The 230,686-nt window shown below is 63.5% G+C and carries 204 protein-coding genes, 1 tRNA gene and 4 riboswitches (1 of these 209 cut by a window edge); of the genes, 80 read left to right on the forward strand and 125 right to left on the reverse strand.

Translation table 11 applies throughout. From position 1 onward, the window contains the following. A partial coding sequence (locus AB6809_RS18620; protein WP_371026928.1) for a hypothetical protein occupies positions 1 to 361 on the forward strand: 361 nt, incomplete at its 5' end. 122 nt (positions 362 to 483) lie between these two features. Here AB6809_RS18620 and AB6809_RS18625 read toward each other — a convergent pair. After that, positions 484 to 1,761 (reverse strand): SGNH/GDSL hydrolase family protein, encoded by a 1,278-nt coding sequence (locus tag AB6809_RS18625; RefSeq protein ID WP_371026929.1) that lies wholly within the window; start codon positions 1,759 to 1,761, stop codon positions 484 to 486. 127 nt (positions 1,762 to 1,888) lie between these two features. After that, entirely contained in the window at positions 1,889 to 3,517 is a 1,629-nt protein-coding gene (locus AB6809_RS18630) for an NAD(P)/FAD-dependent oxidoreductase (RefSeq protein ID WP_006053058.1), read from the reverse strand. Positions 3,518 to 3,735: 218 nt separating this feature from the next. On the opposite strand from AB6809_RS18630, the gene paaA reads away from it, so the two are divergent. The 8 genes from paaA (at position 3,736) to AB6809_RS18670 (ending at position 10,076) form a co-directional block, all read left to right on the forward strand. Then, complete coding sequence (paaA, locus tag AB6809_RS18635; RefSeq protein WP_371026930.1) at positions 3,736 to 4,734, forward strand: 1,2-phenylacetyl-CoA epoxidase subunit PaaA; 999 nt, start codon at positions 3,736 to 3,738, stop codon at positions 4,732 to 4,734. 38 nt (positions 4,735 to 4,772) lie between these two features. Then, positions 4,773 to 5,057 carry a 1,2-phenylacetyl-CoA epoxidase subunit PaaB gene (paaB, locus tag AB6809_RS18640; protein WP_371026931.1) on the forward strand — a complete coding sequence of 95 codons (285 nt, stop codon included), beginning with the start codon at positions 4,773 to 4,775 and terminating at the stop codon, positions 5,055 to 5,057. An 8-nt stretch (positions 5,058 to 5,065) separates the two neighbouring features. Next, positions 5,066 to 5,869 (forward strand): 1,2-phenylacetyl-CoA epoxidase subunit PaaC, encoded by an 804-nt coding sequence (gene paaC / locus AB6809_RS18645; protein WP_371026932.1) that lies wholly within the window; start codon positions 5,066 to 5,068, stop codon positions 5,867 to 5,869. 35 nt (positions 5,870 to 5,904) lie between these two features. Then, a complete protein-coding gene (paaD, locus tag AB6809_RS18650) occupies positions 5,905 to 6,477 on the forward strand; it encodes a 1,2-phenylacetyl-CoA epoxidase subunit PaaD (protein ID WP_371026933.1) in 573 nt (190 codons plus the stop codon). Position 6,478: 1 nt separating this feature from the next. Further along, the gene (paaE, locus tag AB6809_RS18655) at positions 6,479 to 7,567 is read left to right on the forward strand and encodes a 1,2-phenylacetyl-CoA epoxidase subunit PaaE (RefSeq protein WP_006053053.1); all 1,089 of its coding nucleotides are present in this window, start codon (positions 6,479 to 6,481) and stop codon (positions 7,565 to 7,567) included. Between the two features lie 151 nt (positions 7,568 to 7,718). Continuing rightward, positions 7,719 to 8,534 (forward strand): DUF1835 domain-containing protein, encoded by an 816-nt coding sequence (locus AB6809_RS18660; protein ID WP_053858834.1) that lies wholly within the window; start codon positions 7,719 to 7,721, stop codon positions 8,532 to 8,534. 11 nt (positions 8,535 to 8,545) lie between these two features. After that, the gene (locus AB6809_RS18665) at positions 8,546 to 9,154 is read left to right on the forward strand and encodes a TetR/AcrR family transcriptional regulator (protein ID WP_114156531.1); all 609 of its coding nucleotides are present in this window, start codon (positions 8,546 to 8,548) and stop codon (positions 9,152 to 9,154) included. Positions 9,155 to 9,407: 253 nt separating this feature from the next. Further along, positions 9,408 to 10,076, forward strand: coding sequence for a GNAT family N-acetyltransferase (locus AB6809_RS18670; RefSeq protein ID WP_006053050.1), 669 nt, complete (start codon positions 9,408 to 9,410; stop codon positions 10,074 to 10,076). A gap of 97 nt (positions 10,077 to 10,173) precedes the next feature. Here the strand turns inward: AB6809_RS18670 and AB6809_RS18675 are convergent, their stop codons facing one another. Next, positions 10,174 to 10,671, reverse strand: coding sequence for an Lrp/AsnC family transcriptional regulator (locus tag AB6809_RS18675; RefSeq protein ID WP_029970894.1), 498 nt, complete (start codon positions 10,669 to 10,671; stop codon positions 10,174 to 10,176). Positions 10,672 to 10,844: 173 nt separating this feature from the next. Here AB6809_RS18675 and hppD point away from each other — a divergent pair, with 173 nt between their 5' ends. Further along, complete coding sequence (hppD, locus tag AB6809_RS18680) at positions 10,845 to 11,942, forward strand: 4-hydroxyphenylpyruvate dioxygenase (RefSeq protein WP_006053048.1); 1,098 nt, start codon at positions 10,845 to 10,847, stop codon at positions 11,940 to 11,942. A gap of 150 nt (positions 11,943 to 12,092) precedes the next feature. On the opposite strand, the gene AB6809_RS18685 is transcribed toward hppD, so the two are convergent. Next, positions 12,093 to 12,290 carry a hypothetical protein gene (locus tag AB6809_RS18685; RefSeq protein ID WP_371026934.1) on the reverse strand — a complete coding sequence of 66 codons (198 nt, stop codon included), beginning with the start codon at positions 12,288 to 12,290 and terminating at the stop codon, positions 12,093 to 12,095. Positions 12,291 to 12,656: 366 nt separating this feature from the next. On the opposite strand from AB6809_RS18685, the gene AB6809_RS18690 reads away from it, so the two are divergent. Further along, entirely contained in the window at positions 12,657 to 16,268 is a 3,612-nt protein-coding gene (locus AB6809_RS18690; RefSeq protein ID WP_006053046.1) for an indolepyruvate ferredoxin oxidoreductase family protein, read from the forward strand. Between the two features lie 127 nt (positions 16,269 to 16,395). Here the strand turns inward: AB6809_RS18690 and AB6809_RS18695 are convergent, their stop codons facing one another. Beyond that, entirely contained in the window at positions 16,396 to 18,678 is a 2,283-nt protein-coding gene (locus AB6809_RS18695) for an NADP-dependent malic enzyme (protein ID WP_006053045.1), read from the reverse strand. A gap of 278 nt (positions 18,679 to 18,956) precedes the next feature. Continuing rightward, entirely contained in the window at positions 18,957 to 20,189 is a 1,233-nt protein-coding gene (locus AB6809_RS18700; protein WP_371026935.1) for an MFS transporter, read from the reverse strand. A gap of 423 nt (positions 20,190 to 20,612) precedes the next feature. Between AB6809_RS18700 and AB6809_RS18705 the strand changes: the two genes are divergently transcribed. Then, positions 20,613 to 21,299, forward strand: coding sequence for an orotate phosphoribosyltransferase (locus AB6809_RS18705; protein WP_006053043.1), 687 nt, complete (start codon positions 20,613 to 20,615; stop codon positions 21,297 to 21,299). Positions 21,300 to 21,448: 149 nt separating this feature from the next. On the opposite strand, the gene AB6809_RS18710 is transcribed toward AB6809_RS18705, so the two are convergent. Beyond that, entirely contained in the window at positions 21,449 to 22,138 is a 690-nt protein-coding gene (locus AB6809_RS18710; RefSeq protein ID WP_006053042.1) for a response regulator, read from the reverse strand. Between the two features lie 323 nt (positions 22,139 to 22,461). Here AB6809_RS18710 and AB6809_RS18715 point away from each other — a divergent pair, with 323 nt between their 5' ends. The 5 genes from AB6809_RS18715 to AB6809_RS18735 all read left to right on the forward strand — a co-directional run bounded on the left by AB6809_RS18715 (position 22,462) and on the right by AB6809_RS18735 (position 28,576). Further along, the gene (locus tag AB6809_RS18715; protein WP_107710975.1) at positions 22,462 to 23,064 is read left to right on the forward strand and encodes a YbhB/YbcL family Raf kinase inhibitor-like protein; all 603 of its coding nucleotides are present in this window, start codon (positions 22,462 to 22,464) and stop codon (positions 23,062 to 23,064) included. A gap of 287 nt (positions 23,065 to 23,351) precedes the next feature. After that, the gene (gene argC, locus AB6809_RS18720; protein WP_371026936.1) at positions 23,352 to 24,299 is read left to right on the forward strand and encodes an N-acetyl-gamma-glutamyl-phosphate reductase; all 948 of its coding nucleotides are present in this window, start codon (positions 23,352 to 23,354) and stop codon (positions 24,297 to 24,299) included. Positions 24,300 to 24,786: 487 nt separating this feature from the next. Then, entirely contained in the window at positions 24,787 to 26,208 is a 1,422-nt protein-coding gene (locus tag AB6809_RS18725) for a DUF2957 domain-containing protein (RefSeq protein WP_114156535.1), read from the forward strand. A 99-nt stretch (positions 26,209 to 26,307) separates the two neighbouring features. Further along, positions 26,308 to 27,558 carry a DUF2957 domain-containing protein gene (locus tag AB6809_RS18730; RefSeq protein WP_371026937.1) on the forward strand — a complete coding sequence of 417 codons (1,251 nt, stop codon included), beginning with the start codon at positions 26,308 to 26,310 and terminating at the stop codon, positions 27,556 to 27,558. A gap of 193 nt (positions 27,559 to 27,751) precedes the next feature. Then, the gene (locus AB6809_RS18735) at positions 27,752 to 28,576 is read left to right on the forward strand and encodes an OmpW family protein (RefSeq protein ID WP_006053037.1); all 825 of its coding nucleotides are present in this window, start codon (positions 27,752 to 27,754) and stop codon (positions 28,574 to 28,576) included. 193 nt (positions 28,577 to 28,769) lie between these two features. On the opposite strand, the gene AB6809_RS18740 is transcribed toward AB6809_RS18735, so the two are convergent. Both AB6809_RS18740 and AB6809_RS18745 read right to left on the reverse strand, forming a co-directional pair. Continuing rightward, on the reverse strand, positions 28,770 to 29,405 hold the full coding sequence (locus AB6809_RS18740) for a LysE family translocator (protein ID WP_029970902.1): 636 nt from the start codon (positions 29,403 to 29,405) through the stop codon (positions 28,770 to 28,772). 188 nt (positions 29,406 to 29,593) lie between these two features. Further along, complete coding sequence (locus AB6809_RS18745; RefSeq protein WP_371026938.1) at positions 29,594 to 30,463, reverse strand: NAD(P)-dependent oxidoreductase; 870 nt, start codon at positions 30,461 to 30,463, stop codon at positions 29,594 to 29,596. Between the two features lie 95 nt (positions 30,464 to 30,558). Between AB6809_RS18745 and AB6809_RS18750 the strand changes: the two genes are divergently transcribed. Together AB6809_RS18750 and AB6809_RS18755 are read left to right on the forward strand one after the other, a co-directional pair. After that, complete coding sequence (locus AB6809_RS18750; RefSeq protein ID WP_171800261.1) at positions 30,559 to 31,374, forward strand: Mut7-C RNAse domain-containing protein; 816 nt, start codon at positions 30,559 to 30,561, stop codon at positions 31,372 to 31,374. A gap of 84 nt (positions 31,375 to 31,458) precedes the next feature. Next, entirely contained in the window at positions 31,459 to 31,734 is a 276-nt protein-coding gene (locus tag AB6809_RS18755; protein WP_053858843.1) for a hypothetical protein, read from the forward strand. 227 nt (positions 31,735 to 31,961) lie between these two features. Here AB6809_RS18755 and AB6809_RS18760 read toward each other — a convergent pair whose 3' ends face one another. From AB6809_RS18760 to AB6809_RS18780, 5 genes are all read right to left on the reverse strand, one after another. Then, positions 31,962 to 32,174, reverse strand: a complete 213-nt coding sequence (locus tag AB6809_RS18760; RefSeq protein WP_006052583.1) for a hypothetical protein — start codon at positions 32,172 to 32,174, stop codon at positions 31,962 to 31,964. A gap of 222 nt (positions 32,175 to 32,396) precedes the next feature. After that, positions 32,397 to 33,149, reverse strand: coding sequence for an IclR family transcriptional regulator C-terminal domain-containing protein (locus AB6809_RS18765; protein WP_371026939.1), 753 nt, complete (start codon positions 33,147 to 33,149; stop codon positions 32,397 to 32,399). 277 nt (positions 33,150 to 33,426) lie between these two features. Continuing rightward, positions 33,427 to 33,687, reverse strand: coding sequence for a hypothetical protein (locus AB6809_RS18770; protein ID WP_006052581.1), 261 nt, complete (start codon positions 33,685 to 33,687; stop codon positions 33,427 to 33,429). A gap of 788 nt (positions 33,688 to 34,475) precedes the next feature. After that, positions 34,476 to 35,204 (reverse strand): DUF2242 domain-containing protein, encoded by a 729-nt coding sequence (locus tag AB6809_RS18775; RefSeq protein WP_371026940.1) that lies wholly within the window; start codon positions 35,202 to 35,204, stop codon positions 34,476 to 34,478. A 273-nt stretch (positions 35,205 to 35,477) separates the two neighbouring features. Then, positions 35,478 to 36,155 carry a transglycosylase SLT domain-containing protein gene (locus tag AB6809_RS18780; RefSeq protein ID WP_371026941.1) on the reverse strand — a complete coding sequence of 226 codons (678 nt, stop codon included), beginning with the start codon at positions 36,153 to 36,155 and terminating at the stop codon, positions 35,478 to 35,480. A 332-nt stretch (positions 36,156 to 36,487) separates the two neighbouring features. Between AB6809_RS18780 and AB6809_RS18785 the strand changes: the two genes are divergently transcribed. Continuing rightward, a complete protein-coding gene (locus tag AB6809_RS18785) occupies positions 36,488 to 36,748 on the forward strand; it encodes a DUF6723 family protein (RefSeq protein ID WP_029970907.1) in 261 nt (86 codons plus the stop codon). 144 nt (positions 36,749 to 36,892) lie between these two features. On the opposite strand, the gene glmS is transcribed toward AB6809_RS18785, so the two are convergent. From glmS to AB6809_RS18810, 5 genes are all read right to left on the reverse strand, one after another. Next, entirely contained in the window at positions 36,893 to 38,710 is a 1,818-nt protein-coding gene (gene glmS, locus AB6809_RS18790; RefSeq protein WP_371026942.1) for a glutamine--fructose-6-phosphate transaminase (isomerizing), read from the reverse strand. A gap of 63 nt (positions 38,711 to 38,773) precedes the next feature. Beyond that, the gene (gene glmU / locus AB6809_RS18795) at positions 38,774 to 40,159 is read right to left on the reverse strand and encodes a bifunctional UDP-N-acetylglucosamine diphosphorylase/glucosamine-1-phosphate N-acetyltransferase GlmU (RefSeq protein ID WP_029970909.1); all 1,386 of its coding nucleotides are present in this window, start codon (positions 40,157 to 40,159) and stop codon (positions 38,774 to 38,776) included. A gap of 128 nt (positions 40,160 to 40,287) precedes the next feature. Beyond that, positions 40,288 to 41,262 (reverse strand): tRNA 2-thiocytidine(32) synthetase TtcA, encoded by a 975-nt coding sequence (gene ttcA, locus AB6809_RS18800; protein ID WP_107709929.1) that lies wholly within the window; start codon positions 41,260 to 41,262, stop codon positions 40,288 to 40,290. A 3-nt stretch (positions 41,263 to 41,265) separates the two neighbouring features. Further along, positions 41,266 to 41,661 (reverse strand): dihydroneopterin aldolase, encoded by a 396-nt coding sequence (locus tag AB6809_RS18805; RefSeq protein WP_006052574.1) that lies wholly within the window; start codon positions 41,659 to 41,661, stop codon positions 41,266 to 41,268. A 55-nt stretch (positions 41,662 to 41,716) separates the two neighbouring features. Beyond that, positions 41,717 to 42,535 (reverse strand): SDR family oxidoreductase, encoded by an 819-nt coding sequence (locus AB6809_RS18810; protein ID WP_371026943.1) that lies wholly within the window; start codon positions 42,533 to 42,535, stop codon positions 41,717 to 41,719. A gap of 13 nt (positions 42,536 to 42,548) precedes the next feature. Between AB6809_RS18810 and AB6809_RS18815 the strand changes: the two genes are divergently transcribed. Beyond that, a complete protein-coding gene (locus AB6809_RS18815; protein ID WP_371026944.1) occupies positions 42,549 to 43,739 on the forward strand; it encodes a class I SAM-dependent methyltransferase in 1,191 nt (396 codons plus the stop codon). A gap of 16 nt (positions 43,740 to 43,755) precedes the next feature. Then, positions 43,756 to 43,950, forward strand: a complete 195-nt coding sequence (locus AB6809_RS18820) for a DUF2905 domain-containing protein (protein WP_006052570.1) — start codon at positions 43,756 to 43,758, stop codon at positions 43,948 to 43,950. Between the two features lie 60 nt (positions 43,951 to 44,010). Here AB6809_RS18820 and AB6809_RS18825 read toward each other — a convergent pair whose 3' ends face one another. The 4 genes from AB6809_RS18825 to AB6809_RS18840 form a co-directional block, all read right to left on the reverse strand. Beyond that, complete coding sequence (locus AB6809_RS18825) at positions 44,011 to 45,243, reverse strand: multifunctional CCA addition/repair protein (RefSeq protein WP_006052569.1); 1,233 nt, start codon at positions 45,241 to 45,243, stop codon at positions 44,011 to 44,013. Beyond that, positions 45,240 to 45,893, reverse strand: coding sequence for a glutathione S-transferase family protein (locus AB6809_RS18830; RefSeq protein WP_107709936.1), 654 nt, complete (start codon positions 45,891 to 45,893; stop codon positions 45,240 to 45,242). Before AB6809_RS18830 ends, AB6809_RS18825 begins: the two co-directional genes overlap by 4 nt. Before the next feature lie 29 nt (positions 45,894 to 45,922). Further along, the gene (locus AB6809_RS18835) at positions 45,923 to 46,876 is read right to left on the reverse strand and encodes a complex I NDUFA9 subunit family protein (RefSeq protein WP_371026945.1); all 954 of its coding nucleotides are present in this window, start codon (positions 46,874 to 46,876) and stop codon (positions 45,923 to 45,925) included. An 87-nt stretch (positions 46,877 to 46,963) separates the two neighbouring features. Continuing rightward, positions 46,964 to 48,931, reverse strand: coding sequence for a transglycosylase SLT domain-containing protein (locus tag AB6809_RS18840; protein ID WP_371026946.1), 1,968 nt, complete (start codon positions 48,929 to 48,931; stop codon positions 46,964 to 46,966). A 20-nt stretch (positions 48,932 to 48,951) separates the two neighbouring features. Here AB6809_RS18840 and AB6809_RS18845 point away from each other — a divergent pair, with 20 nt between their 5' ends. Next, positions 48,952 to 49,551: a 5-formyltetrahydrofolate cyclo-ligase gene (locus AB6809_RS18845; RefSeq protein ID WP_006052564.1), complete on the forward strand. Its 600-nt coding sequence runs from the start codon at positions 48,952 to 48,954 to the stop codon at positions 49,549 to 49,551. Between the two features lie 95 nt (positions 49,552 to 49,646). Here the strand turns inward: AB6809_RS18845 and AB6809_RS18850 are convergent, their stop codons facing one another. Beyond that, positions 49,647 to 50,159 (reverse strand): winged helix DNA-binding protein, encoded by a 513-nt coding sequence (locus AB6809_RS18850; RefSeq protein WP_006052563.1) that lies wholly within the window; start codon positions 50,157 to 50,159, stop codon positions 49,647 to 49,649. Between the two features lie 214 nt (positions 50,160 to 50,373). Here AB6809_RS18850 and pxpB point away from each other — a divergent pair, with 214 nt between their 5' ends. From pxpB to AB6809_RS18880, 6 genes are all read left to right on the forward strand, one after another. Next, positions 50,374 to 51,027, forward strand: coding sequence for a 5-oxoprolinase subunit PxpB (gene pxpB / locus AB6809_RS18855; protein WP_371026947.1), 654 nt, complete (start codon positions 50,374 to 50,376; stop codon positions 51,025 to 51,027). After that, a complete protein-coding gene (locus AB6809_RS18860) occupies positions 51,024 to 52,076 on the forward strand; it encodes a biotin-dependent carboxyltransferase family protein (RefSeq protein WP_371026948.1) in 1,053 nt (350 codons plus the stop codon). Before pxpB ends, AB6809_RS18860 begins: the two co-directional genes overlap by 4 nt. A gap of 17 nt (positions 52,077 to 52,093) precedes the next feature. Continuing rightward, positions 52,094 to 52,846 (forward strand): 5-oxoprolinase subunit PxpA, encoded by a 753-nt coding sequence (pxpA, locus tag AB6809_RS18865; protein ID WP_006052560.1) that lies wholly within the window; start codon positions 52,094 to 52,096, stop codon positions 52,844 to 52,846. Between the two features lie 302 nt (positions 52,847 to 53,148). Further along, a complete protein-coding gene (locus AB6809_RS18870) occupies positions 53,149 to 53,904 on the forward strand; it encodes a DUF969 domain-containing protein (protein ID WP_053858852.1) in 756 nt (251 codons plus the stop codon). Then, the gene (locus AB6809_RS18875; protein ID WP_006052558.1) at positions 53,901 to 54,857 is read left to right on the forward strand and encodes a DUF979 domain-containing protein; all 957 of its coding nucleotides are present in this window, start codon (positions 53,901 to 53,903) and stop codon (positions 54,855 to 54,857) included. The genes AB6809_RS18870 and AB6809_RS18875 overlap by 4 nt, the downstream gene beginning before the upstream one ends. 215 nt (positions 54,858 to 55,072) lie before the next feature. After that, positions 55,073 to 56,884 (forward strand): tetratricopeptide repeat protein, encoded by a 1,812-nt coding sequence (locus AB6809_RS18880; RefSeq protein ID WP_371026949.1) that lies wholly within the window; start codon positions 55,073 to 55,075, stop codon positions 56,882 to 56,884. Between the two features lie 14 nt (positions 56,885 to 56,898). On the opposite strand, the gene AB6809_RS18885 is transcribed toward AB6809_RS18880, so the two are convergent. From AB6809_RS18885 to AB6809_RS18930, 10 genes are all read right to left on the reverse strand, one after another. Further along, on the reverse strand, positions 56,899 to 58,077 hold the full coding sequence (locus AB6809_RS18885; protein ID WP_371026950.1) for a TraB/GumN family protein: 1,179 nt from the start codon (positions 58,075 to 58,077) through the stop codon (positions 56,899 to 56,901). After that, positions 58,070 to 59,089 (reverse strand): peptide ABC transporter ATP-binding protein, encoded by a 1,020-nt coding sequence (locus tag AB6809_RS18890; RefSeq protein WP_053858856.1) that lies wholly within the window; start codon positions 59,087 to 59,089, stop codon positions 58,070 to 58,072. Before AB6809_RS18890 ends, AB6809_RS18885 begins: the two co-directional genes overlap by 8 nt. Continuing rightward, positions 59,086 to 60,093 carry an ABC transporter ATP-binding protein gene (locus tag AB6809_RS18895; RefSeq protein ID WP_006052554.1) on the reverse strand — a complete coding sequence of 336 codons (1,008 nt, stop codon included), beginning with the start codon at positions 60,091 to 60,093 and terminating at the stop codon, positions 59,086 to 59,088. The genes AB6809_RS18890 and AB6809_RS18895 overlap by 4 nt, the downstream gene beginning before the upstream one ends. Continuing rightward, positions 60,094 to 61,011, reverse strand: a complete 918-nt coding sequence (locus tag AB6809_RS18900) for an ABC transporter permease subunit (RefSeq protein WP_006052553.1) — start codon at positions 61,009 to 61,011, stop codon at positions 60,094 to 60,096. It abuts the gene before it with no gap. A gap of 86 nt (positions 61,012 to 61,097) precedes the next feature. Then, on the reverse strand, positions 61,098 to 62,108 hold the full coding sequence (locus tag AB6809_RS18905) for an ABC transporter permease subunit (RefSeq protein WP_006052552.1): 1,011 nt from the start codon (positions 62,106 to 62,108) through the stop codon (positions 61,098 to 61,100). A gap of 150 nt (positions 62,109 to 62,258) precedes the next feature. Continuing rightward, complete coding sequence (locus tag AB6809_RS18910; RefSeq protein WP_371026951.1) at positions 62,259 to 63,887, reverse strand: ABC transporter substrate-binding protein; 1,629 nt, start codon at positions 63,885 to 63,887, stop codon at positions 62,259 to 62,261. A 307-nt stretch (positions 63,888 to 64,194) separates the two neighbouring features. Continuing rightward, complete coding sequence (metF, locus tag AB6809_RS18915; RefSeq protein WP_053858857.1) at positions 64,195 to 65,025, reverse strand: methylenetetrahydrofolate reductase [NAD(P)H]; 831 nt, start codon at positions 65,023 to 65,025, stop codon at positions 64,195 to 64,197. A gap of 10 nt (positions 65,026 to 65,035) precedes the next feature. Continuing rightward, positions 65,036 to 65,389: a phage holin family protein gene (locus AB6809_RS18920; RefSeq protein ID WP_054040830.1), complete on the reverse strand. Its 354-nt coding sequence runs from the start codon at positions 65,387 to 65,389 to the stop codon at positions 65,036 to 65,038. Between the two features lie 133 nt (positions 65,390 to 65,522). Next, positions 65,523 to 66,944 carry an adenosylhomocysteinase gene (gene ahcY, locus AB6809_RS18925; protein WP_006052548.1) on the reverse strand — a complete coding sequence of 474 codons (1,422 nt, stop codon included), beginning with the start codon at positions 66,942 to 66,944 and terminating at the stop codon, positions 65,523 to 65,525. A gap of 32 nt (positions 66,945 to 66,976) precedes the next feature. Continuing rightward, a riboswitch (S-adenosyl-L-homocysteine riboswitch) is annotated at positions 66,977 to 67,116 on the reverse strand. Between the two features lie 202 nt (positions 67,117 to 67,318). Next, on the reverse strand, positions 67,319 to 68,146 hold the full coding sequence (locus AB6809_RS18930; protein WP_371026952.1) for a glycosyltransferase family 2 protein: 828 nt from the start codon (positions 68,144 to 68,146) through the stop codon (positions 67,319 to 67,321). A 181-nt stretch (positions 68,147 to 68,327) separates the two neighbouring features. Between AB6809_RS18930 and AB6809_RS18935 the strand changes: the two genes are divergently transcribed. Next, a complete protein-coding gene (locus AB6809_RS18935) occupies positions 68,328 to 69,278 on the forward strand; it encodes a LysR family transcriptional regulator (protein WP_006052546.1) in 951 nt (316 codons plus the stop codon). A 262-nt stretch (positions 69,279 to 69,540) separates the two neighbouring features. Here the strand turns inward: AB6809_RS18935 and AB6809_RS18940 are convergent, their stop codons facing one another. Next, positions 69,541 to 71,475 carry an OmpA family protein gene (locus AB6809_RS18940; protein WP_371026953.1) on the reverse strand — a complete coding sequence of 645 codons (1,935 nt, stop codon included), beginning with the start codon at positions 71,473 to 71,475 and terminating at the stop codon, positions 69,541 to 69,543. 184 nt (positions 71,476 to 71,659) lie between these two features. Continuing rightward, positions 71,660 to 73,318, reverse strand: a complete 1,659-nt coding sequence (locus AB6809_RS18945; RefSeq protein ID WP_371026954.1) for a GMC family oxidoreductase — start codon at positions 73,316 to 73,318, stop codon at positions 71,660 to 71,662. A gap of 429 nt (positions 73,319 to 73,747) precedes the next feature. Here AB6809_RS18945 and AB6809_RS18950 point away from each other — a divergent pair, with 429 nt between their 5' ends. Both AB6809_RS18950 and AB6809_RS18955 read left to right on the forward strand, forming a co-directional pair. After that, positions 73,748 to 75,457, forward strand: a complete 1,710-nt coding sequence (locus AB6809_RS18950; RefSeq protein WP_371026955.1) for an isovaleryl-CoA dehydrogenase — start codon at positions 73,748 to 73,750, stop codon at positions 75,455 to 75,457. A gap of 70 nt (positions 75,458 to 75,527) precedes the next feature. Then, the gene (locus AB6809_RS18955) at positions 75,528 to 76,946 is read left to right on the forward strand and encodes a coniferyl aldehyde dehydrogenase (protein ID WP_371026956.1); all 1,419 of its coding nucleotides are present in this window, start codon (positions 75,528 to 75,530) and stop codon (positions 76,944 to 76,946) included. 46 nt (positions 76,947 to 76,992) lie between these two features. On the opposite strand, the gene AB6809_RS18960 is transcribed toward AB6809_RS18955, so the two are convergent. From AB6809_RS18960 to fliE, 5 genes are all read right to left on the reverse strand, one after another. Further along, the gene (locus tag AB6809_RS18960) at positions 76,993 to 77,364 is read right to left on the reverse strand and encodes an EscU/YscU/HrcU family type III secretion system export apparatus switch protein (protein ID WP_006052541.1); all 372 of its coding nucleotides are present in this window, start codon (positions 77,362 to 77,364) and stop codon (positions 76,993 to 76,995) included. Beyond that, positions 77,364 to 78,830 carry a flagellar hook-length control protein FliK gene (locus tag AB6809_RS18965; protein ID WP_371026957.1) on the reverse strand — a complete coding sequence of 489 codons (1,467 nt, stop codon included), beginning with the start codon at positions 78,828 to 78,830 and terminating at the stop codon, positions 77,364 to 77,366. Before AB6809_RS18965 ends, AB6809_RS18960 begins: the two co-directional genes overlap by 1 nt. 90 nt (positions 78,831 to 78,920) lie before the next feature. Beyond that, the gene (locus AB6809_RS18970) at positions 78,921 to 79,247 is read right to left on the reverse strand and encodes a flagellar protein FliT (protein ID WP_006053248.1); all 327 of its coding nucleotides are present in this window, start codon (positions 79,245 to 79,247) and stop codon (positions 78,921 to 78,923) included. Beyond that, the gene (gene fliS, locus AB6809_RS18975) at positions 79,244 to 79,678 is read right to left on the reverse strand and encodes a flagellar export chaperone FliS (RefSeq protein ID WP_006053247.1); all 435 of its coding nucleotides are present in this window, start codon (positions 79,676 to 79,678) and stop codon (positions 79,244 to 79,246) included. The genes AB6809_RS18970 and fliS overlap by 4 nt, the downstream gene beginning before the upstream one ends. Positions 79,679 to 79,921: 243 nt before the next feature. Beyond that, positions 79,922 to 80,272, reverse strand: a complete 351-nt coding sequence (gene fliE / locus AB6809_RS18980; RefSeq protein WP_053858865.1) for a flagellar hook-basal body complex protein FliE — start codon at positions 80,270 to 80,272, stop codon at positions 79,922 to 79,924. Positions 80,273 to 80,507: 235 nt separating this feature from the next. On the opposite strand from fliE, the gene fliF reads away from it, so the two are divergent. The 13 genes from fliF to fliR all read left to right on the forward strand — a co-directional run bounded on the left by fliF (position 80,508) and on the right by fliR (position 93,399). Continuing rightward, complete coding sequence (gene fliF / locus AB6809_RS18985; protein ID WP_029970933.1) at positions 80,508 to 82,310, forward strand: flagellar basal-body MS-ring/collar protein FliF; 1,803 nt, start codon at positions 80,508 to 80,510, stop codon at positions 82,308 to 82,310. Beyond that, positions 82,300 to 83,295 carry a flagellar motor switch protein FliG gene (gene fliG, locus AB6809_RS18990; protein ID WP_006053244.1) on the forward strand — a complete coding sequence of 332 codons (996 nt, stop codon included), beginning with the start codon at positions 82,300 to 82,302 and terminating at the stop codon, positions 83,293 to 83,295. The genes fliF and fliG overlap by 11 nt, the downstream gene beginning before the upstream one ends. After that, a complete protein-coding gene (gene fliH, locus AB6809_RS18995; RefSeq protein WP_181324941.1) occupies positions 83,282 to 83,965 on the forward strand; it encodes a flagellar assembly protein FliH in 684 nt (227 codons plus the stop codon). Before fliG ends, fliH begins: the two co-directional genes overlap by 14 nt. Next, complete coding sequence (fliI, locus tag AB6809_RS19000; RefSeq protein ID WP_006053242.1) at positions 83,959 to 85,626, forward strand: flagellar protein export ATPase FliI; 1,668 nt, start codon at positions 83,959 to 83,961, stop codon at positions 85,624 to 85,626. The genes fliH and fliI overlap by 7 nt, the downstream gene beginning before the upstream one ends. Positions 85,627 to 85,628: 2 nt before the next feature. Continuing rightward, positions 85,629 to 86,078, forward strand: a complete 450-nt coding sequence (gene fliJ, locus AB6809_RS19005) for a flagellar export protein FliJ (RefSeq protein WP_006053241.1) — start codon at positions 85,629 to 85,631, stop codon at positions 86,076 to 86,078. 63 nt (positions 86,079 to 86,141) lie between these two features. Next, a complete protein-coding gene (locus tag AB6809_RS19010) occupies positions 86,142 to 87,668 on the forward strand; it encodes a flagellar hook-length control protein FliK (protein WP_371026958.1) in 1,527 nt (508 codons plus the stop codon). 1,088 nt (positions 87,669 to 88,756) lie between these two features. Further along, complete coding sequence (fliL, locus tag AB6809_RS19015) at positions 88,757 to 89,254, forward strand: flagellar basal body-associated protein FliL (protein ID WP_006050938.1); 498 nt, start codon at positions 88,757 to 88,759, stop codon at positions 89,252 to 89,254. 53 nt (positions 89,255 to 89,307) lie between these two features. Beyond that, on the forward strand, positions 89,308 to 90,306 hold the full coding sequence (gene fliM, locus AB6809_RS19020) for a flagellar motor switch protein FliM (protein ID WP_006050937.1): 999 nt from the start codon (positions 89,308 to 89,310) through the stop codon (positions 90,304 to 90,306). Next, positions 90,299 to 90,766 carry a flagellar motor switch protein FliN gene (fliN, locus tag AB6809_RS19025; RefSeq protein ID WP_006050936.1) on the forward strand — a complete coding sequence of 156 codons (468 nt, stop codon included), beginning with the start codon at positions 90,299 to 90,301 and terminating at the stop codon, positions 90,764 to 90,766. Before fliM ends, fliN begins: the two co-directional genes overlap by 8 nt. Then, positions 90,763 to 91,389, forward strand: coding sequence for a flagellar biosynthetic protein FliO (gene fliO / locus AB6809_RS19030; RefSeq protein WP_029970937.1), 627 nt, complete (start codon positions 90,763 to 90,765; stop codon positions 91,387 to 91,389). Before fliN ends, fliO begins: the two co-directional genes overlap by 4 nt. Before the next feature lie 59 nt (positions 91,390 to 91,448). Beyond that, the gene (gene fliP, locus AB6809_RS19035; protein WP_371026959.1) at positions 91,449 to 92,243 is read left to right on the forward strand and encodes a flagellar type III secretion system pore protein FliP; all 795 of its coding nucleotides are present in this window, start codon (positions 91,449 to 91,451) and stop codon (positions 92,241 to 92,243) included. Between the two features lie 63 nt (positions 92,244 to 92,306). After that, positions 92,307 to 92,576, forward strand: a complete 270-nt coding sequence (gene fliQ, locus AB6809_RS19040) for a flagellar biosynthesis protein FliQ (protein ID WP_013340831.1) — start codon at positions 92,307 to 92,309, stop codon at positions 92,574 to 92,576. A 40-nt stretch (positions 92,577 to 92,616) separates the two neighbouring features. Then, positions 92,617 to 93,399: a flagellar biosynthetic protein FliR gene (gene fliR, locus AB6809_RS19045; RefSeq protein ID WP_006050932.1), complete on the forward strand. Its 783-nt coding sequence runs from the start codon at positions 92,617 to 92,619 to the stop codon at positions 93,397 to 93,399. A gap of 127 nt (positions 93,400 to 93,526) precedes the next feature. On the opposite strand, the gene flgL is transcribed toward fliR, so the two are convergent. The 12 genes from flgL to flgB form a co-directional block, all read right to left on the reverse strand. Further along, positions 93,527 to 94,750 (reverse strand): flagellar hook-associated protein FlgL, encoded by a 1,224-nt coding sequence (gene flgL / locus AB6809_RS19050; protein WP_029970939.1) that lies wholly within the window; start codon positions 94,748 to 94,750, stop codon positions 93,527 to 93,529. Positions 94,751 to 94,760: 10 nt separating this feature from the next. After that, positions 94,761 to 96,734 (reverse strand): flagellar hook-associated protein FlgK, encoded by a 1,974-nt coding sequence (flgK, locus tag AB6809_RS19055; protein ID WP_006050930.1) that lies wholly within the window; start codon positions 96,732 to 96,734, stop codon positions 94,761 to 94,763. 209 nt (positions 96,735 to 96,943) lie between these two features. Continuing rightward, positions 96,944 to 97,717, reverse strand: a complete 774-nt coding sequence (locus AB6809_RS19060; protein ID WP_029970940.1) for a flagellar brake protein — start codon at positions 97,715 to 97,717, stop codon at positions 96,944 to 96,946. Positions 97,718 to 98,089: 372 nt separating this feature from the next. Beyond that, on the reverse strand, positions 98,090 to 99,085 hold the full coding sequence (flgJ, locus tag AB6809_RS19065; protein ID WP_371026960.1) for a flagellar assembly peptidoglycan hydrolase FlgJ: 996 nt from the start codon (positions 99,083 to 99,085) through the stop codon (positions 98,090 to 98,092). Between the two features lie 12 nt (positions 99,086 to 99,097). Next, positions 99,098 to 100,279 carry a flagellar basal body P-ring protein FlgI gene (locus AB6809_RS19070; RefSeq protein WP_029970942.1) on the reverse strand — a complete coding sequence of 394 codons (1,182 nt, stop codon included), beginning with the start codon at positions 100,277 to 100,279 and terminating at the stop codon, positions 99,098 to 99,100. A gap of 2 nt (positions 100,280 to 100,281) precedes the next feature. After that, on the reverse strand, positions 100,282 to 100,980 hold the full coding sequence (gene flgH, locus AB6809_RS19075; protein WP_006050925.1) for a flagellar basal body L-ring protein FlgH: 699 nt from the start codon (positions 100,978 to 100,980) through the stop codon (positions 100,282 to 100,284). Positions 100,981 to 101,017: 37 nt separating this feature from the next. Then, positions 101,018 to 101,806, reverse strand: a complete 789-nt coding sequence (gene flgG, locus AB6809_RS19080) for a flagellar basal-body rod protein FlgG (RefSeq protein WP_006050924.1) — start codon at positions 101,804 to 101,806, stop codon at positions 101,018 to 101,020. 35 nt (positions 101,807 to 101,841) lie between these two features. Then, positions 101,842 to 102,600 carry a flagellar basal-body rod protein FlgF gene (flgF, locus tag AB6809_RS19085; RefSeq protein WP_006050923.1) on the reverse strand — a complete coding sequence of 253 codons (759 nt, stop codon included), beginning with the start codon at positions 102,598 to 102,600 and terminating at the stop codon, positions 101,842 to 101,844. A 20-nt stretch (positions 102,601 to 102,620) separates the two neighbouring features. Continuing rightward, positions 102,621 to 104,129 carry a flagellar hook protein FlgE gene (locus AB6809_RS19090; RefSeq protein ID WP_006050922.1) on the reverse strand — a complete coding sequence of 503 codons (1,509 nt, stop codon included), beginning with the start codon at positions 104,127 to 104,129 and terminating at the stop codon, positions 102,621 to 102,623. A 49-nt stretch (positions 104,130 to 104,178) separates the two neighbouring features. Further along, positions 104,179 to 104,910 (reverse strand): flagellar hook assembly protein FlgD, encoded by a 732-nt coding sequence (gene flgD / locus AB6809_RS19095; RefSeq protein ID WP_371026961.1) that lies wholly within the window; start codon positions 104,908 to 104,910, stop codon positions 104,179 to 104,181. 10 nt (positions 104,911 to 104,920) lie between these two features. After that, a complete protein-coding gene (gene flgC / locus AB6809_RS19100) occupies positions 104,921 to 105,346 on the reverse strand; it encodes a flagellar basal body rod protein FlgC (protein ID WP_029970946.1) in 426 nt (141 codons plus the stop codon). 113 nt (positions 105,347 to 105,459) lie between these two features. Next, positions 105,460 to 105,951 (reverse strand): flagellar basal body rod protein FlgB, encoded by a 492-nt coding sequence (flgB, locus tag AB6809_RS19105; RefSeq protein WP_006050919.1) that lies wholly within the window; start codon positions 105,949 to 105,951, stop codon positions 105,460 to 105,462. Positions 105,952 to 106,168: 217 nt separating this feature from the next. Between flgB and flgA the strand changes: the two genes are divergently transcribed. The 5 genes from flgA (at position 106,169) to AB6809_RS19130 (ending at position 109,846) form a co-directional block, all read left to right on the forward strand. Further along, complete coding sequence (gene flgA / locus AB6809_RS19110; RefSeq protein WP_371026962.1) at positions 106,169 to 107,791, forward strand: flagellar basal body P-ring formation chaperone FlgA; 1,623 nt, start codon at positions 106,169 to 106,171, stop codon at positions 107,789 to 107,791. Between the two features lie 153 nt (positions 107,792 to 107,944). Beyond that, a complete protein-coding gene (gene flgM, locus AB6809_RS19115) occupies positions 107,945 to 108,298 on the forward strand; it encodes a flagellar biosynthesis anti-sigma factor FlgM (protein WP_029970949.1) in 354 nt (117 codons plus the stop codon). A 94-nt stretch (positions 108,299 to 108,392) separates the two neighbouring features. Then, on the forward strand, positions 108,393 to 108,842 hold the full coding sequence (locus tag AB6809_RS19120; RefSeq protein ID WP_006050916.1) for a flagella synthesis protein FlgN: 450 nt from the start codon (positions 108,393 to 108,395) through the stop codon (positions 108,840 to 108,842). A gap of 414 nt (positions 108,843 to 109,256) precedes the next feature. After that, positions 109,257 to 109,439: a type II toxin-antitoxin system HicA family toxin gene (locus AB6809_RS19125; RefSeq protein ID WP_006050915.1), complete on the forward strand. Its 183-nt coding sequence runs from the start codon at positions 109,257 to 109,259 to the stop codon at positions 109,437 to 109,439. After that, positions 109,436 to 109,846: a type II toxin-antitoxin system HicB family antitoxin gene (locus AB6809_RS19130; RefSeq protein ID WP_006050914.1), complete on the forward strand. Its 411-nt coding sequence runs from the start codon at positions 109,436 to 109,438 to the stop codon at positions 109,844 to 109,846. The genes AB6809_RS19125 and AB6809_RS19130 overlap by 4 nt, the downstream gene beginning before the upstream one ends. Before the next feature lie 149 nt (positions 109,847 to 109,995). On the opposite strand, the gene AB6809_RS19135 is transcribed toward AB6809_RS19130, so the two are convergent. The 21 genes from AB6809_RS19135 to flhD all read right to left on the reverse strand — a co-directional run bounded on the left by AB6809_RS19135 (position 109,996) and on the right by flhD (position 132,308). After that, on the reverse strand, positions 109,996 to 110,730 hold the full coding sequence (locus tag AB6809_RS19135) for an RNA polymerase sigma factor FliA (protein ID WP_006050913.1): 735 nt from the start codon (positions 110,728 to 110,730) through the stop codon (positions 109,996 to 109,998). 28 nt (positions 110,731 to 110,758) lie between these two features. Beyond that, on the reverse strand, positions 110,759 to 111,628 hold the full coding sequence (locus tag AB6809_RS19140) for an AAA family ATPase (protein ID WP_029970951.1): 870 nt from the start codon (positions 111,626 to 111,628) through the stop codon (positions 110,759 to 110,761). After that, the gene (gene flhF, locus AB6809_RS19145) at positions 111,621 to 113,615 is read right to left on the reverse strand and encodes a flagellar biosynthesis protein FlhF (RefSeq protein ID WP_371026963.1); all 1,995 of its coding nucleotides are present in this window, start codon (positions 113,613 to 113,615) and stop codon (positions 111,621 to 111,623) included. The genes AB6809_RS19140 and flhF overlap by 8 nt, the downstream gene beginning before the upstream one ends. A 316-nt stretch (positions 113,616 to 113,931) precedes the next feature. Next, on the reverse strand, positions 113,932 to 116,034 hold the full coding sequence (flhA, locus tag AB6809_RS19150; RefSeq protein WP_371026964.1) for a flagellar biosynthesis protein FlhA: 2,103 nt from the start codon (positions 116,032 to 116,034) through the stop codon (positions 113,932 to 113,934). After that, positions 116,031 to 117,236, reverse strand: coding sequence for a flagellar biosynthesis protein FlhB (gene flhB / locus AB6809_RS19155; RefSeq protein WP_006050909.1), 1,206 nt, complete (start codon positions 117,234 to 117,236; stop codon positions 116,031 to 116,033). The genes flhA and flhB overlap by 4 nt, the downstream gene beginning before the upstream one ends. 217 nt (positions 117,237 to 117,453) lie before the next feature. Then, positions 117,454 to 118,797: a DUF3443 domain-containing protein gene (locus tag AB6809_RS19160; RefSeq protein ID WP_371026965.1), complete on the reverse strand. Its 1,344-nt coding sequence runs from the start codon at positions 118,795 to 118,797 to the stop codon at positions 117,454 to 117,456. Between the two features lie 12 nt (positions 118,798 to 118,809). Beyond that, entirely contained in the window at positions 118,810 to 119,334 is a 525-nt protein-coding gene (locus tag AB6809_RS19165) for a DUF2844 domain-containing protein (RefSeq protein ID WP_006050907.1), read from the reverse strand. A gap of 262 nt (positions 119,335 to 119,596) precedes the next feature. Next, complete coding sequence (gene cheZ / locus AB6809_RS19170) at positions 119,597 to 120,307, reverse strand: protein phosphatase CheZ (protein ID WP_006050906.1); 711 nt, start codon at positions 120,305 to 120,307, stop codon at positions 119,597 to 119,599. 1 nt (position 120,308) lies between these two features. Continuing rightward, complete coding sequence (gene cheY / locus AB6809_RS19175) at positions 120,309 to 120,704, reverse strand: chemotaxis response regulator CheY (RefSeq protein ID WP_006050905.1); 396 nt, start codon at positions 120,702 to 120,704, stop codon at positions 120,309 to 120,311. Between the two features lie 59 nt (positions 120,705 to 120,763). Next, positions 120,764 to 121,852, reverse strand: a complete 1,089-nt coding sequence (locus tag AB6809_RS19180; protein ID WP_029970956.1) for a chemotaxis response regulator protein-glutamate methylesterase — start codon at positions 121,850 to 121,852, stop codon at positions 120,764 to 120,766. Between the two features lie 5 nt (positions 121,853 to 121,857). Continuing rightward, positions 121,858 to 122,679 (reverse strand): chemoreceptor glutamine deamidase CheD, encoded by an 822-nt coding sequence (gene cheD / locus AB6809_RS19185; RefSeq protein ID WP_371026966.1) that lies wholly within the window; start codon positions 122,677 to 122,679, stop codon positions 121,858 to 121,860. Beyond that, the gene (locus AB6809_RS19190; RefSeq protein WP_371026967.1) at positions 122,676 to 123,644 is read right to left on the reverse strand and encodes a CheR family methyltransferase; all 969 of its coding nucleotides are present in this window, start codon (positions 123,642 to 123,644) and stop codon (positions 122,676 to 122,678) included. The genes cheD and AB6809_RS19190 overlap by 4 nt, the downstream gene beginning before the upstream one ends. After that, positions 123,641 to 123,829: a hypothetical protein gene (locus tag AB6809_RS19195; protein ID WP_371026968.1), complete on the reverse strand. Its 189-nt coding sequence runs from the start codon at positions 123,827 to 123,829 to the stop codon at positions 123,641 to 123,643. Before AB6809_RS19195 ends, AB6809_RS19190 begins: the two co-directional genes overlap by 4 nt. Positions 123,830 to 123,844: 15 nt before the next feature. After that, positions 123,845 to 125,767 carry a methyl-accepting chemotaxis protein gene (locus tag AB6809_RS19200; protein WP_006050901.1) on the reverse strand — a complete coding sequence of 641 codons (1,923 nt, stop codon included), beginning with the start codon at positions 125,765 to 125,767 and terminating at the stop codon, positions 123,845 to 123,847. 42 nt (positions 125,768 to 125,809) lie between these two features. After that, complete coding sequence (locus AB6809_RS19205; RefSeq protein ID WP_006050900.1) at positions 125,810 to 126,340, reverse strand: chemotaxis protein CheW; 531 nt, start codon at positions 126,338 to 126,340, stop codon at positions 125,810 to 125,812. Positions 126,341 to 126,403: 63 nt separating this feature from the next. After that, positions 126,404 to 128,704, reverse strand: a complete 2,301-nt coding sequence (gene cheA / locus AB6809_RS19210) for a chemotaxis protein CheA (RefSeq protein WP_371026969.1) — start codon at positions 128,702 to 128,704, stop codon at positions 126,404 to 126,406. A gap of 80 nt (positions 128,705 to 128,784) precedes the next feature. Continuing rightward, positions 128,785 to 129,162, reverse strand: a complete 378-nt coding sequence (locus tag AB6809_RS19215) for a response regulator (protein WP_006050897.1) — start codon at positions 129,160 to 129,162, stop codon at positions 128,785 to 128,787. An 84-nt stretch (positions 129,163 to 129,246) separates the two neighbouring features. Next, entirely contained in the window at positions 129,247 to 130,254 is a 1,008-nt protein-coding gene (motB, locus tag AB6809_RS19220; RefSeq protein WP_006050896.1) for a flagellar motor protein MotB, read from the reverse strand. A 19-nt stretch (positions 130,255 to 130,273) separates the two neighbouring features. Continuing rightward, positions 130,274 to 131,134 carry a flagellar motor stator protein MotA gene (gene motA / locus AB6809_RS19225; protein WP_006050895.1) on the reverse strand — a complete coding sequence of 287 codons (861 nt, stop codon included), beginning with the start codon at positions 131,132 to 131,134 and terminating at the stop codon, positions 130,274 to 130,276. Between the two features lie 243 nt (positions 131,135 to 131,377). Continuing rightward, on the reverse strand, positions 131,378 to 131,938 hold the full coding sequence (flhC, locus tag AB6809_RS19230) for a flagellar transcriptional regulator FlhC (protein WP_006050894.1): 561 nt from the start codon (positions 131,936 to 131,938) through the stop codon (positions 131,378 to 131,380). 49 nt (positions 131,939 to 131,987) lie between these two features. Beyond that, the gene (gene flhD / locus AB6809_RS19235) at positions 131,988 to 132,308 is read right to left on the reverse strand and encodes a flagellar transcriptional regulator FlhD (RefSeq protein WP_006050893.1); all 321 of its coding nucleotides are present in this window, start codon (positions 132,306 to 132,308) and stop codon (positions 131,988 to 131,990) included. Between the two features lie 711 nt (positions 132,309 to 133,019). Between flhD and AB6809_RS19240 the strand changes: the two genes are divergently transcribed. Further along, entirely contained in the window at positions 133,020 to 134,084 is a 1,065-nt protein-coding gene (locus AB6809_RS19240) for a glycosyltransferase family 4 protein (protein WP_006050892.1), read from the forward strand. Between the two features lie 289 nt (positions 134,085 to 134,373). Here AB6809_RS19240 and AB6809_RS19245 read toward each other — a convergent pair whose 3' ends face one another. Next, positions 134,374 to 134,676 (reverse strand): H-NS family nucleoid-associated regulatory protein, encoded by a 303-nt coding sequence (locus AB6809_RS19245; RefSeq protein WP_006050891.1) that lies wholly within the window; start codon positions 134,674 to 134,676, stop codon positions 134,374 to 134,376. 294 nt (positions 134,677 to 134,970) lie between these two features. On the opposite strand from AB6809_RS19245, the gene aqpZ reads away from it, so the two are divergent. Further along, the gene (gene aqpZ / locus AB6809_RS19250) at positions 134,971 to 135,711 is read left to right on the forward strand and encodes an aquaporin Z (protein WP_006050890.1); all 741 of its coding nucleotides are present in this window, start codon (positions 134,971 to 134,973) and stop codon (positions 135,709 to 135,711) included. Between the two features lie 385 nt (positions 135,712 to 136,096). Next, positions 136,097 to 136,423 (forward strand): PXPV repeat protein, encoded by a 327-nt coding sequence (locus AB6809_RS19255; protein WP_006050889.1) that lies wholly within the window; start codon positions 136,097 to 136,099, stop codon positions 136,421 to 136,423. Positions 136,424 to 136,549: 126 nt separating this feature from the next. On the opposite strand, the gene AB6809_RS19260 is transcribed toward AB6809_RS19255, so the two are convergent. Beyond that, positions 136,550 to 137,371 carry a Cof-type HAD-IIB family hydrolase gene (locus AB6809_RS19260; protein ID WP_114156563.1) on the reverse strand — a complete coding sequence of 274 codons (822 nt, stop codon included), beginning with the start codon at positions 137,369 to 137,371 and terminating at the stop codon, positions 136,550 to 136,552. A gap of 203 nt (positions 137,372 to 137,574) precedes the next feature. Next, positions 137,575 to 138,465: a BadF/BadG/BcrA/BcrD ATPase family protein gene (locus AB6809_RS19265; RefSeq protein ID WP_371026970.1), complete on the reverse strand. Its 891-nt coding sequence runs from the start codon at positions 138,463 to 138,465 to the stop codon at positions 137,575 to 137,577. 101 nt (positions 138,466 to 138,566) lie between these two features. Here AB6809_RS19265 and AB6809_RS19270 point away from each other — a divergent pair, with 101 nt between their 5' ends. Both AB6809_RS19270 and AB6809_RS19275 read left to right on the forward strand, forming a co-directional pair. Next, the gene (locus tag AB6809_RS19270; protein WP_371026971.1) at positions 138,567 to 139,199 is read left to right on the forward strand and encodes a DNA-3-methyladenine glycosylase I; all 633 of its coding nucleotides are present in this window, start codon (positions 138,567 to 138,569) and stop codon (positions 139,197 to 139,199) included. A gap of 369 nt (positions 139,200 to 139,568) precedes the next feature. Then, entirely contained in the window at positions 139,569 to 139,994 is a 426-nt protein-coding gene (locus AB6809_RS19275; RefSeq protein ID WP_006050884.1) for a hypothetical protein, read from the forward strand. A gap of 125 nt (positions 139,995 to 140,119) precedes the next feature. Here the strand turns inward: AB6809_RS19275 and rpsU are convergent, their stop codons facing one another. Continuing rightward, positions 140,120 to 140,332 (reverse strand): 30S ribosomal protein S21, encoded by a 213-nt coding sequence (gene rpsU, locus AB6809_RS19280; protein WP_006050883.1) that lies wholly within the window; start codon positions 140,330 to 140,332, stop codon positions 140,120 to 140,122. Between the two features lie 364 nt (positions 140,333 to 140,696). Then, positions 140,697 to 141,638: an aldo/keto reductase gene (locus AB6809_RS19285; RefSeq protein ID WP_371026972.1), complete on the reverse strand. Its 942-nt coding sequence runs from the start codon at positions 141,636 to 141,638 to the stop codon at positions 140,697 to 140,699. A 262-nt stretch (positions 141,639 to 141,900) separates the two neighbouring features. On the opposite strand from AB6809_RS19285, the gene AB6809_RS19290 reads away from it, so the two are divergent. The 5 genes from AB6809_RS19290 to AB6809_RS19310 all read left to right on the forward strand — a co-directional run bounded on the left by AB6809_RS19290 (position 141,901) and on the right by AB6809_RS19310 (position 148,831). Continuing rightward, positions 141,901 to 143,073 carry a flagellin gene (locus AB6809_RS19290; protein WP_006050881.1) on the forward strand — a complete coding sequence of 391 codons (1,173 nt, stop codon included), beginning with the start codon at positions 141,901 to 141,903 and terminating at the stop codon, positions 143,071 to 143,073. A 137-nt stretch (positions 143,074 to 143,210) separates the two neighbouring features. Next, complete coding sequence (gene fliD, locus AB6809_RS19295; protein WP_006050880.1) at positions 143,211 to 144,737, forward strand: flagellar filament capping protein FliD; 1,527 nt, start codon at positions 143,211 to 143,213, stop codon at positions 144,735 to 144,737. Positions 144,738 to 144,754: 17 nt separating this feature from the next. Beyond that, complete coding sequence (locus AB6809_RS19300) at positions 144,755 to 145,054, forward strand: flagellar protein FliT (RefSeq protein ID WP_006050879.1); 300 nt, start codon at positions 144,755 to 144,757, stop codon at positions 145,052 to 145,054. A gap of 217 nt (positions 145,055 to 145,271) precedes the next feature. Then, entirely contained in the window at positions 145,272 to 147,647 is a 2,376-nt protein-coding gene (locus AB6809_RS19305) for a tetratricopeptide repeat protein (protein ID WP_371026973.1), read from the forward strand. 38 nt (positions 147,648 to 147,685) lie between these two features. Further along, positions 147,686 to 148,831: a DegT/DnrJ/EryC1/StrS family aminotransferase gene (locus AB6809_RS19310; protein ID WP_371026974.1), complete on the forward strand. Its 1,146-nt coding sequence runs from the start codon at positions 147,686 to 147,688 to the stop codon at positions 148,829 to 148,831. Between the two features lie 102 nt (positions 148,832 to 148,933). Here AB6809_RS19310 and AB6809_RS19315 read toward each other — a convergent pair whose 3' ends face one another. The 4 genes from AB6809_RS19315 to AB6809_RS19330 all read right to left on the reverse strand — a co-directional run bounded on the left by AB6809_RS19315 (position 148,934) and on the right by AB6809_RS19330 (position 152,670). Further along, on the reverse strand, positions 148,934 to 149,671 hold the full coding sequence (locus AB6809_RS19315; protein ID WP_371026975.1) for an acetyltransferase: 738 nt from the start codon (positions 149,669 to 149,671) through the stop codon (positions 148,934 to 148,936). Positions 149,672 to 149,768: 97 nt separating this feature from the next. Beyond that, positions 149,769 to 150,431 (reverse strand): acetyltransferase, encoded by a 663-nt coding sequence (locus AB6809_RS19320; protein ID WP_107710095.1) that lies wholly within the window; start codon positions 150,429 to 150,431, stop codon positions 149,769 to 149,771. A 253-nt stretch (positions 150,432 to 150,684) separates the two neighbouring features. Beyond that, complete coding sequence (locus AB6809_RS19325) at positions 150,685 to 151,695, reverse strand: sodium:calcium antiporter (RefSeq protein ID WP_371026976.1); 1,011 nt, start codon at positions 151,693 to 151,695, stop codon at positions 150,685 to 150,687. Positions 151,696 to 151,840: 145 nt separating this feature from the next. Next, positions 151,841 to 152,033: riboswitch (yybP-ykoY riboswitch) on the reverse strand. Between the two features lie 154 nt (positions 152,034 to 152,187). Then, the gene (locus tag AB6809_RS19330) at positions 152,188 to 152,670 is read right to left on the reverse strand and encodes an outer membrane protein (protein WP_258196185.1); all 483 of its coding nucleotides are present in this window, start codon (positions 152,668 to 152,670) and stop codon (positions 152,188 to 152,190) included. Positions 152,671 to 153,383: 713 nt separating this feature from the next. On the opposite strand from AB6809_RS19330, the gene waaC reads away from it, so the two are divergent. The 4 genes from waaC to AB6809_RS19350 all read left to right on the forward strand — a co-directional run bounded on the left by waaC (position 153,384) and on the right by AB6809_RS19350 (position 158,032). Continuing rightward, entirely contained in the window at positions 153,384 to 154,352 is a 969-nt protein-coding gene (gene waaC, locus AB6809_RS19335; RefSeq protein WP_371026977.1) for a lipopolysaccharide heptosyltransferase I, read from the forward strand. Continuing rightward, positions 154,349 to 155,473 carry a glycosyltransferase family 4 protein gene (locus AB6809_RS19340; protein WP_371026978.1) on the forward strand — a complete coding sequence of 375 codons (1,125 nt, stop codon included), beginning with the start codon at positions 154,349 to 154,351 and terminating at the stop codon, positions 155,471 to 155,473. The genes waaC and AB6809_RS19340 overlap by 4 nt, the downstream gene beginning before the upstream one ends. 77 nt (positions 155,474 to 155,550) lie before the next feature. Further along, positions 155,551 to 156,540 (forward strand): glycosyltransferase family 4 protein, encoded by a 990-nt coding sequence (locus AB6809_RS19345; RefSeq protein WP_371026979.1) that lies wholly within the window; start codon positions 155,551 to 155,553, stop codon positions 156,538 to 156,540. A gap of 181 nt (positions 156,541 to 156,721) precedes the next feature. After that, complete coding sequence (locus AB6809_RS19350; RefSeq protein WP_371026980.1) at positions 156,722 to 158,032, forward strand: O-antigen ligase family protein; 1,311 nt, start codon at positions 156,722 to 156,724, stop codon at positions 158,030 to 158,032. Between the two features lie 232 nt (positions 158,033 to 158,264). On the opposite strand, the gene AB6809_RS19355 is transcribed toward AB6809_RS19350, so the two are convergent. Continuing rightward, positions 158,265 to 158,340 (reverse strand) — tRNA-Arg (locus tag AB6809_RS19355). A gap of 310 nt (positions 158,341 to 158,650) precedes the next feature. On the opposite strand from AB6809_RS19355, the gene AB6809_RS19360 reads away from it, so the two are divergent. After that, the gene (locus tag AB6809_RS19360) at positions 158,651 to 159,568 is read left to right on the forward strand and encodes a cytochrome c5 family protein (RefSeq protein ID WP_371026981.1); all 918 of its coding nucleotides are present in this window, start codon (positions 158,651 to 158,653) and stop codon (positions 159,566 to 159,568) included. Positions 159,569 to 159,677: 109 nt separating this feature from the next. On the opposite strand, the gene AB6809_RS19365 is transcribed toward AB6809_RS19360, so the two are convergent. Together AB6809_RS19365 and AB6809_RS19370 are read right to left on the reverse strand one after the other, a co-directional pair. Further along, on the reverse strand, positions 159,678 to 160,253 hold the full coding sequence (locus AB6809_RS19365) for a hypothetical protein (RefSeq protein WP_053858890.1): 576 nt from the start codon (positions 160,251 to 160,253) through the stop codon (positions 159,678 to 159,680). A 158-nt stretch (positions 160,254 to 160,411) separates the two neighbouring features. After that, entirely contained in the window at positions 160,412 to 162,520 is a 2,109-nt protein-coding gene (locus AB6809_RS19370; protein ID WP_371026982.1) for a UvrD-helicase domain-containing protein, read from the reverse strand. A gap of 419 nt (positions 162,521 to 162,939) precedes the next feature. On the opposite strand from AB6809_RS19370, the gene AB6809_RS19375 reads away from it, so the two are divergent. The 8 genes from AB6809_RS19375 to AB6809_RS19410 all read left to right on the forward strand — a co-directional run bounded on the left by AB6809_RS19375 (position 162,940) and on the right by AB6809_RS19410 (position 174,206). Further along, positions 162,940 to 163,989 carry an oxidoreductase gene (locus tag AB6809_RS19375; protein WP_371026983.1) on the forward strand — a complete coding sequence of 350 codons (1,050 nt, stop codon included), beginning with the start codon at positions 162,940 to 162,942 and terminating at the stop codon, positions 163,987 to 163,989. A 207-nt stretch (positions 163,990 to 164,196) separates the two neighbouring features. Further along, positions 164,197 to 164,547 carry a hypothetical protein gene (locus AB6809_RS19380; RefSeq protein ID WP_114156619.1) on the forward strand — a complete coding sequence of 117 codons (351 nt, stop codon included), beginning with the start codon at positions 164,197 to 164,199 and terminating at the stop codon, positions 164,545 to 164,547. Between the two features lie 110 nt (positions 164,548 to 164,657). Continuing rightward, a riboswitch (glycine riboswitch) is annotated at positions 164,658 to 164,758 on the forward strand. 55 nt (positions 164,759 to 164,813) lie between these two features. Then, positions 164,814 to 164,967: riboswitch (glycine riboswitch) on the forward strand. 78 nt (positions 164,968 to 165,045) lie between these two features. Next, positions 165,046 to 166,164, forward strand: a complete 1,119-nt coding sequence (gene gcvT, locus AB6809_RS19385; protein WP_371026984.1) for a glycine cleavage system aminomethyltransferase GcvT — start codon at positions 165,046 to 165,048, stop codon at positions 166,162 to 166,164. Between the two features lie 71 nt (positions 166,165 to 166,235). Further along, positions 166,236 to 166,616 (forward strand): glycine cleavage system protein GcvH, encoded by a 381-nt coding sequence (gene gcvH, locus AB6809_RS19390; RefSeq protein ID WP_006050862.1) that lies wholly within the window; start codon positions 166,236 to 166,238, stop codon positions 166,614 to 166,616. 70 nt (positions 166,617 to 166,686) lie between these two features. After that, a complete protein-coding gene (gcvP, locus tag AB6809_RS19395) occupies positions 166,687 to 169,623 on the forward strand; it encodes an aminomethyl-transferring glycine dehydrogenase (protein ID WP_371026985.1) in 2,937 nt (978 codons plus the stop codon). A gap of 115 nt (positions 169,624 to 169,738) precedes the next feature. Beyond that, a complete protein-coding gene (locus AB6809_RS19400) occupies positions 169,739 to 170,869 on the forward strand; it encodes an alginate lyase family protein (RefSeq protein WP_053858897.1) in 1,131 nt (376 codons plus the stop codon). A gap of 29 nt (positions 170,870 to 170,898) precedes the next feature. After that, positions 170,899 to 172,287, forward strand: coding sequence for an L-serine ammonia-lyase (locus AB6809_RS19405; RefSeq protein ID WP_371026986.1), 1,389 nt, complete (start codon positions 170,899 to 170,901; stop codon positions 172,285 to 172,287). A gap of 200 nt (positions 172,288 to 172,487) precedes the next feature. Beyond that, on the forward strand, positions 172,488 to 174,206 hold the full coding sequence (locus AB6809_RS19410) for a thiamine pyrophosphate-binding protein (protein ID WP_371026987.1): 1,719 nt from the start codon (positions 172,488 to 172,490) through the stop codon (positions 174,204 to 174,206). An 82-nt stretch (positions 174,207 to 174,288) separates the two neighbouring features. Here AB6809_RS19410 and AB6809_RS19415 read toward each other — a convergent pair whose 3' ends face one another. Both AB6809_RS19415 and putA read right to left on the reverse strand, forming a co-directional pair. Next, a complete protein-coding gene (locus tag AB6809_RS19415; protein WP_006050857.1) occupies positions 174,289 to 175,437 on the reverse strand; it encodes a branched-chain amino acid ABC transporter substrate-binding protein in 1,149 nt (382 codons plus the stop codon). Between the two features lie 168 nt (positions 175,438 to 175,605). Next, the gene (gene putA, locus AB6809_RS19420; RefSeq protein ID WP_371026988.1) at positions 175,606 to 179,553 is read right to left on the reverse strand and encodes a trifunctional transcriptional regulator/proline dehydrogenase/L-glutamate gamma-semialdehyde dehydrogenase; all 3,948 of its coding nucleotides are present in this window, start codon (positions 179,551 to 179,553) and stop codon (positions 175,606 to 175,608) included. Positions 179,554 to 179,860: 307 nt separating this feature from the next. Here putA and AB6809_RS19425 point away from each other — a divergent pair, with 307 nt between their 5' ends. Next, a complete protein-coding gene (locus AB6809_RS19425) occupies positions 179,861 to 180,013 on the forward strand; it encodes a hypothetical protein (RefSeq protein ID WP_006050855.1) in 153 nt (50 codons plus the stop codon). A 322-nt stretch (positions 180,014 to 180,335) separates the two neighbouring features. On the opposite strand, the gene AB6809_RS19430 is transcribed toward AB6809_RS19425, so the two are convergent. Both AB6809_RS19430 and hemE read right to left on the reverse strand, forming a co-directional pair. Then, positions 180,336 to 182,582, reverse strand: a complete 2,247-nt coding sequence (locus AB6809_RS19430) for a primosomal protein N' (RefSeq protein ID WP_371026989.1) — start codon at positions 182,580 to 182,582, stop codon at positions 180,336 to 180,338. A gap of 475 nt (positions 182,583 to 183,057) precedes the next feature. Further along, a complete protein-coding gene (hemE, locus tag AB6809_RS19435; protein ID WP_371026990.1) occupies positions 183,058 to 184,158 on the reverse strand; it encodes a uroporphyrinogen decarboxylase in 1,101 nt (366 codons plus the stop codon). Positions 184,159 to 184,366: 208 nt separating this feature from the next. Here hemE and AB6809_RS19440 point away from each other — a divergent pair, with 208 nt between their 5' ends. Continuing rightward, positions 184,367 to 185,164, forward strand: a complete 798-nt coding sequence (locus tag AB6809_RS19440; protein WP_371026991.1) for a transporter substrate-binding domain-containing protein — start codon at positions 184,367 to 184,369, stop codon at positions 185,162 to 185,164. A 923-nt stretch (positions 185,165 to 186,087) separates the two neighbouring features. Here the strand turns inward: AB6809_RS19440 and AB6809_RS19445 are convergent. The 26 genes from AB6809_RS19445 to AB6809_RS19570 form a co-directional block, all read right to left on the reverse strand. Next, on the reverse strand, positions 186,088 to 187,818 hold the full coding sequence (locus AB6809_RS19445) for an AMP-binding protein (RefSeq protein ID WP_371026992.1): 1,731 nt from the start codon (positions 187,816 to 187,818) through the stop codon (positions 186,088 to 186,090). Positions 187,819 to 188,069: 251 nt separating this feature from the next. Further along, positions 188,070 to 188,495 (reverse strand): F0F1 ATP synthase subunit epsilon, encoded by a 426-nt coding sequence (locus tag AB6809_RS19450; RefSeq protein ID WP_006050850.1) that lies wholly within the window; start codon positions 188,493 to 188,495, stop codon positions 188,070 to 188,072. 110 nt (positions 188,496 to 188,605) lie between these two features. Next, positions 188,606 to 190,000: a F0F1 ATP synthase subunit beta gene (atpD, locus tag AB6809_RS19455; protein WP_006050849.1), complete on the reverse strand. Its 1,395-nt coding sequence runs from the start codon at positions 189,998 to 190,000 to the stop codon at positions 188,606 to 188,608. Between the two features lie 125 nt (positions 190,001 to 190,125). Beyond that, positions 190,126 to 191,010: a F0F1 ATP synthase subunit gamma gene (gene atpG, locus AB6809_RS19460; RefSeq protein WP_006050848.1), complete on the reverse strand. Its 885-nt coding sequence runs from the start codon at positions 191,008 to 191,010 to the stop codon at positions 190,126 to 190,128. 139 nt (positions 191,011 to 191,149) lie between these two features. Beyond that, the gene (gene atpA / locus AB6809_RS19465; protein WP_006050847.1) at positions 191,150 to 192,691 is read right to left on the reverse strand and encodes a F0F1 ATP synthase subunit alpha; all 1,542 of its coding nucleotides are present in this window, start codon (positions 192,689 to 192,691) and stop codon (positions 191,150 to 191,152) included. 58 nt (positions 192,692 to 192,749) lie between these two features. Next, positions 192,750 to 193,289 carry a F0F1 ATP synthase subunit delta gene (locus tag AB6809_RS19470; RefSeq protein ID WP_006050846.1) on the reverse strand — a complete coding sequence of 180 codons (540 nt, stop codon included), beginning with the start codon at positions 193,287 to 193,289 and terminating at the stop codon, positions 192,750 to 192,752. 2 nt (positions 193,290 to 193,291) lie between these two features. Further along, positions 193,292 to 193,762 carry a F0F1 ATP synthase subunit B gene (locus AB6809_RS19475; protein ID WP_006050845.1) on the reverse strand — a complete coding sequence of 157 codons (471 nt, stop codon included), beginning with the start codon at positions 193,760 to 193,762 and terminating at the stop codon, positions 193,292 to 193,294. Between the two features lie 135 nt (positions 193,763 to 193,897). Further along, complete coding sequence (gene atpE, locus AB6809_RS19480; RefSeq protein ID WP_006050844.1) at positions 193,898 to 194,167, reverse strand: F0F1 ATP synthase subunit C; 270 nt, start codon at positions 194,165 to 194,167, stop codon at positions 193,898 to 193,900. Positions 194,168 to 194,248: 81 nt separating this feature from the next. Beyond that, complete coding sequence (atpB, locus tag AB6809_RS19485; RefSeq protein ID WP_029971217.1) at positions 194,249 to 195,100, reverse strand: F0F1 ATP synthase subunit A; 852 nt, start codon at positions 195,098 to 195,100, stop codon at positions 194,249 to 194,251. 157 nt (positions 195,101 to 195,257) lie between these two features. Further along, positions 195,258 to 195,812: an ATP synthase subunit I gene (locus tag AB6809_RS19490; RefSeq protein ID WP_029971216.1), complete on the reverse strand. Its 555-nt coding sequence runs from the start codon at positions 195,810 to 195,812 to the stop codon at positions 195,258 to 195,260. Between the two features lie 489 nt (positions 195,813 to 196,301). Further along, positions 196,302 to 197,189, reverse strand: a complete 888-nt coding sequence (locus AB6809_RS19495) for a ParB/RepB/Spo0J family partition protein (protein ID WP_006050841.1) — start codon at positions 197,187 to 197,189, stop codon at positions 196,302 to 196,304. 18 nt (positions 197,190 to 197,207) lie between these two features. Beyond that, a complete protein-coding gene (locus tag AB6809_RS19500; protein ID WP_006050840.1) occupies positions 197,208 to 197,999 on the reverse strand; it encodes a ParA family protein in 792 nt (263 codons plus the stop codon). Positions 198,000 to 198,064: 65 nt separating this feature from the next. Continuing rightward, the gene (gene rsmG, locus AB6809_RS19505) at positions 198,065 to 198,760 is read right to left on the reverse strand and encodes a 16S rRNA (guanine(527)-N(7))-methyltransferase RsmG (protein WP_371026996.1); all 696 of its coding nucleotides are present in this window, start codon (positions 198,758 to 198,760) and stop codon (positions 198,065 to 198,067) included. Then, on the reverse strand, positions 198,757 to 200,715 hold the full coding sequence (gene mnmG / locus AB6809_RS19510) for a tRNA uridine-5-carboxymethylaminomethyl(34) synthesis enzyme MnmG (RefSeq protein ID WP_371026997.1): 1,959 nt from the start codon (positions 200,713 to 200,715) through the stop codon (positions 198,757 to 198,759). Before mnmG ends, rsmG begins: the two co-directional genes overlap by 4 nt. Positions 200,716 to 200,877: 162 nt before the next feature. Further along, complete coding sequence (locus tag AB6809_RS19515) at positions 200,878 to 201,630, reverse strand: ABC transporter ATP-binding protein (RefSeq protein ID WP_006050837.1); 753 nt, start codon at positions 201,628 to 201,630, stop codon at positions 200,878 to 200,880. An 11-nt stretch (positions 201,631 to 201,641) separates the two neighbouring features. Then, entirely contained in the window at positions 201,642 to 203,426 is a 1,785-nt protein-coding gene (locus tag AB6809_RS19520) for an ATP-binding cassette domain-containing protein (protein ID WP_371026998.1), read from the reverse strand. Positions 203,427 to 203,430: 4 nt separating this feature from the next. After that, positions 203,431 to 204,486 (reverse strand): branched-chain amino acid ABC transporter permease, encoded by a 1,056-nt coding sequence (locus tag AB6809_RS19525; RefSeq protein ID WP_006050835.1) that lies wholly within the window; start codon positions 204,484 to 204,486, stop codon positions 203,431 to 203,433. 164 nt (positions 204,487 to 204,650) lie between these two features. After that, positions 204,651 to 205,823 (reverse strand): ABC transporter substrate-binding protein, encoded by a 1,173-nt coding sequence (locus tag AB6809_RS19530; RefSeq protein ID WP_006050834.1) that lies wholly within the window; start codon positions 205,821 to 205,823, stop codon positions 204,651 to 204,653. A gap of 387 nt (positions 205,824 to 206,210) precedes the next feature. Continuing rightward, positions 206,211 to 207,377, reverse strand: coding sequence for an ABC transporter substrate-binding protein (locus AB6809_RS19535; protein ID WP_006050833.1), 1,167 nt, complete (start codon positions 207,375 to 207,377; stop codon positions 206,211 to 206,213). 524 nt (positions 207,378 to 207,901) lie between these two features. Next, entirely contained in the window at positions 207,902 to 208,873 is a 972-nt protein-coding gene (locus AB6809_RS19540) for a branched-chain amino acid ABC transporter permease (RefSeq protein WP_006050832.1), read from the reverse strand. Further along, on the reverse strand, positions 208,873 to 209,757 hold the full coding sequence (locus AB6809_RS19545) for a branched-chain amino acid ABC transporter permease (RefSeq protein ID WP_006050831.1): 885 nt from the start codon (positions 209,755 to 209,757) through the stop codon (positions 208,873 to 208,875). The genes AB6809_RS19540 and AB6809_RS19545 overlap by 1 nt, the downstream gene beginning before the upstream one ends. A gap of 163 nt (positions 209,758 to 209,920) precedes the next feature. Beyond that, positions 209,921 to 211,135: an ABC transporter substrate-binding protein gene (locus AB6809_RS19550; RefSeq protein WP_006050830.1), complete on the reverse strand. Its 1,215-nt coding sequence runs from the start codon at positions 211,133 to 211,135 to the stop codon at positions 209,921 to 209,923. A 53-nt stretch (positions 211,136 to 211,188) separates the two neighbouring features. Continuing rightward, the gene (locus AB6809_RS19555; protein WP_006050829.1) at positions 211,189 to 211,947 is read right to left on the reverse strand and encodes an ABC transporter ATP-binding protein; all 759 of its coding nucleotides are present in this window, start codon (positions 211,945 to 211,947) and stop codon (positions 211,189 to 211,191) included. Further along, positions 211,944 to 212,723 (reverse strand): ABC transporter ATP-binding protein, encoded by a 780-nt coding sequence (locus AB6809_RS19560; protein WP_006050828.1) that lies wholly within the window; start codon positions 212,721 to 212,723, stop codon positions 211,944 to 211,946. The genes AB6809_RS19555 and AB6809_RS19560 overlap by 4 nt, the downstream gene beginning before the upstream one ends. A gap of 322 nt (positions 212,724 to 213,045) precedes the next feature. Further along, positions 213,046 to 214,758 carry a GMC family oxidoreductase gene (locus tag AB6809_RS19565; RefSeq protein ID WP_371027000.1) on the reverse strand — a complete coding sequence of 571 codons (1,713 nt, stop codon included), beginning with the start codon at positions 214,756 to 214,758 and terminating at the stop codon, positions 213,046 to 213,048. A 133-nt stretch (positions 214,759 to 214,891) separates the two neighbouring features. Continuing rightward, positions 214,892 to 216,430 (reverse strand): CoA-acylating methylmalonate-semialdehyde dehydrogenase, encoded by a 1,539-nt coding sequence (locus AB6809_RS19570; RefSeq protein WP_371027001.1) that lies wholly within the window; start codon positions 216,428 to 216,430, stop codon positions 214,892 to 214,894. 156 nt (positions 216,431 to 216,586) lie between these two features. On the opposite strand from AB6809_RS19570, the gene AB6809_RS19575 reads away from it, so the two are divergent. Beyond that, positions 216,587 to 217,486 (forward strand): LysR family transcriptional regulator, encoded by a 900-nt coding sequence (locus AB6809_RS19575; RefSeq protein ID WP_006050825.1) that lies wholly within the window; start codon positions 216,587 to 216,589, stop codon positions 217,484 to 217,486. A 270-nt stretch (positions 217,487 to 217,756) separates the two neighbouring features. Next, positions 217,757 to 218,296: a class IV adenylate cyclase gene (locus tag AB6809_RS19580; protein WP_029971206.1), complete on the forward strand. Its 540-nt coding sequence runs from the start codon at positions 217,757 to 217,759 to the stop codon at positions 218,294 to 218,296. 28 nt (positions 218,297 to 218,324) lie between these two features. Here AB6809_RS19580 and AB6809_RS19585 read toward each other — a convergent pair whose 3' ends face one another. Beyond that, complete coding sequence (locus tag AB6809_RS19585) at positions 218,325 to 218,816, reverse strand: Lrp/AsnC family transcriptional regulator (protein ID WP_006050823.1); 492 nt, start codon at positions 218,814 to 218,816, stop codon at positions 218,325 to 218,327. 189 nt (positions 218,817 to 219,005) lie between these two features. On the opposite strand from AB6809_RS19585, the gene AB6809_RS19590 reads away from it, so the two are divergent. Beyond that, positions 219,006 to 219,335, forward strand: a complete 330-nt coding sequence (locus tag AB6809_RS19590; RefSeq protein ID WP_371027002.1) for a 4a-hydroxytetrahydrobiopterin dehydratase — start codon at positions 219,006 to 219,008, stop codon at positions 219,333 to 219,335. A 39-nt stretch (positions 219,336 to 219,374) separates the two neighbouring features. On the opposite strand, the gene AB6809_RS19595 is transcribed toward AB6809_RS19590, so the two are convergent. Further along, positions 219,375 to 219,599, reverse strand: a complete 225-nt coding sequence (locus tag AB6809_RS19595) for a DUF3717 domain-containing protein (protein ID WP_006050821.1) — start codon at positions 219,597 to 219,599, stop codon at positions 219,375 to 219,377. A 179-nt stretch (positions 219,600 to 219,778) separates the two neighbouring features. Between AB6809_RS19595 and AB6809_RS19600 the strand changes: the two genes are divergently transcribed. Next, positions 219,779 to 220,465 (forward strand): response regulator transcription factor, encoded by a 687-nt coding sequence (locus tag AB6809_RS19600; RefSeq protein WP_006050820.1) that lies wholly within the window; start codon positions 219,779 to 219,781, stop codon positions 220,463 to 220,465. Positions 220,466 to 220,597: 132 nt separating this feature from the next. Then, on the forward strand, positions 220,598 to 222,100 hold the full coding sequence (locus AB6809_RS19605) for a sensor histidine kinase (RefSeq protein WP_053858912.1): 1,503 nt from the start codon (positions 220,598 to 220,600) through the stop codon (positions 222,098 to 222,100). 75 nt (positions 222,101 to 222,175) lie between these two features. Here the strand turns inward: AB6809_RS19605 and AB6809_RS19610 are convergent, their stop codons facing one another. The 7 genes from AB6809_RS19610 to mnmC form a co-directional block, all read right to left on the reverse strand. After that, complete coding sequence (locus tag AB6809_RS19610; protein ID WP_006050818.1) at positions 222,176 to 222,733, reverse strand: SET domain-containing protein; 558 nt, start codon at positions 222,731 to 222,733, stop codon at positions 222,176 to 222,178. Between the two features lie 229 nt (positions 222,734 to 222,962). Continuing rightward, on the reverse strand, positions 222,963 to 224,075 hold the full coding sequence (locus AB6809_RS19615) for an NADH:flavin oxidoreductase/NADH oxidase (protein WP_006050817.1): 1,113 nt from the start codon (positions 224,073 to 224,075) through the stop codon (positions 222,963 to 222,965). Between the two features lie 97 nt (positions 224,076 to 224,172). Further along, positions 224,173 to 224,886: a glutamine amidotransferase gene (locus AB6809_RS19620; RefSeq protein WP_371027004.1), complete on the reverse strand. Its 714-nt coding sequence runs from the start codon at positions 224,884 to 224,886 to the stop codon at positions 224,173 to 224,175. A gap of 123 nt (positions 224,887 to 225,009) precedes the next feature. Next, positions 225,010 to 225,648, reverse strand: coding sequence for a MarR family winged helix-turn-helix transcriptional regulator (locus tag AB6809_RS19625; RefSeq protein ID WP_006050815.1), 639 nt, complete (start codon positions 225,646 to 225,648; stop codon positions 225,010 to 225,012). 539 nt (positions 225,649 to 226,187) lie between these two features. After that, entirely contained in the window at positions 226,188 to 227,303 is a 1,116-nt protein-coding gene (locus AB6809_RS19630) for a YbdK family carboxylate-amine ligase (protein WP_006050814.1), read from the reverse strand. A gap of 127 nt (positions 227,304 to 227,430) precedes the next feature. Then, on the reverse strand, positions 227,431 to 228,636 hold the full coding sequence (locus tag AB6809_RS19635; protein ID WP_029971201.1) for a cation:proton antiporter: 1,206 nt from the start codon (positions 228,634 to 228,636) through the stop codon (positions 227,431 to 227,433). An 861-nt stretch (positions 228,637 to 229,497) separates the two neighbouring features. Continuing rightward, positions 229,498 to 230,686 carry the 3' portion of a bifunctional tRNA (5-methylaminomethyl-2-thiouridine)(34)-methyltransferase MnmD/FAD-dependent 5-carboxymethylaminomethyl-2-thiouridine(34) oxidoreductase MnmC gene (gene mnmC / locus AB6809_RS19640; protein WP_371027005.1) on the reverse strand. It continues 821 nt past the right edge of the window, so only the last 1,189 of its 2,010 coding nucleotides appear in the window; the start codon falls outside the window, past its right edge; it ends in the stop codon at positions 229,498 to 229,500.

Consider the following 230,686-nt stretch of genomic DNA (forward strand, 5'->3'; position numbering starts at 1 on the left):
AACTCTTCAGTTCAAACCTGTTACTGTTTTCGGGCTCTTTCGAACCCGGTCGCTCACTCAACGTACTGACGAAGTGTTCAACCATCTCTCGATGGCCAAACCTTCCTTTCATTACTGTGTGAGACTTGATACTTTCGCTTCTCGCCCGGCTCCGGAGAAAACCCCGCAACCCGGCGCGCGTCGCGCATCAAGCGCCCACACTTATCGGCTGTTAGTTTTTAAAGATCGGTTCGCACACTTCACAGCGCCCACTCAACCACCCGGCACTGCTTCGTTCTGCGTCGCTGCATCAGCAGCAGAGAAGCGAGATTATGAAGACTCTCTTTCGGTTCGTCAACCCCATTTTTTCGCTTTCGCTTAAAACTTTGTTGACGTCACCGCCGCTCCTTCCCGTCGCGGCCCTCGTTCGCAAACGAGGAACGAAATCATAGGCGGCCCAGAGCCTTATTTCAAGGGTTTGGCGAGAACTTTATCGTCAGTCACTCATTTGCGCGCCGAATTCACGGCTCCGTCGACGGAAACCGCTTCCGCCATGGCCGCGTAGCCGGCATCGCTTGGGTGAATGTGGTCGCCGCTATCGTACTTGCGCTGCAGACGTCCCGGCTCGGCCGGATCGCGCAGCGCGGCGTCGAAATCGACTACGCCGTCGAAAGCATGGCTGGAACGGATCCACTCGTTGACGGCCAGCCGGATATTTTCGCGCGACGCCGGAAGCGCTGCGGGCGTCAGCGTCCCGCCGAACACCTTAACTCCCGCCCGTCGCGCGGCCGCGATCACCCGCTGATAGCCCGCGATCAGGTCGGCCGCCGTCACCGACGCGTGCGGGAAATCGCAGTCGAGCCCGCTGCGCGCCGGCATCGCCGCGAAATTAATGTCGTTGATGCCGATCAGCAGAATCACCGCCTTGACGCCGGGCCGCTCCAGCGCATCGCGCCCAAATCGCGTGAGGAGCGCGTCACCATAGCACGGAGAATCGTTAAGCAGCCGGTTGCCGCTGATACCGAGATTGATCACGGCCGTCGAGCGGTTCCCCGAGCCGGCCAATCGGCGGGCGAACGCGTCCGGCCATCGACGGTTCTGGTTCAGGCTGGAGCGCATGCCGTCCGTGATCGAATCGCCGATCGCCGCAATTGCCGTCGATCCCGGCGCGGCGTCGACGGACAGCCCCGTCACCCACAAGTATTGAGTGAAGCGCCCGCGAAACGCTTCTGCCGTCGCGTCCGCCGCGTGGTTGCCGGGGCTGGAAACATAATTAAGCTGGCTGGAAACCCGGTGCCACGCGACCACTCGCTGGTCCGGCGCCATAAACGCGCTAATGGCATACGGCGCGCCTTCCGCGACGTCCATCGCGATTGGGTCGCTGTCCAGTTCGCGGCCGGGCGCAACGCTCACACTCGGCTTCCCGCCGAAGGTCACACGCGCGCCGCCGCCAGCCGACGCGGCAGCGCCGCCCGCCGACCGCGCGATGCGCAGGTCCTCCATCACTAGCGGCGTCTTGCCGTATTCATTGCTGAGGTGAATCCGCACAGATTTTCCCGACAGCGTCGGGTAGACAATCTGACGGACGGTGCGCCCCGCCACTTCAGGCGCGCGATACAGCGGCGGCAAGTCAGCGCGTTGCGGGATGGGCTGCAGCGCGGTTGCCCACGCCGTGACCCAATGCGCCGAGGCGTCCGTGCCAGCGGCGGCGACAGAGGAGGAAACGGCAAGCTGGCAAAGCAGCGCGGCGCCGCATGCCGCGGCCAGAGAGCGAATGGTCATTCGTGTACTTGGTTTCAAGCGAAACGGCCATTGTGCACGATCCGCGTCGGCCGACGCGGGCCGGCCCGCGCGGCACGCGCACAGGCATACGCAAACGCACAAAGCCCGCAACGCACAGCCAGCACCCTCACCCGGCCACTTGCAGCTCACCCGTCATCTTCAAAGCCAGCGCTTCAGCCACTTCAATCCCGTCGATCGCCGCCGAATAGATCCCGCCGGCATAACCCGCGCCCTCTCCCGCCGGATACAAGCCTTCGACGTTCACGCTCTGATAGTCGTCGCGCCGGCGCACCCGGATCGGCGACGACGTCCGCGTCTCGACGCCCGTCAGCACCGCGTCATGCATCGCGAAGCCCGCGATCTTCTTGTCCATCTGCGGAAGCGCTTCGCGAATCGCCTCGATCACGTAGTCGGGCAGCGCCGTGCTGAGATCCGTGGGATGCACGCCCGGCTTATAAGACGGCACGACCGAACCAAGCGACGTCGACGGCCGTCCGGCAATGAAGTCGCCGACCAGTTGGCCCGGCGCCATATAGTTGCCGCCGCCCAGTTCGAACGCCCGCTCTTCCCATTTCCGTTGGAATGCGATGCCGGCAAGCGGCCCGCCCGGATAATCGTCGGGCGTGATGCCCACGACGATTCCCGCGTTCGCATTGCGCTCGGCCCGCGAATACTGGCTCATGCCGTTGGTCACCACGCGCCCCGGCTCGGACGTCGCGGCGACCACCGTCCCGCCCGGGCACATGCAGAAGCTGTACACCGCGCGCCCGTTGCTGCAGTGATGCACCACCTTATAGTCGGCAGCGCCCAGTTGCTTGTGGCCGGCAAACTTGCCGAACCGGCTACGGTCGATCAAGCCCTGCGGATGCTCGATCCGAAACCCCAGCGAGAACGGCTTGGCTTCGATATAAACGCCGCGGTCGTGCAACATCTGAAAGGTATCGCGCGCGCTGTGGCCGACGGCGAGCACCACATGGTCGCAGCGCAGCGTTTCGCCCGTCGACAGCGTCAGCCCGCGCACTTTTCCGTTATCGATGTCGATATCGTCCACGCGCGTTTCGAAACGCACTTCGCCGCCCAGTTCGTGGATGGTCGCGCGCATCTTCTCGACCATGCTCACGAGGCGAAACGTGCCGATATGCGGCCGGCTCAGATACAGAATGTCCTCCGGCGCGCCGGCCCGCACGAATTCGTCCAGCACCTTGCGGCCATAGTGCTTCGGGTCCTTGATCTGGCTATACAGCTTGCCGTCCGAAAACGTGCCCGCGCCGCCCTCGCCGAACTGCACGTTCGATTCCGGGTTCAGCACTGACTTGCGCCACAGGCCGAAGGTGTCCTTGGTGCGCTCGCGCACCGCCTTGCCGCGCTCGAGGATGATCGGACGGAAGCCCATTTGCGCGAGGATCAGCCCGGCGAACAGCCCGCATGGTCCCATGCCGATCACCACCGGACGCGGCCCGCTGAACTGCGCCGGCGCCCTGGCGACGAACCGGTACGTCATGTCGGGCGTCACGGCGCAATGCGGCACGTCGGCGATCCGCTTGAGCGCGGCTGCTTCGTCCGTGACCTCGACGTCGACGATGTAGGTCAGCTTGATGTCGGCGCGCTTGCGCGCATCGTGGGCGCGCCGGAACACGGTGTATCGGACGAGCCCGTCATGAGGCACGCCGAGTTCCGCGAGACGCGCGCGGACGGCGGCCTCGAGAGCGCTCTCGGGATGATCGAGCGGGAGTTTGATTTCGCTTAGACGTAGCATGAAGTACCGGGGATGCAGGAGGGCCGCAATCGCGGCCAATTCGCAATTTTATAGGCTAAGCGCCGGTGCGGGGTTTCCGCGCAAAGTAAAACAGGTCGCGAAGCCCGCGCCGGCTGCTGTCGGAGCGAGCGCCGTCTGTCTCAAAAAAATTTATTAACCGACCGGTCGGTTGGCTTATACTGTGCAAACTAGATAACTCCCCCAGAAAGAGCGTCCCCATGTACACGCAATCCCTGGATATTCCCGGCAACGTGGCCCCGCTGCAATCCGGCGCGACGTCGCCGGAGCAGGCGCAATTCGACGCCGTCATGGCCGCGGACGGCAAGATAGAACCGCAAGACTGGATGCCCGACGCGTATCGCAAGACGCTCGTGCGCCAGATTTCGCAGCACGCGCATTCGGAGATCGTCGGCATGCTGCCGGAAGGCAACTGGATCACGCGCGCGCCGAGCCTCAAGCGCAAGGCGATTCTGCTCGCCAAGGTGCAGGACGAAGCCGGCCACGGTCTCTATCTATATAGCGCGGCCGAAACGCTCGGCGTCTCGCGCGATCAGCTCGTCGCGGCGCTGCATTCCGGCAAGGCCAAATATTCGAGCATCTTCAATTACCCGACGCCCACCTGGGCGGATGTCGGCGTGATCGGCTGGCTGGTCGACGGCGCGGCGATCATGAACCAGATTCCGCTGTGCCGTTGCACTTACGGCCCGTACGCCCGCGCGATGATCCGCATCTGCAAGGAAGAGTCGTTCCACCAGCGCCAGGGCTTCGACGCGCTGATGTCGATGATGTCCGGCACCGACGCGCAGCGCGAACTCGTCCAGCAGGCGGTGAACCGCTGGTGGTGGCCGGTGCTGATGATGTTCGGTCCGAGCGACAAGGATTCCATCCACAGCAATCAGTCGTCGAAATGGGGCATCAAGCGTATTTCCAACGACGACCTGCGCCAGAAATTCGTCGACGCCACCGTCGAGCAGGCCAAAGTGCTCGGCGTGACGCTGCCCGACCCCGACCTCAAATGGAATGAAGCGCGCGGCCACTACGACTACGGCGACATCGACTGGGAAGAATTCTGGCGCGTCGTGAACGGCGACGGCCCATGCAATCGCGAGCGCCTTGGCACCCGCGTCAAGGCGCATAACGAGGGCGCCTGGGTTCGCGAAGCCGCCATCGCCCACGCCGAGAAACAACGCCAACGCGCCCAACAGCACGCCGCCTGAACAACGCGGCTCGCCAGGCAAGGAATCAGGAGATCAGCATGAACAAGGAATGGCCAATTTGGGAAGTCTTCGTGCGCAGCAAGCAGGGACTCGACCATAAACACTGCGGCAGCCTGCACGCCGCCGACGCGCAAATGGCGCTGCGCATGGCGCGGGACGTCTACACGCGCCGCCAGGAAGGCGTGAGTATCTGGGTGGTGCCGTCGTCGGCGATTACGGCGTCCGCGCCGCAAGACAGGGCGGAACTGTTCGAACCGGCGGCCGACAAGATCTACCGCCACCCGACGTTCTACACGCTTCCCGACGAAGTCAACCACATGTAAGCGCGGCCATGAACATCACGCTAGAACATCTGCAATACGTGCTGCGCCTCGCCGATACCGCGCTGATTCTCGGTCAGCGCAATGCCGAGTGGTGCGGCCACGGCCCGATTCTCGAAGAAGACATCGCGCTGTCGAACATGAGCCTCGATCTGATCGGCCAGGCGCGTCTGCTGTACACGCACGCGGCGTCGCTCGAACAGCAACTCACCGGCAAGACCCGCACCGAAGACGACTACGCGTACTTCCGCGCCGAGCGCGAGTTCGCCAACTACACGCTGGTGGAATTGCCGCACTACGGCCCGCTCTCCGCGACGGCGCAAGCCGAGAAGGACTACGCGGTCACCATTGTGCGCAACTTCCTTTATTCGACGCTGATGGCGCATGTCTGGACCGCGCTCACGCAATCGACGGACACGCAACTGGCCGCGATCGCGTCGAAGTCGATCAAGGAAACGAGCTACCACGTGCATCACGCGAGCGAATGGCTGATCCGTTTCGGCGACGGCACGGAGGATTCGCACCGCCGCTCGCAGGCCGCGCTCGATTACCTGATGCCGTACACGCGCGAGTTCTTCAGCACCGACGCCGTGGAAGAAGCGATCGCCGCAGCCGGCATCGGCCCGCTCAGCGCCGATCTGGAAGCCGCCTGGCTCGACGACGTGCGCGCCACGCTCGAGCAGGCCACGCTTACGCTTCCCGAACCGGTCAAGCACGTCACGACCGGCAAGCACGGCGAGCATTCCGAGCACATGGGCTTCATGCTGGCCGAAATGCAAAGCCTCGCGCGGCAGCATCCCGGCGCGACCTGGTGATCGCGGTAACACGGCAAATCACGGCAAATCAGACGATGACGACCTCGACCGCGCCCACCGCCGCCCTTCACGACGCCCATGACGACGCCACGCTCGAACGCGCGTGGGCGGTGCTCGAAGCCGTGCCCGATCCCGAGATTCCGGTGGTATCGATCCGCGAGCTCGGCATTCTGCGCGACGTGCGGCGCACGGACGACGGCACGCTCGAGGTGGTGATCACGCCGACCTATTCCGGTTGCCCGGCCATGTCGCAGATCGCCGAAGACGTCGCGCATGCACTCGACGTCGCGGGACTCACGCCTTATCGCATCGCCACCGTGCTCGCGCCCGCGTGGACCACCGACTGGATGACCGTCGAAGCCCGCGACAAGCTGCGCGCCTATGGCATCGCGCCGCCCACGGGCAATTGCGGATCGCCGGCCGATTCCGGCTTGGGGCCGCGCGAAAAAGTGATGCGCTTCGTGCCGCGCGCGCTGCCCGCGCCTTTGTGCCCGCGCTGCGGCTCGGTGCACACCGAGCGTCTCGCGCAATTCGGCTCGACCGCCTGCAAAGCCTTGTACCGCTGCCTCGACTGCCGCGAACCCTTCGACTATTTCAAACCATACTGATATGGCTACCCCGCAATTTCATCCGCTGCGTATCCGCGAAGTGCGGCCTGAAACCGCCGACGCGGTCTCGGTTGCCTTCGAAGTCCCCGCCGAACTGCGCGAGCTTTACCGCTTCACGCAAGGCCAGTTCGTCACGCTCAAAACGCACATCGACGGAGAGGAAACGCGCCGTTCGTACTCGATCTGCGTGGGCGTCACCGACTACGACCGCGACGGCGAACTGCGCATCGGCATCAAGCGCGTGCGCGGCGGGCGCTTCTCCAATTTCGCCTTCGACACGCTGCAGCCGGGCCACACGATCGACGTGATGACACCGGACGGCCGCTTCTTCACGCATCTGAACGTGGACCACGGCCAGCAGTACGTCGCGTTTGCAGGCGGCTCGGGCATCACGCCGGTGCTCGCCATCATCAAGACGACGCTCGAGGTCGAACCGCGCAGCACCTTTGTGCTGATTTACGGCAACCGCAGCGTCGATCAGATCATGTTCGCCGAAGAACTCGAGGATCTGAAGAACCGCTTCATGAACCGCTTCGTGCTGTACCACGTGCTGTCCGACGATTTGCAGGACGTCGAACTGTTCAACGGCGTGCTCGACCAGAAGAAATGCGCGGCGTTTCTGGAAAGCCTGGTGCCGGCCGATTCCATCGACGAAGCCTTTATCTGCGGCCCCGCGCCGATGATGGACGCCGCCGAAGCCGCGCTCAAAGCCGCCGGCGTGCCGTCGGAAAAGGTGCACGTAGAACGCTTTGGCTCGCCGCTGCCGCAAGCGGGCGTGCCGCCCGTCGAAATCACCGACGACACGCCCGCAGCCGAGCTCGAAATCGTGCTCGACGGAAAGCGCCGCAAGCTGCGCCTGCCGTATCAGGGCGTGAGCGTGCTCGACGTCGGTCTGCGCGCCGGGCTCGCGCTGCCGTATGCGTGCAAAGGCGGCGTGTGCTGCACCTGCCGCGCGAAAGTCGTGGAAGGCGAAGTGAAGATGGAAAAGAACTACACGCTCGAAGAGCATGAAATCCGCGACGGCTTCGTGCTGACCTGTCAATGCCATCCGATCAGCGATCGCGTGGTGGTGAGCTACGACGAACGTTGAGCGCGCTTACGCGTTCGGCGCGTTCGGCGCCCTCTGTGCTTTGAGCCATTCCGCGATCCGCTTACACTAGGGGCCGCTCGCAGCCGGACCGTTCCGGTCCGCGAGGCGAGCGGCCCTTTGTCTAATCGCGTACAAAAACCAGCCACGGCCGATGAGCACCATCCACCTCACTAACGGCGACGTCGCCGCGGAATCATTGCGCACGGCGTTGCGCGAAACGGGCCGCGACGACCGCGTGCAGGCACTGCGCGACGATCTGGCGGTCGGTCCGTTGCGAGGAATCGACGACGACCCGCAAGTGCGCGCCACCTTCTGGGACCGCGTGAGCGCTGACACGAAGCGCGATTTCGTCCGCGAGTTTCGCGAACAGGCCGCAGCGCTCGAAGCGATTGCACGCGGCGAAGCGAATCTCGTGGTCTGGCATGGCGAAAGCGCATCCGATCAATTGATGCTGCGCCGGGTCTGCTACTACCTGCGCAATAATCCGCAACGCCTGAACGAAGTGCGTCTGTCGATCCGCGATCTCACCGACACCGGCGCATGGGCGTACAGCCGCAAAGACCGCGCAACGTCCGTCGGCATGTTCGCGCCGTCCGTGCTGCACGCGCGTTTGCCCGACGCGGCGCCCATCTCGGTGCTGCGCATCAGCCGGCTCGCGCTCGAATGGCAGGAAGCGAAGCACGCAAACGGCGAGACGCGGCGCTGGCGCGACAACACCTTCACGAGCGGCAGCTTCGCCGATCTGGACACGCTGATACTCGAGCACGCGACGGCGGACTGGCAACCGGCGTCGCGAGTGGCCGCGGAAGTTATGACCGCGGAGCTCGGGTTTCTCGTCAGCGACAGCATCGTGCTGTGGCGCTTCCGCGAACTGGCCGCCACGCGCCGGATCAAGCTGCGCGGCGACACCGGCGCATGGCGCACGCTCGAGCTGTGCGCGGCGCTCGCCCCCTGTCCACAGGAATAAAACAGACGACCATGGCCCGCACCCGAGCCCCCGACCACGAAAGCCAGCGCGAACAGATTCTCGAACTGGCCGCGGCCAAATTCGCACAGACGAGCTATCCCAGCACGTCGATGTCAGACCTTGCCGCTGCGAGCGGCACGTCGAAAGCGCGCCTCTATCACTATTACGAGAGCAAGGAAGCGATCCTTTTCGATCTGCTGGACCGCTACACCAAACGGCTGATGCTGATCATCGCCGAGGTGGAGGGCGCAAGTCAGCGCCGCGGCCTCACCGAGCGCGAGACCTTCGCCGAGCTGATCCGCGCGTTCCTCTCGGAATACGAGACGTCGCACAGCCGCCACGTCGCACTGCTGAACGACGTGAAGTATCTCGTCGACGCGCAGCGCGAGGTGATTCTCAACCGTCAGCGCGACGTCGTCGCTGCGTTTGCGCGGCAACTGGCGCGCGCTTACCCCGAGCGCGCCACGCGTGAAAACCAGACCGCGCTCACGATGATGGTATTCGGCATGATCAACTGGACCTTCACCTGGCTCAAGCCCGGCGGACGCATGGGCTATCGCGAATTCGCGGAACAGGTGGTGAGCATGGTGGACCACGGGCTGGGCTGCGCGCCGGCTTGATGGCGGGATGGCGCAGCACAGCAATATGCGGCATCGGTAAACAAGCGCGTCGCATATGCGCGACATCGTGCCACGCACGCTCGTTCTTTTATTAATTATCTTTTGGAATCAACTGGTTAACCGTAAAACGCCCCCGCAGTTAGGCAGCACCCTCGAATAAAGATACGGGTTTTCCCTAGTGATCGGTTAGCGTTTCCGTTAGAATCGTTTTTGCGGTGCACCAACGCCGCACGATGACAAGGAGAACCTGACCATGAACATGATTACACCCCGCGCCGCCGAGCCGATCGTCGCGCACGATCGCGCGTCGCTGCCTGCCGGTCGTGCGCCTGCTCTGGTTCGTGAACTCACCGCGGTCGACCGTGAACGTCTGTTGACGCACTTCCTCGCGCTCGACGAAGACGACCGCCTGCTGCGCTTCGGTCAGGTGGTGCCCGACCATGTCATCGAGAACTACGTCCGCGCAATCGATTTCAAGCGCGACACCGTGTTCGGCGTGTTCGACGATCAATTGCAGCTTACGGGCGTCGGTCACCTCGCTTACTTGCCGGCTGAAGGCGACAAGCGCACGGCCGAGTTCGGCGTTTCCGTGCTCGAAAGCGTGCGCGGCCAGGGTATCGGTTCCAGGCTGTTTGAGCGCGCGGCCATCCGCAGCCGCAATACTCATGTCACCACGCTGTACATGCACTGTCTGTCGCGCAACTCGACCATGATGCACATCGCGAAAAAAGCGGGCATGAAGATCGAGTACGCGTACGGCGAAGCAGACGCTTATCTGACGCTGCCGCCGGCCGACCAAACGAGCATCATCACGGAAATGCTGCAGGAACAGGCTGCGGTGTTCGACTATGCGCTCAAGCGCCAGGCACGCCGCACGTCGCGATTGCTCGAGTCCTTCATGCCGACAGCCGCTGCGGCCTGAACATCGGGCAGACGCCGTCATCCAATACAAAGGGCAGCTTCATGGCTGCCCTTTGCGGTTTACCGGCCGTGTGCCGCGCGCCCCAACCCATGCACTTTCATAAGATCGGCAACGCCGTCGTCTCCTTGATCTTTTCCAGCGAGAAGCTCGTTTTGACGTCGATCACCGACGGGTGATGCAGCAGTTGGTCCTGCACGAAGCGCGAAAAGTGCGCCATGTCCTCCACCTGAACGCGTAGCAGATAGTCCATCTCGCCGGTCATTGCGTGACACGCCACCACTTCCGGCCACGTCTGCACGGCCGCGCGAAACAGGTCGGCGTGGGTCGCCTCGCCGCGCGGACTGAGCGCCGAACCGCCGCGCTTTTCCAGCCGCACATTGACGTACGCAAGCAGATCGAGCCCGAGGCGCTGCGCGTCCAGCAGCGCGACGTAGCCGCGAATCACCCCGCTCTCCTCGAGCCGCCGTATGCGCCGCAAACACGGACTCGGTGAAAGATTGATCCGCTCCGCGATCTCCTGATTCGACAACCGGCCATTCTCCTGAAGGATCGCCAGAATACGCCGGTCGATGGCGTCTATCTCTATATGAGTCACTTTCTGCCGCCGTTTTCGTGGATTGAGCTAGAAAATAGCGCTACGCTACGCCAGTGCGATTAAGTTCGCAAGTTTCGAGCGCGATCCCGCCTTTACACTTGCGTCATTCGGTCGCGCTCCGGCATTGCGCGCGCGACTCCGGCGCCACGCGCCCTCGACATGGAGAGAGACAAATGCAGGTTTCAACTTGGGACAATCCGGTCGGTACCGACGGCTTCGAATTCATCGAATACACCGCCCCCGATCCCAAAGCGCTCGGCAAACTGTTCGAGCAGATGGGTTTTACCGCCATCGCCCGTCATCGTCATAAGGACGTGACGCTTTACCGGCAAGGCGAGATCAACTTTATCGTCAATGGCGAGCCGGATTCGTTCGCGCAACGCTTCGCGCGTCTGCACGGTCCGTCGATCTGCGCGATCGCGTTCCGCGTCCAGGACGCGGGCAAGGCCTACAGGCAAGCCATCGAAAAAGGCGCGTGGGGCTTCGACAACAAAACCGGCCCGATGGAACTGAACATTCCCGCAATCAAGGGCATCGGCGATTCGCTGATCTATTTCGTCGACCGCTGGCGCGGCAAGAACGGCGCGGCGCCGGGCAGCGTCGGCGACATCGACATTTACGACGTGGACTTCGAGCCGATTGCCGGCGCGAATCCGAACCCAGTCGGTCACGGCCTCACCTACATCGACCACCTGACGCACAACGTCCACCGGGGCCGCATGCAGGAATGGGCGGAGTTTTACGAGCGCCTCTTCAATTTCCGCGAAGTGCGCTATTTCGACATCGAAGGCAAGGTGACGGGCGTGAAGTCGAAAGCGATGACGTCGCCGTGCGGCAAGATTCGCATTCCGATCAACGAGGAAGGCTCCGAAACGTCCGGGCAGATTCAGGAATATCTGGACGCGTACCACGGCGAAGGCATCCAGCACATCGCGCTCGGCAGCAACGACATTTACCGTACCGTCGACGGCCTGCGCGCATCGAATATCTCGCTCCTCGATACCATCGACACCTACTACGAACTCGTCGACCGCCGCGTGCCGAATCACGGCGAGCCGCTCGACGAACTGCGCAAGCGCAAGATTCTGATCGACGGCGCGCCGGACGACTTGCTGCTGCAAATCTTCACCGAGAACCAGATCGGCCCGATCTTCTTCGAGATCATTCAGCGCAAGGGCAATCAGGGCTTTGGCGAGGGCAACTTCAAGGCGCTGTTCGAATCGATCGAACTGGATCAGATTCGCCGCGGCGTCGTGCAGGACAAGGCTTGAACGCTAAGCGCCTATTTCCGGCGCAGTAGGTGACAGGCCAATAAAACGACAAGGGCGAGGATCTAACGATCCCCGCCCTTGTCGTTTGCGCCGCCGCTCAACGCTGAGCGACGGCCGGTTTAACCGTCGACACGCCGCATCAGCAGCGCGTCACGAATTCTGGTCTTCCTTCGCGGACGCGCTTTCCCGCGCGATGCGGTTGATGGCGACACGCGCCGGGGCGACCAGCGCCGTGCGGGTAATCACGCTCGACTGCGTGCCCGTACCCGCGTTCGAGCGCACCGGCGCGCTCATGGCGAAAAAGGCGGCCGAAACCATCAGGAAGGTCTGGATATTTCTAGTGTTCATGCGTACTCCTTTTCTAACTGCCCTGTTGTCCTGAAGCGCCGCAACATGCGACGCGTTACACAGACATTGCTCACAGGTGCGGTGTTAGACACGCATCTGCCTCGCGGTTCCATGAGATTGTAGGTTTTACAGCTTGTTACACCGGCAACTCACAGACGTTAGGCGAACTTTGCAACAAACAGCACCAGCATGAACGCCGCATGGCGGCGGCAGCACTGCGAACTTTCTGCCGCGATGCGGCGGGTTTTCACCAGTGCTACCATCACTTAAAACACGTCAATATGGCGACCCCGGCCATACGCATTCACAAGATGCCGCGGCCCAAAAAGTTTTGGCGATCCCAAACTGGGTGGAGGAGTACACATAATGAATGCCCCGCTAGACGCAGGTCAGCGAGCTTCGCTCGAAGCCGCTCTATCTTCCGTCACGCTCGACGACAAATACACTCTGGAACGCGGCCGCGCGTACATGAGCGGCATCCAGGCGCTGGTGCGTCTGCCGATGCTGCAGCAGGAACGCGACCGCGCCGCCGGCCTGAACACGGCCGGCTTCATCTCCGGTTACCGCGGATCGCCGCTCGGCGGACTCGATCAATCCTTGTGGAAGGCGAAACAGCATCTCGCCTCACATCAGGTCGTGTTCCAGCCGGGCGTCAATGAAGACCTCGCGGCGACCGCCGTTTGGGGTTCGCAACAGGTCAATCTGTACCCAAGCGCCAAATACGACGGCGTGTTTTCGATGTGGTACGGCAAGGGCCCCGGCGTCGACCGTTCCGGCGACGTCTTCAAGCACGGCAATTCGGCGGGATCGTCGCGGCATGGCGGTGTGCTCGTGCTCGCCGGCGACGATCACGCGGCCAAATCGTCGACACTCGCGCATCAGTCGGAACACATTTTCAAAGCATGCGGGCTGCCGGTGCTGTTCCCGTCGAACGTGCAGGAATATCTCGACTTCGGCCTGCACGGCTGGGCAATGAGCCGCTACTCCGGCCTGTGGGTGGCAATGAAGTGCGTGACCGACGTGGTCGAATCGTCGGCTTCCGTCGACATCGATCCGCATCGCACGAAGATCGTTCTGCCGGACGACTTCGCGATGCCCGAAGGCGGTCTGAATATTCGCTGGCCCGATCCGCCGCTCGTGCAGGAAGCGCGTCTGCTCGACTACAAGTGGTACGCGGCGCTCGCCTACGTGCGCGCGAACAAGCTGGATCGCGTCGAGATCGACTCGCCGCACGCGCGCTTCGGCATCATGACGGGCGGCAAGGCGTATCTGGATGTGCGTCAGGCGTTGACCGACCTCGGTCTCGACGACGAAACCTGCGCGCGCATCGGCATCCGCCTCTATAAGGTCGGCTGCGTGTGGCCGCTCGAGGCGCAAGGCGCGCAAGCCTTCGCTCGCGGTCTCGACGAGATTCTCGTGGTCGAAGAAAAGCGTCAGATTCTCGAATACGCGATCAAGGAAGAGTTGTACAACTGGCCCGACGCGCAGCGTCCGCGTGTGTTCGGCAAGTTCGACGAGAAAGACGGCGCGGGCGGCGAATGGTCGGTGCCGATGGGCAACTGGCTGCTGCCGGCGCACTACGAACTGTCGCCCGCGATCATCGCGAAGGCCATCGCCGCGCGGCTTGCCAAGTTCGATCTGCCGTCCGACGTGCGCGCCCGCATCGCCGCGCGCATCGCGGTAATCGAAGCAAAGGAAAAGGCGCTCGCGCGCCCGCGCGTCGAAGCGGAACGCAAGCCGTGGTTCTGTTCGGGCTGCCCGCACAACACGTCGACGAATGTGCCGGAAGGCTCGCGCGCGATGGCGGGCATCGGCTGCCATTACATGACCGTGTGGATGGACCGCAGCACGAGCACGTTCAGCCAGATGGGCGGCGAAGGCGTCGCGTGGATCGGCCAGGCGCCGTTCACGAACGACAAGCATGTGTTCGCCAATCTCGGCGACGGCACCTACTTCCACTCGGGGCTGCTCGCGATTCGCGCGGCCATCGCGTCGAAGGCGAACATCACCTACAAGCTGCTCTACAACGACGCAGTCGCGATGACCGGCGGCCAGCCGGTCGACGGCGTGCTGACCGTGCCGCAGATCACGCATCAACTCGCGGCCGAAGGCGCGTCCAAGATCGTGATCGTCACCGACGAGCCCGAAAAATATTCGGCGAACGTGGGTCTTGCGCCCGGCATCGACATTCACCATCGCGACAAGCTCGACGAAGTGCAACGCCAGTTGCGCGAGATTTCCGGCACGACGATTCTGATCTACGACCAGACCTGCGCGACCGAAAAGCGCCGCCGCAGGAAACGCGGCGCGTATCCGGACCCGGCACGCCGCGTCGTGATCAACGAGGCGGTGTGCGAAGGTTGCGGCGACTGCTCGGTCAAGTCGAACTGCCTGTCAGTCGAGCCGCTCGATACTGAATACGGCACCAAGCGCCAGATCAATCAGTCCACCTGCAACAAGGACTTCTCCTGCGTGAACGGCTTCTGCCCGAGCTTCGTGTCCGTCGAAGGCGGTCAGTTGCGCAAGCCGAAAGCGGCATCCGGCATTGTCGGCGACGCTATGCCGCCGGTGCCCGAACCCGCGCTGCCGTCCATCGACCGTCCTTACGGCGTGCTGGTGACAGGTGTCGGCGGCACGGGTGTCGTGACGATCGGCGCGCTGCTCGGCATGGCCGCGCATCTGGAGAACAAGGGCGTGACGGTGCTCGACGTCACCGGCCTCGCGCAGAAAGGCGGCGCCGTGATGAGCCATGTGCAGATCGCGAACAAGCCCGACGACATTCACGCCACGCGCATCGCAATGGGCGAAGCGAGTCTCGTGATCGGCTGCGATGCAATCGTGACGGCGAGCGACGAATGCGTGTCGCGGATGCACGCCGGCCAAACGCGCGTGGTGCTCAATAGCGCGCACACGCCGACCGCCGAACTCATCAAGAATCCGAACTGGCGCTTTCCTGGCAGCAGCACCGAAGCCGACGTACGCGCGGGCGCGGGCGATGAATGCGTCGATACCGTCGACGCCAATCACTTCGCGGTCGCGCTGCTCGGCGACGCAATCTACACGAACCCGTTCGTGCTCGGCTACGCGTGGCAACGTGGATGGGTGCCGCTCACGTATCAGTCGTTGATGCGCGCAATCGAGCTGAACAACGTGCAGGTCGAGAAGAACCGCGCGGCATTCGAATGGGGCCGCCGCGCGGCACACGATCCGGCGACCGTGCGCAAGTTCGCGCAATCGCAGCGCGCGGGTGCCGCAACCGATGCCGAGGCCAACGCCACTAGCAGCAAGATCATTTCGCTGCACACGCCGAAAGCCCTCGACACGTTGATCGACAAGCGCGCTGCCTACCTCACGGCATGGCAAAACAGCGCATACGCCGAGCGTTATCGCGCGCTGGTTTCACAAGTGCGCGCGGCCGAGTCGGCGCTCGATTCGGGCGACGGCCAGTTGCCGCTAACCGAAGCGGTCGCGAAGAATCTGCATAAGCTGATGGCGTACAAGGACGAGTATGAAGTCGCGCGCCTGTACAGCGATCCGGCGTTCATCGAGAAGCTGAAAGCGAGCTTCGAAGGCGACTGGAAGCTGCACATTCACCTCGCGCCGCCGATGTTCTCCAAGAAAGACGCCCAGGGCCATCTGATCAAGAAGAAGTACGGTCCGTGGGTCTTCAGCGCAATGCATGGACTGGCGAAGCTGAAGTTCCTGCGCGGCACGGCATTCGACATTTTCGGCAAGACGGAAGAGCGTCGCACCGAGCGCGCGTTGATCGGCGAGTACGAAACGCTGGTGCGCGAACTGATCGGCGGGCTTAACGCGCAGAACCGCGAGCTGGCAGTCGAACTTGCGAATCTGCCGGACGGCATCCGCGGCTATGGACACATCAAGGAAAACAACCTGAAAGGCGTGCGCGTGAAGTGGAACGATCTGCTCGCGCGCTGGCGCTCGCCGCAAGCGGGCACGACGCAGCACGCGGCTTGACGTTGCCAAAGCGCGCCGTGTTCCGGCCGCTAACGCCAGGATCACGGCGCACATAAAAAACGCCACGGAAGCTCATTCCGTGGCGTTTTTTTTCGCCCGACGCTCGTAGAAACGAGCGCCGCCTCGCTTACTTGCTGTTCACCGACTTGCGCGCGTTCGCCGAAGCCACCGCCGTCATGTTGATGATCCGGCGCACGGTTGCAGCCGGCGTCAGCACATGGACCGGCTTCTCCGCGCCGAGCAGGAACGGCCCGACCGTCACGCCTTCGCCGCCGACCATCTTCAGCAGGTTGTAGGCAATGTTCGCCGCTTCCACGTTCGGCATGATCAGCAGGTTGGCTTCGCCCGACAACGTCGTGCCGGGGAACGCCGCCTTGCGCACGACTTCCGACAGCGCCGCGTCGCCGTGCATTTCACCGTCGATCTCGAGCGTCGGCGCGCGTTCGGCAATCAGCTTGCGAGCCGCGGCCATGCGTTGCGACGACGAAGACGGCGCGCTGCCGAAGTTCGAATTCGACAGCAGCGCGACCTTCGGCGTGATGCCGAACTTTTCGATCTCGCGCGAGGCCAGCATGGTCATGTCGGCGAGCTGTTCTGCGGTCGGCGTTTCGTTCACGTACGTATCGCAGATGAACAGGTTGCGGCCCGGCAGCATCAGCAGATTCATTGCTGCAAAGTTAGCGACGTTGTCCGCCTTGCCCAACACTTGCTCGATGAATTTCAGATGCGTGTGGTACTGGCCGATCATGCCGCAGATCATGCCTTCCGCTTCGCCGAGTCGCACGAGGATCGCGCCGATCAGCGTATTGAACTTGCGCATCGCGGCCTTCGCGACGTCCGGCGTGACGCCTTCGCGCGCGCCGAGTTCGTGATACGCCTGCCAGCATTGCTGATAACGCGGATCGTCTTCCGGATCGACTATCTCAAAGTCTTCGCCGCATTTGAGCTTCGAGCCCATCTTCTTCAGGCGCATTTCGATCACCGACGGACGGCCGACCAGAATCGGCTTGGCGATCTTCTCGAGCAGCACGAACTGCGCGGCGCGCAGCACGCGCTCGTCCTCGCCTTCGGCGAACACGATGCGCGCCGGCTCCGACTTCGCCGCCGCGAACACCGGACGCATCACCATGCCCGTGCGATAAACGGTCGTGCCGAGTTCTTCGCGATACGCGTCCATGTCCTTGATCGGACGGGTCGCGACGCCCGAATCCATCGCCGCTTGCGCAACGGCCGGCGCAATCTTGATGATGAGACGCGGATCGAACGGCTTCGGAATCAGATACTCAGGACCGAATTCCAGGGAGTGCCCTTCATACGCCTTCGCGACTTCGTCGCCCTGATCGGTTTCTTCCGCGAGTTCGGCGATCGCGCGCACGCACGCGAGCTTCATTTCTTCCGTGATCGTGGTCGCGCCGACGTCGAGCGCGCCGCGGAAGATGAACGGGAAGCACAGCACGTTGTTGACCTGGTTCGGATAGTCCGAACGGCCAGTCGCGATGATGCAGTCCGGGCGCACTTTCTTCGCTTCTTCCGGACGGATTTCCGGTTCCGGATTCGCGAGCGCGAGAATCAGCGGCTGGGTGCCCATTTCGGTGACCATTTCCGGCTTCAGCACGCCTGCGCTCGAGCAGCCGAGGAACACGTCGGCACCGCGAATCGCGTCAGCCAGCGTGCGCGCCTCGGTATTCGCCGCGTAACGTTCCTTCGACGGATCGAGATTGCCGCGACCCTCGTAAATCACGCCCTTCGAGTCGACCACCAGAATGTTCTGCTTCGCGAGACCCAGGTTGACCAGCAGATCCAGACACGCGATGGCCGCCGCGCCTGCGCCCGAGCAGACGAGCTTCACTTCGTCGAGCTTCTTGCCGACCACTTTCAGGCCGTTCAGAATCGCCGCGGACGCGATGATCGCCGTGCCGTGCTGATCGTCGTGGAAGACCGGAATCTTCATGCGCTCGCGCAGCTTCTTCTCGATGTAGAAGCACTCCGGCGCCTTGATGTCTTCCAGGTTGATGCCGCCCAACGTCGGCTCGAGCATCGCAATCGCTTCGACGAGCTTGTCGGGATCGGACTCGGACAGCTCGATGTCGAACACGTCGATGCCCGCGAACTTCTTGAAGAGACAGCCCTTGCCTTCCATCACCGGCTTTGCGGCGAGCGGGCCGATGTTGCCGAGGCCGAGCACGGCCGTGCCGTTCGTAATCACGCCGACCAGGTTGCCTCGCGACGTGTATTTCTGCGCGTCGAGCGGCTCTTCGTAGATGGCCATGCAGGCCGCGGCCACGCCCGGCGAGTACGCGAGCGACAAGTCGAGCTGGTTCGACAGCGGCTTGGTCGGTGTGACCGAAATCTTGCCGGGTTTCGGATTCTGGTGATACGCGAGAGCGCTTTGCTTCAGTTGTTCGTCCATTTTTTGCCTGCGAGACGTAAGAAATTTGGGCCGGCACACTGCACCGCTGGCGGCGCTTCCTGCTATCGAATGGATGATCGACCGGGGCGCTGTTCGCTTGCGCCGGTTAGGCGCGGCGTCGGTCCCCGGCGGAGGCGGGACGGTGCGGAGTGCTACGCGGGGTCGGTTAGTGTACACCCCGCGCGAGTCGATACACGGACTGGTTAACTCGGCTCGCCATTGGCGAAACGCCCGCCAGTCATGCTGCAGCGCCGCATCGGCAGACTGCGCGGCGGCGCTCAGTGGAGTTCGGCGCCGCGGCGTTCGGGGATCAGAAAGAGTGTGGCGAGCACGTCGAGCAGATAGATCGACGCGAGAAAAACCAGCGCCGTGCCAAACGAATAATGCGCGGCCAGCGCGCCGACCGCGACGGGCCCAAAGCCGCCGACCGCCCGCCCCACGTTGAACAGCACGTTTTGCGCGGTGGCGCGTGCATCGGTGGGATAAAGCTCGGAAATCAGCGCGCCGTAACCGCCGATCATGCCGTTGACGAACACGCCCATCGCCGCGCCGCCGATCAGCAGCGCCGTGGGCGTGGTCAGATGCGCATACACGAAGACCATCGCGACGGCGCCGACCTGGTAGAACAGAAACGCCGGCTTGCGGCCGAAACGGTCCGCGGCGATGCCGAAGAGCCAGATGCCGCATGCCATGCCGACCACAGTGGCCGCAGTCCAGACGCCGGATTTCGTCAGCGAATAGCCGAAGGTTTTCGATAGATAGCTCGGCAGCCAGATCATCAGCCCGTAGTAGCCAAAGTTCTGCACGGAGCAGAGGACCGCCACGCCGAGGCTCGCACGCGCGGTGGGGGCATCGGCGATCAGCAGTTTGAGCGGCAGCTTGCGCATGCCGCGCGCGACGCGCTCGGTGAAGAGCGCCGGTTCCTCCACGCGTCGCCGCACGAAGAACGACACGACAGCGGGCAAGAGTCCAAGCGCGAACATGCCGCGCCAGCCGATGACCGGCAACAGCAGCGGCGTCAGCAACGCGGCCGCCAACACGCCGAGTTGCCACCCGAGGCCCACATACGACGACACCCGCGCCCGCTGCGCGGCCGGCCAGGCTTCGGCCACAAGCGTCATGCCGATGCCGAACTCGCCGCCCAGCCCAATGCCGGCGATCGTCCGGTACACGAGCAGATCGCCATACCCTTGCGCAAGCGCGCACAACCCGGTGAAAACCGCGAACACGAGGATGGTCCACGTGAGCATGCGCACGCGGCCGTAATAGTCGCTCAACACGCCGAAGATCAGGCCGCCCGCGACCGCGCCGATCAGCGTCCACGTGACGAGCGAACCGGCTTGCGTCGAACTCAAATGCAAGTCCGCAGCGATGACCGGCAGCATGAAGCCGAGAATCAGCAGGTCGAAGCCGTCCATGGCATAGCCGAGCGCGGACGCGATCAGCGCTCGCGCGGCGTAGCCGGGTCGGGCGGAGGCGGGCGTATCGGCGGCGGAGGAAGCGGGCGTCATTAAAAGCAATCCGGGATTCGTTGGACGGTGTGCGGCGAGCTGCGGCCGGCGTCGGAGAAATTCGCGTGAGTGTAAAGGCGCCCCAGGTTGCTCACAAGCTAGCCAAAAAGCCTATGCGAAGCGCGACGCGAACGGCGCAACGCTTGTCCGGCCAGGCTTCGGCGAACGGTGTTGGAGACCGGGTTGGCCTGCGCCCTCGGGACGCGCCCCGCTCGCCCCAGGCAACCGCGATTGACCGTCCACGCGCACGCCGGCCTCGTCCGAAGCACCCGTTTCGGGTAAAATGTCGGGCTACGCGCGCAGCAAAAACCGGCCAGCATCCACTGGCCGGCTGCATATTCCGCCCAGCACGGCGCGGCGTATCCCGCTTGCTGCGCCACCGGGCCCGGCGCCCGCTCCCCCGCTCAATCCAAGGACCCGCCCATGACAGGCTTCGATCGCCAGACGATCTCCGACACCACCGCCAAGATGCTGCTCGAAGTGCAGGCAGTGCACTTCAACGCGGAGAAACCGTACATTTTTACGTCCGGCTGGGCGAGCCCGGTTTATATCGATTGCCGCAAGCTGATTTCCTACCCGCGCGTGCGCCGCGGCCTGATGGAAATGGCTGAAACCACCATTCTCCGCGACGTCGGCTATGAGCAGATCGACGCCGTGGCCGGCGGCGAAACCGCAGGCATTCCGTTCGCGGCATGGCTGTCCGACCGCCTGATGGTGCCGATGCAATACGTGCGCAAGAAGCCGAAGGGCTTTGGCCGCAATGCGCAGATCGAGGGTCTGCTGACCGAAGGTCAGCGGGTGCTGCTGGTGGAAGACCTGACCACCGACAGCCGCAGCAAGATCAACTTCATCAATGCGCTGCGCACGGCCGGCGCGACGGTGAATCACTGCTTCGTGCTGTTCCACTACAACATCTTCAAGGAAAGCGTGTCGGTGCTGAAAGACATCGACGTCGATCTGCACGCGCTCGCGACATGGTGGGACGTGCTGCGCGTCGCCAAGGACAACAAGTACTTCGACACGAAGACGCTCGACGAAGTCGAAAAATTCCTGCACTCGCCGGCTGAATGGTCGGCCGCGCACGGCGGCGCAACGTCGACGCCGCAATAAGCGCGGCGGTAGCGCATAGCATCGCATTACATCGCATCGCGGCAACAGCCGCAGAAGCACAAAGGCCGCCTGTCGCAAGACAGGCGGCCTTTTTCTTTGACGACTTTAACGCGGCTTCTTCTATGCCGCACAAGAAGTGCGGCGCGCGGCTAAACCAGGTCGCCCGTGTCTTCCGCCGAATGCGACGACAGGTTCAGCAAACCATTGCTTTGCGCGTATTGAAACAGCTCCGAATCGCGGTCGATGCCGAGCTTGCGCATCGCCGTATTTTTCTGAGTGCTGATTGTCTTGATGCTGCGGTTCAGTTGCTCGGAAATTTCCTTGATGGTCATTCCCGATACGAACAGGCGCACGACTTCGAGTTCACGCCTCGACAGCATCACTTCGTCGCTCTTGCCGCCGGAATTCATCCGCAGCGCATCGAGCGACGCCTTCACCGACGGGCTCAGATATTCGAGGTGCCGGCTGACGTGCTGCACCGCGAGCCCGATGTGGCTCAGGTCGTCGGATTTATTCACGACCGAAGTCACGCCGAGTTCCCGCAGCCGTTGCAGCAACGCGGCGTTCTCGAGCATCGTTAGCACGACGATGGGAAGGTTCGGAAAATTGCGCCGCAGGTAGCCGACCAACGGCAGGCCGTCGCCGTACTGGCCGCCCGGCATGGCGAGGTCTGTGACGAGCACGTCGCACGCAGCGGTTTGCAGGACCTTGATGAGTTCCGTGGACTGCCTCGCTCGCGCGACCACCTGGATGCCGGGGAACTTGAGTAAAGCCTGTTCGGCGCCGAATAGAATAACTGGATGATCGTCAGCGATGACAACCTTGACTACGTCTTGCATTGCCCGTACCTCGACAGGAAAACCCCTCTCCAAAACCTCTGAGATGCCTTCTTATCCTTAATGTTCAATTTGACTAATAGGAACACGGGCCACATCGCGTAAACTCTTTCGACTATAGCCGATTTTAGGCTCGCAATCCGCTTACGCGGCATAACAATGATGCGTCATAAACCTAAGCTTAGACTCGATTCGACGTTCAGGTACAAAATAGGGACAATAAACACCGCGAGGCAATTGCCTCGCGTCCTCGCAGCGCCTTGATGCTGCATGGGATCTGAGCAGGCGCCCGGCGCCGACTCCGATCGACACAGGAGAACCGGCACATGCGCTTGCGTTGCCTGGTTGTTTCGCACGCTTCATCGTTTCGCCGCATGCCGCTTGTTGTCTGCGCCACGCTTGGTCTCGCGCTCGGGCTCGCGCATGGCTCGCGCGCCCAGGCCGAGAACGCGTTCTCGCTCACCAGCGCGAGCTTCCGCGCGGGCGGCACAGTGAATTCCCCGCAAGTCTTCGATCAGGACGACTGCAAGGGCGGCAACCGCTCGCCGCAACTGACCTGGCGCGACGCGCCGCCCGGAACGCGCAGTTTCGCGATCACTCTGTTCGATCCCGATGCGCCCGGCCGCGGCTGGTGGCATTGGGCCGTGGCGGGCATTCCGGCGAGCGTCGCAAGCCTGCCCGAGAACGCGAGCGCGTCGGGTTTCCTGAGACGGCTCGGCGCGGTGGAAGCCCGCAACGACTTCGACATCGACGGTTATGGCGGTCCTTGTCCGCCGCCCGGCAAACCGCATCGCTACGTGATCACCGTGTATGCGCTGAACACCGCCGACCTGCGCCTCGCGCAAGGCCGCCCGGCGCTGATGTTCGATCACGAGATCGGCACGGCGGCGCTCGGCAGCGCGAGGATGGTGGTGAATTACGGGCGCTAGCGCGGCGCGCTTGCCGGCGCGCGCGGTGTTGCGCCGAAAGCCGGCTTGATTGCCGTGATATCGCGCTTTGGCGGGCCGCCCCGCGCCCGGCGCCCGGCGCCCGCATCGCAGCGAAGCCCACAAGTCACGCGACTGTCACTTCCCGCGGGCATCGTCATTTTTCCGCTGTTTTTCGCGCCGTTTCCCCTCGCTTGCGCACGCGCATGGCGATGAGGTCTTAAAATGGTGTTTTCGCGCGGCGTCGCGCGCTGTTTCCAAGCTGTAACCAGATAGCCAGTGAGATCGAGATGAGCACGAAAGTTTTTGTCGACGGACAGGAAGGCACGACCGGCCTGAAGATTTTCGAATACCTGTCGCAGCGCGCCGACGTGGAAATCCTGCGTATCGACGAAGCGAAGCGCAAGGATATCGAGGAGCGCCGCCGTCTCATCAACGCGTCGGACGTCACGTTCCTGTGCCTGCCCGACGTGGCATCGCGCGAATCGGCAGCGCTCGTTGCGAACGAGCGCACGGTGCTGATCGACGCGAGCACCGCGTTTCGCACGTCGGCCGACTGGGCTTATGGCCTGCCCGAACTCGCTCGCTCGCAGCGCGAACGCCTGCGCACCGCCAAGCGCATCGCCGTGCCGGGCTGTCACGCGTCGGCTTTCGTGCTGGCCATGCGCCCGCTCGTGGAAAGCGGCGTGGTCGCGCCCGAGTTCGAAGCTCATGCTTATTCGATCACCGGCTACAGCGGCGGCGGCAAAAAAATGATCGCCGACTACGAAGCCGGCGGTAACGACAAGCTCAAGAGCCCGCGTCCGTACGCGCTGGCTCTCACGCACAAGCATCTGCCGGAAATGGCGGCGCATACGGGCCTGAAGTCGTCGCCGGTCTTCACGCCGATCGTCGGCGGCTTTTACAAGGGCCTCGCGGTCACCACGTACTTCTCGCCGCGCCAGTTGGCGAGGAAAACCACGCCGCAAGAAGTGCAGGCGCTGCTCGCGGAGTACTACGCAGGCGAAGCATTCGTGCGCGTCGCGCCGTTCGACTCTGAAGCGAATCTGGACAGCGGCTTCCTCGACGTGCAGGCGAACAACGACACGAATCGCGTCGATCTGTTCGTGTTCGGCACGCCGGAGCGCTTCGTCACCGTCGCGCGGCTCGACAACCTGGGCAAAGGCGCTTCGGGCGCGGCGATCCAGTGTATGAATCTGGCAATCGGCGCCCCCGAGGAAAGCGGTTTGAAACGATAACGAAAGTTAAAATATCGCGGCAATTGTCCGTTTGTCAGCATTGCGAAAGCCGGTCTACAAGACCGGCTTTTTGTTTTAAACCCGCCGCCGCGACTTTCTTTAAACATTAATCAGTAGTAGCCCGCATTACTTAAAAAATCAAAACGAGGCTGCCTGCAATTTTTTAGGTAACTCTTCCCGTCGACGATCCGATCAGCATAGTTTTCCGCCTGGGGAAACTCCGGATTTTTTATCGAACGGTCGTTCGAAGATGATGGAGCCTTTTTGCTCCAACGCTTACCTGGCAAGGGCGTGTGGCGAAACAACGGTACAGCCGCTTTGCCTCGAATTCGCATTTTTGTTTAAAAGGGCCGCTTGCGCCCACGCACTGTGCGCATGCCCGAAACGCCGCTGTTTGAATCGACCTTTTTAGACGGCTCATTCAATTGACAGGCATTAATCGCGCGGCGAAATTAGCTCGCACAAATACATGAAGGGAGACAGCAGCATGGCGGACGCCATTATTCGAGGCTTGGCAATGGCTATTGCCACGACTCCTTTTCTTATTGCTTGCGGCGGCGGCAAATCCGATAATCCCGGCCCGATCGACGCGCCGCAATGCTCGGGTTCGAGCTGCGGCGTTCAAGGTCCGCCCGCCTCGAGCGGCACGGCGGCCGCGCTGTGTCCGGCCACCGCCGATATCGTCAAAAGCACGTTCCTCGGCGGCGCCGGCAGCGGCGAAGTGGTCCAGTTGAACATCGACGCGACGGCGATGACCTACACGCTGAAGTGGCTCGAATCGCCGATCCCGCTGCGCACCGGCACCGTCACGCCGACACGCGCGGGCACGCAGATCGCGGGCGCGGTGATCCATCCGCCGGCGGGCACGCTGCCGACCGCCGAGCAAACGCGCTGCGCGTTCATACTCGGCGCCGGCACAGGCACGGCGGCCGGCGACGGCCAGCCCTACACCACATCGGACTTCGCCAACAACCCGAATCCGCCGATGATCCTCGTCGGCCAGGGCGTCGCGGGTGGCGGCATTCCTGGCGCGACGATCCAGTTCGACGGGCTGTCGATCCCGCTCATCGGTTCGGGCATCGGCGCGGTGCCGAATCGCCATTTCGACTTCTATCCGTTCCTCGGCTTCGCCAGCACCACCACGGACATCACAAAGCTGCCGGGCACCTACAACGGTCTGCTGTACCACCTCGCGCCGTCCGGCAATTACGCGACGGTCGCGACGAACACCGTCGAAACCTTCGACGCGAGCGGCACCTGCACGAGCAGCAACACCGCGAACCCGGACTACTCGCCGAACGCGGGCGGCTGCCTGTCCACCGGCAATCCGTGGACGCTCAACAGCAACGGCTACTTCGACAGCCAGCAGGCGGCGCAGATCGTCCCGCAGTTCCGGCTTCCGCTGATCGGCGCGACGGGCAAGTCCGGCACCGCGCACATGATCCTCGGCCAGATCAACGGCGCGACCGTGCCGCTCGTGGTGCGCACGGGCTACATCAACCTGGGCACCGCGCCGCTTCATCTCGACGCGAAAGTCGACGACGAGTCCGGCATCGCCATGCTCGCCGCGGCGACGCCGCTTGCGTCGGGCGGCTTCGACGGCGGCTACGTGGGCGCGGATTCCAACTTCAAGTACACCGCGACACTGATCCAGGGCGGCGTCGGCACGTTTATCAATCCGACGACGTCGGCGGCCGAAAGCGGCTTCGGCCTCGGCTACGGGCTCGCGAGCCCCGGCCTGGTCGGCGTGCAGGACACGAAGGGCAAGACCGGCTTTGCGATCGCGTCGGGCGGCCTGTACGCGATCGCGATCCAGGGCACGCAGAACGACGGCATCACGCCGACGTCGGCCAATTCGGACACACCGAGCACGCCGTACTTCGGCATCGGAGCACAAATCAGCAAGTAGCCGATGAAGCAAACGTAGTCCGCGGTGAGAGACATAAAAGAGCAAGCGGTGGCTGGACTGGGAGCCGGCCATCTACAACGAAAAAATTCTGGAGGCGGTATGAAATGGAGATTCCTGTCGGTGCTCGCACTCGCGGCACCGTTGCTGACGGCATGCGGCGGCGGAGGTGGCGGCAATGGCGACGGTCCGGTGACGCAGGTTCGGCTGTGTCCCGCGACGCTGGACTACAACACGGTCTACACGGGCGGCGGCGGTGACGGCGAACTCGTCAAGCTGCAACTCGATACGACGAAGATGACGTGGCAGGTCACCTATGTCGAATCTCCGATTCCGGCGACCACCGGCACGGTCGTGCCGACGCGCGCGGGTCAGACCGCGAGCGGCACGCTGACCCAGGAAACGCTGCTGCCGACCACCAAGCTCAACCAGTGCGCGTTCCGCCTGAACGGCGCGAGCCTCGACCCGAACCGCCCGGCGCGGATTTTTGTCGGCGAAGGCGTGGCGGGCGGCACGATTCCGGGCGCGGAAATCTCGTTCGGCGGGATTCTCGGCGTGGGCGCGGTGCCGGACACCAAGTTCCCGTATTACCCGTTCATCGGCTTCTCGTCGATTGAAACGGATCTGGCGAAGGTGGCCGGCACGTACAACCAGCTCGGCTATCACCAGGTGCCGTCGCAGAATTTCGCGCCGGTCGCGGTGGACACCAAGATAACGATCAATGCGGACGGCACGTGGACCGAGTGCGACAACTCGGGCGTGAACGCGGGCAAATGCCTGCAGCCAGGCAGCAACTTCACGCAGGCGGCGGACGGCAGCGGCGCGTTCCAGACCAATAACTTCCAGGGACAGGCAAAGCCCACGCTCGCCACGACGCCGGAAGGGCGCGGCTACATGATCGTCGGCAAGCTGCGCAACCAGTTGGTGCCGATTCTGGTGCGCGCCGGCGCGGCGAATTCGTCGGTGACCGTGCCGCAAAACGGCGCGCTCGGACCGTACGCGGACGACGAATCCGGCATCTCGATTCTGTCGCCGCAAACCTCCGTGGCGGTCAACTCGCAGAACGGCGAGTACATCGGCGTGGATAGCCAGTTCGACTATCGCACCACCGCGCTCGCAGGCACGCAGGCGACGCTGCTCGATCCGTTCAACCCGTCGCAGGCTTCGCTTGCGACCGCGCTGAACCTCGACTTCACGCAAGCCGTGCCGGGCGTGGTCACGACGACGCACGTCAATGCATCCACCGGCAATACGCCGACCGGAAAGATGATTTTCACGGGGGGTGTGTTCGGCTACCTGGATCTCTCGAACGCGGCCTCGCCGTACTTCACGATCGGCGCCTTCGTCCAGTAACGGGCGTGTGGCGCGCCGTCAGCGCGCCTCGACGCGTTCGCGCCCGGCTGCCGTCCGCGCCTTGCAGCGCGGCGGCCGGCACAACGGCTGTCTTGCGCGCCGGCCTCGCGGCTACGCGCAAACGCGCGCCAATGCTCGTCCCGCTCGTCCCGCTCGCCTTGCGCCCGACGAGCGTCCAAGGAGGAATAACAACATGAAAAGAATCTGTCTCGCGATTCTGGCCGCATGCCTGTCGGTCAGCGCTCATGCACAGCATGCCGGCGACAACGTCGCCGTACTCGGCTGGTTCCACGTCATGCCGAAGGATTCGAGCACGCCGCTGACGACCAACGTCGCGCCGACTCCGATCAACACGCCGCTGCGCCTGCCGAACTCGTTCACATCGGCGGGCACGAGTCTGTCGACGAACACGGCCAACACGGTCGGCCTCGTATTCAGCCATTACCTGACCGATCACATTGCCGTGACGACCGTAGCCGGCGTGCCGCCCGTGTTCAAGATCTACGGGCACGGCACGATCAAGCCGCCGGGGCCGGCGGGCGCGCTCGGCCAGCAGGACATTGGCGATCCGCAAGCGAATCCGATCGTGAAAAGCGTGCGCCAGTGGAGCCCGGCGCTGCTCTTTCAGTACTACTTCAATGCACCGACGGCGAAGTTCAGGCCGTTTGTAGGCGTCGGCGTGTCGTACAACTGGTTTTCCGACATTCAGCTCAGCCAGAACTTCGTTCAATCGACGCAGGAGAACCTCGGCGCCATCCTCGCCGCGGGCGCGGGCAAGCCGGGCAAGACGCAGGTATCGGCGAAGGCTTCGTCGTCGTGGGCGCCGGTGTTCAACGCCGGGCTCGCGTACAACATCACAGACCACTGGGGTCTCGTGGCCTCGGTGACCTACATTCCGCTGAAGACGACCTCGTCGGTCATCATCAAGGCGGCGGACGGCACGGAGCTCGGTGTGTCGAGGGCCGAATTGAAAGCGGACCCGCTCATTTCCTTCCTCGCGGTTTCGTACAAGTTCTGACGAGGCCGGAATTTTGGGCAAAAAAAAGCCCGCCTAAGTGGGCGGGCTGAATCCATATCAGAGGAGACATGGAGGAGACAAGACGAACTATAGCAAATGGTTTGGTGCGACGCAACATGAAAATCAGGGTTCTCCCCTCTTGTTGCGCTTTCGCCACATGTGCTTGCGACCGGCGCGGCGCAAACGCCGCGCTTCAGTGCCGGACCAGCGCCATCATCGCGCCAAAGCCGACAAACACGCCGCCCGTCAGCCGATTGAACACTCGCGCGACGCTGCGGCTCTTCAGCCGGTTGCCGATGCGCGTGCCGAATCCCGCGTACACGAAATACCAACTCACCTCGATCACGGCGAACGTGGCGACCAGAATGCCGAACTGCGGCAGCTTGGGCAGCGAGGCTTCGATGAATTGCGGCAGCAGCGCGGCGGCAAACAGAATCGCCTTCGGATTGCTGCCCGCCACCAGAAAGCCGTTGCGAAACAGCGCGAGGCGCGAGCGTGCGGGCTTCGCGGCCAGTTCGTCGGCAGCGGACGCGGCGGCTTCGTCAGCGGGCGCGCGCCATGCCTTGATGCCGAGATACACGAGATAGGCCGCGCCGATCAAACGCAGCGCATCGAAGAGGGTCGGCCACGCTTCGAGAAAAACGCCGAGCCCCGCCGCCGACACCGCCAGCATCAGCACCAGCGCCGACAGGCAGCCTGCCATCGTCGCGCCCGTGCGACGCAGGCCGTGCCGCGCGCCGTCGGTCATGACGAGCAGCATGTTCGGGCCGGGAATGGCGCACACGACAAAAACTGTGGCGACGAAAAGCCACCAGGTATGCAGACTCATGATGTTTCCGCTGGTTGGGGATTGGAGGGAGATTATCGCTTGAAGGGGGGTTTTCTGTTGGCGGGGGGTTTGGCGGATGGGGTGGTTGCCGCGGTCGCCCGCGACATAGGCGGCCGGTAAGCCGCCAGCCGCCCATCAGCCCATCAGCCCATCAGCCCATCAGCCCGTCAGCCCGTCAGCCCATCAAATCACCGCCCGGCCCGCCGCGCCGCCACTTGCCCCAGCACCGCGAAATCCTTCTCACCGTCGCCATGCGCGACCGCTTCGATCAGACTGTCGCGGACGACGCTCGCAATCGGCAGCGGCGTCGTGACGGCGTCGGCGGCGGCCAGTGCGAGACGCAAGTCCTTCAGTCCCAAACGCGCCTTGAAGAGCGCCGGCTCGTAGCTGTTTTCCGCGATCATCTTGCCGTAGCCGGCATAGACCGGTCCCGGAAAAATGCCGCTCGTAATCACGTCGAGGAAATCCTGAATCGCGAGGCCATGTCCGGACACGAGCGCAGCGGCTTCGCCGAGCGTCTCGACGGCTGCGCCGAGCATGAAGTTGGCAGCCAGCTTGATGACGTTCGCCTGTTGCGGCAGCGAGCCGATGCGCCAGGTTTTCTGACCGATCGCGTCGAACACCGGCTGCACGCGGTCGATTGCCTCAGCCGGCCCGCCCGCCACAATCGTCAGCTTGCCCGCGACGGCCACATCGGGCCGGCCGAGCACCGGAGCGGCGACGTAATCGACACCGCGCGATGCGTGCGCGGTCGCGAGTTCCTCGGCGAGCGCAACGGAAATCGTCGCCATGTTGACGTGAATCAGCCCGCGCGGCGCATGCTCGAGCAACGACGCCGTCACGACTTCGCGCAGCGCGGCATCGTCGGCGAGCATCGAGAACACGGCGTCGCCGGCAAACGCTTCGGCCGGCGTGGCGACGATCCGTGCGCCTGCATCGGCGAGCGCTTGCGCGCGTTCCGGCGAGCGGTTCCACACGCGCACCTGGTGCCCCGCTTTCAGAATGTTTGCAACCATCGCGACGCCCATCTCGCCGAGACCGATAAAACCGATGTCCATCTGTGGCTCCGTCTTCTAAAGATGTGGAAGTAAAGCACAGCCACGCGACAGATGCAGGAAAAGCACGCAACGGCGCGCGGTGCGATACTTCGACGATGGTCACCGCGACTTTCCGCTTCTACGAGGAGCTGAACGATTTTCTCGCCCGGCCGCTGCGCCGGCGCGCGTTCGCCTACGCATGCGCGCGCGACGCGACCACGAAGCACGCGATCGAATCGCTCGGCGTGCCGCATACCGAAGTCGAACTGATCCTGGTGAATGGCGAGTCCGTCGGTTTCAATCACCCGCTCGCGGACGGCGACCGCGTCGCCGTCTATCCGAAGTTCGAAGCGCTCGACATCCGTCCGCTGCTGCGCGTGCGCGAACGGCCGCTGCGCGTGGTTCGCTTCATCGCCGATGCGCATCTTGGCGGGCTCGCGCCGCTGCTGCGCCTGGCCGGCTTCGACACGCTCTACGACAACAACTTTCCCGACGCCCGCATCGAGGCGCTCGCAGCCGCTGAAGACCGCATCGTCCTCACCCGCGACCGCGAGCTGTTGAAACGCCGCACCATCACGCACGGCTGCTATATCCGCACGCTCAGGCCGCGCGAGCAATTGCGCGAAGTGTTCGAACGGCTGGATCTCGCAGGCAGCGCCCAGCCGTTCCGACTATGCCTGATGTGCAACGCGCCGCTTAGGCGCATCCCGCGCGATGAAGTTGGCGACCGCGCACCCGACGGCGTATTGGAGCGGCATAACCAGTTTGTCACCTGCGACGTGTGCCGTCGCGTGTTCTGGGAAGGCACGCACTGGCAACGAATGCGCGCGCTGATGGACAGCGTGGCGGCGACGCCGGCCCAATCCGAAGCTCCCAACGGTCGCGACGCGTCCGACGCTCGCGATGCAAGCGCGCCCGGCGTCGTGCCGTGAGCCTCATACATAGGCCGTTCGTTCGCGCGGCGCCACGCACGGTGCGTACAATGCGGGATTACTTATCTGGCAGAGGCCTGACGTATGGCGATGAAAAAGACCGACCTTGAAAAAAACAAGGCACTCAAGCTCAACAACGCAATGAAGCAGTCCACCGCCGAGCGCTTCGGCAAAGCCGCCGCGGCGCCGGCACTCGATCGCCGCGAGCAGCGCAAGCTGGATCAGGCGCAGGGCCTCGTTCCGTTCGCGTGCAAGCTGAATAGCGAACTGGTCGCCGAATTAAAGGAGCGCGCCGCCGAGCATCCGGAAGGCATGACGGGACTGCTGAGCGAAGTGATCAAGCGCGGACTCGCGGGCTAAGTGCCGCGAACGCCGGCGCGGCATGTGCGCCTGCTTTAAGACGCGGGTTGACGACGTTTTGCGTTGGAAACGGCGCCGCCCTCTCCCGAACGGAGCGCAAATACAAAAAGGCCAGAGCACGAGCTCTGGCCTTTTTGCTTGGCGACTGCATTCGATCGGCTGACGAGCGCCGCACTAGCGGCGCGTACAACGAGCGAAGCAGCGCTGCCTGGCGAACGGGCGCCTGCTTAGTTCTGCGTGCCCTTGTCGTTCGTGCCGGCTGCCGATGCCGCTGCAGCGACCGGAGCGCGCTTGCCGTGCGACTTCAGCTTCTTGACGTGGTGCTTCTTCGGTGCGCTAGCTGCAGCGGCCGGAGCGGCTGCGTCCGATGCCTGTGCGAAAGCTTGAACCGAGACCAGCGCGATCGATGCAGCTGCGAGCGAGACGATAACTTTTTTCATGTGTTGTTCCCCAAACCTAACGACTGAGTCAGTGTGAATGAAATAGCTGCACGGCGAAGCACGCAGGACTCAGGCGCCCTGCCGCTCCCCGCGGGAGAGTATTACCTGGCGTAGGGAGTTTGTCATGCGCAAAACCCGATATGTATTTTCCTGGAGACAGCTCGCTTTCGAGACGCTTTCACCCACAAGCGCACGATACCAGGGAGATTCCCTGGCCCGCCGTCAGACGAGATTGCGCAGCAGGCTCGCGGTCTCGAGCAGCGTCGGCAGAACGCGGTGCAGCGCGGCGTTCGCCGATTCTTCGCCGATCGGCATGCTCACGCTGATCGCCGCGACGACCGTGCCGTGCCGGTCGCGCAAGGGCACGGCGACGCCGCGCACGCCGAGCTCGAGTTGCTGATCGGTGACCACGTAGCCGTTGCGCCGGATTTCGCCGAGCACTTCGCGCAGCCGTTCGATGGTGGCATACGTGTGCGGCGTGAACACCTTGATCGGACACGACGCGAGCCATTGCTCGATGCTCTCGGGCGCCTGAAACGCCAGCAACACCAATCCCGCCGACGACAAAGGCGCCGGCGCGCGCGAGCCGAGCACGAAGCCGACCGCCATCGCCCGATTCACGCCGTTGCGGGCGACGTAAACCACATCGTGGTCGTCCAGAATCGCGACCAGCGCCGTTTCCTGGAGCGTCGCCGTGATCCGTTGCAGGAAGGGCTGGACCGTGCGCGGCAAGCGCGCGGAGTCGAGATACGACTGCCCGAGCCGCAGCACACGCGGCGCGAGCCAGAACAGCTTGCCGTCCGTGTCGACGTAGCCGAGTTCGCGCAGCGTCAGCAGATAGCGGCGCGCCGCCGTGCGCGACAAGCCGGCGCGGCCGGCTACTGCCGTGGGCGTCATGCGCGCGTGCTCTTCGTCGAATGCCTCGATGATCGCCAATGCCTTCGCGGCGCCGGCGATCCAGTCTTTGTCGTCCATCGGTTGCCTGAGATTTTCGCCCGCTAATGTGGCGATGCGACCGTCGCCATGCCGCCAGCGTCGGCCGCGCGAAATACGGGGCATGCGGCGGATCACCGAATGCAGTTGATTGCGCGCAATTGTGCCCGAAGCCGTGGCGTCTTCGCGCGGTTATCGCGCGCGAGGACGGTGGCCTGTCACGCCGTGCGTCGGGTTGTAGTGGGGCGAATCGGTGTGCGTTTTAACTTAAGCGCGCGCAAGCGGAAGTGGTACGACCGAGTGCCGCAGCGACGACCGCTCAAGCGGCTCGCGGATGCGTATAGAGGTGCGGGGAGTCGGCCGTCGGCGGAAAAACGCACCAGCAGCCGTCGTCGTGGCGAAAGAAGAAGAGTCCGCGCGAGCCGGTAGCGGCGTCAACCGCGGAAGTCTCGACGCGCACATAGCGTCGGCCGCCGACGCGCGTGCGGCTGAATTCGGTGACGTGGACAGCCGCCGAAGGCGCCGGCGCGAGCCATTTATCGACGAGGAAACGCAACGACTGTTCGCTCGCGGCTCTCATGATCCGCTCCTCGCCGGCTTGTTTTCCGGGGCTTCGCGGGTGGTGTCGGTATCGTCGCTGGATTGACTGTCGCGCGAGGCTTCGTCCCGCTCGGCCGATGCAAGCGCCATATCCCGGTTCGTCGCCGCCGCCCGCAGCGTGCTGCAATGGGTAGCATGTCTGATATCCGAGAGAAGACGGACCAACTGTCGTGCTGTTCTGCGCTTCATTCCACACCCCCGCACCGCACCAATAACTTCAGAAAACACTTTAACTCTATGCCTCGATCGGGCATTGCCAAAGCTTTTTGACGAAATAGCAACACTCACGCTTGCAAAAAGAGAGTCGCAAGCTTCGTACCGCCACGTTCAATGTGCGCTTCGCGCTGTAAGCGGTCTGTACGCTCGCGAGCAAACGGCAGACGAAAGACAACCGCGCGCAGAACGCGGCGCCGACTATGAGTTATCCACACGAGCCTTTGCATAACCTCGGGACAGTGCATGGAACAGGCTGTGCGCGAAATCTTGATAAGACGGACTTCGCTGCCGACCGCCCCAAACTTATCCCGGCTTCGTAGTTTTTCTACAGAGTCGTCCCGCAGGGTTATCGAATTCCCATTACCTTGATGTAACGGAAGAATCAGCGGTTATCCACAGAGCGGGCCAACCCTTGTTAACTACTACTACGTATGTATACGAAGGAAGTAAACGACATAGGAGAACTGCCGCTGCGCGCCGCTTTTGCAAGCGAAGCGCGCTGCGTTCAGCGGCGAGGCAGTGGTGAGGAGTCAGTGAAGAATCAATGAAGAGTCAGCGAAGCGTGCCGGCTTCGCTCGCCGGCTGGACCGAGGCTGCCTTGCCGATCAGCTCCGGCGTTTCGGACACCGGCGCGGACATCGGCGCGGACATCGGCGCAGACATCGACGCAGATGCGGGCGGCGCTGCCTCGACCGGCATCGGCAACAGATGCATCTCGATGCGGTCGTTGACCACCGGCTGGGTGCGCACGACCGTCTGCAGATAATGATCGACGAGACCAAAGAAACGGTCGTAGAACTTGCCTGACGGAATGGTCTCACTGGAGATCTTCACCATCGCGTCGCTGTTCGAGCGTATCGGCAGCGACAGCGACCCGAGCACGCTCAAGCCAACGCTCGCCGACGTATCGCTCTTCTTCAACGCGAAGCCGTTCTGCACCGCGTTCACGTAGACGATGCTCGTACTGCTCGCCTCCTCGCCCGGCGTGCACACAACGTGAAATTCGACGACAACATGCGTATCGCCGGACGGCTGAAAGTTCTTGGTGCCGTCGACGGTATCGTTGCGCGTCATCGTCGTCAGATAGCCCTGGCTCAGCAGCGCGCGGCGCGCGGCTTCGCAGGTGTCGGTCACGCTCGAATTGAAATTGCGCGCGTACGGACTCGCGCCGGTTTCGAACAACTCCTGCTGGAATTTCGGCGTGGGGGCGCTGCTGCAAGCGGCGAGCAGCATCAGGCCGCACAGCGAGGCCACGGTGGTTTTGAAAAGCGAGGTGGACATGGTCAATCTAAAAAGCGCTGCGTACATGCGGACGAGCCGCGAGGGAAATGCATTGTAGAGCGGTTGACGCTTGTGCGTAAAAAGCGTGCAGCGAAGCCGACGGTGCGCGAGTGGCGGCCGTCTGTCGGTGTCTGGTGGATGGGGGGATGGTGAAGATGGCAGCACTGAATGAGTGCCGCTGGGACTGCCGCTAGGGCCGCAGGTGCCGCCAGGGCTACCTTGACGACGCTCCGCCCTGCACATCAGCGAAGAAACGCAAACAAGCGCCGCCGATTAATTCGCCACCGCGGCAAGCCCCGCCGACGCTACCGCCCCACTTGCACCGACATTAGCCGCCGCCGTATTAGCACCCGCCGCGTTAGCCGGAGCGACAGCGCCTCCATTACTCGCGTTGCCGGGCGCAGGCGAGCAACGGCCCGTCGCGTGAGCGTCGCAGGCATCGGTTTTAGCGTTGAGATTTTTGATGGGGTCTTGCGGCGTGGCCACGCCCGCAAAGTCGCCGGCGCGCAAGCTGACTTTCTGCGCGTACGCTTGCGAGCCGCCGTAGCTCTTGAGCGCGGCGTTCATGTCGCCGTTCGCCGAGCGCATGTAGCCGTACAGAATCGCGGAGCCGACCTCGATGTTCGCCGTCGGTTCGGTGAGATCCTTCACGTTCCTCAGAAGCCCGCGATGCGCGCTCGGCACCACCTGCATCAGCCCGGTCGCGCCGTTGGCGCCCTTGGCCTTTTCCTTGAAGCGGGATTCGATCGAGATGATCGCGAGCAGCAGCGCCGGCGGCAACGAATATCTGGATGCCGCCGATTGAACCGCATCGGATATTTTCTCGGCCTTTTCCTTGGCGAGCCCGAATTTCTGCGTCAGATAGGCGGACACGCGGTCGCCATTTTCCTCGGCCATCGCGGATTGCACGAGGCCAAGCGACAGCAGAATCAGGCAGAGTAACCGGCTCATGGGAAAGGTCTGAGGAAAAGTCTGCGCATTATAACCTTGCCTAAAAAATTGGCATCTCTTGAATTGAATGCGGATGCAAAGCAAAGTGCCGGCGCGCGCGAGCCGTGCATGGCGAGGCTCGCAGCGCCCCGTCACTGCTTGTCCCCGCCGTTTGTGGACGCAGACATTTGGTCCGTTAGTTGCAAACCAGCGAATCAGTCGGGCCTATCGCAACGATCGGCGCATAAGCTAAACCGCCCCGTTCCCGCGGATTTGAGACAATGACGTTCGCGCCGTGGACGGCCGTCCGTCCGCGGCAATCGCAGGCTTATCAAACCCGAGACGTCTTCTGTATGAGCAAGACCGCATTTATCCCGAGCGTCCCCGCCGCGTCAGAGGACGATTTCGACATATCGACGACCTCCAGGCTCGTGGGCTATCGACGCTTCTTCGGCGTGTTGAAGGTCGTCCGAACCACGGACGGCCGCGTGCTGTTCCCGTTCGACGGCGCGCCCGAACTCGGGCCGTACCCGACGAAGCTCGAAGCGGTCGCCGCGGCACAGGTCTACGGCGAGCACATCGTCACGAGCGACCTCGCGCGGCCGGAGTTGTGAGACGCATAAGCGGCACGTGTGGCACAGGTGCCGCGCGGTGCATGGCCGCGGTTGCATAAACGAAAGTTGCAATAAAAAAGCGCCGGCTAGCCGGCGCTTTTTGCTGGATGCGCTACTCAGACAGACCCGCAACGCCCCCCACCCTCACTCCACCGTCACCGACTTCGCCAGATTCCGCGGCTTATCGACATCAGTGCCACGCGCGCAAGCCGTGTGATACGCGAGCAACTGCAGCGGCACCACATGCAGGATCGGCGAAAGCACGCCATAGTGTTCAGGCATGCGAATCACGTGCAGACCTTCGTCGTTGACGATCTTCGTGTCCGCGTCGGCGAACACGTAGAGCTGGCCGCCGCGCGCACGCACCTCCTGAATGTTCGACTTGAGCTTCTCCAGCAACGCGTCGTTCGGCGCGACGGTGACCACCGGCATCGCCTCGGTCACGAGCGCGAGCGGCCCGTGCTTCAACTCGCCAGCGGGATAAGCTTCCGCGTGAATGTAGGAGATCTCCTTCAGCTTAAGTGCGCCTTCAAGCGCGATCGGATAATGCATGCCGCGTCCGAGAAACAGTGCATGTTCCTTGCGCGAAAATTCCTCCGACCACGCGATGATTTGCGGCTCCAACGCCAGCACGCTATTGAGCGCAGCCGGCAGATGGCGCAGTTGCCTGAAGTATTCGGCCTCCTGCTCCGGGCTCACACGCCCGCGCAGCTTCGCAAGCGTGACGGCCAGCACGAATAGCGCGACGAGCTGAGTAGTGAATGCCTTCGTCGACGCGACGCCGATTTCGCGGCCCGCATGCGTGAGGAACGCGAGCTCGGTCTGACGCACCATCGCGCTCGTGCCGACGTTGCACACCGCCAGCGTATGCCGATGCCCAAGCGTCTGCGCATGCTTGAGCGCCGCGAGCGTATCCGCGGTTTCGCCCGACTGCGAGATCACCACGACGAGCGACTTCGGATTCGGCACCGACTCGCGATAGCGATACTCGCTGGCAATTTCGACTTGCGTCGGAATCTTCGCGATCGACTCGAGCCAGTACTTCGCCGTGAGCCCCGAGTAGTAGCTCGTGCCGCACGCGAGGATCAGCAGATTGTCGATGTCCGCGAACACCTTGCCGGCGCCCTCGCCGAACAGCGACGCGTCGAACGAATCGGACGGCGGAATCGTGTCCGAGATCGCGCGCGGCTGCTCGAAAATCTCTTTCTGCATGAAGTGGCGATACGGGCCGAGCTCGACCGCGCCGCCGTACGCCGCGACCTGACGCACTTCGCGCAGCGCTTCGTTGCCCTCGCGATCCGCGATCCGCACGCCTTCGAGCGTCAACTCGCAGACGTCGCCTTCTTCCAGGAAAATGAAGCGCTCGGTGCTGCCCGCGAGCGCGAGCGCGTCGGACGCGAGGAAGTTCTCGCCGTCGCCGAGCCCGACCACGAGCGGCGAACCCTGGCGCGCGCCGACCACCGTATGCGGCTGGTCTTTATGCAGCACCGCGATCGCATAAGCGCCGTGCAGTTGCCCGACGGCCTCGCGCACGGCCGCGAACAGATCGCCGCGATACAGGCTGTGAATCAGATGCGCGATAACCTCTGTGTCGGTCTGCGAGACAAACGTGTAGCCCTTGCCACGCAGCATCTCGCGCAACGACTCGTAATTCTCGATGATGCCGTTGTGTACCAACGCCAGCGCATCTTTCGAGAAGATCGGATGCGCGTTGTCGGTCACGGGCGCGCCGTGCGTCGCCCAGCGCGTATGCGCAATACCGGTAATGCCGCCGAGTTGGCTCTCGCGCACCTGCTCGTCCAGATCGGCGACGCGCGCCACGCTGCGCGCGCGCGCCGGGCCGCTTTCGCCGAGCACCGCGACGCCGCACGAATCGTAGCCGCGATATTCGAGCCGCCGCAGTCCTTCGACCAGGACGGGGACGATATTACGTTGCGCTGCCGCGCCGACAATGCCGCACATGGTCTTGTTCCTATTCAGTGCTGGAATGTGCGAAGGCGCGAATCGCGGCGCCCACGCTCTTCGTCAATTCTTCTTTTTGGTCGGGCGTACATAGCCCGTCTTGCTGGTTTGCGTCTTGTCGTTCAGCACGAGCGCGTCCGCTTCGACGTCCTTCCAGACCGTCGTGCCCGCCGCGATTGTCGCGCCGCGCTTCACGCGCACCGGCGCAACGAGTTGCGTGTCGGAGCCGACGAACACGTCGTCTTCGATGATCGTGCGGAACTTGTTCGCGCCGTCGTAATTGCAGGTGATGGTGCCCGCACCAATATTCACGCGTGCGCCAATATCCGAGTCGCCGATATAGGTGAGGTGATTCGCCTTCGAGCCGTGGCCGAGCACCGCGTTCTTCACCTCGACGAAGTTGCCGACGTGCGATTCGTCCTTCAGCGACGCGCCTGGGCGCAGCCGCGCATACGGTCCGAGCACGACGTGCGCGCCGACTTCCGCGCCTTCGATATGCGTGAACGCATCGACCCGCGTGCCCGCGCCAATGCTCGCGTTACGGATCACGCAGTTCGGTCCGATCGTCACGTTATCGGCGAGCGTGACGCGGCCTTCGAATACGCAATTCACGTCGATGGACACATCGCGGCCGCATTCGAGCGTACCGCGCACATCCACTCGCGCCGGGTCGGCCAGCGTCACGCCTGCCACGAGCAACGCGTCCGCTGTATTGCGCTGGTGAATCCGCTCGAGTTCGGCAAGCTGCTGCTTGCTGTTCACGCCGAGCGTTTCCCACTCGTCCTGCGGCTGCGTGGTGACGACGTCGAGACCCGCTTCGATCGCGAGTTCCACGGCGTCGGTCAGATAGAACTCGCCTTGCGCGTTATCGTTCTTCAGCGCGGCGAGCCAGCCCGACAGCGGGCCGGTCGGCGCAACGACGATGCCGGTGTTGATCTCGTCGATGAGAAGCTGATCGGCGCTCGCATCTTTCTGTTCGACGATGCGCGACACATTGCCTTGCGGATCGCGCACGATGCGGCCGTAGCCGCTCGGGTCCGCGAGCTTCACGGTGAGCACGCCATAAGCGCCGCCACCTGTGCCCTCGCCTGCACCCTCGCCCGCGCGCTCGACAAGCGCCTGCAAGGTGCTGGCGCGCGTGAGCGGCACATCGCCATACAGCACGAGCGTTGGCACCGAAGGATCGAGAAGCGGCAACGCCTGCTGCACCGCGTGGCCGGTGCCGAGCTGTTGCTCCTGCACGGCGAACTGGACGTCGGGCGCGGCGACCGCTTCGCGAACCGCCTCGGCGCCGTGGCCGATTACCACGACGAGGCGCGTGGGCTTCAGCGTGCGGGCAGTGTCGATGACATGAGCGAGGAGCGGCCGGCCGGCCAGGGGATGGAGCACCTTGGGCAGCGCGGAACGCATACGCTTACCGGTGCCTGCCGCCAAAATCACGATGTTCATGGCGTCGGCATATAGACTAGTTTGGAGCCGACGATTCTATCACGCACCCTCTCGCGAAAATGGCCGCGAAAGCGGCCACATTGCAAGCGAAAGTAAGTGAAGAAGCGCCTTTTATGCGGGACTTCCGGTCACAGATCGTCGAACTGCACAATCGAGATCGGCCGCGCCGCACCGAGCGGCGCACCGTCACTCGCATCGGTCGAACACGGTTCTTCGTCGAATGCGATGTCGCCTTGCGGGTCGGCCTCGCCGGTCGCGCGCAAATCCGCGAACGGAAACAGCTTGTGATCCATCAGATGCGACGGCACGACGTTCGTCAACGCATTGAACATGTTCTCGATGCGGCCCGGAAAGCGCTTCTCCCAATCGCGAATCAGCGCCTTCATTTCCGCGCGTTTCAGGTTCGGCTGACTGCCGCACAGATTGCACGGAATGATCGGGAATTCACGCAGCTCGGCGTACTTTTCCAGATCGGTTTCCTTCACGTAAGCGAGCGGACGGATCACGATGTTCTTGCCGTCGTCCGATTGCAGCTTGGGCGGCATGCCCTTCAGCTTGCCGCCGTAAAACATGTTGAGCAGCAGCGTTTGCAGAATGTCGTCGCGATGATGGCCGAGCGCGATCTTGGTCGCGCCGAGTTCGCCCGCCACGCGGTACAGAATGCCGCGCCGCAGCCGCGAGCACAGCGAGCACGTGGTCTTGCCCTCGGGCACCAGCCGCTTGACGATGCTGTAGGTGTCCTGATTCTCGATATGAAACGGAATGTCCAGTTGCTTCAGATACTCGGGCAGCACGTGTTCGGGAAAGCCGGGCTGCTTCTGATCGAGGTTGACCGCGACGATGTCGAAGTTGATCGGCGCGCGCTCGCGCAGGCGCATCAGCACGTCGAGCATCGCGTAGCTGTCCTTGCCGCCCGACAGGCACACCATCACCTTGTCGCCGTTCTCGATCATGTTGAAGTCGCCGATCGCCTGGCCGACCTGGCGCGCAAGCCGCTTGAAGAGCTTGTTGTTCTCGTACGCCTCTTTCTGCTCGCGGCGCGTGAGCGGCGACTTTTCGCGAGCGGCGGGCGCGGCGGCGTCCATGATTTCGGGAGCGTTCATGGCTCAGTCCTCTTTGATTCGGAATACTTCGACGCCCACCGCGTCGCAGTCGGGATACACATCGGGCTTTTCCGTCGACACGCGCGCGGCCCGCACTTGCGGATGCTCGAGCATGGTCTTCACCAGATCGTCGCACAGCGTTTCCTGCAGATGAATATGGCCTTGCTCGACGCGGCGCGAAATGGTGGATCGCATGAAGTCGTAGTCGACGACTTCGGCCAGCTTGTCTTCAACCGGCGTGGACAGCGCGAGCGGCACGAACAGTTCGACGTTGATCACCACGCGCTGTTCGCCGCGCTTTTCGAAGTCGTGCACGCCGATGTTGATGTGCACTTCGTAATTGCGCAGAAAGAGCCGGCGGCAATCGGCAAGCCGGGGATGCGAAAGAGCGGCAAACATGTTCGTTCCAGTCCAAAAAAGCGTGCGTGGCACGCAAGGGGGCGAAAGCGGTGCTTCAGGCGCCCGTCAAAAACATCACGTCGCGCGGCAGCGGCACGAGGTGCTGCCCGCCGTCGACAACCAGCGTCGTTCCAGTGACGCCGCTTGCATCCGCGAGATACAGCGCGGCGGCGACGACATCTTCGGGCCGCGACGCGCGACCCAACGGCGTAACCGTGTGAGCCGCCGCGAAACTTTCCGGCGTCTGATCGGCGGATTGCATCGTGAGGCCCGGCGCAAGCCCGACCACCCGCACCTTCGGCGCCAACGCCTGCGCGAGCGCAACCGTGGCGGTCTGCAACGCCGCCTTCGACAGCGTATAGGACAGGTAGTCCGGATTCATGTTGTACAGCTTCTGATCCAGCACGTTGATGACCACGCTGCGCTGCGTTTCGTCCGTCAGCGCGGCTTGCGGCGTCGCGTCGTGCAGCATGCGCGCGAGCACGAGCGGCGCGCCGAGGTTCATCGCGGTCAGCTTCAGCAGCAGCTCATAGCCGACGTCGAGCGCGGTGTCTTCCTCGAAGCGCGAGGCGTTGTTCACGATGCACGCCGGCCGGCCGAGCGCGGCGATACAGGCCGGCAACAGGCCCGCGACTTGCGCCTCATCGCCGAGTTCGGCGTGCAAGGCCACCGCCCGGCGGCCCATGCCGACGATTTCCTCCACCACCTCTTCGGCTTCGTGCCGCGAGGCGCCGTAGTGGACCGCCACGTCCCAGCCGCGCGCAGCAAAACCGAGCGCGAGCGCGCGTCCGATGCGGCGCGCGGCACCGGTAATCAGCACGACGCGCGGCGTTTCAGGCGCGCGGGCGCCGGCAGTGTCCGTGGAAGCGGTCATTTACAATGCGGGGATGAATCCGAAAGCTCACCAACCCGATAGTTTACCTGCTCCCGGCCCGAGCGCGCTCGCGCAGTCAGAAGCGCTCGTCGCCCGGATTCGCGCGGAACTCGACGATGCCGGCGGCTGGCTGCCGTTCGACCGCTACATGGAGAGCGCGCTGTACGCGCCCGGACTCGGCTATTACAGCGGCGGCGCCCGCAAATTCGGGCTGCGCGGCGACGACGGCAGCGACTTCGTCACCGCGCCCGAACTGTCGCCGCTCTTCGCGGCCACGCTTGCGCGGCCCATCGCCGAAGCGTTGCAGGCAAGCGGCACGCGCGACGTGATGGAGTTCGGCGCGGGCACCGGCAAACTCGCGGCCGGCCTGCTCAATGCGTTGGCTGCACTCGGCGCCGCGTTCGACAGCTATTCGATCGTCGACCTTTCCGGCGAATTGCGCGAGCGTCAGCGCGAAACCATCGAAGCCGCGGCGCCCGCGCTCGCTTCCAAAGTGCGCTGGCTCGACGCGTTGCCCGAGCGCTTCGAAGGCGTGGTGATCGGCAACGAGGTGCTGGACGCGATGCCGGTGCGGCTTTTCGCTTCCGTCGACGGCGCGTGGCGCGAACGCGGCGTCGTCTGGCGCGACGGCTGGTTCGCATTCGAAGACCGTGAAATGTCCGCGTCGGCCGATACGGCGCTGCTCTCGGAAATCGACACCGGCGGCGGCGATTACGTGGCGGAGACGCACGACGCCGCTCGTGCCTTCACGCGGACCATCTGCACGATGCTCGCGCGCGGCGCGGCGTTTTTCATCGACTATGGCTTCCCGCGTCACGAGTACTACCATGCGCAGCGCGCGCAAGGCACGCTGATGTGCCACTACCGGCATCGCGCGCACGGCGATCCGTTTGTTTATCCGGGCTTGCAGGACATTACCGCGCACGTGGAATTCACCGGCATCGCCGAAGCGGGCGTCGAGACCGGCGCGGACCTGCTGGGCTTCACATCGCAAGCACGCTTCCTGCTGAACGCGGGCATTACGGATGCGCTTTCCGAAATCGATCCCGCCGACACCGCACGCTTTCTGCCCGCGGCGAATGCGGTGCAGAAGCTGTTGTCGGAGGCCGAGATGGGTGAGCTTTTCAAGGTGATCGCGTTCTCGCGCGGACTCGAAGACACGCTGCAGGCGTTTGCAAGCGGCGACCGGTCGCATACGTTGTGACGCCGGGATACACGTCATGATCCGCTGGCTGCTGACTACGTTCGTTGCTCTTGCTGTGCTGTCGGCCTGCTGGCCGTGGCTTCGCAAGCTCGGCATCGGACGCATGCCCGGTGACGTGACCGTGCGTCTTTTCGGACGCGAATATCATTTCCCGTTCATGTCGACGCTGTTGCTGTCGATGCTACTGTCGTTTATCGCGCGGCTTTTGTAGCCGCGGTTTCTCGAACGCGGTTTGCGCTGACAGACAACGGCGGCCCGCGCATCGAGCATTTCACTCCAGCGCCGCCGCCACCGCCCGCACACGCTCCTGATGCACCGCGTCCTTGATGCCGGCCGGCGCATCGGCGAGTTGCTTCGCGACCGCACCCGCATCCACGCCGCGCGCCGCGACGAGCGCGACTCTCAAGCGCTCGGCCTGCGGATAGTCGCGCGCCTCGAAACCGAGCCGCCCGCGCGCGTCGGCTTCGCAAGCCTGCAAGGCTTCAGCGAAACGCGACGGCTTGCGAATCGCGTCGCTGCGCTCGAGCAGGCGCACGAGCGCAGCCGCGCCCATTTCCATCACGCGATGAATGTTGCCGTGCTCGCGCGCCACCAGCAATGCGAGATCGCGGCATTCGTTCGGCACGCGCAGGCGCTCGCACAGCGGCTTGAGCAGATCCACGCTGCGCCCTTCGTGGCCGAGATGCCGGGGCAGGATGTCTTCAGGCGTAGTGGCTTTGCCGAGGTCGTGCGTGAGCGCGGCGAACCGCACGGGCAGCGCGTAGCCTTGCTGCGCGGCGTGATCGAGCACCATCATGACGTGCACGCCCGTGTCGACCTCGGGGTGATAGTCGGCGCGCTGCGGCACGCCGAATAGCGCATCGATTTCCGGCAGAATGCGCGCCAGCGCGCCGCACTCGCGCAGCACGTCGAACATGCGCGACGGCTTCTTTTCCATCAGACCACGCGACACCTCCTGCCACACGCGTTCGGCGACGAGCGCATCCACTTCGCCGTCGGCGACCATCTTGCGCATCAGCGCGAGCGTCTCGGGCGCGACGCTGAAATCGGCGAAACGCGCGGCAAAGCGCGCGATTCGCAGGATGCGCACGGGGTCTTCGAGAAACGCGTCGCTGACGTGGCGAAAAAGTTTCGCCTCGAGATCGCGCTGACCGCCGAACGGATCGATGACCGGCCCTGTCAGCTCGCCATCGGGGCGCACTTCACGCGCCATCGCGTTGATGGTGAGATCGCGGCGCGCCAGGTCTTCCTCGAGCGTCACGTCGGGCGCATAGAAAAACTGGAAGCCGTGATAACCGGCCGCGGTCTTACGTTCGGTTCGCGCGAGCGCGTACTCCTCATGCGTCTGCGGATGCAGGAACACAGGAAAATCCTTGCCCACCGGCCGATAACCCTGCGCGATCATCTGCTCGGGTGTCGCGCCGACCACCACGTAATCGCGGTCCTGCACCGGCACGCCCAGCAATTCGTCGCGAATCGCGCCGCCTACTGCATAGATATTCATGGGCATTCGTCTAGATACGCGATGGTGTGCGTCTCGCTCAACGCGTCGTCGATCCAGGCTTTCACTGCGGGCTGCGCGCTCAGTCGGCGAACATACGCCAGCGACGTCTCGGACAACGGCGGCTGCCACGTCCTGAAGCGCATGGCCACCGGCGCATACATCGCGTCGGCAATGCTGAACTCGCCGAACAGGAACGGACCGCCATAGGTATCGAGGCAGTCACGCCAGATCGCCTCGATACGCGCGATGTCGGCCAGCACACCCGGCGTCGCGTTCTTGCCGGCAAACGACGCGCGAATGTTCATCCACATATTCGAGCGCAGTTCGCCGAAGCCCGAATGCATCTCCGCGCTAACGCTGCGAGCATGCGCGCGCGCCGCCGCATCGCGCGGCCACAGCGCGTGCTGAGGAAAGCGCTCGGCGAGCGTTTCGGCGATGGCAAGCGAGTCCCACACGGCAAGACCCGCGTCGTCGATCAGACAGGGGATCTTGCCCGGACCGTTAGGCGCCTGCGCGAGCACCGCAGCATTGGTGCCGGGCTGATTCAGATGGATCAGCACTTCGTCGAATGCGATGCCGAAATGCCTGAACAGCAGCCACGGCCGCATCGACCATGACGAATAGTTCTTGTCACCAATAAGCAGCTTCATGCGGGTTCGTATGAGAAGTAGAGAAAAAGTCAGCGGCCCGCGCTCGCGCGGAACGTGTCGAAACGCGAACGTGCCGACGCGCCGGTCAGATACACCGGCGCGATCGTTTCGATGCTGGCCGGCTCCAGGCCGAGCTCGGGCGCGAGTGGGCGGCTTAGCACGTTGTCCTGTTTCATCGAATCGAGATTGTCGCGCGTGATGACCGGTTCGCCCGGCGCCATTTCGAACGTCATGGCCTGCATGCGCGCGAGCGCTTCGGGCAGACGGATGATGCTGGCATGCCGGCCGATCACGTCGCCGCAATATCTGACGAGCTCTTCGAGCGTATAGACGCTCGGGCCGCCGAGTTCATAGGTCTTGCCGTTGGCCGCATCGAGGTCGAGCACGTTGACGATCGCCTTGGCGACGTCGCCGACATAGACCGGCTGGAACTTCGCGTCCGGCATGGCGAGCGGAATCACCGGAAAGATGCGCTGCAAGAACGCGAACTTGTTGAGGAACTGGTCTTCCGCGCCGAACACGACGGAAGGCCGGAACACCGTCCACGCGAGATTCGCCGCGTGCACCGCTTTCTCGCCGTCGCCCTTCGAGCGCGCGTACATGCTCGGACCGTTCGAATCGGCGCCGAGCGCGCTCAAATGAATCAGCCGATGCACGCCCTTGCCTTCGCAAGCCGCCGCGATTTTAGTGGGCAATTCGACGTGCGCGCGCGCGAACTCGGGACCATACGGCGTGCGGCGTTTGCCATGCAGCGTGCCGACGAGATTGATCACGCAGTCTGCGCCTTCGACAAAACGCGCGAGCTGGACCGGATCGAACACATCGGTTTCGATCACGTCGATGGGCAGCAGCGTGAGATGGCGCGCGTTGTAACGCCGCCGTGTGGCGATGCGCACGTCCTTGCCCATTTCAACGAGGGCGTTGACGAGATGGCTTCCGATAAACCCGGAACCGCCGATGATCGCAATGGCTTTATGTCGCATTTTCGACTCCCTGGTGGAAGCCGCGGCAACGGCTGGCGTGGCGCACCGCCGCCTCGCAATTGCAGCGAGGCAGCGGCGGCACGGCGCTTACGGTGCGATGTAACCCAGACGCGCCTTCAGCGATTGCGGACGGCCTTCGAACAATGCCGCGTAGTAGACCGTGTTGGACAACACATTCTTGACGTAGTCGCGCGTTTCCTGGAACGGAATCGCCTCGGCGAAGATCGCGCCTTCAACCGGGTGCTGCAACGTCTGCCGCCAGTTGCGCGGACGGCCCGGACCGGCGTTGTAACCCGCGGTGGCCAGCACGGCCGAACCGTCGAACTGATTGTAGATCATCGACAGGTAGTTGGTGCCGAGCAGAATGTTTGTATTGATGTCGTTCATCTGCTCGCGAGAAATCGGGCCGAGGCCGATCTTCTTCGCGACCAGTTGCGCGGTGGCGGGCATCAACTGCATCAGGCCGCTCGCGCCGACTTCGGAGCGCGCGTTCATGATGAAGCGCGATTCCTGGCGGATCAGCCCGTACGCCCACTCCACGTCCAGCCCGTTCGACTGCGCGTCGCGCTCGACAATGTCGCGGAACGGCGACAGATAGCGCAGCGAGAAGTCGTGTTCGGTTTTCGTGCGATCCGCCGTGTTCACCGCGCGGTCGTACAACTGGATACGGCGCGCGTATTCGGCGGCGGCCAGCAACTGACGGTCGCTCATGTTGCGCAGCGGCCAGTTCCATTCGCGATTGCCTTCGAGCCGCAGATTCAGCGCGTAGAAGCGCTGCGCGAGATCGAAGCCCGGCGTATTGCCGGCCTGCTGGATTTCGGAATCGGTGACCGTGGTTTTTGGCGGCACCGCGATCTTCTGGCCGAGTTCTTCCGCGGCGAGTTGGCCGTAGAAGTTAAAGCCCTGCGAGATCGACTCGAATTCCTGGTTGGCCGTGGTCGTGTCGCCCGCCTGCTTGAGCGCGCGGCCATGCCAGTAAGTCCACGAAGGCTGGTTGCGCAGCGCGGCCGGCATCTGTTCGATCGACCAGCGCACCATGTTCCAGTCTCCGGCGAGCAGCGCGGTGCGCGTGCGCCATTCGTAGGCGGGATTCGAGAGCGGCGCGTTGGCCGACAGCCGATACCAGTCCGCGGCGCTCGGCATCTGCTTGGCCGCCGCCTGATACGCAATCGTGCCCCAGCCGATGGCGCGCTCCGGCGAATTCAGCGAGGGCGCCACCGATGCAAACGTAGCCGCGGCCATGGCCGGATCGTTGCGCGCCATGCGCGTGATCGCGAGCAACGCGAGTTGATGCGATTGCGGATCGGCGCCGACGCCGCGCGCGAGCAGCAGCGGCGGCGTGCTGGTGGCCTGGCCGAACAGCACGGGATCGGGCGCCTGGCTGCCGAGCGCGTCGACGAGCTTGCTGCCGGTATTCGTGTAGTTCTGTTCGTAGGCGAGACGGATCTGCTGCCAGACGTCGTCGGTGCTGAACTGCTTGTTGACGCCGAGGATCGTGATCAGATCGACGCAGCCGTCGCCGTACCATTTCGGATCGACGAGCAGCGCGCGCGCCGCGTCCGCGACATTCTCGCCGCGCGACGCACGCGATTCGAGCGCGTAGCACTTCACCTGCGTGTCGTCGTTCAGCACGAAGCGTGCGTATTGCTGATCGAAGTTGCGCCAGTCGTGGCGCGAGCCGAGCACCGTGAGGTAGTCGTTGCGCATGCGGTCGGCAATGGCCTGGCCGTCGTACTTCTGCAGGAACGCGAGCACCGGCGCGTCGGGTGCGTCGACGCGCGCGTGGCCGCCCGAATCGAAGAGCTGCGGCTTGATCTGGAAGTACTCCAGATAAGAAGGCGCCGGATAGCCCGGAATCATGCTCGCGAACTGCGCCGCGCGCGCCGCGTCGTTATTGCGGGCAGCCTCGCGCAACTGGACGAAAATCTGGTCGTCGTTGGTGAGCTGCGAAATGGGAAGAGGCTTGACGGCTGACGCGGTGCTGCATGCGACGAGAGCGGCTGCGGCAAGCGCCATACCGGCCGCGCGATATACTCGATAAAGACTTTTTGACATCGTTGTTTCTGGAGCGCGAATTGAACCCAAGCATAGCATGCAACCCTTCGGCGGAATCGAAAAAGACACTGCGCCGGACGCTATTGGAAACAAGGCTGCAAGCGGCTTCCGAGCCGGCGAACAATGCCGCGCTCGCGCGCCGCGTGCTCGACGCGCTGAAGCATTTCGACGTGCGAAGCGTCGGCTTTTACTGGCCGCTCGCGGGCGAATTCGATGCGCGCGCAGCGATCTCGATCTGGCTCGCGGGCGGCTCGGCGCGCGAGGCCAGTCTGCCGATCATCAGGGAACGCGGCGTGCCGCTCGAGTTTCACGCATGGTCGCCGGATACGCCGATGAAGATCGGCCATCACAAGATCGCTGAACCCGCGACCGAACGACTGGTGATTCCCGAGCTATTGCTCGTGCCCTGCGTGGGTTTCGATGCCGACGGCTACCGGCTCGGTTACGGCGGCGGCTATTACGACCGCACGCTCGCTGGCTGGCCCGGCGCGACGAAGCCGATCACGGTGGGCGTCGGATACGAGGCGTGCCGCACGGCGGCGCTCGAGCGCGAAGCTCACGACATTCCGCTCGATATGATCGTCACCGAAAGCGGGCTGCACGCGCGGGCCGCGGGTTAGGCGTTAGACACAGCGAGAAATGGCTCGAGGCGCAGACAGCACGCACCCGTTCGAGCTTCGCTTACCTTCAACGACGAGGCGCCGCCGCCTCGTCTTTATAACGACGCCGCCGCGCGCGCGGCCGTGTCGTACATGCCGGACGCATTGCGCATCAACTGCGCCGCCTCGCCGATCTGTTCGTTGGTGAGGCCGCTTTCCTTCAGCGTCGAAATCAGGCAGCTCTCGCGCACTTCGCGGTACTTCAGGCAGAGCGCACGGCCCGCGTCGGTCGCGGAAAAAAACACTTCCTTGCCGGTCTTTTCGCTTTTTACATACCCTCTAGCTACGAGCTTCTTCAGCGCGTAGGTCGCAACGTGCGTGTCCTCGATGTTCAGCACGAAGCAGATGTCGGCCAGCTTCTTGCGTCGCTCGCGATGACTCACGTGATGCAGCAGCGAGACCTCGATGGCCGTCATGTCCTTTTCCCCGGCCGCCGACATGCAGCGCACCATCCATCGGTTGAATGCGTTGCCGGCCATGATGAGCGCGTACTCGAGCTCGGACAGCTCCGCGCTCGTGTCGGACACGAGATGTTCCGACGAGACGATCTTGGTGGGATGCCGCGACATGTGTGTTTCTCGGGAATCGGTGTGAAGAAGGGTCAAGAGTTGTCGGGAGTGTACGACGACGAGCGCGCGGCGGCGAGCCTGGCGAAAACTCTTATTGATAAATTGTTGATATTTTATTGACAATGTACGCTCCAGACATCGCGCAACGGTCCTGCCGCGTTTTTCCCGACGGTGCGCAATGCAGAACTCTTCGACTTCTCCGGGTCTTCAAGCCATGAGCCAACCCAAAATCTTTCCGCTCGGCGACGCCGCGCTGGTCTGCGAGGCGCCCCCGCCCGCGACGCTCGACTGCCAGCGTCGCGTGTGGGCGGCGGCCGAACTCGCGCGCGACTGGCCGCATGTGCTGGAAGTGGTGCCGGGCATGAACAACCTGACCCTGGTGTTCGATCCGCTGGAAGCTGATCGCGAGGCGCTCGCGGACCGCTTGCAACAGGCGTGGGACGCAGCCGGTCAGGCGCCGGCTGCGGGCCGCGACGTCGACATTCCGGTTCAGTACGGCGGCGAGTTCGGCCCCGACCTGGCCGCCGTGGCGAACCACACCGGCCTGAGCACGCGCGAAGTGATCGAGCGGCATTCGGGCGGTCAATACGTGGTGTTTTTCCTCGGCTTCCAGCCGGGCTTCGCCTACATGGGCGGCCTCGAAGCGGCGCTGCATACGCCGCGCCGCGCGTCGCCGCGGCTCGAGGTGCCAGCGGGTTCGGTCGGCATCGGCGGAGAGCAGACGGGCATTTATCCGGCGACGTCGCCTGGCGGCTGGCAGTTGATCGGCCGCACCGAACTGCCGCTTTTCGATCCCGCGCGCCGCCCGCCCACGCTGTTGCAGCCGGGCGACCGGGTGCGCTTCACCATCGCGGGGATACACGCATGATCGACGTGATCCGCGCAGGTCTTTTGACCACCATTCAAGACCTCGGCCGTCACGGCTACCGGCATCTCGGCGTCGCAATGGGCGGGGCGCTCGACCGCTTGTCGCTGGAAGTCGGCAACCGGCTGGTCGGCAACCGGCCCGACGCGGCCGGCCTCGAAATCACCTTCGGCCCGACCGTGCTGCGTTTTCTTCGCGCGACGCGCGTCGCCATCACCGGGACGGAATTCGGCGCGACGCTCGACGGCAAGCCGGTCTACTCGTGGTGGAGCCTGCCGGTCAAAGCCGGACAGGAACTCGTGCTGAACGCGGCGAAGCGCGGCATGCGCGGCTACGTGTGCATCGCGGGCGGCATCGACGTCTTGCCGATGCTCGGTTCGCGCAGCACGGACCTCACCGGCCGCTTCGGCGGCCTCGGCGGCCGGGCGCTGCGCGACGGCGACCGCGTGCCGCTCGGCGCCCCGCCGCAGCGCGGCCAGGTCGGCTTCTCGCCGGAAGCGCCGGAATTCGGCGTGAAGGCGCCCGCGTGGTGCAAGTTCGTGCTCGTCGACGAACCGCTGCGGCGCGGCCGTCATCCGACGGGCGTGCCCTGGGCCGTGCCGATTCGCGTGCTGCGCGGCCCGGAATACGACAGCTTCGCCGACGAAGCGCACGAGTCGTTCTGGTCCGACGAGTGGCTCGTCACGCCGAACAGCAACCGCATGGGCTACCGGCTCGCCGGCAGCGAGCTAAAGCGCAAAGAGAAGGCCGATCTGCTGTCGCACGCGGTGCTGCCCGGCACGATCCAGGTGCCGCCGAACGGCCAGCCGATCGTGCTGATGAGCGATGCGCAGACGACCGGCGGCTATCCGAAGATCGGCGCGGTGATCCAGGCCGACTTGTGGAAGCTCGCGCAGGTGCGCCTGAACGCGGCGGTGCGCTTCATTCCGACCACACCCGACGAGGCGCGCCAGGCTCTGCTCGACGAGCGCACGTATTTGCGGCAGATCGACGCCGCTATCGCAATGCATGAAGAACGCTGTGCGCGGCAGGTGGCCGTCGCGGCGCTGTAACCAGGCAGGGGAACACCATGGAAATCGATCTGAACGCCGATCTCGGCGAAGGCTGCGGCTCCGACGAAGCGCTGCTCGACCTCGTCAGCTCCGCGAATATCGCATGCGGCTGGCACGCGGGCGGCGCGAACGCGATGCGCGACTGCGTGCGCTGGGCGGTGCAAAAAGGCGTGTCGATCGGCGCGCATCCGAGCTTCAACGATCCGGAAAATTTCGGCCGCAAGGAGATGGACTTGCCGGCGAGCGAGATCTACGCGGGCGTGCTGTATCAGCTCGGCGCGCTGTCGGCAATCGCGCAGGCCGAGGGCGGGCGCATCGCGCACGTGAAGCCGCACGGCGCGCTCTATAACCAGGCCGCGCGCGATCCGAAGATCGCGGACGCGATCGTCTCGGCCGTGCATGACTTCGATCCGTCGGTCGCGGTGTTCGCGCTCGCCAACAGCGGGCTCGTGACGGCCGCGCGCAACGCGGGGCTGACCGCCATCGAAGAAGTCTTCGCCGATCGCGGCTATCGCGCCGACGGCTCGCTGGTGCCGCGCAAGGAGCCGGGCGCGCTGCTCGACGACGAAGACGAAGTGCTCGAACGCACGCTCGCGATGGTGCGTGAGCAGCGGGTGCGCGCCGTCGACGGCCAATGGGTGCCGCTCAACGCGCAAACCATTTGCCTGCACGGCGACGGTCCGCATGCGCTCGCGTTTGCGCGGCGCATTCGCACTGCGCTCGAGCAGGCCGGCATCGAAGTGCATGCGGCCGGCGCGGCAAGCGTCTGAAGCCGGCGCGAACGCTTTTTTATGACGCATTGAAGACTTTCTCCGACGCCCCGCTTTAAGCGGGGCGTTCGCCAGATACGGGACGATTCGATGAACGTTGCCCGTATCGGCGGCGGATTCTCGCAGCAGATGAAGTTGCAGTTGCAGTCGCAGTCGCAAGCGCAGTTGCAGTTGCAGTTGAAGTCGCAGTACGCAGCAACGCGGCCGCCAAGAGCCGCGCAAAACACGGCGCGGGGATCGCCCGCGCCGGCTCATGTTAGCCGCCACAAGCGGCAAGGTCGAAAACCTGTTTGGAGATCCAGATGCAGACAACAGTCAGTTTATGGCCGCTGATCGGCGTGGCCGTCATCATCGTTGGCTTTTTATTGCGGTTCAATCCGATGTTGATCGTGGCGGTCGCCGCGATCATCACCGGCCTCGCCGCGCACTTCCCGCCTGAGAAAATCCTCGCCGAAATCGGCACGGGATTCATCAAGACGCGCAACATTCCGTTGATCATTCTGCTGCCGCTCGCGGTGATCGGGCTGCTCGAACGGCACGGCCTGCGCGAGCGCGCGCAGACGTGGATCAGCGGCATCAAGGCCGCCACGGCCGGGCGTCTTCTGATCGTCTATCTGCTCGTGCGCGAGCTCACCGCGGCGGTCGGCCTGACGGGTCTCGGCGGACATCCGCAGATGGTGCGTCCGCTCATCGCGCCGATGGCCGAAGGCGCGACCGAAACGCGCTTCGGCAAGATCAGCGACGCGGTGCGCTTCAAGCTGCGCGCGTTTTCGGCGGCAACGGACAACGTGGGCCTGTTCTTCGGCGAGGACATTTTCGTCGCGTTCGGCGCGATCGTGCTGATGACCACGTTCCTCAAAGAAGCCGGCATCATCGTCGAGCCGATTCATGTTGCGGTGTGGGGCATTCCGACCGCGATCTGCGCGTTCCTCATTCACGGCTTCCGCCTGTATCTGCTCGACCGCAAACTCGACCGCGAATTGCGCGGCAATGCGAATGCGGGCAATGCCGCAGCGCCGGCTCAACGTGCTCAACCGGCTGCAGGAGATAAAGCATGACGCTCACGATTACCTATCTGTTCTGGCTGCTGGGCGTGGTGCTGCTGATCATCGGCGGCATGATCGTTACCGACAAGGAACACCCGCGCCGCCTCACGGCCGGCGGTTTCTGGATTCTCTACGCGCTGATCTTTCTGATCGGCGACAAGCTGCCGCCCGCCGTGGTCGGCGTCGCGGTGATCGCGATGGCGCTGATTGCCGGCTTTGGCGGCGTCACCGCCGGCAAAGCGCGCGTGCTGTCGCTCGAAGCGCGCAAGGCGAGCGCCGCGCGTCTTCGCAACAAGCTGTTCGTGCCCGCGCTGACGATTCCGGTGATCACCGTGATCGTCACGTTGTCGGCGAGCCACCTCGTGTTCGGCGGCCTGCCGCTGATCGAAAAGGCCAACGTCACGTTGATCGGCTTCGGCATCGGCTGCGTGATCGCGCTCGCCATTGCCTGCGTGCTGACGCGCGACACGGTCGGCCAGTCGATGAAGGAAGCGCGCCGCCTCGTCGACGCGCTCTCGTGGGCCGCGGTGCTGCCGCAAATGCTCGGCATGCTCGGCCTCGTGTTCTCCGATGCGGGTGTCGGCAAGGCCGTCGCGCACGTGACGACCGCGTACATCAGCCTCGATTACCGCTTCATCGCGGTGGCCGTGTACTGCATCGGCATGGCACTCTTCACGATGGTCATGGGCAACGGCTTCGCCGCGTTCCCGGTGATGACGGGCGGCGTAGGCGTGCCGATTCTGGTCGGCGTGTTCCACGGCAATCCGGCCGTGATGGTGGCGATCGGCATGTTCTCGGGCTACTGCGGCACGCTGATGACGCCGATGGCCGCGAACTTCAACATGGTGCCGGCCGCGCTGCTCGAACTGCCGGACAAGAACGCGGTGATCAAAGTGCAGATTCCGACCGCTCTGACGCTGCTGGTCGTGAACATCTTCCTGCTCAATTTCCTGATGTTCATGTAGAAGATTGCACCGGGAATGAAGCCGGTTCCGATGTGCCACGCGAGGTTTCGGTGGCACATCGGCGAAGCACCTAAAAAGAGGAAAAGCCTGCAACGGAAATGGGATGCGTCCGAACGTCGGCGCCATCAGCGCGCCCCTAAGATGCTGGACGATCTCCTATCCACACGCGCGGGCGCGTAGAGCGCGCGCCGCCGTGGCTTTTCCCGCAGGTGTTCATGGAACCTCAATCCAAGCGCCCCGGCGGGCGCACCGCGTCGCCATCGGCGTCATCGTCATCCGGCGTCGACTCGCTCGTGAATGCCGCGCTCGACGCGCATCAGGCCGGCCGGCTCGACACGGCCGATTCGATCTACCGCGAAGTCCTCGCAATCGATCCAGCGAATGCCCGCGCCTTGCATTACTTCGGCGTACTGCACTATCAGCGCGGACAGCACGCAGACGCCGCCACGCTGATGAGCCACGCGCTCAAGCACGATCGTCACGACGCCGCCTGCTGGAGCAACCGCGGTCTTGCCGCCGCCGCGCTCGGCTATCTTGACGAAGCCACCATCTGCTACGACCAGGCGCTGCAACTCCAGCCCGATTTCGCCGACGCGCGCAATAACTTCGGCGTCGCGTTGCAGGCGCAAGGCGCGTTGAACGAAGCGGTCGAACAATACCGGCTGGCAATCGCATCGAACCCGGCGTTTGTCGACGCGCATCTGAACCTTGGCACGGCGCTCGGCAAGCTCGGCAATTTCACGGAAGCACTCGCGTGTTATCGCGACGCCTTGCAGCTCGATCCGAACTCGGCGGAAGCGCACTTCAACGCGGGCAATGCGCATAACGCGCTCGGCGAGCACGAGGCGGCGGTTGCCAGTTTCGAACGCGCGCTCGCGCTGCGGCCGGATTACGCCGAAGCGCACATCAATCTGGGCAGCGCGATCGGCAAGCGCGGCGACTATGCGGGCGCGGAGTCGCACTATCGGCGCGCGGTTGCGCTGAACCCGAATCCGACCAACCTCGTGTGCCTGGGCGGCTCGCTCGGCGCACAAGGACGGCTCGACGAAGAAGAGACGTTCTATCGCGACGCGCTCGCGCGCGAACCGGACTACGCCGACGCGCATCAGAACCTGGCGTGGCTGCTGCTCAAGCGCGGCGACTACAAACAAGGCTGGGCTGAGTTCGCGCTGCGCTGGCGCAAGAGCGATTACGACGCGCTGGCATTGCCGGGCGTGGCGGAATGGCGCGGCGAACCACTGGAGGGACGGCGTTTGCTGATCGTCGGCGAACAGGGTTTTGGCGATCACTTCCAGTTCCTGCGCTACGCGCGCGTGCTGCACGAACGCGGCGCGACCGTGGACGTGTACGTGCGCGAGCCGTTGCTGCGGCTCGTTCAACGCGTGCCGGGCGTGCATCGCGCGTTCGCCGGCAAGCCGGATGCCGAATACGACTTCTGGGTGCCGATGATGAGCGTGCCGTCGTGCGTCGGCACCGAGCTTTCCAGCATCCCGGCGCAAATACCGTATCTATTCGCCGACAACGCAAAGGTGGACGCCTGGCGCAAGAAACTGCAGACAAGCGGCAAGACGAAGCGCAAGGTCGGCCTCGTGTGGGCGGGCAGTCCCGTGTTCGGCAACGACCGCTACCGCTCGATGGCGCTTGCCGACTTGCATGCGCTGGCCAACGTCGCGAAGGTGAGCTGGTATCCGCTGCAAAAAGGTCCCGCGCATGTTCAACTGGCCGACGCTCCAGACGCATTCCGCGCGCACGATTTCAGCGGCGAACTGAATGACTTCGAAGACACCGCCGCGCTCATCATGAACCTGGATCTGGTGATCGCCGTCGATACCGGCGTCGCGCATCTGGCCGGCGCGCTCGGCAAGCCGGTGTGGCTGCTGCTGCCGGCCAATTCGGATTGGCGCTGGCTCGAAGCGCGCAGCGACTCGCCGTGGTATCCGCGCATGCGGCTCTTCAGGCAGCAGGTGTTGGGCGATTGGGCGGGCGTGGTGAGAGAAGTGGCCAGCGCATTAAAGACGGGTAGATAACGGCTCGGCTGTTCTTATCCTGCCTCGACCGCGAAGCCATGCTGCCGCAGCAATTGCAGCACGCCTTTGCGTCCGCCAAGATGCAACGCGCCGATCGCCACGAATACCGGTTTGTTCGGCGCGGCGATCAGCAGCATCCGCGAGACGAAGCGCCGGTTGCGCGCGTAGACGATTCTTTCGTCGATCGAATTCGACACGCGTTTGTCGCGCGCGAGCTTTTCCGTTTTCGCGGCCTCCCACGCGGCGATTGCATCCGCATCGCCAACGCGCCACAGGCGGTGCAACGTGCGCACGTCCTCGACGTTTTGCGCGGGTGTTTGCACCAGATCCTGCGCGAGCATTTCGCGTTGTTGCGCGAGCGAGAGTCCGGTGAACGCGCGCATCTGCTGCGGCAAGGTTTCAAGCCCAACAATCTTGCCGCGTGTGCGCAGATAAACATTTTGCAGTTGCGCCTCGGTGCCGTATTCGGTCTGCAAACCGGCGCTGAGCGAGTCGTAGGTTTCCACCAGGAGCGACGCGAGCCACGGCCGCATCTTCTTGATCTCATCGAGCGCGGCGGGATTGCCGCGCAGACGAAACGCGAGCTTGCGCCACAGCGGCTCGGGCAAGAGGCCAGGCAAACAGTCGCGGCGGCATACGCCGTATTTCGACACGTCGTCTTGCGAGACCAGCAACTCGTCCGGCGAGAGCTCCAGCGCGAGCGTTGGCGAGGCCGCCAGTGCGCCCATGATCGGCGGACGAAACGGCTGAGCCGCGGGGTAATCGGCGGGATCGCCGACATGCAGCGTGCCGAGCACGTAGACCGTGGTCGTGCCGCGCGTCGCGACGTAGAACGGCATGCGCGCCGGTTGCAGACGTACCGGACCGCTCGTGCTCGTGCCGGGCGTCGCGGGCGGCGGATTGAAGCCCGGCAGCGCGGCGCGTGGCGGCGTCGGCGAATGCGGAGCCGGCGAATGCGGCAGCGGCACCGTGGGGCGCGCAGCCTTGGCGTTGGCGTCGGCGGAAACCGTTGGGGTATTGGCCGCGGCGCCCGCGGCATACGCCATGCGGGACAGGCCCACGCCGAGACAGAAAACGCCGACGAGCGCGGCACCGGTTAGTGCACACGCCCGCAAGCGTCGCGTGAAGGCAGCGCGGCGGCCGCCATCACGCGAGCGGCGCGCAAGACGACGCGCCGCCAGCGCATCAGGCATCCACGTCCCCCACCTCCTCGGCGCGGTGACACGACACCAGACGGCCATCCACTTCACGCAGCTTCGGCTCCTCGCTGCGGCAGCGGTCGATCACATACGGGCAGCGCAGATGGAACGTGCAACCCGACGGCGGATTCAGCGGCGAAGGCATTTCGCCTTGCAGCTTGATCTTGATCGTGCGATCCGCCTCGAAGATCGACGGCGTGGCCGACATCAACGCCCGCGTGTACGGATGCCGCGGCTTCGAGAAAATGCGCTTCTTGTCGCCGAGTTCCGCAATGCCGCCGAAATACATCACCATCACATCGTCGGCGATATGCTCGACCACTGACAGATTGTGCGAGATGAACACGTAGCTCGTCTTGAACTGCTGCTGCAGGTCCATGAACAGATTCAGAATCTGCGCCTGGATCGACACGTCAAGAGCCGACACCGGTTCATCGGCGACCACGATTTGCGGATCGAGAATCATCGCGCGCGCAATCGCCACACGCTGACGCTGACCGCCCGAGAACATATGCGGATAACGCTTCGCGTGTTCGGGGCGCAGGCCGACGGTGCGCATCATTTGCGCGATGCGTTCGGCGCGTTCCGTTGCGCTCAGTTGCGTGTTGATGGCGAGCGGTTCGCCGAGCGTCTGCTCGACGGTCTTGCGCGGATTCAGCGACGCAAACGGATTCTGGAACACCATCTGCACGCGCCGCCGCAGCGCGGCGATTTTCGCGTGGTCGGCGCCGGCCACATCTTCGCCGTCGATCAGCAAGCGGCCCGCGCTAGGCGATTCGATCATGGTGAGCTGGCGCGCAAGCGTCGACTTGCCGCAGCCGGATTCGCCGACCACGGCGAGCGTCTTGCCGCGCTCGAGCGCAAACGACACGCCGTTGAGCGCCTTCACCGTGCCCGTCGCGAACATGCCGCGCTTGACCGTGTAGTAACGCGCGAGCTTGTCGGCGACGAGCACGTGATCGCCCGCATGGTCCGACTGGCGCCGCGTTTCGGGTACTGCATTCATCGTGCGCCTCCATGTGTGTGAACGTTCGCGTCGCCGACCAGATTCAGCGGCTTGATGCAGCGCACGCGCGCCACTGCCGCGTGACCTTGCATGGCCTCCAGCGGTGGTCGCGCCTTGTTGCAGTCGTCCACCATGTACTTGCAGCGCGGCGCGAAGAGACATCCTTTCGGACGATCGTCGCGGCCCGGCACCATGCCCGGCAAAGCAGCGAGCCGCACTGCGCCCACGTTGTGCTCGGGAATCGCGGCCAGCAATGCTTCCGTATACGGATGATGAGGCGCGGCGAAAATGTCCGGCACCTTGTTGGTTTCGATCACTTCGCCAGCGTACATGACCGCGACGCGCTGCGCGACCTCGGACACCACCGCGAGATCGTGCGAGATCAGCACGAGCGCCATGCCGCGCTCCTTCTGCAGGCGCATCAGCAGTTCCATGATCTGCGCCTGGATCGTGACGTCGAGCGCGGTGGTCGGCTCGTCGGCGATCAGCAGCTTCGGGTTGCAGGCAATCGCCATCGCGATCATCACGCGCTGGTTCATGCCGCCCGACATCTGATGCGGAAACGACGTGATGCGATTCTTCGCGTCCGGAATGCCGACCTGATCGAGCAGTTCGAGCGCGCGTTTGTCGAGCGCGCTGCCGCGCAGGCCTTCGTGCAGCTTCAGCACTTCCTTGATCTGGTAGCCGACCGTGTAGCTCGGGTTCAGACTCGTGAGCGCGTCCTGGAACACCATCGCGATGTCCTTGCCGATGATCTTGCGGCGTTCCTTCGCCGATGCCTTCAGCAGATCGCGTCCGTTGAACGTGATCTCGTCCGCGGTGACTTTGCCCGGCGCGTCGATCAGGCCCATCAGCGCCATCATCGTGACGCTCTTGCCCGAACCCGATTCGCCGACGACGCCCAGCACTTCGCCCGGCGCGACGTCGAGATTGATACGATCGACAGCGGGCAAGCCGTTGAAGTTCACCGCCAGATTGCGGATGGTCAGTAGGTTATTGCTCATTTATGCCATCCGTTTTAGTTTCGGATCGAGTGCGTCGCGCAGCCCGTCGCCGAGCAGATTGATCGCGAGCACCGAGATCAGGATGGACAAACCAGGCATCGTGACGATCCACCATGCACTGTCGATGTAATCGCGCGCCGAGGCCAGCATCGCGCCCCACTCCGCCGATGGCGGTTGCACGCCGAGCCCGAGAAAACCGAGCGCGGCCGCATCGAGAATCGCCGACGAAAAACCGAGCGTGGCCTGCACGATCAGCGGCGCGGTGCAGTTCGGCAGCACTTGCGAAAACATCAGGCGCAAGGTGCCGGCGCCCGCCACACGCGAGGCCGTCACGTATTCCTTCTGCAACTCGCCTTGCGCCGACGCGCGCGTCAAACGCACATAGCCCGGCAACGCGACGATCGCAATTGCGAGCATCGTATTGACGAGACCCGGACCGATGATCGCGACGACCGCCACCGCGAGCAGCAGCGACGGCAGTGCGAGCAGCACGTCCATGATCCGCATGATCGGCGTGTCGGCCCACTTGTCGAAGAACGCCGCGATGAGGCCGAGCACGATGCCCGGAATCAACGCGAGCACGACCGACACGAAGCCGATCCAGAACGACAGCCGCGCGCCGTACATGAGACGCGAGAGGATGTCGCGGCCGGCTTCGTCGGTGCCGAGAACGAAGCGCCAGTTGCCGCCTTCGAGCCACGCGGGCGGAATCTTCACGAAGTCGCGATACTGTTCGATCGGGCTATGCGGCGCGAGAAGCGGCGCGAAAATCGCCACGACGATCAGCAGCAACACGATGATGCCGGCGCCAACCGCGCCGCGATTACGCGAGAAATTCGCCCAGAATTCGCGGGCGGCGATAGCGCGGCCGCTGGGCGGAGTTACTGCTGTGGGAACTGTGTTTTGGATGTCTGCCATCGTCATGCCTCCCGCGGAGCCGCCTCAAGGGAGGCATGCGCCCCCTCGGGGGGCAGCGAACGAATGTGAGCGTGGGGGTTCATGTCTTACCTCGTATGGCGAATGCGCGGATTCAACACGCCGTACAACAGATCGACGACGAGGTTCACAAAGATAACCAGTGTGGCGATCATCAGGATACCGCCCTGCACGACCGGATAATCGCGGCGGCCAATCGCGTCGATCAGCCACTTACCGATGCCCGGCCACGAAAACAGCGTCTCCGTCAGCACCGCGCCTGCAAGCAGCGTACCGACCTGCAGACCGATCACGGTCACCACCGGGATCAACGCATTGCGCAATGCATGAACGACGATCACGCGCCCCGGCGACAAACCCTTCGCGCGCGCCGTGCGGATATAGTCCTCGCGCAGCACTTCGAGCATCGACGAACGCGTCATGCGTGCGACGACCGCGAGCGGAATCGTGCCGAGCACGATGGCCGGCAAAATCAGATGGCTCAACGCGGATTTGAACGCGCCTTCGTCGGTGGACATCATCGCGTCGATCAGCATGAAGCCGGTCACGTGCGGAATGTCGTATTCGACCGCGATGCGGCCCGACACCGGCGTCCAGCCGAGCTTCACCGAGAACACCATGATGAGGATCAAGCCCCACCAGAAGATCGGCATCGAATAGCCGGTGAGCGCCGTGCCCATCACGCCATGATCGACCGCCGTGCCGCGCCGGAGCGCAGCAAACACGCCCGCGGGCAAGCCGACTATCAGCGCGAACAGCATCGCGCAAATCGACAGTTCGACGGTGGCGGGGAAACGGGCGAGGAATTCGCCCATGACGCTGGTGTTCGTGATGATGGAGGTGCCGAGGTCGCCGTGAAGCGCGCGGCCGATGTAGTGGACGTACTGCATCGGCAGAGGTTCGTCGAGTCCTAGCCGGTGCATCGCTGCGGCGTGCATGGCCGGATCGACGCCGCGCTCGCCCATCATCACTTCGATGGGATCGCCCGGTATCAGGTGAATCAGCGCGAATGCAAGGATCGTGATGCCGATGAACGTCGGTATCACCATGCCTATGCGGCGCAAAACAAAGCGGAACATGGTTCGTCCCTATGGTCTTGATGAAGAAAAAACGCAACCGGCGACGAGGGCTCGTGACCCCGGTCGCCGGACCATTTCGACCAGTTTTCTAACCGTGCGAAAAGCGTACTGCGCGAATTTTACGACTTGCCCGACAGGTTGGCGGGCGCCTTACTTGACGCTCACGCCGTCGAAGCGCGCATAGCCGAGCGGCTCGATGCGCATGTCGTTCACCTTCTTGCTGACAGGCTGATAGACCGTTGAGTGAGCGATCGGCGAGAACGGCAGTTGTTGCGCGAAGATTTCCTGCGCCTTCGTGTAGGCCGCCGTGCGCGCGCCCTGATCGGACGTTGCGCGGCCCTTCTGGATCAGCTCTTCGAAAGGCTTGTGGCACCACTTCGAGAAGTTGTTGCCGTTCACCGCGTCGCAGCCGAGCAGCGTGCCGAGCCAGTTGTCCGGATCGCCATTGTCGCCCGTCCAGCCGATCAGCATCGTGTCGTCTTCACCCGCGTGCGCGCGCTTGATGTACTCACCCCATTCGTAGGTGACGATCTTCGCCTTCACGCCGATCTTGGCCCAGTCGGCCTGGATCATTTCCGCCATCAGGCGGGCGTTCGGGTTGTACGCGCGTTGCACGGGCATGGCCCACAACGTGATGTCGAAGCCGTTCGGATAGCCGGCCTTCGCGAGCAGCGCCTTGGCCTTGTCCGCATCGTACGATGCGCCCTTCAGGTTCTTGTCATAGGACCATTGCGTCGGCGGCATCGGATTCGTGGCGGCCTGGCCTGCGCCTTGATACACCGAGTCGATGATCGCCTTCTTGTTGATCGCCATGTCGAGCGCCTGACGCACCTCGACCTTGTCGACCGGCTTGTGCGTCACGTTGTACGCGAGATAGCCGAGGTTGAAGCCCGGCTGCGACGGCATCGCAAGGCTCGATTCAGCCTTCAGCGGCGCGATGTCGGCGGGACGCGGATAGCTCATCACCTGGCATTCGTCGCGCTTGAGCTTCTGCACGCGCACACCGGCGTCCGGCGTGATCGAGAAGATCAGCTTCGAGATCTTGACTGCGTTCGGCTTCCAGTAATCCGGGTTGCCGTCGAAGCGGATCGTCGCGTCTTTCGTATAGCTGCGGAAGATGAACGGACCGGTGCCGACCGGGAACTGGTTGATGTCCGCGGCCTTGCCGGCCTTCAGCAACTGGTCGCCATATTCGGCCGAGAGAATCGACGCGTATTCCATCGCCATGTTCTGGATGAACGGCGCGTTGACTTCCTTCAGCGTGAACTTGACCGTGTACGGATCGATCTTCTCGACCTTCGTGATCAGCTTGTCGAGGCCCATGTCCGTGAAGTACGGAAACTGCACGGAGTAGGCCTTGCGGAACGGCTGATTGGTGTCGAGCATGCGCTCGAACGTGAACAGGACGTCGTCCGCGTTGAATTCGCGCGTCGGCTTGAAGAACGACGTGGTCTGGAACTTGACGCCGTGACGCAGATGGAACGTGTACGTCTTGCCGTCCGCGGAGACATCCCACTTTTCGGCGAGGCCCGGCTCGACCTTCGTGCCGCCGCGCTCGAATTCGACGAGGCGGTTATAGACGGTGAACGTATTGGCCGTGAAATCGGTGCCCGTGGTGTACTGGGCCGGATCGAAACCCGCGGGGCTGCCTTCTGAGCAGTAGACGAGTGTCTTGTTCGGAATCTCGGCGCGCGCGCTATTTGCGCCCACCAGCGATGCCGCTGCAGCTGCGACGAGCGTCGTAACACGCGCGGCGCGCAACAGATTGTTTTGCTTCATGTTTCCTCCAGGTTCGGGGCTGGCTGACGCCAGCGTAGCGCGATATTACTGAGCTTTCCCCGGTGTCACAAGCAGAGGAAATTATCGGCGATGCCGCCGCTGGCGCGCCCCGGCGGATATTTGCAGCGCTCTTTCGAATGACTTTCAGAGTAGGTGATTGGGGCGGTTTTGGGGGAATCGTTTGAGTGTTCTGCCGCAGGGCTCGGAAAAACACGGGAAGAAAAATGTCCGCGAGACGCGCCGCGCGTCATTCGCGCGGCGGTCTGCGGAGGACCAACGGAAGCGATAACCGTTGGTTGTTCGACGCTCAGCCCTTCAACCGCTCGCAAATCGCCTTGGTCGCCGCCGCCCCGTTCAGCGTATAAAAATGCAAACCGGGCACCTTGGCATCGACCAAACGCTTGCACAGGTCCGTCACCACGTCGAGGCCGAATGCGCGGATCGACTCGCGGTCGTCGCCGAAACTCTCCAGCCGGCGCGCGATCCAGCGCGGCACTTCCGCGCCGCACATCTCCGAAAAGCGCATCAGTTGCGAGAAGTTCGTGATCGGCATGATGCCCGGCACGATCGGCACATCGACGCCGAGCTTCCTCGCGTCGTCGACGAAACGGAAGTACGCGTCCGCGTTGAAGAAGTACTGCGTGATCGCGGAATTGGCGCCGGCCTTCACCTTGCGGGCGAAGTTTTCCAGATCGTGACGCGGCGAGCGCGACTGCGGATGATATTCCGGATAGCCGGCCACCTCGATCCAGAACCAGTCGCCGAACTCGGCGCGGATAAAGCTCACCAGTTCCGACGCATAACGCAACTCGCCCACTTCGCCCATGCCCGAGGGCAAGTCGCCGCGCAGCGCGACGATATGGCGAATCCCATGCGCGCGGTACTGGTTGAGAATCGCGCGCAGGCTCTCTTTAGACGAGCCGATGCACGACAGATGCGGCGCGGCCTCGAGCCCTTCCTTCGCCATATCGACGACGGTATCGAGCGTGCCCTGCTGCGTCGAGCCGCCAGCGCCGAACGTGACGGACACGAACTTGGGCTTGAGCGTCGCGAGCTGCGCACGCGTGGCGCGCAGTTTGTCGACGCCTTCCTGCGTCTTCGGCGGGAAGAATTCGAATGAAAGTTCGATCGGGTTCATGATCAGTATGTCAACCGAGACTGCGGTTGCCGAAAATAAGCGCGGACAGCAGCCATGAAACGATGCTGTACAGAATCGAGCCGAAGAACGCCGACCAGAATCCCGAGACCTCGAAACCCTTCAGCAGCGACGCGCACAGCCAGAAGCACAGCGCATTGACCACCAGAATGAAGAGCCCCAGCGTCACGATCGTGACGGGCAGCGTCAACAGGATCAGCACCGGGCGCAGGATCGTGTTGATCAGCCCAAGCACGACCGCGACGATCAGCGCGGTGCCGAAGCTGCGGATATGAATCGACGGAACGAGATAGGTGATGATCAGGAGCGCCAGCGCATTGATCAGCCAGGTCAGCAGCACGGTCATGTCAAGCTCCTTGCAGGCAGAATGTCCGTTAATCGATGGGAAGCGGGCATGGTGAAGAAAGCGGCGCATGCGCGCCGCTCCGTCGTCATACCGTCATGTTTTGCAGCGCGAAGGCGCACCGCAACGCACGTGCTTAGTAGCGGTAGTGATTCGGCTTGAACGGACCGTTCTTGTCGACGCCGATGTAGCCGGCCTGATCGTCCGACAGCACGGTCAGCGTTGCGCCGATGCGCGCCAGATGCAGGCGTGCGACCTTCTCGTCCAGATGCTTCGGCAGCACGTACACGCGGTTCTCGTACTTGTCGCCTTGCGTGAACAGTTCGATCTGCGCGAGCGTCTGGTTCGTGAACGAGTTGGACATCACGAACGACGGGTGGCCCGTCGCGCAGCCCAGGTTCACGAGACGCCCTTCGGCCAGCAGGATCACGCGCTTGCCGTCCGGGAAAATGATGTGGTCGACTTGCGGCTTGATGTTGTCCCACTGGTACTGACGCGTCGATGCCACATCGATTTCCGAATCGAAGTGACCGATGTTGCAGACAATCGCGTTGTGGCGCATCGCCTTCATGTGATCGTGGTTGATCACGTGATAGTTGCCGGTTGCCGTCACGAAGATGTCGGCCTTGTCGGCTGCGTATTCCATCGTCACGACGCGGTAGCCTTCCATCGCCGCTTGCAACGCGCAGATCGGATCGATTTCCGTGACCCACACGGTCGCGCCGAGACCGCGCAGCGATTGCGCGCAGCCCTTGCCCACGTCGCCGTAACCGGCCACGACCGCGATCTTGCCCGCGATCATCACGTCGGTCGCGCGCTTGATGCCGTCGACCAGCGACTCACGGCAGCCATACAGATTGTCGAACTTCGACTTGGTGACCGAGTCGTTGACGTTGATCGCCGGGAACGGCAGGCGGCCTTCCTTTTCCATCTGATACAGACGATGCACGCCCGTCGTGGTTTCTTCCGTCACGCCCTTGATGTGCGCGAGGCGCGTGGAGTACCACGTCGGATCGGCGTCCAGATGACGTTCGATCGACTTGTACAGCGCGACTTCTTCCTCGTTGGTCGGCTTGGCGATCACCGAGCGGTCTTTCTCTGCCTTCGAGCCGAGGATCAGCAGCAACGTCGCGTCGCCGCCGTCGTCGAGAATCATGTTGGCGAACTCGCCGTTCGGCCATTCGAAGATGCGGTGCGAGAACTCCCAGTATTCGTCGAGCGACTCGCCCTTGAACGCGAACACCGGCGTGCCGGCCTTGGCGATGGCGGCGGCGGCGTGATCCTGCGTCGAGAAGATATTGCACGAGGCCCAGCGCACGTCCGCGCCGAGCGCCGTCAGCGTTTCGATCAGCACGCCGGTCTGGATGGTCATGTGCAGCGAACCGGCGATACGCGCGCCCTTCAGCGGCTGCTGCGCCTTGTACTCGTCGCGCGTTTGCATGAGGCCGGGCATTTCCGTCTCTGCAATGGTGAGTTCCTTGCGGCCCCAGTCGGCGAGCGACAGGTCGGCAACGATGTAGTCCTGGGAAGCCTGGGAATCGATAACTGCGGCGTTCATCACGCCCTCCTTTCTAAATAGTGACTAGAAATTTGACGTGAGCGCGGTTCGATGCGGTGGATAGGACAGCGCAATTGCGCATCCGGGCCCTCCGATTGAAGCCTTCGAGCCTGGCGGGCGGCCGGCGAATATATGCTGATTCGCGGTACCCGTCGCAACGCTCCTCGAAGACGAACGGCGATTGTAGCAAATTGGGATGGGTGTGGGGCGCGGGGCGGAGGCGCTTGTGGGGCGGCGGATGAAGGGCGCGAAGCGGCGGCGGCTTGTGACTTCAGGCTCGTGTTTGTTTGACTGCGGCCGCTGCTAAGGCTCAGGCCACAGCTTGGTTGCCGGCGCAGTTACAGACAGACGCCGCCCCACCTAACCGCGCAACTTCAGGACGGCTTTCCTCCCGCCGTGGCAGCGGCCTCGCCCGCCGCCGGCGTCGTGGCCTCGGCGGCGAGATCCGCGCCCCGCAACTGCGCGATGCCCGCTTGCGCCCTCTCGAGAAACCGAAGCGAAAAAGAGAACGCGTCGGTCACGTCGGCGGGCGACGGCGTCAACCAGCCAAACGCAATGCGGAAGTACCGCTCGGCGTGAATGCCCGCGTGGTAATGCATGCGCACGCGCTTCACGTCCGGCAGCCGCGGATTGCCGAACATCTCCCGCAGCGCCCACGAGAACGCGCCATCCTCGCCGCCGATACGGCGAAACGCGTCATCCATCGGAAAGCCGCCGAGCGCCGCGTACACCGCACGGCGCACCACGAGACTGCTCGGCACCGTGTTGCTGAGCGTCGCCGCGTGCTGCGCAAAATCGGGGTGGCCGGTGATGTCGGCGGGGAAATCGACGTACTCGACGTCGAGCCGCACCGACACCTGCTTCGGATAGTGCGCGAGAAACCCGCTTGCCGCAGTCAGCGCGCCGGGCAAATATTCGTCGTCGGCATCGAGAAAGGCGAGCAGATCGTGCGACGCGTGCAGCGCGCCCCAGTTGCGCGCCCGCGCCGCGCCGCCGTTGCCCGGCATGCGCAGCAGTTGCACGCGCGGGTCGATGTTTGCGTATTGCTGGACCAACTCCGCGGACGCATCGGTCGAACCATCGTCCACCACAATGATCTGCGCGGTCTCCGGCTGAATGCGGCAGCTCTCGAGCGCGCGGGCGAGCGTGGACGCGCCGTTGTAGCAGGGAATAACGATGCAGATAGCAGAAGCGGGCGTCATGGGGAAGCGGCGGCAGCCGGTCGCGTGAAAGGTGGCAATCGTAGCTCGCGGTTCGCACCGCACGTCTCAATATTAGGCGCGCGTTGCAAGGCCGAGCGATTGTCGAAGCCGCCCTCGCCGTCATAAATGCCATGACTTACAATCGCCCGATTCATTCCAATATGGAATCGGGAGCCCGACCGTGGAACTGCGTGCGCTGCGCTATTTCGTCGAAGTCGTTCGTCAGCAGAGCTTCACCGTCGCCGCCGAGCAGATGTTCGTCACCCAGCCCACCATCAGCAAGATGGTGAAGTCGCTCGAGGACGAGATCGGCTCGCCGCTGCTGCTGCGCGACGGCCGGCAGATGGTGCTCACCGACGCCGGCCGCATCGTCTATCAGCGCGGTCAGGAGGTGCTCGCCGCGCACGCGCAGTTGCAGGCGGAACTGAACGATCTCGGCACGCTGGGCCGCGGCGAGCTCACCATCGGTATTCCGCCGATGGGCGGCTCGCTCTTCACGCCGGCCATTGCCACGTTCCGCCAGCGCTATCCGAAGATCGAGCTGAAGCTGTTCGAGCAGGGCTCGCGCGCCATTGAGACGGCGCTCATCAACGGCGAGCTCGAACTCGGCGGCGTGCTGCAGCCGGTGGACCCGGCCAATATCGACGTGCTGCCGATCACTCGTCAATTGCTTTGGCTCGTCGCGCGCACCGGCTCGCCCTGGGACGAATTGCGCGAAGTGCCGCTCGCACAGCTCGCGAACGAGCCGTTCGTGTTCTACGGCGAGAGCCTGGCGCTCAACGACGTCGTGCTAAACGCGTGCCGCGTCGCCGGATTCGCGCCGACTATCGTCGGACGCAGCGGACACTGGGATTTCATGGCGGCGCTGGTGCTTGCCGGCGTCGGCATCGCGTTGCTGCCCGCGCCTTATTGCCGGCGGCTCGATCCCGCGCAGTTCACCTGCCTGCCGGTGGTCGAGCCGGAGATTCCATGGGAAATGGCGATGGGCTGGCGCCGCGACGGCTATCTGTCACACGCGGCGCGCGCCTGGCTGGAGGTGGCCCGCGAAACGCTGCCCGGCCGCGCCGGCGACGACCTGATGCTCGGCCTGACGGGCATCGCCGCGCCGCTTCAGGCGCCGCGCGCGGAATGACAAATGCCGCCCGGCGGGTGCCGGGCGGCATGGTGGTTGGGATTGAGCGTCGCCCGCCTTGCTGCAGCCGGTGACGCGCCACCGACATTACTGCTCCGCGTGAAGCGCGACCGGCCTTCTTGCTGCGCATGAGGCGCCCTCCGGGCATGCTGCTGCGCGCCGAGCGCCAGCGGCCTTTACTGCTGCCCGTGATTCAGCGCCGCCATCGCTGCTGTGCGCCGGACGCCACCGCCTTACGGCTGCGGCTCAGGCGCCCTCGCCCTCACTGCTGCGCGCTGAACTCGATGCGGCGATTGGCGAAGCGTCCGCTAGCCGTGTCGTTGCCGGCGATCGGGTGCGCCTGGCCATAACCTTGGGCGCGAAGCGAGTCGCCCGGTACGCCGGCTTTGACCAGATACGAGCGAACCGCTTCCGCACGTTCCTTCGACAGTTGCAGATTGGCCTGCTCGCCGCCGACGTTGTCCGAATAGCCCGCCACTTCGAGCTTTGCGACGCGCCCGTTGCGCGCGCAGGCGTTCAGCACGCGCGCCGACTGGCCCAGGTCTTCGTTAGCTGTCGCCGGCACACGCGCGCTCGAGCTTCCGAAGTTGATCACCTGCAGGTTGAGCACTTTAGCGATATCGGCCGCGACGCACGTCGGGTTGCCCGTCAACAGAGCCTTGACCGCGCTGCGAAAATTCGCGGTTGCCTGTTCGACGGCGTGATCGGGGTCGAACGCGCCGACGTCGTACGAGGCGCCGAATAGCGACTTCAACGCGCTCTGCCAGCCCAGTTTGGCGTTCGCAGCCGCGCCGCTCAGTTCGATCCGCGTGCCGTCGAGTTTCAGTTCCGCGCCGGGCACGCTCATCAGCGGCACGAGGCCGTCGAGGCGCGCGAGCCAGTCGGCCGGCTTGGTGGCCGGGTCGACGGTGATGTTCGCGCTGTAGTTGTTTTGGCCGAGGCGCTTGGTCAACTCGTCGATGAGCTTCGTCTTTTCGGCCTCGCTGCCGACCGTCGCGGTGAACGTCGGCTTACCCGCTTCGTTCACGCTGAACGCGAACTGGCTGTTTTTGGACGGCGCCGCGGCGACGCCCGGCTGATGCGCGTCGCTCGTGGCAATTGCGCGGGCCGCGCCGTTGGCGGCATTTGCGGCGCTCGGGCCGCTTGCGCCGTTCCCGACGCTCGCGCCACTTGCCGCGCTCGCCCCTCCAGCAACACCCGCCCCGCTCGCCGCAACCACCGACGCAGCCGCAGACGCCGCATCCACAGCCACAGCCGCCGACGCCGCGGCGTCCTGCACGGTGCCCGTCACCATCGACGCGACGCCGTCGCTAGCCGCGACTGCCGCTGCAAGCTCACCGGACGCCCCGACCGCCGCCGAAGCCGGCTGCGCCGCTACAGGTTGCGCGCTCTCACCGACCGCATCGCCAGCACGGTGTTGCAGTTGCGCGAAGCTGTCCGGAAACAGATAAGCCAGCAACGCGGCGCCGAGCCCGAGCGCCAGCAGCAGCCACCACAGCCACGCGTGCGAGCGGCGCTTTTCGCCGACCACCGCGTCCGCCGGCACATGAACCGCCGCAGTCACTTCCGGGGTGGGTTTCGCCGCCGGCATCGGATGCTCGATATGCGCCGACACCGCCTTCAACTGCCCGAGCACGCCGCCGGTAAAAGCGCCAACCGTGCCGAGCCCGAGCGCGCCGAGCAGCCGGTCGTTCAGATACGGCGCGATGAGCGGCATCTGATGGCTCAACAGCGCCGGCAGTTGGCCGACGCTGCCCTGGCTTTTCAGCAGATGCTGTTTGAGCATGCCCAGCATGGTCGCGCCGACGATGCCCGTGATCGCATGCGTGGCGTGCGACGGCACGCCGGTTTGCACGGCGACTTCGTCGCTGAGCGACTCCGCGCGGCGGTCGAGCGAACGTTCGAGCAACGCGCGCCCCGCACCTTCGAGTTCGCTCACGCCGCGCGTACTGTCCGTCAGATGCGGCAACTGTTCGGCGATTCGCGCGTCGACATCGGGCGAGACGGCGGTGGCGAACAGCGAGCGCGCGCCCTCAAGCGTCGCGGCCTTGTGCATCAGCCCGGCCAGCAGCGCGGGCGCGGCGGTGGTCACCACGGCGCGCGTCGCTTGCGGCGGCAAGCCGATGCGCTCGCCCAGTTGCGCGACCACTTCGTCCGTCAACGCGGACTGGATCGCGTGAATCAAATTGATGCTCATGCCTTCGCTTCCTGGAGTTCCAGGACCCGCCACCTGACGCGCCCCTAGTTGCGCGGCGATTATAGGTATCCGGAAGTCTCATAAAAGGAACGGCACAATTTATGACGATTTAGACGACGTTCGCACTGGTTCTCTCATAATTGACGTCGGAAATGCGGCAGTTCGAGCGGGCGCACCGACACGTTCACGCCGCGCTGGCCGTCGGCGCGGCGCTTGCCACTGCGCCGGCCTGCTCCACCGTCTGCGGCCGGCGACGGCTCGCCGTCATCAGCTCGGCCGCGCGTTCGCCGATCATCACCGTGGGCGAGTTGGTGTTGCCGCCGATCAGCGTCGGCATCACCGATGCATCGACGATCCGCAGTCCCTCGACGCCTCGCACGCGCAATTGCGGATCGACCACCGAGCGCGCGTCGCCGCCCATCCGGCAGGTCGCGACCGGGTGATAGATCGTGTCCGCGTGCTCGGCGATGGTCTGGCGCAACTGTTCGTCGGATTGTCCGGGCCGCGTGTACAGTTCGCGGCCGCCGTGCAGCGCAAGCGACGGCGCGTCGAGAATGCGCCGCGCCATCTGCACGCCTTCGACCAGCAGATCGAGATCGCGCGAATCGCTGAAAAAACGCGGGTCGATCACGGGCGCCACGCGGGCATCGGCGCTCGCGAGCGTCACCGAGCCGCGGCTAAACGGCCGCAGCACGCACACATGCAGCGAATAGCCGTGGCCCCAATGCATGTGCCGGTTATGGTCGTCGACGAGCGCCGCGCAAAAATGCAGTTGCAGGTCGGGCCGCTCGAGCGTCGGCCTGCTCTTCAAAAAGCCGCCCGCCTCGGCGACGTTGCTCGACAACATGCCGCGGCCGTGGCGCATGAAGGTGACGAACTGCGGCACCATCCGCGCGATGCCGCGCACCGAGAAACCGGTCGGCTCGATCGACGACACGCGCTTGTTGATCGTGAAATCGACGTGGTCGATCAGGTTCTGGCCGACTTCCGGCGCATCGTGCAAGACCTCGATGCCATGCGCTCGCAGATGCCCGGCCGGCCCGATGCCGGAGCACATCAGCAATTGCGGCGAATTGAACGCGCCCGCCGCGAGCACGACTTCGGCGCGCGCGGTCAGTGTCTCGCGACGGCCGCCGCGCACCACATCGACGCCGCTCGCGCGCTTGCCGTCGAACACCACGCGCAGCACCGTGGCATCGGCGATCGTATGGAGATTGGCGCGCTCGCGATCGTAGATATAAGCGCGCGCGACGCTGCAACGCCGGCCATCGCGCTGCGTGACCTGATAGAAGCCGATGCCTTCCTGATCGGCGCCGTTGAAGTCGTCGTTCGGCTTGTAGCCGGCTTCCATCGCGGCCTGCACGAAGCGCTTGGAAAACGGATTCCGGTAGCGCAGATCCGACACGGAGAGCGGGCCGCTGTCGCCGTGCCACGCATCGGCGCCGCGCTCGTTGCCCTCGGCGCGGCGAAAGTACGGCAGCACGTCCTGCCACGACCAGCCGTCGCAGCCCAGTTGCGCCCATTCGTCGTAATCGAGCGGATGGCCGCGCGTGTAGATCATCGCGTTGATCGCGCTCGATCCGCCGAAGCCGCGCCCGCGCGGCTGATAGCCTCGCCGGCCGCCGAGTCCCGGTTGCGGCGTTGTCAGATAGCCGTAGTTCGTCCTGAGCTTGTTCGGCACGACCGCCGCGACGCCCACCGGCATATTGACGAACAGGTTGCGGTTCGTATGCGGGCCCGCTTCGATCAGGGCAATCGTCGCGTCGGGACAGTTGTCCGCGAGACGGCTCGCGAGCGCGCAGCCGCCCGAGCCGGCACCGACGATGATGTAGTCGTATTCCATCGCTCCTCCTGATGGGCGCGTTGTCTGCGCACCCTGTCTCGTGCACACTTGTCTACGTGTGTTTCCCGGCATTGTAGGGACGGTTCGGAGGCCGCGGCGGCTTCGCGTCAGAGCAATTACTCTAAACCTAAGGGCCCCTGCGCCCCTATGATGAAAGACCCGCAGACGCCCGCCGCGCGGCGGCTTGCGGGATTCAAACAGGGTCGGTGAGCGATGTGCTTTTGGCGCACGGTGAGTCGGTCGCAATCAAACGGCGCGGCGCGGACGCATGCTAACGACTGCGCACGGATTGCGCGCCGATGCCGCAGCGAAAACGCATAGAGCGCGCACAGACAGCGCACGCAAAGCGCCCACTTGGCGCAAACGCCGCGCGATAAAAAACCCGCGCCGGCGCCCTTGCCGCGAACACGCGGCGAACGGAGACAGCAGATGCAACGCCATAGCTTCGGCCAGACTCACGAGGTCACCAATCAGGTGCCGCCGCTCGCGGACTACAACCTCTTTTCCACCGACGCCGCGCTATCCGCCGCGCTCGAACGCGACGGCGCCGCATGGCATCGCGACGCGCTGCTGCGGCACGGCGCGGCGCTGACCACGCCGGAGACGCTCGCGCTCGCCGAACTCGCCAACCGTCACACGCCCGAGCTTTCGACGCACAGCCCGCGCGGCGAACGTATCGACGCGCTCGAGTTTCATCCCGCGTGGCATGAGCTACTCGCGCTGCTGCGTCGCGAGGGATTGCACGCGCTGCCGTTCTCCGACCCGCGGCCGGGCGCGATGGCCGCCCGCTGCGCTGGGTACTTCCTGCATGCGCAGATCGAGTCCGGCTCGCTGTGCCCGTTGACGATGACGTTCGCGAGCATTCCGGTATTGCAGCGCGAGCCTCAACTGTTCGAGACGTTGCGCGACAAGCTGTATGCGCGCGGGCACGATCCACGCGATGTGCCGCTCCCACAAAAAGCGTCCGCGATGATCGGCATGGGCATGACCGAAAAACAGGGCGGCTCGGACGTGCGTAGCAATCAGACCCAGGCGCGCGCGATCGCCGCCGGCGGCCGCGGCGGCGCCTATGAACTGGTCGGCCACAAATGGTTTTTCTCGGCGCCGCAATGCGACGCTCATCTGGTGCTTGCGCGCACGCACGATCACGTCGGCCTGTCGTGCTTTTTCGTGCCGCGCTTCACGCCCGACGGCAGCAAGAACGCCGTGCAGATCCAGCGTCTGAAAGACAAGCTCGGCAATCGCTCGAACGCGAGCAGCGAAGTCGAATTCCTCGACGCGTTCGGCATCATGATCGGCGACGAAGGACGCGGCGTGCCGACCATCATCGAAATGGCGAACTACACGCGGCTCGATTGCGTGATCGGCAGCGCGGCGCTGATGCGCGCGGCGCTCGTGCAGGCGATTCATCATGCACGCCATCGCAGCGCGTTCGGCCGCAATCTCGTCGATCAGCCGTTGATGCGCAATGTGCTCGCCGACCTCGCGCTCGAATCGGAAGCGGCCACCGTGCTGTTCATGCGGCTCGCGCAGGCGTTCGAGCAATCCGCCGATGCAGGCACAGCGACGTCCCCGGCCGATTCAGCGGCTGCATCCGCCGAGCGCGCATGGCGGCGCATCGTGACGCCGGCGGCGAAATACTGGGTTTGCAAACGCGCGCTCGAATTCACCGGCGAAGCGATGGAAGTGTGGGGCGGCAACGGCTACGTCGAGACCGGTCCGATGGCGCGCTTCTATCGCGAGGCGCCTGTCAATTCGATCTGGGAAGGCTCCGGCAACGTGATGTGCCTCGACGTGCTGCGCGCGATGGAGCGCGAACCCGACGCGGCGCAGGCGCTCTTCGCGCAATGGCAGGCCGATGCCGCCGCGCATCCTGCGTTGAGCGCGGCGCTCGGCAAACTCGCCGCGACGCTCAACGGATCCGCCGAACATCGCGAGGCTTCGGCGCGGCGCATCGCGCAGCAGATCGTGCTGATCGCGCAGGCCACGCTGCTCGTGAGGCATTCGCCCGCCGTTGTCGCGGAGGCCTTCATTGCCACCCGTCTCGCGGATGGCTGCGGCGAAAGCGGACGCGTCTACGGCACGCTGCCCGCCACGTTCGATCACGCGGCGATCGTCGAACGCGCTTTTCCGGTTTGAAACCGCAGCAGCCGCGCGCAACAAAGCAACAACACCAATAAGCGCATCTTTCATCAGGGAGTGGTGAACAATGAAGAACGATTTGCCCGAGGTCGCCGCGCTGCAAGCGCTGCTTGGCGATCAGCGTCATGCGTATTTGCGTGCGCCGTATCCGTCGTGGGAAACGCGCGCGGCGCATCTGCAAGCGCTGCGCAAAGTGCTGCTCGATAATCGCGACGCGCTCGCCGACGCGATGAGCGCCGACTTCGGCAATCGTGCGAAACAGGAAGTGCTGCTTGCGGAATTCCTGCTGGTGAAGGAGGAAATCGACGCGGCCCTGCGCCACGGCAAACGGTGGATGAAACCGCAGCGCCGCCGCACCAACAAATGGCTGCTGCCGGCCCGCGCGAAAGTGGTGCCGCAGCCGCTTGGCGTGATCGGCATCATCGTGCCGTGGAATTATCCGGTGCTGCTTGCCGCCGGGCCGCTCATCAGCGCGCTCACCGCCGGCAATCGCGCGATCGTCAAGATGTCCGAACTAACGCCGCGCACGTCCGCGTTGTTCGAGCAGTTGATCGGCCAGACCTTCGCGCGCGATCACGTCGCGGTCGTCAACGGCGATGCCGCGCTTGCCGCGGCGTTCAGCGCGCAGCCCTTCGATCATTTGCTGTTCACGGGATCGACGAAAATCGGCCACGAGGTGATGCGCGCCGCCGCCGAGCATCTGACGCCGGTCACGCTCGAACTCGGCGGCAAATCGCCGGCGATCATCGGCGCGCACGCGCGTTTCGAGAATGCCGTGGATAACCTCATCGCCGGTAAGACGCTCAATGCCGGGCAGACCTGCGTCGCGCCAGACTACGTGCTCGTGCCGCGCGGCAAGGAGCAGACTTTCATCGAGCGGGCGCGCGTGCGGATGGCGAAGATGTACCCCGGCTTCACGCACAACCCGGATTACACGTCGATTATTTCGCCGCGCCACTTCGAGCGGCTCGAGCGTCTCGCGGACGAAGCCGAGGCCGCCGGCGCGCAGTTGCATCCGCTCACCGACAGCACGCCGGATGCTGCGAGCCGCCGCTTTCCGCCTGTCGCCGTGACGAATGCGCCCGCCGATTGCGAGTTGATGCGAGAGGAAATTTTCGGGCCGCTGCTGCCGATCGTCGCGTATGACACGCTCGACGACGCAATCGCGTGGATAAACGCACGGCCGCGCCCGCTCGCGCTTTATCTGTACGCCGACGACGCCGCGACCATCGAGCGCGTCACGCACGAAACCATCGCGGGCGGCATGGCGATCAACGAAACGCTGATGCATCTGGCCTGCGAAAGCCTGCCGTTCGGCGGAGTGGGAGCCAGCGGAATGGGCGCTTATCACGGCTACGAAGGCTTCGTGACGTTTTCGAAGATGAAGCCGGTGTTGACGCAGGCGCGTCTGAACGCGCGCGGATGGATCGCGCCACCTTACGGCAAGCGCGTCAATGCGCTGTTGAGGTTGATGATGCGGTTTTGATTGCGGCTCGCTGCATGGTTGCGCAGTGGCGCGGTTACGCCGAAGCTCACCGCCCGTCACCCGCACCATCGATGTCGACCGCGACAACATCGGTGACATCCTCCACACCGCTCTTCGCGCTGCCCGACGCGGCCTGCGGCGGCTCGCGCTCCGCTCCGCTTTCCAGCCGATGCAGCCACGCCAGCAATTCGGCGACCGCCTGATAAAGCTGCGGCGGAATGCGCGCGTCGAGGTCCACCTGCATCAGCAGCGAGACCATTTCGGGCGCTTCATGCACGTACAGCCCGGCTTCCTTCGCGCGCTGCACGATCATGTCGGCGAGCATGCCGTAGCCCTTCGCGATCACGCGCGGCGCGGGATCGCCGCCATTGGCGTCGTAGACGAGCGCAGCCGCGCTGCGGCGATGTTTGCGGCTCATCACATGTCCCAGTCGAAATCGTCGGGCGGCGCGCGCCGGCCCTTTTCTGCCGCCGTGTTTGCCCCGCCATTCCCCGCCGCCGACGAAGCCGCAGCACCCGCGCCCGCCGAGGCCGATCGCGCATACGCCGACGCCGCTGCCTGAGCGGCCGCCGCAGCGCTCGCCGTCGCCGCGCCCGTCGCAGGCGCGCCGCCGCCGATCTCGCGAATCGTCAACACGTGCAACTGGATGCCCGCCGCCGCTAGCCGCTGACGAAAGCCCTCGCCCTGCATCGCAAGCCGCGCCGCGCCGCCCGGACTTGCCTGCACGCGCGCGACGAGGCGCATGCCGGTCAAGGTCAATTCGGCGTCGACGGTGCCGAGCGTCGGCAGCGACAGCGTCAGCCGCGTGCGCCACGGCTGGTCCTCTTCGCTGGCCGTGCCGCCGCCGCTGCGGTCCCACTCGTCGCCGTCCTGTTCGATGGTCCAGTCGAGTTTCGCGCCGGGCCACGCTTCGCCGGTCCAGCGGAACTGGCCGGTCGCAAGCAGATCGAGCTGCTGACGCACAAGCGGCACGGTCGCGGGATGAACCGCGGCGGCTTGCGCCGTCTGCTGCGAGCTGCCGTCCGCCGCTGCCGACGCGGCGTTGTGCAAACCGGCATGCGTCGATTGACCGTTCAGGTCGGACAGCGAACTCGCGAGCACTTCACCGGCGGCGAAACGCGCGGCGTGCGCCGTGTCGATCGACGGCATCGCGCGGCCGGCGCTCGTGCCGGCATTCGCATTGGCCGAGTTCGCGGAATTCGCGAAATTGCCGGCGTTCGGCGTCGCACCGTCAGCCGCCCCGTTCGGCGCCGCGCCCATGCCCGGCCTTGCGCCTGCGCCGGCATTGGAAGCAGCAGACGACGCATCGCCCGCCCCGCTTCCCCAGTTCAACGGCAATTGCGCCGATGCCGCCACGAGCTTGTTCTGCGCCTCGCCGGCGAGCGTCTCCGGCGAGCGCTGGCCGCTCAGCCATTGGGCGAGATGTGCTTCGTAGAAGAGACCGCTGTTGCCGACCGTCTGCGCAAGCGCGGCCGCGAGCGCCGCAACGGGCACTTGCGCCGCCGCGACATTGGCAGTGGCCGCCGATGCAGCGGCGTTCGAAGCGAGATTGGGAGCAGCAGGCGCGTCGAAGAGCGGCAAAGCGCCGACTTCGACGTCGAGTGCCGGAGCGGCGGGCCAGATCGGCGTCTGGCCGACAATCGCCGGAGTCGCCTCGCCGCCCGAACGCACGATCGCGTTGAGCGTCAGCGCGACGGCGGACAAGGCCGTTTGCGCCGAAGGCTGCGGCGGCGCGGGCGGGGCGAGCGGAGCCGAAGTGGTCGGCGCGGTCTCGACGTCCGGCGCGCCGGTTTGCGTGGTGGCGGCGCTGCCGGGACCAATGTTCAGCAGGCTGTCGACGCGGGTCGCGAGCAGCGATGCGAGGGCCGTGTCGATTCCGTTCATGCCGATTCCTTGGTCACATTGGCGGCAGCGCGCTCAAATTCGTTCAGTCAGGCGCCTCGCGGCTGCATCGCGGCTAGATCGCGGCCACCGTCAGCGCGCGCCGTAAAGCTCCTTCAGCACCCGCGACGGCCGTCCGCCGAACAGCGCCGACAGCTTCGCGAGGCTCGGATTGGCGAGGTCGCGGATCGCGGCGTCGTCGGCGAGAATCTGGCGGATCAGCGCGTACTTGCGCAGGCGCTCCGTCTCGTCGAGCTTGACGCCCGTCTCCGCCTCTTTCAGCGCGTCCACGAGTTGCCGGTATTCTTCCTGCAAGTGCACCAGGTCGTTCCACAGGGCGCGTCGGGCAGCCATCAGCATGCGGCAGGACAACGCTGCGATGGCCTCGTAGCGGGCAAAATATTCTGCGTTCGATGTCATCTCATGCTTTCCGCGGCCGGCTGGGCAGCCATCCGCGCTATCTCCGGGGCAATCCCGATCCATGCCTCTTCGAGCGTCGCCAGTAGACCGTCGACCTCGACCAGCATTGCCTCGCTCGCTTTTATATTGGCTTCCAGCAGCCGGCGCGACATATAGCCATATAACGCGTTCAACCGCTGCGCAATCTCGCCGCCCACCTCAAGGTTGAGCGACTGCTGCAGCCCGCTTTCGACGATCTGAATCGCCTTGCCGATCGCCTCTCCACGACCGGCGACATTGCCCTGCTGCACGTGCATCCGTGCTTGCGCGATAGCCTGCCTGGCTCCCTGATACAGCATCACGATCAGACGATGCGGACTCGCGCCCATCACCCCTGTCTCGACGCCCACGCGTGCGTACGCATTGGCTCCAGAGTGTCCTGGGGAAAACATCGGCGCTCCTCCTCAATTGCAACTACGGTTGGTCGTGGCAGCCCATCGGGATGCGTCGCCGCGTCCCGGATTCATGCCTGTATCTGGTTATCGGATACGCAGCGAGAAAGCTTTAGGCCGGTGTAAGGAGGATTAAGGGGTCAGGCCGCGCGTGCTCGCGCATGCTCAAGCGAGCGGCGCGGCGCATGCAGCAGGTTGCGGCCGTGGCGGGCGGAACATTCTTGCCGCCGCGGCCGCCAGCGTTCAGACCTGCATCTGCATGATGTCGTTGTAGGCGGACACCAGCTTGTTGCGCACCTGCAGGCCGAACTGGAAGCCGACGTTGGCCTTCTGCATGTCGACCATCACGTCGTTCAGCGACACGTTCGACGCGCCGAGCTCGAACGCCTGCGATTCGCCGATCGCCTTGGTCTGATCGCCGCTGATCTTGTCCAGCGAGGCCTTGAGCGCCGACGCAAAGCCGCCGGCCGTGGCCGCGCCGGACTCCCCTGCGGCCGAAGCGCCGGCCGCCGCGGTGCTGCCGCCGGTCGCCTGCGCAGCCATCGAATGCAACTGTTGCAGCGCCGACGAAATCGCGTTCACGGGCAAAGTCATGTTCTCTCCAGTAATGACGAGCGGCACGACCAAACCGTACCGATCTGGACGAAAGCATAGCAGCGGGCTTTACGGGAAAGCCCCGAAACTAGGGGGGAAACCCGGCTCTATTCAAGCAATCGGGCGCGTCTGCCGTGCGGATAATTTCAGTCGTGAAAGTCTCTGTCCATACTCCCGTCGGCTCTCGGCGCGACATAGCGGCAGAACGCAAAGGCATCCCGGAGAAACCCGACGCATGGATTCGTCAGCCAACTCTTTGATCAACCCCGACGCCCGCATGGGCCTCGCCGGCGCGCAGCCCGGCGCGGCGGCGGCGGGCGCCGGCCAGCCCGGCGGCAATGCAGACCTGGGCGGCCTCGGTGGCGGCCTCGGCGGCAATTTTGGTCAGCGCCTGTCCGGTCTCGCGCAGATGCGCGGCAACCCGCGCGCACCGCTCATCTTCGCGGTCGCGCTGCTCGTCGCCATCGTGGCGGGCCTGTTCCTCTGGTCGCGCGCGCCGGACTACAAGGTGCTCTACAGCAACCTGTCCGACCGCGACGGCGGCGCCATCATCACGGCGCTCCAGCAGGCGAACATTCCGTACAAGTTCTCGGAGGCCGGCGGCGCGATCCTCGTGCCGTCCGAGCAGGTGCATGAGATGCGCCTGCGCCTTGCATCGCAGGGATTGCCGAAGAGCGGCTCGGTCGGCTTCGAACTGATGGACAACCAGAAGTTCGGCATCAGCCAGTTCGCCGAGCAGATCAACTATCAGCGCGCGCTCGAAGGCGAGCTGGAACGCACGATCGAATCGGTTTCATCGGTGAAGTCGGCGCGCGTCCATCTGGCGATTCCGAAGCCCTCCGTGTTCGTGCGCGACAAGGAAGCGCCGTCGGCGTCGGTGCTCGTCAATCTGTATCCGGGCCGCGCGCTCGACGAAGGCCAGGTGCTTGCGATCACGCATATGGTGTCGTCGGCGGTGCCGGAAATGCCGGTCAAGGGCGTGACCATTCTCGACCAGGACGGCAATCTGCTGACGCAGCCGTCGGTGGGCGGCGGGCTCGACGCGTCGCAACTGAAGTATCGCCAGCAGATCGAGCGCAGCACGCAGCAGCGCATCGACGCGATCCTCGCGCCGCTGTTCGGCTCCGGCAATGCGCATTCGCAGGTGAGCGCCGACATCGACTTCTCGCGCAGCGAACAGACTTCGGAAAACTACGGCCCGAACGGCAATCCGCAACAGGCCGCGATTCGCAGCCAGCAATCGAGCACCGCAACCGAAATGTCGCAAGGCGGCGCCTCGGGCGTGCCGGGCGCGCTGTCGAACCAGCCGCCGCAGCCGGCATCCGCGCCGATCAATGCGCCCGCCGGCGCAAGCGGCGGTGTGACGACGACGCCGGTCAGCGACCGCAAGGACATGACGACCAACTACGAGCTCGACAAGACCGTGCGTCACCTCGAGCAGCCGATGGGCGGCATCAAGCGTCTGTCGGTGGCGGTGGTGGTCAACTATCTGCGCGTGGTCGACGCCAAGGGTCACGCGACGATGCAGCCGGTCACCGCCGACAAGCTCGCGCAAGTGAACCAGCTCGTGAAGGACGCGATGGGCTTCGACGCGCAGCGCGGCGACTCGGTCAACGTGGTCAACAGCCCGTTCACCACCGCGCTCGACCCGAACGCCGACCTGCCGTGGTGGCGCACGCCGGACATGCTGGCGCTCTACAAGCAGATCGCGACGTATCTCGGCATCGGCGCAGTGGCCCTGTTCCTGTACTTCGTGATGGTGAAGCCGGCGCTGCGCCGCGCGTTCCCGCCGCCGGAGCCGGTCGTCGCCGCAGCGCTGCCGTCGCCGGACGAGCCGATTCTGCTCGACGGCATTCCGGCCGCCGAGCGGGCCGGCAACGCCGCGCTCGAAATGGACAACGGCGACGCAGAGCTGCAGGCGCTGGAAAACGCGAAACACAAATATGAGCGGAACCTGGAGTTCGCGCGCAGCATCGCGCGCCAGGATCCGAAGATCGTTGCAACTGTCGTCAAGAATTGGGTGACCGATGAGCGCTGAAGGCGTAATGAAGAGCGCGCTTCTGCTGATGTCGATCGGCGAAGAAGAAGCCGCGCAGGTATTCAAGTTTCTCGGACCGCGCGAAGTCCAGAAGATCGGCGTCGCGATGGCCGCCATGAAAGCCGTGACCCGCGAGGAGATCGACGTCGTGCTGCACGAGTTCGTGCGCGAGGCGGAGAAGCACACCGGCATGTCGCTCGACTCGAACGAGTACATCCGTTCGGTGCTGACAAAGGCGCTCGGCGACGACAAGGCCGGCGCGATCATCGACCGCATTCTGCAAGGCAGCGATACCAGCGGTATCGAGGGCCTGAAGTGGATGGATTCGCCGGCGGTCGCGGAACTGATCAAGAACGAGCATCCGCAGATCATCGCGACAATCCTCGTTCACCTGGACCGCGATCAGGCTTCGGAAATCGTCGCGTGCTTCACGGAGCGTCTGCGTAACGACGTGCTGTTGCGAATCGCGACGCTCGACGGCATTCAGCCGGCCGCGCTGCGCGAACTCGACGACGTGCTCACGCACCTGCTGTCGGGCAGCGACAACCTCAAGCGCAGCCCGATGGGCGGCATTCGCACGGCGGCGGAAATCCTCAACTTCATGTCGAGCAATCACGAGGAAGGCGTCATCGAGAACGTCCGCCAGTACGACGCGGAACTCGCGCAGAAGATCGTCGATCAGATGTTCGTGTTCGAGAACCTGCTCGACCTGGAAGACCGCGCGATCCAGTTGCTGCTGAAGGAAGTCGAGTCCGAAGCGCTGATCATCTCGCTGAAGGGCGCGGCGCCCGCGCTGCGTCAGAAGTTCCTGTCGAACATGTCGCAGCGCGCAGCCGAACTGCTCGCCGAAGACCTCGACGCGCGCGGCCCGGTCCGTGTCTCCGAAGTCGAGACGCAACAGCGCCGCATCCTGCAAATCGTGCGCAATCTGGCGGAAAGCGGTCAGATTGTGATTGGCGGCAAGGCGGAAGATGCATATGTCTAATCGCAACTCCGCGGCGAAGGCGAGCCTCTCGGCCTACCAGCGCTGGGAGATGGCCTCGTTCGATCCGGTGCCGCCCGCGCCGCCGAATTCCGAGGCCGACGAAGCCGCGTTCGAAGCCGAACTCGAGCGCCTGCGGGAAGCCGCGCACGCGCAGGGCATCGCGTCCGGCCACGTCGCCGGTCAGGCGCTCGGCTACCAGGCGGGTTACGAGCAAGGCCACGCGCAGGGTTTCGAGCAAGGCCGAAGCGAAGCACGCGAGGAAGCGGCGCGGCTTGCCGCACTCGCCGAAACGTTCAAGGCCGCGCTCGACGGCGCACAAGGCGCGATCTCGGAGACGCTCGTCTCGCTCGCGCTCGACATCGCGCAACAGGTGGTGCGCCAGCATGTGCAGCACGACCCGACCGCGCTGATCGCCGCCGCGCGCGAAGTGCTCGCCGCCGAACCGGCGTTGACGGGCGCGCCCGCGCTGATCGTGAGTCCCGCCGATCTGCCCGTGGTCGAAGCGTATCTGATGGAAGAACTGCAAACGCGCGGCTGGACCGTGCGCACCGACCCGGCCGTGGAGCGCGGCGGCTGCCGCGCGCAGGCCGCGAGCGGCGAAGTCGATGCCGGCATCGATACACGCTGGGAACGCGTCGCCGCGGCGCTCGGCAAAGTGAGTACATGGTGAAGCCGACGCTCGAGGAAATCCGCGCAAGCGACCTGACGCCGCTCGAACGCGAACTGGCGCTGGCGTCGTTCGGTGCGGAGGCGCTTGCCGAAACGTCGTTTGCGGACGCCGCTCCGGACGCCGCGGTGTTCGCTCAAGCGACTGAAGACGTGGCTGCTGCCAATCACGCGCATCCGCTGACGGGCGCCGCCGCGAGCCGCGAGTCGGCACCGGACGCAGCAGGTCTCGCGCGCGCCGCCTCGAAAGCAACGGCTGCCGCGCCCTACGATCCCGCGCTCGACAGCAATCCGCACATGCAAGCGTGGCGCGGCCGGCTCGACGCGCTGCGCGCGCGCAACGCGATCGCCAAGCCGATGCGCGCATGCGGGCGCCTCACGCGCGCCGCGGGTCTCGTGCTTGAAGCAGTCGGCCTGCGCCTCTCGGTGGGCGCGGAAGTGATGATCGAACTGCCACTCGGCAGTTCGCTGCCGATGGCCGAAGCCGAAGTGGTCGGCTTCTCCGGCGACAAACTCTTTCTGATGCCGACCACCGAAGTGATCGGCCTGTTGCCCGGCGCGCGTGTCTATCCGCTGGAGAGCGCGCCGATTGCCGACCCGATGGCGGGCGCGAAGCGTCTGCCGGTCGGCTGGGAATTGCTCGGCCGCGTGCTGGATGCGTCCGGCCGGCCGCTCGACGGACTCGGCCCGCTCGGCGCGCACGCCGATGCGCCGCTGTCCGCGCCGGTGATCAATCCGTTGAATCGGGAGCCGATTCACAAGGTGCTCGACGTCGGCGTGCGCGCGATCAATGCGCTGCTGACCGTCGGACGGGGGCAGCGCATGGGCCTCTTCGCGGGTTCGGGCGTCGGTAAATCGGTGCTGCTCGGCACGATGGCGCGCTATACCAGCGCCGAAGTGATCGTGATCGGCCTGATCGGCGAACGCGGCCGCGAAGTGAAGGAATTCATCGAACAGATTCTTGGCGAGGAAGGTCTCGCGCGCTCCGTCGTGATCGCCGCCCCCGCGGACGTTTCGCCGCTCTTGCGGATGCAGGCCGCCGCGTATTCGACGTCGCTCGCCGAATATTTCCGCGATCAGGGCAAGCATGTGCTGCTGCTGATGGATTCGCTGACCCGTTACGCAATGGCGCAGCGCGAGATCGCGCTCGCCGTGGGCGAGCCGCCCGCCACCAAGGGCTATCCGCCTTCGGTGTTCGCGAAGCTGCCGGCGCTCGTCGAACGAACCGGCAACGGGCCGGCGGGCGGCGGCTCGATCACCGCGTTCTATACCGTGCTGACCGAAGGCGACGACCAGCAGGACCCGATCGCCGATTCCGCGCGCGCGATTCTCGACGGCCATATCGTGCTGTCGCGCTCGCTCGCGGAAGCCGGCCACTATCCGGCGATCGACATCGAAGCGTCGATTAGCCGGGCAATGACCGCGCTGATCGACGATAACCATCTGGACAAAACGCGTATGTTCAAGCAGATGCTGTCGCGCTATCAGCGCAACCGCGATCTGATCAACGTCGGCGCTTATTCGAGCGGGCGCGACGCGCTGCTCGACCGCGCGATCGCGCTGTATCCGCGGATGGAAGCCTTCCTGCAACAGGGCTTTCGCGAGTGCGCGAACTTTGAACCGAGTATCGAGATGCTGGACGCGCTGTTTGCCCAAGGAGCCTGACGATGGCGAAACACTTTCCGATCAAGACGCTGATTGGCCTCGCGCAGGACGATGTCGACGCCGCCGCTCAACGTCTTGGCCGCGCGCAGCGCGAGCGCAACGACGTCGAGGCGCAGCTGAACGCCCTCGTGCAGTACCGCGACGAATACCACGCGCGTTTCACGGCGACCGCGCAAGCGGGCATGCCCGCCGGCAACATGCGCAATTTCCAGGCGTTCATCGACACACTCGACGCGGCCATCGAGCAGCAGCGCAACCTGCTCGTGACCGCGAACGCGCGAGTCGAGGCAGCCAAGCCCGACTGGCAGCGTCAGAAGCAGAAGCTCGGCTCGTACGAAGTGCTGCAGGCGCGCGGCGAAGCCGCCGAGGCGAAGGTCGTGGCGCGGCGCGATCAGCGCGACGCCGACGAACATGCGGCACGAATCCTGAGGATGCGCGCGGAAGGCGCCTGACGCCCGCGCCGCCTCGACACACTGACTCGACACCGTACCCTTTGACGGATTGACAGGACACTTATGTCGTTTCTTTCACAGATCGGCTCGCTGCTCGGCTCGACCGGCAGCAGCTCCACCAGTAAGTCCAGCAATGCGGCGGCGCTTGCCGCTGCTAGCGCGAAGCCGTTTTCGCAAACGCTGCAGCAGAACATTGATTTGCAGAACAGTGCGGCTTCAAGTGCGGCTGCAAGTGCGGCCGCACATAGCGCTGCAAGCGTGAAGGCCACCGTGCCGCAGCCCTCTTCCGCGGACATCTCGCAGGGCTCGAGCGTGCACGACGCGCCGCCGCCGGACGATTCCACGACGAAGAGCGCCGACGACGCAAAGAGCGACAGCAAGGACAGCAGCGCGACCGACGCGGCATCGTCCGCGGCGTCGGCGGACAAGCCGCAGCAGGCATCGACGGACAAGAACGGCGACACGCCGCCGAAGCCGGCCAATGCCGCGAGCGCAAACGACGCCGGCGCCGCGGCGGCAGCCGCTGCCGCTCAGGCGCAGGCGCAAGCCCAGGCCGACGCGAGCGCCGCCGATGCGGCCGGCGTCAATCTGGCGGCATCGACGAACGCGGACCCGACCGCAACCGGCGTGGCCACCGACACCGCGCCTGCCGGCACGCCCGGCAAGAAGGCGCCGACCGATCCGAAATCGCTGCAGGACTCGTTGCAGGCCGCGCTCGCGGCGCTGGCGAACGGCCAGGCTGTGGCTCCGTCGCAGGCTCTCGCGAGCGGCGCGGCAGCCGCCGCGGCGGCGAACAGTCTGGCGAGCGCGAACGCTTCGCTGAACGACACGACGAGCAAGACGCTGGAGGCCGGGTCGTCCGGCGGCGGCAAGGGCTCGGCCGCGGCGCGCGGCGCATTGGGGACGGCGGCGAACGGTACGACCGTTGCCGATCCGACGGCGGCGGCATCGGCCGCTGTGGCGGGCGCGTTGACATCGACGGGAGCGGCGGGCGCGCAGACAGACGACCTGGCATCGTTCAAGAATGCCGCCGACGCGGCGACGGCCGCGCTGGCCGCGAGCCAGGCGGCCGCGAGCGCCGCAAGCACGACGGCGGCCGTGCAAACGACGGGCACCGCGAGCGCGGCGGCCGCGGCGAATGCCTTGGGACCGCAGGTCGGCACGACCGACTGGGAGGAGGCGTTGAGCCAGAAGGTGGTGTTCCTGTCGAATGCGCATTCGCAGAGCGCCGAGCTGACGTTGAATCCGAAGGATCTTGGGCCGTTGCAGGTTGTGCTGCAGGTCGCCGATAACCATGCGCATGCGTTGTTTGTTTCGCAGCACCAGCAGGTGCGGGAGGCGGTTGAGGCCGCTTTGCCGAAGCTGCGCGAGGCTATGGAGGCGAATGGGATTGGGCTCGGCAGCGCGAGTGTCAGTGATGGGTTTGGGCGGCAGGGTGGGCACCAGCAGCAGCAAAGTGCCAGTTCTGGCGGGGGGCGCTCCGCGCGGGGGTTTGGGGCAGAGGCTGGGGCCGCCGGGGCCGGGGTGGTTGTGGCTGCTGGTGATGCCGGTGGGCGGCGTAGTGTTGGGCTTGTGGATACGTTTGCTTGAGCTTTTGCTTTGCCGGGGGCGCTGTTTTTTTTACCCCTTTGGCCTTTCCTTGTTTTCATGGTGGTCTATTCGCGTTGCCCCTGTGCGGGGCGGCACTCACTTTCTTTGCCGCCGCAAAGAAAGTAAGCAAAGAAAGCGGGCTCACACCGGTGGCTTGTAGGTGGGTTCCCCGGTTCGGAGTGGGCAGTGGTGCGCCTTACATCCGTGTCCTCGCGCATTCGACGTTAGTGACAAGGCAGTCATTCTTCCGGCGACGCTTCGCGCGCCGCAGCGGTCGTTCCCAAAACCATCGCGCGTTCGGCCGTGTCGCGGGCCGCGAGTCGTCGCGAGGGTTCTGCGGTTTCCCGCGCCGCGAGCCGTCGCTGCGCTTCGCGCTCTTCTGGCTCCGCCGCCGCGTTCTTCAAAAGCGCGAGCGGAACGCACGCATTTAGCTTCCCGCCAAGCAAAGTGATCGCCCCGCCGGCGCCTCGCCGAGGCGAAGCCGATGGCCCTCACCGCGCAAAAACGCAAGCGGGCGGTATAAGCGAACCCTTCCGGCGAGCACGCAGTGCGAGGCGGGAAGCATGACTGCCTTGTCACGAGCGCGGAGTGTGCGAGGGCACGGATGTCAAACGCACCACCGCCCTCTCCCAACCAAGGGACCCACCTATAAGCTGGCGGTTTGAGCCCGCTTTCTTTGCTTACTTTCTTTGCGGCGGCAAAGAAAGTGAGTGCCGCCCCGCACAGGGGCAACGCGAAATAGACCACCGCGAAATCAAGGAAAGGCCAAAGCGAGCCAGTGGGACCCACTTATAAGCCACCGGTGTGAGCCCGCTTTCTTTGCTTACTTTCTTTGCGGCGGCAAAGAAAGTGAGTGCCGCCCCGCACAGGGGCAACGCGAATAGACCACAGCGAAATCAAGGAAAGGCCAAAGGGGTTAACAAAAAAACCCCCAACCCCCATCCAGACCAACAAAAAACCCAAAGCCGGCCCGCAGGGCCCAAAAACCAGAGATAGCCCGCATTAACCCTTCTGTTCGACCCATCGCGCCGCAGGCAAATCAACAACAATCACTATCACCAGCACTAACGGCAAGCACAGCAAACCTCATGGCTACCACTCCCGCAAATCAGCAAGTCGCGCCCGCTTCCCCGGGCCCCATGAAACGCATCATCCTGATCGCCCTCATCGCTGTCGTCGCCGCGGGCGCGACCGGCGCAGGCGTGTGGTTCTTCATGTCGAAGCGCGCTCCGGCCGCCGCCACGGCTGCCGCGCCGGCGCCCGCTCCGGCACCCACGTTTTTCCCGCTCGAATCGATGACGGTCAACCTCCAGTCGGACGACGGCCAGCAGCACTTCCTGCGCATCGGCCTCACGCTCAAGCTCACCGATCCGAAGACGACGCCGGAACTCACCGAGCATATGCCGGAAATCCGCAGCCGCATTCTGCTCGCACTGTCGAACCATCATCCCGATGAACTGGCGCCGCTCGAAGGCAAGCACGCGCTCGCCACCGAACTGCGCACGCTGATCGAGCAGCCGACCGACAAGGGCGCGGCGCCGATCCACGTCCAGGACGTGCTGTTCACCGAATTCGTCGTGCAGTGACGCGCTTGCGCACTGCCATCATCCAACGTCACGGTATGCACGAGGAATAAGGAATGGGCCACGAAGAGTTCATGTCCCAGGAGGAGGTCGATGCCCTCCTCAAAGGCGTAACCGGCGAGTCCGACTCTGAAGCCGAGCAAAGCGAGCGTGTAGGCGTACGTCCCTACAACATCGCGACGCAGGAACGGATCGTCCGCGGCCGGATGCCCGGCCTCGAAATCATTAACGACCGCTTCGCGCGACTCTTGCGCGTCGGCATCTTCAACTTCATGCGGCGTTCGGCGGAAATCTCCGTCGGTCCGGTGAAGGTGCAGAAATACAGCGAGTTCACCCGCAACCTGCCGATCCCGACCAACCTGAACCTGGTCCACATCAAGCCGTTGCGCGGCACGTCGCTGTTCGTGTTCGACCCGAACCTGGTGTTCTTCGTGGTCGACAATCTGTTCGGCGGCGACGGGCGTTTCCACACTCGAGTGGAAGGCCGCGATTTCACGCAGACCGAGCAGCGCATCATCATGAAGCTGCTGAACCTGACGTTCGAACACTACGCGGCGTCGTGGAAAAGCGTGCGTCCGCTGCAGTTCGAATACATGCGCTCGGAAATGCACACGCAGTTCGCCAACGTCGCGACGCCGAACGAAATCGTCATCGTCACGCAGTTCTCGATCGAGTTCGGCACGACGGGCGGCACGCTGCACATCTGCATGCCGTACTCGATGATCGAACCGATCCGCGACATCCTGTCGTCGCCGATCCAGGGCGAGGCGCTCGAAGTCGACCGCCGCTGGGTCCGCGTGCTGTCGCAGCAGGTGCAGGCGGCGGAAGTCGAACTGACCGCCGACCTCGCGCAGGTGCCGATCACGTTCGAACAGATCCTGAACATGCGCAAAGGCGATGTTCTGCCGATCAACATCCCCGAGCACATCACGGCGAAAGTCGACGGCGTGCCGGTGATGGAATGCGGCTACGGAATTTTCAATGGTCAATACGCGTTGCGCGTGCAGAAGATGATCAGCGCAGCCGACACGATGAAGGAAGGTGGATATGAGTGATCTGAACGCAAAGCCCGAGGAAGCGCTGAGCGCCGCCGCGGCGCAGGTTGCCGCCGACGCGGCGAGCGCCGAGGACGAAGCGGCGCTCGCCGACTGGGCAAGCGCGCTCGCCGAGCAGAACGACAACACTAGCGAAATCAGCGCGACCACGGCCGGCGTGTTCCAGCCGCTGTCGAAAGTGGCGCCGACCACGACGCGCAACGACATCGACATGATTCTGGATATTCCCGTCCAGATGACCGTCGAACTCGGCCGCACCAAGCTCGCGATCCGCAACCTGCTGCAACTCGCGCAAGGTTCGGTCGTGGAACTGGACGGCATGGCCGGCGAGCCGATGGACGTGCTCGTCAACGGCTGCCTGATCGCGCAAGGTGAAGTCGTGGTGGTGAACGACAAGTTCGGTATTCGCCTGACCGACATCATCACGCCGTCAGAACGTATCCGGAAGTTGAATCGATGAAACCGGCAGTCGTTTGCGCCGTGTTGCCTGCGTCGCGTCGCGTATCCAGCCTGGCAATGCGCGCGCTGCTGTCGGCAACGGCCTGCTTCGGCGCGCTGTGCGCTCCGCTCGCCGCGCACGCGGCCGACATGAACGCGGTCAACAACGCAGCGAAGATGGCGTCGACGGTCGGCGCGGGCACTGCGGTTCCGGCGCTCGGCGTCGGCGCGGTATTGCAAACGATCGTCGGCCTCGTGGTCGTGATCGGTCTGGTGTTCGGCTGCGCGTGGCTCGCACGCCGCTTCGGCTTGCAGCCGGGCAGCCGCAGCGGTCTCGTGAAAACGGTCGGCGGCGCATCGCTCGGCGGCAAGGAGCGCGTCGCGGTCGTCGAGATCGGCGATACGTGGCTCGTACTCGGCGCGGCGCCGGGCAACGTGCGTCTGCTTCATACGATGCCGGCCGGCTCGGTCGCGATCGATACGGTCGGCAACGCGCAAGCGGGCACGCCGGGCGGAACAGGCAGCACCGGCAGCACGGGCGCGAGCGGCACCACATTGTCTGGCAGCTTCGGCCAGCGCTTTCGCGACGCCTTGAAAGGCGAAGTGAGCAAACGTTTCAACGGGCAAGGCAACGGGGTTCGGTAATGCAGTTCAGTCTTCAATCGGCGCAGTGCGCGCCATCCTCGAGCAACTCGCACACGTCGATGACCTCTCGCGCCGCCCGCGCAGCAGTTCGGGGCTTGCGCCGCGCGGCACCCGTCGCGTTGCCCGTGGTATTGCCCACGATAATGCTCGCGCTGCCGACGCTTTCGTTCGCGCAAACCGCCGGCTTGCCGGCCTTCAACACAAGTCCTGGTCCGAACGGCGGCACCACGTATTCGCTGAGCGTGCAGACGATGCTGCTGCTCACGATGCTGTCGTTCCTGCCCGCGATGGTGCTGATGATGACGAGCTTCACGCGCATCATCATCGTGCTCTCGCTGCTGCGCCAGGCGCTCGGCACGACAACCACGCCGCCTAACCAGGTGCTGGTCGGCCTCGCGCTCTTTCTCACGCTGTTCGTGATGTCGCCGGTGCTCGACAAGGCTTATACCGACGGCTACAAGCCCTTCTCCGAAGGCACCGTGCCGATGGAAACGGCCGTGAGCCGCGGCCTCGCGCCGTTCAAGACGTTCATGCTGCGTCAGACGCGCGAAAGCGATCTCGCACTGTTCGCACGCATCTCGCACGCCGCGCCGATGCAAGGTCCGGAAGACGTGCCGTTGTCGCTGCTGGTGCCGTCGTTTGTCACGAGCGAACTGAAGACCGGCTTCCAGATCGGCTTCACGATCTTCATTCCGTTTCTCATCATCGACATGGTGGTGGCGAGCGTGCTGATGTCGATGGGCATGATGATGGTGTCGCCCGCGACGATTTCGCTGCCGTTCAAGCTGATGCTGTTCGTGCTGGTCGACGGCTGGCAATTGCTGCTCGGCTCGCTCGCGCAAAGTTTTGTTTAAACAACGCGCGCTCGCGTTGTTGTTCACGTCCCTTACGTTGTCGATGCTTCCGGTTGAATCGCCATGAATTCAGAATCCGTCATGACACTCGCGCACCAGGCCATGTATGTCGGCCTGCTGCTTGCCGCGCCGCTTCTGCTCGTCGCGCTGGTGGTCGGTCTCGTGGTGAGCCTGTTCCAGGCCGCCACGCAGATCAATGAATCGACGCTGTCGTTCATTCCGAAACTGCTCGCGATCGCGGTCACGATGGTGATCGCCGGTCCGTGGATGCTCACCACGATGCTCGACTATCTGCGCCAGACTCTCACCAACATTCCGACGCTCGTCAACTGAGCGCCGCGTTGTCCTTCCTGCATCGAGCTACGACGCCGCCATGTTTTCCGTCACCTACGCGCAACTGAACGCCTGGCTCACCGCGTTTCTGTGGCCGTTCGTGCGCATTCTCGCGCTGGTCGCGACCGCGCCGGTGCTCGGCAACCGCTCGCTGCCGCTGCGCGTGAAGATCGGCCTGGCGGCTTTCGTCACGATCATCGTCGCGCCGACGCTCGGCGCGTTGCCGCAAGTCACGGTGTTTTCCGCCGAGGGCGTGTGGATCATCGTCAACCAGTTCCTGATCGGCATCGCGCTCGGCATGACGATGCAGATCGTGTTTCAGGCGATCAGCGCAACGGGCGATTTCGTCGGACTGGGCATGGGGCTCGGCTTCGCCACTTTCTTCGATGCGCAAGCGAGCAGTTCGAGCCAGGTGCTGTCGACCTACATGTACACGATCGCGATGCTGGTGTTCCTCGTGATCGACGGTCATTTGCAGATGATCAGCGCGCTGCTGGCTACTTTCAATACGCTGCCCGTGTCGGCGAATATTCTTGGCTCGCCTGGCTGGCGCACGCTCGCCAACTTCGGCAGCACGATTTTCTCGGCGGGGCTTCTGCTGTCGTTGCCGGTGGTCGCGGCGCTCCTCATCACCAACCTCGCGCTCGGCATCCTGAACCGCGCGGCGCCGCAAATCGGTGTATTCCAGATCGGCTTTCCGCTCACCATGCTGATCGGTATGCTGCTTCTGCAACTGATGACCCCGAACATGATTCCGTTCTTTGCGCGCCTCTTCACGGTGGGCATCGATCAGATGGGACGCGTCGCGCTGGGTTTCCGATAAGCCGGCGTTTTTGCGGCAACGAACGTCAAAAGCAGCCCGTCAAAACAACGCGCCAAAAACAGAAAGGGCGGAACCGGCTCACACCGGTTCCGCCCTTCTTCATTTGAGCGGCTCGCCGCCCGCGCGATCAGTTCAGGTACTGGAACAACGACAAGTTCTGAATCTTCACGAACGCCTGCTGTGCCGCTTGCAACGCGTTCTGCGCCAGCGTGTATTTGCCGACGGTCTTGATCATGTCCGTCTGCGTCAGATCCGACAGGTTGCTCGCCGTTTGCAGCGTATTGTTTTGCGTCACCTTCTGCAGCGCCTGCACTTCCTGCGAGCGTCCGCCCACGGTCGCCGTCGCGGTCACGACGTTGTTGATCGTGTTCTCGAGCTGCGTCATGCTGGTGACGAGCGCGCTCTGGTAGCTCGCCGTCGACGCACCGCCCGAGATCGGCGATTGCAGCGTGCTGATCAACTGGCTCAGGTTCGCGAACACGTCCATGCTGCCTTGCGTGGCTGGCGTAACGGAGAAGCTGTCGCCCGCATTCGGCGCGCCGCTGATCGTCACCGACTGGCCGCCGAGCGTGATCGCCGAGCCTGCGGTGAAGGCTTGCGGGCCGCTCGTCGTGACCGCGCCGGTCGCCGGATCGGTCTGGCTGACGGTGTAAGTCGTCGACGACGAGAAGTTGATCGAGTACGTGTTGTTGTTCGTCGGATCGGTCGGGTTATTGAGGCTGACCGTGCCGATGACGCCCGTGCCCGTGTTAGCCGCGGCCCCCGCCGGAACCGAGCTCGTGCCGATGGGCGCGACGCTGCTGAAGATCGAAATGCCGTTGTCCGAGGTCTGCACGAGGTGCGAGTCGGTGATCTGCACGGCCGGGATGCCGGTGTCGCCCGAATAGGTGACCACGCCGGCCGAGTTCGTGTTGTACGGCTGCGCGCTGCTTTGATAACCGGCGAACAGGTAGTTGCCCTGCGGATCGGTTGCGTTGGCGAGCGTCATCAACTGGCTGCGCAAGCTTTGCAGTTCCGTTGCGATGGAGCCGCGGTCGCCGTTGTTCAGCGCACCGTCGCCGGCGTTCAGCACGAGCGTGTGGACTTTTTGCAGCACGTCGGTCACGCTGCCGAGCGTCGTCGATTCGAGCTGCAGCGACGCGAGCGCCGTGTTCTGGTTGCTCGTGTACTGCGCGAGAGTCGTCGCCGTCGAGCTCAATTGCACGGCCTGCGCCGCGCCGAGCGGATTGTCCGACGGCGTGGAAAGGCTCACGCCGCTCGAGATCTGCGCGTAAAGCTGCGACAACTGAGCTTGCTGATCGCTCATCGTCGCGACGTTCATGGTGAAGTACTGCGTGCTGGAGATGCGCATGTTCAACGCCTCACTGGAAGATGCCGAGCAGCGTCTGGAACAGGGTCTGCGCGGTCTGAATGACTTTGCTGTTCGCCTGATAGAGCTGCTGATACTGAAGCAGATTGGCTGCTTCCTCGTTGATATTGACGCCCGACACCGACTGCTGCGCGGTGGTGATTTGCGTCACGAGCGAAGCCTGCGCCGTGCTCGAAGTCTGGATCTGGTTCGTCTGGTTGCCGATGTCGTTGACGTAGTTTGCATACGCGCCCGTCAGCGTGACCGTGCCGCCGTTCATCGATTTCGCCGTGGACAGGTTCGACAGCGCAAGCGCGTTGCGGCCGTCGTTGTTCGCGCCGCTGTTCGGGCCGATGGTGAACTTGTCGCCGGCAGAAGGCACGCCGCTGATCGTCACCGACACCTTGTCCATCTGGCCGGCCGTCGTGTTGTTGATCGTGAGACTCGCGCCGGTCGCCGACGAATACGGCACGACGGTCGTCGCGCTCGTGATCGGATAGGTTGTTGCCGGTGAACCGGCAACCGTCACCGTCGAGCCGACCGGGAAGCCGGTGAGGCCCGTGCCGTTGTAGGTGAGCGTGGTGGTCGAACTCGGCATCGTGTAGCCGGCCGTGACCGTGCCTTGCGAGATCGCGCCGGTGCCGGTGTTGGTCGACGCGGCCGAGCCCAGAACCGGCGATGCGGCTGCGATTGCGGAGCCGTCCGTGGTCACGGTCGCGAAGCTGTTCAACGCGCCGCGGGTCGGTTCGACCGTGAACGAATCGCCGGGATTCATCGTGCCGGTGGTCGAAAAGTTCAGGCCGTTGATCGGCTGGCTCAGGTTCGCCGCGGAACCGACCACGGTGCCCGTCGAATTGTCGGTCAGCGTGTAGCCGGTGCCGTTGTACGCGAGCGTGTAGTCGCCGGTGGTCGGCTGCGCGGGGTTCGCGAACGACACGTTGAGCGACGCATTGCCGGTGTTCTGCGTGTTCGCGTAGACGGTCGGGCCGCCGACGGAGAACAGCGCGCCGCCTTGCACGCCCGCAAGCGTGATGCCGAGCGCGTTTTGCGCGTTGACCTGCGACGCGAAGCTGACGGCGATCGCGCCGAGCTGCGCTTCCGCCGGATCGAGCGTCTGGCTGCGGAACGCGAGGAGACCGCCGAGCGTGCCGCCGTCAATCTTGCTGTCCGGCAGAATTTGCGGCGCCGCGGCCGGATTCGCGCCCGCCTGGCCGAGGTACTGCACGGACAGTTCGCTCGAATCGCCCGTCGAAGGCGCTGTACCCAGGTTGAAGCTGTTGCCGCCCGACACGAGCGGCTGGCCGTTGCTCATGAACACGCCGTAGCTGCCGTTGCTGTTGACGACCTGCACGCCGATCAGTTGCGACAGATTCGACACGGCGAGGTCGCGCTGATCCAGCAACTGGTTCGGCGGCTGGCCTTGCGTGCTCGCAGCGGAAATCTGGCCGTTCAATTGCGCGATCTGCTGCGTGTAGCTATTGATCTGCGAAACCGTGTTGCTCAACTGCGTGTTGACGCTTTCGCGCAGCGCATCGTATTGCTGGCCGGCGGCGTTAATCTGGTTCGCGAGCGTTTGCGCGCCGCTCATCGCCGTCTGGCGCGTGGCGAGGCTCGAAGCATTGTTCGAGACGTTCTGCATGCCCGTGAAATAACCCGTGATCGCACTGGCAAGGCCGGCAGTCGGGCTGCCGACCAGATTGTTCAGTTGCGAGATCAACGAGTTGTAGGTGGCCAGCGAGCTGCTGGACGACTGCGCGTTGTTGAGCTGCGTCGTCAGATACTGGCTGTATTGACGCGTGACGGTGACGGTCGAGACGCCCTGCGGCAGGAAGCCCGAACCCGTGTACTGGCCGCCCGTTTCCGCGAAGACCGGCGTTTCAATGGTGTAGCCCGGCGTCGACGCATTGCTGATGTTCTGGCCGGTCGTCGTGAGTCCCCACTGGGCTGCGTTCAGTCCACTGAGGCCGAGATTGATGAGATTGGACATGCGTCATCCTGAAGGGCGACACCGTACACATGCCGCCGCGTTACTTGAACAGACTGTTTAACGGCTTTTGCGACGGAAAATTGAGGCCATTCACGACGCTTGTGAGACTTTGGTTCAACGTTGATGCAACGTTTGCGAGGCCGATGCGGCGCGAGCCTGCATGCGCCCGCGCGCTTCGCTTCTGCTGCGCCTCTGCTCCCGCCCGTTCGTTAGCGAACGAGCGAGCGGCGCTTCATTTCGAGTTGCGTGATGAGACGCTGCAGCGTGTTTTCCGCGCTGCCCGGCAGCGTCAAAAAACGGAAGCCGAGCTGGTAACGCTGCGTGCCGTTGGGCAGCGCGAGCGACCGATGCGACACGAGCTGCAGATCGAGCGACAGACGCCCCAATGAGCCGAGCACCAGTTCGCAGTCGTCCAGACGCGTGCCCATGGGCAATTCCGCCACACGTTCGTCGGCGGTGCGCATGCCGACGCCGCCGAGCGACAGGTCGTGCACTTCGAAGCGGAACGAATCGCCTTCCGGCAGACGGCCGGTGCATACGTACGGATCGAGAATCGGTGCGTCGACGCGGAAATACTCGCGGCGTTGCACATAGAACAGCACTTCCGGAAAGTCCGCTTCGAATGCGGGCAGTCCCTCGAAACGCGTCTCGCGCGGCGTGCCTGTGCCGAACTCCATGCGCACGCCCTCGGGCGCCGCGTGAAACTGGCAGCTCGCGGCGGCGAGCAGACCGCGGTTCTGATCCGACAACGCGCCCCAGTCGAACGTGAAGGTGCGCCCGCGCACGTCGACGTCGAGCAGGCGCGTGACCAGTTGGCCGCCCGCGTATTGCACGGTGAGGAAGTCGCCCCGATTGACGAGATTGCGCAATTGAACGCCGATTTCCAGCGGATTACGACGGCCGAAATCGTGGGCGCTGTCGTCTAACGGAACGTGCGGCTGCATCTGCGTGTCGGTTTGGCCGTTCGACTGATTGGTTTCCATGGGCTTGCCGGTATGCATGTTCTTGCGGGCACGTGCCAGAGCTCCTGCCGGGGCTTTCGGGCGGTCTTTTTTCTGCGGACCGCGGCACGCGCATTCAACCGGACATTGACGCTTCCGGTATGGGCTCTAACGGATTAGCGGCAGTATCCCGCTAAAATTTAGGGGCGCCCAATGAATTATTTAGAGTCGCTTCGCGCAAACGTTAAAGCTCGGGTAACTCGCCGATAACGCGTCGGTAAATCGTCGGCCGTTTTTTAACCACATTTATTGGCCGCGCCGGTTTTCACACTCCGTTTCGCGGGTAGACCGGCTGCCGTCCGGCAGCCGGCCTCTTCCGTCTTGTCACGCGCGTGGCCCCGCCGCATGCTCTCTTCAACCCATCTTGTCCATAATCGACATCAGCTTTTTCGCGTAATGCGGATCGGTTGCATAACCGGCGCGCTGCATGCCGTTGGCAAAACCCTTTACGTCATGCGCGGAATTGATGACCTGCGCGTAACGCGGATTACCCTTGAGCAGGCTCGCGTAATCGGTCATGGCTTCCTGATACGAGTCATACGCGCGGAATTTCTCGACCACGCGCTGCGGCTTGCCGTGCACATACTCGGTGGTGAGCGTGGAAACCGTCTTGCCGGTCCAGTCCTTCGTCGCCTTGATGCCGAACACGTTGTGGCTCGTCGTGCCGTCCGCCTTCTTGATCTCGCTCTTGCCCCAGCCGGATTCGAGCGCGGCCTGGCCGATGATGAAGCGCGCCGGAATGCCGGTCGCGGCGCTCGCGGCCTGCGCCGGACCCGCGAGCTTGTCGACGAAAGCGTCGACCTTCGGCGAGCTGCCGTCGCCCTTTAACGGCGGCGTGAGCGCGCTGTTGGCCGAGTAGCCCTTGCCCATCGCGAGCTGACCGTTCGCTTGCGCATTGCCGTATGCCTTGGCGAGCGCGTTGAGCGCCGCGGTCTGGCCTTCGTCGCCGCCGCTGCCGCCGCCGAGCGCATTGGCCATGCCGGCAAGGCCGCCTGCGCCATTGGCGCCGCTTACCTGCATGCCCTGGTTGCGCATCAACTGCTTGAGCATCGCGTCGGCCACGCCGATTCCCTTCTGCGACAGATGCTGCGACAACTGCTGGTCCATCATCGACGTGAAGGTGGCCGTGTCATGCGAGTCGAACGGGCCGTCCTGCGGCGTCGCATCGCGCATGCTCTTGAGCATCATCTGCGTGAAGACCGCGTCGAACTGCTGCGCGGCCACTTTCATGCCGGCTTGCGGCGATGCCTTCGCCTGCGCGCTCAGCTTCGCGAAACCCTGCACGTCGAGCGCGAAGCGCTGGCTGAGATCGTTCGCCGCCGCGGCGGAATTGGTCGTATCCGAATTCATCTGCTGTCTTCCTTAGATGATTTCCAGGTCGGCGCGCAGAGCGCCCGCCGCTTTCATCGCCTGCAGGATCGACATGAGATCCGCGGGCGTCGCACCCAATGCGTTGAGCCCCTTCACGACTTCGGCGAGGTTCGCGCCGGCCGTCACCATCTTGAGCGCGCCGTTGTCCTGCTTCATCTGAATCTGCGACTGCTTCGCGACGACCGTCTGGCCGTTCGAGAATGCGCCCGGCTGGCTCACCACCGGCTGCGTGTTGATCACGACCGACAGATTGCCGTGCGCGACCGCGCAGCTCTGCAGCGTGACCATCTGGTTCATCACGATGGAGCCGGTGCGCGCGTTGAGAATCACCTTCGCGGCTGCTTGCGCCGGTTTCACATCCAGGTTCTGCAACTGCGCCATGAAGGCGACCTGCTGCTCGGGATCGCTCGGCGCGCGCAGTTGGATCGTGCGGCCGTCGAGCGCCGTCGCCGTGCCGCCGCCGAATGCGTTGTTCACCGCGGCCACCACGCGCTGCGTCGTGTCGTAGTCCATTTCGTTCAGGTCGAGCTGCATCGTGCCCGCTTGCGACACCGAGGTCGGCACCGCGCGTTCGACGATCGCGCCGCCCGCAATGCGGCCCGCCGCCAGCGTATTGACCTGCACCTTGCTGCCGTTCGCGCTTGCGCCCGCGCCGCCGACCGCGAGGTTGCCCTGGCCGAGCGCGTACACCTGGCCGTCGGCACCCTTGAGCGGCGTGAGCAAAAGCGTGCCGCCGCGCAGGCTCTTTGCATTACCGAGCGACGACACGGTGATGTCGATCTGTTCGCCCGGACGCGCGAACGGCGGCAGCACCGCCGTCACCATCACCGCGGCGACGTTCTTCAACTGGATGTTCGACAGCGACGATTGCTGGTTGCTCGAACCGGCCGCCTGGTTGTTGATCGAGATGCCGAGGTTCGCCAGCATGTTGGCGAGCGTCTGCGTGGTGAACGGCGTTTGCGTGGTCTGGTCGCCCGTGCCGTCGAGACCGACGACGAGGCCGTAGCCGATCAGCGGATTGTCGCGCACGCCCTGGATCTGCACGAGGTCTTTCAGACGCTCCGCATGAGCGGGCGTCGCCGCCGGCAGCGCCGCACACGCGAGCGCGACGAAGGCGAGCGTCCGGCCGATCCTGCCGGCAAGCGCTGAGAAGCGGAATGAAACAGTACCCATGATCACCACGGCGACACGTTAAGGAAGAAGCGTTGCAGCCAGCCCATGTTCTCCGCTTCGTCGACATAGCCCTTCGCGGAGTATTCGATTTTGGCGTCGGCCACCTGCGTGGAGTACACGGCGTTCAGATTCGAGATCGTGTTCGGATTGACGACGCCCGAGAAGCGCACGAACTCGTTGCCCTGGTTGATCAGCATCTGCTTTTCGCCGCTGACCATCAGATTGCCGTTCGGCAGCACACCGGTCACCGTCACAGTGATCGTGCCGTTGAACGTGTTCGACGCGTTAGCGCCGCCTGTCGAGGTGAACTTGTTAGCGCCGCTCGCGCTCAGGTTCGCCTTGCCGAACAGGCCGCCGAGGAAGCCCGCCGTCGGCACGTCGAAGCTCGTCGTGCCGTTGCGGTTTACGCCCGCGCCGGAAGACTTCGTCGCGTTGACGTTTTCCTGAATCACGATCGTCAGGATGTCGCCGACATTGCGCGGCCGCTGGTCTTCGAACAACGGCCGGCCCGCGTAACCCGGGTTGTAGATCGAGCCGGGCGACTGCGCTTGCGGCGGCATCGGCGGCATGGCCGTCATCGGCTGCTGCGTGATCGGCTGCTTCGGCACGAGGCCGCAACCGCCGAGCGCGGCGAGCAGCGTGAGCTGCACGAGCGCCGCGGCCATGCGCGAACGAACCGGATTACGAGTGAAGTACGACATCTTGATTACCGCCTGTTAATTCCTGCTGGCTACCGCGTTAAATCTGCATCTGGCTAAGCGTCTGCAACATCTGGTCGGACGTCGTCACGGCCTTGCTGTTGATTTCGTAAGCGCGCTGCGTCTGGATCATGTTCACCAGTTCCTGCACCACGTTCACGTTCGATGCTTCCACGTAGCCCTGATTCAGCGTGCCCGCGCCGTTCAGGCCAGGCTGCGCGACGTTCGGCGCACCCGACGATGCCGTTTCCGCGAACAGGTTTTCACCCTTCGCGTCGAGACCGGCCGGGTTGATGAAGGTCGCGATCTGCATCGAGCCGAGCTGCTGGCTGTTGGTCGAGCCCGCAACCGTGATCGACACCACGCCGTCGCTGCCGATGGTCAGCGACGTTGCGTTGGTCGGCACCGTGATCGCCGGGATCACCTGGTAGCCGCTCGACGTGACGAGCTGGCCTTGCGCGTTGGTCTGGAACGAGCCGTCGCGCGTATAGGCCGTGGTGCCGTCGGGCATCTGCACCTGGAAAAAGCCCTGGCCGTTGATGGCGACGTCTTTCGAGTTGCCCGTTTGCTGCAGATTGCCCTGCGTGTACAGACGCTCGGTGGCGACCTGCTGGACACCCGTGCCGAGCTGGATGCCGGACGGCAATTCGGTGTTCTGCGTCGAGTTCGCGCCAGGCTGGCGGACGGTCTGATACAGCAGATCCTCGAATACCGCGCGCGAGCCCTTGAAGCCGTTGGTGCTGACGTTCGCGAGGTTGTTCGAGATCACGTCCATCTGCGACTGTTGCGCATTCATGCCGGTAGCGGCGATGTAAAGTGAGCGATTCATATTCTTTCTCTCTCCAGGGGCGCGTGAGCGGCCCGTTAGCTAAAGCTCAGCAACTGGTTAGCCGACTGATCGTTCTTGTCGGCGCTTTCCAGCAGCTTGGTCTGCATCTGGAACTGGCGCGCGTTGGTAATCATCGAGACCATCGCGCTAACCGGATTCACGTTGCTTCCTTCAAGCGATGCCGGGGCGACCGCCACGGCCGGATCGGCGTCGGCGGGATTGCCGTCGGCGGTGCGAAACAGGCCGTCGTCGCCGCGCGTCAGCGTTTGCGGATCGGGATTGACGAGCTTGAGCTGATCGATCGTCACCACAGCGGTCGGCGGGTCGCCGGGCGTGAGCGCGGTCACGGTGCCGTCGTGGCCGATGGTGATCTGCGCACCCGGCGGCACCGAGATCGGCCCGCCGTTGCCGAGCACCACCTGATTCGTGGCGTTCACGAGCTGGCCGTTCTGGTCGACGTGAAGATTGCCGGCGCGCGTGTAGGCCTCGTTGCCGTCGGCGGTTTGCACGGCGAGCCAACCCGGCCCTTCGATGGCGACGTCGAGTGGATTGCCCGTCTGCTGGATCGGGCCGGGCGTGTAGTCCGCGCCCGGCGTCGACGACAGCACGAAGGTACGCGTGGTGTTGTCGTTGATCGAACTGCCGTCGCCGAACGACATCGGCACGGCGCGAAAAGTCGCCAGCTGCGCGCGAAAACCGGTGGTCGACGCGTTCGCCAGATTGTTCGCAACGATGGCCTGCTGTTCGAGCGCTTGTGTGCTGCCCGACATCGCGGTGTAGATCAGCCGATCCATGATGGGTCCGTCCTGCTCGCTTACAGGTTGATGAGCGTCTGGTCGACGGTCTGCTGCGTCTTGATCGTCTGCGCGTTCGCCTGATAGTTGCGTTGCGCGGTGATCAGGTCCACCAGTTCGCTCGTCAGATCCACGTTCGAGTTCTCGACCGCGCCGCCTTGCAGCACGCCGTGATTGGTCGAACCCGGCGCCGAAATCTGCGCGACGCCCGATTGCGACGTCTGCTGGAATTCGTTGTTGCCGAGGTTCACGAGACCGTTCTGGTTCGAGAAGTTGGCGAGCACGATCTGGCCGAGCGCCGCCGTCTGCTGGTTCGAGTAGTTGCCGGTCAGCGTGCCGTCGGCGCCGATCGTAAAGCTCGTCAGCGTGCCGGCCGCGTAGCCGTCGGGCTGCAGCGAGTTCACGCCGTCCTTGCCGCCATACTGCGTCGTGCCGGCAATGTTGAGCGTCAGCGCCTGGGGCGTTGCCGAGCCGTCGGTGGTCGGCACCGAGAAGTTGAATACGTACGGCGTGGTGGTCGCCGTGCCGGACGCGTCGGTCGTGCCGAGCAGCGTGCCCGACGAGTTGAAGTTCGCGTGGCCCACGAGCGACGCGGTGCCCGTCGACACGCCGGCGTACACGTCCCACGTGCCGGCCGCGGTCTTGGCGAAATACATGTTGACCGTCTGCGATCCGCCGAGCGTGTCGTAGACCGTCGTGCTGGTCGAGTAGTTATACGTCGACGAGCTGTTCTGGTTGAAGGCCACCGGCGTCGGCGCGATCGCGTAGCTGTCGCCGGTCGCGGGTACGCCGTTGAACGTGACCGTCTGGCCGTTGCCGAGCGAGATCGGCGAGCCGGCCGTGTAGGTGCCGGTCGTCGAGGTGCCGAGCGTCGTGTCGGTCACCGTGTAGGCCGTCGCGCTGGTGAACGTGACGGTGTAGTTGTCCTTGTTCGTGCCCGACGCCGTGTTGGTGATCGTCGCGCCAGGCGTGGTCAGCGTGCCCGCGTTCGTCGTGGCCGCGGTGACGCTCGGCGTGCCGAGCATCAGCGGGTCTTGCGCGTTCAGGTTCAGGCCGGCGGCAATGTTGGTGGTCGCCTTCGGCGCGATGTTCGCGGTCGGCACGCTCAGCGGCACGGTCTGCGCGGTGTTGATGACGCCCGTGCTGTTCGCCGCATAGCCCATCAGTTGCAGGCCCTGCGCGTTCGTGATGAAGCCGTTCTTGTCGAGCTGGAACACGCCGTTGCGCGAATACACGAGCGAGCCGTTGTTCGACAACTGGAAGAAGCCGTTGCCGTTAATCGCGACGTCGAGCGCCTGGTTCGTGCTCGTGATCGTGCCTTGCGAAAACTGCTGCTGCACTTCCGAGAGCTTCGTGCCGATGCCGATCTGGTTGCCCACGGCCGTCGCCACCGAATTCGCGTACATGTCGGCGAATTGCGCCGCGCCGCTCTTGAAGCCAACGGTATTCGCGTTGGCGATGTTGTTGCCGATCACGTCGAGATCGCTCGACGATGCGGACAAACCACTCAAACCTTGTTGGTAACCCATGACGGTCTCCGTGTCTGGAAAGTCGTAACTGACTGAATCTGAATCTGGATCAAAGGATGGCGGCCACGTTGGTCAGCCCGACCGTCGTGCCGTTCGACAGCACGAGGCCCGGCGTACCGTTGCTCTGCATGACGACGCTTTGCACCGTCGAGCTTGCGAGCGTGGTTGCCGTGGCCTGCTGGCCGTTAATCGTGCCGACTGCGCTGATCGTGTAGTTGCCGTCGGGCAGCGCGTTGCCGGCCGAGTCGGTCGGCGTCCAGCCCACCGGAATCGTGCCCGCCGACTGCTTGCCGAGATCGATCGTCTTGACGATCTGGCCCGCCGAGTTCTTCACGACGACTTGCAGGTCGTTCACCGAATTGGCGAGCTGCACGCCGAACGCGCCGGCCTTGCCGCTCGCGACCGACACCGAGCTTCCCGGCGCGAGCACGGTCGAGCCGATCAGCAGCGCGGCTTGCGACTGCTGGCCTGCCGACATCTGCGTCGCGAGCGAGCTCAACGTCGTGTTCAACTGGCTGATGCCGGACACGGTGTTGATCTGGGCGAGCTGCGAGGTCATCTGCGAGCTGTCCATCGGATTGGTCGGATCCTGGTTCTTCAACTGCGCGACGAGCAGGCTCAGGAAGGTGTTCTGCAGATCGGTCGCCGAGGTGCCGGACGTGCCGCTCGTCGAGCTGCTCGAGCTGCTTGAACTGGACGCGCTGTTCGTGCCGTTCATCGTATCGAGCAGCGTTTGCGACACGGTCGTGCCGTTGTTGCCGATGGTGGTGCTGGTGGTCAAGGGGCTCTCCTCAGGTTCCGATCGTGAGCGTTTTCAGCATCAGGGTCTTGGCGGTGTTCAGCGTCTCGACGTTGGCCTGGTACGAGCGCGACGCCGAAATCATGTTCACCATTTCCTGCACCGGATCGACGTTCGGCAGCGTGACGTAGCCGTCTGCGTTGGCCGCCGGATTGCCGGGGTCGTAGGCGGTCTTCATCGGCGTCGGGTCGTCGACCACGCCGGTGACCTGCACGCCGCCGACCTGCTGGCCGGAGCCCGTGCGCGCGCCGCCAATCGGCGCAACCCCGAACACGACCTGCTTGGCCTTGTACGGCTGACCGTCCGGGCCGGTCGTGCTGTCGGCGTTGGCGAGGTTCGACGCCGTCACGTTGAGCCGTTGCGACTGCGCCGACATCGCGGAGCCTGCAACACCAAATATGTTCATCAAAGAAGGCATGTTTGCTGACCTTTCCTGCCGGTTAGAGCCGGCTTCAAATGAGTTCCCGTAGCGATTGTTCTTGCGTACTGCGTGTTGCTTTGCGTGCGGACCGTTATCCGGCCGTTAGCCGCTTACGAGCCCGACTGGATCGCCGACAGCATCGTCTTGATCTGGCTCGACAGCACCGTCATGCCCGATTCGAAGTGCAACGTGTTGTCCGCGAACTGCACGCGCTCGGTGTCCAGGTCGACGGTATTGCCGTCGAGCGCCGGTTGCGTCGGCACGCGGTATTGCAGATTGCGGTAGTCGTCGGGCGAGCCGCCCGCGGGGCTCAACGTCGACTTGCCGGACATGTGGCCCTGCGCGGTCGCCGCCATCGACATTCCGCTCGTCACGCCGGCCGGTTGCGCGAGCGGCAGCGTCGCGGTGTTCGACGCGGTGTGCCCGGCCGCGCCGGTCTTTTTCAGCGCGCCCGCAAGCGACGAAGCGAAGTCGACGTCGCGCGCCTTGTAGCCGGGCGTGTCGGCATTGGCGATGTTCGACGACAGGAGCTCCTGACGGTAAGCGCGCACATCGAGCGCTTCACGTCCAAAGGCGAATTCGGCATCGAGTTTGTCCAGCATAAGAATCTCCGGAGAACGGTCCCGAGGCTTCCCCGTGCACCTCGCGTGAGGGCTGCATCGAGCGGGAAAGCCTTTTTGCATGAGGTGCATCTTATGGGCGGCACGCAAGCAGCAATCGGACGAATAACCGGGAAAGGGGGCTTCTATTCAACGTTTGCGCAAAGGGCACGCTCAATAGAATGCAAGGCGTACCGAATGCATTCGATGGAGAACCGCGATGGACCAGCCCACTTTCGATCCGACGCCCCGCGCAAGAAGCGCGGCGGGGCATCGCATGAGTGCGGCCGTGTTGCGCGCGGTGGCAAGACTTGTGGTGGGGTCGTCGCTGGCGGTGTCTGTGGCTGGGTCTTTGTCTGTGGCTGGCGGCGTCGCGCTGTTCGCCGATGCTGCGCATGCTGGCGAGGCGGACGGCCCGATCGTGATTGCCGGTCCCAACGAACAGAACCCGGCGGCGCTCGCCGCGCTTGCCGAACATATGCAGGCGACGCCCGCGAAACGCACCGGCTCGGCGGCCACGCTCGCCGCGGCCACAGCGCAATCGCTGGGCCGTGGCCCGTCGACGCGCGACGCCGATCCATTCGCGCGCGCCGCTAATGCGAGCGGCTCTATTGTCATTGCGGGCGCCGGCGAAACGCCTGCCGCGCCGCAGATGATTCGCACGAATTTCAAGCCGGATGCAAACGGCGTCGTTACTATTCCCGCGCCGGGCCGTGGCGGTTCGGCGAACCTTGGCGATACGGCAAGTCCGACCGACGCGCCCGCGCGCGCCAACGTCAGTATTAATGCGATGCAGGCTTCGCGCCGCGTCGTGCCGGTTGTCGTCACGCCAGCGCCGCCAGCGAATAGCGCGAGAGACGCCGCGGGCGTTCAGCCGGTCGCGGTCAATGCGCCGTCGAGCGCGATGAGCCGCGCAGCGGTCGGTGTTTCGGGAACTGCGGCATCGGCGGACGCCTCGGTGAGCGACGGCTTCGAAACGCTCGCATCGCGCGGCGAGCCGCCGCAGTTCGGCGCGGACGGCAAACCGGTCGCGCAGCGCTCTAAAGCGTCGGCCAATTCCACGAATACTGCGGCTGCTCGCGTGTCGGCGACGCGGGCCGTTGCATCAGCGGTTGCGCCAGCGCCAGCGGCAACGGTCGCATCCGCGCCCGCGCAACAGAATCCGCGCACGGCTGCAACTACGACAGCGGCTACCGCTGCGCAGCCCGCGCCGCTCCCCGGCCAGCAAGACCCCGAAGCGATCCGGGCCGTCGCGCTTGCGTTCCTGCAACAGCAATCGGCGGGATTGCCGGGCAAGGTGGACATCACGGTCGCCCCCGCGTTTCCGCGCGGTCTCGCGGCTTGCATGATGCTCGAGCCGTTCATGCCGAGCGGCGCGCGCCTGTGGGGCCGCGTGACCGTCGGTGTGCGCTGCGCGGGCCAGCGTCCGTGGACGATTTATCTGCAGGCGCGCGTTTCGCTGCACGCCACGTATTACCTCGCGAGCCGCGCGATGTCGGCCGGCGAAGTGCTCACCGCCGCCGATCTCGTCGCGCGCGAGGGCGATCTGACGGGCTTGCCGCAGGCCATCGTCACCGACCCGTCGCAGGCGCTCGGCTCGGTCACGTTGACGCGCGTTTCCGCCGGCATGCCGCTGCGCCGCGACATGCTCAAAAGCGCGTCGGCGGTATCGATCGGACAAACCGTGCGCGTCGTCGCAGCCGGCGACGGTTTTGCGATTTCGGCGGAAGGCAGCGCGATGAACAACGCGTCGCCGGGTCAGCAGGTTCGCGTGAAGACCGCCAACGGCCAGGTCATCTCGGGCATCGTCAAGGACGGTTCGACGGTGGAGATTCAACTGTGAAACACAACGATCCGCGCGTGGCGAGGGTTTGCGCCGCGCCGTCCGTATCAGGGCCGGATCGTCTTGATAGACAAGGAAAAAGCTGGAGCGATTGCGCTAAAGTTTTGATCGACGCTTGCCGTTATCAGAATCAAATCGTAGAGGAAGCCAATCGTGAAAGTCGATTCCCAAACCAAGTCGAATCTGCCGACGTTGAAAGATGCCGTGTCCCGCCCGCAGCAAGGCGACGCGGCGCCCGCGAACAGCGGCGCGCAGACCGCGAGCACTGCCTCGCAACCCAGTTCCAGTGGCTCGGGCGACGCCAGCGTCAGCCTGTCGGGTCTGTCGCAGCATTTGCGCAGCCTCGCGGCGTCCGGCTCGGCCGACATCGACACGGCGCACGTCGAGTCGATCAAGCAGGCCATCAAGGACGGCACGCTGCAGATCGACTCCGGCAAGATCGCCGACGGCGTGCTGAGCACCGCGCGCGAACTGTTGCAGAACAAATCCTCGTCGACCGGCAATTAATCGACGCATCGAAGTACGGTGAATGGCCGGGCGGCGTTCGACAAACCCGGCTCGCAAATCCAGCGCGAGCCGCCGTTTTCAGCGAGTTGTTGAGATGAAAGACGCCCTGCTTGCCACCCTCATCGAAGAGTATTCCGCCGTCGAGGCGTTCGCCTCGGTTCTGACGCTGGAGACGAAGGCGCTTACCGCCTTGTCGCCGGTCGAACTGCTGCCCTCGGTCATCGAGAAAAAGACCGCGCTGATCGGCGAGCTCGCGCAGCTCGAGGCCCGCCGCGACGAACTGCTCGCCGGCATGGGTTTTCCGGGCGGCTGGGCCGGCATGGAACTCGCCGCCAGCACGGACGAGCGGCTCGCCGCGCAATGGTCTCTGCTGCAAAAAGCCGCCGAACGCGCGCGCCGCGCCAATACGAACAACGGTGAGCTGATTCGCGTGCGCATGGACTACAACCAGCGGGCGCTGGAAGCATTGCAGGTGGTGGTGCCGAAGAAGGCCGGCTTCTATGGCCCGGATGGGCGTATTCCGGCCCGGGCCGCGGCCGTTTAGATCCCGCCCGGCTTCAGGCCTCTGCGTTTTCCGGCGACGCTGTCAGCGCGCGGGAGCGCAGTGCAGCCTCAGCGTGACCAGCGCTAGCCACGGCTAGGGTGAGGCAGGCCACGTCACGCCAACGCCAACCGCGTCACGCCACATTAGCAAATCATCAAAAAGGGCTCGTCGCCACGACGAGCCCTTTCGTTTTTCAATCCCCTCGCGCACTCGCGCTCGCCTTCTCCTTGCACGTTGGCCATCCGGCCAGGTGGCATTAGTCCGCCGCAAGCGATCAAATCTTCCTTTTCCCAACGAGGTTTTTGCTCCACCAGCGGTGCCGTTTGCGCCCGGTTTCCAGGCGCCGTCACCCACGGCAGCAAATTCCACTCTAGCGAGGTTGTGTAATCGTGTGTATGATGCGAGGAGTGCAGTATGAACAGCGGCGAGGTAGTCAAACTGATTCACGCGGCCGGTTGGCGGCTAATCCGAATATCGGGCAGCCATCACCATTTCCGGCACGCATTCAAAGCCGGGCTCGTGACCATCCCTCATCCAAAAAGGGATCTTCCGCCCGGCACGCTGAACAGCATCTTGAAACAGGCAGGGCTGAAATGAAAAACTTGATCTTTCCGGTCGGCATCGAGGCGGGCGACGCACAGCACGCGTTCGGCGTCGTCGTGCCGGATATTCCGGGCTGCCATTCGGCGGGAGACACGCTGGAAGAGGCTTACGCGAACGCGAAAGAAGCGATCGAGGCGCATCTGGATACGCTGCTCGACGAAGGCTTGCCGATTCCCGAAAGACTGACGCTGGACGAGCATCGGCGTAATCCTGACTACGCGGGTTTCACGTGGGGCTTCGTGACCACCCGGAACATTCCCGCGCTCAAGAAGGCGGTGCGCATCAACATCTCGTTACCCGAGGCGTTGGTGCATGAGATCGACAAATACGCGCAGGCGCACGGCATGTCGCGTTCCGCTTTTCTCGCGCTCGCGGCCGAGCACGAAATGGCGGACGCTTGAGAAGGTGCATGCAATGGGCGCGTGCAACGGCGCGTGGAACGGGCGGTGCAATGCGCCTGCTTTGCAAACGCTCCGGCACACAACCGGTAACGCTATTGCCTCGCTATTGCGTTGTTACGCCTCGTTATACATCGGCGCGAGGCGGCCGCTCACGTCGCCTCGGCGTTGGCCCAGGCCATTTCACGCAGGCGCGTGCGCAAACGCGCCACTGCCTGGCTGTGTAGCTGACATACGCGCGACTCGCTGACTTCCATCACCGCGCCGATTTCGCGAAGGTTCATGCCGCGCTCGTAATAGAGCGACATCAGGAGCTTCTCGCGTTCCGGCAAGCGGTCAATCGCCTCGACGAGCGCCGAGCGCAAGCTGTCGTCGAGCAAGGCCGAAAGCGGGTCCGAGTGATCGACGCAATAACGGTCGAGAAACGGTTCGTCGTCGGCGGAACGGTCGAAGTCTTCGTAGTAAATCAGCTGGCTGCCGTGCAGGTCTTGCAGCATCGACTGATACTCGTCGAGCGGCATTTGCAGGTGTTCGGCAACCTCCGTTTCGCTCGCCGAGCGGCCCAGATTCTGCTCGACTTTATGCACGGCCGTTTCCACTTCACGCGAAGTGCGCCGCAAGCTGCGCGGCAACCAGTCGTTGCTGCGCAATTCGTCGAGCATCGCGCCGCGAATCCGCTGGCTCGCGTACGTCTCGAACTGCGCGCCCTGATCTTCTTTATAGCGGCTCGCGGCATCGAGCAAGCCGATCATGCCGGCCTGGATCAGATCGTCCAGATCGACACTGGCCGGCATCTTGGCCACGAGCTGCAAGCCGAGCCGACGCACGAGCGGTGCGTACTTCGTCAAAACATCGGCTTGGGAAATCTTTCCCTGAGCGTTATACATCGTGCTCCCCTTGTCCTTGTGCCGCCACTCAGGCGTGCTGCGCAGACGGTTGGTCGGCGTGTTGCGCCGCTGAAACTGTCGCAGGCGCCATCCACGGCGTTTGCGACGACATCGCTGGCCGCATCGGCCAGTACTGCAATTCGGCTGCGAGGTGCCGGAAGTCGCGCGCAGCCGGTGTCGACGGAAATGCGTCGACGACACAACGCGACAACTCTTCGGCTCGCGCCATCCGCGCATCGGCGGCAATGCAACCGGCGTCTTCGAGCGCCACGGCGAGGTAGCGGCTGGCCACGCCGGCCAGGTTTGCAAAAGCGGTGTGAGCGTCTTCCACGCTCTGCACGTGATTCACCAGCACGCGAAACTGCGCGATCGCGTGCGCGTAGTGCAGGCGCTTCATGCACGCGTACGCGTCGGTGATCGCCTGAGCGGCCATGCGCGTGACGATCATCACGTCGTGCGCCTGCATCGCGAGCGCCGACAGGTGCCCTTGCTGATCCAGTTGCGCATCGATCAGCACGACGTCGGCCGAGCCATGCAGCAGCACGCCGAACTGCGCCGCGCTATAACCCTCGCGATGCGCACGCGCGGCGGCCAGCACCGAGAAGCCGAGTGGATGCCGCGTGGCGGCGTCGTCTAGCGTCATCTCGCCGCGCATCACGGCGACAAAATTGCCCGCGCCGCGCACGCTGCCGGCGAGCGCGCTCACCGATTTTTCGCCCGTGCGCTCGTCGAGCACGAGCACGTCCTTGCCTTGCTGCGCGAGCGCCGCGGCGAGATTGATCACCGTGGTCGTGCAGCCCGCGCCCATCGACCCGCCGGTCACCGCAATCACGCGCGAGCCGCTGCGCGCGAGGAGGCGCCGCAGTCCTTCTGCCTGATCGGGGACGAGCTTATCCAAAGCGAACCTCATGCAGTTCGGCGGTCGAACGCGCGGAAAGCGCGGAGAGCAACGCGGGCACGTCGTCGTCATGCGGGACGAACGGCGAGTGATCGCGCGGAATGCAGAACGCGCTCTTGAGCAGGAAGCGTTTGGTCGCGACGTACAGGTTCTCCGGCACCTTCTGACCGGTCGACACGTAGTGCACCGGCAGCTTGTAGCGGATCACCGTATCGAGCACGCCGCCCAGGTTGGTGGCTTCGTCGAGCTTGGTCAGAATGCAGCCGGCGAGCGGCTGTTGATCCGGTCCGCGCTGATACGCCTGCACGACTTCGTTGAGCGTGTCGCCGTGGCTCGTTGCGTTGAGCAGCAACAGGCGCTGCACCGGCTGACCGGCGCGGCTCAGCATCGCGATCTGGTCGGAGACGAGGCGATCGCGCTGGCTCATGCCGATCGTGTCGATCAGCACGATGTGCTTGTTGCGCAGTTCGGAGAGCGCGAGTTGCAGGTCGGCGCTGTCTTTCACCGCATGAACCGACACGCCGAGAATCTTGCCGAAGATGCGCAGTTGCTCGTGGCCGCCGATCCGGTAGCTGTCGGTGGTGAGCAATGCAACCTTGCTGGCGCCGAAGCGCATCACGCAGCGCGCGGCGAGCTTGGCGGTGGTCGTGGTCTTGCCGACGCCCGTCGGGCCCATCAGCGCGAAGACGCCGCCGCGTTCCATCAGCGTGTCTTCGTCTTCCATCACGGGCAGGTTCGAGGCGAGCACCGAGCGCACCCAGTCCATGCCGTCGTCCATGTTGTCGACGTCTTCGGGCAGGTTGTCGACCATCATCTGCACGAGTTGCGCCGAGAAACCGGCGGCGAACAGATGCTTGGTGAGCGCGCCGTGCGACGGATTGCGGCGCTGGCGGTCGCCCCACATGAGGCCCGCGAACTGTTCTTCCATCATGCCGCGCAGCGACGAAAGCTCGCTCATCACGGTTTCCTTGACGACCTGCTCCATGCGCGCCTTGATCGCTTCGGCGACGCCAGCGGGCGTGCGCGCGTCGTCGGCGGAAGAGGAGGACGGCGATGAAGACGAAGACGGCGACGGCGCGAATTTCTGCGCAGCGCGGCGCGCGGCCACTTGCGCAGCTTCGCGAGCCCAATCGGGCGTGTTGTCCGCTTGCTGTGCAGTGGCGCGGCCGGGTTCGACGGCAGCGCCGAGGCCTCTGGCCATCGCCGCAGCCGGCGTGATCGCTGCCGGACGCGCGGCGTATTCACCGTGCGACTCCTGCTCGCCGGCGATGCGGCGTGCGTGATCGATCAGCCACGGATTCGACTCGGCCATCGTGCGCGGCCCGTCGACGTCGGAGGCCGATGCAGCGGATGCGGACGGCACGCCGGCGGCCTTCAGCAGATCGGCGCGCATGTCGTCGTTCAGACGCGCGGCTGCGGCGCGCGCGCTCGGCTGGCCGACGTGGATCTGTTGCGATTGCGGCGCCGGCGAATGCTTCGCGGCCGCCGCTGTCGTGTTCGGCGTATTGGCCGCGGATGCGCCCTTGCGCGCGTCGACCTGTGCGGCGGACAGCTTGGCGGCATTCATCGCCGCACTCGGAACGATCCTCGCGGCAGGCTGCGCATCGTGGCCGCCTGCGAGCGCCGGGTCGGCGAAGCCGCCCGCCGTCTCGGTCCCGGCTTCCGGGCTCGCGCCGAACACCGACGAGAACACGTCCGGCATGCCGCTCGCGTACGGATTGGCCTGCATCGGCTGAGCCGCGGACATCGCGCGCGGAGCGGCTTGCGCGGCCACCATATTCGTCGATGCGGAGTGCGCTGCGCTCACATCGGCGCGCGGAGCCTTCGGCGTGATCGCCGCGAGGTCGCTGTCGGCCAATGCGACGATCTCGACACTGCCGTCGTCCATGGTTCGATTGGACAGCACGACCGCGTCGGCGCCCAGTGCTTCGCGCACGAGACGCAGCGCGTCGCGACTGGTGGCACCGATAAATTTACGAATGTTCAAGCTGGACCCCCGATGAGGTAAACGGACTGACGGACCGGCAACACACCGCTTCCCATTGAGATCATTATTGCGAAAGCCCTCGACCGACGATCGGTGGATAAAGGCCGTTAAACGTGGGTAATTCGGACGATGGACGCACGCCGCGATTAACGCGCTTGCATCGGCACAAGACGCCGCCCCGTGTGCGAGCGAGCGGGCCTTACGAGCGAAGCATGGACGCCCCAGTGCATGAGCGGTGCGAAAAGTCAGGCGCGGAAATGAAAACCGGCGCCCACAGGCGCCGGCCGATAACTGGAACGTGAAGCCGGATCGCGCGTTAACCGTGCGCGCCGATCAGATTCACGACCTTGATGTTGCGCGTATCGGGCACTTCCGCATACGACAGCACCTTCAACTGCGGCAGGCTGCGGCGCAGGAAGCGCGCGAGCATCGGCCGCAATGCGTGTTGCACGAGCAGCACCGGCGCAAGTCCCATGTTCTGCTGACGGCTCATCGCCTTCTGCGTCTCAGTCATCAGCGTATGCGCGAGGCCGGGCTCGAGGCCAGGGTTGGAACCCGTCGACAGTGCCTGCGACAGCACGCGTTCGAGATTCGAGTCGAGGCCCATCACCTGCATGTCGCCGGTGCCGGGGAACCACTGCTGCGTAATCGCGCGGCCCAGCGCGAGCCGCACGGCGGCGGTGAGATCGTGCGCGTCGGTGATCTTCGGCGTGTGTTCGGACAGCGCTTCGAGAATCGTGCGCAGATCGCGAATCGGCACGCCTTCTTCGAGCAGGTTTTGCAGCACCTTTTGCAGCGTGGTGAGCGGCAGCGTCTTCGGCACCAGATCTTCGACGAGCGACGGCGTGTCCTTCTGCATCCGTTCGAGCAGCGCCTGCACTTCGCGGCGGCCGAGCAGTTCGGACGCATGCGTGACCACGAGGTGATTCAGGTGCGTCGCGACCACCGTGCTCGAATCGACCACCGTGTAGCCGTACACCTGCGCCTGTTCGCGCAGATTCGTGTCGATCCAGATAGCCGGCAAGCCGAACGCCGGGTCTTGTGTCGGCGTGCCCGGCAGCGCGGCGGACACCTGGCCCGGATTGATCGCGAGCCACTGGCCCGGATACGCCTCGCCGACGCCGACTTCCACGCCCTTGAGCGCGATCCGATAACCGTTCGGACGCAACTCCAGGTTGTCGCGAATATGGATGACAGGCGGCAAGAAGCCGATTTCCTGCGCGAACTTCTTGCGGATGCTTTTGATCCGCTTCAGCAACTCGCCGTCCGAATTCTTGTCGACGAGCGGAATCAGCCGGTAACCCACTTCGAGGCCGAGCGTGTCGATCATCGTCACGTCGTCCCAGCTTGCTTCGGCGTTCTCGACCGGCGTGACCGCGGCCGGCGCGACGTCGACGAGCGCCGTCGTGTTCTTGCGCTCTTCGGCGCGCTTCTTCATCGTGCGGCCGAGCTGGATCAGACCGCCGCCGAGAATCAGAAACGCGAAGTGCGGCATGCCCGGAATCAAGCCCATCAGCACGAGAATGCAGCCGGTGATCATCAGCACGCGCGGGTTCGTGAAAAGCTGCCCGGTAAGCTGCGTGCCGATGTCTTCATTCGTTGCCACACGCGACACGATCACGCCCGCGGCCGTCGAAATCACGAGCGACGGAATCTGCGCGACGAGGCCGTCGCCGATGGTCAGCAGCGTGTAGTTCTTGCCCGCCGACGCGAAGTCCATGCCGTGCTGAACCATCCCGACGATCAACCCGCCGAAGATGTTGATCACCATGATGAGCAAGCCGGCGATCGCATCGCCGCGCACGAACTTGCTCGCGCCGTCCATCGAGCCGTAGAACTCGGCTTCCTGCGACACTTCCGCGCGACGCTTGCGCGCCTGCTCTTCGTTGATGAGACCGGCGTTCAGGTCGGCGTCGATCGCCATCTGCTTGCCGGGCATCGCGTCGAGCGTGAAGCGCGCGGATACTTCCGCGATCCGCCCCGCGCCCTTCGTGATCACCATGAAGTTGATGACCATCAAGATGATAAAGACGACGATACCGACCGCGAAGTTGCCGCCCACGAGGAAGTGACCGAACGACTCGATCACTTGGCCTGCGGCGTCAGGACCGGTATGGCCTTCGAGCAGCACGACGCGCGTCGATGCGACGTTCAGCGAGAGCCGCAGCAACGTCGAGAACAGCAGCACGCTCGGGAAAGCGGCGAAGTCGAGCGGCTTCATCGTGTACATGCTGACGAGCAGCACCATCACGGAAAGCGCGATGTTGAAGGTGAACAGCAGATCCAGCAGGAACGGCGGCAACGGCAAAATCATCATGCCGAGGATCATGCAGATCAGCACCGGGCCCGCGAGGGCGCGTAAATTGGTGCCGCTCAAGGCATCGGGCCGTCGAGCGAGGAAACCGGCGCGAGCGTTCATGCGGAGGCTCCGTCTTCGTTAGCAGGGTTAAGCGTGTCGGCGGCTTCCTGATCGGCGTCTTCATCCGATACACCGCCCTTGTCGAGTTCCGCGGGCACTTCGAGCTCGGTCGGTGCGACCGGCACGTCGCCGCCTTCGGTCTTGAAGCGCCGCAACTGGTACACCCACGCGAGCACTTCCGCGACCGCGCCATACAACTGGCCGGGAATCTCGCGATTGAGTTCGACGTTGTGATACAGCGCGCGCGCAAGCGGCGGCGCTTCCAGCAGCGGCACGTTGTTTTCGGCAGCGAGTTCGCGAATGCGCGCGGCCACGAGGTTCACGCCCTTCGCGACGACCTTCGGCGCGCGCATCTCGCCGTCCGTGTATTGCAGCGCGACCGCGAAGTGCGTCGGGTTCGTGACCACGACGTCGGCCTTCGGCACCTGCGTCATCATGCGGCGGCGGGCAATCGCGCGCTGCTGCTGGCGAATCCGGCCTTTCACGTGCGGGTCGCCTTCGCTTTCGCGATGCTCGCGCTTCACTTCTTCCTTGCTCATGCGCAGTTTCTTGTGGAACTGCCACAGTTGATATGGCACATCCAGCGCGGCGACGACGAACATGCCCGCGACCGTCATCCCGCAGCACACGGCGATCAGATGCACGGTGTTGGCGAGCGCGAGATGCAGCGGCTGCGTGGCGAGCGCGAGAATCTCCTCGCGCCGGTTCCAGATTGCCGTGCCGCCGATAATGCCCACCACCAGCGTCTTCGCGAGCGACATGGCGAGCTGGATCGGTCCGTTGATCGAAAAAATCTTGCCGAGGCCGGCGATCGGATTCAGGCGTTCGAACTTGGGCTCGAGGCCTTTCGTCGACAGTTGCCAGCCGCCCAGCGCCATCGGCGCGAGCAAGGCGGCCGCGCCCGTGACGGCGAGAATCGGCAGCAAGGCGTAGAGCCCTTCGCGGCTCGCCGCGCCGGCGCCGATCATCATGCGGTGCGTTTCAAAAGCGCCGGCGTGGTCGAACGTGAACGCCGCGCGCAGCATCGCCTGCAAATGCTCGCCGATGCTGTCCGACATGCCCCACACGCCGAAAAAGCCGGCGGCGAGCAGCGCGAACGTCGAAAGCTCCCGCGAACGCGCGATCTGCCCCTCCTCGCGCGCTTTCTGCAAGCGCCGAGGGGTGGCTGATTCGGTTTTTTCGAGGTCGCTTTCCTCTGCCACAAAGCTCTCCGGTTGGGCGAGGCACTGCGCCTCTTTCCAGTGAGAGCGATTATTCCCGCTCGGCGCAAGCACCGATCGGCGGATAAGGAAGGAGAAACCGGGGCTTTTCGGCGGATGGACAAGCGGCGCGCGAAACCGCGCGCCGCCGCAAAAAACAACGCCCGCGCTGTTGAGCGCGGGCGTCGTGGAGAGCTTTCAGGCGTTGCGTTGCCGCAGACTAGCTTGCGTAGGCCACGAACGGCGCCTGCGTGCCGCCGTTCGGCCGTAGATCGAAGCCGTGATAAACGTGGCGTCCGTAGAAGAACGGCAAACCGAGGTCGAACGCGGCGAGCCCGCCGATCTGTCCGGCCAGGTCGTTGAACGCATAGTTGGTGCCGTTACCGAATAGCGTCGACGCACTCTGGATGCCGATATTCGCCACCGCCTGCACGCTGTTCTGGCCGACCAGCGTGATGGAGCGGGTCTGCGCGCCGGACGGGCAATAGAAGCCCGAGAAGTTGCTGCCGCACAGCGTGAGCGAGCTGTCGTTGAAGAAATAGCCGTTCGAGCCCGAATCCAGGAACGCCGTGATCGTGTTGCCGTTGAACACGCTGTTGGTCAGGTCGCCTGCGCCGTCGGTGGTGAAGGTCTGCGCGGAGCCGAGCGCATTGTTCGACTGCGTGCCGATGCCGAATACCAGCGTGCCGGTGGCCGAAGCCGCGCCGTTATCGCCAATGGGCGGCATTTGTACGATCACGCCGTTGTTGTCGACGGGGAATTTAGCGACCGGATTGGCGACCTGGTTCGCGAGCGGAACCGCGGTGCGCGTGCACGACGTGCCGCCTGGGCACGAGAAGTAATTGCTGTACGTCCCAGCCGTGGACGCGTTCGCGCAGGTCGAGCCGCAATCGTAAAGCGCGGTGCCGATGCCGATGATGCCGTTCGCGCCGAGATCGTTCGCCGTGTTCTCCGCCGAGCCGCTGCCGCAACCCGCCGACGGCGTCGTGCTCGCGGGCTTGTCGCCGATGATCTGCAACGGAACAGCCGCAGTCGTCGTTTCGCCGCCGATGGTCACGGTCGCGGTGCGCACACTGCCCCACGTGTAGCCGTCGGCGAAAGTCGCGCATTCGGCGAGCTGGCCGCCGCTTGTCGACGTGCTGATCGGCAAGCCGGCCTGCATCGTCGAATTCAGCGCCGAATTGACGATGCGCAGACCGAACGAGCCCGTGTCGACCTGAATGTTGTCAATCTTCTGACACGTCCCGGTGCCGGGCACGCAGACCGTCACGCTGATCGAGGGAATGTTGATGACGCCGGTAACGCCGTGGGCCACCGTGATCGCCACGGTGTTCGCGGCAGTCGCGGCGATCGGCTGCTGCGTCGGGCTGGGCGGCAAGCCGCTCGACGAACTGCCGCCCGCGGAGCCGCCTGTCGAACCGCCGGTTGAACCGGTCGAGCCGCTGCTGGAACTGGAGCCGCTATCGCCGCCACCACCGCACGCGGCGAGCGCCGACACCAGCACGACGGTTGCCACAACCTGAGTCCAGTCCTTGAGTTTCTTCGCAATGTGCATGGTTCGCATCGTTCGTCCTCGTTACTGGATGTCGGAGCCGCTGACGCCGGCAGGCAGCGCGGGCGGCAGCCACGCGCGGCCGCTGAACGCGCCCATATGGCCGCCGGACTGGACAACGAGGCTGCTCTGATCGACCGCAACGGGGCCGCGTGCGCCGCCGCGCGCGGCGCGCACCGCCTTCACGCCGGCCACGTACTGTGGAAAGTAGCTGCCGAGCAGTTCGTTCAGATCGGGCATTTGCGGGCCGCGCCAGGTGATGGCGAAGACGGTGCCGTCAGTGGTGAGATATTCGCGGACCACCGTGCCGTTGCCGAGCGTGGTTTCACGCACGGTGTACGACGCCGTAGCCGACGCGGAAGAAGCCGCGCCCGACGCGGAGCGAATCACGGCGCTCGAGGGCTGCAAGGTGCGGGCCGATACCGACGCGTCCGCGGGAGGCGTCATTGGGGCGCCGCCGAGCGCCGCGTGAGCGGACGGCACGGCCGACAACGAACAGGACAACATAAGCGCCGTAACCAGACCGGCGCGGCGTACACGACTGCGCATGACGAGACTCCTCCCTGACTGCTGGCCGGCTTGCGCGTGCTGCGAACCGGCTGCGTTTAGGCAAACCATAGGGCGCGGAGGGGCCGCATTCTCGAGGAAAACCTCACGATGCAAGCCTCCGGTGACAGCGTTCACCGTCACGCCGCGCCGCTCATTGACCCCATAGTATGCCTGCGGTTTGTGTCCAGAGACAGCACGCGCGCGCAGGAGCGCGGCTTGCTATTCATACTGTTCGGCCGCGCGCCGCGAGGGCGCGGGCCGCTCAGAAACCGAGGCTGGCGAGCAGGTCGTCGACCTGCGATTGATCCTGCACCACGTCCGTCTTGCCTTCCGGATTGATCTGCGGCCCATTCAGCAGATGCTCGGGGCTGCCGGTCGGCGAGACTTCCGCGACGAGGGCCGCGGCATGCGCGGCGAACTGTTCGCGCCGCTCGAGCGCGATGTTTTCGACGAGCACGCCGAGCAACTGCTGCTCGATCAGATACACGACGTCGGTGATCTTCTTGATCACCTGGCCGGTCAGATCCTGGAAGTCCTGCGCGAGCATGATCTCCATGAGCTGCGAGTTGGTCGCGGTGGTCGCCGTGGGCACGCCGCGCAAAAACTCGCGCGTGTCGTTCATCAGCGCGCGCACTTCGGCGCGTTCGATCGGCGCCGAATACCATTGCTCCCAACGCGCGTCGAGTTCGCCGGCGTCTTTTTGCAACTGCTCCTGAATCGGTTTCGCGATGTCGATCGAGGACAGCACGCGCTCGGCGGCCTGCTCGGTCATGTTCGCGATGTACTTCAGACGGTCGCGTGCATCGGGTACGGCTTCCGCCGCGCGCTCGACGTGTTTGTCGAGCCCGAGCTCGCGCATCGAATCACGCAGCGTACGTGTCAGTTGTCCAATGCGGGCGAGGATGCGGTCTGACGCGAAGTCGCCGCTCTCGTTGACCGCTTCGGCGCCAGGCGCATTGGTCGGCAGGTTCACATCAGCTCCCAGTCTTGGCCATCTTCTCGAGAATCTTGTTGAGCTTCTCGTCCAGCGTTGCAGCCGTGAACGGCTTCACGACATAACCGCTCGCGCCTGCCTGAGCCGCGGCGATAATGTTTTCCTTCTTCGACTCGGCCGTCACCATCAGCACCGGCAGATGCTTGAGGTTGGCGTCGGCGCGGATTTCCTTGAGCATCGCGAGACCGTCGAGGTTCGGCATGTTCCAGTCGGAAATCACGAAGTCGTAGGTGCCGCCGCGCAGCCGCGCGAGACCGGCCTGGCCGTCTTCGGCTTCGTCGACGTTGCCGTAGCCCAGCTCTTTCAGGAGGTTGCGAACGATCCGGCGCATCGTCGGAAAGTCGTCCACTACCAGAAACTTCATTGCCTTATCCATTTGATTCCCTTTACTTGATTCACGGTGCGGCGTGTGACCGCCTCAATTCGAACGGCGCATCAAACCCGCTGAACGCGATCGCCCATCGACGCAAGACGCGCCATCACGCGCCGGCTCATGTCCGGCAGCGACGCGATTTCGTCGGCCGCGCCAAGCGCAATCGCTTCACGCGGCATGCCGAACACGATGCAGCTCGCCTCGTCCTGCGCAAGGGTGTAGGCCCCTGCCTTTTTCATCTCCAGCAAACCCGCGGCGCCGTCACGCCCCATCCCGGTCAGGATCACTCCGACCGCATTCTTGCCCGCGTGCTGCGCGGCCGAACGAAACAGCACATCCACCGAAGGACGATGCCGGTTCACTGGCGGATCGTCCGACAGATGCGCGATGTAGTTCGCGCCGCTGCGGGCAAGCAGCAGGTGAGCGTGGCCGGGTGCAATATACGCATGTCCCGGCAGCACGCGTTCGCCGTGCTCAGCTTCTTTAACGGTAATCCGGCACAAACCATTGAGGCGTTGCGCAAAAGATTTTGTGAAACCGGGCGGCATATGCTGCGCGATCAGCACCGCGGGCGCATCCGGCGGCAACGGCACGAGCACTTCGCGGATGGCTTCAGTGCCGCCCGTCGACGCGCCGACGATGATCAGCTTCTCCGTACTCAGCAGCGGATTGTTGAAGAGCGGCGCGGCGGCAACGGGCGCATGCGCGCCGGCAGCGGGCGCATGATGCGCGGGCGCCGCCTGGCGCACACGCGCGCGCGCCGCTGCGCGAATCTTGTCGGCGAGCTTTTCCGAATAGTCGAGCATGCCGTCGCGAATGCCCACCTTCGGCTTGGTCACGAAATCCACCGCGCCGAGTTCCAGCGCGCGCAGCGTGATTTCATTGCCGCGCTCGGTCAGCGACGACACCATCACGACTGGCATCGGCCGCAAGCGCATGAGCTTCTCGAGAAAGTCGAGGCCGTCCATGCGCGGCATTTCGACGTCGAGCGTCAACACGTCCGGGTTGTGCTGCTTGATGAGGTCGCGCGCGACGAGCGGGTCGGGCGCGGTTGCGACGACGGTCATATCCGGCTGGCCGTTGATGATCTCCGTCATCAGGCTGCGGATTAGCGCCGAATCGTCGACACACAGTACTTTGATCTTTTGCACAGCGCTCACGCCTCCTCTACGGTTCTGGCGTTAGTTGAATTAGTCGGGCGCGGGGTCGAGCCGAACAGTTCGATGCGCGGCTTCGCTGCGCCGGCGCTGTTTGATGGACCATTCGCGCCGCCTGCGGCGCCGAAAAGCTCGACCTTCGGCTTGGCCGCGCCCGAAGCGCCGAACAGTTCGATCCTGGGACGCGCGGCGGCAGGCGTCGCAAACAGCTCGACGCGCTTTCTCGCGGCGGCAAGCCGTTCGGCGCGCGCTTCGGCGGTCTGCCGCATGAGCGTCTGTTCGCGCTCGGCCACGCTCGGGTCCTGTTGCAGGCGCAACTTCTTCACCATCACCTGGCCCGTGCGCGGCATGAAAGCGACCTTGCGCGGATGCGAGCCCTGCAAATCTTCGGCGACGATGCGAATCTTTTCGAGCGCAAGATAGCGGCGCACGAATTCCGAATTGCGATCGCCGATATTAATCGTCGTCATGCCCGCGAGCACCGCGCCGCCGCCGAACACCTTCGCTTCGAAACGCTCGCGCCGGCCACCGGCTTTAATCAGCTCGTTGATCAGCACTTCCATCGCGTAGGCGCCGTAGCGCATCGAATCCGATGCCGCCTGGCCGACTTCCGCGCCGTCGTCGGGCAACATGAAGTGATTCATGCCGCCGATGCCGGCCGTGCGATCCTGAATGCAGGCCGCGACGCATGAACCGAGCACGGTGACGAGCACCATGTCGTCGTGCGTGGTGTAGAACTCGTTCGGCAACAGCTTCACGCCGGGGCGTTGGAAGTGGTTGTCGTAGTAGAGGTTGGTTGCGATAGGCAAGGCGCTGCTCATACCGTCACCCCGCTTGTTGTCGCGCTTGTCGTGCTCGTGGTCGTGCTTGTCGATGCGGCCGTACGTGCCGGCGCGCGTGCGCCCGCTGCATCGCGCGTCAGTTCATACACGGTCTGGCCGCGCAGCCTGAGCGCCTGCGTGACGTACGTGAAGTTTTCCGAATGGCCGGCGAACAGCAGACCGCCCGACTTCATCAGCGGGTCGAAGCGCGAGAGCACCTGCGCCTGCGTCGGCTTGTCGAAATAGATCATCACGTTGCGGCAGAAGATCGCGTCGAACTGCGTGCGCAACTGGTAATCGCGGTCGGTGAGGTTCAACTGCTCGAAGCGCACCATCTGGCGCACTTGCGGACGCACCTTCACCATGCCGGCATGCGCGCCCGTGCCCTTCAGGAAGAAGCGCTTGAGCCGCTCGGGCGACAGGTGCTTCACCTGATCGAACTGATACACGCCGGCTTCGGCTTTCGCGAGCACCTGCGTGTCGATGTCGGTGGCAAGCACCGTGGCCTGGCGCGCGCCGCTTTCGCCGAGTGCCTCGATCAGCGTCATCGCGATCGAATACGGCTCTTCGCCCGTCGAGGCCGCCGAGCACCACACGGAAACCGGCTGCGCGCGACGCGCGACGAAGTCCGCAAGAATCGGAAAGTGATGCGCCTCGCGGAAGAACGCGGTCAGGTTCGTGGTCAGCGAATTGGTGAACGCTTCCCACTCGGCCGGATCGTTTTCCGCTTCGAGCAGATCGAGATACTGCTTGAACGAATCGAGGCCGCGGGCGCGCAGCCGGCGCGCGAGGCGGCTATACGCCATGTCGCGCTTGTGATCGGAGAGGGAAATGCCGGCGCTGCGGTGAATCAGTTCGCGAATGCGGCCGAAATCCGCGGAGGTGAATTCGAAATCACGTCCCTGTTCGCCGGACCGGGTCGGCTCCGGTCGGTCGGTGCGTTGCTGTGCGCGCGTTGCCATCATGAAAGTTCCTGCCTGCGATACGAGCCATCACGCTTGCCCGACGGACGTACCGGCGAGCAAGGGATTGTTTTTGCGGGGTCGCGCCCGCCCGCAAGTTCCATCACCATGCAGTCGGCCCGCGACACGCTGTAAAAGCGTGCTTCGATGATTCGCGCCCGCTGGCGCGAGATATCGAATGACTGCATGTTTCATCGCCATGTTTAAAAGGTTTCCCAGTCGGCGTCCGATCCCGCCGAGCTTGCGCTCGCCGCTGCGGGACGTGCCGCCGGCTCGAATGCCGCGCGAGGCGTCTTCGGCTTGAGCGCGGGTTCGACGCGTGCGGTGCCTGCTTGTCCAGCGGCTGCTTGCTGGTTGGCCGGAGCCGCTGCTGCGCTGTTTGCGGTCGTCGCGTGAGTTGCCGCATGCGCCGTCGCGTTTGCCGTTGCCGCATGCGCCACCGAGCCATTTGCCGTCGCTTGCGCGGCACGCGGCGCGGCCTTCGCCGCAGGCTTGCGGCTCGTGCTCATGGCACGCGCCTTCACTTGCGGCACGGCCGGCGCGCTCGGAGCACTGAAGCCGCGACCCGAACCGCTGCCAACTTTCCAGCCGCTCAGCACGGCCTGCAACTGACGCGTCTGATCTTCGAGCGACCCTGCTGCTGCCGCCGCTTCTTCGACGAGCGCGGCGTTCTGCTGCGTCACTTCGTCCATCTGCACAACCGCGCGATTGACCTGCTCGATGCCGCCCGATTGCTCCTCGGAAGCCGCGCTGATCTCGCCCATGATGTCGGTCACGCGGCGCACGGCCTGCACGATCTCGTCCATCGTCGTGCCCGCGCGTCCGACGAGTGTCGAGCCGCTTTGCACCTTGTCGGCGGAGTCGCCGATCAATTCCTTGATTTCCTTCGCGGCGCTCGCGCTGCGCTGCGCGAGGCTGCGCACTTCGCCCGCCACGACCGCGAAGCCGCGGCCCTGTTCGCCGGCACGCGCAGCTTCCACCGCGGCGTTGAGCGCGAGAATGTTGGTCTGGAATGCAATGCCTTCGATCACGCCGATGATGTCGACCACCTTGCTCGAACTGGTCGCGATGTCCTGCATCGTCGTGACGACCTGGCTCACCACGTCGCCGCCGCGTGTCGCGATGTCGGACGCATTCACCGCGAGCTGGCTCGCCTGGCGCGCGTTCTCGGCGTTCTGCCGCACGGTGCCCGTGAGTTGTTCCATGCTCTGCGCCGTTTGCTGCAGCGACGCGGCCTGCTGTTCGGTACGCTGCGACAGATCGGTGTTGCCCATCGCGATTTCGCGCGCGCCGGTGTCGATCGACTCGGTGCTGCTGCGCACCGCCGTCACCATCGACGCCATGCTTTCCTGCATCCGCTTGATGCCGGCAAAGAGACGGCCGATTTCGTTGTGGCTCGTCACCTCGATCGTTTCCGACAGATCGCCCGACGCGATCCGCTCGAAGCATTCGCTTGCGTCCTGCAGCGGCTTCACGATCAGGCCGCGCAGCGCGAAGCGCAGACCGACCACGAGCAGCAGCGCGAGCGCGGAGAACGCGATGATGAGCGTCGTCATCAGCGAAATGTTCGACTGCGCGCCGGCCTGCTGATCCACCGCCTGTTGCTGCAGACTTTTGATGACCGCCGACGCCGCGTTGTCGTAGACGACGAACATCGGGCTGATCTTCGTGTCGGCGATCGCGTGGTACGCGGCCATATCGTTCGCGCGCAGCGCGGCGAACTCGGGCTCCATGCCGTCGCGCACGAGCGTCGTGCGGCGCGCCAGCAGTTCGTCCATCTGCGCCTGGTCGACGCCCGTCTTCGGCGCGTCGAGATAGGTCTGCCAGTTCTTGTTGCTGAAGCCGTACAACTCGACCGCGCGGTCCAGCACCTTCTTCGCGGTTTCCGTGTCGCCCGCCGCGGTGAGCGCGGTGAAGCGATCCAGCGAGACACGCGAGCGCAGCAGATAGGCCGAAGCGTCGTCGAGCGCGTGAATCGCGACGAGGTCGCCGCGCGCGATACGGTCGAGCGAACGGCTCGCGCTGCCGAGCGCCGTCAGCCCAAGCACGCCGACCACCATGGTCAGCGCGACGAGAATGATCCCCACTAGCGTGAGCGATGTGCGAATCGACCACCTGCTTAGCATCTCAATGCTCCCTGTTCCTAACTTTTCTGAACGCTGCGGCGGTTACACGCCAAGCGTTTCGATGAGCGCCATTTCACGGCTCGTCATCAGCTTCTCGATGTCCATCAGAATCAGCATGCGGCCGTCGACGGTGCCGAGGCCCGTCAGATACTCGGTCGTCAGCGTCGCGCCGAATTCCGGCGCGGGCATGATCTGATCGACGGCGAGCGTCAGCACGTCGGACACGCCGTCCACCACCATGCCCACGACGCGATGCGCGACGTTCAGGATGATCACGACGGTCTGATGGTCGTACTCGACGCGGCCCAGATGAAACTTGATGCGCATGTCGACGATCGGCACGATGATGCCGCGCAGATTGATGACACCCTTGATGAACTCGGGCGCATTGGCGATGCGCGTCACGTTGTCGTAGCCGCGGATTTCCTGCACCTTGAGAATGTCGATGCCGTACTCTTCGGCGCCGAGCGTGAAGACGAGGAATTCCTGACCGCCGGCATCGGCCTGCTGCGCGTCGCGGCGACCATTCGTCGCGTTCGCGACGCTCGAATTGATGGATTGAACTTCTGCCACGTTAGCCCCCAAACGGTTGGGATAAATTGAGTTGAGTGAGTGATACGTCGAGCCGGGCGGTCATCATGCGAGGCTCATTGCGCCATGCGCGTTGCGCGATTCGCGGTTCAGCGCCGCCACGTCCACGATCAGCGCGACGCGGCCGTCGCCCAGAATGGTCGCTGCGGAAATGCCGCGCACCTTGCGGTAATTCGTTTCCAGATTCTTCACGACGACCTGCTGCTGTCCCACCAGCTCGTCGATCAGCATCGCGAAGCGGCGCCCCTCGGTCTGCATGATGGTGACGATGCCCTGGGTCGGCTCCTGCTTCGCGCCGTCCACGTTGAACACCTCGTGCAACGCGACGAGCGGCAGATATTCGCCGCGCACGCGCACCACGCGCTCGCCGTTGGCGACCGTGTAGATGTCCTCGGCTTGCGGCTGCAGCGACTCCATCACGAAGTTCAGCGGCAGAATGAAGATCTCGTTGCCGACCTTGACGGACATGCCGTCGAGAATCGCAAGCGTGAGCGGCAAAACGATGCGCGTCGTGCTGCCCTTGCCGGCGTGCGACGTGATTTCAACGTGACCGCCCATCGACTGGATGTTGCGCTTCACCACGTCCATGCCGACGCCGCGGCCGGAGACGTCCGTGACCTGCTCCGCCGTCGAGAAGCCCGGCAGGAAGATGAGGTTCCAGACTTCCTCGTCGGTCATGCTTTCGCTGACCTGCATGCCCTGCTTCGCGGCCTTCGCGAGAATCTTGTCGCGGCGCAGGCCGGCGCCGTCGTCGCTCACTTCGATGACGATGTTGCCGCCATGATGTGCCGCCGACAGAACCAGTTGGCCGGTCGCGTCCTTGCCTGCCGCGCGGCGCGCTTCGACGGTTTCGATGCCGTGGTCGAGGCTGTTGCGCACGAGGTGCGTCAACGGGTCGATGATCCGCTCGATCAGGCTCTTGTCGAGTTCGGTCGCCTGACCGAAGGTGACGAGCTCCACTTCCTTGCCGAGTTTCGCCGCGAGATCGCGCACGAGACGCGGGAAGCGGCTGAACACGTAATCCATCGGCATCATGCGGATCGACATGACGGCTTCCTGCAGATCGCGCGCGTTGCGCTCGAGCTGCGCCATGCCGTTGAAGAGCCGATCGTGCAGCGCCGGGTCGAACGTGCTGGTGGTTTCCGCCAGCATCGCTTGCGTGATCACCAGTTCGCCGACGAGGTTGATCAACTGATCGACCTTTTCGACGCCGACGCGAATCGAGCTGCCTTCCGCGCCGCCTGCCGCTGCTGCGGGGCGGGCGGCCTTGCGGTCGGAGTCTGCCGCGGCGGCGGGTGCTGCGGCGGCAGAAGCTGCAGGAGCAGCCGCCGGTTTAGCCGCGGCGGGAACCGGAGCCGGCGCTGCGGCCTTCGCAGGCTCGGCTGCGCGTTCCGCCTGCGCCGGCGCTGCCGCCTGCTGCGCCGGTTCGGCAGCCGCTGAGTGTTGGGTGGCGGCCGAAGCCGCCGGTGCTGCTTGCGCCGGAGACGAGGGCTCAGCGTCGGGCGTTCCAGGTTCGCCTTGCTGAGCACCGTCCGCCGGCGCGGTTCCGCGGCCGATCGAAATCTGACTTTCGTCGATCACGAAGCAGCACACGGCGATGATGTCGTCGGACGTGACATCGGTCTGAAGCCACAGCGTGAGATCGCCGCCGCTCTTGACCTGCCCGACGATGTTGCCCAGGTTGCCCAGCTCTTCGGCGAGCAGTTCCTGGTCCTTCGCATCAACGCCCCGTAGCGTAATTTTCAGATGCGGGCCGGCGGCGTCGTTCGCGTCGCCGGCTCCTTCGGCTTGCCCGGTCTGTGCCGGTTCGCCGTCATTCCATTCGCCCGCCGCCTGCACCGCCTGATCGACGACGTGCTCGGGCGCGCTGCCTTCTTCTACTGTTGCGAATTCTTCGATCGGCGCGGCCACCGCGACTTCGACCGGCGCCGCAGCAGCCGGCGCGGCCATGCCGCGGCTTTCCGCGTGCAACTGCTCGAGCTTCGCGCAGATCGCCTTCGCGACCGCCGCGTCCGGCTCGGCGCTCGCGCGGTAGTCGGCGAGCTGGCCCGAGAGCACGTCCTTGGTTTCGAGGAACGTGTCGATCATGTCCTTGCGCAACACGAGTTCGTTATTGCGCGCACGGTCGAGCAGCGATTCGAGGATGTGAGTCGTTTCCGTCAGCGCGGTAAAGCCGAACGTCGCCGCGCCGCCCTTGATCGAATGCGCCGCGCGGAAGATTGCCGCGAGGTCTTCGGGATCGGGATGCGCGATGTCCAGATTGAGCAGCAACTGCTCCATCTGCGCGAGCAGTTCGTCCGCTTCGTCGAAGAACGTCTGATAGAACTGAGTGATGTCGAGTGTCATGCCTGGGTCACCGCGAGAGTTCCTGTCTAGGCCTGGGCTACCTTGCCGCAGCGTCGAGAGCTTCTATATCTAGGGTTGCGTTATGCGTGATCTGGCTCGGCCAGAGCCGCGACCAGTTCGGTCAGCAGTTCGGGGTCGAGCGGTTTTTCGATCCAGCCGGTCGCGCCCGCTTCGCGCGCCGCGGCCTTGAACGGCTCGCCCGATTCCGTCGTCAGGACGAGGATGGGCGTGTCCGCATAAGCCGGATTGCCGCGCAGCTCGGCGATCAGATCGAGGCCGGTCTTGCCCGGCATGTGCTGATCGGTGAGCACCAGGTCGAACCGCACGGCGAGCGCGTTTTCGAGCCCTTCCGCGCCGTCGGCCGCGAGCGTCACCTCATAGCCGGCCGCCGTCAGCGTCGCGGAAAGAATCTGCCGCATCGATGCCGAATCGTCGATTGCCAGGATATGCCTGATCATGAAAACCTCGCTGCACTTACGCTGTGAATCGCCTGGCTGTCCGCGCCGCTCTGGCACGGTAACGGCCGGGCGACCGTCTTTCCGTTACTGAGTCGCCGGCGTTGCCGCCGGCACCTTCGGCGCGACCGTCACGGGCGGCGCCAGTTTTTGCAGCAGCGGCTTCGAGCCCGCTGCGTCGTCCGACAAGGTCGTCGTGGTGGAGTCGTCATGGTTGAGCGCCTCCTCGGACTTCCTGTTCAGCACGATGACGCTGATGCGGCGGTTTTCCGGGTCCATCGGGTCCGCCTTGTTCAGGTTCTGCGTCGACGCGAGACCGAGTACGCGCATCACCTTTGCTTCGTCCATCCCACCTGCGATCAGCTCGCGGCGCGACGCATTGGCGCGGTCCGCGGACAGTTCCCAGTTGCTGTAACCCTTCTCGCCGCCCGCGTACTGCGCGGCGTCGGTGTGACCCTGCACGATGATCCGGTTCGGCACGTCGTTCAGCGTGTGGCCTATCTCGCGCAGAATGTCGCGCATGTACGGCTCCACCTGATCTCTCGCGGTCGCGAACATCGGCCGCTTCTGCGAGTCGACGATCTCGATGCGCAAGCCCGTCAGCGTCGAGTCGATGCGAATCTGCTGCTTGAACTGGCGCAGCACCGGATTCGCTTCGATCGCGGCCATCAGCTTCACCTGCAAGTCGTGCAGGCGAACCTGCTCGCGACGCTCCAACTCGCCCTGCAACTGCTTCATCGAGTCTTCGCTGCTCTTCGACACCGTGCGCTCGGCGCGATTGTTCGAACCATCGGTCGAGCGCGTCACGCCCTGCGCGTCGGTCGAGATATCACGGCCGCCGCCCTTCAGAATGCTCGAGTCTTCCGCGCTGCGGTCGCCGCCCCACAGCGTGATCTTCAACGGCTGGTTGAAGTACTCCGCGATGCCCTTCAACTGCACCGTGGATGCCGAGCTCAGCAGCCACATCAGCAGGAAGAACGCCATCATCGCGGTCATGAAGTCCGCATACGCGAGCTTCCAGGCGCCGCCGTGGTGGCCGGCCTTCTTCGGCGCAGCGCGCTTGACGACAATGGCGCGGTCTTTGTCCTTGCTCATCGGTTCGGTCCCGGCGCCCTTACTTGGCCTTCACGCGGCGCACGTGCTCTTCGAGCTCGGCGAACGACGGACGCTCGGTCGAGAACAGCACCTTGCGGCCGAACTCGACGGCGATCGCCGGTGCATAGCCGTTCAGGCTCGCGAGAATCGTCACCTTGATGCACTGGAACATCTTGGTCGACTCGGTCACGCGCTGTTCCGCGACGCTCGCAAGCGGCCCGATCAGTCCATACGAAAGCAGAATGCCGAGGAAGGTGCCGACCAGTGCCTGCGCAATCATTTCGCCGAGCACGGCAGGCGGCTTGTCGGCCGATGCCATCGTGTGCACCACGCCCATGACCGCGGCCACGATACCGAACGCCGGCATCGCGTCGCCGACCTTGTTCAGCGCATGCGCGGGCGCTTCGCCTTCCTGGTGATGCGTTTCGATCTCTTCGTCCATCAGACTTTCGATCTCGAACGCATTCATGTTGCCGCCCACCATCAGCCGCAGGTAGTCGGTCAGAAACTCGATGATGTGATGGTCAGCGAGAATCTTCGGGTACTGCGTGAAGATCGGACTCTTCGACGGATCGTCGATGTCCGCTTCCAGCGTCAGCGTGCCTTCCTTGCGCGCCTTGGCGAGCAGGACGTAGAGGAGCGCCATCAGCTCCATGTAGACGTCCTTGTTGTACTTCGCGCCCTTGAACAGGGTTGGAATGACGCGCAGCGTTGCCTTGATCGTCTTCATCCCGTTACCGAGGATGAACGCGCCGACGCCTGCGCCGACGATCATCAGCACTTCAACGGGCTGCAACAGCGCGCCGAGATGGCCGCCTTCCAGCGCGTAACCGCCGAAAACGGACAAAAGCGTCACGAGTGTTCCCACGAAAATCAGCACTGCCGAGCCCTCACAAAGAAGCGACGGTGACCGTCGTTAAACTGGTTTACGGCAACACAGCAGAAAACTTTGACGGAAAAGCGGCTTGCCGCGACGGTGTAAACCAGAGGCGGACGCGGTCGGCAAGGCGCCGCTTGCGGAAGGTTTGACGCTGCGTTGCGCTGGGTTGCGTTGCGCCGGGCGGGCAAGCCCTCGGCATGAGGCGATGAATGCAGGGCCGCGTGACGGCGACCGCTGCGGGCGCTAGGCGTCGAGCGCCGCGAGGCTCTCGCGGGCGCGGGCGTCGGCGACTTTCTTTGTCTTACCGGCGCGCGATGGCGGCTGGCACAGTCCGCAGACGAACCCATGCTTCGGGTCGTGAGCGTGTGCGACGAAATGTCCGCCGCAGCGGCAGCAGGGCGTGATCTGCAGCATGCCCGAGTCGAAGAAACGCACGAGCGTCCACGCGCGCGTGAGGCTGAGCACGGGTTCGTCGTCGTGCAACTGCACGTGCTCGCGATACAGCCGGTAGCTCTTCACGATCGACTGGATCGTCGCGCAGCCGCCATGATCGGCCATGAAACGGTAGATGTTGTAGAACAGCGAGGAGTGAAAGTTTGGCTGCCAGGTCATGAACCAGTCGGTCGAAAACGGCAGCATGCCCTTGGGCGGCGAAACTCCTTTCAGTTCCTTGTACAGCTTGATGAGCCGGTCGCGCGACAGGCTCGTTTCCGCTTCGAGCAGTTGCAAACGCGCGCCGAGTTCGATCAGTTCGATGGCCAGGGTGATTTCCTTGACTTCGAGCACCACACTTTTATATGCCATCCTGCTTGCGTCCCGTCCCGATTGCCTTGCCGAAGTTGCGAAACGCCATTCAGCCGAGCTGCTCGACCGGCTGGCTGGCCATCAGAATCGCGGAATGCGCCTGCGCGACGGCGCTGGACTTGCCCTTGTCCGCGAGTGCGGAGAGCACGGCATGATCGTCGAAACGGAAACGGCACAACACCTGATTGGACGCCGCGAGCTTGACGGTCTGCGCCAACGAGAGGTTGGCGAGCACATCGGCTAGCTGGTCCGAGATCCCCATGCGAAACATGCCCATCGGCTTGTCTTCGCGAAGCAGGCGCTGCGCGAGCAGGAGATAAGACAGGTTGACTTCTCTGATCTCATTGAGCATTTCGCTTGTCGCGCTCATGATTCCCCCGGGGTGTATCTGGCTGGTCAGGCCGTTACGGAAACGTTTGCTCGGACGCGCGCACTTAAACGCACGAATCGGCTCGTTTCTGGTCTTGCGGCCATTGTCGCCAAAGGGGGAGCGAAACAAAATCGGACAGACACCCAGCTTGTTTGACGGATTAATCCGTCATTCGTGTAGGAATTTTTCCTACTTTGCCGGGTTGGGAGAGAAAGGAATGAGACTGCGCGATGCCGCGCGGCAACTCTTTATGCGCGGTGAATACTTAGCGCCCGAGGATTCGGCGTAAATGAGAACTAAACGGTGAGTTTTGCGGAGCCGCGCCTCGCACGTACGACGGTGAGCCGGATTATAAGGTCTTTTCACCACTGCGTAATATTTTGTGCGGCGGGAGCGGGCTCGCGGCTTGCTACAGGGGAACGCGCCGTTTACCAGCGCCGTCGGGAGCTTGGGCTGAAATTGGCCTGTGAGCGCCCAGCGACGGGCGTTGGCGCGTGTAACGTCTCGTGTTTCGCGCTGTAACAACGTTAAGCGTTTGAAAAATAACTCGAATTGGCGCGGCCGATCCCGATAATGAAGCTAAGGGATAACCCGATGCAGATTCGGAGCACCCCCGGGCGGCGGCTTACCGCGCCCAACCGTCCGTCAGGCATTCGCTCCCCGCTCGACTCGAGCGCTGCTGTGCGAAGCCGTGTCAAACAGGAGAAACGCATGCGAATCGCACAAATTGCGCCGTTGTATGAAGCAGTCCCGCCGAAGCTCTACGGTGGCACCGAACGTGTCGTGTCCTACCTCACCGAGGCATTGGTCGACGAGGGCCACGACGTCACGCTGTTCGCAAGCGGCGACTCGGTGACATCGGCGAAGCTCGATGCGTGCTGGCCTCGTGCGCTGCGCCTCGACCCGACGATTCGCGACGCGCTCGCCCCGCACATCCTGATGATGGAAAAGGTGCGCCGGGTCGCGCACGAGTTCGACGTGCTGCACTTTCACCTCGACTACATGCCGTTCCCGCTTTTTTCGACGATGGACACGCCGTTCGTGACCACGCTGCATGGCCGCCTCGACCTGCCCGAGCTGCAGCCGGTGTTCGATGCGTTCCCGGGCGCGCCGGTAATCTCGATTTCGGATTCGCAGCGGGTGCCGCTACCGCAGGCGAACTTCCTGAACACCATCTATCACGGTCTGCCGGAGCAGCTACTCACGCCGCAGACGCACAAGAAGCCGGAATACCTTGCGTTCCTCGGCCGTGTTTGTCCGGAAAAGCGCGTCGATACAGCCATCAAGATCGCTGCACAAAGCGGTTTGCCGCTGAAGATCGCCGCCAAGGTGGACAAGGCCGACCAGGATTACTTCAAGCGCGAGATCGAGCCGCTGCTGTCGCAGGCGCATGTCGAGTTCGTCGGCGAAATCAACGAGGCGCAGAAGCCGGAGTTTCTGTCGGGCGCCAAGGCGCTGCTCTTCCCGATCGACTGGTCCGAGCCGTTCGGCCTCGTCATGATCGAGTCGATGGCCTGCGGCACGCCGGTGATCGCGTTCAACCGCGGCTCGGTGCCTGAAGTGATCGATCATGGCGTGACCGGCTACATCGTCGAGGACGTGCAAGGCGCGGTGGCCGCGCTGCAGCGTCTGGACGAGCTGTCGCGCACGGAAATCCGCGCGCAGTTCGAGCGCCGCTTCAGCTCAAAGACGATGGCGCGCAACTACGTGGACGCCTATTCGGCGCTGATCGAAGCCGCGCGCCGGCCGGTTCTGCGCCAGGTCGCAGTGGGCTGATAACGGCGAGCGCCGCGCGGCGCTTTAAACGGACGAGCGTTCCGTTGCCGATACAACTGATTCGCTACCGGCGCTTTCGATTCATTGAAAACCGCGCACATTTTTCCATGTGAATCGTTTGCGCGGACGATAAGCCGGTCTTATCGCGCTACTTTTAAGAAAAGCCGCCTGGCAAAGGCGGCTTTTTTAATGGCGCCGTGGATGCGCTTCCACATCCGATTAGTACAGTCGAGTAAACACGCAGCGGCGTTGGTCCTTCAATCCGCTTTCGCGCTCACTCGCAAGCAACTCAGCTCGCGCCAATCAGAAAACGTTCGCGGTTCTTGCCGACGATCCACTTGGGCGGTTTGCCGCGGCCGCTCCACGTATTACCCGTTTTCGGGTCCTGATATTTAGCCGGTAGCGGCGCCTTCTTGGGCGGACGGCCCCGCTTGGCGGCCACTGCAAAGCCGAGGTCCTGTGCAGTCAGGCCATATTCGGCGATTTTTTGGCGGATGTCGGCTATCACATTGTCAATTTCCGTGCGACGAGCTTCTTCTGCTTGTGCCTGCAATTTGGCGATCTGCGCCTTGAGGTCTGCATATTGAGACATTCCGGTTCTCCCCTTTTAGAACTCATTCGCCTCGCAGACTAACTGTAATTATAAAAATTCGCAATGGATAACATTACCCATTAAGCGAGCTATCTTCTGATAATTATTAAACATAGCTCAATTGTAAAACGGCTTTATCCCGTAATAACTGGTAAAGCCAGCCGGCATTGACGATTCTTGACACTCGATTGGCCACTCTTTCCCTAGAATTGAACGTTCACAGCACGCGCCCGCGCCGGCCGTGCGTTCACGCTCCGTGCTTCCCGAGCGTCAATTATTTTAGGATACCCAAACATGCAGTTGTCAAAGCGCCTTGCCGCCGAGTTGTTCGGCACATTCTGGCTCGTGCTCGGGGGCTGCGGCAGCGCGGTTCTCGCCGCGAACTTCGCCGGTCCGGTGCATGGGCTCGGCATCGGCTTCGTCGGTGTGTCGCTCGCTTTCGGGCTGACGGTGCTGACCATGGCCTTTGCGATCGGACACATTTCGGGCTGCCATCTGAACCCGGCGGTCAGCGTCGGCCTGACGGTGGCCGGCCGCTTCCCGGCTCGCGACCTGCTCCCGTACATCGTCGCGCAGGTGGCGGGCGCGGTGCTGGGTGCCGCGGTGCTCGCGCTCATCGCGTCCGGCAAACCCGGCTTTGACCTGGTCGCGAGCGGCTTCGCGAGCAACGGCTACGGCGACCGCTCGCCGGGCCATTACTCGCTCGTCGCGGCGTTCGCCTGCGAGGCGGTCATGACCGGCTTCTTCCTGTTCGTCATTCTCGGCGCGACCGACAAGCGCGCGCCGGCCGGCTTCGCGCCGATCGCCATCGGCCTGTGTCTGACGCTGATTCACCTGGTTTCGATTCCGGTCACGAACACGTCGGTCAACCCGGCGCGCTCGACCGGCCCGGCGCTGTTCGTCGGCGGTGCCGCGGTGGATCAGTTGTGGCTGTTCTGGATCGCGCCCATCATCGGCGCGGTGGTTGCCGGCCTGGTGTATCCGCTGATCGCGGAAAGCCGTGGCGGCAATGCGCAGAAACTGGCTCTCGACTGATCGAGCCCGGTTGTCTGAGTGAGCAAGGCGGGCGCTGCGGCGCCCGTTTTGTTTTTGGGCTTACGTCGCAACCATTCGATTTGATTAATCCGTTATACAGATGTAAGCCGCGATTACGCGTTGCGCGCCGCGACGCTGCTTCGGCGTAACGGCGGAGCGCTTGTGGCGGCGTTCGAATAGGCCCGCGGCCTGCGCCGACAGCCTTTTCGTCGTCATCACCCGGCGCCAGGCACCGCACGAGCGCAAACTCGCCGTTCCTCAGATCCTGCGGAGTTGCTTGCAGTCCGTAACATCTGGTCGCAGTCCCGGCCGACCGGATTGCGTAGATTGGACCTGTGCGACAAACCTCTGTCGCGTCACAGCAGGCCTCTTGCAGGAGAAAAACATGAAACGCATCGTCACTCAATTGCTGGTTGCCGCGGGCCTTGCAGCAGGCGCATGCGGGGTCGCGCAAGCGCATACGGATCTCAATATCGGCGTCTCGCTCGGCGCGCCGGTCTACACGCGGCCCGCCCCGGTCTATGCAGCGCCGCAACCGGTGTACTACGGCAACGGCGGTTGGGGGCATCGGTACGATCGCGGCGACTACTATCGCGGCGACCACCGTTACGAGCGCGGCTGGAACCGGAACGACCGCCATTGGGGTTATGACGACCGCGGCCGCGGCGATCGTGGCGACCACGACGGACGCCGCGGCGGATGGCGCGACTGATTGCGATACTGATGGCGCGACCGATTGCCGGCCCGGAACGAACGTAACCTGAGCTAGCCCGGCTTCACCGACTGGCCCGCATCCGCGAAAGCAGATGCGGGCCAGTGCCGTTTGCAGCCCGAGGCGCTAGGCCATCAGTTCGTCGTCGATTGAAAAGAGCTTGCGCAAGTGGTGCGCGACGCCCGCTTCGAAGTTATTGCCGATGCGCGGCACGTTGGGCAGGCGCGTGATCAGGTCGGGATTGGCGTTGTTCATCATGAACGGATGGCCGGCTGTTTCGAGCAGGTCGATGTCGTTCATGTTGTCGCCGAAAGCCACGCAGTGCGCGGCATCGACGCCCACGCGCTCGAGCACGATCTGCAGCGCGCGTCCCTTCGACACATTCGACGTCATCACTTCAAGACAGTCCGGCAGCGAGTACGTCACGTAGAGCGCGTCGCCGAATTCGCGCGCGAGGTTCGCGGCCACTTGCGCGAGGTCCGCCGGGTCGCCGATATAAAGCACCTTGGCGATGTCCACGCCGTCGTGCGCCAGCAGTTCGGCCACTTCGTAGGTGAAGCCCGAATCCTGATGAAACTTGAGCAGCTCGGGCGCGTCGCGGTCGATCAGCCACGCCTGATCGGCGAACAGGTTGACGATCACGCGACCGTGCGCGCCGACAATCTCCGGCTGCACGAGGCGTTGCACGATAGCGGGCGGCAGATCGTCGGCGTGGATCACGGTGTTGTCCGGCGCATGGATGCGCGCGCCGTTCGACGTGATCAGATAAGGCTTGATGCCGAGGATGTCGCGAATGCCGGCGACGTCGCAGAAATGGCGGCCGGTGGCGATCACAAACTGCACGCCGTCACTTTCGAGCTTGCGCACGGTGGCGACCGTGAAGGGGTCGACCTGGTGATCGGCATTGAGCAGCGTGCCGTCGAGATCCGTGGCGATGACTTTGTACATGGCGAGATGGCAGGCAGCTTGGGAGGCTGTATTTTACCGTCGATGCCTCGGTGCTCGGCTTCAAGGTTGGGCTTCAAGGTTCGCCTTTAGGGCTCGGCTCCGAGCTTCGGCTCCGAGCTTCGGCTCCGAGCTTCGGCTTCAAGGCTCGGCTCCCAGCTTCGCCTCCAAGGCTCGGCTTCAAGACTCGGCCTCAAGCCTCCGCCTCAACCTTCACCCGCCTGCCGCCCAGCTTCCCTCTGCGCCAACCGCAAGCCGCCGTGCGCGGAATCCGCCAATGGCTCGCGCAAGCGCGGCTGATAAGCCTGCGGCACGTATTCGCGCAACGGCGCGCCCAGCCCGCCGCACAACGCAATCGGCAAACTCGCCGATGGGTCGAGCGCCGCGATCATCTTGCCGATTTCAACGCCCGCCGCGCCGAGCAGCCGCGCGGCAAACGGATGCGTGCGGTGCGCGATCACGACCCGCGCGAGACTCGCGTACGCCGTCTGATTCGCCTCGCAAAGCCACACGGTAAGGGCGTCCCGATCGCTCGCGCCGACGTGCGCAAGCAGCGCGTGCGCGAAGTCGTCGTTGGGGCCGCGGCCGTCGAGCGCGTGCTGCGCATGGACGATGGCGCGCACGCCGAGCCAGGCGCCGCTCGCTTCGTCGCCGGACGGAAAACCGTAGCCGCCCACGATCCGGCATTCGCCGCCCTCATGATCCGCCGCTGCCGCGATGCTGCCCGTGCCGAGCGCGACGATCACGCCGTGGGCGCCCCCGTGCGCGCCGAGCAGTGTCGTGTACGCATCGCTTTCGACGGCGAGTCCGGCCAGCGCGGGCGCCTGCGCGAGAAACGACGCCAGCCAGTCGCGGTTGTTCACGCCCGCGAGACCGCAACCGAGCACGCAGCGCGACCAGTCGAGCGCAACGCCGGCGTTCGCGAATGCCTGCTCGCCGCCGGTCGCAATGGCAAGCCACGCACGTTCGACGCCAAGCCCCAAGCCCGACGGCCCGCTCGCCGCCTGCGCCAGTTCGCGCCCGTGCGCGTCGGCGAGCACGATGCGGGTGCCGGTGCCGCCGCCGTCGACGCCGATCAGAAATAGGTCTTTGTTCATCGATTGAAATGCGTTTCTTGAGAAATAGGCATAGCGTGGCAGGTCCTTTTCGATCCGGCAATTGGCCGAATGGCCAGCTTGCGGCGCTCAGGCGTTCGGCTATGCTGGCGAGCGACATCACAACGGGGAGCGCTAAATTGACACAGCGATGCAACTGGGTATCGAGCGAAGCGCTCGCACATTATCACGACGCCGAATGGGGCGTGCCGTCCCGCGACGACCAGCATCTCTTCGAAATGCTCGTGCTCGAAGGCGCGCAGGCCGGCTTGTCGTGGTCCACGATTCTCAACAAGCGGGCCGGCTACCGGCGAGCATTCGCGGACTTCGACATCGACAAGGTTGTGCGCTTCACGCCGGCGCAGGTCGAGAGGCTCGTCGTGGACGAAAGCATTGTGCGCCATCGCGGCAAGATCGAATCCGCCATCACGAATGCGCGCGCCGTGCAGCAGATTCAGGCGGAGCATGGGTCGTTCGCCAACTTCATCTGGTCGTTCGTCGATAACACGCCGATCCAGAACGGATGGGCATCGTACAAGGAGGCGCCAGCATCGACAGAAGTATCGGATGCGCTCAGCAAGGCGCTAAAACGCTACGGCTGCAAGTTCGTGGGCTCGACCATCTGCTATGCGTTCATGCAGGCGGTCGGCATGGTCAACGATCACGAGGCAACTTGCATGTGCCGCGCCAGGTGTGCAGCGCTCGGCAAGAAAGGACGCGCGCGTAAGGCCGGTTGAGGTTGGGGCGTTCAATCGGCGACTCGTATAGCCGCTCTGGCTGACGGAGCATCGCTTTATCGCAACGGCCTCGCTCGCAACAGTCCCCTTGCGAGATCATCACACGCCCGTCCGCATCAGCTATCCGGTAAAGCCCTGCTGTGCTTATCGCCGATGCCGGCCGTTATACGGTTATGAGCGGTCACAAGCAGCAGTGACCGCTGCGTTCGCCGCCGCAACGCCGGCGCAAAGCGCTCCTCGGACTCGCGCGAATGTTCGAATTGAGGACGTTTCGCGATGCTAGTCGGGGTTTCGCCAGCGAACGCAAGCGGGATACTGGAATCAGCCGCTCAATAACGAGTAACGACCGCGTCGCATAGCGAAACCATCATGAAAACTCTTACCTTCCTCACCCATCAGGACATTTTCGACCAGGCCGTCAGCCATCTCTTCGGGCAAAAGCGCGCGGCGCTCCTGCCGCGCGGAGGCGGCGCTTACCGCGGCTATTGCGGCGGCTGCCCGGTCGGCAACTTCATCAAACTGCGCGATTACATGACGGCCATGGAAGGCGTGCCCGTGCGCTATATCGGCAAAACGCCCGTCGCGGCGCCCGCTTACATGGACGCCGGCATCGCCGCGCTGCGCAAGGCGCTGCTGCGGTCGCGCATCAATGTGTACGATCAGGAGACGATCGATCTGCTCAGCTGCCTGCAAAACGTGCACGATGTGTTCGGCACGTGGGAATGGGATGACCGCCTGAATTCGATTGCACGCCAGTTCGGTCTGTCGGCGCACATGCTGAAGAACGCGGCTTAACGCTACAAGGCGCGCGCCGCCGCCCGCGCCAACTCGCGAGGCAACCGGGCGCCCATAAAGCAAAACGGCGATGTGGCTTCTTTCGAAGCTCACACCGCCGTTCTGACCGTGCTGAAAAAGCGTGCTTAGTGCAGCTTCTTCGGCAGCATCTGGCTGCGCAGGCGCTTGTGCAGGCGCTTCACAGCAGCAGCCTTCTTGCGCTTACGTGCCGTGGTCGGCTTTTCGTACGATTGGCGCTCACGCAGTTCTGCGATCAGGCCGTTCTTTTCGATTGCGCGACGAAAGCGGCGAATCGCCACTTCGAACGGCTCGTTTTCTTTCAGAAGAATCGTCGTCATGTAATTCCTAACTCAATCACTTGATAGGGGTTAATTGCGTGGCGGGGAAACCGCTCACGCGCCGGCCCTCCGGTCGTTTCGATTCATGGCCAGTAACAGGCAAACGCGGGAAGAACCCGGCCAAACCACGAATGAAACGAGAGGCAAAGCGGCCACGGAGGCCGGAAAAGAGAGGTGTGGAGCTCACCGCGGAACGCGGACAGACGTATTGCAAAGCCGCGCCTGCTGCCGTTTCGCCAAACCTTCCATCAACGAAAAGACGATGACGAAACAGGCAAAGATCTCAATTCACTCCCGATGATATCAGGAAACTGTCCATCGTACCAGGGGTTTAGGGATTACGCCAGGCCGCGGCGGCCGCGCTTCAAGCGCTCGCGTCGTCCAGTTCCCGGATGTCGCTGCCCGTCAGCGTCAGATGAACAGCGGCGACGAGGCTGTCCAGCTGCTGCAGCGACGTCGCGCTCGCAATCGGCGCGGTCACGCTCGGCCGGGCGATCAGCCACGCCAGCGCGACGCTGGCCGGCGTACTGGCGTGCCGCGCCGCGACCCGGTCGAGCGCCCCGAGGATTCTCAGACCGCGCTCGTTCAGATACTTCTCGACGCGGCTTCCGCGCGCCTTGTCGGCAAGATCTTCCTTCGAGCGATATTTCCCGGAGAAAAATCCGCTCGCGAGACTCCAGTACACGACCACGCCGAGCTGATAGGCGAGCGCCACCGGCTCCAGATCGGTCTCATATCCGGCGCGATCGTACAGGTTGTACTCCGGCTGCAACACCTGATATTCCGGCAGCCCATGCTGACGGGAGAGCGCCAGCGCCTCCTCCACACGCGCGCCGCTGTAGTTGGACGCGCCGATCACCCGCACCTTGCCCGCCTCGATCAGCCGCTGATACGCGCCGAGCGTCTCGGCAAGCGGCGTCGCGGTGTCGTCGTCGTGGGAAAAATAGATGTCGATGTAATCGGTCTGCAAGCGCCGCAGCGAATCTTCGACGGCTGCCTGAATGTTCGCGGCCGAGAGCCCCTTGCGCTGCGGATGCTTCGACACTTTGGTCGCGAGCACGATCCTGTCGCGCTTGCCGCTACGCTGAAACCACTTGCCGATGATCGCCTCCGACTCACCGCCGTGGTTGCCCGGCGCCCAGGCGGAATACACGTCGGCGGTGTCGATGAAGTCCAGCCCGGCGTCGACGAACGCGTCGAGAATCGAAAACGAAGTCGCTTCGTCGGCGGTCCAGCCGAATACATTGCCGCCGAACATAAGCGGTGCGACTTGCAATTCAGAGTGTCCAATGCGGCGCTTTTGCATGATTTCTCCCGGCTTTATCGCAAGAGAAAAAGAGGATACGCCGCCTTTTCAAATCCCGCAGCGCGCCTGGCGGATGAGCCTCAAACGCTTGTCCGGCGCGGCTCGCGCGCCCCGCCCGGCAAGCAAATCGGTGTGCGATTACAGAAAGTTCCTCAAGTTTTTAGGAGGGCCGTCAACCTTCACTGAGGCGGCCAGCAATGAACGAAGCTTCCGCCGATGCCAATATGGCGTATTGGGCTCAGGCTTATTTAGGAGATTTTCCATGCTCGGAATCAATAGCAATATCAACTCGCTGGTTGCACAGCAAAACCTCAGCGGCTCGCAAAGCGCCCTGTCGCAAGCCATCACCCGCCTGTCGTCGGGCAAGCGCATCAACAGCGCGGCTGACGATGCAGCAGGTCTGGCGATTTCGACCCGTATGCAAACCCAGATCAACGGTCTGGGCCAGGGCGTGTCGAACGCGAACGACGGCGTGTCGCTGATTCAGACGGCGTCGAGCGCGCTGTCCTCGCTGACTTCCAGCCTGCAACGTATCCGTACGCTGGCTGTGCAGGCTTCGACCGGCACGATGTCGTCGTCGGACCAGGCAGCGCTGCAGAAGGAAGTTGCGCAGCAAATCCAGGAAGTGAACCGTATCGCGTCGCAAACGACGTACAACGGCACGAACATTCTGGACGGCTCGGCTGGTATCGTCGGCTTCCAGGTTGGCGCGAACGTCGGTCAGACGATCAACCTCGACCTGTCGAAGAGCATGTCGGCCGCTAGCCTCGGCAGCGGTTCGCTGGCAACCGGCCAACTGGCTGGCACGATCAGCAACCTGAACATCGACGCAGCGACGGGCGCAGCAGCAACGTCGACGCCGAGCGCGAACATCATCACGTCGATCAACGTGCTGTCGGACGGTCATGGTGGCTTCAGCTTCACCGACCAGAACGGTTCGGCGATCAGCTCGGCAGCCGCTAGCACGATTTTCTCGGCAGGTGCACAGACGAACGCTACGCTGGGCGCTCCGGTCACGACGCTGACGATGAACACGGCTGCATACGACCAGACGAACGCAGCGCTGGACAAGTCGGTTCTCGCCGCAACGGCACAGATCGGCGCAGTCAACGCGTCGAACACCTCGGTGTCGAAGCTGGACATCAGCACGGTCAGCGGTGCGAACGTGGCAATGGTCGCAATCGACAACGCCTTGACCGCGGTCAGCAACCTGCAAGCAAGTCTCGGTGCAGCACAGAACCGTTTCAGCGCGATTGCAACGTCGCAGCAAGCTGAAGCAACCGACCTGTCGTCGGCACAATCGCAGATCACCGACGCGAACTTCGCGCAGGAAACTGCTAACCTCTCGAAGGCTCAAGTGCTGCAACAAGCTGGTATCTCGGTTCTGGCGCAAGCCAACTCGCAGCCGCAGCAAGTTCTGAAGCTGCTCCAGTAATAGCTTCTGAAGTTTGACCGGACCTCGCGCTTCACCGCGCGTTGTCCGGTTTTTAGCGTTTCGATGGAAGGCTCGCCTTCCATCCAGCATTTCTGTTACGCCCATCACGCATCAACACGGACGCACGGAGCATTTTCATGTCAACGATTACGAGTTCATCGGCGGCGAGCGCGGCATCAGCGACTGTCGCAGCCGACAATGCAGCCCTGCAGCAGGCCATGCAGTCGGTCATCACGGGCGCGACGGGCAATTCGTCGCTGGACGTGTCGACGCTCGTCACGGCTCTCGTAAATTCGAAGACTGCCGGCCAGGTTGCCGCGTTGACGGCGCAACAAAGCTCGGACAACACCCAGATTTCCGCATTCGGCACGCTTTCGGCCGCGCTTGGCGCGCTGGAAACGGGCCTCACTTCGCTGTCCAACGGCGGACTCCAGAATACTTTTACCGCGACCTTGAGCGGCGGCACCGGCATCACCGCGACTGCCACCACGGGCGCGGTCGCCGGCAGCTACAGCGTCGCGGTCTCGCAGGTCGCGGCGTCGCAGGCGCTGTCGTCGTCGGCTTTCACGGCTAGCCAGGCGCTCGGTACGGGCACGCTGTCGCTCTCGCTCGGCAGCAAGTCGTTTGACGTGTCGATCACGAGCAGCAACAACACCGTTGCCGGCATCGCCGCCGCAATCAACAGCGCGACCGGCAACCCGGGCATCACGGCGACTGTCGTGAACGGCACTGACGGCGCCCACCTCGTGCTCGCGTCGAGCACGACCGGCGCGTCCAACACGATCAGCGTGGCGGTCGGCAACCTGAGCGGCGATAACGGCCTGTCGAGCCTCGGCGTGACGTCGACGGCCAGTACGACGGGCGGCCAGTCGACCATCACGTCGGCCAACAACGCGAGCGCGTGGACACAAAGCACGGCTGCACAAGACGCCGAGTTCAAGATCAACGGCATTGCCGCGTCGAGCTCGACCAACTCGGTCACGAGCGCGATCGCGGGCGTGACGCTAAACCTGACGTCGGCCGCGGTGACGACCCCCGCGACCACGCAAACGCTGACGGTTGCAGCGGACACCACCTCGCAGGCCAGCGCGATCAACAACTTCGTGTCGCTCTACAACACGGTCGTGACGACCATGGGCACGCTCGCGCAATACACGCAGGGCGCGACGACGCAGGGTCCGTTGCTCGGCGATTCCACGCTCAACACGATCAAGAACGCGCTTTCGTCGATTGTCGCGAGCGGCGTGAAGAACGGCAGCACGTCGCAGAGCCTCGGCTCGATCGGTATCTCGCTGCAAGCCGACGGCACGCTGCAGGTGGATAGCGCGGCGCTCACCAACGCATTGCAGAACAACTCGTCGACGGTGGCCTCGCTGTTCAATTCGACCAACGGCATCGGCGCGCAGTTGAGCACCAGCATCACCAATTTCACGAAGACAGGCGGCATGATCGACGTGCGGACCACCGCGCTGAACTCCGACCTGAAGAGCATCCAGACACAACAGACGAGCCTGAACGACTACATTGCGCAGCTGACGAGCCAATACTCGGCGCAGTTCACGGCGCTCAATACGTTGATGGCGACGATGAACAACAACTCGCAGTACCTGACGCAATTGTTCGGCGGCACGAATAGCGCCGGCGCACTCGCGACCAACAAGTAACGACACGGAGAACGCACATGGAGTCCTCTGCCCTGATCGGGAAAGTGCTGGCGCTGACCGGCGAAATCGAGCAAGCGGCCGCGCTGGCCGACTGGCCCGAAGCCGCGCGGCTCGCCGAAATCCGCTCGCCGCTGATCATGTCGCTCGACGCGCAGCAGGTGCAAGGCTCGCTCGACGTGATCCGTTCGATCGTCGCGCGCGACGCGGCCCTTTACGCCAATGCGCAAACCACGCAAGTGGAATTGCAGGCCGAATTCACGGCCGCGATGCGCCGCGCGAGCGCCGTCGACAAGTATCAGAAAACGGCGTTGCTGTAAGCCGATAAGCGGCGCAAAGACGCCTTAACCGTATAACCAACAACAACTGCGCACCGGAGTAAAGCTGCGCTCGTTGCACCCTCGCCCGCCTTGCGCGGGCGTTTCTTTTTGTGCTTCGTAATCAGGTGAATTGGTGGCCATTTTGCCGTCACTTCCACCCTTCACGGCGCGAATTCGGACTTGATAATCCAACGTACAGCTTCCTCGTGCGAGCATCATGTCCATCCAATTCCAGTTCCCGACGTCCCAGCCTCTCACTCCTGAACAGCAGCGTGCTCAGGACATCGCTCTCGTCATGCAGAGCGCCATCGAGCAATATCACAAGGGTGAGATCGACGACGCGCGCGCGCTGTTCGAAGCCATTCTCGAGGCCATGCCGGAGCATCCGGACGCGAACTACAACCTCGGCGTGATCAAGGTCCAGACGAACCGCGCCGCCGAAGCCGTTCCGCACTTCGAGGTCGCGCTAGGCGTGAGACCGTCCAACGGACAGTATTGGGTCGCCTATATCAATGCGCTGTTCGAAAGCAATCAGTTAGCAGCCGCATGGACCGCGGTGGAGCTGGCACAACAGCAGGGCGTTCAAGGCCCCGCGATGAATAGCCTGATTCATCAGTTGGCGCAGCCGGAAAAGCGGATGGAAATCAAAGTCAATGCGCATCCGGACGCTGTGCAAGACGTGAATCTGGTCATCGGCGAAGCGGCCGAGGAGCCGGCAAAAATCGCGCGCGTACCGTTGAGCGCGGCTCAGCATCGTGCAGCATCGGCCGCGGAGATTCAAAAGCACAACGCGCTGGTGCACAAGGGCAATTTCCCGGAAGCCATCAAGCTCGCTCGCAAGCTGACCGCTCGCTACCCGAAAGACATCCAGAGTTGGCGTGCGCTCTCCATTTCGCTTCACAAGAACAATCAATTCCGCGAAGTACTCGAAGCGTCGCGCAAAGGCGTGGAGCTGGATCCCACTGACATGATTTGCCGATTACTGCTCGCCGATACATCGCGCCACACCGGCGCGCTGGACGAAGCCGAACGGCACGCACGGCAACTTATCGCCATTGCGCCGGATCACGCAGAGGCACATCGGATTCTCGGCGTCACGCTGGTCGCGCTTGGACGGCGGGCGGAGGCGATTGCGTCATGCATGCGAGCCGCACAGCTTGCACCGCGCTCGGCTTCTGTACACAGTTCGCTGGGCAACGTGTATCTCGGCATCGGCGCTATCGCGGAAGCCGAAGCCGCGCTGCGCACCGCGCTTGAAATCGAGCCTGCCAATAGCAACGCACGCACGAATTTGCTGTTCTGCCTGACGCACAGCAATACGATCAGCAAGGCCGCGTTCCTTAAGGAACACAGGTTATTCGGGGAAATGCACGACGTTCCCGCCATCGTTGCGAGCCGCCGTTACACCAATCGACGTGATCCCGAGCGCAAGCTGCGCATCGCTTTCGTTTCCGGCGACTTTTGCAATCATGCGGCGGCTTACTATCTTCTGCCCGTCGTGCAGCATTTGACCCATGACCCCGAGCTATCGCTTCACTTCTATTACACCTTTGGGGTGAATGACCACCTTACCGAGAAGCTTCGCGCACACGCCGACTCGTGGCACGCGGTGGCCGATCTTAGCGATGCGGCGCTGAGCAAAAAGATTGCCGATGACGGAATCGATATTGTCATCGATCTTTCGGGGCATACGGCGCATTCGCGAATCATTGCGCTCGCACACAAGCCCGCGCCTATTCAGGCGTCGTGGATCGGCTATCCAGCCACCACCGGAATGACCGCATTCGATTACTACCTGTCGGATCGGTTCATCACGCCTCCCGCGCAATTCGAGGATCAGTTCGTCGAAAAACTGGCGCTGCTGCCCGCGATCGCTCCGTTCATGCCGCCGCCGAACTGCCCGCCCGTGAATGCGTTGCCCGCACTTCATAAAGGCTATGTCACGTACGGCAGCTTCAACCGGCTGAACAAGCTGAGTCAGGAAGTTATCGCACTCTGGAGCGTCATTCTGCGCGCCGAGCCGTCCTCGCGAATGGTGATTGGCGCGATCTCGAGCAAGCTGGACGAGCCGACATATCTGGAATGGTTCGCTGCCGAAGGCATCACCGCCGACCGGCTGACGTTTTGCCCGCGCGGGTCGCTGCCTCTTTACATGCAGCAGCACCACCAGGTCGACCTCTGCCTCGATACGTTCCCCTACACGGGCTCGACCACGACGCTCAACGCGCTATGGATGGGAGTCCCAACGATCACGATGCCCGGCATATCGATGCCGAGCCGCGGAGGCGCCTGCTGGCTCGAGCACGTTGGACTCGAACAGTTCATCGTGCGCGACAAGGAAGATTTTGTCCGCAAGAGTCTCGAGTTGACTCGCGATCTGGACGCGCTCAACGAACTTCGAATCGGCATGCGCGAGCGCTGCCTGAACTCCGTTCCATTCCAGCCGGAGAAGGTCGCGGCGGGTCTGTCGATTGCGCTGCGCACCATGTGGAAGCGTTGGTGCGCGGATCAAACGCCTACCGCCTTCGAAGCGACCTTGCCGGCTGACTGGTCCCCGTCGCCTGCTGCGCTTTCGACGGACGCGGTGATCTAACGAGCCGCGCGCTGCACCTACTAGCGAAGAACCCAATCATGAACGCAAGCCTGCCTGCTGGAGCTGTTTCGGCGCTGACAGAAGAAACCATCTTTGTCACGCAACCTTATCTGTCGCCGCTTGACGACTTCATTCCGTATCTTCGCGAGATCTGGGACAGCAAGGTGCTGACTAACGGCGGCCCGTTTCACCAACGGCTCGAGGCGGCGCTCGAGGAGTATCTCGGCGTCGACCACCTTGCGCTGTTTTCGAACGGCACGCTGGGTCTCGTTACTGCATTGCAGGCGCTGCGCATTACGGGCGAGGTGATCACAACGCCCTATTCTTTCGTGGCAACCGCGCATTCGCTCCTCTGGAACGGCATCAAGCCCGTTTTCGTCGACGTCGATCCGCACACGCTGAACATGGACCCGCGAAAGATCGAGGCCGCCATCACGCCGCAGACTACGGCGATCCTGCCGGTGCATTGCTATGGTTATCCTTGCGACACCGAAGCCATTCAGAAGATCGCCGACAACTACAACCTCAAGGTCATCTACGACGCGGCTCACGCATTTGGTGTGCGCACGGGCGGCGGCAGCGTTCTTCGCCACGGCGATCTCTCCGTTCTGAGTTTTCACGCGACGAAGATCTTCAACACATTCGAAGGCGGCGCGATCATTTGCCCGGATGCAAAGACCAAACAGCGGGTCAACCACCTGAAGAACTTCGGTTTCGTCGACGAGACGACGGTGGTCGCGCCCGGCATTAACGGCAAGATGAGCGAGGTCAATGCCGCGTTCGGCCTTCTGCAATTGAAGAATATCGATGAAGCATTAGCCAGTCGACGCGATATCGCTTCCCAGTACTGCGCGCTGCTTTCCGATGTGCCAGGCATCCGTTGCCTGCCGGCCTGCGACAGCCCCATTGCGAATCGCGCTTACTTCCCGATTCTCGTCGAAGACGATTTTCCGTGCAGTCGCGACGCGTTGTTCGAGAGATTGCGTCAGCACAAGATCATCGTGCGCCGCTATTTTTATCCGCTGATCTCGGATTTCCCCATGTATCGCGGTCTCGTCAGCGCCAACCCCGCCAACCTTCCGGTCGCAGCCGATGCGGCGAGGAAAGTGCTGTGTCTGCCGATTTACCCCGGTCTTTCCACTGCGAACGTGGAACGGATCGTCGATATCATCAAGACGTATTAAAAGCAGCACGCTCTCTTGTGAACTCCAGATACAAAAGAGCACTCGACGCAGGACATGCGTCGAGTGCTCTTTGTTTGTGTCAGGAAAGAAGCCCGCCAGTAATTACAAGGTCTGCTGAGACTGTTCACGCACAGTCGCCAGTTCGGCGGCTTTCGCCCGCTGAAGCTCACCGAGTACTTCGAGCGCACGCCCCTCGTCCGCCGTGAGATCGACAACGAACGCATCGTTATTGTCTTTGATCCACTGCAGCGACATGTCCCACCATGCCAGCTCCAGCAAGCGCTCCCGTACTTTTTCCGAAAAACGGAAACGCAGCAGCCGCGCCGGCGAGCCCGCATAGATACCATACGGTTCGCTGCGGAAGTTCGGCGGTATCAGCGAGCGCGCACCGATAACGCATCCGCTTTCGATGACGCTGCCGCCCAGGAATACAGCCTCGTCGCCGATCCACACATCGTTATGAATAACGGTGTCAGCGTATTGCGGCATCATTGCATTGGTGAGACCGTTGCCGTAGATGCTGAACATGGTCGTCGATATGGTCTTCGTTTCATGCTGGGCGTTCAGAATGAACTTGAGCCCCATACCGCCTGCAACGTTCTTTCCAATCACCAGCTTCTGCGCATGGCCGTCGTATCTGGCGACCGAACCCACGCCGAGAACACTGCATCGGCCGATATGAAACACTCCGTCGGAGGCCTCTTCATCCAGCCAGTTCCTGAAGAAGTTGTTAGGGATGGTCGAGAAAGCCCCGTCCCGGTAGCCGATCACAATGAAATGCTTCGATAGAGGATGAGTCGGCACGACGCCGATGCTGTCATCCGACGTAACAACGTTCATATAAATCCAGTGCGTGTTGAGGTTTAGTGCACGATGACTTTATTGCCGCATGGAACTGCCGGGCAAGTTGTAGACAGGGTGAACGTAGGGCCTGCATTCACAGATAGCGGGCCCCGGCAACCCTGTCGCGCACCTTCCTGGCGGGACTGCCGTAGACGACCGAATACGGCTCGACGTCCCTCAGAACGGTAGCTCCCGCGCCAACGATGCTGTGCTCTCCGACGTTGATGCCGTGGCGAAGCACTGCGCCGATGCTAATGGCGGAATACGCACCGATCCGGCAGTTGCCACCGGTTATCGCTCCGGGCGCCAGGCTCGAAAACTCGTCCATCACAGAGTCGTGATCCAGAGACGAGTTCGTGTTCAGAATACAGAACTGGCCTACGCGACAGTCGGGATTAACGACCGCTCCAGCCATCACTACACTGCCCGCCCCGACCGTTGTGCCGCGACCAATCGTGGCCCGCGGATGAATGGCATTCATGAACTGCAGTTGGGGGCAAAGCGCCCCGACCTTCGCCGCCACTTTCGAGCGGACGACGTTGTCGCCGATTGCAATGATGGTGCCTTGCAGATCGTGTTCAGCCACGAGACGGGGAAGATCGGCTTCGCCGCCTAGCACTGGATAGTCGAGCGTCCGTTCACCAACGTTGCGGTATGCGTCGATTAACCCGGCAATGCTGTGCTTTCCTTCCTGCTCGACAATATCGATGACGACTTTTGCATGGCCGCCCGATCCGACGATGACAATGTGGCTCATACCCGCCTCCGCGGACTTGCTCGACTGGTTCCCTGCCGCTTGATGCATCGACAACATGCGCGAATAATGCGCCGCGCAACGGTGATTTCGTCGGCGGCGCTAGTCGAGATCCATGTCGCAATGGTTTGTGAAATTATGCCGTCGTCCCGCATCGCGCGATTCCGGGAGTTAGCGAGAGAAAAGCCGTTAGATCGATGTATTGGGCGGGAGCATCGCCGCGGCTTGTGATTCGCCGGCGGCGTGGCTCGAACGCCTAACGGCTTAGCGTGATCGCCAGATAAGCGGCGTACAGCGCGCCGCAGACCAGCAGCGCCCACACGGGCGCGCCGTGCTCTCGCGCGTTGAGCCGCAGCCAGCCCGCCGCGACCAGCGTGATGACGATGCCCGTCACCACCTCGATGCGCGGCGTCCACGGCGTCAGCAGAATGCCGATAGCGGGCAACAAGGTGCCCTGAAACACCATCGCGCCCGTGATGTTGCCGAACGCCAGCGTGTCCTTGCCGCGGCGAATCCACAGGATGCTGTTGACCTTCTCCGGCAACTCCGTGGCGATCGGAATGATCAGCAGCGACAGCAGCAGCGGCGACACGCCGACCACCGCGGACACGCCCCGCACGCCGTGGATGAAACCCTCCGCGCCCCACACGAGCAGCGCGACCGCGATCAGCAGTTGGACGGCGATCGTCGCGAGGTTGGTCGGCACGCCGAGGCGCGCGAGCATCATCTTTCCGGGCGCTTCGGTGCCGTGGCCTGCATCGACGAGATCGTTCGACGCGCGGAAGGTCGCCACGACATACGCGACATACACGCCGACGAGCGCGACGCTGAAGAGCGCGCGCACGATGCGCTGCTCATGCGGCACATACATGGCCGCGGCGGCCAGCAGGAACGCAAAGAGGAAATAGTTGAGATCGCGAGTGAAGCCCGAACGCTCCGGCGCGACGCGTCCGCCGACGCCGCGCGAGCGCAGCACGGCGAGCGTCATCAGAAAGGTAGACAGCGTGGACAGCATCAACGGTGCGCCGAGAATCGCGCCCACGCCGATTTCCTCGTTGACGGCACGATCGCTCGTCCCGCCGACAATCGCTATCAGCGGCACGAGCGTCTCGGGCAACGCGGTGCCGACTGCAGCGAACAACGAGCCGGTCACGCCTTCGGATATCTTAAGCCGCTCGCCGAGATGCTCGAGCGCGTTGGTGAAAAGCTCGGCCGCCACGAGGATGACGACCAGCATGATGGCCAATTCGATGAGAAGACCGGTCATGCGCGGCTCCGTGCATCGAAGGGATTGACGTGATCGACGTGATTGACGTGATGGACCGAAAACGTGCGGCGCGGCAGATCGCGCGACAGCAAGTTGAGCAGAAGACGAGGAGATTGAACAGCGCGGGATTTCACAGCGGCTCCGAGGTCGGACGTAAGACGAACCATGACGCACCGCGACCCGTCCGACCAGAACGAAGCAGTGCGCCAATGGTCTCGCCAAACCGACCCGGTCGAACGCGCCATGACCCGCAGGCCAAGTATGTTGACGCGCTCTCCTTCACGCGATGCCGCTATGCCGCGATGCGTGAAGGAAGGCTACTCCCCAGTGACCCGGGGATTTTAGCGGGAGTGGGCGGAGGCAACAAGCCTTCGGGAAGAAGCTTGTTGACTGTGTTGGCCGCGAGCCGAGCTTTTACTGCGTGCCAAGCGTGGTGCCCATGCAGCTTGCGCAGTGGTCTGTTTTCTCGCCGCGCGCAAGCTCATCGAGTCATTAATTGAAGTGATACTGGACGCCTACCGTGAAGCTATTGTTTGTTCTCTTCGTGCCGTCGTGATGGCTCGAGTCCGTGGTCCATTCGGCGACCGCACTGACATGCTCCGCGAACTTGTAGTCCACGCCGAGGCCCCAATGGAACCGCGTATCGGGGTCGTCGCCCGTGAAGCCGGCGCGAATGTAGGGCATGAACTGGTTAAACGGCATGCCGAATTTGGCGTCGATTCCGGCGTCCTTGAAGGTGGTGGAGCCGTGGTGCAAATCCGCGAAAGCCTCGGCTCCTACCACGAACCGCTGCACGTCGAAGTTGTATCCGGCGGTGAAGCCCGGAAACACCGTGTTATGCGACGCCTTGTTGAATGCGCCCGATGCATCCGAATTATTGACGCCTAGCTTGAAACCAACATAAGGACCGGCGAACTGGCTTGCGCCCGCTTGCGGCGCCGCTTGTGCGCAAGGAATCTGCGAAAGAAGAACCACCGATGCCGCGAGAATTGATCTGGTTATTTTGTGCATGAATTGCAAATAAAGCTCTTAGTCCGGCGAGTGATCTCGCAATGCCTGTCGCACTGGAATGCGAAAGGGTCGGCGTAGGCCGACGCGCAACTATTCCCATATCGATGGGAATTGCATAGGCAGCGCGCGCCGATTCAGCGAATGGATGAGAACGATCTGAAATTTCAGCGAAGAGGTGAGGCGGGGGCTAGGAGGCGTGTGGGTGGGGCAGCGCGTCGGGCGAGTTCGAGTTGTTTTGGCGGTTTGTCGATGGTACTGCGGGACCACGCTTTCGAGCACGACAGCCGGATCTGCTCCGCCTAAGGTCTACGAAACGTCTCTCCACGCACGACCGGAGACTGAGTACGCCAAGGTCCCGTACCCGCTGGGTCCTGTATGATCCTACGCGACTCGCGTGCAACAACCCGGAACCCGGGCGCCCCAGGCAGCCTTCCGATAGCTTGCAAATAGATAGTTGCTCTATTGCTATGTCGAAAATACCGCTGCTACGAACCGCCCTGCAGCCGATCTGAACCAAAGTCGTTTTGATTGCTCCCGGCGTGTGGGAACCCTTGGACCAAGTCCGGGATAATCTAAGCTGGATATCCTGCCGTTGATTTCCCTCAGGTCACTGCACAGCATCGAGGTATAGGTCTCACGGATGCTGAAGTGAAGTCCGCTTGTTGAATGGTAATGGAATGAAACGCATTCTAATAGTGAAAGTCACCTCCTTAGGTGACCTGGTACATGGTCAGCCCGTGGTGGCCGACCTGCATCGCGCCTTTCCTGGCGTCAAGATTGACTGGGCCGCCGATGCGTCCTTCGCCGATGTTCCACGCTGGAATGCGGGCATCGACCGCGTGCTGTGCGCGCCATTGCGGGGCTTCAAGAAAAACCGCTCTGGGGCCGAGCTCAAGGCGATCTTTACATCGATATCTGAACTGCGACGCGAGAAATACGACATCGTTCTCGATCTTCAGGGCGTCTACAAAAGCGCGATAATTTCTTTCCTTGCGCGCTCGCGCCGGCGTCTAGGCTATCGTTCGGCAGACCTCGGCGAGAGCGGCGCCGCCTTTGCTTACACTGGCCGCTTCGCGCCACGCGAAGATCTCAATGCGTGGGACGGCTTGCGCCGCACTGTCGCCGACGCATTCGGCTACGAGGTGAGCGGGGCACCGCGCTTCGACCTGTCAATCCCCAGGTCTGCCGATCCTTCCGTCAAGCCAGAAGAACAGCGGTACGCGATGCTGTTCCATGCCACTTCGAGCGATGTAAAGAAGTGGCCGACGGCTCACTGGGTTGCCATTGGCCGCTCGCTTGTCGAGCGCGGCATTACCCCCCTTCTGCCGTGGGGTTCAGCCCGCGAGGAACAGGAGGCCATCGCAATTGCGAAGGACGTGAGGGGCTCCCGTATACTGCCGCGGATGTCTATCTTGCAGGTCGCGCAGTACGTCGATGCCGCCACGCTCATCGTCGGGACAGATACCGGCTTCGTGCATCTCGCAAGCGCACTCGGCAAGCCCACGGTCATGATCTTCACTGCAACAGCACGGCGTTATTTTGGCGTCGACGTGCCTGGCGTATCGGTGTCCGTTGGTGACGACGGGCGCCCACCCTCGGTAACGGAAGTCCTGGACGCCATTGCTTCGCTGGAGCCTTTGCCTTGAAGATATTGTTGACCAATTTTCACTACGGGCGCGGCGGAGGTCACGATACGTACATTCTGGCGATTGCCAAGGGGCTTTCCAGGCGGCATCAGATATTTGTGGCTGCGCCCTCGAGCAGCAGGCTATTCGAAAAGGCCAGCAAGCTCGAACACGTGACGACACTGCCGCTTGAATTCCCAGCCAAGCTGAAAGACGCCGGCCGCATGATTTCAGCGTGGCGCGCATTGCGCTCGTTGCTGGAGACAGAACGCTTTGATGTTGTGCACGTCAACGGCTCCCCAGACCATCGCCTAGTCGTATTCAGCCTGATGTGCTTCAAGGGCCGCAAGCCACGCATTGTATTGACCAAACACAACTCCATCGCCATCAAGAGTGACTTCGTCACGAAGATCAGAGCCCGCGCGACAGATGATGTCATTGCCGTGTCCGATTCCACTGCGAGCCTTGTGCGCGATTCGGTATATCGACACTGCTCGCTTATCACCATCAAGAATGGTGTGGACATCGACGACTTCAAGCCGTCGGACGCGGCCGAGATCGCCGCGGCGCCTAAGTCGCTGCTCGGCGAATCGAAAGCCGACAAACTGGTGCTCGGAACCGTGACAGGCTTCGACTGGTACAAGGGCACCATGGACGTGATCGCCGCAGTGAGCGCGTTGCCGCCATCGCTACGTGAAAAGATTGCAGTCGTGGTTGTCGGAACGGAGCCGAGCGCAGAGCAGTGGCAGGTTATTGATTCGGTGGGTATGCGCAGCCAGCTCGAAGTCGCGGGTTTCGTGGAAGACGTGAAGCCCTATATCCGGGCGTTCGATATCGGCTTTGTCACGTCATATGCGGTCGAGACTGTGTCGTTTGCCTGCCGCGAGATGATGGCGATGGGCAAGCCTGTGATAGTGTCGAGCTACAGCGGTCTGCCGGAGAACGTTCGTGATGGCGTCGACGGCTGGGTCGTCCCGCCGCACGACCCCGATTCGTTAACTCGGGCGCTTAAAGGAATTCTCGAGCGGGGCGACCGCCTGGCGGACATGGGAAAGATGGCGCGAGCAAAGGCAGTCGACGAGTTTTCTCAAGAGCTGTTTGTCGACAGGACGGAGATGGTCTACCGACTAAGCCAGTCGTAATAGGTCCATTCGCAATGGTCGCTGTCGGCCCGACTTGATGCGATCGGTCAAACGGGCTCCAGCCGCTCTTATCTAATATGCCAAAACAGGTTATTCACATATTCAACGGATTCCAGAATCCGCACGGCGGCAGCGAACAGGAGACGCTCAACCTCGCTCACCTGCTTGGCAAGCAAAGCGAAGTGAGACTGTGGTCGACATCGTCGCGCAGTTCGCCCGAACTGCGCGAAAAGTTCGGAATCACCCCTCTCGGCATTGCACCGAGGCACCGCCCGAACGGAGGCACCTATGTCTTCGTCGGAGCACACTGGCGCAACACGGTATGGCCGTATCTCGCCGCAGTGCCACAACGTCTGATCTACGTGTTCAACACGTTCCATCCGAAGATACTGACGCTGACATCGAAGCATCCGCCCTTGCTGCGCTGGCCGAAGACGGAGTACGTGTTCATCTCCGAATTCCAGAAAAAGCTGGTAGGCGTGGATGGCGTGGTGCATCCATCGCCGATTGACATCGACCTGTTCGCGACGGTAGGTGGTGTGGCACGCAATCGGCCGGTGATAGGGCGTCTGAGCCGCGACACCAATGACAAGCATAACGACGAAGACCTGGTGCTGTATCGTGAATGGTCTGCTCAAGGGGTCGGTGTAAGGCTGCAGGGAGCTACATGTCTGCGCAACGCGCTCGGGGAGAACACAGGTATCGAGCTTCTTCCCGAGGGAGCTACGCCAGCCGCGGATTTTCTGCGCTCTCTCGACGTCTTCTACTACCGGACAGGGTCTCACGTCGAAACATTCGGCCGGGTCGTGCTCGAGGCAATGGCCTGCGGCCTTCCGGTGGTATGCCATCGGAACGGCGGCTACGCCGATTCGATCCGGCACGGCGAGAACGGCTTTCTCTTCGACACGACCGAACAGGCGCGACGGATTGTGGGCGCGCTGCTAGCCGATCCGGCACTGCGTACGTCCGTGGGACAGCGCGCCCGGCAAACCGTCGAATCGATGTACTCGAAAGAGGCCCTGGAGCTTCGTGCTGCGTTTTATCGTCAGGCGCCGGGCCAGGACTAGTCAGACCCCGGAATGCACTGTAAATACGGATCATCACTTGCAGGGTCATAGGGAGCGGTCCAGGCTCCGCACCTTTGAGTAAAGCGAGGGGTATCGCATGGACACGGCGCACAACCAGCAGGTAGCGTGCAAGTGCCGTCCAGCGATTGCCATTTCGGCACGGGATGAGAAACGAATGAATATGAAAGCGATGCTGTCAGAAAAGAGCCTCCGGCCCAAAACTGAGTCGTACCAGTTGTTCCTCGCGAGGACGTTTGCACTTGTTACTCTGTGCGCCGTACCCATTTCCACGGCCGGAGTCAATCTCGGTTCCGGCCTGGTACTGCTGTTTGCGCTGCTGTCTCCCGAAGTGTGGAGGGCATGCGGGAAAATCCGCACATCGCCCACGAGCATCGTCGCGCTGATCCTCTTCGTTGCGCTCGCTCTTAGCATGGCCTATACGTCGGCGAGCAATGACGAGGCTTTCAACTTTCTCCTGAAGTACCGAAAACTGTTGCTGCTGCCTATGCTGTTCCTGGTTTTCTACGGCAGCGACCGATCAAAGTGGTGCCGCGTGGCCATATGGGCGTTGTTCTCGGCGCTAACGCTGACCATGCTGCTCACCTACACGAACTTTTTCGGCTGGACGGCAATCGGACCACTGCACGGTAACGATCCGATTACGAAGCCCTGGGTCTTCAAGGACCACATATCGGCGGGCCTGATGATGGCGTTTCTGGCCTATCTGTCGATGGCTCTCGCGACAGGTTCGCCTAAAGGCATCGGACAGTGGCTCCTGCGCCTCGTCGCCCTACTCGCGCTCGTCAACGTGCTGTTCGTGCTACAGGGACGCACCGGGCAAGTCGTGGCGATCGCCTACATGGCAGTTTATGTCGTCGTTCAACTAATGAAGTTCAAGCATCAGGGCAAACGGACGCGCTGGATAACGACCGCCGCGAGCGTCATGCTGTGCATGTGTCTGGTGGTCTATTCCTTCACGGCAAAGAACTCACGCCTTGCCGAAACCCAACAGGAAATCACACAGTTCGAGGTCTACAACAAGAACACGTCGATGGGCGTGCGGCTCGAGTTTTATCAGCGCAGCCTGGAGCTGATTCTGCATCGGCCGATTGCCGGATACGGCGTCGGTAGCGTTCGAACCGAATTCGAACGGCTCGCGAAGAACAGCTCTGGTGGGCGTGCCGCGATGGCGAGCAATCCGCACAACGAATTTTTTCTGATGGGCGTACAGCTCGGAATGGTGGGAGTGGCCCTGTTCGCCTGGCTCCTGATCGCGATCGCGCGGGAAAGCTTGCGTCTGGACACACTTGCGCGCACGGTCGTCTACGGTTACCTGTTCGCCTTTGTCATTGGCTGTTTCGCGAACTCGTTGCTGCTCAACTTCACAGAAGGCAATCTGTTCATCTTCCTGATCGGCATCCTGCTCGCGAGCGGCCCTCGACGCGAGGACACGAACGGGCCGGCCGAAGAAACACTTACAGCCGCCGATTAGCGTCGTCAAGTTCGGAGGGTCGAAGGCCAATGTGCGTTGAATATGCTGGCTGGCCACAGCCGCGGGTGGGCTTCTGCTGGCCGGGCTGCCGACGCACCTGGCCGACATGGCGCATGTAGCTATAGCCGATGATGGCGTCAGCGATACCGCAGTTAGCTGCGATTTAGCTGCGATTTAGCCTGGAATTCGGAGAGGGAGTAAACAGGTAGATCGTCGCAACCCTCGGGAGGGTTGGTGCGCCCGGCTGGGATCGAACCAGCAACCCCTGCCTTCGGAGGGCAGTACTCTATCCATTGAGCTACGGGCGCTTCGACTTGACAGCGCGGCAACCAGAAGAACGGCTGCGGCGCCAAAGCGAGACCGAAAGGATACCCGGTTTCGGCCATACCGTCCACCGGACGGCCTCCGCGGCCGTTTCTCGCGCCATCCCCGGCAGATTCACGCGCCACCCCAACCCGTCCGCTCCACTTCGCACGATGCGGGTAAACGCCTGCTGAACAGCGCGCCGCGCCTCTCGCCGCCGTCGAAAGCTTCCGTCTATAATCGTCCGTGGCTGATCAAGAACAAGAAGTTGCCGTCGCGCTGTACCGCTCACATACCCACGGAGACGAGACAAGCATGAGCGAAGCACCACACGGAGCCCCGATTAAAACCCCAGGACAGCTCATCGCCGCGGTCATCGCCGGGTTTGCTGTGCCGATCATCATCATCGTTCTGCTGGCTTACTACGTCGACAATTCGACGCGCACCGGCGCCGGCACCGACAGTCTCTCCGAAGCCGAAGTCACCGCCCGCATCAAACCACTCGCCCAGGTCGACGTTCGCGACGCCAACGCGCCGCGCGTCTACAAGACGGGCGAGGAAGTCTACAAGGCGGTCTGCTCGGCGTGTCACGCGTCGGGCGCAGCGGGCGCGCCGAAGTTCACCAACACGGCCGACTGGGCGCCGCGGATCTCGCAAGGCTTCGACACGTTGCTGCATACGGCGCTCGCCGGCAAGGGCGGAATGCCCCCGCGCGGCGGCACGAGCCCCGACGATTACAGCGACTTCGAAATCGCCCGCGCAGTCGCGTACATGGCGAACAACTCGGGCGCGAGCTTCCCTGAACCGGCACAACCGGCATCAGGCGCCGCAGCGGCGTCCGCTGCGACGGCTGCGACCGCGGCTTCGGGTGCGGCGGCAGGCGGCGCTTCCGACGCAGGCGCGGCTCAGGCCGCCGCAGCGATGGCCGCCATGGCAAGCGTTCCGCAAACCGCCGCGGCGCCCGCAGCCGGCGCGACGCAAAGCGCTGATGCATCGCAAGCGGGCAAGGCCTTGTATCAGCAGGTTTGCCAGGCATGTCACGCGGCCGGCGTGCTGAACGCACCGAAGTTCGGCGACAAGGAAGCGTGGGCGCCGCGCCTGAAGGAGCCGATGGACACCGTCTACAACTACGCGCTGCACGGCAAGGGCGCGATGCCGCCGAAAGGTGGATCGAGTGCGTCGGATGCGGACGTGAAGGCCGCCGTCGATTACATGGTGAGCAGCGTGAAGTAACGCACCGAACAGCTTCGCGGCTTTTGCCGCGCCACGAAAATCCCTGCACCGCGTGCGCCTACGCGGGCAGGGATTTTTTCATGCCGTGAAGCTGTTCAAAACCAAACGCTCAAGCCTCGGCGTCCGCGGCGGGATGGCTGAACGCCTCGACGAATGCGAGCCTCGGCGCACTGCGCGCATGCCCCGCAAAACGCGCGTGCAACTCGGCGGGCGCGAGCCACGGATAACTCAAGCCTTCCTGCAACGCTTCGAGTAACGCGCCATCGGCATCGGGCACGACGTCCATGCGCGCGATGTGGATATGAAAGCGGCTCACGGCGGGCGTGTCGTCGAAAGTCCATCGATACACGCCGTGCCCCACGCGCAATGCGCCGGCCGCCGGTTCGCGCATCAGCACGAGCCAGGGCAGCGGGTCGATCGCGCCGTCGCGCACCGTCAGCGAGTCGCACACGTAATACGTGCGGCATTGCGTGTAAGTCGCGCCGAAATCGGTGACGAGCGTTTTCGTGATCGCGTCGCGCCCGAGCGTGCGCGCGGGAAACGCGATCGTCGACGTCGCGAGTGAAATGGTGAGCTCGGCATCGGACGCGAATGCGTCGGCCATGCGCTGCGGGCGCGTATTGTCTTTTGCGTCGATGTAGGCTTCGAGCGCGCGAATGTAAGGCGCGTGCGGCGGCAAGGTCATGCGGGCGGTCTCCGGTTGGCATGCTCGAAGGCGCGCGAGCAATGCGTCTAACGCGACCAACTAGCCGCGCCACTGTAGCGCGCGCATCCGCGAAACCAGCCGAAGCACCTTTGCTCAGCGTGGTCTTGCGGACTCACGATAGCAAGCCAAGCCGCGCGTCACGGCTTCTGCAACAGCGCCTTCAAGCTCGCGAGCCGGTCTTTCGGCGACATCGGCGCTTCTTCGGGCGTCGGCGGCGGCGCATCGTCAAGCAGCATCTCGGGGATGAACCGCGACGGCTCGCACACCACCGTCTCTCGCGCGCGCTTGCGCTTCTTGCACCAGTTCAGATGCAGGCTGCGCTGCGCGCGCGTGATCGCCACATACATCAGACGGCGCTCTTCCTCGATGCGTCCGTCGTCGATCGGCTCGTCGTCCGCGCCGCCTCGATGCGGCATGATGCCTTCCTCGACACCCACCAAAAACACATGCGGATACTCGAGGCCCTTCGACGCGTGCACCGTCGAAAGCCTGACCGCGTCGGGATCTTCTTCGCGGCCTTCCAGCATCGACATCAAAGCGACCGTCTGGATCAAACCGAGCAGATTCTTGCCGGTATCGGCGAGACCGTCGGCCGTGTCGTAACCGGTAGCTTCGCCATTCGCCGACCCAGCCGACCCCGCCGGATCGTTCACATCAGCCTTCGTGCCCTTGCGCTTTAACCATTCGATGAACTCGAGCACGTTCTGCCACTTCGCCTGTGCCTGGCGTTCGTCGAATGCATCGTAGAGATACGCTTCGTAGTGGATCGCGTCCATCAACTCGTCGAGCAGCGTGCCGGCCGCATCTTTTTCGGCGCGGTCGGTGAGGCGCTGCATGAAGTCGCAGAACGCGCGCATCGGTTCGATCTGACGCGGCGACAGGCGCGCCTCGATGCCGCCCATGTACACGGCCTCGAACAGCGACACCTTCGCCTGGCCCGCGAACGACCCGAGCGCTTCGAGCGTCGTATTGCCGACGCCACGCCGCGGCGTGGTGATCGCGCGGATGAACGCGGGGTCGTCGTTCGCGTTGGCGATCAGGCGCAGATATGCGCAGATGTCCTTGATCTCGGCCTTATCGAAAAACGACTGACCGCCCGACAGCACATACGGAATCCGCTCGCGGCGCAGCACCTGTTCGAAGATGCGCGCCTGGAAATTGCCTCGATAGAGAATCGCGTAATCGCGGAAGTTCGCGCGCCGCTCGAACTTGTGCGCGGACAGACGAAACACGACAGATTCCGCCTCGTGCTCTTCATCGTTGCACCCAGTCACCGTGATCGAATCGCCCATGCCGTGCTCGGACCACAGCTTCTTTTCGAAGAGCTTCGGATTGTTGGCGATCACATTGTTCGCGGCCGTGAGAATGCGCACCGTCGACCGATAGTTCTGCTCGAGCTTGATCACATGCAGCTTCGGAAAATCCTTGCCGAGCTGCGCGAGATTTTCGAGCGTCGCGCCGCGCCAGCCGTAGATCGCCTGGTCGTCGTCGCCCACGGCCGTGAACGCGGCGCGCGGGCCGGCGAGCTGCTTCAGCAATTCATACTGGCACGCGTTGGTGTCCTGATACTCGTCGATCAGCAAATAACGCAGCTTGTTTTGCCAACGGTCGCGCACCTGCTCGTTCTTCGCGAAGAGTTCGGCGGGCAAGCGGATCAGATCGTCGAAATCCACTGCCTGATACGCGTGCAGCGTCGCCACATAGTTGCGATAGACGATCGCGGCCTGATGCTCGTCTTCGTTCGCGGCAATCGCCATCGCCTCGTCGGGCATGATCAGGCCGTTCTTCCACAACGAAATGATCGACTGGATCTTGCGGATAAAGCCCTTGTCCGTCGAGCCGACCTGTTCCTGGATCATGCCGAAGCAGTCGTCGGAATCCATGATCGAGAACTGCGGCTTCAGGCCGACGTGCTCGGCTTCCTGCCGCAGAATCTGCACGCCGAGCGAGTGGAACGTGCAAACAGTCAACTGATTGACGGGCACCTTGCGGCCTTCCTTGCCGGGCGTCGTGAGCGTCTTGCCCTCGAGCAGCTTGCCCACGCGCTCGCGCATTTCCGCGGCGGCCTTATTGGTGAACGTGACGGCCGCGATGTGGCGCGGCTCGAAGCCCTTCGCCTCGATCAGGTGCGCGATTTTCTGCGTGATCACGCGCGTCTTGCCGCTGCCAGCGCCGGCGAGCACGAGACACGGCCCGTCGAGATAACGGACCGCTTCACTTTGAGCGGGATTGAGGCCTGCGGACATCGTCTGTAGATGGGGTGTTGCGGTTGAAATGCGGCTGCGAGGACGCGGCTATGAAAGGCGCGGCCCTCGGGGAAACGCGCCGTTAAAAGCGGCGCTCACGGCGCCGCGGCACAGTCTTGCAGCAAGTCGCGAAGCGAGCGGAGTGGCCGCCCGGCGCGCGCTGCGGCATACGCGCCGCGCGTGATCTGAAGCCGGTCGACGCGCCCAGGTTCGCGCGAGAGGAGCGATGCTAACACGGATGAAATGGGCGGATAAATTCGGCCGACGAATCGCATCGGGCACACGGCCGCCACCAGCCAGCGCGAAAATCCCGCGCGATCCGCCGACGCTCCGTCGCCCCGCGCCCATGCCACAATGACGGCGTTGCGCGCCGCCGCCGCGGTGGCAAAGCGGCGCGCCGTTTTTGCAGGAAGACACGCATGTCCGCATCGCTGAAAATGGGATTGATGGGTTACGGGTTCGCCGGCGCGACCTTTCATGCGCCGGTGATCGCGCACTGCGGCCGCGCGAGCGTCGCGGCTATCGCCACCGGCAAGCCGGAGACCGCGCTCGCCGACTATCCGCACGCGAACGTCGTCGCCGACCTCGACGCGCTGCTTGCGCTCGACGACATCGACTGCGTCGTGATCGCCACGCCGAACGACACGCACTTCGACCTCGCGCGCCGCACGCTGGAAGCGGGCAAGCACGTCGTCGTCGACAAACCGGTGACGCTCACCGCCGCAGACGCCCACACGCTCGCCAACATCGCGCTCGCGCGGGGCAAGCTGTTTGTGCCGTTTCACAACCGCCGCTGGGACGGCGATTTTCTGACCGTGCGCGATCTGCTCGCGAGCGCCGAGTTGGGGCGCGTCACGCACTATGAATCGCATTTCGACCGCTTCCGGCCCGAAGTGCGTCAGCGTTGGCGCGAGGAAGCGTCGCGCGGCGGCGGTCTGCTGTTCGACCTCGGGCCGCATCTGATCGACCAGGCGCTCGCGCTGTTCGGCGCGCCGCAGACCGTGGCGGCGACGGTGCGCACGCATCGCGATCAGGCCAGCGCACCCGACTACGTGCATATCCAGTTGGGCTACGGCGGATTCGAAGTCGTGCTGCATGCGAGCGCGCTGACGGCGATCGTCGCGCCGCGCTTCATCATTCACGGCACACGCGGCAGCTACCTGAAATACGGGCTCGACACGCAAGAGGACCAGTTGAAAGCGGGCCTGCGTCCGGGCGACGGGGGCTTCGCCGCCGGCAACGCGGCAGGCACGCTGCGGGTGCTCGACGGCGATCGCGAAGCAGAGCGGGAAGTGCCGACGCGCAACGGCGATTACGCGGGCTTCTATATCGCGCTCGCCGACGCGATTCAACATGGCGTGAAGTTCCCCGTGAGCCCGCAAGACGCCGTCGATGTGATGACGATCATCGAACTCGCGGCGCGCAGTTCCGACGAAGGCATCCGCTTGCCGTTCGAACGCATTCGTTAAACGCACGTGCCGGCGCGAAGCGAAGAATCTCGCACCTCGCGCCGGCAAACCTCGGCAGGCGACCGACACGCGACCGGCAGGCGACTGACAAAACCGCAAGCAATATAACGTTACAAATCGGCCGGCCTTTCGGGTCAGCGTGAGCGAGCCGTGATCCGTTGCTACGTCTGTAGCATCGCAAAACGACAACGACTTCACGGAGAGTCCATGCCACGTATCATCCGCGCGCTCGCCGCATGCGCATTGCTGAGTTCCCTCGCCGCCTGTGTGGTCGCGCCGCAGCCCGAACCGGCGCCGCGCCCGAACCCGCAGCAGATCGCCGACAAGCGGCTGCGTCAGGTCGACGGCCGCATCGACAACCTGAGCCGCCGTATCGACAATCGCGTGAATCAGGGTTATTACCCGCCGCCGCAAGGGGGCGAACTGCATCATCGGCTCGAGGTGATCCGGCGCGAAGCGCACGACATGGCCGCGCAGCACGGCGGCGGTCTGTCCGCCGACGAACAGCGCGTGCTCAACGAGGAACTCGACGGCGCGGCGCGCGCGATCGGCGAATGACGGCGAGCCGGCGCTAGATGCCGGCTCCAGGCCGCTCCCAAAGGCGGCGCACCAGCCCTTCTGCGGACACGCCCTTTATTTGACAAGCCTCCGGGCCTCGCGTACATTCGCCGCACGCGTCGGGAGAGCGCGCTGGCCGCTGAATTCGCAGGCCGCGCCGCCGAAGGGGCACACCCGGAAACTCTCAGGCAAAAGGACCGACCGCGTCGAAAAACTCGCGCCCACGTAACAGCCAGGCAATACGCTGGCAAACATCAAGGCGCGGTTTTTCGCACTCTGGAGAGCGGCAGTAGCCGTCTGCGTCGCACACGCCGCGCAGACCTTGGCAAGCTGCCCACCGAAGGGGCGCGCGTTCACCGTGGCGAATCCATATCGCCACGGCAGCGCAATCTCTCAGGTATCGAGGACAGAGGGGCCATGCAGCACCACGCTCGCCGCTAAAGGCGCGAGGCGCGGCGCCGCATGGCCTTTTTTGTTTCGCGAGACGCCCGAGGCCCCATGACCGAACTCAAACACACTCCACTCAACGCCACCCATCGCGCGCTGAATGCCCGCATGGTCGATTTCGGCGGCTGGGACATGCCCGTCAACTACGGCTCGCAGATCGACGAACACCGCGCGGTGCGCACCGACGCGGGCATGTTCGACGTCTCGCACATGTGCGTCGTCGATTTCACCGGCGAGCGCGTGCGTGCGTTCTTCGAATACGCGCTGGCCAACAACGTCGGCAAGCTGCAAACACCGGGCCGCGCGCTCTACTCGTGCATGCTGAACCCCGACGGCCGCGTGATCGACGATCTGATCGTCTATTACTTCGGCGAAGATCATTTCCGCGTGGTCGTCAACGCGGGCACCGCCGACAAAGACATCGCGTGGTTCAATCAACTGAACGAAGGCGGTTTCGGCCTGACGATCACGCCGCGCCGCGATCTCGCGATCGTCGCCGTGCAAGGTCCGAACGCACGTGAGAAGGTCTGGCAGACGGCGCCCTCCATCCGCGCCGCCACTGAGGCGCTGAAGCCCTTCAACGCCGCGCGCATCGAAGCCACGCCGTTCGGCGAACTGACCGTCGCCCGCACCGGCTACACCGGCGAAGACGGCTTCGAGATCATCGTTCCTGCGGACCACGTGGTTGCGCTGTGGAACGCGCTGCAAGCGCAAGGCGTGCGCCCCGCCGGTCTCGGCGCGCGCGACACGCTGCGCCTCGAAGCCGGCATGAATCTGTACGGCCAGGACATGGACGACAACACCTCGCCGCTCGACGCCGGTCTCGCGTGGACGGTCGACCTCGCTTCGCCGCGCGAATTCGTCGGCAAAAGCAGGCTCGAACTGGACGGCTCGAAGGCCGCATTCGTCGGCCTGATCTTGCGCAAGGAAAACGGCAAGGCCGCAGGCGTGCTGCGCGCGCATCAGAAAGTCGTCACGCCGCACGGCGAAGGCGAAATCACCAGCGGCACATTTTCTCCGACGATGCAGGAATCGATCGCCTTCGCGCGCGTGCCGCAAGGCGTGCAGCCGGGCGATATCGTCCACGTGCAGATTCGCGACAAATCCGTTCCTGCAAGCGTGGTAAAACTGCCGTTCGTGCGCAACGGCAAAGTGCTCGCGGCGGCCTAAGCCTCCGCAAGCCACCGGCGCGCGCGTCCCTTATCCAGTCACTACCGAATCACACCGCATAGGAGCATCCGATGAGCATCCCGGCCGATCTGAAATACACCGAATCGCACGAATGGGTCCGCACCGAAGCGGACGGCACGCTGACGGTCGGCATTACCGACCATGCGCAGGAAGCGCTAGGCGACATCGTCTTCTTCGAAGTCCAGGAACTGGGCAAGACCGTGACCGCCGGCGACACGGTCGCGGTGATCGAATCGGTGAAAGCCGCGTCGGACATTTACGCGCCGGTCTCGGGCGAAGTGATCGAAGCGAACAGCGCCGTGTCCGACTCGCCGGATTCGGTCAACAGCACGCCGTACGAAAGCTGGCTCTTCAAGATCAAGCCGGCTGCGGACGCCACGCTCGACCGTCTGATCGACGCCGACGCGTACACGAAGTCGATCGGCGCCTGATTCACCTCTCGTCTAACCGTCAGGTGCGGCGCGCCCTTCGCGCAAGGACAGCCGCACCGCCAGGAACACCATGAAGCTCGAACACCCGGATCGTCTGATGAACCGCACTCCTCTCTCGCTTGCCGCGCTCGAAGTGCATGACGCCTTCGCCGAACGGCACATCGGCCCGGATGCGGCCGACCAGCAGGCCATGCTCGAAGCGTTGGGCTTCGCGTCGCGCGCCGCGCTGATCGACGCCGTCATTCCGAAGACGATCCGCCGCACCGAGCCGCTGCCGCTCGGTCCGTTCACGCAACCGAAAAGCGAAGCGGAAGCGCTCGCCGCATTGCGCGAACTCGCGGACAGGAACCAGGTGTTCCGCTCGTACATCGGGCAGGGTTATTACAACGCGCACACGCCGACGGTGATTCTGCGCAACGTGCTCGAAAATCCGGCCTGGTACACGGCGTACACGCCGTATCAGCCGGAAATCTCGCAAGGCCGACTCGAAGCGCTGCTCAACTTCCAGCAGATGGTGATCGATCTGACGGGGCTCGCGATTTCGAACGCGTCGCTGCTCGACGAAGCCACCGCCGCAGCCGAAGCGATGACGCTGCTGCAACGCGTCGGCAAGCCGAAGTCGAACGTGTTCTATGTCGCCGACGACGTGTTGCCGCAAACCGTCGAAGTGATAAAGACGCGCGCAACCCCGGTCGGCATCGAAGTGAAAGTCGGCCCGGCCGATGAAGCCGCGAACGCGAACGTATTCGGCGTGCTGCTGCAATATCCGGGCGTGAACGGCGACGTGCGCGACTACCGCGCGCTCACCGAAGCGATCCACGCAGCGGGCGGCCACGTGGTGGTCGCCGCCGATCTGCTCGCGCTGACCGTGCTGACGCCGCCGGGCGAATGGGGCGCGGACGTGGCTGTCGGCAACACGCAGCGCTTTGGCGTGCCGGTTGGCTTCGGCGGTCCGCACGCGGCGTATCTCGCCGTGCGCGATGAATTCAAGCGTCAGATGCCGGGCCGTCTCGTCGGCGTGACCGTCGACGCGCAAGGCAATCCCGCGCTGCGTCTCGCGCTGCAAACGCGCGAACAACATATCCGCCGCGAGAAGGCGACGTCGAACGTGTGTACCGCGCAAGCGCTGCTCGCGATCATGGCGAGCATGTACGCCGTCTATCACGGCCCGCGCGGCCTGAAGACCATCGCGTTGCGCGTGAACCGCATCGCCGCATTGCTCGCGGAAGGCGCGAAGCAGCTCGGCTACACGCTCGTCAACGAAACGTTCTTCGACACGCTCACGTTCGACGCGGGCGCGCGCACGCAGGCGCTGCACGACGCGGCCAACGCGAAGCGCATCAACCTGCGCCGCGTGAGCGATACGCAAGTCGGCGTGTCCATCGACGAAACGACGACGCGCGCCGATCTCGCCGATCTGCTCGCGGTGTTTGCGCAAGCCGCGGGCGCGCGCGATGTCCCGCAAGTCGACGCGCTCGACTCTGCGCTGACCGCGTCGAACACCGCATCGGTGCCGGCATCGCTCGAACGGACGAGCGCGTACCTCACGCACCACGTGTTCAACCGTCATCATTCGGAAACGGAAATGCTGCGTTATTTGCGCAGCCTGTCGGATAAGGACCTCGCGCTCGACCGTTCGATGATTCCGCTCGGCTCGTGCACGATGAAGCTGAACGCGACCTCGGAAATGCTGCCGGTCACGTGGCCCGAGTTCGGCCAGATTCATCCGTTCGCGCCCGCTGAGCAAACCGTCGGCTACCGCGAAATGATCGATCAGCTCGAAGCGATGCTGGTCGCGGCAACCGGCTATGCAGCCGTGTCGCTGCAGCCGAATGCCGGCTCGCAAGGCGAGTACGCGGGCTTGCTGATCATTCACGCGTATCACGCGTCGCGCGGCGAAGCGCATCGCAATGTCTGCCTGATTCCGGCTTCGGCGCACGGCACGAACCCGGCTTCGGCGCAAATGGCGGGCATGCAGGTCGTGGTGGTTGCGTGCGACGCGCAGGGCAACGTCGACATCGAAGATCTGAAGAAGAAAGCCGATCAGCACGCCGACAAACTCGCGGCGATCATGATTACGTATCCGTCGACGCACGGCGTATTCGAGGCGAACGTGCGCGAAATCTGCGAGATCGTGCATGCGCGCGGCGGCCAGGTCTATGTGGACGGCGCGAACATGAACGCGATGGTCGGCCTGACGGCGCCGGGTCAATTCGGCGGCGACGTCTCGCACCTGAATCTGCACAAGACGTTCTGCATTCCGCACGGCGGCGGCGGACCGGGCGTCGGTCCGGTCGCGGTCGGCGCGCATCTCGCGCAGTTCCTGCCGAATCAGATTTCGTCGGGCTATGAGCGCGCGCCGAACGGCATCGGCGCTGTGTCGGGCGCACCGTACGGCTCGGCGTCGATCCTGCCGATCTCGTGGATGTACATCGCGATGATGGGCGCGAAAAACCTGACCGCCGCGACCGAAACCGCGATCCTCAATGCGAACTACGTCGCGAAGAAACTCGCGCCGCATTATCCGGTGCTGTATTCGGGCCCCGGCGGACTCGTCGCACACGAATGCATTCTGGATTTGCGTCCGATCAAGGAAACGAGCGGCATCACCGTCGACGACGTCGCGAAGCGCCTCGCCGACTACGGCTTCCATGCGCCGACCATGAGCTTCCCGGTGCCGGGCACGCTGATGGTCGAGCCGACCGAATCGGAATCGAAGGAAGAACTCGACCGTTTCATCGAAGCGATGATTGCGATCCGCGAGGAAATTCGCGCGGTGGAAGAAGGCCATTCGGACCGCGAAGATAATCCGCTGAAGCACGCGCCGCACACGGCCGCAGTGGTGATCGCCGACGACTGGAAGCACACGTATGCGCGCGAAACGGCCGCGTATCCGCTGCCCACGTTAATCGCGAAGAAGTACTGGCCGCCGGTCGGCCGCGCGGACAACGTGTATGGCGATCGCAACCTGTTCTGCTCCTGCGTGCCGGTCGCCGATTACGAGTAAGCGTTGCCTTCGGCGCGCGTTACCCGTGCTGATAGACGGGCGGCGCGCGCTTCTGTCGCTTCAGGCCGCAAACGGCTAACATCACACACCAAATCAGCCCAACGAGGAGTTTCGCATGGTGCGAAAGGTGCGATTGATGCAAAGCCTGGCCAAAGCGACGCGCATCCATATGCGGCGGCAAGCGGGCGCCATGCTGTTCGCCGGCGCCGCCGCGTTGCTGCCGCTGCGGCACGCGCACGCCGCAATGAATTTTTGCGCGGCGCCCGCGTGGCAAACCAGCGAGCGCACGAACGCCGATCCCGGCGTGAAGGCGTTGGTGAGCAATGTGCAGGCGCATCTGAACGACCGGCCGCACGCGCAGGCCAAGCTGCACACCGAAGGCACGCTGCCGCACGAGGGCATTTACGATCAGAGCGTCGAGGCGGAGAAAGATCTGGACTTGCTGCGCGACGCCGCGCTCGCGTGGCGCGCAACGAGCGACGACCGCTATCTCAAGCTCGTCGATCGCTTGCTGTACGCGTGGGTCACGACTTATCAGCCGAGCTTCAATCCCATCGACGAAACGCATTTCGAAGGGCTGATTCTCGCGTACGACATGACCGCGAGCGCGCTGCCCGTGAAAACGCGCAATGCGTCGATGGCGTTTCTGACGAAGCTCGCGAACGGCTATATCGCGCAGATCGACGAGCAGCCGCGTCCATTGAAAGGCAATTACCGGAACAACTGGCAAAGCCACCGGATCAAACTGATTGCAATGGCCGCCTTCACGCTCGACAACCGCAAGATGATCAACGCGGCGCAGCGTCTCTTTGTCGAGCATGTCGGCGACAACATCGAGCCGGATGGCTCGACCGTCGATTTCGCCGAACGTGATGCGCTGCACTACGTCACTTACGATCTGCAGCCGCTGGTCACGGCCGCCGTTGCGGCGCGCCGCCACAACCGCAACTGGCTGCCGGAGAAGGGCGCGAACGGCGCGTCGCTGCAGGCTGCGCTCAACTGGCTCGCGCCGTATGCGGCCGGCAGCAAAACGCATGAGGAATTCGTGCATTCGAGCGTCGCCTTCGACGCCAAACGTCGCGAAGCCGGCTTGCCCGGCTACTCGGGTCAATGGGACCCGAAGAACGCGACGGAGCTCTTTCATCTGGCGGCGCGTCTCGACGGACGCTATACGCCGATCGCGCTGCAGCTTGCAGCAACGCCGCCCGCATGGCTTGCCGTGTGTTTGCCGATGCCGGCGCGCTAAACCAACATTTCATCAGCAGGGAGCAGTCAATGGCAGTCAGTGTGTTCGATCTCTTCAAAATCGGCATCGGTCCGTCGAGCTCGCATACGGTCGGGCCGATGCGCGCGGCGCTGATGTTCGCGCAAGGGCTCGAACGCGACGGGCTCCTTGCGAACACGGCCTCGGTGAAGGTCGATCTGTACGGCTCGCTCGGCGCGACGGGCAAAGGTCACGGCACGGATCGCGGCGTGATGCTCGGTCTGATGGGCGACGCGCCCGACACAGTGAATCCCGACACGATTGCAGAGCGGCTCGAAGCCGTGCGCAGCACGCGCAAGCTGGCATTGCTCGGCAAGCATGAAATCCCGTTCCTTCAGAAGGACCACATTTCGTTTTATCGCCAGGCGCTGGCCGAACATCCGAACGGACTCAAGCTGCGCGCGTTCGACGCGAACGGCGAGACGTTGCGCGAATCGACGTATCTGTCGGTAGGCGGCGGATTCGTTGTGACGGCCGGCGCGCCGAACACGAAAGTGCTGGCTGCCGTCGATCAATTGCCGCACTCGTTTCGCAGCGGCAACGAGTTGCTCGCGCTGTGCGAATCGACCGGTAAAAGCATTGCGCAATTGATGTGGGACAACGAGCGCGTCTGGCATACCGAAGAAGAAACGCGCGCGGGCCTGCTGAAAATCTGGGACGTGATGCAGTCGTGCGTGTCGCGTGGTTGCGGCATCAACAATCCCGACGCGGACGGCAATCTGCCGGGCCCGTTCCAGGTGAAGCGCCGCGCACCGCAGTTGTATCGTGCGCTGTCGGGCAACCCTGAGCTGGCGTTGCGCGATCCGCTTTCGATGGTCGACTGGATCAACCTGTATGCGATCGCCGTCAACGAGGAAAACGCCGCGGGCGGGCGAGTCGTCACCGCGCCGACCAACGGCGCGGCCGGCATCATCCCGGCCGTGCTGCATTACTACACACGCTTCATGCCCGGCTCCAACGAGCAGGGCGTGATCGACTTCCTGATGACGGCTGCGGCTATCGGCATTCTGTACAAGCTGAACGCGTCCATTTCCGGCGCCGAAGTGGGGTGCCAGGGCGAAGTGGGCGTCGCGTGCTCGATGGCCGCGGGCGCGCTCGCTGCGGTAATGGGCGGCACGCCGAGGCAGGTCGAAAACGCGGCGGAGATCGGCATGGAGCACAACCTCGGGCTCACGTGCGATCCGGTCGGCGGCATGGTGCAGATTCCGTGCATCGAGCGCAATGCAATGGCATCGGTGAAAGCGGTCAACGCGGCGCGCATGGCGTTGCGCGGCGACGGCAGTCACTACGTGTCGCTCGATTCGGTCATCAAGACCATGCGCGAGACCGGCGCGGATATGAAGACGAAGTACAAGGAAACCTCGCGCGGCGGTTTGGCGGTGAATATCGTCGAGTGTTGATGGGCGATTCGATGATCGCGGCGTATCGAAACGCGGGCTCTTCGGCCCGCGTTTTTGTTTGCGCATTCGCGAGGCCATGTGTGGCGCGTGAGCATGCGTTGCGCTGCGCCGTGACACTGCACGCGCTGTCGGCGTAAGCTGTCGGGGCTCACTTGCACTCACTGCACTCACCGCACTCACTGCCTGGAGGCCCCATCGCAATGTCGCTGCCGAATGCTCCCGTTTCCGATTCTGCCGCCGCTCGAACGACCGGCGCGCGCCTCGTCGTCGATGCGTTGCTCACGCACGGTGTCGAGCGTGTTTTCTGTGTGCCCGGCGAGAGCTTTCTCGCGGTGCTCGACTCACTGCACGACGAGACCACGCGCATTCAGACGATTGTCTGCCGCCATGAAGCGGCGGCCGCAAACATGGCCGAAGCGGTCGGCAAGCTGACCGGCCGGCCAGGCGTCGCGCTCGTCACGCGGGGACCCGGCGCGACGCATGCGTCCATCGGCGTACACACCGCGTTTCAGGACTCCACGCCGATGATTCTGCTGATCGGCCAATGCGCGCGCGCGCATCTCGACCGCGAAGCGTTTCAGGAGATCGACTATCGGCGCATGTTCGGTCAGATGGCGAAATGGGTTGCGCAGATCGACGATCCGAAGCGCATTCCCGAGTATCTGAGTCACGCGTTTCACACGGCGACGTCCGGGCGGCCCGGACCTGTCGTGCTGTCCTTGCCCGAAGACGTGCTGAGCGATGCGTGCGACGCCGTGCCTAGCGCGCCGGCTTATCAGCGAGTGGCGGCGTCGCCGTCGGCGGCACAGATCGACAGGTTGCGCGAGTTGCTAGAGCGCGCGCAACGGCCAATGGTGATTGCGGGCGGCAGCGGCTGGACGCCCGGCGCATGCGCGGACCTGCAACGCTTCGTCGAGAACTGGCAATTGCCGGTTGGCCTCGCGTTCCGCTTCCAGGACACGCTCGATAACGAGCATCCGAACTATGCCGGCGATGTCGGGCTCGGCATCAATCCGGCACTCGCGCAGCGTATCCGCGATGCCGATCTGCTGCTCGTGCTCGGGCCGCGACTCGGCGAGGCGACGACGACCGGCTATACGCTGCTCGACATTCCGAAGACGAAGCCGACGCTGGTTCACGTCCACCAGGGCGCGGAAGAGTTGGGACGCGTTTATGCGGCCGATCTGCCGATCGTCTCCGGCATGCCGGAGCTGACGGCGGCGCTGGCGGCCTTGAAGCCGTCGGCCGAAACACTCGCATGGAGCGGCGCGGCGGAGGAAGCGCATCGCGCGTATCTGGAGTGGCGCAAGCCTCGCCCGATTCCCGGCGACGTGCAGATGGGCGAAGTCATTCAACAGTTGCGCGCGCATCTTCCTGACGACGCGATCCTGACCAACGGCGCAGGCAATTACGCGACGTGGCTGCATCGGCACTTTTCGTATCGGCACTACCGCTCGCAACTTGCACCGACGAGCGGCGCGATGGGCTACGGCGTGCCCGCCGCAATCGCGGCGAAGTCGCTCTATCCGCAACGCGCGGTCGTCGCGCTGGCCGGCGACGGCTGCTTCATGATGGCCGCGCAGGAACTCGCGACGGCGATGCAATACGACTTGCATGTGCTGTTCATTGTCGTGAACAACGGGCACTTCGGCACGATCCGCATGCATCAGGAACGGCATTATCCGAACCGCGTGCATGGCACCGGGCTCACGAATCCCGACTTCGCGGCATTCGCGCGATCGTTCGGCGCGCACGGCGAGACGGTGGAGCGGACCGAAGATTTTCTGCCGGCGTTGCAGCGTTCATTGGAAGCGAAGCGCGCGGCGGTAATCGAGATTCGCATGCCGCAGGAAGCGAGTACGCCAGGCGCGACGCTCGAGCAGATTCGCGAGCAGGGGAGGAAATTGCGGGGGGAATAGAGAAAGGCCCCGCCTGTAACCCATAAAAAAACCCCGCCGAAGCGGGGTTCTCACAACGTCACAGCAAGCTGCAAAAAGTAGCTTACTTGCCGCCCACGCTTTGCAGCGTCGTCCACTTGCCGTCGACAACCTTGTACAGCGTGATGCCGCCGTTCTTCAGGTCACCCTTCGCATCGTACGAAAGGTTCGACGACGTCACAGCCGGCATCGACGTCTGGGCCAGCACCGGCAGGTACTTCGCCGGATCGGTCGAATTCGCCTTCTTCATCGCGGCGAACATCGCCATTGCGCCGTCGTATGCGTACGGCGAGTACGTTTGCACGTCTTCGTTGAAACGCTTCTTGTACTTCGCGACGTAGTCCTTGCCGCCCGGCATTTCTTCCAGCGGCAGGCCGGCGAGCGATGCCACCGTGCCGTTCGCCGCGTCGCCCGCGATCTTGATGAACGTCGGCGTGTGGACCATTTCGCCGCCCATCAGCGGCGCCTTGATGCCGAGCGCCTTCATCTGCTTGACCATCGGCGCTGCTTGCGAATCGGCGCCGCCGTAATAGATCAGATCCGGGCTGACCGACTTCACCTTGGTCAGGATCGACTTGAAGTCCACGGCCTTGTCGTTCGTGAATTCGCGATCGACGATCGTGCCGCCCGCAGCCTTCGCCGCCTTCTCGAACTGATCGGCGAGACCCTGGCCGTAGGCCGTGCGGTCGTCGATGATCACGATCTTCTTCACGCCCAGCGTCTTGACCGCGAACGCGCCGGCAACCGAACCTTGCTGCGTGTCCGAGGTCATCATGCGGAAGGTGGTCTTGAAGCCTTGCTGCGTGTACTCAGGTGCCGTCGCCATCGCGATTTCGGGGATGCCCGCGTTCGCGTAGATGCGCGATGCCGGGATCGTCGTGCCCGAGTTGAAGTGGCCGAGCATGCCCTTGATGCCGTCGTCCACGAGCTTCTGCGCGACGGTCGTGCCGGTGCGCGGGTCAGCCTGGTCGTCGGCGGCGTCGAGCACGAAGCGAACCTGCTTGCCGCCGATCACCGGCTTCGTCGCGTTCATGTCTTCGACCGCCAGCGTGATGCCGTTCTGGAAGTCCTTGCCGTAGTGCGCCTGCGCGCCCGTCATCGGGCCGGCGAAACCGACCTTCACGTCTTCCGTCGATTGAGCGTTGGCCGTCCCCGCCACCGACATCGCCGCAACCAGCGCTGCGCCTGCCAGCAGTTTCATCTTGTGTTGCATATCTTCTCCTTGGTACCAGGTGTGGATGGAGCGGTTTCCGGGATCGCCGTTACCGCTTCCGTTTTGATGACCGCCCCCAAATCCTGGCGCTTCGCACCAGGCCCCCCGAGGGGGTGCAAGAAAACTTGGGGCGGCCCGGCGTTTTCCTGCGCGATCGATGAGGTTCGCTCAACCGATCGTCATCAAATTCGCATTACCGCCAGCGGCTGCCGTATTCACGCTGACCGAGCGCTCCGTCAACAGACGTTCGAGCGCGTAGTCTTCGTCGCCGTTTTCGAGCGCGCGCGACGCGACGCCTTGCACCGATACGATCGGTCCCGGGCGCTTCGCCACTTCCTTCACGAGCGTGAGCAGTTCGTCGCTATCGCCTTCGAACAGGACCGCGTCGAACGGCGTGTCGGCATTCTTGCGCACGCTCGCATAAGACTTCAGCGACGCCGGCAGTTGCGCGACCAATTGTTCACCAGCGGCGCCTTCGAACAGCGCACGATTTCCCGTAGCCAGCACGGCCGCGAACTGCACGCGCGCGCCGCTTGCGGTCGATGCGATGCACAGCACCGTGCCGCGTGCGCTGAGGGTGTACGTGTTGCGCTCGCCGGTCGGTCCGGTCAGCACCGCCGTTGCACCGGCCGGCATATGCGACAGATAACCGTCGCAGCGCGCGGCCAGTTGCGGCTCGCGTTCGGCGATCAGCCAGTCGCGCAGCGCCGTCAATGCAGTCAGCGCGGCCGACGGATTGTCGCTGTTTTCCGGGCGTTGCGGTACATCGGCGACGAGCGCCTGCGCGAGCGAGTTCGGCAAACCAGCGGGGCGCTTCGCGAGCAGACGCTGCAAATACAGCGCGCCGCCGGCCTTCGGACCCGTGCCCGACAAACCTTCGCCGCCGAACGGCTGCACGCCGACCACCGCGCCGATCACGTTGCGGTTCACGTAAATGTTGCCGACATGCGCGCGGCCGATCACATGCGCGATGGTTTCGTCGATTCGCGTATGGATGCCGAGCGTCAGGCCGTAGCCGGTTGCGCGGATCTGTTCGAGCAGCGCGTCGAGTTGGCTGCGGCGATAACGCACCACATGCAGCACCGGGCCGAACACTTCGCGCTTCAATTCGTCGATGCTGTCGAGCTCGATCAGCGTCGGCGGGACGAACGTGCCTTGCGCGCAATTTTCCGGCAACGGTAGTTGTTCGACCTTGCGGCCTTTTTCGCGCATCGCGGCGATGTGCGCGTCGATGCCGCGCTTCGCTTCCACGTCGATCACAGGGCCGACGTCGGTCGACAGCCGGTCCGGATTGCCGACCGTCAGCTCACGCATGGCGCCCGTCAGCATTTCGAGCGTGCGGTCCGCGACGTCGTCCTGCAAGCACAGCACGCGCAGCGCGGAGCAACGTTGGCCGGCCGAATCGAACGACGACTGCATGACGTCCGCCACCACCTGTTCCGCGAGCGCCGACGAATCGACGATCATCGCGTTCTGACCGCCCGTTTCGGCGATCAGCGGAATCGGCTTGCCTTCCGGATCGAGGCGGCTCGACAGCGTCTTGTTGATGAGGCGCGCGACTTCCGTCGAGCCGGTGAACATCACGGCACGCGTGCGCGCATCGGCGACGAGTGCAGCGCCGACCGTTTCGCCGTCGCCCGGAAGAAGCTGGACGGCGCCCGCAGGCACGCCTGCTTCCCGCAGAATCCGCACGGCTTGCGCGGCGATCAGCGGCGTTTGCTCCGCGGGCTTCGCGAGCACCGTGTTGCCGGCTGCGAGCGCGGCGGCGACCTGGCCCATGAAAATCGCGAGCGGGAAATTCCACGGGCTGATACAGACAACCGGCCCGAGCGGACGATGCGTGTCGTTCGAAAACTCGCTGCGGATTTGCGTCGAGTAGTAGCGCAGGAAGTCGATGGCTTCGCGAATCTCCGACACCGCGTTCGCGAGCGACTTGCCTGCTTCGCGCACGACGAGACCCATCAGCGTATGCATCTGCGCTTCGAGCAGATCGGCGGCGCGCGCGAGGCAATCGGCGCGCGCTTCGACGGGCGTCGCCTGCCAGATCGGCGCGGCGGCGACCGCGTGCGCCAATGCGGCGCTCACGTGTTCGGCGCTCGCTTCGACAACCGTGCCGACGAGATCGCGATGATCCGCGGGATTGCGCACATCGCGTGCGTTGCCCAACGCGATCTGATCGTCGGCGAGCATCGGCGCGGCGCGCCACGGATGATTCGCGCTCGCCAGCAGCGCCGAAGACAGCGACGCCAGACGATGCTCGTTCGACAGATCGAGGCCCATCGAATTGAGACGCTCGGTGCCATACAGGTTGCGCGGCAGCGGAATCTTCGCGTGCGGCGCGCCGAGCGGGACGATCTTCGACGCCTCTTCGACCGGATCGGCGATCAGGTCATCAATCGCGACGTTTTCATCGGCGATACGATTCACGAACGACGTGTTCGCGCCGTTCTCGAGCAGACGGCGCACAAGATACGCGAGCAGCGTTTCATGCGTGCCGACCGGCGCGTAGACGCGGCACGGACGATTCAGCTTGCCTGCCGAAACCGGACCCGTCACTTCCTCGTACAGCGGCTCGCCCATGCCGTGCAGGCACTGGAACTCGTACTGGCCGGGATAGTAGTTGTTGCCCGCGAGGTGATAGATCGCCGACAGCGTGTGCGCGTTGTGCGTGGCGAACTGCGGATAGACCGCGTCGGGTGCGCCGAGCAGCTTCTTCGCGCACGCGAGATACGACACATCCGTATAGATTTTGCGCGTGTAGACCGGATAGCCTTCGAGGCCGTCCACTTGTGCGCGCTTGATTTCGGTGTCCCAGTACGCGCCCTTCACGAGGCGCACCATGATCCGGTGACGGCTGCGGCGCGCGAGGTCGACAATGTATTCGATCACGAACGGGCAGCGCTTCTGATACGCCTGCACCACGAAGCCGATGCCGTTCCAGCCGGCCAATTCGGGATCGAAGCACAGCGCTTCGAGCAGATCGAGCGAGATCTCCAGACGGTCGGCTTCTTCCGCGTCGATGTTCAGGCCGATGTCGTAGCGGCGCGCGAGAATCGCGAGCGAGCGCACGCGCGGCAGCAGCTCGCTCATCGTGCGTTCCTGCTGCGAGCGCGAGTAACGCGGATGCAGCGCCGACAGCTTGATCGAGATGCCCGGACCTTCGTAGATGCCGCGGCCGCCCGCCGCCTTGCCGATCGCGTGGATCGCCTGCTCGTACGACGCGTAGTAGCGCTGCGCGTCGGCCTCGGTCGTGGCCGCTTCGCCGAGCATGTCGTACGAGTAGCGGAAACCTCGCGCTTCGTACTTGCGGCTGTTCGCCAGGGCTTCGGAAATGTTCTCGCCGGTGACGAACTGCTCGCCCATCAGGCGCATCGCCATGTCGACGCCCTTGCGGATCAGCGGCTCGCCGCCCTTGCCGATCAGACGCGTGAGCGCCGACGACAAGCTCGTCTCGCTGTTGGTCGTCACGAGCTTGCCGGTAATCATCAAGCCCCAGGTCGCGGCGTTGACGAACATCGACGGCGCCTGGCCGACGTGCGATTTCCAGTCGCCCTTGCTGATCTTGTCGCGAATCAGCGCGTCGCGCGTGGCGCGGTCGGGAATGCGCAGCAGCGCTTCGGCGAGGCACATCAGCGCGACGCCTTCCTGGCTCGACAGCGAGAATTCGTGGATCAGTCCTTCGACGCCACCACCCTTGCTCTTGCCGCGCAGCGTTTCGACGAGCTTGCCGGCGAGCGCCTGCACGTCGCCGGCGAGCTTGGCCGGCAAACGCGCCTGGCCGAGCAGGAACGGCACGCATTCCGGCTCCGGCCGACGGTAAGCCGCGGTGATCGCCGCGCGCAACACCGATTGCGGCTGCACGTTCTGCGCGAACTCCAGGAACGGATGCGCGGCGCCGTCTTCGTCATGCTCGACCGCGGCGCCGTCGCCCATCTCGGCCGAACCGGCCGCGCCCGACAGTTCCGGCGGCAATTGGCCTTGTTCGATCTTTTCGAGGTACGCGAAGATCGCCTGCTTGATCAGCCAGTGCGGAGTGCGTTCGAGGCGCGTAGCGGCATCTCTCAGCCGGGAACGCAGGAGGTCGTCGACCTTGACGCCAAGGGTGGTGCTAGCCATGTTTCCTTCTTCGGAGACCAGACGAAATGCTGGTGAAAGACTAAAAGTTGGCCGAATCGTACCCCTCTCAATAAAAAGGTGCAACCGCTGCGCCGGATTGGTTGCACCCGAGCGAAACCCTTATTCGACGCGGGTTTGCGGGCGGTGGCGCCGCAGCCGGCGAGCGCGGTAAGGATCGGTATTTTCCCTGGCGTCATTTCTTTTGCATCAGCCCTTATCAAACCGGACGGCGCGCCGTTAAAGAAGTCATAGCGGGCGCGACGCGATGGCGCACCAACAACAACGGCACGGGGTTAAGGACAGCGAAATGGAAAAGTGGCTGGTCGTATTGGGCATCTGGGCGATGTGCGCAACCTGCGCTGTGCTGTTTATTCGCGGCGCCACGGGGGCGTCGGGCAAGCGCGAGCCGGCTGAGGGACGTGCGTCCGCCGGCGACGCGCAGGCTGCGTTGAACGATTGAGCGAGCGCTCACTGCGCGGCGCGAGCGCAACGCGCCGGTGAGTGGCCGGAGCCGGAAGGCGAACGTGAAGAAGCGAACACCGTGAGAGCCACCATGCTTTGTTCCAGCGACTACAGATCTTCCGCGCGATACCGGCAACTGGCGGCGCGTGGCGCGCCGGTTTCGTCGCGGGCATCGGCGGTATTGGGGACGCGGACCGCGACGCGCGTCGCCGCTTCTGCTCCGGCTCCCGCGGCGAGCTATTCGAATACCGTGCGAGCACGCGCCCGCACGGCGCGCAGCCGGTGTCGACACTGACGGTTGAGTCCGTCGCGCCTTGGGCTCAGATGTCGAGCGGATCGACTTCGAGGCTCCAGCGCAGCACGCCCTTCAAACCGCGCAGCAACGGCTGCCACGCGCGCAGCGTCGCTTGCAACGCGGCGCGCGACGCGCTCTCGATAAGCAACTGCGCGCGATGCACGTGCATCACCTTGACGATGGTGAGCGGCACCGCGTCATAGACGGTCACGCGCTCGGCCGCCGGAATCCCGGCGAGTTCGGCGGCGGCCTGCTGGAGAAAGGCAAGCGCGGCTTCGAGCGTGCGGCCCTCGGCGCGCAGCAGCGCCTGATAGACGAACGGCGGCAAGTGCGCGTCGCGCCGCTCGGCCAGCGTCGAATTGGCGAAGCCGACGTAATCGTGGCGCCCAAGCGCGTGATAAAGCGCGTGACGCGGATAGCGCGTCTGCACCAGCACCTCGCCGGGCAAGCCGGCGCGGCCGGCTCGGCCGCTGACCTGCATCAGTTGCGCGAACAGGCGTTCGCTCGCGCGGAAGTCGTGCGAAAAGAGCGCGGTATCGGCGTTCAGCACGCCGACCAGCGACACGCGCTGAAAGTCGTGCCCCTTCGCGATCATCTGCGTGCCGACGAGGATATCGACCTCGCCGGCGTGCACATCGGAAAAAAGCGCTTGCGCGCTGCCTTTGCGGCGCGTGCTGTCGGCGTCGATGCGCAGAACGCGCGCGCCCGGCACCGCGCTCGCCAGCGTTTCCTCCACGCGTTGGGTGCCGCGGCCCATCGGCTCGATGTCGACATTGCCGCATTCCGGGCACGAGCGCGGAATGCGCGACTCCCAGCCGCAGTGGTGGCAGCGCAGCGCGCGCTCGGGCTTATGCAAAACGACATAGGCGCTGCAGCGTGGACAACCGGCGACCCAGCCGCAGGCGTCGCACGCGAGCTGCGGCGCGTAGCCGCGCCGGTTCAGGAATACGAGACTTTGCTCGCCGCGCTCGAGCCGCGCTTTCAGCGCCGCGATCAGCGGACCCGACAATCCTTCGACGGAAGCGCGTCCGCGCCGGCGTTCCTCTTCGAGATCGATCAGGCGCACGGTAGGCAGCACCGCATCGGCGACTGCGCGGCGCGATAACGTGAGCCGCTTGTAGCGTCCCTGATCGGCCTGCCACCAGCTTTCCAGCGACGGCGTGGCCGACCCGAGCACGACCGGCAAGCCAAGCTGCTTCGCGCGATAAATGGCGAGGTCGCGCGCCGAATAGCGCAGCCCTTCCTGCTGCTTGTAAGCGGGATCGTGCTCCTCATCGACGACGATCACGGCGAGCCGCGGCAGCGACGCGAGCACCGCGAGCCGCGTGCCCAGCACGATGCGCGCGCGGCCTGTGTGCGCCGCGAACCAGTTGCGCGCTCGCTCGCCTTCGGCAAGGCCGCTGTGCAAAGTGACGATCGCCGTGTCGGCCAGCGCCGCGAAGCGGGCGCGGAAAGCCGCCTCGAATTGCGGCGTCAGATTGATTTCCGGCACGAGCACGAGCGCTTGCGCGTCCGCATTGACGGCGAGAATTTCCGCGAGCGCGCGCAAATAGACTTCTGTCTTGCCGCTGCCGGTCACGCCGTGCAGCAGGAGCGGGGCAAAACCGCGCGCGTCGCGAATCGCTTCGACGGCGGCGGCCTGCTCGTCGGTGAGCGTGGGGAGCGTCGGGGGCGGCGTGGCTGTGGATGTCAGGGCCGGCAGGACTGTGGCGGCATCGACAAGCTCAAGTGCAACCCAGCCTTCGGCCTGCCATGCGGCGAGCGTCGCGAGGGCTTTTGGGTGCAGCGCGCGGGCGTCGGCGGCAGAGAGAAAGTCGTTGGCGGCGAGCGCCTGCGCCAGGCTTCGCAGCGCGGTGGCGCGCGCCGGCAAAGCGTCGGGCAAGGCCAGGCGGCCTTGCGGCGTCAGGCTGTAGCGCTCTTCCGGCGCGAGCAGCCGCGACCAGCGCGACGCGTCGCGCAGCGCCTGCGGCAACGCCGGCAGCGCCACCTCGCCAAGACCGCGCTGGTAGTAGTCGGCGGCAAAGGCAGCAAGCCGGAGCCATTCGGCCGACAGCGGCGGACATGCGGTGCAGGCACCGTTCACCGCGCGCAAACGGTCGGCGGGCACCTCGCTGTGGGTGGTCACTTCGCACACGAGCCCCACCACGTCTCGCTTGCCGAATGGCACGCTCACCAGCGTGCCCGGCACGGCCGCCGTGGACATGTTCCAGCGGTAGTCGAATAGGGTCGGCAGCGGGTGATCCAGCGCGACGCGAACGAACACGGCAGTCATCGGCCAGCGTGGATTCTGGCGACGGCGAGCCGCGTCGTGGCGCTGCCGTCCGCGTCGGGAATCGCCCGACGATGAGTTGCCCGCCCGAACTTAAAGTAAAACTTCAATTTCGGCGCTAAGTTTTGGATTCGGCTGAACAATTGCTGTCGACCCTGCACGCCTGTGGATAACTTTGTTGAGAACTTCGCTCCAACGGCCCGCAAACCGCGCCGCAGCGGCCTTCTGTGGGATTCCGCACATTTCTCGCGGAAGCCGCGAAACCCTTGCCAGACAAGGCTGAGATCAAATAAGCGGGCAACGCGCAAGGGTTCCGACACGACTAAAGCTTCTACCGCGCCGCAACGTGATCAATGTGTATAAGTCAAGTCTTGACAACTGCGAGAGTGCCTGCTGACGGCCCGCAACCCGCGAACTTTCCCTTAGTTGCAGAGCCCAGCGTGCTGCATCGCAGCAAAAAACGGTAGGAATTGCAACGTCAGCCGGGTGCATGCGCACCGCTGCGAATCGCGCGGCTGTGGCGATGCACTTCGTCGACGAGTTCGGCGACGTTTTCCGGCGGCGTGAACTGCGAGATGCCGTGGCCGAGGTTGAACACATGCCCCGGATGATTGCCGAAGCTGTCCAGCACGGCCCGCGCTTCCATGCGGATGGCGGCAGGCGGCGCGAACAAAACTGACGGGTCGATATTGCCCTGCAACGCCACCTTGCCGCCGACGCGCTCACGCGCGTTGCGCAGGTTGACCGTCCAGTCGAGGCCGACCGCGTCGACACCGGTCTCGGCGATTTCGTCGAGCCAGAGACCGCCGCCCTTCGTGAACGTGATGACCGGCACCTTCTCGCCGTCATGCTCGCGCTTCAACTGATTCACGACCTGCTGGATGTAGTGCAGCGAAAAGCGCTGATAGGCGCCGTCCGCGAGCGCTCCGCCCCACGTGTCGAAGATCATCACGGCCTGCGCGCCGGCTTCAATCTGCGCGTTCAGATACGCCGCGACCGAGCTGGCGTTGATCTCGAGAATGCGGTGCATCAGATCCGGGCGCGCGTAGAGCATGGACTTGACGGTGCGGAAGTCGGCCGAGCCGCCGCCTTCGACCATGTAGCACGCCAATGTCCACGGACTGCCCGAAAAGCCGATGAGCGGCACGCGTTGACGGCCTTGCGCGTCCGTCAGCGCACGGCGAATCTCGCGCACGGCGTCGGTCACGTAGCGCAACGTGGCGTCGATGTCCGGCACGGCGAGGCGCGCGACGTCGTCTTCGGTGCGCACCGGCCGCGCGAATGTCGGCCCCTCGCCGGCGACGAACTCGAGGCCGAGGCCCATGGCGTCCGGCACCGTCAGGATGTCGGAGAACAGAATCGCGGCGTCGAGCGGATAGCGCTCGAGCGGCTGCAGCGTGACTTCCGTTGCAAAGGCCGGGTTTTTCGCGAGCCCGAGAAAGCTGCCTGCGCGAGCTCGCGTGGCATTGTATTCCGGCAGGTAGCGGCCAGCCTGCCGCATCAACCAGACGGGCGTGTAGTCGGTGGGCTGGCGCAGCAGCGCGCGCAGGAAAGTGTCGTTCAGGAGGTTATGGGCCACGTTGCGTGCGACTGAGGGCAAAGGGGCATTTTACCGGACGACGCCGCCGCATTCCGTCCAATGCGGGCAATAACTGCGGTGCGCGAGTTCAGGCCATTTTCGGCAGAAGGTCGCCCTACGACAACCTGGCCGAACGGCCGATGTTCAAGGCAAAATTGCCGGGCTATCATCCGACAGCCTTATAACAACGCATAACCAAGGAGACTCAATGAAGAAGGTTGCACTCGCATTGCTCAGCGTCGTGGCGGGCGTACTAATCCACGGTGGCGCGGTTCAGGCGCAAGCGTCCGGCACACCCGCGACAGCTTCGCGGCTTGATGACATTCTCGCTCGCGGCACGCTGCGGGCCTGTACGACCGGCGACTACAAGCCGTATTCGTTCTATAAGACGGACGGCCAGTTCGAAGGCATCGACATCGACATGACGGAGTCGCTTGCCAAGTCGCTCGGCGTCAAGGCGGAGTACGTCAAGACTTCGTGGTCGAACCTGATGAACGACTTCGTCGCCAAGTGCGATATCGGCGTGGGCGGTGTTTCGCCGACGCTCGAGCGGCAAAAGCGCGCGTTCTTCACGCAGGCTTATATGGTCGACGGCAAAACGCCGATTGTCCGTTGCGACGACGTCAACAAGTATCAGACCGTGGCGCAGATCGACCAGCCCGCAACGCGCGTGATCGTGAATCCGGGCGGCACGAACGAACGTTTCGCAAAGCAGTTCTTTTCGCACGCGAACATGACCGTCTATCCGGACAACGTGACGATCTTCAAGCAGATTCTCGCTGGCAAAGCCGATGTGATGGTGACGGACGCGTCCGAGACCCTGTTACAGCAAAAGCTCAATCCTGGCCTGTGCTCGGTGCATCCGGACAAGCCGTTCCAGTACGGCGAAAAGGCGTGGCTGTTGCCGCGCGGCGACGTGGCTTTCCAGCAGTACGTCGACCAATGGCTGCACCTGGCGCGAGCTACGGGCGAATATCAGGCCGTGTCGGATAAGTGGTTGAAGTGAGGTGAGGGTGCGGCCGTGGCGTTTCTTGATGCGCTCTTGATGCGCTCGAGGAGGGCGCGCGGCCGCGCGAGTTTCTGTTTCCAACGGCTGCCCGCGTGGTTATGCCTGCACAAAACCCGGGCGGCTTAATGTAACGCGGGCGGCGTGAGCTTGGCGCGAGTCGAACGAGACTGAAACCTGGCTGGACCGGTGAACAGACCCTCGTGCGCTTTTGACGCCGACTCCCTTTGCTGCGGCGCATTCATGGTTGCAAGCGTCGCTGCGAAAATTTTGGGCATCGTCCATTGAGTTGTAACAGCGGCGGTTCATGATCGGAAAGATGAATCTGCAACCATTTGATGCGGAATCGCCTTAACGATTTATGCGGCGCCACGCTTCACGAATAGCATGAAACAAGCGTATTAAATTGCGCTGTAGTCATCGGTAAAACTTGCTTTTTTAACAGTTCGTTTCCGCAATAAATCCCGCAACGCCTTATCTGGCGGGCGTTACAACCTGAAACACTTTGTTACGGCGCTCCTGGATTAATTCGCCCACAATGCCCTCAACGGTTTCAACACGGATGTGGCGGGGTGCGTGGTGTGAGCGGATACGATGCACTTGCCGGTCGGCTTAGGCCGAAGCCCTGTGAAGGGGCATCCCTGCTGGGGCCGTAGTCGACGCAGGGTCGTCGTCTCAGTTGGTTCCTACTTTGGTCTCCTCGCGCTAACCCCGTAGCGTGTGGTTTTTAGCGGGCTCCAGGCCCGCTTTTTTTTCGTCTCGCCAAACGTTTGCGCAGTGCAAGATGGCAGCTTTTACCTGCTAGTTCGCGCTGTTTCGACGATTTGGCCATGTGTGAAGTTCGCGCCGCGCAGCATGATTGCGGCGATAAAGAAGGCCGCCCGAGGGCGGCCTTTTTTGCAATGGCTTTCCGTTCGCGCCGTTCAGGCGGTCTTCCCTTGCTCCAGCTTCAGTTCGTCGATCATGCGCTGGCGCATGACGAACTTCTGCACCTTGCCGGTCACGGTCATCGGCAGTTCGTCGACGAAACGAATGTACTTGGGCACCTTGTAATGCGCGATCTGGCCATGACAGAACTGCTGGATTTCCTCTGCCGTCGCCTGTTCGCCTGAACGCAGCACGACCCACGCGCACACTTCCTCGCCATACTTAGCGTCCGGCACGCCGAATACCTGCACGCTCTGGATCTTCGGATGGCGGAACAGGAATTCCTCGATCTCGCGTGGATAGACGTTCTCGCCGCCGCGAATCAGCATGTCCTTCAGACGGCCAACGATGTTGCAATAGCCTTCGGCGTCGAGCGTCGCCAGGTCGCCGGTGTGCATCCAGCCATCCACGATGCTCTCGCGGGTTTTTTCTTCGTCGCCCCAGTAGCCCTGCATCACGGAATAGCCGCGCGTGCACAGCTCGCCCGTTTCGCCGACCGGTACGATGTTGCCAAGCGGATCGATGATTTTCACCTCCAGGTGAGGCTGGATTCGGCCGACGGTGGTCGTGCGCTTGTCGAGCGGATCGGTGGTCGAGCTCTGGAACGACACAGGGCTCGTCTCCGTCATGCCATAAGCAATCGTGATCTCGCTCAGATGCATCCGCGAGACGACCTTCTTCATCGTCTCGATGGGGCACGGCGAGCCCGCCATGATGCCTGCGCGCAAGCGCGAGAGGTCATACGAGGCAAAATCCGGATGATCGAGTTCCGCGATGAACATGGTCGGCACGCCGTGCAAAGCCGTGCACTGCTCTTCGGTGACGGCCGCGAGCGTCGCCGCCGGGTCGAAAGCCTCGCCCGGAAATACCATGTTCGCGCCCACCGACACGCACGCCAGCACGGCCAGCACCATTCCAAAGCAGTGATAGAGCGGCACCGGGATGCACAGCGCGTCCTGCTCGCTCAGGTTCATGGCCATCGCGATATAACGCGCGTTGTTGACCACGTTGCTATGCGTGAGCGTCGCGCCCTTCGGATTGCCGGTCGTGCCGCTGGTGAACTGGATGTTGATCGCCTCGTGGCACGACAGCGTCTCGCCGATTGCATCGAGCCGAGCGACGTCGAGGGTCGCACGCCCCTGCTCGATCAAGTCGGAGAAGCTGAGCATGCCCGGCGTTTCGGTGTCGCACATGCGGATGACGTAGCGCAGTTCCGGCAATCGAGCCGCATGCAGATCGCCGGGCGCATGCGTCGCAAGCTCGGGCGCGAGTTGCTGCAGCATCTCCAGATACATCGACGTCTTGAAGCGCTCCGCCGCGACGATCGCCTTGCAGCCGACCTTGTTCAGCGCGTATTCGAGTTCGGAAAGCCGGTAAGCCGGATTGATGTTGACGAGCACCGCGCCGATGCGCGCCGTCGCGAACTGCGTCAGCAGCCATTCGACGCGATTCGGCGACCAGATGCCGACGCGATCGCCCTTCGCAATGCCCAACGCGAGCAATCCGGCGGCCAATATGTCCACTTCGTCGGCGAATTCCTTCCATGTCCATCGAATTCGCTGCTCTCGAAACACCACCGCGGGCCGGTCCGGAAAGCGCCTGACGGTCTCGCGCAAAAACTCGCCGATGGTCGCTTCGCTCAACGGAATGTCTGTCGATCCACGGACGTACGAGAGCCCGTCTTTCGGCTGGATGATTGCGCCTTCGCCTGACACTTGCGTTGCCATGGTGCTGTCTCCGTGAGCAATTCGCCCTATTGAAATGATTTTGAAACCGATTGTGCCACCGGCGCGCGGTCGTCCGGCATCAAGTCTTACCCGCAGCAGGTCCGCTCGTGTCGACGGCTCTTCGTGGCCGGCAGTGGCGCGGGCGGTCACGGACACATAATGTCGATTACCTTTCCGTAAACGTCAAGTCGATGTAAAAAAAAAGCAGCCACGCGGGCTGCTTTTTCTCTACTTTTTCTCAAACGTGCTGCTTAGCCTTGACCGCGCAGTTTGCGCAGACGCTGGATCGCAGCAAGCTGAGCCGTCGCGTACGCCAGTTCCGCTTGCGCGGTTGCATACTCGAGGTTCGAGCCCGTGTTCTGCAGTGCTTCTTCCGCGCGCTTGCGCGCGTCTTCGGCCTTGGCTTCGTCGAGATCCTTGCCGCGGATTGCTGTGTCGGCGAGAACCGTCACAGCGCCCGGCTGGATTTCGAGAATGCCGCCGGCGACGAACACAAACTCTTCTTCGCCGTTTTCAGCTTCGATGCGCACCGCACCCGGACGAATCCGCGTGATGAGCGGCGTGTGGCCCGGCAGAATGCCGAGTTCACCTGCTTCGCCCGGCAGCGCGACGAACTTCGCCTGGCCCGAGAAGATCTGCTCTTCCGCGCTGACGACGTCTACCTTGATAGTTGCCATAAATGTCGACTCCTGGGTTGAGCGTAGTGAGAGGCACCGGCTTCGCGTGTGGGATGCCCAGAGCATCCAATAAGCGCGGACTCCGGCGCCCGCTTCGTTACACCCGACCTTTACTGGATCTTCTTGGCCTTTTCGAAGGCTTCGTCGATCGTGCCGACCATGTAGAAGGCTTGTTCCGGCAGGTGGTCGCACTCGCCTTCAACGATCATCTTGAAGCCGCGGATCGTTTCCTTCAGCGGAACGTACTTGCCCGGCGAGCCCGTGAACACTTCAGCGACGTGGAACGGCTGCGACAGGAAACGCTGGATCTTACGAGCGCGCGCCACGGCGAGCTTGTCTTCCGGCGCGAGTTCGTCCATGCCCAGAATCGCGATAATGTCGCGCAATTCCTTGTAGCGCTGCAGCGTTTGCTGCACGCCGCGCGTGATCGAGTAGTGCTCTTCGCCGATCACGTTCGGGTCGATCTGACGCGAGGTCGAATCGAGCGGGTCCACGGCCGGGTAGATACCCAGCGAAGCGATGTCACGCGACAGCACGACCGTTGCGTCCAGGTGGCCGAAAGTCGTAGCCGGCGACGGGTCGGTCAAGTCATCCGCAGGGACGTACACGGCCTGAACCGACGTGATCGAGCCGGTCTTGGTCGACGTAATACGCTCCTGCAGCTTGCCCATTTCTTCAGCCAGCGTCGGCTGATAGCCCACTGCCGACGGCATACGGCCGAGCAGTGCCGACACTTCAGTACCGGCCAGCGTGAAACGGTAGATGTTGTCGACGAAGAACAGCACGTCGAGGCCTTCGTCACGGAAGTGCTCAGCCATCGTCAGGCCGGTCAGCGCGACGCGCAGACGGTTGCCCGGCGGCTCGTTCATCTGGCCGTACACCAGCGCGACCTTGTCGAGAACGTTCGAGTCCTTCATTTCATGATAGAAGTCGTTCCCTTCGCGGGTACGCTCGCCAACACCGGCGAACACGGAGTAACCACCGTGTTCCTTGGCGATGTTGTTGATGAGTTCCATCATGTTCACGGTCTTGCCCACGCCGGCGCCACCGAACAGGCCAACCTTACCGCCCTTCGCGAACGGGCAGATCAGGTCGATAACCTTGATGCCGGTTTCGAGCAGTTCGGTCGACGGCGACAGTTCGTCGAACGCCGGAGCCTTCTGGTGAATACCGCGAACCACGTCCGAGTTGATCGGACCGGCTTCGTCGATCGGACGACCCAGCACGTCCATGATCCGGCCGAGCGTCGGCTTGCCGACCGGCACGCTGATCGGATGGCCGGTGTTCTTCACGACCGTGCCGCGGCGCAGACCGTCGGATGCACCCAGACAGATGGTACGGACAACGCCGTCGCCCAGCTGTTGCTGGACTTCGAGGGTCAGTTCCGAACCTTCGAGAATGAGCGCGTCGTAAATCTTCGGCATGTCCGTACGCGGAAATTCCACGTCGATAACGGCGCCGATGCACTGTACGATCTTGCCTTCTACCAAAGCAGTAGTACTCATCGCTTTTCCTTTAGATACTCAATTCTTCACTCGCGCAAAGGCGCTGTTTCGATGGGATCGCCCAGACCGTTGCCCGGACGGTGCGCCACACGGGCGCACACGAAGCGGATTGCCTGACCTGAAGGTCAGACCGCCGCCGCGCCACCGACGATTTCCGACAGTTCTTTCGTGATCGCTGCCTGACGGCTCTTGTTGTACACAAGCTGCAGTTCGTTGATGACCGTCTTCGCGTTGTCCGAAGCGGCCTTCATGGCGACCATGCGGGCCGACTGCTCCGACGCCATGTTTTCCGCGACGGCCTGATAGACCAGCGCCTCGACATAACGCACCAGCAGTTCATCGACCACTGCCTGCGCATCCGGCTCGTAGATGTAGTCCCACTGCGTGGTCGGCGTCGCGCCCTGCTCTTCCTTGCGCTCGAACTGATCCGCCGACAGCGGCAGCAGTTGCTCGATCACCGGCTCCTGCTTCATCGTATTGACGAAGCGCGTGTACGCGAGATACACCGCCGAGACCTTGCCTTCCGAGTACAGATCGAGCTGCACCTTCACCGCGCCGATCAGCTTTTCCAGATGCGGCGTGTCGCCGAGATGCACGACATTCGATACCACCTTCGCGCGCAGACGGTTCAGGAAACCCAGACCCTTGGTGCCGATCGCAGTTGCTTCGATCGTCTTGCCCTGACCTTCGAGTTCCTTGAACTTCTGCAGCGCCGCGCGCAGCACATTGGTGTTCATGCCGCCGCACAGACCTTTGTCGGTCGTGACGAGGATGATGCCCGCCGTCTTCGCGCCTTCGTTCGACACCATGAACGGGTGACGATACTCCGGGTTCGCACGGCTCATGTGTGCAGCAATATCGCGGACCTTGTCGGCGTACGGGCGAGCAGCGCGCATGCGCTCCTGAGCGCGACGCATCTTCGATGCGGCCACCATCTCCATCGCTTTCGTGATCTTGCGCGTGTTTTGCACGCTCTTGATCTTGCCGCGAATTTCCTTCATTCCAGCCATTGCTTGCTCCTTGTCGGCCGGGGTTAGCGCCTGAGCGCTGACCCAGGTCCCATGCAAAGCGATCGAAGCAGCGCGGGAGCGTACACATGCGGCCCGCGCCGCTTCAAAGTCCTTTTATGCCTTGCGGATCACTCGCGGATCAATAAGCGCCGGACTTCTTGAAGTCTTTGACGGCCGTGTGCAGCAGGCCTTCGTCGTCCTTCGAGAGTTCCTTGTTGTCTTCAATGCGCTTGACCAGGTCAGCGTGACTCGACTTCAGATATTCGCGCAGGCCCTTTTCGAACGGCAGCACTTGCGACACTTCCAGATCGTCCAGGTAGCCATTGTTCGCGGCGAACAGCGAGATAGCCAGTTCCCACACTTGCAGCGGCTGATATTGCGGCTGCTTCAGCAGTTCGGTCACACGGCGACCACGCTCGAGCTGCTTGCGGGTTGCTTCGTCGAGGTCCGATGCGAACTGTGCGAATGCTGCCAGCTCACGATACTGCGCGAGGTCGGTACGGATACCGCCCGACAGCTTCTTCACGACCTTGGTCTGAGCCGCACCGCCGACGCGCGACACCGACACGCCGGCGTTAATTGCCGGGCGGATACCTGCGTTGAAGAGGTCGGTTTCCAGGAAGATCTGGCCGTCGGTAATCGAGATCACGTTCGTCGGAACGAATGCGGTCACGTCGCCAGCTTGCGTTTCGATGACCGGCAGTGCCGTCAGCGAACCGCTCTTACCCTTGACTTCCCCGTTGGTGAACTTCTCGACGTAGTCTTCCGACACGCGAGCAGCACGCTCCAGCAGACGCGAGTGCAGATAGAACACGTCGCCCGGATACGCTTCACGGCCCGGCGGACGGCGCAGCAGCAGCGAGATTTGACGGTATGCCCAAGCCTGCTTGGTCAAGTCGTCATAAACGATCAGCGCGTCCTGGCCGCGGTCGCGGAAGTATTCGCCCATCGTGCAGCCGGCGTACGGCGCCAGGTACTGCATGGCAGCCGATTCCGAAGCCGAAGCGGCGACGACGATCGTGTATTCCAGCGCGCCGGTTTCTTCGAGCTTGCGCACCACGTTCATGATCGACGAAGCCTTCTGGCCGATCGCGACGTAGATACAGAAGAGGTTCTTGCCCTTCTGGTTGATGATCGCGTCGACTGCGACTGCGGTCTTGCCGCACTGGCGGTCGCCAATGATCAGCTCACGCTGGCCACGGCCAACCGGCACCATCGCGTCGATCGACTTCAGACCGGTTTGGACCGGTTCCGAAACCGACTTACGCCAGATCACGCCCGGAGCGATCTTTTCGATTGCGTCGGTCTTCTTTGCGTTGATCGGGCCCTTGCCGTCGATCGGGTTGCCCAGTGCGTCGACCACGCGGCCGAGCAGTTCCGGACCAACCGGCACTTCCAGAATGCGGCCCGTCGTCTTGACGATGTCGCCTTCGGAGATGTGCTCGTACTCACCCAGAATCACGGCGCCGACCGAGTCACGCTCGAGGTTCAGCGCAAGACCGAAGGTGTTGCCCGGGAATTCGAGCATTTCGCCCTGCATCACTTCCGACAGACCGTGAATACGCACGATACCGTCGGTCACGGAGATCACAGTGCCCTGGTTGCGAACGTCTGCGCTCGCTTCAAGGCCCTGGATCCGGCTCTTGATCAGCTCGCTGATCTCAGAGGGATTGAGTTGCATTATTCGCTCCTGATAGTCAATTCTGTTGCGTGCCAGCCGCTTCAGCGCCGTGGGCGCTTCAGGCCGTCAGAGCCGTTTGCATGCTGGCAAGCCGCGCGCGGACCGAGGTATCGAGCACTTCATCGCCGACCGTTACGCGAACGCCGCCGATCAACGACGAGTCGATCTCGACCGTCGGCTTCAGCTTGCGTTTGAACTTGCGTTCGAGACTTGCGACGAGGTCGTTCAACTGCGCGCCTTCGAGCGGAAATGCGCTGACGATCAGCACATCGGCCGCCCCTTCGCGGGCGTTCTTCAACTCTTCGAACTGCACAGCAATTTCCGGCAGCAATTGCAGACGATGGTTGTCCACCAGCATTTGCACCAGATTCTTCGCTTGCGCGTTGTCCTTGAGCGGCGACTTGACCGCAGCCAGCAGCAGTTCGCTGACCTGGGCGCGGCTTACTTTCGGGCTCGAGGCAATCGACAGCACTTCGGGCAGACGCGCAACCTGTGCCAGCTCCTGCACGAGCGTGGACCAGGCGGCGATGTCACCAGCTTCGGCCACGCCAAACAGCGCTTCTGCGTACGGACGGGCGATGGTTGCAAGTTCGGCCATGATCAGAGCTCGGCTTTCAGTTGATTCAGCAGGTCAGCGTGAGCTGCCTGGTCGACTTCGCGCTTCAGGATCTGTTCAGCGCCCTTCACTGCCAGTGCGGCGACTTCGCCGCGCAGCGTTTCACGCGCCTTCACGACTTGCTGCTCCGCGTCGGCCTTCGCTTGCGCGATGATGCGAGCGGCTTCAGCTTGTGCTTGAGCCTTGATTTCGTCAGCGACTGCCACAGCGCGCTTTTCTGCGTCAGCAATGCGCTGCTGACCGTCGTTGCGTGCCTGGGCGAGTTCCTGGTCGACGCGCTTGTGAGCGGCTTCGAGTTCCGCCTTGCCCTTCTCAGCGGCAGACAAACCGTCAGCAATCTTCTTCGAGCGCTCGTCGAGGGCGTTGATCAACGGCGGCCACACGAACTTCATCGTGAACCACGCGAGGATCAGGAACACGACCATTTGCGCAAACAGGGTTGCGTTGAGATTCACGGTGTTTCCTTAAACGTTGCTAGTTCGGAAAGTGAAACGGCAAGGCGCTCATCGATTCTGTGCTCGATCAGCGCCCAAGTGCCCGTTCCGCCCTGCGCCTTCAGTTATAGCTCAGGCGCAAACTTCCGAGGAACCTCAGCCTGCCAGCTTGGCCAGCAGCGGGTTCGCGAACGCAAACAGCATTGCCACACCAACGCCAATCAGGAACGCCGCATCGATCAGACCAGCCAGCAGGAACATCTTGGTTTGCAGCGGGTTCATCAGTTCCGGCTGACGAGCACATGCTTCGATGTACTTGCCGCCCATCAGGCCGATACCGATACAGGCGCCGATTGCACCCAGGCCGATGATGATGCCGATACCGATGGCGGTCAGACCCTGGATGTTGGCGATGAAAGCTTGCATGATCACTCCTTTGTGAAAAGTCTTTTAGAACTGGTTGGAACTGGGATTTGAAAAACTACGATTCTTTTACCGACGCGCAGGTTAGTGCGTGTCGTGCGCCTGGCCGATGTACACCAGCGTCAGCATCATGAAAATGAACGCCTGCAGCAGAACGATCAGGATGTGGAAGATTGCCCACACGCTGCCGGCGATCACGTGGCCGATGAAGCCAAGCACCGTCGTGTCCGCGCCGAAGCTCCAGATGCTGCCGAGCAGGGCAATCAGCAGGAACAACAGTTCGCCCGCGTACATGTTGCCGAACAGCCGCATGCCGAGCGAGACCGTCTTCGCGACGAACTCGATGATGTTCAGTGCAAGGTTCGGGATCCACAACACCGGATGCGCGCCGAACGGAGCGGACAGCAGTTCGTGCACGAAGCCGCCTGCGCCCTTGATCTTGAAGTTGTAGTAAATCATCAGCGCGAACACGCCGAGTGCGATGCCGATCGTGCCGTTCAGGTCGGCCGTCGGAACGATGCGGTGATGCGGGATGGCTTCCGACAGACCGAGCCAGCCGATCACGTGGCCCGGCAGGTCGACGGGGATGAAGTCGAGCGAGTTCATCAGCGCGACCCACACGAACACCGTCAACGCCAGCGGCGCGATGAACGTGCGCGTGCCGTGGATCATCGACTTCGATTGGTCCTCGACCATTTCGACCAGCATTTCGATCGCGCACTGGAAACGGCCCGGCACACCGGACGTTGCCTTACGGGCAGCGAGATGCAGAATGATGATGGTGGCCAGACCGCAAACGATCGACCAGAACAGGGTGTCCAGATTCCACACGTGGATGTCGAAAATCGACGTCTGGTGCCCGGTGGAAAAGTTTTGCAAGTGGTGCGCGATGTACTCGGACGGATCCATTGCGCGCGTGCCTTCGCTAGCTGCCATATCGTTAAAGCCACCCAAATTGTCGAAAATCGTCTTGGGCCGTTCCCGCCGCAAAGCTCTATTGCGGGAACGCGCCGGGTGCGGATGGTGTCATATCCGCACGCTCTCGCCGGCGCCACGCGCCGGCTTCAAATCTTTGCAGTTGCCTGTTGCTTCCTCAGCGCCACGCCAAGGCAATCCAGTACGTCTTGAGCGCAATGAGATAAGTCACGAGCAGCGGAACCCAGCGCACGTCGTGATACCAGAAGGCGATGGCTACAAACATCGCGATCGTCGCCCCCATCTTGAGCGCTTCGCCGAGCACCCAGCTCATCACTGTTTCGGCGCCGCTCAGTGTTCTCAGTCGCGCCGCGAACAATGCGCCCGGCACCCAGCAGATCGCTCCCCCCAGGAACGCGGACAGCGCAGCAGCGCCCGGCGGCTTATAGAACAGCCACCACACCAACGTTGCAACCAGGGACAAAACCATTTGCGCTGCCACGACCTTGAAAGGCGTAACGCGCGATGGACGACTCACATTCGGGCCAAACAGCTTTTCTGCTTCGGCCCGCGTGAGCGGAACGATATTGTTATCCTGCTCGGCGTCCCACGATTCTTCGCGCGCGACTTGCTGAGCGGTGGAGGCATTCGACACGGTGCGCTCTTCGCGGTGTTCATCGCGCCCGTTGCCGCGCCCATTTTTTGGCGCTTGATTCGACGCTTTGACCGCCATCGCAGTGTTCCGAAAGTCTCGTTCCGATCAGCGAGCTTTCGCTGCGCTTACGGGGTTGCCGTGCAATTAAATCCGGGCGATTGTAAGCGATAGTTGCAGGCAATTCAAGACTTTAGGCCGTTCAATAAACAGTGCGAAACGACGCTTCGCGATGTGGAAAAGCCTTCATGGCTACGCGCAGCACGTTAAATGTAAGGCTGTCGGGCAGAGGCAAAACGCATGCGCAAACTGGCAAGTTTTCTCCCTGTAGATAGGCGCGAAAAACGTTGCAGCGGACGTCTCGAAAATGCAACAAACGATGAGGGGCGGTTTACTTGACCGCGCGGCGCGATGCGTTTTTTGTTGGCTGCACAGAGAAGAGCGCTCTGCCCTTGTCTTGCGCCGCCATCTTTCGTCGCCGATGCCGGATTAGTTAGGAATCCAAGAAAATCTGTGCGGTGCAGCTAATTTCTCTGCACCGCTCACCGATTGAGAGCGGACGATTCTGCTCTAAGCGGTAGCATTCCCGCGCAAGCGCACCAGGATGCCTTCCAGCGCATCGAGATCGCCGAAGTCGACCAGAACCTGGCCGCGGCCGCGTCGACCGAGCTTGATCTTCACTGTGGCGGCGAGCAAGTCGGACAGTTCCTCTTCCAGTCGTCGCGTATCCCGGCCGCCGTCTGGGTTCGCGCGTGCCTTCACCGCCGGCGCCGCCTTGGTGGTCGCCGCCACCAGCTTCTCGGTTTCGCGCACCGACATCCGCTTGTTGACGACCTGATTCGCCAGCGTGATCTGCGTCGCGGCATCGACCGCCAGTAACGCGCGCGCGTGCCCCATGTCGAGGTCGCCGGCAAGCAGCATCGTCTGAACCGGCGTGGCAAGGTTCAGCAGACGCAGCAAGTTGGATACGGCGCTGCGCGAGCGGCCAACCGATTCCGCCGCCTGTTCGTGCGTGAAATCGAATTCGTCGAGCAAGCGCTGAATGCCTTGCGCCTCTTCGAGCGGATTCAGATCTTCACGCTGAATGTTCTCGATCAGCGCCATCGCTGCCGCGGCCTGATCGGGCACGTCCTTCACCAGCACGGGCACTTCTTCCAGGCCCGCGAGGCGCGCCGCGCGAAAACGCCGCTCGCCTGCGATGATTTCATACTTGTCCGCCGACACCGGCCGCACGAGGATCGGCTGCATCACTCCCTGCGCGCGGATGCTGGCCGCCAGCTCCTGCAACGCGCCCTCGTCCATGCGCGTGCGCGGCTGATACTTGCCGGCCTGCATTTTCGACAGAGGCAGCACATTCGGCGCACCTTCTATCGCCACCGCCTCCGTGATGTCGGCGCTTCCGCCGAGCAACGCTTCCAGGCCGCGGCCCAATCCCTTCTTTCTTGCTACTGCATTCATCGTGCTTCCTCGATCCGCTTAGGATGCCTGGGGCGCGTCATTCAGTGCGCGCACCCGTTCAATCATTTCCGCGCCGAACTGCACATACGCTTGCGCGCCACGCGACGCCCTGTCGAATACCACGCCCGGCAATCCATAACTCGGCGCTTCGGCGAGACGCACGTTGCGCGGGATCACCGCGTCGAACACCTTGTCGCCGAAATGCTCTTTCAATTGATCGGAAACTTGCTGCTGCAATGTGATGCGCGGGTCGAACATGACGCGCAACAAACCGATCACCTTGAGGTCCCGGTTTAGATTCGCGTGCACCTGTTTGATGGTGTTGACCAGATCGGACAGCCCTTCGAGCGCGAAGTACTCGCACTGCATCGGAATCACCACGCCATGCGCGGCGCACAGGCCATTGAGTGTCAGCAGCGACAAGGCCGGCGGACAGTCGATCAGGATAAAGTCGTACTCGCCTTCGACTGCGGCAAGCGCGGCCTTCAATTGGCGCTCACGGTTCTGCACGCTGACCAACTCGACTTCGGCGCCGGCTAGTTCACGATTGGCGGGCAGCACGTCGTAATCGACGGCTTCCGGGCGCATGCGCGCATCAGCCACCGAGACGCCATCCACCAGCACTTCGTAGACGGTGTTCGCACACGCAGCCTTGTCGATGCCGCTACCCATCGTGGCATTGCCCTGCGGGTCCAGATCGATAAGAAGGACTCGCTGTCCCTGCGCTGCCAGGCTGGCCGCCAGATTGACTGTCGTCGTCGTCTTGCCGACGCCGCCTTTCTGGTTCGCAACGCAGAAGATTTTTGCCATCGTTGGAATGTCCCTTTTGCTGCCTGAAGATGTAGTTACGTGGTCAAACTGAAGAGCGGCGAATGTCACTTCGAGGCCTGACGGGCTTCGTCGACGAGAACAGTGACCAGATGGCGCTCGGCGTCGAGAAACGGCACCTGGAGCCGCACCGTTTGCTCCACGTGGGCGCCTGCCGGCAAGCGCTCGATCTCGCCGTCCGGGCGCACGCCCTTCATCGCCAGGATCGCGCCGTGCTTCGCGACGAGATGACGGGCCAGTGTAACGAAATCGGCGAGCTCTGCGAATGCTCGCGAGACGATTACGTCGAACTTTGCCGGCACTTCGGCGCCAGGTTGCAAGGTCTCGACGCGCCCCGTCACCACTGACAGATTGGTGAGTCCCAACTCGGCCTTTGCCTGAGCCTGAAAAGCCGTTTTCTTATGAACGATGTCGTTCACGGTGACGCTGCAATCCGGGAGGACGATCGCCAGCACGATCCCCGGCAAGCCACCGCCGGAACCCACGTCGAGCACTGAGCGCGGATTGCGCAGCGCCAGATGCGGCACGATGGAAAGCGAGTCGAGAATGTGCTGAATCAGCATCTGTCGCGGATCGCGGATCGCCGTCAGGTTATAGACGGCGTTCCATTTACCCAGCAAAGCGACGTAGTCGAGTAGCTTGCCAAGTTGAGCGTCGTTCAGGTCGAGACCGAGTTCACGTGTGCCGTCCGTGAGTAGCTGCGCCAACGCTTGCCGGTCGCTGCCCTTCTGCTTCGACGTCATTGCGCCACCGGCGAGCTGTCGGCGCCCGGCTCCGCGGGCTTCGCAGCACGGCGGCCGAGCCCACGCTTCAGGTGCACCATCAGCAACGAAATGGCTGCGGGCGTGATCCCCGAAATGCGCGATGCCTGACCGATAGTCTCGGGACGGAACTGCGTCAGCTTCTGGCGCGCTTCGAACGACAGCCCTCTTACTTCCGCGTAGTCCAAGCCTTCCGGCAAGCGCGTGCTCTCGTGCGCCTCGTTCCGTTCAATTTCATCGGCCTGACGGTCGATATAGCCCTGATACTTGATGCCGATTTCGATCTGTTCCTTGATCTGAGCGAGCAATACCTCGTCTTCCGCCAAGGTCTCGGGCGCGGCGCAAGCGCCATCCCGGAGCGCGCAAACGCCGTCATAGCTGACGCCGGGCCGACGCAGCAGATCCGCCAGACTGTATTCATGATCGATAGGCTTGCCGAGCAAGGCCGTCGCTTCATCCGCGGATAGCGTCTTCGGGTTCACCCACGTTGTCCGCAGCCGCTCTGTTTCACGTGAAACAGCGTCGCGCTTGCGGCTGAACGCGTCCCACCGGACGTCGTCGACCACGCCCAACTCGCGGCCGATTTCCGTCAGCCGCATGTCCGCGTTGTCCTCGCGCAAGCTCAACCGATACTCGGCGCGGCTCGTGAACATGCGATACGGCTCGGAGACGCCGCGCGTGACGAGATCGTCGACCAGCACACCGAGGTACGCCTGATCGCGACGCGGACACCACGCGTCCTTCCCTTGGACGAACAGACCAGCGTTGATGCCAGCCAGCAGCCCTTGAGCCGCAGCCTCCTCATAGCCAGTAGTGCCGTTGATCTGACCCGCGAAGAACAACCCGCTAATTACCTTAGTCTCCAGCGACGCCTTCAAGCCGCGCGGATCAAAATAATCGTACTCGATCGCGTAACCCGGTCGCAGGATGTGCGCGTGCTCTAGCCCGCGCATCGACCGCACGAGCTCAAGCTGCACATCGAATGGCAGGCTGGTCGAAATCCCGTTCGGGTAAAACTCGTTGGTCGTCAGCCCTTCCGGTTCCAGGAAAATCTGATGCGATTCCTTCGACGCGAAGCGGTGAATCTTGTCCTCAATGGACGGGCAGTATCGCGGCCCCACTCCTTCAATGACGCCCGTGTACATCGGCGAGCGATCCAATCCACCGCGGATGATGTCGTGCGTACGCTCGTTGGTATGCGTCACCCAGCACGGCACTTGCCGCGGATGCTGCTCGGCCCGACCCAGAAACGAAAATACTGGCACCGGATCGAGGTCGCCCGGTTGCTCTTCCAGTTGCGAGAAATCTATCGTGCGACCGTCAATCCGCGGCGGCGTCCCCGTTTTGAGACGTCCTTGCGGGAGCTTGAGCTCCTTCAAACGCGCCGACAGCGAGACGGCCGCCGGATCGCCCGCCCGGCCGCCCGTGTAATTGTTCAACCCAACGTGGATTTTGCCGTCGAGGAAAGTCCCCGCCGTGAGCACGACGGCGCGCGAGCGGAAGCGGATTCCCACCTGCGTAACCGCACCGACGACGCGATCCCCTTCGACCATCAGATCGTCGACAGCCTGCTGGAAAAGCCACAAGTTCGGCTGATTTTCCAGCCGATGACGGATCGCCTGCTTGTAAAGCAGTCGGTCGGCTTGGGCGCGCGTAGCGCGCACAGCCGGGCCCTTGGACGAGTTGAGAATGCGGAACTGGATTCCGCCCTCGTCCGTCGCGGCCGCCATGGCGCCGCCGAGCGCGTCGACTTCCTTGACCAGATGACCCTTGCCAATGCCGCCGATCGACGGATTGCAGCTCATCTGTCCAAGCGTTTCGATGTTGTGCGTGAGCAGCAAGGTTTTATTGCCCATGCGCGCGGAGGCCAAAGCGGCCTCGGTGCCGGCGTGGCCTCCACCGACAACGATTACGTCGAATTCTGTGGGAAAAAGCATCGCGGATCTCACGCCAGATCGTCGCGTGAGCCTTCAAAAGAAAAGTATTGGGCGAATTATAACGGGTTCGGTTTCGGCCCGAATTCGGCCGGATGGCCTAAGACAAAAAAAGCGGCGTGTTTCACGTGAAACACGCCGCTTAAGAACTCTCGAAAAGAACGCTCAGGCTGCCTTTTTGGCCAGCCCCAAATAAGTCTCGATGACCCGCGGATTCTGCGCCAACTCGGCCGCCGCGCCTTCCAGCGCAAGTTCGCCGGTTTCGAGCACATAGCCGTAGTCAGAAATTTGCAGCGCAGCGCGCGCGTTCTGCTCGATCAGAAGCGTCGCCACTCCCGTCTGGCGCAGCGCGCTGATGATGTGAAAAATCTCCTTCACGATCAACGGTGCAAGACCCAGACTCGGCTCATCCAGCATCAGCAAGTCCGGTTTACCCATCAGCGCGCGCCCTACGGCGAGCATCTGCCGCTCACCGCCGGACAACGTCCCTGCCGCCTGCTTGCGGCGCTCCTTCAGGCGCGGGAAGAGTTCAAAGACCGGTTCGATTTGATCCAGGAAGTTACGCTCGCCCGCCCGCTTGCGCCGGTAAGCGCCCAGAACGAGGTTGTCCTCGACGGTCATCGACGCGAAAAGCTCGCGCTTCTCCGGCACCAGACACATGCCGCGAGCCACGCGCTTCTCGACAGGCACCGCGCTGACGTCTTCGCCCTGGTAGACAACCGCACCCTTCGCGTGCCCGGTCGGCGGCAAGGCGCCCATGATCGCGTTCAGCAACGTCGACTTGCCCGCGCCGTTCGGCCCGATCACCGACACGATCTGGCCGGCCCGTACCTTGATCGCCGCGCCGTGCAGTGCCTCGACTTTGCCGTAGCGCACGGAAAGACCGTTCACATCGAGAATCGGTGCCGCTGCATTCATGTCGTTCTCCATTACTCCACCCCGCCGAGGTACGCCTCGAGCACAGCCGGGTCCTGCTGCACTTCCTGCGGCAGACCTTCGGCGATACGCGTGCCGAATTCCATCACGACTAGCCGGTCGGTCAGATTCATCACAAAGTCCATGTCGTGCTCGACCAGCAGCACGCTCATCCCTTCCGCCTTCAGCCGGCGAAGCAAGTCCGCCAACTGCAACTTTTCCTGATATCGCAAGCCGGCCGCCGGCTCGTCGAGCAGGAGCAATGTCGGATCGCAGCACAGTGCGCGCGCGATTTCGAGAATCCGTTGCTGCCCGAGCGCGAGACTTCCGGCTTCGTCGTACATGTGCTGCTCGAGTCCGACGCGCCGGATCTGACGAGCCGCCTCGGCCATCAGACGCGCTTCTTCGACGCCATTCAGCCGCACGACGCTTCGCCAGACACCCGCATGCCCCCGCAAATGCGCGCCAATTGCGACGTTCTCGAGCACAGTCATGCCCGGCAGCAGCTTGACGTGCTGAAACGTGCGGCCGATTCCCCGCTTGACGATTTCACGTGAACTGAGCGAATCGATCCGCTCGCCGCGGAAGGTGATCTCGCCGCTCGTCGCTTGAAGCACGCCGGTCACCAGATTGAATGTGGTCGATTTGCCGGCGCCGTTCGGGCCGATCAAACCGATGATCTGCCCTGCTTTTACTTCAAAACTGACGTCGTTCACCGCGACGAGACCGCCGAACTGCTTGCGCGCCTTGTTCACCGTCAACAGGCTTTCGCCGGCCGTCGGCTTGCTGCGCTGCGGCAACGGATCCGCTTGATCCGGCAGATGCGCGCGCGGTCCACGCGGGAAGAAACGCGCGACGAAAGGCCAGACACCCTGCCGCGCGTATTGCAGCAACAGCACCATCAAAATGCCGAAGACGATTACCTCGAAATTGCCGTTCTCGCCGAGCAACTTGGGCAGCAGCGTTTGCAGGTAGTCCTGCAATACCGTGAGGATGGCCGCACCGAGCACCGCGCCCCACACATGCGACACACCGCCCACCACCGCCATGAACAGGAATTCGATGCCGTGATTCAGTCCGAACGGCGTCGGATTCACCGCCCGCTGCAAATGCGCGTACAGAAAACCGGACACGGAAGCCAGCACCGCCGCGTAGACGAAAATGACGACGCGCATCCACGCCGTATTCACGCCCATTGCTTCGGCCATCATGCCGCCGCCGCGCAGCGCGCGGATCGCCCGTCCAGGCCGGCTGTTAAGCAGGTTTTGAACAGAAACGACCGCGCCGAGCACAACAAGCCAGATCAGGTAATAGATATGGCGGCCAGACTCAAGGTCGATGCCGAACACGTTCAGCACCGGAATACCGTTGATGCCGTCGTACTTGCCCAGCATCTCCAGATTGCCGAACAGGTAAAACAGCGAGAGTCCCCATGCGATCGTGCCGAGCGGCAGAAAGTGGCCGGACAGGCGCATCGTCACGAGACCCAGGATCAGCGCGATCAACGCCGTCACCAACACGCCGGCGATTAGCGCGAGCCACGGCGAGACGCCGAAGCGCGTGGTCAGGTACGCCGTCGCATAGGCGCCGATGCCGACAAACGCCGCCTGCCCGAAACTCGTCATCCCGCCGATGCCCGTCAGCAGCACGAGCCCGATCGCCACGATCGAATAGAGGCCGATGTAGTTAAGCAGCGTCACCCAGTATTCGGGGACGTGAATCGGCCGCGGCAACACCGGCAACGCGAACAGCACGACGAGGAACAGCCAGAAGAACTTGTTTTTCATGATCCGTTTCATCGCGTCACTCCTCTTCCTCTTCGGCGTGCGGGCTGGCGAGACTGCGCCAGAGCAGCACGGGGATGATCAGCGTGAACACGATCACTTCCTTGTAGGCGCTCGCCCAGAACGACGAGTACGACTCCAGCAGACCGACGAGGATCGAGCCGGCCGCCGCCAGCGGATAGCTGACGAGCCCGCCGATAATCGCCCCCACGAAGCCCTTCAGACCGATGAGGAAGCCCGAGTCGTAGTAGATGGTGGTCAAGGGTGCGACCAGAATGCCGCACAGCGCGCCGAGGCCCGCTGCGAGCGTGAACGCGAGCCGCCCCGCTTGCGTCGTGCCGATGCCGACGAGCCGCGCGCCGAGCCGGTTCACGGATGTCGCGCGCAATGCCTTGCCGGAGATCGAGCGATCAAAGTACAGATACAGCGCGCCGATCAGCACGACCGCCGTGCCGACCACCCACAGGCTTTGCCCTGAAATCGACAGGCTGCCGAGGTTGAACGTCGCGTCCGAAAACGCGGTGGTGCGCGAGCCTTCCGCGCCGAACATCACGAGACCGAGGCCCACCATCGCGAAGTGCACCGCCACTGCCACGATCAGCAGCAACAGCGTGGTCGCCTCAGCGATCGGCTCATACGCGAGCCGGTAAACAAACGGTCCCATCGGAATCACGATCAGGAGCGTCAAGGCGATCTGCGCGATCATCGGCAGAGGGTGAAGGAAAACGCCTTGCGTCAGCGCATAAACCGCGACCGGAAACAGCAGATACTTGCCGACCAGTACGGCCAGCGTGCGCGCCGCATGCCGGCGCCGTTCCGCGTGCCGCACGAACCCCACTACTTCGACGACGAAGCATGCCGCGCCCATCGCCATCAGCAGCCAGCAGGTGGCCGGAAACTTTTGGGTTTGCAACGCGGCGAGCGTGAGCGCGCCATACGAAACAAACTCGCCCTGCGGGATGAAGATCACCCGCGTCACGGAGAACACCAGCACCAGCGCGAGCGCGAGCAACGCGTAAATGGCGCCCGTCGTAATGCCGTCCTGCGCGAGGATCGCCGCAATTGATAGATCCATACTTCCTCGTCCTGAAGCGTCGAAATCGAAACTGGAAAAAGACGACCGCCGCGCCGGAGCACGGCGCGGCGGCCGGTGCCATTGTCATCGAACAGAATGGCAGTGCGGCGTCATGTGCCGCACTTCACGAGAGGCGCGTACCGCTTTCTATGAGTCGCTTTGTATTAGTCGTTCTGCAGCTTCCACTTGCCGTCGACGATCTCGACGATCACGCGTGCGCGCTTGTCGAGGCCGTTGTGGTCAGTCGTGGTCGTGTTCATGATGCCGTGCGAGACCGGCAGTTCCTTGATGCTTTCCAGCGCGCCGCGCAGTGCCACGCGGAATGCTTCGGTGCCCGGTTGAGCCGTCTTCAACGCCTCAGGAATCGCACGTTGCAGCATCTGGCCGGCATCCCATGCATGACCGCCGAAGGTCGCGACCGAACCCGCGCCGTAGGCTTTCTCGTACGCCGCCTTATAGGCCAGCGACGACTTCTTCACCGGATTCGACTCCGGCAACTGATCGGCGACGAGGATCGGACCGGCCGGCAGAATTTCGCCTTCGCAGTCCTTGGCGCACACGCGCAGGAAGTCGTTATTCGCGACGCCGTGCGTCTGATAAATCTTGCCCTTGTAGCCGCGCTCCTTGAGCGTCTTGGCCGGCAGCGCGGCCGGCGTGCCGGAGCCTGCGATCAGGACCGCGTCGGGATTCGCACCCATCGTCTTGAGCACCTGGCCCGTCACCGAAGCGTCGGTCCGGTTGAAGCGCTCGTTCGTCACGATCTTCAGGTTGTGCGCAGCGGCTGCGGTTGTGAACACCTTGTTCCAGCTATCGCCGTAGGCATCCGCGAAGCCGATGAAGCCGACCGTCTTCACGCCGTGATGCTCCATGTACTCGGCGATGGCGTCGGCCATCAGGCTGTCGTTCTGCGGCGGTTTGAAGGCCCATGCGCGCTTCGCGTCCATCGGCGAGATGATCGCAGCGGAAGCCGCGAGCGAAATGACCGGCGTCTTGCCTTCGGATGCGGGATCGAGCATGGCCAGCGAATTCGGCGTGACGGTTGAGCCGATGATCGCGTCGACGTGATCTTCGTCGATCAGCTTGCGCGTGTTCTGCACGGCCTTGCCCGTATCGGACGCGTCATCGAGGATGATGTACTGCACCGTCTTGCCGCCGATCTCTTTCGGCAGCAACGCAATCGTGTTTTTCTCAGGAATCCCGAGCGATGCAGCCGGCCCCGTGGTCGACAGCGTCACGCCGATCTTCACCTGAGCGAACGCCGCGCCTGCACCGCACATCAATGCCATCGCGATGCCAGTCCGTACCCATTGCTTTGTCTTTGTCTTTGTCATTGCCATTGCAAGTCTCCAACGCTCCGAAGTGCGTATCTGTGATCCGACTCGTGGGTCGGGTGTCTGAATCTAGTTATAGGGTCCGGCTGTGCCAAGCATGGTTTTCCCTGCTCAACGAGATAGCCTTCGCCGCTTGTAGGTCACTCCCTGCTGCTGCGATTCCTGAAATGTCGTTTCCGAACTGGCGTGCACAAAACACTAACATGTTAGTAGTATTGCGTCGTGTCGCGCCGACGGTCAATAGACTGCAACCCAAATGCGGGTTTGTCCTGAAGCCGCACAACCACACTCGCGGCGTCGATACAGCGCTGCAAAAAGCAACCGAGGCAATAAAAAAGACGCGTCAACTGCACGCGTCTTTTTGTATGAGGTCGACTATTGCTTCGCCCTTGCTCAGTCGCCGGACAACTTCCACTTGCCGCCGACAATCTGCACCATCACGCGCGCCCGCTGATCGAGACCGGCATGGTCGTTCGCGCTCATGTTGAAGATGCCATGCGATGCAGGCAGGTCTTTCGTGCCTTCGAGCGCGGCGCGCAGCGCTTCGCGGAACGCCGGCGTGCCGGGCTGCCCTTTCTTCAGCGCGAGAGGAATCGCGCGTTGCAGCAGCAGACCCGCGTCCCATGCGTGACCGCCGAAAGTCGACACCGAGCCCGCGCCATATGCGCCTTCGTACGCGCGCTTGTAGGCGAGCGCGCTCTTCTTCACCGGATTCGAATCGGGCAGTTGCTCCGCGACGAGCAGCGGGCCAGCCGGCAGATATGTACCCTCGCAGTCCTTGCCGCACACGCGCAGGAAGTCGTTATTCGCGACGCCGTGCGTCTGGTAGTACTTGCCCTTGTAACCACGCTCCCTGAGCGTTTTCTGCGGCAGCGCCGCAGGCGTGCCCGCTCCCGCGATCAACACCGCGTCCGGGTTCTGCGACATGATCTTCAGCACCTGGCCCGTGACCGACGCGTCGTTGCGCGCGAAGCGTTCGTTCGCCACGACCTTGATCTTCGCGAGGTCGGCGGCCTTGCTGAATTCCTTGAACCAGCTTTCGCCGTAGCCGTCCGAGAAGCCGATGAACGCGACCGTCTTCACGCCCTGGTTGGACATGTGCTGCGCGATCGCGGTGGCCATCAGGATGTCGTTTTGCGGCGTCTTGAAGACCCACGCGCGCTTCGCGTCCATTGGCTCGACGATGCTTGCGGCAGCAGCCAGAGAGATAACGGGCGTGGTGTTTTCCGCGGCGACGTCCATCATGGCGAGCGAATTCGGCACGACGGTCGAGCCGATCATCGCGTCGACGTGATCTTCGCTCGTGAGCTTGCGGGCGTTCTTGACGGCTTGCGTGGAATCCGTCGCGTCGTCGAGCACGATGTAATCGATCTTCTGCCCGGCCACTTCCTTGGGCAGCAACGCGATGGTGTTTTTCTCCGGGATGCCGAGCGATGCGGCCGGGCCGGTTGCCGAGACAGTGACGCCGATTTTCACGTCCGCGAATACAGGGCCGCTCCATGCAGCCGAAACTCCGGTGGCGACCAATGCCGCGCTGATCCAACGCAATGCCGACTTCATCCCGCTCCTCTATGCCCCGTTAAAACAATTCAAATTAAATTCGTGAATTAAATCCCGACCCAGCGGTCGGTGAATGAGGAGTGTAGCGGAGGCGAGCCGCACGCCGCAAGCGTTTTGACGGGCTGTGGCGTGGCAAATGAGCGAATCGTCGGCGACATAAAACGGTCACCGAGTTAGCAAAAGATTTGAATGGCGCTATTTGGAAAACACAAAATAAAAAGCGCTGTTGGATATCAATCCAACAGCGCTTTCGTGTGGGCACTTAGTGCCTCATGTCTCCTCGTTCTCCACCTGCAAATTCGTGGTGCATCAGAACTGCATGAAGGTTAAACGAGCACCCCCCATGCCACAACTAGCAATTACCCTAGTGGTGCAGTGCGGCACTAAATTGGGGCGCGTTTAAGCGCCGTTGCCGCAGGATACGTGAATAAGGGCTCAAGCGGGATCGACCGGTCATACTGCAAAGCAGCGCAATTAGATCGGACGCCAAAGTAATTCGATGCACTGGAACCGGACTGCACCGCTCAGGCGCGCAACGGACGAACGCGCGCGATGATCTCGCCCACGATCCCGCGCCGGAACGCGAGCACGCAGGCGATAAAGATCACGCCCGTCACGATCGTCACCGATTCGCCCAACGAGCGGAACCATTCGACGCCAGTCGTCGAAGCGAGCGCGCTGCCGATGTCGCCCAGCCGATCTTCAAGAGCCACGATCAGCGCCGCGCCGAGCAGCGGCCCGAACAGCGTGCCCATGCCGCCGACGAGCGTCATCAGCACGACGAGGCCCGACATCGTCCAATACGCATCGCTCAAAGTTTCGAAGCCTTGCACCACGACCTTCAGCGACCCCGCGAGTCCCGCAAGCCCTGCCGAGAGAATGAAGGCCAGCAACTTGAAGCGGTCGGTATCGTAGCCGAGCGACACGGCGCGCGGCTCGTTTTCCTTGATCGCGACGAGCACCTGACCGAACGGCGAATGCACGATCCGCACGATCAGCAGGAACGCGAGCACCATGATCGCCAGCACGACGAAGTACAACGCGACATCGGACGAAAGATCCAGCACGCCGAAAAGCTTGCCGCGCGGCACGCCTTGCAGACCGTCCTCGCCATGTGTGAACGGCGCTTGCAGGAACACGAAGTAGACCATTTGCGCAAGCGCGAGCGTCACCATCGCAAAGTAAATGCCCTGGCGGCGAATCGCGAAGATGCCGACGACGAACCCAAGCAGCGTCGCGCAAGCAGTGCCGGCCAGCACGCCGAGCTCGGGCGAAAAGCCGAGCGTCTGCATCGCATAACCGGTGACGTAGCCTGCCGACGCGAGAAACATCGCGTGGCCGAACGACAGCAGCCCCGTGTATCCGATCAGCAGATTGAACGCGGCGGCGAAGAGCGCGAAGCACATCACCTTCATCACGAAGAGCGGATAGATGCCGAGCACGGGCACCGCGAGGAGCGCGAGCAGCAGCAGACCGTAGAGCAGTTTTCTCTGCATCATTTTTCCTTGCCGAAGAGACCCGCCGGGCGCACCAGCAACACGAGCGCCATGATGACGAACACCACGGTCGCCGACGCCTCCGGATAGAACACGCGCGTCAGTCCTTCGATCACGCCGAGCATGAGGCCCGTGAGAATCGAGCCCATGATGGAACCCATTCCGCCGATCACCACGACCGCGAACACGGTGATGATCATCGGCTGGCCCATCAGCGGCGACACCTGGATGACGGGCGCGGCGAGCACGCCGGCAAACGCGGCGAGCGCGACGCCGAAGCCGTAGGTGAGCGTGATCATCAGCGGCACGTTGATGCCGAACGCCTCAACGAGCTTGGGGTTCTCCGTGCCCGCGCGCAGATAGGCGCCAAGCCGTGTCTTCTCGATCACGAACCACGTCGCGAAGCAGACGATGAGCGACGCCACCACGACCCACGCGCGATAGTTCGGCAGGAACATGAAGCCGAGGTTGGTCGCGCCCGACAACGCCGATGGCACGTCATAGGGTTGACCGGACGAGCCGTAGATGGAGCGGAACACGCCTTCCACGACGAGCGTGAGCCCGAACGTGAGCAACAGCCCGTACAGATGATCGAGCTTGTACAGCCAGCGCAGCATCGAGCGTTCTATCAGCACGCCGAACAGGCCGACGAGCAGCGGCGCGATGATCAGCATCGGCCAGTACGGCACGCCGAAGTACGAAAAACCCATCCACGCGAGCATCGCGCCGAGCATGAACAACGCGCCGTGCGCGAAGTTGATCACGTTCAGCAGGCCGAAGATCACCGCAAGACCCAGACTCAGAATTGCGTAGAACGAGCCGTTCACGAGTCCGAGCAGCAACTGGCTCAGCATCGCGGGAAGCGGAATGCCAAAGATGTCCATTGAAGCCTTCACCTATCGTCAAGGCGAGATCGGTTGCGCACGATCGGGCCGGCACGCGAAGCGCGCATCACGCCGCCGCGCGCGGCATATGAAGCGAAGCGAAACGAACGGCTGACTGCCCACGCGGACAGCCAGCCGTCACAGTCAGGCCGTCAATCCGCGCTTATTTCCACAGCGCGCAGCGCGTTTCCGACTTCGTCGTGAACGCCTGCTCGCCGGGAATCGTCGCGGTGATCTTGTAGTAGTCCCACGGCTCTTTCGACTCAGCCGGCGTCTTCACCTGCATCAGGTACATGTCGTGGATCATGCTGCCGTCCTGACGAATGTAGCCCTTCGCATAGAAGTCGTCGATCTTCGTCTTCTTCAGTTGCGCCATGACTTTCTCAGAGTCGGTCGAGCCGACTGCCTGCACCGCTTTCAGGTAATTCATCGTCGCCGAATAGTCGGCGGCCTGCAGGCTCGACGGCATCTTGCGCATCTTGTCGAAGTAACGCTGCGCCCACTTGCGCGTGTTCGCGTCCTTGTTCCAGTACCAGCTATCGGTCAGCACGAGACCTTGTGTTGTTTCAAGACCGAGACTGTGCACGTCGTTGATGAACATCAGCAGCGCGGCGAGCTTCATGCTCTTCGTAATGCCGAATTCCTTCGCGGCCTTGATCGAGTTGATCGTGTCGCCGCCTGCATTGGCGAGACCGAGAACCTGCGCCTTCGACGACTGCGCCTGCAACAGGAACGACGAGAAGTCCGACGCGGACAACGGATGACGCACCGCGCCCAGCACCTGGCCGCCGGTCGCCTTCACCACGTCCGACGTGTTCTTTTCAAGCGCTTTGCCGAACGCATAGTCGGCCGTCAGGAAGTACCACGACTTGCCGCCCTGCTTCACGACCGCTGAGCCGGTGCCTTTTGCGAGCGCCGTCGTGTCGTACGCATAGTGAATCGTGTACGGCGTGCATTGCTCGTTGGTCAGCGTGTCCGCGCCCGCGCCGATGCTGATGTACACCTTGTGTTTTTCACCGGCGACGGTGTTCATCGACAGACCGGTTGCCGAGTTCGTGCCGCCGATCAGCAGATCGAGTCCCTCGCGATCCATCCATTCGCGTGCGCGCGATGCCGCGATGTCCGCCTTGTTCTGGTGATCCGCATACAGCACGGTGATCGGCTTGCCGTTGACCTTGCCGCCGAAATCGGCAACCGCCATGCGGATCGCCTCGAGGCCGCCCTGGCCGTCGATGTCCGCGTAAAGCCCCGACATGTCGGTGATAAAACCGATCTTCACTGCGTCGTCAGCCGCTTGCGCGCTACTCATCGTGATAGCGGCGCCGGCGGCGACCGCGAAACAAACTGAGGCAAGCCGCGCGAGTGGGTTCTTTTTCATTCGTGTCTCCTGGTTCTTCGCTTGTGGTTATCAGAGGCAGTTGGGCGCGCTCTCTACACGCCCAGCAAATCGTGCAGCACCGGCATCTTGCTTTCGAGTTCACTTGCCCCGAAGTGTTCGACGATCGTACCGTGCTCCATCACATAGAAGCGATCGGCAAGTGGCGCGGCAAAGCGGAAATTCTGTTCGACCATCACGATCGTGTAGCCGCGCGCCTTCAACGTGACGATCATGCGCGCGAGCGCCTGCACGATGACAGGCGCGAGCCCTTCGGAAATCTCGTCGAGCAGCAGCAGGCTCGCGCCGGTGCGCAGTATGCGCGCAACCGCGAGCATCTGCTGTTCGCCGCCCGAGAGCCGCGTGCCCTGGCTCATGCGGCGTTCCTGCAGATTCGGGAACATCGAATAGATTTCCTCGAGCGACATCATGTGCGCCTTGTCGCCGACAGGCGGCGGCAACAACAGATTTTCCTCGCACGAGAGGCTCGAAAAAATGCCGCGCTCTTCGGGGCAATAGCCAATGCCGCAATGCGCGATGCGATGCGTGGGCAGATTGATCGTTTCACGTCCGCCGATGCGGATCGAGCCCGTGCGCCGGCCGGTGAGTCCCATGATCGCGCGCAATGTCGTGGTGCGCCCCGCCCCGTTGCGTCCGAGCAGCGTGACAACCTCGCCGCGGTCCACGGTCAGATCGACGCCATGCAGGATGTGCGACTCTCCGTACCAGGCCTGCAATCCCGTGATTTCGAGCGCGGGCGCGCCAGCGGCCTTGCCGCTCACCTCGAGGCTTTCGCGCTCGGCAATTGTGTTCATGCGTGGGCTCCGGCGAGCGCCGCGTCGGCGCTGCCCATATAGGCTTGCATCACGAGCGGATTCTTCGACACGTCGGCATACGTGCCCTCGGCGAGCACTTCGCCTCGTTGCAGCACGGTGATCGTGTCGGAGATGCCGGCAATCACGTTCATGTTGTGTTCGACCATGAGAATCGTGCGGCCGCTCGATACTTTCTTGATTAATGCCGTCACGCGATCGACGTCCTCGTGGCCCATGCCTTGCGTCGGCTCGTCGAGCAGCATCAGCTCGGGTTCCATCGCGAGCGTGGTGGCGATTTCCAGCGCGCGCTTGCGGCCGTACGAGAGTTCGACGGTCAGTACATCGGCGAAATCGGTCAGGCCCACTTGCGTGAGCAGGTCCATCGCGCGGTCGTCGAGTTGGCGCAGCGTGCGCTCGCTTTTCCAGAAATGAAAAGCGGTGCCGAGCGAGCGCTGCAAACCGATGCGCACATTCTGCAATGCCGTCAGATGCGGAAACACAGCGGAAATCTGGAACGAACGAATGATGCCGCGCCGCGCGATTTGCGCCGGCCGCTCTTTCGTAATGTCGACGCCGTTAAAGACGATCTGGCCGGCTGTCGGTTCGAGGAACTTGGTGAGCAGGTTGAAACAGGTGGTCTTGCCTGCTCCATTGGGGCCGATCAGCGCATGGATCGAGCCACGGCGCACGCGCAGGTTCACGCCGTTCACGGCAATGAAGCCTTTGAACTCACGGGTGAGGCCGCGCGTTTCGAGAATCGTATCGCCGAGAATCATGTTCCCTTCCATACGGAGTTAGGCGAAGCACTACGAGCTTTCGCGCGAAGCCCTGCGCGACTTTTAATTTGGACGGCGGCACCCCGTGCACGCTCGTTGGCGTGCTGCACCAATCCGGACGGTAATCCCTGGGGCAACACGCAGCATGGCTGCCATTGTCGCGCCAATGATGCAGCGCATTCATTGGGATTTGCACTTAGTGGATGATGCGTGTGCAACCGCGCACGGCAGTCTCTCATTGGAGACAGGCGGCGTGTGGATGCACGCGACGGTGCTTGGAATGCGCGGCACGCATGGCGCGTGCCGCGATGCGAGATGTGTGTCAGGCCGCGGTCATCGAGACTGCCTTGCCTGCCTGCGCGGTCACGCTGCCGGCCACGCGCGCGCGGCGATCCTCGCGGATCATGTCGCTTGCGCGCTCCGCGATCATCAACGTGGGCGAGTTCGTATTGCCCGATGTGATGGTGGGCATGACCGATGCGTCGACCACGCGCAGTCCATCCACCCCGATAACTCGTAGCCTGTTGTCGACGACCGCAGCGGGATCGTCGGTCGTGCCCATGCGGCATGTGCCGACAGGATGGAAGATCGTGGTGCCCACAAGCCCTGCCGCACGTTGCAGTTCTTCCTCGCTCTGATACTCGATACCCGGCAAGATTTCCCGCGGCTGGTAACGCGCGAGGGCAGGCGCGGTAGCAATGCGGCGCGTGAGACGCAACGCGTTCGCCGCCACATGGCGGTCATAATCCGTCGACAGATAGTTGGGCGCGATCAACGGCGGCGCCGACGCGTCCGCCGATTCGATATGAATGCTGCCGCGCGAAGTCGGCCGCAACTGGCACACAGACGCCGTGAATGCATTGAACCGGTGCAGCGGTTCGCCGAAGCGATCGAGTGAAAGCGGCTGCACGTGATATTCGAGGTCGGGGCGCGCGAGCGAGCGATCGTCGGGATCGGACTTCGCGAACGCGCCCAGTTGCGACGGCGACATCGACATCGGGCCGCTTTGAAACAGCGCGTACTGCACGCCGATCATCAGCTTGCCCCACCAATGGGCCGACGCCGTGTTCAACGTGCGCACGCCGTCGACCTGATAAGCCATGCGCAGTTGCAGATGGTCCTGCAAGTTTTCGCCGACACCGCGCAGATCGTTGACGACTTCGATACCGAGGTTGTGCAGACGCGCGCCGTTGCCAATGCCGGATAGCTCGAGCAATTGCGGCGAGTTCACCGCGCCCGAACTCAGTATGACCTCACAACGCGCTTTGGCCACGTAGTCGATCTCGTTGCCGCGATATTCGACGCCCGTGCAACGGCGTCCTTCGAATACGACGCGCTGCGTATGCGCGCCGGTGATGATGGTGAGATTCGGCCGCCTCATCGCGGGGCGCAAGAACGCTTTCGAAGCATTCCAGCGAATGCCGCGCTTCTGGTTGACGTCGAAGTAGCCGACTCCCGTGTTGTCGCCGCGATTGAAGTCGTCGGTGGCGGGAATGCCGGTTTCCTGCGCGGCCTTCGCGAACTCCTCGAGTATTTTCCATTTGAGGCGTTGCTTCTCGACGCGCCACGGACCGCCCGCGCCATGCGATTCGCTCGCACCCGCGTAGTGGTCCTCGCTGCGTTTGAAGACGGGCAGCACGGCGTCCCACGACCACGACGCGTCGTTGGTCACGCGCGCCCATTCGTCGTAATCCTCGCGCTGGCCGCGCATATAGATCATGCCGTTGATCGACGAACTGCCGCCGAGCACGCGGCCGCGCGGATACGAGAGCGCGCGGCCGTTTAGCCCCGGCTCGGCCTGCGTTTTATAAAGCCAGTCAGTGCGAGGATTGCCGATGCAGTAGAGATAGCCGACCGGAACATGGATCCAGTGATAGTCGTCCTTGCCGCCCGCTTCGAGCAACAGTACCTGCACGTCCGGATCTTCGGTCAGGCGATTGGCGAGCACGCAGCCCGCCGTCCCGGCGCCAACGATGATGTAGTCGAATTCGCCTTCGAGACGCCGCCCCGAAGACGCAGCTTGCGCGTGGCTCATCGTTCAGTCTCCTAATCATTTTTTGCCGACGGCTTCACGCCCGGCTTTATCGACACCTTCGGCGCGCGTCACGAGCAACGCGCGACGCACGCCGAAGGCCACAACCGTGAACCGCTTCCAACTACGTCGCGAACTACTTCGCGACCGGCATGGTGAACTCCGCGCCCTTCGCGATGCTGTCGGGCCAGCGTTGCATGATGCTCTTGTAGCGCGTGTAAAACCGCACGCCTTCCTCGCCGTACGCGTGATGATCGCCGAACAGCGACTTCTTCCAGCCGCCGAACGAATGCCACGCCATCGGCACAGGTATCGGCACGTTGATGCCGACCATGCCGATCTGGATCTGCCGCGAGAACGCGCGCGCGATGCCGCCGTCCGACGTGAACAACGACACGCCGTTGGCAAACTCGTTCGCGTTGATCAGTTCCACCGCCGACGCGAAATCGGGCACGCGCACCACGCACAACACCGGCCCGAAAATTTCCTCGCGATAGATCTTCATATCGGTCGACACATTGTCGAACAACGTACCGCCGAGGAAGAAGCCCTTCTCGTGACCGTCGACCTGATGACCGCGGCCATCGACGACGAGCTTCGCGCCTGCCGCGACGCCCGCTTCGATATAGCCGAGCACTTTCTCGCGATGCGCGGCCGTCACCAACGGTCCCATTTCGGCAGCCGCTTCCATGCCGTTCAGAATCTTCAGGCTCTTCACGCGAGGCGTGAGCCGCTCGACCAGCTCATCCGCGATATGGCCGACTGCCACCGCGACCGAGATTGCCATGCAGCGCTCGCCGGCCGAGCCGTATGCCGCGCCGATCAACGCGTCGACGGCCTGATCGAGATCGGCGTCCGGCATCACGACGAGGTGATTCTTGGCGCCGCCCAACGCCTGCACGCGCTTGCCGTGCCGCGTGCCTTCGCTGTGGATGTACTCGGCAATCGGCGTCGAGCCGACGAACGACACCGCGCTCACATCGGGATGCACGAGCAGCGCGTCGACCGCGACCTTGTCGCCGTGAACGACGTTGAACACGCCATCGGGCAAACCGGCCTCTTTGAGCAATTCGGCGATGCGGTTCGATGCCGACGGATCGCGCTCCGACGGTTTCAGCACAAACGTATTGCCGCAGGCAATCGCGACCGGAAACATCCAGCACGGCACCATCATCGGAAAATTGAATGGCGTGATGCCGGCGACCACGCCGAGCGGCTGGCGCAGATTCCAGTTGTCGATGCCGCCGCCGATCTGGTCGGTGAAGTCCGTCTTCAACAGATTCGGAATGCCGCAGGCGAACTCGACCACTTCGATGCCGCGCATCACTTCGCCCTTCGCATCGGAAAACACCTTGCCGTGCTCACGCGTGATGAGTTCCGCGAGTTCGTCGTGATGGCGGTCGAGCAGTTCCTTGAACTTGAACAGCACGCGCGCGCGTTTGATCGGCGCCGTTTCGCTCCATGCGGGAAACGCGGCGTAGGCGGCGGCGACGGCCGCATCGACTTCGGCGACGCTACCGAGCGGCACGCGCGCGCTCACTTCGCCGAGCGCGGGATTGAAGACGTCGGCGAAACGGCCGCTCGTTCCGTCAATGGCCTTGCCGTTGATGAAATGCGTCAGCGCCCGCACGCCCGCGGCGCTGCGGACGGTTTCGTCCCGATATGTCTCGCTCATGTTCTGTCCTCTCGGTTGGGGACCATCGTTCGCGATGGTTTGCTGCCTATCTTCCGCCATAAAACGGCGTACTGAAATACGAGGTTACGGCGCTTCGTCGCACGAAATCCAATGAGTAATGCTCAACTGCGCTATAAGCCGCGTTAATATCACTGGATGGATCTCACTCTGCTACGCGCGTTCGTCACTGTGGCACGCGAGGGCAATCTCACGCGTGCCGCCGTGCAACTGCATCTCACGCAGCCGGCTGTCAGTCTGCAAATCAAGCATTTGCAGGAGACGCTCGGCGTCGCGCTGTTTACGCGGACCTCGCACGGGCTCTCGCTCACGCGCGACGGCCAGGCGCTGCTGCCGCACGCCGAACGCGCATTGGCTGCGGCAAGCGACGTGCAGCGCGCCGCGCAATCGCTGCGCCAGGAAGTGCGCGGACGCTTGCGCATCGGCACGATCCTCGATCCGGAGTTCCTGCGGCTCGGTGGCTTTCTGAAGCAACTGGTGGAGACGTGGCCGCACATCGAGACGGCTTTGCGGCACGGCATGTCGGGCTGGGTGCTCGACCAGGTTCGCGCAGGCGAGCTGGACGTCGGCTACTACATCGGCGTGCCGTCCGACGACGATACGCGCGACGGTTCCGCGTTCCATACACTGACGCTCACGCACTTCCAGTACCGCGTGCTCGCGCCGGCCGGCTGGAAAGACCGCGTCAAAGGCGCGCGCGACTGGCGTTCGCTCGCCGCGTTTCCGTGGATCTGGACGCCGCCCGCATCGGCGCATAACCGGCTGCTGTCGCGCGCATTCGGCGAGGCGGGCGTCAAGCCGGTGAAGGTGGCCGAAGTGGACCAGGAGCCGTCGATGCTCGATCTCGTCAAGTCGGGCGTGGGCCTCACGCTCGCGCGCGACGCGATTGCGATCGCCGAGGCTCACGCGCATGCGCTGACCATCGTCGAAGGCATTACGGTGCCGACGCAACTGAGCTTTATCACGCTGGCCGAGCGCAAGGACGAGCCTGCGATAGCCGCCGCGTTGAAGCTGATCGAACTGCAATGGACGACGTGAAAACCGCGTGAAGGCCGCCTGAACTTGGGTCCGGTATTGGACCGCCGCGATATGAGCGGTTCTCATGACAGCGCGCGGGCACTCCCGCAAAGTAATCGAGTCCGACTGAAACCGCGGCGTCACGCAGTTTTTGTTAGATTGACGGTTCGCGCATGCGCCGGCCCTTCGTGCTGTCCCTGCTTTCCCGTTCCGACCGACTCTGTCTTCCCGGCAGCTTCGCCCCACTCACGACGAAGCCGCTTACCACCCTATTCCCGACAGGAGCCTGACATGGCACGCAACATCGAAATCAAAGCCCGCGCCCAGCATTTCGAACAGCTGCGCGAACGCGCGGCGCAGCTTGCGCCGGACGCGCCGCTGATCTTCCGCCAGCAGGATTTCTTCTACGACGTGCCGCGCGGGCGTCTGAAGCTGCGCCAGTTCGACGACGGCACGCCCGCCGAGCTGATCTTCTATCAGCGCGACGACCGCGACGGTCCCAAGGCGTCGTACTACACACGCAGTCCCGTGACGAACCCCGAAGCGATGCACTCGCTGCTTGCCACGGCGCTGACCACGCGCGGCATCGTCACCAAGGAACGGCACGTGTATCTGGCGGGGCGCACGCGCATTCATCTGGACCGCGTCGATGGCCTCGGCGATTTCGTCGAGCTTGAAGTGGTGCTCGCGCAAGACGACGACGAGGAAGACGGTCACGCCGAAGCGCATGCGATGTTCGCGAGTCTCGGCGTGCCGGAATCGGATCTGGTGGCGGTGGCTTATGTCGATCTGCTGACGAGCCCCGGCGGCGAGCCGAAGCAGGCCGCATAAAACGCGCGTATCGCCGCTCGAGCGCGGCTCACGCCGCAGCCGTTCCCGGCGACAGATGCGCAAGCGGCAACGGCCCGTTGCGCTTGAACGTCGTGAGCACGATGTTCGAGCGCACGCTGTCCACGCCGGGCACGCGCATCAGCTTTTTCATCACGAACGTGGACAGGTAATTCAGGTCGGGCGCGACGATGCGCAGCAGATAGTCGGCGTCGCCCACCACCGCGTGACATTCCAGCACTTCGGGCAACGCGTCGATCTGCTGCTGGAACTGCTCGATGATCGAATCGCCGTGATGCTTGAGCTTGAGGCTCGTAAAGGCCGTCACGCCCAGGCCGAGCTTTTCCGGCCGCAGCACGACGCGATAGCCGTCCACCACACCGATCTGTTCCAGCCGCTGCAAGCGCCGCCCGATCTGCGACGGCGACAGCGGCACTTGCTCGGCAAGCTGCTGATGAGTCGCACGGCCGAAGCGCTGAAGCACGTCCAGTAGCGCAAGATCGAAGTGGTCGAGGTCTAGCATGGTGCAATTCCGCATTAAATAGCCGTTCAATGCGGGATTATTGCATGTGATCCCGACAATACGCCCCCAGCCCGCTCATCCGACCGGCCGCTGCATGCGACCGCCGGGTCGTCAGCGAGCCCGCCGCATCCGTGGAAAAATAAAGAAGCGTCGGCATGGCGACGCAAACCCAGTACACGAGGTGACCCGATGATCGACAGACTGAGTTCCGAAGAACGCACCGCCGAACTCGCCCGCTTGCACGGCTGGCAACCCGCGACGGACCGCGATGCGATCCAGCGGCAGTTCGAGTTCGCCGACTTCAACGAAGCCTTCGGCTTCATGACGCGTGTCGCGATCAAGGCGCAGGAAATGGATCACCATCCGGAATGGTTCAACGTGTACAACAAGGTGCAGATCACGCTGTCGACGCATGAAGCAAATGGACTGACGAAGCGCGATATCGAACTGGCGCACTTTATCGAGACGATCACGGCACACACGCGCAACGCGGCCAACACGCAGAATTCGTCGTACTGAAAGGCCTTTGCAGGCAACCGCGGACGAAAACCTTCAGTTCTACAGGCTATTTTTAAGGCGCACGTAAGAATCCCACGCCTGGCGTGCATTGGCGTCCAAACGATCCCGCGATAGCGTGTTCCGACGCTGTACAATCAGGAGCGCATACGGCTTGGAGAGCGCGCTTGCCTCCTTGCACAGAACGAGTTCGTCTCCGCTCGAAGGTGAGCGGGCGCGCCAGAAGTTGATCGCGGCTTCGAGTTCCTGAATGCTGATCTCGGACATGGCTTCGATTACCCGGAGGGCGCGAGCGCGCTGCTCGATGACTGCGTGGTTGACTGCTTGGTGGCTTGGGCCGATCCGGCATGAGCACACACCGCGGTCCGCGTAGCAGATGTGTAAAGCAGGCGCCCCGGCGAACCGCTTGCCCGAACGCCTAAACCCATTGTAATTGAGCGAGATCCATGCGACTCCTTCTGATCGAAGATGACCGCCCCATCGCACGCGGCATCCAAAGCAGCCTCGAACAAGCCGGCTTCACCGTCGACATGGTCCACGACGGCATTTTCGCCGAACAGGCTCTCACCCAAAACCGTCACGAACTGGTGATTCTCGACCTCGGCTTGCCGGGCATCGACGGCATGACGCTGCTCGCGCGTTTCCGTCAGAGCAATCGCCATACGCCAGTGATCATCCTCACCGCGCGCGACGAACTGAACGACCGCGTCCAGGGCCTGAATTCCGGCGCGGACGACTACATGCTCAAGCCGTTCGAGCCGACCGAGCTCGAAGCGCGCATTCGCGCAGTGATGCGCCGCAGCGGTCCGCACGGCGACATGCCGCGTCCGGAAGTGTCGCTGGGCGGCGTGCGTCTGTCGGGCGTCGATCGGCGCATTTTCAACGACGACAAGCCCCTCGAACTGTCGCCGCGCGAATTCGCCGTGCTCGAAATGCTGCTGCTGCGCCACGGCCGCGTGGTCAGCAAAGCGCAACTGCAGGACCACCTCACGCATTTCGGCGGCGATCTCGGCGACACCGCGATCGAAGTCTATGTGCACCGCGTGCGCAAAAAGCTCGAGAGCTGCCGCGTCGAAATCGTTACGGTGCGCGGCTTCGGTTACCTGTTGCAGGAAATCCGTCAGGCCGCATAATCGTCGTGAAGGCCGCCACTCTGTTGCGGCCTGACGGCGCCGGGCCGGCGCGGCGCACTGCGTGCGCGAGTCGCCGGCGTCCGGTGAAACTTCATGGCGCCTCGCGCCTGCCCTCTTCCCACGCGTTCGATCATGCCCCAGCCGGCCGCCAATAGTCTGCGCCGCACGCTGCTGCGGCGCCTAGCTGCTCCGCTTTCGCTGCTCGCGCTGATGAGCGGCCTGATCGCCTATTGGCTCGCGTGGCAGTACACGCAGCACGTGGTCGATCGCTCGCTTGCGGACCTCGCGACCGCCATCTCGAAGCAGATTCAGATTGCGGGCCCCGAAGCGCCCATTACCGTGCCGCCGCTTGCGCAAGCGATGTTTTCCGATCCGGTCGAGCATCTCGTCTATCGGATCAGCGATGGCGAAACCGAAATTGCCGGCGATGAAACGCTGCCGTTGCAAGGCACCAGCGTTCGGCGCATGCATTACGCGTATGTGTTCGAAACGCAGCATCAGGGCGTGACGGTGCGCGTCGCGCAGGTGAGGGTCGATCAGCCGGTGGGCAATCCGATCGTCGTCGAGGTCGGGCAGCCGGTGCATCACCGCTTTCGCATCGCCGCGGAATTTCTCGTGGCGATCATGATGCCGCTGTTGCTGCTGCTGCTCGCGGGCTGGGTGATCGTGTGGCGCGTGGTGAATCAGCAGCTCAATCCGCTGACCGATCTCGCGGACTCGCTCAACCGGCAGACGCACACGTCGCTCGAACCGGTCGACGAGACCTATGTGCCCGTCGAAATCCGGCCGCTGACCGGCGCCGTCAATGCGCTGCTCGGCCGTCTCAAGACCGCGCTCGACGGCCAGCGCAAATTCATCGCCGATGCCGCGCATCAACTGCGCACGCCGCTCACGGCCGTCAAGCTGCACGCGGAGCAAGCGGCTGTCGCGCGCGATCCGCAACAGACGCTCGCCGCCGTGCGCGAGTTGCGTGCGGCCGCCGATCGCGCGGTGCGTCTGTCGAATCAGTTGCTGTCTCTCGCGCGCGCGGAACCGGCCGAGCAGGCCGCGCGCTTCGTCAATGTCGATATGGCCGCGCTCGCGTTCGATACCGGCGCGGAATGGGTGCCGCGCGCGTTGGCTTCGCACATCGACCTCGGTTTCCAGCGGCTCGACGATCCGGCCAACGATCATCCGTTGATCGCGCGCGGCAATCCGGTGCTGCTGCACGAAGTGATCGCGAATCTGCTCGATAACGCGCTGAAGTACGTGCCGCCTTCGCGCTTCGACGGTGGGCGCATTACGGTCACGGTGTCGCAAACCGTGATCGACGACGTGCGCATGGCCGAGATCGTCGTCGAGGACAATGGCGCGGGCGTGCCGCACACGCAGCAAGCAGACCTGTTCAAGCGGTTTTTCCGCGGCGACGGTCAGAGCGATGACGGCGTGGACGGCGGCGCCGGTCTCGGTCTCGCGATCGTTCACGACATCATGGCGCTGCATCACGGCAGCGTGCATTACGAGGACGCGCCCGAAGGCGGAGCGCGTTTCATCGTGCGTATTCCGGTCGTGGAAGCGGCGCGGCCGGCACACGCCAGCGACGACGCACAAGACCACGAAAAAAAACCGGCGCACTCGGCGCCGGTCGATCTGTAGCGGTAACTTAGGTCTTCGCGCTGCGCGGGCGTCATTCACACGACGAACCGCGCAGCTCGCGCGCTGCTTCTCGCGTTACTTCTTCCTAGCCTTCTTCGCCGGGCTGGCCGACTTTGCAGACTTAACGGACTTTGCGGTTTTCGCAGCCTTGGCCGGCTTCGCCGCTTTAGCCGCGGCCTTGTCCTTCTCGGTCGGCGCGAGCATCGTGCCGCGGCATTTGCGCGAGCCGCAGCGGCATTCGTATTCCTTCTTGAGCTTCTTCGTCTGACGCGCGTCGATCACGAGACCGTAATCGTAGAAGATCTCCTCGCCCTCGGCGATGTCGCGCAGCGCATGCACGTACACGTGACCGTCGATCTCTTCCGCTTCGCAGTTCGGCGCGCACGAGTGGTTGATCCAGCGTGCGCTGTTGCCGCTCACCTTGCCGTCGATCACCTTGCCGCTATCGAGCGCAAAGTAGAACGTGTGATTCGGTTCGTCAGGATTATGCGGATGACGGCGCAACGCTTCTTTCCAGGAAATCCGCTCGCCCTTGTATTCGATTAGCCGCTCGCCGGCCGCAATCGGTTCGAGCGCAAACACGCCTTTGCCGTGCACACCGGAACGACGCACGGCGATCCTGCGTGAACTCATTGAATGAATCCTTGTGAAGAACTGGGGATGAAGTCCGGCAGCCGTCGGAAAAGCTCGCGTCTGACGCGCTGATTTTTTCTGGCGCTCATAGCAAACGCGGCGCCCTGCGAGCGCCGCGTCGACCTGCGACGCTCACGCGCCACAACCGGCATCCTACACGCTGAAGACGGCTTCGTTCAACCGTCAAAAACGTGGACCTCATGCGATCGTGCGTCACGCATGAGCCGCCTCATCTTTGTCCGAATGAAATCTCGCCGAAGAGCGCCTTCTGATCGCGCGGTTGCGAGCGCCAGTACTGCGGCGGGGCCTCGACCGTCGCGCCGAGTTGCGCAGCGGCGTGCCACGGCCAGCGCGGGTTGTATAGCAGCGCGCGAGCCAGCGCGATCAGATCGGCGTCGCCCTGTTCGATCAGTTGCTCGGCGTGAAACGGATCGGTGATGAGTCCGACGCCGATGGTCGTGAGCCCCGTCGCCTGTTTGACGGCCTTGGCGAACGGAATCTGATAGCCCGGCTCGAGCGGAATCTTCTGCAACGGCGAGACGCCGCCGGACGATACGTCGATCCAGTCGCAGCCGCGCTTCTTCAACTCATGTGCGAACGCGATGGTGTCTTCCAGCGACCAGCCGCCTTCGACCCAATCCGTTGCGGACACACGCACGCCGACCGGTTTGTCGGCGGGAAAAGACGCGCGCACGATGTCGAAGATCTCGAGCGGAAAACGCATGCGGTTTTCGAGCGAACCGCCGTAGTCGTCATCCCGTTGATTGGCGAGCGGCGAAAGAAACTGATGCAGCAAATAGCCGTGTGCGGCATGCACTTCGAGTGCGTCGATGCCGAGACGCGCGGCGCGCCGCGCGGACGCCGCAAACGCTTCGCGGATGCGATTCAGGCCAGGTGTGTCGAGCGCGAGCGGCGGCTCTTCGCCCGCTTTGTGCGGCAACGCCGACGGCGCATGCGGCAACCAGCCGCCCTGCGAGACCGGAATCAGCTGGCCGCCTTCCCACGGCGCATGACTCGACGCCTTGCGCCCGGCATGCGACAACTGCATCGTCACGTTGATGTGCGAGTGCTTGCGGATCGCGGCAAGCACGGGCGTGAGCGCGGCTTCGGTCGCGTCGTCCCACAAGCCCAGATCGCCGGGCGTGATGCGGCCGTCCGGTTCGACAGCCGTCGCCTCGATGCACAGCATGCCGGCGCCGGACAACGCGAGACTGCCGAGGTGAATCATGTGCCACGCGGTGGCTTCGCCGCGTTCGGCGGAATACTGGCACATCGGCGACACGACGATGCGATTCGGAAGCGTCACGCTACGCAGCGTGAGTGGAGAAAATAGCGCGCTCATGGATCACCGCCCAGTAGAAAACCGAGAGCGAACGAGGATAGCACCGCGAGTCATTTGCTGCAGGCAGGCCACTTGCGACCGCCGCTGAAGCGCTCGCTCAGGGCTGCGCCTGTACCTGATCGAGCCATTCGCCGAACATACGGCAAGCTGCGGCCTCGAGAGCCGGGCCGAACTGCGCGGTCTCGGCGCGCAATTGACGCGCGTCGATTCCGTGCTCCACGAGTTCGCCCGCATTGCCGATCAGCCAGGGCTCGAAGCGATCCGTGCGGATCTCGGGATGACATTGCAACGCGAGCACATGGCTGCCCCACGTGAACGCCTGGTTTTCACACGCGCTCGTGGATGCGAGACGCGTCGCGTTCGCGGGAAGGTCGAAGGTATCGCCATGCCAATGCAGCATGGACGTATGCGCGCCATCGAGATGACGCACCGGCGATGCGCGGCCGGCCTCCGTCAGCGTAAGCGGTTCCCAGCCGAGCTCCGTATGGCCCGCGGGATACACTCGCGCGCCGAGCACACGCGCGATCAGTTGCGCGCCGAGACAAATGCCGAGTGTGGGAAGCCCTGCTTCGATGCGTTTTTCGATCATCGAGAGCAGCGGCACGAGCGTGGGATAGCGCGCGTCGTCGGTGGCGCTAATCGGACCGCCGAGCACCACCATCAACGATGACGTGACCGGGTTCGGCGCCTCGATGCGGGCAAAGCCGACATCGAGATAACGCACGGGCCGCCCGCGTTCGCCGAGCACGAGTTCGAGACTGCCCAGATCCTCGAAGTGCACGTGGCGAATGGCCAGAACTTCCTGATTCATCAGCCTGTCACCTTCAGATTGACTGCGGACTGCCGCTGCGCGGCACCGAAAAAGCCGGCAGGCGGCAAACGCCGCCTGCTGTTGCCGGTTGCAGTGTAGCGGACTGGCAGCGAAGCAGCCGCCTTACTGGGCGAAGATCTTCCAGGTCTTTTTCTGCGTGGCGACGTCGGCGGTTTCATGCACGGCGCAATCCAGACGCAGATCCGTATCCGCCATGTTCAGATCGAGCAGCGCGCAATGATGCGGCGTTTTCTTCGGATTCTTGCTCGGCTCGAAATGCGTGCAGCTCAGGCACATGCGGTGCGGCGGAATGTTGCCCTGCGCTTCCAGTTGATGAACCGTCTTGAGCAGCGTGCGATAGAACAGGGCCTGCTCGTCGTCGCGCAACGTGCCCACAGCCTTGGCCAGAAAGTCAGGCCATTGCGCGGCGCGCTTCGCAGCCGTGCGGCCGCGAGTGGTCAGACGAACGGCGAGCGCGCGGCCGTCATCGAGAGCGCGGCGCTTTTCGACCAGTCCCTTGGTCTCGAGCGTACTGACCGCGTCGCTGGTGGTCGCGGCGGTCAGTGCCGTTTCGCGCGCGATTTCCCCGAGCCGCATCGGCCCTTTTCGTTGCATCAGCAAAACCAGGATTTCGCCCTGCGTGGGCGTGAGGCCCGCGCCTTCCGCCCATTCCCAAGCCTGGCTTCGCATCGCCGTGCTCAGTCGCAAGAGGCTGTGGGTGACTCGCCCGGTTGCCTGTTCTCCGTATACGCCTTCGCTCATAATCTTCGATTGGTTTATTTACAGCTTTTGTGCGGTGCCGGCCGTTGTTGCCGGGAACGCCCGTAGCCTGTGTGGGGTAGCCCCGCCCAAAACAGGACGAGACGGTCTCTAACTATCTCAAAAATTCACCGCCTTGCAAGCCGAAGCGGTTAAGACGACATTCTATGCGAGAGCGGCGAATCGTACAGCTAAGTTATCCAATGCAATCTGTGGATAACCGTGGGACAACATCAGGGATGACATGTGCGCCGATTCTTGATAAGCACCCGCGTCCACTTGTGAGTCCTTAAGTTGTCCTCGTTTACCGCCGGCCACGCACTGCTCACCGGCCTACTTATGGTTTACGCAGCGCCTTGACTTTGCAGGGAATTATTCAGTTGTCCACAGTCGGCGGCGATGCTTGTTAACTACTACTACGTTTGTATACGTACTTATTGGAAAAACCTTAAGGGCCCCGAACTGGAAAATTTTAACGACGAAAAAAAACCCGCGCAGGCGGGTTTTCTTACTGTTGAACACAAGCGACACCGTCCGGCCGATCACGCTCGCCACTTCAGACACTGTTGCCGGACAGCCTCATGCAGCGACTTTTCCTGTTCGACGACGCCTCTTAGCCACGTTGCATCGTTGATCTGACCGCGCGCAATCGCGCCGATCTCGGCAAGCGCATGGCCCGAGCCCAACGCGTCGCCGTGCGGCGCGATGAGGTCGAGCGTCTCGAGAATGTCTTCCGAAATCGTCTTGCGTTCGCCTGTCTGCGGATTGATGCAGGTTCCGGCCAGACCGAAGCGGCATGCCTCGAAGCGGTTGAACGTGTAGACGAGGTAATCGTCTTCGTGCGGCGTGATCGGCTTGTCGAGCAGCAGATGGCGCGCAAGCGTCTGGATGTAGCAGGCAATCGCCGCGGCGCGATCGACGGAAAGCGGCGTATCCATCACGCGTACTTCGATGGTGCCGAAGCCCGGCTTCGGCCGGATGTCCCAGTAAAAATCCTTCATGCTGTTGACCACGCCCGTATGGACCATCTTCGAGAAATATTCCTCGAAGCTGTCCCACGTCAGCACGAACGGCGCGCGGCCCGATAGCGGAAACGCGAACACGGAATTCAGGCGTGCCGAATGAAAGCCGGTGTCCACGCCCTGCACGAACGGCGACGATGCGGACAACGCAATGAAATGCGGAATGAAGCGCGACATGGAATGCAGCAGGAACAGCGCGCTGTCCGGATCCGGACAGCCGATGTGCACATGCTGGCCGAATACGGTGAACTGCTTCGCGAGATAGCCGTACAGCTCCGAAAGATACTGAAAGCGCGGCGTATCCACGATCTGCCGTTCGCTCCATTGCTGGAAAGCGTGCGTGCCGCCGCCGCACAGGCCGACGTTCAGATGATCGGCTGCGGAAACAAGCGTGTCGCGAATCTTGCGCAGATCGGCGAGCGCCTGTTCATGGTTCGTGCAAATGCCGGTGGACAGCTCGATCATGCTCTCGGTGATTTCCGGCGTGATGTTGCCGGGGATCTTTTGATCCTTGACGAGGCGCAGCAGATCGGAGCCGGCTTTGGTCAGATCATAGTCGTGCGTATTGACGATCTGCATCTCGAGTTCGACACCGAAAGTGAACGGCTTCGAATCGATGAAGGGTTCGAGTGACATGGCGTCCCCTGAGTGAGGTCGGCCGGACGGTTGTCGGAGGCCCGGCCGTTTTTTGAAGCGAATAAATTTGAATAACGTGTGGCTTGCAGCGCGGAGCGCTCACGGTCGCTTACGACCGCTTAACCGCTTACTCTTCGCGCCGCTCGGCGACCAGCGCGAGGCTGCGATAAACGAGCCACGGCCCGAGAATCTGCAGCACGACAATCGAACACATCATGATCGCCCGCAATTGCGGATCGAAATTTGGATACAGGTTGTACGTATCGTCGACGAGCAGATAAGCCAGCGCCGACATCGGCGAGAGCGACAAACCGAGCGCCATGCCCTGTTTCCAGTCCAGACCGCTCGGCTTTGCAAACGCAAGCACGCCGACGAGTTTCGCGACGAGACGCGCAACAATCAGGCCCAGCGCCGCAACGCCGCCGAGCGCAATGTCTTTCCATTCAAACGAAGTGAGCGTCAGCACGAACAGAATCACAGTGAGAAGCCAGCCGGCCGTGCCGAAATGCCGCGGCCACAACTGCGGCCGAGCCTCCAGATTCTTCACGATGATGCCGGCGGCGAGCAGCGCGAGAATGGTCGACAGCTTGAACAGATGCGCGACCGCGATCGCCACCAGAATCAGGCCGAATAGCGCAACGAACGAATGCTCGTCCTGCATGTTCAGCCGGCGATAAAAGAACGTGCAGGTGCGCGCGAGCAGATAGGCGAGCACGAGCGAGCCGACCAGCAGATAAAGCGGCTGCAGAATGGTCGCGAAAACATTGCCATACGCTTCCTGATGCAGCCAGCTCGACACGAGCTTTTCGATCACGACCGCATACATGCTGTTCAACGCGGTCAGCGTCAACAGACGCTGCGTGACCTGGCCTTCGGCGCGAAGCTCGGTCTTGAGCTGAATCACCATGGCCGGCGAAGTCGCCATCGCGATGGCGGCCAGCACGGTTGCAACCATCAGCGGCACGTTCAGAAACAGCAGCACGGGCAAAACGAGCGCGAAAGTCAAAGTGGCTTCCGCGACGCTCGACATCACGAGCCACGGATTACGACGGATCCAGCGCAGATCGAGCCGGCTGCCGAGTTCGAACAGCAGCAAGCCGAGCGCAACGTCGAGCAAGGGCCGCGCGGCTTTCGCCGATTCGGCATCGATCACGCCCGAGCCGGCCGCGCCGGCAATCAGACCGATGACCGCATAGCCCGAAATACGCGGCAAGCGCCACGCGCGATAGCACAACTCGCCGCACAAGCCCGCGGCGAGCAAGGCGAGACCAGCCCAAAAAATGGCGTCGGGTGAAAGCGGCCAGGCTGGAAAAAATGAAAACGCCGAATTCATCGTTATGGGTTCTCCTTTGCAGCAACGGCAGATCACATGAACCAGCATGAGCCGGCGCGAACACCGGCGAGCGGGTGGGCGCAAGACGCGGGCCACTGTCGCAATCGCTTCGCGTGATCCGCGTTGCGGGTTTTCAACGATCGGATGATTCGAACGCGCCGCAGTCGCAGGGAGCTCGGCGCATTCAGGGGTGCGGCCGTAGCAACCGGCTCGGCACGGTGAAAGAACGCCGTCGACGTTGAATCAGATTCTGATTGAACGGGACCGTTCCATTGCAGCGGGTACCGCAGGAGGCCAGGCACCACGCGGAAAAGAACGGCGATTGTGCCATAGCTTTTTTAGCTTCGACCGAAAAGACACGAACATGCAGGCAAAACGGTAAGAAAGTACTTCATCTTCGCGAGATGTGGAAAAAGCGACCGTTTTGGCGGCTTGCGGCACCGGCATTGCCGGCTGGCTCCAGTGCTCGTCGATGGAGTCTGCACCATCTACGTGTGCTTTTCAGGACAGCCGCTAGCACACGGGTTGAATGCGTCGCCCGATCTGTGCGGTGGCGCACGGTCCAGCTCGGGCCTTGCTGTTTACATGTTTACTGTATGTATACGTAGTAGCAGTTAACAAGCAGCCCGCTTTTCTGTGGATAACCCCGGTTTACCGAAGCGAATCAGCGGATTGCAGACTTCATAACCGGATGCACAGCATGTGCGGCGACGCCGGGTAGTCGCGGGTAACTTTTGGCGAAATTCGACGGCGCTCGAGTTACCCCGTTTACGTCCACAACGGTTCCACACGAGTTGCGCTAGTAAACAACGTGGTTATCCACAATTTGCGGTGGATAACCACGCGGCAGCCCGCCGATGGTTAACCGATGACGCCGCCTTGCCGCAAAGTGCGCAGCAGGAAGCGCGCAGGGTCGATGTCTTCGGCAAGATCGCGTTCGAGCGGCAATGGCTCGCCTTCGATCTGCGACGCGATCAGTTCCGCGCCAAGCGCCGCCCACACGAGACCGCGCGAGCCGTAGGCAAAGGCGCTGTAGAGACCGTCGACGCGCGGCAGATCGAGCGGCCACGCACCGCGCAGGCGTTGCGCGTCACGCGCCGCGAGCGCTTCGTCGGCGAGGTTGCCGATCATCGGCATGCGGTCGCTTGTCACGCAGCGGAATGCGACGCGGCCGGTCAGCGCATGACCCGATGCCGCGGCATCGCCGCGCCCGACAACGCTCGCGAACGCGGGCAGCATCTGCGCGACGCGCTCGATGTTTTCCAGATGACCGGCAGGACGAAGCGACGTTTCAGCGTCGTCGAGTTCGTATGTCGCGCCCGTCAGCGTGACGCCGCCGGGCAGCGGTATCGCATAACCTTCGCCAATCACCGGCAACTCCAGCGACGGCGCCGCGCCCGGCGGCAGCAAAGTGAGCTGGCCGCGGATGCTGCGAGTCGGCGCGTGACGCAATCCGGCAATGCGCGCCGCGTCGTGAGCGTTGGCGACGATCACGACCGGCGCACGCGCGAGCACGTCGCCGGCCGCGTCGAATACCAGCCATTCATCTGCCGAGCGCTCGAGACGCGCGGCTTCCACGCCGAAGCGCCGCTCGAGCAAATCACCGGCGGCGGCACATTGCGCGGCGCAAAGCGAGGCCGGGTCGATCCAGCCGCCGTGCGGGAAGAACCAGCCGCCGCGCGCGAGCGGCGTACCGGCGAGCTTTTGCGCGTCGTCGGCGGAGACCGGCGTGACGAATTCCGGCGGATAGCGCAGCGCGGCGATGGCTTCGCTCATCGCGCGCGCTTCGTCGGCGTTTTCGGCGATTTGCAGCAGACCCGAGCCGCCGCGCAGCGGCGCGTGGCCGAGCCGTTCGAGCGCCGTCCAGCGTCTTAGCGCGTATAAAAAGCCGGCGCGCGTGACGCGCGACGCGACACTGTCGTCGCGCGAGATCATCGGGTGGAATACGCCGGCCGGATTGCCCGACGCGTCTTGCGCGACCGACGCATGCCGCTCCAGCAAAGTCACGCGCCAGCCGCGCGCGGCGAGCCGCTCGACCATCGCGCATCCC

This window comes from Paraburkholderia sp. RCC_158 (assembly GCF_041355255.1).
In the GTDB taxonomy this organism is placed as follows: domain Bacteria; phylum Pseudomonadota; class Gammaproteobacteria; order Burkholderiales; family Burkholderiaceae; genus Paraburkholderia; species Paraburkholderia graminis.

Coding starts and splice junctions, on each gene's coding strand:
- AB6809_RS18625 (WP_371026929.1), bottom strand. CDS start 1,761: ATGACCATTCGCTCTCTGGCCGCGGCATGCGGCGCCGCGCTGCTTTGC.
- AB6809_RS18630 (WP_006053058.1), bottom strand. CDS start 3,517: ATGCTACGTCTAAGCGAAATCAAACTCCCGCTCGATCATCCCGAGAGC.
- paaA (WP_371026930.1), top strand. CDS start 3,736: ATGTACACGCAATCCCTGGATATTCCCGGCAACGTGGCCCCGCTGCAA.
- paaB (WP_371026931.1), top strand. CDS start 4,773: ATGAACAAGGAATGGCCAATTTGGGAAGTCTTCGTGCGCAGCAAGCAG.
- paaC (WP_371026932.1), top strand. CDS start 5,066: ATGAACATCACGCTAGAACATCTGCAATACGTGCTGCGCCTCGCCGAT.
- paaD (WP_371026933.1), top strand. CDS start 5,905: ATGACGACCTCGACCGCGCCCACCGCCGCCCTTCACGACGCCCATGAC.
- paaE (WP_006053053.1), top strand. CDS start 6,479: ATGGCTACCCCGCAATTTCATCCGCTGCGTATCCGCGAAGTGCGGCCT.
- AB6809_RS18660 (WP_053858834.1), top strand. CDS start 7,719: ATGAGCACCATCCACCTCACTAACGGCGACGTCGCCGCGGAATCATTG.
- AB6809_RS18665 (WP_114156531.1), top strand. CDS start 8,546: ATGGCCCGCACCCGAGCCCCCGACCACGAAAGCCAGCGCGAACAGATT.
- AB6809_RS18670 (WP_006053050.1), top strand. CDS start 9,408: ATGAACATGATTACACCCCGCGCCGCCGAGCCGATCGTCGCGCACGAT.
- hppD (WP_006053048.1), top strand. CDS start 10,845: ATGCAGGTTTCAACTTGGGACAATCCGGTCGGTACCGACGGCTTCGAA.
- AB6809_RS18685 (WP_371026934.1), bottom strand. CDS start 12,290: ATGAACACTAGAAATATCCAGACCTTCCTGATGGTTTCGGCCGCCTTT.
- AB6809_RS18690 (WP_006053046.1), top strand. CDS start 12,657: ATGAATGCCCCGCTAGACGCAGGTCAGCGAGCTTCGCTCGAAGCCGCT.
- AB6809_RS18695 (WP_006053045.1), bottom strand. CDS start 18,678: ATGGACGAACAACTGAAGCAAAGCGCTCTCGCGTATCACCAGAATCCG.
- AB6809_RS18700 (WP_371026935.1), bottom strand. CDS start 20,189: ATGACGCCCGCTTCCTCCGCCGCCGATACGCCCGCCTCCGCCCGACCC.
- AB6809_RS18705 (WP_006053043.1), top strand. CDS start 20,613: ATGACAGGCTTCGATCGCCAGACGATCTCCGACACCACCGCCAAGATG.
- AB6809_RS18710 (WP_006053042.1), bottom strand. CDS start 22,138: ATGCAAGACGTAGTCAAGGTTGTCATCGCTGACGATCATCCAGTTATT.
- AB6809_RS18715 (WP_107710975.1), top strand. CDS start 22,462: ATGCGCTTGCGTTGCCTGGTTGTTTCGCACGCTTCATCGTTTCGCCGC.
- argC (WP_371026936.1), top strand. CDS start 23,352: ATGAGCACGAAAGTTTTTGTCGACGGACAGGAAGGCACGACCGGCCTG.
- AB6809_RS18725 (WP_114156535.1), top strand. CDS start 24,787: ATGGCGGACGCCATTATTCGAGGCTTGGCAATGGCTATTGCCACGACT.
- AB6809_RS18730 (WP_371026937.1), top strand. CDS start 26,308: ATGAAATGGAGATTCCTGTCGGTGCTCGCACTCGCGGCACCGTTGCTG.
- AB6809_RS18735 (WP_006053037.1), top strand. CDS start 27,752: ATGAAAAGAATCTGTCTCGCGATTCTGGCCGCATGCCTGTCGGTCAGC.
- AB6809_RS18740 (WP_029970902.1), bottom strand. CDS start 29,405: ATGAGTCTGCATACCTGGTGGCTTTTCGTCGCCACAGTTTTTGTCGTG.
- AB6809_RS18745 (WP_371026938.1), bottom strand. CDS start 30,463: ATGGACATCGGTTTTATCGGTCTCGGCGAGATGGGCGTCGCGATGGTT.
- AB6809_RS18750 (WP_171800261.1), top strand. CDS start 30,559: ATGGTCACCGCGACTTTCCGCTTCTACGAGGAGCTGAACGATTTTCTC.
- AB6809_RS18755 (WP_053858843.1), top strand. CDS start 31,459: ATGGCGATGAAAAAGACCGACCTTGAAAAAAACAAGGCACTCAAGCTC.
- AB6809_RS18760 (WP_006052583.1), bottom strand. CDS start 32,174: ATGAAAAAAGTTATCGTCTCGCTCGCAGCTGCATCGATCGCGCTGGTC.
- AB6809_RS18765 (WP_371026939.1), bottom strand. CDS start 33,149: ATGGACGACAAAGACTGGATCGCCGGCGCCGCGAAGGCATTGGCGATC.
- AB6809_RS18770 (WP_006052581.1), bottom strand. CDS start 33,687: ATGAGAGCCGCGAGCGAACAGTCGTTGCGTTTCCTCGTCGATAAATGG.
- AB6809_RS18775 (WP_371026940.1), bottom strand. CDS start 35,204: ATGTCCACCTCGCTTTTCAAAACCACCGTGGCCTCGCTGTGCGGCCTG.
- AB6809_RS18780 (WP_371026941.1), bottom strand. CDS start 36,155: ATGAGCCGGTTACTCTGCCTGATTCTGCTGTCGCTTGGCCTCGTGCAA.
- AB6809_RS18785 (WP_029970907.1), top strand. CDS start 36,488: ATGAGCAAGACCGCATTTATCCCGAGCGTCCCCGCCGCGTCAGAGGAC.
- glmS (WP_371026942.1), bottom strand. CDS start 38,710: ATGTGCGGCATTGTCGGCGCGGCAGCGCAACGTAATATCGTCCCCGTC.
- glmU (WP_029970909.1), bottom strand. CDS start 40,159: ATGAACATCGTGATTTTGGCGGCAGGCACCGGTAAGCGTATGCGTTCC.
- ttcA (WP_107709929.1), bottom strand. CDS start 41,262: ATGAACGCTCCCGAAATCATGGACGCCGCCGCGCCCGCCGCTCGCGAA.
- AB6809_RS18805 (WP_006052574.1), bottom strand. CDS start 41,661: ATGTTTGCCGCTCTTTCGCATCCCCGGCTTGCCGATTGCCGCCGGCTC.
- AB6809_RS18810 (WP_371026943.1), bottom strand. CDS start 42,535: ATGACCGCTTCCACGGACACTGCCGGCGCCCGCGCGCCTGAAACGCCG.
- AB6809_RS18815 (WP_371026944.1), top strand. CDS start 42,549: ATGAATCCGAAAGCTCACCAACCCGATAGTTTACCTGCTCCCGGCCCG.
- AB6809_RS18820 (WP_006052570.1), top strand. CDS start 43,756: ATGATCCGCTGGCTGCTGACTACGTTCGTTGCTCTTGCTGTGCTGTCG.
- AB6809_RS18825 (WP_006052569.1), bottom strand. CDS start 45,243: ATGAATATCTATGCAGTAGGCGGCGCGATTCGCGACGAATTGCTGGGC.
- AB6809_RS18830 (WP_107709936.1), bottom strand. CDS start 45,893: ATGAAGCTGCTTATTGGTGACAAGAACTATTCGTCATGGTCGATGCGG.
- AB6809_RS18835 (WP_371026945.1), bottom strand. CDS start 46,876: ATGCGACATAAAGCCATTGCGATCATCGGCGGTTCCGGGTTTATCGGA.
- AB6809_RS18840 (WP_371026946.1), bottom strand. CDS start 48,931: ATGTCAAAAAGTCTTTATCGAGTATATCGCGCGGCCGGTATGGCGCTT.
- AB6809_RS18850 (WP_006052563.1), bottom strand. CDS start 50,159: ATGTCGCGGCATCCCACCAAGATCGTCTCGTCGGAACATCTCGTGTCC.
- pxpB (WP_371026947.1), top strand. CDS start 50,374: ATGAGCCAACCCAAAATCTTTCCGCTCGGCGACGCCGCGCTGGTCTGC.
- AB6809_RS18860 (WP_371026948.1), top strand. CDS start 51,024: ATGATCGACGTGATCCGCGCAGGTCTTTTGACCACCATTCAAGACCTC.
- pxpA (WP_006052560.1), top strand. CDS start 52,094: ATGGAAATCGATCTGAACGCCGATCTCGGCGAAGGCTGCGGCTCCGAC.
- AB6809_RS18870 (WP_053858852.1), top strand. CDS start 53,149: ATGCAGACAACAGTCAGTTTATGGCCGCTGATCGGCGTGGCCGTCATC.
- AB6809_RS18875 (WP_006052558.1), top strand. CDS start 53,901: ATGACGCTCACGATTACCTATCTGTTCTGGCTGCTGGGCGTGGTGCTG.
- AB6809_RS18880 (WP_371026949.1), top strand. CDS start 55,073: ATGGAACCTCAATCCAAGCGCCCCGGCGGGCGCACCGCGTCGCCATCG.
- AB6809_RS18885 (WP_371026950.1), bottom strand. CDS start 58,077: ATGCCTGATGCGCTGGCGGCGCGTCGTCTTGCGCGCCGCTCGCGTGAT.
- AB6809_RS18890 (WP_053858856.1), bottom strand. CDS start 59,089: ATGAATGCAGTACCCGAAACGCGGCGCCAGTCGGACCATGCGGGCGAT.
- AB6809_RS18895 (WP_006052554.1), bottom strand. CDS start 60,093: ATGAGCAATAACCTACTGACCATCCGCAATCTGGCGGTGAACTTCAAC.
- AB6809_RS18900 (WP_006052553.1), bottom strand. CDS start 61,011: ATGGCAGACATCCAAAACACAGTTCCCACAGCAGTAACTCCGCCCAGC.
- AB6809_RS18905 (WP_006052552.1), bottom strand. CDS start 62,108: ATGTTCCGCTTTGTTTTGCGCCGCATAGGCATGGTGATACCGACGTTC.
- AB6809_RS18910 (WP_371026951.1), bottom strand. CDS start 63,887: ATGAAGCAAAACAATCTGTTGCGCGCCGCGCGTGTTACGACGCTCGTC.
- metF (WP_053858857.1), bottom strand. CDS start 65,025: ATGAACCCGATCGAACTTTCATTCGAATTCTTCCCGCCGAAGACGCAG.
- AB6809_RS18920 (WP_054040830.1), bottom strand. CDS start 65,389: ATGACCGTGCTGCTGACCTGGCTGATCAATGCGCTGGCGCTCCTGATC.
- ahcY (WP_006052548.1), bottom strand. CDS start 66,944: ATGAACGCCGCAGTTATCGATTCCCAGGCTTCCCAGGACTACATCGTT.
- AB6809_RS18930 (WP_371026952.1), bottom strand. CDS start 68,146: ATGACGCCCGCTTCTGCTATCTGCATCGTTATTCCCTGCTACAACGGC.
- AB6809_RS18940 (WP_371026953.1), bottom strand. CDS start 71,475: ATGAGCATCAATTTGATTCACGCGATCCAGTCCGCGTTGACGGACGAA.
- AB6809_RS18945 (WP_371026954.1), bottom strand. CDS start 73,318: ATGGAATACGACTACATCATCGTCGGTGCCGGCTCGGGCGGCTGCGCG.
- AB6809_RS18950 (WP_371026955.1), top strand. CDS start 73,748: ATGCAACGCCATAGCTTCGGCCAGACTCACGAGGTCACCAATCAGGTG.
- AB6809_RS18955 (WP_371026956.1), top strand. CDS start 75,528: ATGAAGAACGATTTGCCCGAGGTCGCCGCGCTGCAAGCGCTGCTTGGC.
- AB6809_RS18960 (WP_006052541.1), bottom strand. CDS start 77,364: ATGAGCCGCAAACATCGCCGCAGCGCGGCTGCGCTCGTCTACGACGCC.
- AB6809_RS18965 (WP_371026957.1), bottom strand. CDS start 78,830: ATGAACGGAATCGACACGGCCCTCGCATCGCTGCTCGCGACCCGCGTC.
- AB6809_RS18970 (WP_006053248.1), bottom strand. CDS start 79,247: ATGACATCGAACGCAGAATATTTTGCCCGCTACGAGGCCATCGCAGCG.
- fliS (WP_006053247.1), bottom strand. CDS start 79,678: ATGTTTTCCCCAGGACACTCTGGAGCCAATGCGTACGCACGCGTGGGC.
- fliE (WP_053858865.1), bottom strand. CDS start 80,272: ATGACTTTGCCCGTGAACGCGATTTCGTCGGCGCTGCAACAGTTGCAT.
- fliF (WP_029970933.1), top strand. CDS start 80,508: ATGGATTCGTCAGCCAACTCTTTGATCAACCCCGACGCCCGCATGGGC.
- fliG (WP_006053244.1), top strand. CDS start 82,300: ATGAGCGCTGAAGGCGTAATGAAGAGCGCGCTTCTGCTGATGTCGATC.
- fliH (WP_181324941.1), top strand. CDS start 83,282: ATGCATATGTCTAATCGCAACTCCGCGGCGAAGGCGAGCCTCTCGGCC.
- fliI (WP_006053242.1), top strand. CDS start 83,959: ATGGTGAAGCCGACGCTCGAGGAAATCCGCGCAAGCGACCTGACGCCG.
- fliJ (WP_006053241.1), top strand. CDS start 85,629: ATGGCGAAACACTTTCCGATCAAGACGCTGATTGGCCTCGCGCAGGAC.
- AB6809_RS19010 (WP_371026958.1), top strand. CDS start 86,142: ATGTCGTTTCTTTCACAGATCGGCTCGCTGCTCGGCTCGACCGGCAGC.
- fliL (WP_006050938.1), top strand. CDS start 88,757: ATGGCTACCACTCCCGCAAATCAGCAAGTCGCGCCCGCTTCCCCGGGC.
- fliM (WP_006050937.1), top strand. CDS start 89,308: ATGGGCCACGAAGAGTTCATGTCCCAGGAGGAGGTCGATGCCCTCCTC.
- fliN (WP_006050936.1), top strand. CDS start 90,299: ATGAGTGATCTGAACGCAAAGCCCGAGGAAGCGCTGAGCGCCGCCGCG.
- fliO (WP_029970937.1), top strand. CDS start 90,763: ATGAAACCGGCAGTCGTTTGCGCCGTGTTGCCTGCGTCGCGTCGCGTA.
- fliP (WP_371026959.1), top strand. CDS start 91,449: ATGACCTCTCGCGCCGCCCGCGCAGCAGTTCGGGGCTTGCGCCGCGCG.
- fliQ (WP_013340831.1), top strand. CDS start 92,307: ATGAATTCAGAATCCGTCATGACACTCGCGCACCAGGCCATGTATGTC.
- fliR (WP_006050932.1), top strand. CDS start 92,617: ATGTTTTCCGTCACCTACGCGCAACTGAACGCCTGGCTCACCGCGTTT.
- flgL (WP_029970939.1), bottom strand. CDS start 94,750: ATGCGCATCTCCAGCACGCAGTACTTCACCATGAACGTCGCGACGATG.
- flgK (WP_006050930.1), bottom strand. CDS start 96,734: ATGTCCAATCTCATCAATCTCGGCCTCAGTGGACTGAACGCAGCCCAG.
- AB6809_RS19060 (WP_029970940.1), bottom strand. CDS start 97,717: ATGGAAACCAATCAGTCGAACGGCCAAACCGACACGCAGATGCAGCCG.
- flgJ (WP_371026960.1), bottom strand. CDS start 99,085: ATGAATTCGGATACGACCAATTCCGCCGCGGCGGCGAACGATCTCAGC.
- AB6809_RS19070 (WP_029970942.1), bottom strand. CDS start 100,279: ATGGGTACTGTTTCATTCCGCTTCTCAGCGCTTGCCGGCAGGATCGGC.
- flgH (WP_006050925.1), bottom strand. CDS start 100,980: ATGTCGTACTTCACTCGTAATCCGGTTCGTTCGCGCATGGCCGCGGCG.
- flgG (WP_006050924.1), bottom strand. CDS start 101,806: ATGAATCGCTCACTTTACATCGCCGCTACCGGCATGAATGCGCAACAG.
- flgF (WP_006050923.1), bottom strand. CDS start 102,600: ATGGATCGGCTGATCTACACCGCGATGTCGGGCAGCACACAAGCGCTC.
- AB6809_RS19090 (WP_006050922.1), bottom strand. CDS start 104,129: ATGGGTTACCAACAAGGTTTGAGTGGTTTGTCCGCATCGTCGAGCGAT.
- flgC (WP_029970946.1), bottom strand. CDS start 105,346: ATGCCTTCTTTGATGAACATATTTGGTGTTGCAGGCTCCGCGATGTCG.
- flgB (WP_006050919.1), bottom strand. CDS start 105,951: ATGCTGGACAAACTCGATGCCGAATTCGCCTTTGGACGTGAAGCGCTC.
- flgA (WP_371026962.1), top strand. CDS start 106,169: ATGGACCAGCCCACTTTCGATCCGACGCCCCGCGCAAGAAGCGCGGCG.
- AB6809_RS19120 (WP_006050916.1), top strand. CDS start 108,393: ATGAAAGACGCCCTGCTTGCCACCCTCATCGAAGAGTATTCCGCCGTC.
- AB6809_RS19125 (WP_006050915.1), top strand. CDS start 109,257: ATGAACAGCGGCGAGGTAGTCAAACTGATTCACGCGGCCGGTTGGCGG.
- AB6809_RS19130 (WP_006050914.1), top strand. CDS start 109,436: ATGAAAAACTTGATCTTTCCGGTCGGCATCGAGGCGGGCGACGCACAG.
- AB6809_RS19135 (WP_006050913.1), bottom strand. CDS start 110,730: ATGTATAACGCTCAGGGAAAGATTTCCCAAGCCGATGTTTTGACGAAG.
- flhA (WP_371026964.1), bottom strand. CDS start 116,034: ATGAACGCTCGCGCCGGTTTCCTCGCTCGACGGCCCGATGCCTTGAGC.
- AB6809_RS19160 (WP_371026965.1), bottom strand. CDS start 118,797: ATGCGAACCATGCACATTGCGAAGAAACTCAAGGACTGGACTCAGGTT.
- AB6809_RS19165 (WP_006050907.1), bottom strand. CDS start 119,334: ATGCGCAGTCGTGTACGCCGCGCCGGTCTGGTTACGGCGCTTATGTTG.
- cheY (WP_006050905.1), bottom strand. CDS start 120,704: ATGGATAAGGCAATGAAGTTTCTGGTAGTGGACGACTTTCCGACGATG.
- cheD (WP_371026966.1), bottom strand. CDS start 122,679: ATGAGCAGCGCCTTGCCTATCGCAACCAACCTCTACTACGACAACCAC.
- AB6809_RS19190 (WP_371026967.1), bottom strand. CDS start 123,644: ATGATGGCAACGCGCGCACAGCAACGCACCGACCGACCGGAGCCGACC.
- AB6809_RS19195 (WP_371026968.1), bottom strand. CDS start 123,829: ATGCAGTCATTCGATATCTCGCGCCAGCGGGCGCGAATCATCGAAGCA.
- AB6809_RS19200 (WP_006050901.1), bottom strand. CDS start 125,767: ATGCTAAGCAGGTGGTCGATTCGCACATCGCTCACGCTAGTGGGGATC.
- cheA (WP_371026969.1), bottom strand. CDS start 128,704: ATGACACTCGACATCACTCAGTTCTATCAGACGTTCTTCGACGAAGCG.
- AB6809_RS19215 (WP_006050897.1), bottom strand. CDS start 129,162: ATGATCAGGCATATCCTGGCAATCGACGATTCGGCATCGATGCGGCAG.
- motB (WP_006050896.1), bottom strand. CDS start 130,254: ATGAGCAAGGACAAAGACCGCGCCATTGTCGTCAAGCGCGCTGCGCCG.
- flhC (WP_006050894.1), bottom strand. CDS start 131,938: ATGGCATATAAAAGTGTGGTGCTCGAAGTCAAGGAAATCACCCTGGCC.
- flhD (WP_006050893.1), bottom strand. CDS start 132,308: ATGAGCGCGACAAGCGAAATGCTCAATGAGATCAGAGAAGTCAACCTG.
- AB6809_RS19240 (WP_006050892.1), top strand. CDS start 133,020: ATGCGAATCGCACAAATTGCGCCGTTGTATGAAGCAGTCCCGCCGAAG.
- AB6809_RS19245 (WP_006050891.1), bottom strand. CDS start 134,676: ATGTCTCAATATGCAGACCTCAAGGCGCAGATCGCCAAATTGCAGGCA.
- aqpZ (WP_006050890.1), top strand. CDS start 134,971: ATGCAGTTGTCAAAGCGCCTTGCCGCCGAGTTGTTCGGCACATTCTGG.
- AB6809_RS19255 (WP_006050889.1), top strand. CDS start 136,097: ATGAAACGCATCGTCACTCAATTGCTGGTTGCCGCGGGCCTTGCAGCA.
- AB6809_RS19260 (WP_114156563.1), bottom strand. CDS start 137,371: ATGTACAAAGTCATCGCCACGGATCTCGACGGCACGCTGCTCAATGCC.
- AB6809_RS19265 (WP_371026970.1), bottom strand. CDS start 138,465: ATGAACAAAGACCTATTTCTGATCGGCGTCGACGGCGGCGGCACCGGC.
- AB6809_RS19270 (WP_371026971.1), top strand. CDS start 138,567: ATGCTGGCGAGCGACATCACAACGGGGAGCGCTAAATTGACACAGCGA.
- AB6809_RS19275 (WP_006050884.1), top strand. CDS start 139,569: ATGAAAACTCTTACCTTCCTCACCCATCAGGACATTTTCGACCAGGCC.
- rpsU (WP_006050883.1), bottom strand. CDS start 140,332: ATGACGACGATTCTTCTGAAAGAAAACGAGCCGTTCGAAGTGGCGATT.
- AB6809_RS19285 (WP_371026972.1), bottom strand. CDS start 141,638: ATGCAAAAGCGCCGCATTGGACACTCTGAATTGCAAGTCGCACCGCTT.
- AB6809_RS19290 (WP_006050881.1), top strand. CDS start 141,901: ATGCTCGGAATCAATAGCAATATCAACTCGCTGGTTGCACAGCAAAAC.
- fliD (WP_006050880.1), top strand. CDS start 143,211: ATGTCAACGATTACGAGTTCATCGGCGGCGAGCGCGGCATCAGCGACT.
- AB6809_RS19300 (WP_006050879.1), top strand. CDS start 144,755: ATGGAGTCCTCTGCCCTGATCGGGAAAGTGCTGGCGCTGACCGGCGAA.
- AB6809_RS19305 (WP_371026973.1), top strand. CDS start 145,272: ATGTCCATCCAATTCCAGTTCCCGACGTCCCAGCCTCTCACTCCTGAA.
- AB6809_RS19310 (WP_371026974.1), top strand. CDS start 147,686: ATGAACGCAAGCCTGCCTGCTGGAGCTGTTTCGGCGCTGACAGAAGAA.
- AB6809_RS19315 (WP_371026975.1), bottom strand. CDS start 149,671: ATGAACGTTGTTACGTCGGATGACAGCATCGGCGTCGTGCCGACTCAT.
- AB6809_RS19320 (WP_107710095.1), bottom strand. CDS start 150,431: ATGAGCCACATTGTCATCGTCGGATCGGGCGGCCATGCAAAAGTCGTC.
- AB6809_RS19325 (WP_371026976.1), bottom strand. CDS start 151,695: ATGACCGGTCTTCTCATCGAATTGGCCATCATGCTGGTCGTCATCCTC.
- waaC (WP_371026977.1), top strand. CDS start 153,384: ATGAAACGCATTCTAATAGTGAAAGTCACCTCCTTAGGTGACCTGGTA.
- AB6809_RS19345 (WP_371026979.1), top strand. CDS start 155,551: ATGCCAAAACAGGTTATTCACATATTCAACGGATTCCAGAATCCGCAC.
- AB6809_RS19350 (WP_371026980.1), top strand. CDS start 156,722: ATGAAAGCGATGCTGTCAGAAAAGAGCCTCCGGCCCAAAACTGAGTCG.
- AB6809_RS19360 (WP_371026981.1), top strand. CDS start 158,651: ATGAGCGAAGCACCACACGGAGCCCCGATTAAAACCCCAGGACAGCTC.
- AB6809_RS19365 (WP_053858890.1), bottom strand. CDS start 160,253: ATGACCTTGCCGCCGCACGCGCCTTACATTCGCGCGCTCGAAGCCTAC.
- AB6809_RS19370 (WP_371026982.1), bottom strand. CDS start 162,520: ATGTCCGCAGGCCTCAATCCCGCTCAAAGTGAAGCGGTCCGTTATCTC.
- AB6809_RS19375 (WP_371026983.1), top strand. CDS start 162,940: ATGTCCGCATCGCTGAAAATGGGATTGATGGGTTACGGGTTCGCCGGC.
- AB6809_RS19380 (WP_114156619.1), top strand. CDS start 164,197: ATGCCACGTATCATCCGCGCGCTCGCCGCATGCGCATTGCTGAGTTCC.
- gcvT (WP_371026984.1), top strand. CDS start 165,046: ATGACCGAACTCAAACACACTCCACTCAACGCCACCCATCGCGCGCTG.
- gcvH (WP_006050862.1), top strand. CDS start 166,236: ATGAGCATCCCGGCCGATCTGAAATACACCGAATCGCACGAATGGGTC.
- gcvP (WP_371026985.1), top strand. CDS start 166,687: ATGAAGCTCGAACACCCGGATCGTCTGATGAACCGCACTCCTCTCTCG.
- AB6809_RS19400 (WP_053858897.1), top strand. CDS start 169,739: ATGGTGCGAAAGGTGCGATTGATGCAAAGCCTGGCCAAAGCGACGCGC.
- AB6809_RS19405 (WP_371026986.1), top strand. CDS start 170,899: ATGGCAGTCAGTGTGTTCGATCTCTTCAAAATCGGCATCGGTCCGTCG.
- AB6809_RS19410 (WP_371026987.1), top strand. CDS start 172,488: ATGTCGCTGCCGAATGCTCCCGTTTCCGATTCTGCCGCCGCTCGAACG.
- AB6809_RS19415 (WP_006050857.1), bottom strand. CDS start 175,437: ATGCAACACAAGATGAAACTGCTGGCAGGCGCAGCGCTGGTTGCGGCG.
- putA (WP_371026988.1), bottom strand. CDS start 179,553: ATGGCTAGCACCACCCTTGGCGTCAAGGTCGACGACCTCCTGCGTTCC.
- AB6809_RS19425 (WP_006050855.1), top strand. CDS start 179,861: ATGGAAAAGTGGCTGGTCGTATTGGGCATCTGGGCGATGTGCGCAACC.
- AB6809_RS19430 (WP_371026989.1), bottom strand. CDS start 182,582: ATGACTGCCGTGTTCGTTCGCGTCGCGCTGGATCACCCGCTGCCGACC.
- AB6809_RS19440 (WP_371026991.1), top strand. CDS start 184,367: ATGAAGAAGGTTGCACTCGCATTGCTCAGCGTCGTGGCGGGCGTACTA.
- AB6809_RS19445 (WP_371026992.1), bottom strand. CDS start 187,818: ATGGCAACGCAAGTGTCAGGCGAAGGCGCAATCATCCAGCCGAAAGAC.
- AB6809_RS19450 (WP_006050850.1), bottom strand. CDS start 188,495: ATGGCAACTATCAAGGTAGACGTCGTCAGCGCGGAAGAGCAGATCTTC.
- atpD (WP_006050849.1), bottom strand. CDS start 190,000: ATGAGTACTACTGCTTTGGTAGAAGGCAAGATCGTACAGTGCATCGGC.
- atpG (WP_006050848.1), bottom strand. CDS start 191,010: ATGGCTGGAATGAAGGAAATTCGCGGCAAGATCAAGAGCGTGCAAAAC.
- atpA (WP_006050847.1), bottom strand. CDS start 192,691: ATGCAACTCAATCCCTCTGAGATCAGCGAGCTGATCAAGAGCCGGATC.
- AB6809_RS19470 (WP_006050846.1), bottom strand. CDS start 193,289: ATGGCCGAACTTGCAACCATCGCCCGTCCGTACGCAGAAGCGCTGTTT.
- atpE (WP_006050844.1), bottom strand. CDS start 194,167: ATGCAAGCTTTCATCGCCAACATCCAGGGTCTGACCGCCATCGGTATC.
- atpB (WP_029971217.1), bottom strand. CDS start 195,100: ATGGCAGCTAGCGAAGGCACGCGCGCAATGGATCCGTCCGAGTACATC.
- AB6809_RS19490 (WP_029971216.1), bottom strand. CDS start 195,812: ATGGCGGTCAAAGCGTCGAATCAAGCGCCAAAAAATGGGCGCGGCAAC.
- AB6809_RS19495 (WP_006050841.1), bottom strand. CDS start 197,189: ATGAATGCAGTAGCAAGAAAGAAGGGATTGGGCCGCGGCCTGGAAGCG.
- AB6809_RS19500 (WP_006050840.1), bottom strand. CDS start 197,999: ATGGCAAAAATCTTCTGCGTTGCGAACCAGAAAGGCGGCGTCGGCAAG.
- rsmG (WP_371026996.1), bottom strand. CDS start 198,760: ATGACGTCGAAGCAGAAGGGCAGCGACCGGCAAGCGTTGGCGCAGCTA.
- mnmG (WP_371026997.1), bottom strand. CDS start 200,715: ATGCTTTTTCCCACAGAATTCGACGTAATCGTTGTCGGTGGAGGCCAC.
- AB6809_RS19515 (WP_006050837.1), bottom strand. CDS start 201,630: ATGAATGCAGCGGCACCGATTCTCGATGTGAACGGTCTTTCCGTGCGC.
- AB6809_RS19520 (WP_371026998.1), bottom strand. CDS start 203,426: ATGAAACGGATCATGAAAAACAAGTTCTTCTGGCTGTTCCTCGTCGTG.
- AB6809_RS19525 (WP_006050835.1), bottom strand. CDS start 204,486: ATGGATCTATCAATTGCGGCGATCCTCGCGCAGGACGGCATTACGACG.
- AB6809_RS19530 (WP_006050834.1), bottom strand. CDS start 205,823: ATGGCAATGACAAAGACAAAGACAAAGCAATGGGTACGGACTGGCATC.
- AB6809_RS19535 (WP_006050833.1), bottom strand. CDS start 207,377: ATGAAGTCGGCATTGCGTTGGATCAGCGCGGCATTGGTCGCCACCGGA.
- AB6809_RS19540 (WP_006050832.1), bottom strand. CDS start 208,873: ATGCAGAGAAAACTGCTCTACGGTCTGCTGCTGCTCGCGCTCCTCGCG.
- AB6809_RS19545 (WP_006050831.1), bottom strand. CDS start 209,757: ATGGACATCTTTGGCATTCCGCTTCCCGCGATGCTGAGCCAGTTGCTG.
- AB6809_RS19550 (WP_006050830.1), bottom strand. CDS start 211,135: ATGAAAAAGAACCCACTCGCGCGGCTTGCCTCAGTTTGTTTCGCGGTC.
- AB6809_RS19555 (WP_006050829.1), bottom strand. CDS start 211,947: ATGAACACAATTGCCGAGCGCGAAAGCCTCGAGGTGAGCGGCAAGGCC.
- AB6809_RS19560 (WP_006050828.1), bottom strand. CDS start 212,723: ATGATTCTCGGCGATACGATTCTCGAAACGCGCGGCCTCACCCGTGAG.
- AB6809_RS19565 (WP_371027000.1), bottom strand. CDS start 214,758: ATGAGCCACGCGCAAGCTGCGTCTTCGGGGCGGCGTCTCGAAGGCGAA.
- AB6809_RS19570 (WP_371027001.1), bottom strand. CDS start 216,430: ATGAGCGAGACATATCGGGACGAAACCGTCCGCAGCGCCGCGGGCGTG.
- AB6809_RS19575 (WP_006050825.1), top strand. CDS start 216,587: ATGGATCTCACTCTGCTACGCGCGTTCGTCACTGTGGCACGCGAGGGC.
- AB6809_RS19580 (WP_029971206.1), top strand. CDS start 217,757: ATGGCACGCAACATCGAAATCAAAGCCCGCGCCCAGCATTTCGAACAG.
- AB6809_RS19585 (WP_006050823.1), bottom strand. CDS start 218,816: ATGCTAGACCTCGACCACTTCGATCTTGCGCTACTGGACGTGCTTCAG.
- AB6809_RS19590 (WP_371027002.1), top strand. CDS start 219,006: ATGATCGACAGACTGAGTTCCGAAGAACGCACCGCCGAACTCGCCCGC.
- AB6809_RS19595 (WP_006050821.1), bottom strand. CDS start 219,599: ATGTCCGAGATCAGCATTCAGGAACTCGAAGCCGCGATCAACTTCTGG.
- AB6809_RS19600 (WP_006050820.1), top strand. CDS start 219,779: ATGCGACTCCTTCTGATCGAAGATGACCGCCCCATCGCACGCGGCATC.
- AB6809_RS19605 (WP_053858912.1), top strand. CDS start 220,598: ATGCCCCAGCCGGCCGCCAATAGTCTGCGCCGCACGCTGCTGCGGCGC.
- AB6809_RS19610 (WP_006050818.1), bottom strand. CDS start 222,733: ATGAGTTCACGCAGGATCGCCGTGCGTCGTTCCGGTGTGCACGGCAAA.
- AB6809_RS19615 (WP_006050817.1), bottom strand. CDS start 224,075: ATGAGCGCGCTATTTTCTCCACTCACGCTGCGTAGCGTGACGCTTCCG.
- AB6809_RS19620 (WP_371027004.1), bottom strand. CDS start 224,886: ATGAATCAGGAAGTTCTGGCCATTCGCCACGTGCACTTCGAGGATCTG.
- AB6809_RS19625 (WP_006050815.1), bottom strand. CDS start 225,648: ATGAGCGAAGGCGTATACGGAGAACAGGCAACCGGGCGAGTCACCCAC.
- AB6809_RS19630 (WP_006050814.1), bottom strand. CDS start 227,303: ATGTCACTCGAACCCTTCATCGATTCGAAGCCGTTCACTTTCGGTGTC.
- AB6809_RS19635 (WP_029971201.1), bottom strand. CDS start 228,636: ATGAATTCGGCGTTTTCATTTTTTCCAGCCTGGCCGCTTTCACCCGAC.